This window comes from Thalassolituus pacificus (assembly GCF_025318105.1).
Taxonomy (GTDB): Bacteria; Pseudomonadota; Gammaproteobacteria; order Pseudomonadales; family Oceanobacteraceae; genus Venatoribacter; species Venatoribacter pacificus.
In genome coordinates this window covers 157,430-348,467 of the sequence record NZ_JAOANI010000015.1, presented here as the reverse complement: position 1 = coordinate 348,467, position 191,038 = coordinate 157,430, and the positions used below count along the sequence as shown (strand labels likewise).

Sequence of the window (191,038 nt, the reverse complement as noted above, 5' to 3'; positions counted from 1 at the left end):
CCCGGAACGACGCTTTAAAACACCAATAATTTGTATCGTTCCGGGGCAGGGTTTTGCTCTGAAGGCCGCAGAATCATCTGGTTGACTGGCACCGCACGATCGCCGGTTTTAGTAATCCGCCCGGCTGTATTTCAACGGAAACAGCGTTTGAGACATGAAATTGCAGTTCAACTACTTGCTCTGAAAAGCGGCATTGCAGTGACGGTTTTCTGCGCCTCTGGGGCCGCCGCAGAAACCGATGATATTTCTGGTCTGTCCGCTGGGATGCGGACAAGTGGCTCCGGCCATGGATGGCCGATGAGGCACGCGGCCAGTAAATATCAAGGTTTCAAGGACTATTTTGCCGGAGCAAAATGAACAGCCGAAGGCTGGCGCGCAGCGCGAAGGGCAGGACGCCCGGAGTCTCACGGCCCAGAAAGCGCGAAGCTGGGGTCGGCCCGCCGGCAAGGGGATAAGTTCCCCTGGGAGGCAACAGGCCTTGATGTTAAAAAATGCTGCTTTTGTCAGCTACAGTGCTGATTAAAAACTGTGGGACAGTAGTGGCTTTTACGGCGCTTTTTTTATGTCTGCAATGCGGCGGAAATACTCAGTCTTTTTCCATGACCCGGCTGCGCTCAGAAGAAATAATAAAGCTGAACGTGCTGCCTTTACCCAATGTGGATTCGATATCCAGCACGGTGTCGTGGTGTTCCAGTGCGTGTTTAACGATGGCCAGACCCAGTCCCGAGCCACCGACGGTCGATTCACGCGAATCATCAACACGATAGAAACGTTCGGTCAGGCGACTGATATGTTGCGCCGGAATCCCCGCGCCATGATCGCTGATGCTGACTTTCACACCATCAAAGCCGGAGCGGATACTGAATTCGATCTTATCTTCTCCGCCGTATTTAATGGCATTGGTCAGCAGGTTAGTCAGCACCGAGCTCATCTCATCGCTGAAGCCCTGAATCTCAATCGCCTGTGTGCATTTGAAGGTAATGCGGTTGGCGCTGTAAGCCTGCAGCTGATCAACCACCGAATAGCCCAGTTGCTGCAGGTTAAACCAGTCACCCAATTGCTCGGTGTTGGCGCTTTCCAGTTTGGATAATTCAATCAGATCGTTGACCAGACTTTTCATCCGCAGGCCCTGGCCGTTCATCTGAGTAATGGCTTTTTGCAGGCTGGGGGGCAGCTCCATATCGTCAAGCATTTCCAGATAGCCATTAATCACCGTGAGCGGTGTGCGCAGTTCGTGGGATACGTCGGCAATAAAATTTTGCCGCATGGTTTCTACGCGCTTACGTTCGGTGATGTCTTTTACCAGCATGACTTTCTGGTCGAGACCGAACTGTGTGATCTGAATCTGCAGGCTGAATTGTTTGCGGTGACTGACGTCGAACTGTAATGAGGAGTTGTAATCCCCCTCGTTAAAATATCGGGTAAAGCGCGGGTTACGGATCAGGTTGGTAATATGCTGGCCGCTGTCTTCACGACGCAGGCCGAGTAAGCGCGACGCTGAGCCGTTGAAATTAGTGATGTAGCCTTCCTGGCCGATGATCACCACGCCATCGTGCAGCGATTCGATGCCCTGATTGTAGCGTTGCAGCTGAATCGCCTGCTGTGCCAGCTTATTCTTCAGATTTTTTTCGCGGCGGATCAGTTTATCAACGCTGTAGCCTATAAGGCCGCTGTCTTGTGGCGGTGGTCCCTGACGGTAGCTCCAGCGGTACAGGCTGGCCATCGCGCGGAAGGCCATAACCTGGGCCGTTAACAGGCCGAGGATAAGCCCCCAGATGGCATGGCCTGATGACCAGCCAAGGGCGACACCCAGTCCAACTACGACCAGAATGCGGAAAAACTCGCGTTGCCAGGCAACCTGCTGCACAAACTTCCCCTTAGCTTTTTACTTCGTCAGACGGAGAAAAACGGTAACCAGCCCCACGTACGGTCTGAATCATTTGTTCCTGATCGTCGATCGACAACACTTTGCGCAGACGGCGGATATGAACATCCACGGTGCGATCATCAATATAAACATTGCCCCCCCAGACGCGGTCGAGCAATTGGGCGCGCGAGTATACGCGATTGGGATGCAGCATGAAAAACTCCAGCAGGCGGAATTCCAGCGGCCCCAGGGAAATGGGCTGGCCGCTGATGCTGGCGTTCTGGGAAGAGCGGTCAAGGCTGAGCTTGCCGGCCTTCACCGGTACGTCATCAATCAATGCATGAGTACGGCGCAGTACCGCGCGGATGCGGGCAACCAGCTCGCGGGTGGAGAACGGCTTGAGAATGTAGTCGTCTGCGCCGCTGTCGAGGCCGCTGATACGATCATCTTCGTCCGCCCGGGCGGTCAGCATAATGACCGGAATATCGGCGGTCAGCTCGTCGCGTTTCAGGCGCCGGGTTAATTCAATACCGGACATCATGGGCATCATCCAGTCAGCAATAACCAGATCAGGCCGCTCATTGACGATCATTTGGTGGGCCAGATGGCCATTGGCAGACAGCTTCACACGGAAGCCTGCGAGTTCAAGGCAGGTACGGATCATATCGCAAATTGCAGGCTCGTCATCGACAACGAGAATATAGCCACCGCTCATAAGGGTCCTCGATTCTACGGCAAATTTCCGGTGCTGATTGTGACAGTTTTATTAAGCACTGTTCACTCTAAATTTAACCATTGGGGCCGCAGATTGCGCTTGCTGAAGTGCAGGGTGCTTGCTGATCCGGCGGTTTTATTACTCTGATTGTCGCCGGAATCTGCCTGTTTTCACTGAAAACACGATAAAGCGATAATTTTCAGAGGCTTAGCCAAAAAAGCGGTTGACGGGGCAAGGGCAGGTCAGTAATATCCCCGCCCACTTAGCCGGTATAGCTCAGTCGGTAGAGCAACTGACTTGTAATCAGTAGGTCCCGAGTTCGACTCTTGGTGCCGGCACCAAATTAAAAAGCCCGTCCGATGGACGGGCTTTTTTTTGTGCTTTTTAAATGCAGCTGAACAGATGTGCTCAAAAGCGCATCGACAATTCCAGATTGTATCCCTGATTGTTGGTTTGGCTGACGCTGTAGCGTATTTCTCCGGCTTGCGGCTCACCCTGGTAGATATCCCAGGCGGTCATCGCCACGAATTTCATCAGATCGGCGGAAGAAGAATGCGCACTGACGCTGTCATCGTCGACCAGATCCCAATGGCTGGCTTCCAGCCAATCACCACTGAAGGCGGCATCTTTATCTTCGTCAGCCCAGGTCATGGAAAAGGGTGCGATCAGGGCAAAGCAGGCAGCACAGGGTTTGATCCAGCGCTGGCGGCGTAAAACGTTGCGCAGCGTGCGCTCATCAATAAAACCGAGGCTGATTAATGCTTGCCCCAGCTGGCAGGGATTCTGCGCCTGATAGCTCAGCGCCTGCTGCAGTTGTTGTTCTGTTATTTCCTGCCGCTGTAACAGCAGTTGTCCCAGGCGATGGGGGAATTCATTCATGATCGCAGTTCCTTGTTATGTCCTTTACTGCACATCTTCAGAATGGCACAGCGGTGACAGAACTCCATGCTGTTTAGTTAACGTTCAGTTTTTATTCGTAACAGAAATGGAACAAGCTGTTCTTCCCGGCTAATGTCATGGCTGTCTGCTTTGCTATTAGCGGACAGAATCATTCACCTGACGGAGAACCTTGCATGACCCTGATTCAAACTCTCGCCAGCCACGTGCGACCGCATACCGACGATATCGCTTTGGCGCTGATCGCGACCTTACTGGTAATTTTCGGAGACACCATTAATGATCTGGTACGCAAGCTGGTGCGGCCGCAGCCGATGTGGATACGGGTAGGCGTATTTATTGCGTTGTGTACGTTTGGGTATGGTGCGTTGTCTGTGTGGCTGACACCGGTGCTCGACAGTTATCTGCGTACATTGTCGGCGGGTATGTTTCTGAGTGTGGTGATCGGATCTTTTGTTGCCGTGGGGTTTATGGCGGAGCGTTATCACAGCCGTTAGGTACAGACAGTCGGAAGGCGTTATGTGTGGCTGAATAAAAACATAGTGGGGAAACAATGTGGGAGTATGGGTGGTCTGAAACTTTATAAAGGCCCAAAAAAATCGGGCGGTCAGGACATCCTGTCCTGACCGCCACAGCACCCTAGCGCCATCCTGGCGTCCTAGACTTCGTTCATCCTTGCCGCTATCCGTTGCGGTTGCTCATCCCTGACCAGCGATCCATCGCCGACAACTCTATCCGTGATTGCAGTCCTTAGCGGTATCTTCCTGATCACTGCCATCCCGGCAGTGCGTCCGTCCTTGTGGAATTAAAGATAGCAGAATCGCCCTTCTGAGATAGCCCAGGTTTTCTATACTGAGGCTGTTGTGTTTGTATCATGATTTATAAATATTATATAAATCAATCACTTACGTTTTTTCTGTGCGGATCTTTCCTTCGGGATCAGGGTGTTTTACCTAGATATCGCACTACCTTGTGAGATATCTCGCACAAGGCTGCAGGCGCTTGTCTGCCGGTCTTCTCTCAGGAGTCATGAGTTTTTATGAGTAATGCTGTCAATCTACCGTCAGAGCTTGTGTATTTGCCCTTGGGAGAAGAGGCGATTCCGTTGTTAAAGCGTGGATTTATTCCTTTATTACCGGCAACGGCCAGCGGTTTGCCCTGGTTATTGCCGCCGGCGGCGCAGCCGGCGTTGGTCAGAGTATCGGCGGACGACTATCAGTCGCACATGCTGTCTGAATATGGACGTCTGCCAGCGAACCTGCGCGATTTGATCAGTCAGGAGGATTTTCTGCGTCAGGCGGAGAGTAAACGCGTGGATATCGAAGCCGCGCTGGTGGCACAGCGTAAAGCCCGCGCAGAAGAGGATGCCGGACGGCCACAAGACTGGTTATTGCAGCGCTTTTTCAGTAATCCTTATTGTGCGCTTGCCTGGCGTCACGGAGCAGGTTTTGGCGGTATCTGGCTGGGCGTTGATCCGCAGCAGTGGCCGGACACCGCGTTCCACCCGGTAAGTTATCAGTCGCAACGTACACCACGGCTTCCGGACAGCCTGTACTGCGATCCGCCGACGCACGCTCCGTTGGCGGAGCAGCGTTTAATCTGTGCCGCGGCGGCGGTGGATAAGTCGGTTCAGGTTGGTCATCAGCGGCAGTGGCTGTTGCGACTGCCGCCGAAAGCTTTGCGTGTGGTGTTGCTGGGCGCGCAGGTGTCACGCCGATTTGAACAAAACCTGCTGCAATTCTGGCAGCAGGATTTCCGCTATCAGCGTATTCCGCTGTCTCAGATGACGTTCAACAACCGCGATCTGAGCTGGGAGTTTCAGCTACGGCCGTTGACCAGAGCAGAAAAGCCCTGAGGATCGACCAGCTCGCCGTCCTCTCCCAGCTCCGGGTAAGGCAGTTTGTATTTATGGCAGAGTCTGGTGATGGTTGGCTGGCACCATTCAAATAACAGGCGCTGGTAGGTTTCTTCATCCAGACGGTTGTGCTCGAACAGGCCGGCAACCTCACGCTGGCGCTGGGCTTCACTGAGAATGATGGCGGCCGCCACCGATACGTTAAAGGATTGCACCATGCCCTGCATCGGGATGATCAGATGCTCGTCAGCCAGTTCAGCGGCCTGCTCGCTGATCCCTTCTTTTTCATTACCCAGCATCAGTGCTGTCGGCCGGGTGAAATCATAATCGCGGAAGTCGATCGCGCGTTCGCTGAAATGCGCGGCGCAAATGGTAAAACCTTGTTGCTGTAAATGGTCAATGGCGGTGTCGATGGCGGGATGGGTTTGCACATCGACCCAGGTGCCCGCTCCGGCGGTCTGATTGCGGCGCAGGCGGTACTGATCTCCGGGCCAGACACAATGCACTTCCGGCACAGCAAAGGCATCACAGGTGCGGACAATGGCCGACAGATTGCGATCTTTATGCACTTCGTCGGTCAGTACGGTTAAATCGGGTTGGCGCAGGCTCAGGGTTTGGTGAATTCTCTCCAGACGTTGCGGCGTCACGGGCTTAGCTCTCCTGGTTGGATTGGCCGTTTTTAACAGGCAACGGCACGGGTTGTTGGGTGGTTATTCAGGAGGAGGCATTGTATAAAAGCGCCCGAACTGATGCACGGAGTGAGATATGAACGGCAATCCTTTTCTTGGCTGGCACTATTTATGGCAGGGCTTCCTCTCTCTGCGCGAGCCGGGCCTGCGCCGCTTTGTGGCTTTGCCGCTGCTGCTGAATATTGTGGTTATGAGCGCCGCCAGCTGGTGGGGTGGGCATAAACTGAGCAGCTGGATTGAATCGCTGGTGGTCTGGTTGCCGGGCTGGCTGGAATGGCTTTACTGGCTGCTGATGCCGCTGGCATTACTGACTCTGCTGCTGGTAATGGCGTATTTTTTCAGCACTTTGCTGGTCACGCTGGGCAGTCCGCTTAACGGCCTGTTGAGTGAGCAGGTGGAGCGTCGTGCCGGAGTGGTTATACCGGAAGAATCTTTGCTCAAGATGATCCGCCGCACGTTTGGCCGCGAACTGACCAAACTGGGGTATCTGTTGCCACGTTACCTTTTATTGGTGGTGCTGAGTTTTATTCCAGGTCTGAATCTGGCCAGCCCGGTGCTGTGGCTATGGTTCGGCAGCTGGGTCGTGGCGTTGCAGTACATTGATTATTCCTTTGATAACCATGGCCGCAGTTTTGCCGAGATGCGTAAGGCAATGGCGGGCGACAACCTTACCGTGTTGGGCTTCGGTGGATTGGTCGCATTGTTTATGATGATTCCACTGGTGAACTGGTTTGTGATGCCGGCAGCGGTGATCGGCGCAACCCGTCTGCGACTTGATCGAATGGCGGGTCCGGCGGGCAATGTCGGCGGATTCGGCTATGCTGAAGGGGATACCCACAGGCAAAGGTTAGCCGATGGCAGCACTGAATATTCTGATCGTTGATGATGCCGCATTTATTCGCGATCTGGTTAAAAAAGCGGTCCGGGATACCTATCCCGGCTGCGAATTGCATGAAGCCGTCGATGGCCGCAAAGCCATCAGCATCATGAATGGCAAGAGCATCAACCTGGTATTGTGCGACTGGGAAATGCCGGAAGTTTCGGGCATTGAAGTGCTGCAATGGATGCGTGCTGATGAGCGTTACAAAAAAGTCCCCTTTATGATGATTACCAGCCGCGGCGAGCGCGATCATGTGCTGAAAGCGGTAGAAGCCGGTGTGTCTGAATACATTGGTAAGCCATTTACCCGTGAAAATTTCGTCGGCAAGCTGTCCAAGCTGGTCTACAAACATCTGAAAATACGTCCTAACCAGGGCGACAGCAAACCCGCTCTGGGGGGCGGGTCAGCGGACATTCTGGGGGCTGCCAGTGTGGGGGCCGCACCTAAAGTGGCCGGTGGTGACATGGGGGGAGCGTCGGTATTGATGGGCGCAACGCCGAAAGCGATGGCCGAACCCAAGGCCGTTGCCGCTGCCGACCTGGGCGGTGCATCGGTATTAATGGGTGAGCAGGCGGCTCCGGCGCGTAAAAGTGCTGCCAAGGCCCGGGGTCTTGCCAGTGTCCGCTTTGGTTCCGGCGGCAGTGCCAAGCTGGTCATCAAAGACATCAGTTTGCAGGAGCTGATTGGCGTATTTCGCCGTGAAGGGCCGTTACCGGCTTTGCTGGAGCAGGTGGTGCTCGATATCGTTGATCAGGAAAGCGGCGATGTTGCCCGCATTAACGGTTATGTACGTATGATGCAGGCACAGGAACCTCATCCCGATGCGCAAACGATTCAGATGCTGATCCGCTACGTCGATGATGATCCGGAAAAACTGGCGACGTTATCGCGCTTTATTGCCAGGGTGCGTTAAGCCATTTTAGTGCTGCGTTACGAGGCTTGCTCCTGCGGCACCGTTTCATGCTCATGCGGCTGACATCCGAGTAGCCGCTCAGGGCCAAAGTGGCAGGTGAAACAACTGCCTTCTCCCGGCTCACTTTCTATCAGCAACTCCCCGTTATTACGCAACAGCACGTGCTTCACAATGGCCAGGCCAAGGCCGGTGCCGCCAGTCGCTTTGTTGCGGCTGGGGTCGGCGCGGTAAAAGCGCTCGGTCAGGCGTGGCAGATGATGCGCCTCGATGCCCGTGCCGTTGTCGCGTACGGCAAAGAAGGCGCCGTCATCGTTGCAGTACCAGCTTAACTCCACTCTGCCGCCATCCGGCGTATATTTCACCGCATTAAAGACCAGATTCGAGAAGGCGCTGCGCAGCTCATCGGCATAGCCCAGCAGTTGGGCCGGGCAATCGATACTGAGGTGGATATTGTGGCCGCGTTCGTGACTTAACGCGCGGGCATCGGCGGCGATGCTGGCCAGTAACGGCTCAATAGCCACGGCCTGTGGTTGTTCCTGTTGTGTGGTTTCCAGTCGCGACAGCATCAGCAGATCTTTGATCAGCGCTTCCATGCGCGCGCTCTGCTCGCTCATCTGTGCCAGCATGCGCCCCCAGCGTGGTGGCAGCTGGTCGCTGACGCTGGCCATGGTTTCGACGTAGCCGGATACCACCGTCAGTGGCGTGCGCAATTCGTGGCTGACGTTGGCAACAAAATCTTTGCGCATCTGTTCCAGCTGCTTCAGACGGGTAATGTCATGCACCACCATCAGCCGGTCTTTACGGCCAAACTGGGTGATGTTGAATTGCAGATGAATACGGCTGTTTACCGGCGATTTAATTTCCAGCGGCTCGTCATACTCGCCGTGATTAAAGTAGTCGTTAAAAGCCGGATTGCGGATCAGGTTGGTGATCGGCTGGCCGACATCAACCGGCGCCCGTAGCCCCAGAAATTTGCTCGCCGCGTGGTTCCACCATTCCAGATTGCCGTGGCTGTCGACCATCAGCACCGCGTCCTGCAACGCGGCGGTGGAATCCTGAATGCGGTTAATAATGGCCTGCAGCTTTTGCTGGTGCTTGCTGCTGCGTTGCTGCAGGCGCTGGGTTTCATTGAAGACAGCCCCCCAGATACCGACAGTGCGTGGCAGCGGTGTACTCTGCCCTTGTTGTAACCAGCGTTGCAGGCGCGATAACTGCAGCCACTGCCAGGCGGTGTAGCCTGCCAGTGCCAGAGCAATCATGGTGCCGGTCTGATGGATACTGAGGCCGATGCTCAGAGCGAGCAGCAGCAGATAGCACAGGCGGCGCAATTCCCTGCGCCAGGCCGGGCTCATCGTGTTCAGGACGCTTTGGTCGAGAAACGGTAGCCAGTGCCGCGCACGGTCTGAATCAGATGCTCGTGGGTTTCGCCCAGAGCTTTGCGCAGGCGGCGGATATGCACGTCGACGGTTCGTTCTTCGACATACACATTGCCTCCCCACACCTGATCCAACAGTTGGGCGCGTGAGTAGGCGCGTTCCTGATGGGTCATAAAGAACTGCAGCAGACGATATTCGGTCGGACCGATATCAATCGGGCTGCTGTGTGAGGTCACCCGGTGGCAGACCGGATCCAGCATCAGGCCACCCACATCAATCGGTTCTTCAATGCCCTGTGGTGTGGCGCGGCGCAGCACGGCTTTCAGGCGTGCGACCAGTTCACGCGGGGAGAAGGGTTTGGTGATGTAATCATCCGCACCGGCTTCCAGTCCCTGTACCTTGTTGTCTTCTTCACCTTTGGCGGTGAGCATAATAATCGGCAGCTCGGCGGTTAGATCATCCCGTTTCAGACGGCGCGCAAACTCCACGCCGCTGGTTCCGGGCAGCATCCAGTCGAGCAAAATCATATCTGGTTTATTATCGACGATATGAGCATGGGCCTCCTGAACGCTGGCTGCTTCCATACACTCATAGCCTGCCATTTCCAGGGCGACCGCGATCATCTCGCGGATTGGCGCTTCATCATCGACGATTAATACCGTCTTGCCTGCTTTAGTCATAGTTGTCGTCACGCAAGTGTCACAATCCCGTATTGCGCTGGTATTACACTGGCGCAATGTTACAGGGATGTGACAGTTGCCGAGATAAGGGAACTTTTCGTGAAAAGCCTGAACCCTGTTCAGACCGATTCAGCAGGCCTCAGGCCGGATGCAGCAGATAGTGTCCGACCAGACCGGCCCAGATAATCAGGCCAAACCAGTAGCTCTGGCGGAACGCGGTAAAGCAGACGTCGCGCCCGCGTGAGCGTATCTGCCATAGCTGGGAGGCAAAAAATAGCGCACCGCACAGCAGGCCGACATAAAACGGCCAGCTCAGTGCCAGCTGATTTCCGGCCGCCAACAGGCAGAACAGCGTTATGCCCTGCAGCAGAGCAATCATCGCAATATCCAGTTCAGCAAACAGCACGGCGGTGGATTTGATCCCTACTTTCAGGTCGTCATCGCGGTCGACCATGGCGTACATGGTGTCGTAGGCCACGGTCCAGCACAGGTTGGCGATATACAGCAGCCAGGCAACGGCCGGAATGTCGTTGCTCTGCGCGGCAAAGGCCATCGGAATCGCACAAGAGTACGCCGCGCCAAGAAACACCTGCGGCAGGTGGGTGTAGCGCTTCATAAAGGGGTAGAGCGATGCCAGCCCAAGGGCGGCAAATGACAGCATAATGGTGAAAGTATTGGTCAGCAGCACCAGCAGGAAGGCCAGTAGTACCAACACCGCAAAGCCGGTCAGCGCCTGTTTGCTGGTCATACGGCCTGTGGCCAGTGGCCGGTCAGCAGTGCGTTTTACATAACCGTCCACTTTGCGGTCGGCAAAATCATTGATGATGCAGCCGGCAGAGCGCATCAGAAACACACCCACCGTAAAAATAAGCAGCAGCGCGATATCCGGCTTACCCGAACCGGCAATCCACAATGCCCACAGCGTTGGCCCCAGCAGCAGGTACGAACCGATGGGCCGGTCGAGGCGGGTGATGGCAATCCAGTCCTGCCAGCGTGCCCAGCGGGACGGCCAGTAACGATCAAACAGTTGGGTTAATGCGGACATAGCGGTTCTTCTTCTTGCAGAGGGCGCTCAGGCCTTCAGAGAAATTCGGTCAGACGCTGGGAAAACGCTTCCGACACCATTAACGGCTTACCGCGCAGGGTAAACACCGAACGACGCGACCATTCTAACCCCAGCGCATTGGCTTTGCAGTGGCTGACCTGCAATGGCGTGCGGCGCAGTGATGGCTGGCGGAATAAATAACTGCCCAGCGAGCGCGCACCCAGATGCTGCAGGCAGCGTTCGTTGCCCGACAGTGTGGTTAACGGAATGGCGGTGCGGGCATACACCAGCGGCACGTCGCCAAGGCGCAGAATCACTTCTCTGATCCACAACCGCTGGCTGCCATACAGTTGCAGGGCCTGACGTTCAACCGCTGTTGGTTCGCCGTAATACTGCGCCAGCACCTGAACATTAAAGGTGTTGGGGCGCAGAGCGCTGAGGCGGGCGGTCAGGGATTGCTGATCCAGCAGCCAGTCGCGCCAGATCGGCGGTAACGAGAACGCACGGCGTTGGTTCCGGTTAGACCAGCGGGGAGCAGACGGATGCAGCACAGGCGCCAGAGACGGAATCGCCGGCAGGTGCAGGGAGGACAATGCCTTCATGAACGGGCTCGGTGGAGACGCAGAAATCCGGAAAACCGGGGATCATTTCAGGCGCGCAGGATGCGCTAAATCGGGGCGTCAGGCAAGCCCGGGCGGGCATGGCTGGCCATTTTCGGACGGCAAATGCCCGTAATTGACCGTTGATTTTCCGCGTGCGCCTGAGTAGTTTTAGCGCCTTTCTGAAAATCGGTATTTTTTAAGGTAATAGTATGAAAAAGTGGCAATGCGTTGTTTGCGGCTGGATTTATGACGAAGAACTGGGCGCACCGGAAGAAGGTCTGGCTCCGGGCACCCGCTGGGAAGACGTCCCGGCAGACTTTATTTGTCCTGATTGCGGTGTGGGCAAAGAAGACTTCGAGATGGTAGAAATCTGATTCAGCCCTGCCGAATTCCCGGGAAGTGCCTCTGCACTTCCTGTCCTTTTCTCACCTGTCTCCATCCGGATAAAAGTCTATGAACGAGAATTCTGCCCCGATTGTGGTTATCGGAACCGGTCTGGCTGGTTATAACCTGGTCAAAGAGCTGCGCAAGCTGGCGCCGCAACAGGATATTCTGATGATTACCGCCGACGATGGCCGTAATTACTCCAAGCCGATGTTATCCACCGGTTTCGGCAAAAACAAAACTGCCGATGAGTTAGCAATGGCCAGCGCTGCGGCAATGGCTGAGCAGCTGAATATTGTTATACGCACCAACACCCGCGTTACCCATATCGACGCTGCGGCGCACAAAGTGTTCGTCGGTGAAGAACCCATCGACTACAGCAAGCTGGTATTGGCCTGGGGTGCGGAAGTGATCCGTCCGCGGGTGGAAGGTGATGCCGGAGACCGTATTTACTCCATCAACGATCTTGAAGATTACGCCCGTTTCCGTGCCGCTGCCGATGGCAAAAAGCGCGTATTGATTATGGGTGCCGGCCTGATTGGCTGTGAATACGCCAACGATATGGCCAATGGCGGTTTTGAGATCGACGTCGTTGCCCCTTGTGAGCAATTACTGCCGTCGCTGCTGCCACCCGAAGCGGCCAATGCCGTACAGCATGGTCTGGAAGGACTGGGCGTGCGCTTCCATCTTGGCCCGCTGGTCAGCCGTATTGTGCATGATGGCGATGAGCTGAGTGCCACCCTGAGTAATGGCGAAACATTAAAAACCGACGTCGTGGTTTCTGCTATTGGTCTGCGTCCGCGTCTGGATCTGGCGATTAAAGCCGGTCTGCAGGTGAATCACGGTATCGTAGTCAACCGCCAGCTGCAGACCAGCGAGCCGGATATTTACGCGTTGGGCGACTGCGCCGAAGTTGAAGGTCGCGTGTTGTTGTACGTACTGCCATTAATGGCATCGGCCCGCGCGCTGGCGAAAACACTGAGCGGTGAAGCGACCGAAGTCAGCTACGGCGTCATGCCGGTTACCGTTAAAACGCCGGTTGTACCGGTGGTGGTTTCACCGCCGGCGCTGAGTGTTTCCGGCATGTGGCAAACAGAATGTGACGGAGCCGACGTTCAGGCGGAGTTTCGCAACGAAAACGGCGAATTGCTCGGCTATGCTTTGACCGGAGCCAGGGTTATGAATAAAGTAGCACTCAACAAAGAGCTGCCGGCCATTCTGCCCTGACCTCTCGTTACTTCACGCTCCCCTGCTGTCAGCAGGGGATAACGTCATCCCCGGGGAATCGGGGACCACTACAGACCAATAAGGATAACCATCCATGCGTAAACCAGAACTGGCTGCGGCCATCGCTGAAAAAGCAGATCTGAGCAAAGAAAAAGCAGCAGAAGTGATCACCGTGATCACCGATCAGATTGCTAAAGCGTTGAGTGAAGGTGACTCTGTCAGCCTGATCGGTTTCGGTACTTTTGAAGTACGTCAGCGCGCAGAACGTCAGGGTAAAAACCCACAGACTGGCGCACCAATCACTATCGCGGCTGCCAAAGTACCGGCATTCAAGCCAGGTAAAGGTCTGAAAGAGGCCGTGCAATAAGCACGGCAAAGCGGCTGACCCGGGAATGGGTTAAGCAGCTGGTTATCGGCGAGGGGCTCTGCCCCTTTGCCGCTCCTGTTTTTGATTCCCTGCGTATTGATGTCTGTGACAGCTCCGACCCGGAGCAGGCTACCCTGCAGTTTATGGAACTGCTGCGCGCGGTTGCCGACGCAGAACCCGCACAATTACCTACCGCTTTATTCGTTGTTCCCCAAGGCTTTGACAACTTTGACCTGTATTGGAACTGGCTGCTGATCTGCGACAATCTGCTTGCCCAGATGGGTTATGAAGGCATGCTGCAGCTGGCGAGTTTTCATCCGCAGTATCTGTTTGAAGGCGAGGATGAAGATGACATGAGCCACTTCACCAACCGTTCGCCGTATCCGATGCTGCATATCATCCGCGAGGCCGATATCGAGCAGGCGCTGGCCAGTGTCAGTCGTCCGGAGCGGATTCCTGAACGCAATCGTCAGCATATGCGCCGTTTAGGCAAAGAAGGTCTTTTGCAATGCATGCCGGCTCTGGCACAATCGCGCCTCTTTCAGGATGCAGGCGACATCACCGAACAACCGGAATCCTGAGAGACACTTTTTTCTCTACCCTCCTGAGGATGTGTCATGATCAAGTTCCAACTGCTGCTGTGGGCCCTGGGCCTGCTGATGAAGAAAGCCGCACGCAAAAACCCTGATTTCCGTAAACAACTGGATGGCAAAGATTTTGCTTTTCAGTTACAGACCGAAGATGGCGGCATCGTCCGTCATTACGTCATTGCCAACAACAGCGTGAGCAGTAAGCGTAAGGCGCATAAAAATCCGGCCTTTACCATCAGCTTCAAAAACGCTGATACTGGTCTGCGTATCCTGACGTCGAAAGACAAAAATGCTTTTATGAAAGGCATTCAGGAGAAAGACATTAAAATCGCCGGGGACCTGTCGCTGGTGATGTGGTTCCAGGGTGTGAGCAAGTACCTGAAACCGAAAAAAAAATAACAACTTAAAAACCGCGGCACCGTCCGCGGTTTTGCTTTACCGTCCGGCTCCGGTCGCGGCGGCCCGGCCAATAGGATATCCGTATGAGCCTTACTCGTCAGATTCTGCTAGCCATGACCGCTGCCATTCTGCTGGGCAGTCTGACCCAGCGTTTGCTGCTGATACCTGACCTGCTGAGTGACCCTGTGTGGCAGGAATATCTGCATTACATACTCGACGATTTACTGGCCCATGGGCTGTTTCTGCTGGGCGGTAAAATATTCATTGCCAGTCTGAAAGTGCTGGTAGTCCCTCTGGTCTTTGTGTCGCTGGTGTGTGGTGTTTGCCATCTGCGTGACCAGGGTTCATTGGGTCGGCTAAGCCTGAAAACCATTGTGCTGTATCTGGCGACAACCGGTCTGGCGATCTCGCTGGCGTTGCTGTTAGCCACCTGGTGGGAACCGGGAAGCGGTGTCGATAAAACCACCGGTGGTAACTATGTGCCGCCGCAGCCGATGGCGCTGATTGATGTGCTGGCCAATATTTTTCCCAGCAATCCGGTGCAGGCGATGGCAGAAGGCCGGATGCTGCAGGTGATTGTGTTCGCTCTGCTGATTGGTATTGCCATCGGCCGTGCCGGTGAATACGGCGAACGTATCGGCAGCCATTTCAACGATTGGAACGAAGTGCTGATGAAGCTGGTCACGTTGTTGATGAGCTTCGCACCGTACGGTGTTTTCTGTCTGCTGTTTACCTTGTTCGCCGAACAGGGCATTGGCAAAGTCGGTGATCTGGCGCTTTATATGCTGACCGTCACCACTGTACTTTTGCTGCATGGCTTTATTATTTACCCACTGCTGCTGAAAAGCCTGTCGGGGCTGTCTCCACGGATCTTTTTACGCAAAATGCGTGATGTGCAGCTGTTTGCCTTCAGTACTGCCTCCAGTACGGCTACGGTACCTGTTACCCTGCGTGCGGTTGAGCAGCGCCTTGGCGTTAAAAACCGCGTGGCCGCCTTTTCGGTGCCGCTGGGGGCGACCATTAATATGGATGGCACGGCGATTATGCAGGGTGTGGCGACGGCATTTATTGCCCAGGCTTACGGCATTGATCTGAGTTTGAGTCAGTATCTGCTGGTGGTGCTGACCGCCATGCTGGCTTCAATTGGCACTGCCGGTGTGCCCGGCGTAGGGCTGGTAACTCTGGCACTGGTGCTGGAACAGGTACAATTACCGGTAGAAGGCATCGCCCTGATTATCGGTGTCGATCGTATTCTCGATATGATGCGCACCGCCGTGAATGTCACCGGTGATGCTATGGTCTCCGTGGTGGTGGCGCGCAGTGAAGGTGCTATCGACCAGGACATCTACAACAACCCCAAAGCGGGAGAACAAAAGTGAACATGCAGCGTTCTATGCTGGCCGTGCTGCTGGCCAGCACGATAGCGATGCCGGCAATCAGTGCGGAGCAGGGCGGTATTAATGCGGAGCAGGGTATTACTACTGCCATACCCATGCCGGTAGCAAACAATGCCGAAGCGGATGCTCAGCTGAGTGCTGAGGAACTGGCAAAGCAACAGGCCGCCGAGCAGGCACAGAAACAACTGGAAGCCATTATCGGCGCTTCCGGTCTGGAGGGACTGGGAGAGCAGGCACGTAATCTGGCGCAGCAGGTGCTGAATGAAACCCAGGCGCCGCTCGGTTTTCAGTACGATGTCGTCGACCGGCTGACGCCGCTGTGGGCGCCGGTTGCCCTGCAGAATACTCTGGCCAGTGCACTGGCTTCTCTTGATGATCAGCAGCGCGAGTTATTACAGAGCACGCTTAACAGCCGTCGTCTGCAAAATGCACGCAGCAAAGAACTGAGCGCCATTGCCGATCAGGATAACCGCAACTATCAGGACTACATCAGCCGTCTGCGTCAGCAGCCGCCAGCACCTGCGCGGGTAGCGCTGATTAAACAGCTCGACGAAGCCATGCAGTTCTCGGCTTTGCTCAGCGTTACCCGCAGCAGTGTGTATCCGCAACTGCAGGCGGTGCTGCGCAACTGGCAGCCACCACAGGATTGGCAGGCGGGATTGCAGCGTGACGTTACCGAATTTCTGCTCTATGTTCATCGCACCACCCCGAATGACGAACTGCAGCGCCTGGCGCAGGCATACCGCGAACCGGTGTTGCAGCAATGGCTGGCCGGGGTGAAAAAAAGTCTGAGCCGACAGGCGGGGTAACGCCTGTTCCTGAGCAAAAAAAGCCGCAACAGCGGCTTTTTTTGTGGACGACTGAATGCAGCTTAGTGATTCAGCATCTGCACCAGTTCGCTCAGATCGTCCATGCGTTCGAGCAGATTAACCGTCACTTCATCCACGCTGTCGGAGCGCAGATGAAGGGTGTCGAGCAGAAAGTCTTCCGGCTGCTCGAACGGGCCGTCACCAAAGCCATGGCGGCGCAGGCTGCGGGTAGCCACATACAGCAGGCGCGCATAGTCGGCGTGTTCACCTTCGTAATAGGGATTGTGTTGCTGACGCATCGCCGTGACCAGTTCTTCCGGCATACGCCATTGCTTCAGCAGACAGGCGGCGATCTGTTCCCGGGTCAGGCCGAGCAAATGGCGCTCGATGTAAAAGCGGTTGATGTGCGGGTTGGCCTCGATATGGCGGTTTACCAGTGAGAACTGCGGTGGGAATATGTGCCCCAGAATCAGGAAACCAAAGTTATGCAGCAGGCCACAGAGATACGCCAGCCCCTGACTGGGACGATGGCGCGCGGGCATCAGTTTGGCCAGTTCACCACAGAGTGCGGCAGTCACCACTGCCTGTTGCCAGAAGGGCGCATAGCCATGCGGGCCTTCTTTCGGCACTGACAGTGTGCGGCCCAGTGCCAGTCCGAGCGCCAGATTGATGACCAGATCGAAGCCGAGTACGCGGATAACCGCTTCTTCCACGGTTTTGATTTCACCACGAATGCCGTAATAGGGCGAACGCGCCCAGCTCACCACCTGTGCGGACATACCGGGATCAAGCTCAACGGCCTGTGCCAGCGATACGGTGTCGGCATTCTGATCGACACGCAGTTCGATGATGCGGCGTGCGGTTTCCGGCAGCGGCGGCAGGTCGAGGGTTTCGGCCAGACGCTGACGAATACGCAGCGGTGTGAACTGGCGGATGGCGGCATGCACATCTTCCAGATCCTGTTGCGGGTCGTTGTAGTGAATGTCGGTCATTAACGGCGCGGTATAGCTGCCGATACGGGAACTGGTGGTCAGTGTGCGGAATTGTTCCATCGGCACTTTCAGCCACTCGTGTTCGGCACCGGAGACGATAAACAGCTCGCTCTGCTGCAGCAGAGAATCGTCAACCAGGCTTTCCAGCTTAGTGACCTGTGGCAGTGCCGGGAACTCGTCCAGGCCATGTTGTTTTTTCAGCCGTTCCAGTTCGCTGGCAGACAACGCAGTAAATTGCCGGCCGAGCTGATGCGCCAGTTGATTCAGGTCGAGCATACGGTTGCCGGGGATCACGACCTGTACTTTACCCAGATCGTCTTTAAGGAAGACGACGTTGGCAACTTTGGCTGAATAGGAGGCCGGTGGGTTGCTTTGCATAAGATGGAACAGCTCCTCGTCGTCGGTCAGGCTGTAATTGATGTGCCAGTCATCCAGCACTTTCATTACGGTGGCGGGAATGGCCATGGGGGAAGTCCGTTTACTGATCGTTAGGGGTGGAAATAACTATAGACCAGCCTGCTGTATCTGCTGCCCTGAAGGTGGTTAGCGGAGGATGATTCTGACCAGCGGTGGCAACAAAGTTGTGGTTGTTCTGCAGGCATCAGACGTTGGCAAAACGCTCGGCATCGCCCAGCCAGCGCTGAATCAGTGGTTCGACCGTTTGCGGATGCAGGGTCCAGAGTTGCTGCGCCATATCGCGCACCTGCGGCAACAGATCGCCGTCGCGTTGCAGATCGGCGACGCGCAGCATCTGCAAACCGGTCTGGCGCGTACCCAGCAGTTCGCCGGGGCCACGGATCTGCAGATCCTGTTCGGCAATGTAGAAGCCGTCCTGACTGTCACGCATCACTTGCAGACGTTGTTTACTGGTAAATGACAACGGTGATTTATACAGCAGCACACAATGGCTCTTGGCGCTGCCACGCCCAACCCGGCCGCGTAGCTGATGCAGCTGCGCCAGACCCAGGCGTTCAGGATTTTCGATAATCATCAGGCTGGCGTTGGGTACGTCGACACCGACTTCAATCACCGTGGTGGCAACCAGCAGGTCGAGTTCATGGGCTTTAAAGCGTGCCATGATGTCGGCCTTCTCGACCGCTTTCATACGCCCGTGGACCAGCCCGATACGCAGATGTGGCAAGGCGGCGGTCAGCTCCTGTGCGGTGTTTTCTGCGGCCTGGCACTGCAGCGCTTCGCTTTCTTCAATTAAGGTGCAAACCCAGTAGGCCTGAGCGCCTTCAGCACAGGCGCTGTTCACCCGTTCGATCACTTCAGGACGGCGCTGATCGGTGATGGCAACGGTGGTAATCGGGCTGCGGCCGGGAGGCAGTTCGTCGATCACCGAGGTGTCCAGATCGGCGTAAGCACTCATCGCCAGTGTGCGCGGAATCGGTGTGGCGGTCATGATCAGCTGGTGTGGTGATAACTTCTGCGCCACCCCTTTTTCCCGCAGTGACAGACGCTGATGCACGCCAAAGCGATGCTGCTCGTCGATGATAATCAGACCCAGCCGGGCGAAATGCACATCGTCCTGAAACAGCGCGTGGGTGCCGACCACCAGTTGCGCTTCAGCGCTGGCAATCTCCGCCAGCGAGCGTTCGCGCGCCTTGCCTTTCACTTTGCCGGCCAGCCAGCCGAGCTTAATGCCCAGTGGTTCAAACCAGCCGGACAGGTTGTTGAGGTGCTGTTCGGCGAGAATTTCGGTGGGTGCCATCAGCGCCACCTGAAAACCGGCCTGCAGCAGGTCGCAGGCGGCTAGCGCGGCAACCAGGGTTTTGCCGGAGCCAACATCGCCCTGCACCAGACGCAGCATAGGGTAAGGCTGGGTCAGATCCTGTTCTATCTCGTTCACGACCCGTTGCTGGGCACCGGTCGGGGTAAAGGGCAGCTGCTGCAGCAATGCCCGTTGCAGGGTTTTATCGCTGTGAATGGCCGGAGCTTCGTCGGCCTGAACCTGTGCGCGCAGCTTATGCAACGACAGCTGGTGGGCGAGGAGTTCTTCCAGAATCAGGCGCTTCTGTGCCGGATGCTGGCCGCTTTCGAGCAATGCCAGATTGGTTTCCCGTGGCGGCGTGTGCAAAAACAGCAGGGCGTCTTTCAGCGTTGGTAACTGCCATTGTTGCAGCCAGGTAACGGGCAGCAGATCGGTAAGATCCACCTGATCGGCCTTCAACAGTTCCAGTGCCTGCTCATGCAGCAAACGCAGGCGCTGCTGGCTGATACCGTCGGTGGCCGGGTAAACCGGCGTCAGGCTCGGTTCCAGCGGCAAGTCGAGACCATCTTCCAGCCGGGTGTATTCTGGATGGTACAGCTCCAGTCCGCTGGCTCCGCGACGCGGTTCACCGTAACAGCGGATGGTGGCTCCCGTGCTGAACTGATTTTTCTGCGCGGCGCTGAAATGGTAAAAGCGCAGGCTGATGACACCGCTGTGGTCCTGCAGCTTCACCAACAGGCTGCGGCGTTTGCCGAACAGCACGGTGGCACCGCGCACTTCACCCTGAATCACCGCCGGTCGCATCGGCTGCAGACCGCCGATGGGGGTAATCTGACTGCGGTCTTCATAACGAAAAGGCAGGTGGAAAAACAGATCCGCCAGGCTGCGGATCTGCAATTTATGCAGCTGTTCGGCCAGTTTAGGGCCAACGCCTTTCAGCTCGGTGATCTGGCTGAGTTTTGCCACGCGTTAACGGCCCTCAGGGTTCCAGACGGCACTGACGTGCGGTGCTCAACAACAGGTCAATGGCCTGACCGCGCGGGAAGCTGGCACGCCAGGCCAGTGCCACGGTGCGGAAGGGTGCCGGTGCTTTGAAGGGGCGGGTCGTCACCAGATTCTGATCGAGATTACTCACCGCCGACTCGGGCAATACGGTAATCCCCAATCCGCTGGCGACCATGTGTTTCAGGGTTTCCAGCGAGCTGCCTTCAAGTACGCTGCCGAGGCGGGTGTGATGCTTCCGTGCCAGCGTCGGACAATGCTCAAACACCTGATCGCGGAAACAGTGGCCCTCGCCCAGCATCAGCAGATCTTCATCGGCCAGCTGTTCGGCCTCGATGCTCTTCTGTTTGCACCACGGATGATTTTTCGGCAGCACCACGACAAAATTTTCATCGTACAGCGGCCGGGTCAGGACATCGGCTTCGGTGAACGGCAGGGCGACGATGATGGCATCCAGCTCGCCATCACGCAGCTGACGGCGCAGTACGCCGGTGTAATTCTCTTCCAGATACAGCGGCATGGTCGGTGCCTGCTGATGAATCTGCGGCACCAGATGCGGAAACAGGTAAGGGCCTATGGTGAAAATGGCGCCCAGCTTCAGCGGTGTGCTGAGCTGATCTTTACCGGCGCTGGCCAGTTCGCGGATAGTGCGGGCCTCTTCCAGCACCCTCTGTGCCTGAGCAACAATGCGTTCTCCCAGTGGCGTAACAGTGACTGAGCTTTTGCTGCGCTCAAATATCGCAACGTCTAACTCGCTTTCCAGTTTTTTTATCGCTACGCTCAGCGTCGGCTGGCTGACAAAGCACTTTTCCGCCGCCCGGCCAAAATGACGCTCCTGTGCCAGGGTCACGATGTACTTGAGTTCGGTCAGCGTCATAAGGGTTCCTTAATTGTTACCTTGTATGGGTGCCGGAAGTTTGATTTAGCTTACCTATTATGGCGGCTTTAAGAAAGTCTGCCGTAAGCTGAATGCTGTCGCTTGGCTAAAATAACAATGAATGCGTGGCCCTTTGGGCCGCACCAGACTGAGCGCAAGAGGAGAATTACATGGCTCGGATTCTGATTGTCGGGGCAGGAGATATTGGCGGTAATCTGGCTCAGCGGCTGCATGCTGATGGGCATCAGGTGTGGGGTGTGCGCCGCTCCGATAAACCAATCGGTGACGGTATTGGTCTGATTCAGGCCGATGTGGCGGAGGCAGAAACGCTGCAGTCATTGCCTGAAGATCTGGATATTCTGGTGTACAGCGTGGCGTCGCCGGTGTTTTCGAAAGAGGGTTACCACGACTACTACTACAAAGGGCTGCGCAATGTGCTGCGGGCTCTGAAGGGACAGAACCTGAAGCGTGCGTTTTTTGTTTCCAGTTCCAGTGTCTATCACCAGATGCAGGGTGAATGGGTCGACGAAACCACCGAAACCAAGCCCGGCAGTTTTGCCGGTAAAGAAATGCTGGCGGCGGAGCAGGCATTATTAAGCGATAAGCTGCCCGGTACGGTAGTGCGTTTTACCGGCATTTATGGTCCCGGCCGCACGCGCATGATTGAGCAGGCACGGCAGGGCAGTCACTGTGATCCGGAACCACCGGTGTGGACTAACCGTATTCACCGGGATGATTGTCTGGGGGTTTTACAGTTGCTGATCGAACGCGCGCTGGCGGATAAACCACTGGACGACACGTACCTGGCCACCGACGATGAACCGGCCACGCTGTTCGATGTGCTGGAGTGGATGAAAGACCGCATCGGCGATGTCGAACCGGATCATGATCTGCCCGAAGCTTCACGCCGTGCTAACCGCCGTTGTTCAAATAAACGTCTGCGGGCGCTGGGTTACGATTTTAAATTCAGCAATTACCGCGAAGGTTATGATCAGCTGCTGACCGAGATGGGGCTGATTTAGCCTGCGGTTAACGGCCATAAAAAAAGCGCTCAGTGAGCGCTTTTTTTATGCAGCAAAGAAACTCAGTCGAGTACCAGTACGCCATCCATTTCTACGCCGGCATCACGTGGCAATTGTGCCACGCCTACAGCAGCGCGGGCCGGGTATGGCTGCTCAAAGTATTCCGCCATCACTTTATTAACGGTGGCGAAGTTGCCCAGGTCGGTGAGGAAGATATTCAGCTTGGCAATCTGCTGCAGGGAGCCTCCGGCGGCTTCACAGACGGCGCTCAGGTTTTTGAATACCTGATGAATGCGCGCTTCGATATCGCCTTCAACCATCTCCATGGTTTCCGGTACCAGTGGAATCTGTCCGGACAGGTACACGGTATTTCCGACTTTAACGGCCTGGGAGTAAGTGCCGATAGCGGCCGGGGCTTTTTCAGTGGCGATGATTTCGCGGCTCATAACAATCCTTAATTTTTACTGCGGACAATTTTATTTACGCCGCGGATATTACGCAGGCGGCGGATGGCGCGGGCCAGATGTTTGCGGCCATGAACGCTGAGACTCAGATGAATAACGCTGAGGCGGGCATCGCGTTCTTCCACGCTGATTTTTTCGATATTGGCTTCGGCCTGGGTAATGGCGCTGGCCAGTTCGGCGACGATGCCACGGCGGTTTTCCAGATAGACTTTAAGATCGACGGTAAATTCACTGTCGATGTCTTTATCCCAGCTGAGAATGACGCATTTTTCCGGGTTATCGCGGAATTCTTCAACGTTTTTGCAGCTTTCGGTATGAATAACAAGACCACGGCCGGAGCTGACGTAACCGATGATCGGATCGCCGGGAATCGGGCTGCAACATTTGGCAAAGTTAACCACCAGGCCTTCTGTGCCTTTGATTGCCAGCGGTGATTGCTCGACCGATTCGAGATCAACATCGGACTCTTTATTGGCAACCAGCAGACGGCGCGCCAGCAGCGGTGCCATACGGTTACCCGCACCAATGTCTTCCAGCAGATCGCCGAGATCATCCAGACCGGTTTCACGCAGCACCAGATCAATATGCTGCTGATCAATATCTTCCAGCGTTTTGCCCAGCGCATTCAGCGCTTTATTCAGCAGGCGTTCGCCCAGCGCCACCGATTCTGAGCGGCGCTGGCTCTTAAGGTAATTACGGATATTGGAGCGCGCTTTGCCGGTCACCACAAAGTTGAGCCAGGCCGGGTTTGGCTGGCCGCCGGGCGCGGTCACAATCTGCACGGTTTGGCCGTTCTGCAGGCGCGCGCTTAACGGTGCCAGCTGGCGGTTAATACGACAGGCGATGCAGTGGTTACCCACATCGGTATGCACCGCGTAAGCAAAATCGATGGCAGTGGAACCGGACGGTAATTCGAGAATTTTGCCTTTTGGCGTGAATACGTAGATTTCATCCGGGAACAGATCGACTTTTACGTGCTCAACAAATTCCAGCGGGCTGCCTGCGTTTTTCTGCAGTTCGAGCAGGTTCTGTACCCACTGTCGCGCCCGCTGGGTGCCGCTGGCCTGATCGCTTTCCGATTTATACAGCCAGTGGGCGGCAATGCCATGGTTGGCCATAGATTCCATTTCTTCGGTGCGGATCTGAATTTCAATCGGCACGCCACCAATACCAATCAGCGTGGTGTGCAGCGACTGATAGCCGTTGGTTTTTGGGATGGCGATGTAGTCTTTGAAGCGGCCCGGAATCGGTTTATACAAACCGTGCATGGCGCCGAGGATGCGGTAACAGGAATCGACAGAGTCGGCGACAATGCGGAAACCGTACACATCCATAATGTCGGTCAGCGATTTACGCTGATCACGCATCTTGCTGTAAATACTGAAAAGATGCTTTTCTCGGCCGACCACGCGGGCGCTGATGCCCACTTCGGTGAGGCGATTACGCACCGCGGTGGCAATATTGTTCACAATCTCAGAACGATGACCACGGGCGGCTTTTACCGCTTTACGGATCATTTCTGAGCGCATCGGGTAGATGGCCTCGAAGCACAGCTCTTCCATCTCCACGCGGATGCTGTTCAGACCCAGGCGGTTGGCGATAGGGGCGTAGATATCGAGGGTTTCTTTGGCGATGCGGCGGCGCTTTTCGGGTTTCAGCGAACCCAGGGTGCGCAGGTTGTGCAGGCGGTCGGCGAGTTTTACCAGAATGACGCGGATGTCTTTGGCCATGGCCATCGCCATTTTCTGGAAATTTTCAGCCTGCTGGTGTTCTTTGCTTTCGAAATGAATATTGGTGAGCTTGGACACACCATCGACCAGATCGGTGACGACGTCGCCGAACTGTTTTGCCAGAGCGGTTTTGGGAACGCCGGTATCTTCAATCACATCGTGCAGCATGGCGGCCATCAGACTCTGATGGTCGAGATGCATGTCGGCCAGAATATTGGCGACCGCTAACGGATGGATGATGTACGGCTCGCCGCTGCGACGGCGCTGGCCATCGTGGGCTTGTTCGGCGTAATAGTAGGCGCGGCTGACCTGCTGAATCTGAGGGTTATTCAGATAATGGGAAAGCCGCTCCGATAAGGCATCAATGGTGGGCACTTAAGCAGAACCTCGGGCTGGGTCTGCTTAGTACTGTTCTGCCCGGGCGGCTTCTTCCTGGGCGGCCATGGTGGTTGGCGTTACCAGGTTTTCAGCGATTTCACGCAGAGCCAGTACGGTTGGCTTGTCGTTTTCTTCCGCCACCAGTGGCTCGGCACCCTGTACCGCGATCTGGCGGGCACGTTTGGTGGCCAGCATGACCAGTTCAAAGCGGTTATCAACGTTGGTTAAGCAATCTTCTACGGTAACGCGTGCCATGGGATATCCTGTGGAATCAGATGAATTCGGTGGAACCGGGTATTGTAGCGGAATCCGCCGGCAAAGGAAGAGGCCAGCGGATTCCGGATGTGATCAGCCGTTCAGTAATTCCTGCAGCACATCTTCGTGGCGCACCTGCTGGGCGCTCAGGCGATGGCGGCGGGCAATCACGATGGCACGTAGCTCTTCGACAGTGTTTTCAAAATTATCGTTAATAATCAGATAGTTGTATTCACCGTAGTGGCTCATCTCGTTACGCGCATCGCGCATGCGGCGTTCGATAATGTCTTCACTGTCCTGGCCACGCTTCTGCAGGCGCTCACGCAACGCCGCAATAGACGGGGGTGCAATAAATACGCTGACGGCATCCGGCATCAGGTGACGCACCTGTTGCGCGCCCTGCCAGTCGATTTCCAGAATCACATCACGACCGGCGGAAAGCTCGGATTCGACCCATTCCTGTGAGGTGCCGTAGAAGTTATCGAATACCTGAGCGTGCTCAAGAAACGCGCTGCGGCTGACCATGTCCTGAAATTCGGCCACAGAGACAAAGTGATAATCTTTGCCGTCCACTTCGCCCGGACGCGGCGCGCGGGTGGTGTGGGATACGGACACACCGATATAGCCGGTGGATTGCAGCAGGGCTTTCACCAGGCTGGTTTTACCGGCACCGGACGGAGCTGAGAAAATAAACAGGGTGCCGATCATGTTTTTAGTGGAATCTGTCATGACATTATTCGCCGCGGATGAATGCCGTTGATTATAAGCGAAATTGTCCCGCCCGGCTGCTTTGTCCTCAGATTAGTGATCATCCTGCCGCTCGCTGTCTTAGCGCTTTAAAACAAACATTTCATAACCGAATTCGCCGAGATGTTGTTCATAGCATGCAATTTCGCGTTCTATATCCGCGATGGCTGGCGAATCAGGCATGTTCGGTTTGAGTTCTGTAACCCGTGCTTTCAGTGGCTGGTAATAATCGCTCCACGCCTGTTCGCTCAGGGTGAAATGATCAATAACTTCAAAGCCTGCCTGCTGCATCTGTGTCAGGCGTTTTGTGACCGTTTGCATGTCGGGGTATTCGTTCTTCCAGAACGCTTTAGCATAACGGCTTGGGTTCCCGTTTAGCCAGACCAGATCGCTGATGATCATGCAGCCATTCTCTTTAAGCAGCGGCCGCCATTGTTTTAATGCCTGCTCAATACCCATGATGTAGGCCGAGGTTTCTGACCAGACACAATCAAAGCTCTCCGCTGAAAAAGGCAGCTCCGTCATGCTGGCGCAGCTTAAGGTTACGCGGTCGCCTAAGCCTTGTTCAGTAATGCATGTATTCAGTTCATCAAGGGCGCTTTGTTCGTTATCTACAGCCACGATCTGTGCCTGGGTGTGTTGTGCTAATAATCGGGTGGAAAAGCCTTTGCCACAGCCAATATCAATAATATTCGTGGGTGTGACAGGCAGCATTGAAAGCGCTTTAAGAGAATCGGCATCTGAGCCTGGCCCCCAGCGTTCTAATGTCTGGAATACCGTCATAAAGTCGGCCATATAGCGATCATGCTCGTTCATATCTTTTGATAACCATTTTAAGTGCAGGGCCTGTTTTTCATTAAAGCCTTGCTGTTGCAGCCAATCCAGATGGGCATCTGGCGCCAGTTGATCGGTTTGCTGATGCCAGGAGCGCAGCGAACCCTCACCCAACAATGCGGCAAGTAAAACGCGTGCCTGCTGCTTTCCGGCGATTTCTTCATCCAGCTGCTGCAAGCGCTTTTCAAGTAAAGGGCGTTCCACTTTGCTGTCTAAAAAGGATTTACATTCTTTAAGTGTTAAACCGCCCGCCTGCAGTTGTTGCAGCAAATGCAGGCGCTGAACATCTTTATCGGAATACAGCCGATAACCGTTGGCCTGGCGTGCGCCATGCAGCAGCCCCTGCTTCTCGTAATAGAGCAGAGTGGAGCGTGACAGCCCGGCTTTATTGGCTAACTCAGATATTCGGTACACCTGTAGTGGCTCGCTTTGCTGTTCAGACAGGAAGGATTGTGTGTACGGTAAACTATGAAGTTGTAGACAGGTCAAGCCTGAGTGATCGGCCACTGCTGGCGGAAGAAGGGGATATCCGGGGGGATGTATATATAACAGACAAAGCAATCGCCAGTTGCGCCTGCAGAGCGGTGTGGCTGCAGGCGGCTTCGGGCAATCTATTCGATGTTCTGTACCTGCTCACGCATTTGTTCGATCAGCACTTTCAGGTCGACGGCGGCCTGGGTAATGCTGGTCGTCAGTGATTTAGAGGATAGCGTATTCGCCTCGCGATTCAGCTCCTGCATCATAAAATCGAGGCGGCGGCCGATGGGTTCGTCCTGGCTGAGAATACGGGCGACTTCCTGAATATGGGTGTTCAGGCGGTCGAGTTCTTCGGCGATGTCGGCTTTCTGGGCCAGTAAAACCATTTCGGTTTCCAGCCGGCTGCTGTCGAGGGTGATTTTCAGGTCGGCGATTTTATCATCCAGCTGCTGGCGCTGGGCAGCCAGTGCCTGGGGCATCGCTGCAGCAACGGCAGCCACAATCTGCTGCATTTTTTCCAGTCGCTGGCGAATCAGGGTCGCCAGCTCTTCGCCTTCGCGCTCGCGGGCATCGCGCGCGCTGTGCAGGCAATCGTCAAAGGCCTGCAGTGCCGCCTGTTGTAGTGCTTTGCCGTCGGTTTCCGCACTGCTGATCACACCGGGCCAGGCCAGCACTTCGAGCACATTCATGGCATTGCCGGGGCCGATGATGGCATGCACTTCATCGGCGGCACGGTTCAGCTCGTGTACCAGTTGGTGGTTTACGCTGAGTCTGTTTTCGCCCTGTAACGGCTGAAAACGCAGGGCGCATTCGACTTTGCCACGGCTGAGGGATTTTTTCAGGCGCTCGCGCAGGGCCGGTTCAAGATCGCGGAAAGCATCCGGCAGGCGGAAGTGCAGTTCCAGATAGCGGCTGTTCACCGAGCGGATTTCCCAGGTAAAACGTCCCTGCGGGCATTCGCTGCCGGCACGGGCAAAGGCCGTCATACTGAAAACCATAAGTCTCTCGCGTTAATAAATTCCCATGCATTGTAAGGGCTGGGGCTTTTTGCCGCTATAATGCCGGCCTTTACTCAATATCAGATTCAAGGATTCCGCTTATGAGACCCAGTGGCCGTACAACCGATCAGCTGCGTGATGTGCGCATTACCCGCAATTTCACCAAACATGCCGAAGGTTCTGTACTGGTGGAATTCGGCGACACCAAGGTGATTTGTACCGCTTCAGTCGACACCAATGTACCGCCGTTTCTGCGTGGCAAAGGTCAGGGCTGGGTGACGGCCGAATATGGCATGCTGCCGCGCTCCACCGGCTCGCGCATGATCCGTGAAGCGGCTAAAGGCAAACAACAGGGCCGCACCGTGGAAATTTCCCGCCTGATCGGCCGCAGCCTGCGCGCGGCGATTGATCTGACGGCGCTGGGCGAAAACACCATCACCATCGACTGTGATGTGATTCAAGCCGACGGTGGCACCCGTACCGCGTCGATTACCGGTGCCTGTGTGGCCATGGTGGATGCGATCAACTGGCTGAAAGCCAAAGGCAAAGTAAAAGGTGAGCCGCTGAAGCAGATGATTGCTGCAGTCTCTGTGGGCATCTATAACGGTGAGGCGGTGCTGGATCTGGATTACGCCGAAGACTCCACCGCAGAAACCGATCTGAATGTCATCATGACTGAGAACGGTGGTTTCGTAGAGATTCAGGGCACCGCGGAAGGTGAAGCCTTCACGCCGGATGAACTGAATGCCATGCTGGCGCTGGCGCAGAAAGCCATCGGTGAGCTGAGCACGAAACAGAAAGAAGCGCTGGCTGACTGATCGTTTCAGCGATCAATCTGCAGTACTAAAAAAGGCGCCGGTGGCGCCTTTTTTATTTGTCTGTCAGTTGTGCGGGCTGTCAGTCTTCGTCGAACTCGTATTCCACCATAACCGCGGCGTGATCACCAAAGCGCAGGTTGGTATCGAGCTTGGCTTCCACCACAAACTGGCGGATACCCGGTGTGCAGATCTGATAATCCTTACGCCAGCCGTGCTGATTGCGGCGTGCGCTTTCGGCATCCGGCCACCAGGTAAACTGGTTTTCGCCGAAATTGGCTTCGCGGAAGGCATCGACATAACCGGCCGGGCCAAACATCTGATCGAACCAGGCGCGTTCTTCCGGCAGGAAGCCCGGTGTGTCCTGATGGCTCTGCCAGTCGGCCAGATCAACGGTTTTATGCGCCGCTTCAAAGTTGCCGCAGAAAATAAACTCACGGCGTTTGCGCCGGGTTTTGTTCAGATGCTCCAGGAAGGATTTCTGGAAGGCGAGTTTGTCTTCCAGTGTGTTGTGCTCATCGACCGCCGGAAACAGGATGGAGCCAACGCTGACATGATCAAAATCCGCCTGAATAAAGCGCCCCTGCATATCGCACTGCGGGAATGCCAGGCCGGTCATAATAGCTTTTGGCACTTCACGGGTGAGGATGGCCACACCGGAATAGTTATCGGCTTCGGCATCAAAGAAATAGGCGTTGTAACCATCGGGATACACGACGGAATCAGGCAGCTGGTATTCCTTGGCCAATAAACCCTGAATGGCAACCACATCAGCCTGTGCGCTTTGCAGCCAGGTATACAGCCCTTTTTCGACCGCTTGTTGCAGGCCGTTGACGTGTAAACTGATAATCCTCATACATGGTTCCCAACTGGTGAAGCGTGTATCATACCGCATCCTTTGGAAAGCGGGTAAATATGGGCGCGAATGTTGTGCTTCTGGTCACGCATTGCCGGTATTTCTCCCTTCCGTCCGAACTATTTTGCCGGCCTGTGCTGGCGGTTGAATCTCAGGTTTCGTATGCAGACGTATCAGAAAGAATTTATCGAATTCGCCATCGCTCAGGGTGTACTCAAATTTGGCGAATTTACCCTGAAATCCGGCCGGGTCAGTCCTTATTTTTTTAATGCCGGCCTGTTTAACAGCGGTGCCGCGCTGGCCAAGCTTGGACGTTTTTATGCGGCAGCACTGGAAGCGTCGGGTGTTGACTACGATGTCGTCTTTGGCCCGGCTTATAAAGGCATTCCACTGGCCGCGACTCTGTCGGTGGCGCTGGCTGACCACTACAACAAAGACATGCCTTACGTTTTCAACCGCAAAGAAGCCAAAACCCACGGCGAAGGCGGTAACCTTGTCGGCGCCCCGCTTACCGGACGTGTACTTATCGTAGACGATGTTATTACCGCCGGTACGGCTATCCGTGAAGTCATGGCTATGATTAATGCCGCAGAAGGCGCAACACCAGCCGCTGCCCTGATTGCCCTGGACCGCCAGGAAAAAGGCCAGGGTGAGTTGTCTGCCATTCAGGAAGTTGAGCGTGACTTTGGCATGAAAGTGATCAGCATTGTGGGTCTGAACCAGGTGCTCGATTATGTGTCCGAAAAACCAGAACTGGCGCAGTATGCCGCTGCGATCAGTGCTTACCGTGATCGTTACGGGGTTGAATAAACCCGCGCGTAAAGGAGATTGATAACCATGAAGCCACTGGTTGGGCTGTTTGCTGTTGTTTGCTTACTGGCGTCTGCCTCGAGCTTTGCGAACAAAATGTATCGTTTTACCGTCGATGGGCGTGTGGTGGTTAAGGATTATATTCCGGCGGAATACAGCCATCTTGGCTACGAGATACTGAACAGTAATGGCATGACCGTAAAAACCGTGGCTCCGGCACCGACCGCAGAAGAGCTGGCACAGCGCCGTGCTGAAGAAGCCGCGAAAAAGGCTCGTCAGGATGCCATCGCCGCGCAACGCAAACTGGATCTGGATCTGTTGCGGTTGTACGCCAAACCCTCCGATGTGGAACGTGCGCGGCAGCGCAAAGCCGACGAAATTGACTCCTACATCCAGTTACAGCGCCGACGTATTGTTGACCTTGAGCAGAAGCTGGAAAAATCTCAGGCACAGGCCGCCAACATTGAGCGTCGTGGTCAGGAGGTTCCGGCCGATATGCGTCTTGAGATTGTGCAGTTGCAGAACGGTATCCGTGACAGCGAAGGCAATATCAAAGCGCGTCAGCAGGAAATGAAGGACAGTACCCGCGATTTTGCTGAGCAATACGAGCGCGTGCGGATTCTGCAGGTCTATCCGGCCGGTACGCTGGATGCCGATGTCGATCTGGATAAAGTCGACCGTGAGCTGGAAGGTAAAAAAGATTAAAAAAATCCCGGGCATGTCCCGGGATTTTTTTTGCCTGCGGTTTACACCGACAGGCTGGTGAGGTTTTTCTCGCGCAGTAACAGCGACTGCAGCAGCAGCCATTGTTCGTCCCAGTACTGGGTCGGACGGGTATCAAACTCGGTGCGCACATACTGACGGATTCGCCCTTCCAGCACGGCGGTGAGCAGATTGGCAGCGGCACTGATGGTCTGCAGCGGCACTTTGCCTTCGCGCATTTCGGCTTCGCGCAGTATCTGTTTGAACTGCATTTCAATGCGTTCAAAGAACTGCTGAATACGCTGACGCAGGCGTTCGGTTTCACCGGACAGTGCGTCTCCGGACAGCAGGCGGCACATGCCCGGATTTTTCTCAGCAAAGGTCAGCACCAGAGTCAGGGTGCGTTCGCAGCGCTGATCGGCATACTCGAAATCCTGCAGAATGCGGCTGACGCGGGAAAAGACCGCTTCTTCGATAAAGCTGATCAGGCCCTCAAACATTTTTGCCTTGGACGGAAAGTGGCGGTACAGCGCCGCTTCCGATACACCTACGGCCTTAGCCAGGCTGGCGGTGGTAATACGGGCACCGGGATTGCTTTCCAGCATCTGCGCCAGCGCCTGCAAAATCTGATCGCGTCGTGACAGCTTGTCGGCGGTCTCAGTCATGAAATGCTCCGTTAGCGGCGGTTGGTGATCAGCGTACCAACACCTTCGTCGGTGAACAGTTCGAGCAAGGTTGAATGCGCGACCCGGCCATCAATGATGTGTGCGCTGGTTACGCCGGCATGTACGGCATCCAGGGCGCACTGAATTTTTGGCAACATACCGCCGTAAATAGTACCGTCGGCGATCAGGTCGTCGACCTGCTTGGTCGATAAGCCAGTCAGTACTTTGCCCTCTTTATCCATCAGGCCCGCGATATTGGTCAGCAGAATCAGCTTTTCGGCGCGCAGTACTTCAGCCACTTTGCCAGCCACCAGGTCGGCGTTGATGTTGTAAGAAGAGCCGTCGTCACCCACGCCGATGGGTGCAATCACCGGAATGAAGTCACTGTTGGTCAGCATATCGAGTACCTGGGTGTTAATGCGCGACACTTCACCCACGTGGCCGATGTCGATGATTTCAGGCTTTTCCAGCTCCGGTGAGTTTTTGGTTACGTGCAGTTTTTTCGCATGCAGTAACTGGCCATCTTTACCGGTCAGGCCGATGGCTTTACCACCGTTCTGGTTGATCAGGTTGACGATGTCTTTGTTCACCAGGCCGCCGAGCACCATTTCAACCACATCCATGGTTTCGCCGGTGGTCACACGCATGCCGTTCACAAAGGTGCTCTCGATGTTGAGCTTTTTCAGCAGATCACCGATTTGCGGACCACCGCCATGCACCACAATCGGGTTAATGCCGATCAGTTTCAGCATCACCATATCGCGCGCAAAGCTGTTCTTCAGATCTTCGTCGATCATGGCATTACCGCCGTATTTGACGACGATGGTTTTGCCGACGAAACGCTGCAGGTAAGGCAGAGCTTCACTGAGAACTTTGGCGGTATTCATGGCGCTGTCACGCGACAATGGCATGGTCTGGCTCCTTGATGAGCGAATAATTAAGAACGGGTGGCGAAGGCTGCCTGCTTGCTCAGCAGGCCCTGATGCCGCGCCGCATTATAACGTTATCCGGCGCGAACCTGCCAACGGGAATTGACGTCTTTCTCAGAACGGAACCTTAAGTTCCGGTGCGTAGCGGGTAAGTGCCTGCTTCATCCGCTGCTGAATCCGGGTAATGGCTTCGGCGTTGTTTCCGGCAAAGCGCAGGGTCAGTTTGGGCGTGGTGTTGGACGGACGGATCAGCCCCCAGCCATCGGCAAATTCGATGCGCAGGCCATCGGTGTTGAATACCCGGGCACCGGCGGTCAGTTCGCTGTCGGCGGAGAGCTCCTGCAGCAGGCTGAATTTGCGCACATCATCGCTATCAATGGTGATTTCCGGTGTGCTGACATCTTCCGGCAGAGCAGCAAAAAGCTGGTCGGTGGGCTGATTTTTCTGGCTGATAATTTCCAACAGACGGGCTGCGGTATACAGGCCATCGTCAAAACCATACCAGCGGTCCTGAATATAGAAGTGACCGCTGAACTCGCCACCGACCACAGCATTAAGTTCCAGCATTTTACGCTTCATCAGCGAATGGCCGGTCTTCCACATGGTCGGGCGGCCACCGTGGCGACTGATCAGAGGTGCCAGATGGCGCGAGGATTTGACGTCATAGAGAACATCGCGGCCGGGATTGCGCGGCAGAATGTCTTCAATCAGCAGCATCAGCAAGCGGTCAGGCCAGATGATCTTACCGTTATTGTCGACCAGTGCCACACGGTCGCCATCGCCGTCAAACGCCAGGCCAAGGTCGGCATTGTGGGCTTTCACCGCGTCCTGCAATGCCTGCAGATTCTTTGGCTGACTTGGGTCCGGGTGATGGTTAGGGAAGCGGCCATCGACGTTGCAGAACAGGCATTCGGCTTCCAGCCCGAGCAGCGCCATCAGTTTTTCCGCCAATGGTCCGGCGATGCCATTGCCGGCATCGATCACAATTTTCATGCTGCGCGCGAGCTGTACATCATCTTCAATGCGTTGCAGATAGGCTTCGGCCAGTTCACGCTCTTCGGTTTGGCCGTGGCCGCGCGGCAGGTCGCGGCGCATGATGCGATGATACAGCGCCAGCAGTTCATCCTGCGCCAGCGTCTGCTGATCGATAACGATTTTCAGGCCGTTGAATTCAGACGGGTTATGGCTGCCGGTCACGACAACCCCACACGGGGTATCAAGCTCGTAGGTGGCAAAGTACAACAGGCCGGTCGGTTGCGCGCCGAGACGGATAACGTGGCAGCCACTGTCATTCAGTCCCTGCTGCAGCTGTCCGGCCAGCTGCGGGCTGGATTCACGTCCGTCCCAGGCGAGGCTGATTTTGCTGAAACCACGCTCCTGCACTTCGGCACCCAGTGCGCGGCCAATCCAGTAGCAGGTGTCATCGGTCAGGTCCTGGCCGACGATGCCGCGGATATCGTAAGCGCGGAAAATCCCCTGTGCGATTTCAACCGGATGTTCCTGTTCAACTTCTTCGACCATCAGCTCCGGTAAGGTCTGGCGCTTGGCATGGCTGACCGTGGTGATCTTCTTCGGCTGCTCGAGAGGAATGTCCTGACGCTCGCGACCGTTGTTTTTATCCGCGCTGGCAGCCGTGGTTTCTGCACCTGGCCGTATGGTATTGATCAGGTGTTGCATACTGCCCGCCAGCTCGTGGAACAAGGCCAGAGTAAAGACCGGTGGCTCGTCGATGCCTTTACGGCTGAGGTTGCGCACATAGGTCAGCAGCTTCAGCTGGTTACGCAGAATGTCGCGCTTTTGCATGCCAACCAGAATAAACAGGCCGATTAACGTGGCGACCAGAACGATGATCCAGGGCGTTGCCAGTGGCATCAGTTCCAGCTGCGGACGTTCATCGGATGGGATGTAGGTCAGATACCAGTAATCATTAATCGGCTTGGTCACGATGGTGCCCGCGCGTTTTACTTCCTGACCAATGCGGAAAATTTCCAGCCCTTTTGAGCGGTCGTTATCGACAAACTGGCTAACCACAATCTGGCCCATTTTCTGGCTGGTGCCGGACTGGAACTGTGACAGCCAGCCGGAGCCATATTCGGCCAGCAGCACACCGGCAATCTGATTCCGTTCGTTGCGGATGGGTGATGCCCAGTAAAAATGCACGCCGCCATTGCGCTGTACGGCCTCCAGGCGCATATCCGCACCACTCAGTGTGCGGCTGACCAATTCCTGTACCGCATAGCCATGGCTGGTCTGCAGGCCCATAGCCTCTTCCCGGCGGATCAGTTGCAGCGAGGATACCCCCGGCAGGAACTGACGCAGTGTCGCTTTCCAGGCCGGATCATTCTCTTCCAGCGCACGTACGGTCAGCGGGTGACGGCTGGCAGCGGTTTGCAGGCGGCGGGTGTCCTGCAGGCGCGTGCTGAGAGAGTGCGCCATCTGCTCGGCCATGGCGTCAGCAAAGGCGCGGTCGACATCGGATTGGGTAAACAGGTTGACCTGAATGCTCTGAAAAGAAAGCCCGCCAGCAATAAACAACAGCGCCAGCCAGATAGTGAGGCGACTGTAAAAAACGATGGTACGTTCTGGTGTGCGGGTTTTCGTTCTCATTTTGCTTCCTTTCGGCCGGGGCTTAGCGCAGCCCCTGGGTTATTGTTGTATGAGATCAGGTCGCGGTCATTGTTGTTTGCGGTGCTCAGCTTCGTCCTGAGTGCCCGAAACCACCGGCGCCACGTTCCGTGGATTCGAATTGCTTAACAATTTCAAATTCCGCCTGAATGACCGGCACCAGAATAAGCTGCGCCAGGCGTTCACCAATATCAATGGTGAAGCTGTCTTTACCACGGTTCCAGCAGCTGACCATCAGCTCGCCCTGGTAGTCGGAATCGATCAGGCCAACCAGATTACCCAGCACAATACCGTGCTTATGGCCAAGGCCCGAGCGCGGCAGAATCATGGCTGCCAGACCCGGATCTTCAATGTAGATCGCCAGACCGGTGCGAATCAGCTGAGTTTCGCCCGGGTGCAGCGTCAGTGGCGTATCCAGACAGGCACGCAGATCCAGTCCGGCAGAGCCGGTTGTGGCGTATTCCGGCAGGGGAATGCTGTTGCCCAGACGTTCATCCAGTACTTTTACCTGTAACTTTTGCATCGTGATTCTGTTCCACGGTTAAGATGATTGTTGTTCCTGCGTCTGCTGATACTGATGTGCAATCAGTTCGACCAGCTCACGCGCCAGGGCCTGCTTGCTCATCTGCGCAAAGCTTTGCTGGTTTTCGGCCCAGAACACAGTGACGGCATTTTGATCACTGTTAAAGCCGATATCACTCATTGATACGTCATTGGCGACGATCATATCGAGGTTTTTACGCACCAGCTTATCGCGGGCGTAAATATCCACATCCTGCGTTTCGGCGGCAAAGCCGACGGTGAAAGGACGTTGTTCATGGGCGGCAACGGTGGCCACCACATCCGGGTTTTTCACCAGCGTCAGTTCCATGCTGTCAGCCGACTTTTTGATTTTCTGATTGGCAGCGGTCATCGGGCGATAGTCAGCAACTGCGGCGGCGGCGATAAAAATATCGCATTGGCCGAGTTGTGCCAGGGCGCTGTCGAGCATATCGCGGGCGCTTTCAACACGCAGGCAGTGAACGCGCTCTGGGGCAGGAATCACCACCGGGCCGCTGATCAGGGTCACTCTGGCACCGGCATCACGGGCCGCAGCCGCAATGGCATACCCCATTTTGCCGGAGCTGTGGTTGGAGATATAACGCACCGGGTCAATGGCTTCACGGGTCGGCCCGGCGGTAATAACGACGTTGAGACCGGCCAGCAGACCGGTTTCAAACAAGTCGGCCGCTTGCACGGCAATCTCTTCCGGCTCCAGCATGCGGCCGGGGCCAACATCGCCGCAGGCCTGCATGCCTTCGGCCGGACCAAACAGATACAGTTTGCTGCCTTTAATGTCGATCAGGCGGGCAATATTGGCCTGGGTAATCGGCTCACGCCACATGGCCTGATTCATGGCCGGAGCCAGGGCAATCGGAGCCTCGGTGGCCAGGCAGACGGTGGTCAGCAGGTCATCCCCTGAGCCTTGTGTCAGGCGGGCGATAAAATTAGCAGACGCCGGGGCAACCAATAACAGGTCGGCCCACTTGGCCAGCTCAATATGACCCATACCGGCTTCGGCTTCCGGATCAAGCAGGGCGTGATGCACCGGATTACCGGACAGCGCCTGCAGAGTCAGGGGGGTAATGAATTCCATGGCGCCAGCGGTCATAACAACCCGCACTTCGGCCCCGGCTTTTTTCAGAATACGTACCAGTTCGGCGGCTTTATAGGCGGCAATGCCCCCGGTGATTCCGAGCAAAATACGCTTATTACAGAGTTGTTGCATGGCTGGTTTCACGCTGACTAGAATGAACCGGAGTATATAAGGAAGCGTATGACAAGTCTGCAACAGGCCGGAGTGCCACTGCAGGCTCTGATCACTCAACGAATCACAGACCTGCAGGGAGGTGGGTATGGCGATATGTGACTGGCCAAGCGCGGAGCGGCCAAGGGAAAAACTGTTAGCTCAGGGCGCGGGCAGTCTGTCGGATGCAGAATTGTTGGCGATCTTTCTGCGCACCGGGGTTAAAGGCAAGAGCGCGGTCGATCTGGCGCGTGAGCTGCTGCAGGAATTTGGCAGTCTGCGTGCGTTACTGACTGCCGATCTGACCACCTTTTGCACCCCGCTGGGGTTAGGCAGTGCCAAATACGCCCAACTGCAGGCGGTGCTGGAAATGGCGCGGCGGCATCTGGCTGAGCAGCTGGCGCGCGGCGATGCCTTAACCAGCCCGGATCTGACCCGGCGCTATTTACTGGCGCAACTGCGTGATCGCGACCACGAAGTCTTCGCCTGCTTGCTGCTCGATAATCAGCATCGGGTGCTGAAATATCATGAGCTGTTCCACGGCACCATTGATGGCGCAGCGGTGTACCCGCGTGAGGTGGTGAAGCTGGCGCTGACTCAGGGCGCGGCGGCGGTCATTCTGGTACACAATCACCCGTCCGGTATTGCCGAGCCCAGTCACGCTGACCGCGCACTGACCGATCGCCTGCAGCAGGCATTAGGGCTGGTCGATGTGCGTGTGCTGGATCACCTGGTGGTCGGTGATGGGCACTGCGTGTCCTTTGCGGAGCGTGGCTGGCTGTAAGAACAATGCCAGGCCAGGCCCACTCTGCATCCGCCAGGTACCGAGCGATAAAAAGTCGTTCTGGCGCTGGCCTGTCATTCGTATAAAAAATAAGCTTTCGCTTGCGGCGGTCAGGGCGTTTTGGTATAAAGCGCAACTCTTTTCAGCCAGGGCCGTCACGAGTCAAGATTTTGATGACGAATGCCCACGGTTGGTAACGAATTTCCAATTTGTTCGATACAGTTAAAAATCGGGGCGAGATCAATGTCTAAGGTTTGCCAAGTTACAGGTAAAGGTCCTGTAACCGGGAATAACGTTTCCCACTCAAACATTAAAACCAAGCGCCGTTTTCTGCCTAACCTGCAACAGCACCGTTTCTGGGTAGAAAGCGAAAACCGTTTTGTGCGTCTGCGTATTTCTACCAAGGGTATGCGCATCATCGATAAGAAAGGCATCGATGTTGTACTGGCAGAACTGCGCGCACGCGGTGAAAAAGTCTAAGGAGACCTGTTATGCCACGCGATAAGATCCGTTTAGTGTCAAGTGCCGGTACCGGTCACTTCTACACCACAGATAAAAACAAGCGCACCATGCCAGAGAAAATGGAGATCAAAAAATTTGATCCTGTGATCCGTCAGCATGTTATGTATAAAGAAGCCAAAATTAAGTAAGCTTCTTTTGCTTGAAAAGAACCCGGCCTGTGCCGGGTTTTTTTATGGCTGCCATCCATGGCGGCGCACCCTGCGGGTTGTGCTTGCTTCGCCTCTTCTTTCTCTCTTCTGGCATAATCCCGGTTTTCTTCTGACGCCTGACATCCTTATGCCTGAACTACCTGAAGTTGAAACCACCAAGCGCGGTATTGAACCCTGGCTGCTGAATCAGCGTATTGAGCGTGTGGTGGTGCGCCAGCCGCAGTTGCGCTGGCCGGTGGTGGATGAATTAAAACTTCTGCAAGGCCAGACCGTGCGTCGACTGAGTCGTCGGGCGAAGTACATTCTGGTGGAGACCGATATCGGTACTGCGATCTGGCACCTGGGAATGTCCGGCTCGTTGCGTCTGGTCGAGCCCTCTGCGCCGGCCGGTAAACACGATCATATCGACTGGCTTCTGAGTAACGGCAAAGTGCTGCGTTACCACGACCCGCGCCGTTTCGGTGCTTTGCTATGGGTTGAGCCGGGTGCGGACAGCGATCACCTGACTCATCTTGGGCCGGAACCGCTGTCGGATGACTTTACCGCTGAGTATCTGTTCCGCCGTTCCCGTGGCAAAAGTCAGGCGATCAAAACCTTTGTGATGGATGGCAAGGTCGTGGTCGGGGTCGGCAATATTTACGCCAATGAGAGCCTGTTTCTGGCCGGTATTCGTCCGGCGACGGCGGCTGGAAAAATCAGTCTGGCGCGCTATGAGCGTCTGGTCAGTGAAATCAAACAGGTGCTGGCGCGGGCGATTGAACAGGGCGGCACGACTCTGCGTGATTTTGTCGGTGGTGATGGCAAACCGGGTTACTTTGCCCAGCAGCTTTTTGTTTACGGCCGTGGCGGTGAACAATGTAAGGTGTGCAGCAGTGTGCTGAAAGAAATCCGTCAGGGGCAGCGGGCGACCGTTTATTGCCCGGGTTGCCAGCGCTGAAGCGCTTAAAGCCCCTGCCTCCAGTCGTGACGAGGCGTGCAGGTGCTGATATAGTCAGGCCTATTCGCATCTGCATCAAAAGAGGAAGAACAATGCAACTGATGGCGACCTTACGGACTTCGGTAAATATTGCTGTGGCCACCGCATTGCTGGGCATGAGTTCTCTTGCCAGCGCTGAACGGATTGAAGAAAGCCCAAGCGCTGGTGCCATGGTGGCAGATGCAGTGATTGCCCGTCCGTTGTATTTCGTCTTATCCCAGGCCGGTGCATTGATCTACGGCGCCACCCTGCCGTTTACCCTGCTCGGCGGCAATGCTGATCAGGCAGCGGAAACGCTGGTGGTTACCCCTTTACAGGCGGCCTTCGTGCGCTGTCTGGGTTGTGGCAAGATTGAAAACGAAGTGGGCTCCCTGAACGAAGGTGACGGCAAACGTATCCGTCACTTCGTTATGCTCAGCGGTGGTGCTGCGCAGCTGGATACCGATGGCGAAACCGGTAACGGTGCCACTTATGGCTTGTATCTGGGTACTCATTTTGAACTGACCGATAAGAGCCGCTTTGATGTGATGCTGGGGGCTAAGCGTCTGGCGGAAACAGAAATCAAAGCGTCGACCGGTACATTCAAAGATTCGGCAACCTCTTATCAGATCGTCAGCCGCTTTGGCCGTGAAGTCTTCGGTAATGTGGATCTGATGTTCAAATTGGGTGCCCATCACTGGTCGGCCGAGCGTAAGCTGAACACCGGCTCGAAGGGCGACACATCAGGCAACGATTTCCTCTGGGGTGTAGGTCTGGACACAGGCTTGGGTGACAAGCTGCGTGTAGGTCTGGATTACACCAGTTACTCGATGGAAAATAACGACGACGGTTATGATGCCGATATCGATACGCTGGATCTGAACGTCAGCTACCTGTTCTGATCATCAGGTTGTGATCAAAAAAACGCCGGGCACTGCCCGGCGTTTTTGTTTCTGCTTTTTGTGCCGGTCAGGCGCCTTTCAGCCACTGCCAGAGCTGGCCAATGCCTTCGTACATGGCACGTTCGCTTTTCAGCGCAGCCCGCGCTTCAATCCGCCAATCGCTGTTATCGGTACTCAGACGTACCGCTGGCGCAGGTATTGGCTGCAGTCCCTGACGCTGAAAAAACACCAGCGCCCGCGGCAGGTGCGAGGCTTCGCTGACCAGTGCAAAGCTCTGCCCGATCAGCAGGGGCGTCATCAGCTGTGCTTCTTCTTCGGTATCTCTGGCTTGCGGGAATGTGTGGATGCGTTCTGCAGCGACCCCCATGCTCAGTGCGATGTCACGCATAACCTCAGCGTGAGGGCGGCTGTCGTTGCCGGCATAACCGGAGACAAACAGCTGCGCCTGCGGATTAGCAGCCAGAATGCGCAACCCTTCAATCAGACGGAACAATGAGCTGGAACACAGCTGCGCGGCCGGTGGCATGCTCTCATCGCTGGCATGGCATCCGCCCAGTACCACGACAATGCTGACCGGTTGCTTGAGATCGAAGGCAGGGAAGTTATCTTCAAACGGTGCCAGCCAGCGATCTGCAAAAGGATGCCAGCTGGTCAGGGCAAGCCACAACGCGGCGACGCTGATCAGCCCTTTGCCCAGCGCCGGACGGTGCTTAAGCAGTAACAGCCCCGCCAGCAGCGCCATCAGCGTCAGGGAAATGGGCATCAGCAACATGCCGATGATTTTCTTCAGGGTGAACGCGATCATTGTGCCTGAGCAACCTTCTTCATGGCTTATGTTCCGGATTCACGACAGCGCTGCCGATACCACGCGGGTCGGAGGCGGCCGTTACCTGCTGTTTGCGCTTATCCCAGAGGATCGCCTGCATATTGCCGTACTGGCGTCCTGCGGTCTGCAGGCGGTGTCCCATACGGGTCAGGGCAACCTCCTGCTGCGGGCTGAAAGCACCGGGTTCGTGTTGCAGGACATCCGGCAGATACTGATGATGAAAACGCGGGCGGCGGACCCAGTCGCTCACCGGCTTGCCCTGCAGATGTTCCAGCGTGCCCAGCAGCACCATGCTGATAATACGGCTGCCGCCGGGGGTGCCGATAATCGCGGTTTGCTGCGGACTGTTGATAATGGTCGGAGTCATGCTCGACAGCGGTCGCTTACCGGCGGCGATGGCATTGGCTTCGTTGCCGGTCAGACCATAGGCGTTGGGTGCGCTCGGTTTGGCGGAGAAGTCATCCATCTCGTTATTCAGCACAATCCCGGTACCGGCGGCGGTAAAGGCGGAGCCGAAGGGCAGGTTAATACTCAGCGTGGCCGAGACCATATTGCCGTCTTTATCCAGCACCGACAGATGGGTGGTGTGGAAGCCTTCGTGCAGGTTTTTTGGCCCGGCCAGATCAAGGCTTGGCGTAGCCTGCACCGGATCGATACTTTCGGCCCAGTGTTGCGCCCGTGCTTCGGATAACAGCTCGGATACCGGTACGTCGACAAAATCCGGGTCGCCAAGAAACTCGGCGCGGTCACGGTAGGCGCGGCGCATCACTTCGGTTAACAGGTGGGTCTGATCGACCGGCGTCATGGTCTGCCAGCTGAAATGACTGAGCATATTCAGCATCTGCACAATGGCGATACCACCGGAGGATGGCGGCGGTGCGCTGATCACTTCCAGTGCGCCGTAACGCACGTGTACGGGCTCGCGTTCGACCACGCGGTAATTGGCCAGGTCTGCGGCTGTCCACTCGCCGCCGTTGCTGTTCACTGCTGAAAGCAGACGCTGCGCAACCGGGCCTTTATAAAAACCATCGAAGCCATCATTGGCCAGCGCTTCCAGTGTCTGTGCCAGTTCGGGTTGCTGCAGTTCAAAGTCTGCGGCCGGAATGTCGTTGTCATCGAGAAACAGGCGGGCACTTTCCTCATAGCGGCGCACCGCCTGCAGGCGGTAGCCCATCAGCATGCGGTAGTGCTCATCCACTGCGAAGCCGTCGCGGGCCTGTTGGATGGCTGCACGCAGCGTTTTCTTTAAGGACAGCTCGCCATAGTGTTCGCTGATATAGGCAAAGGCGGCGGCCTGGCCGGGAATGGCTGCTGCGGTCGCACCGTTGACTGCTTTATCGCGGTTTACGCTGCCGTCGGCATTCAGATAGTAATCGCGGTGGGCGGCGGCAGGAGCGGTCTCACGGGCGTCGATAAAGCGGTACTGCGCGGCACGGGCGTCGTACAGCAGCCAGAAGCCGCCACCTCCGATACCGGCGCTGTAGGGCTCCACGACGCCCAGGCTGGCGGCCACGGCAATGGCGGCATCAAAGGCGTTGCCGCCCTGCTCCAGTACCGCCATACCGGCGGCAGTGGCCAGCGGGTGGGCACTGGCAATAGCGGCCTGGCCGGGAGCGGTATTCTGGCTGCTGCCAGCAGTGATCTGCTTGCTGTGTTCGGCACCGGCAGTGTTCTGTGGGGTGCTGCAGCCGCTGAGTAGCAGGGCAGGCAGCAGGGCAAACAGCAGGGACGTCAGCAGTGTCTTCAGGGCGAGCGGGCGCATAAAAAAAGGCCTCCTTGTGGGAGGCCTTAGTGTGTGGGAGGTCAGTCAGCGGTGCAACCGTCAGTGGTGCTGGCTCCGCGCCTGATTCCGCACGGGTCAGGCGATTTTCTTGCCGGTCAGTTTTTCGTATTTGGCTTCCAGTTCTTCCTGGGTTTCCATACGGTTTTCGTCCTGTGGAATGCAATCCACCGGGCAGACTAACTGGCACTGTGGCTCGTCGTAGTGACCCACACATTCGGTGCACTTGGACGGGTCAATTTCGTAAATTTCTTCGCCGGCAGAAATCGCTTCGTTCGGACATTCTGGTTCGCATACATCACAGTTGATGCATTCGTCAGTGATAATCAGAGCCATGACTTACCTCCGTCAGGGGCGGGTTAGTTCACACATTTCTTCAGGGCCTTGGCTACCTGAGGATTAACAAAATTGCTGACATCTCCGCCCAGTGAGGCGATTTCTCTGACCAGCGTAGATGAAATGTAAGAGAAGTGCTCAGCCGGGGTCAGGAACAGGCTTTCCACATTCGGTGCCAGTACACGGTTCATATTGGCGAGCTGAAATTCGTATTCGAAGTCAGACACCGCCCGCAGGCCGCGCAGAATGATGTTGGCGTTTTTTTCTTTAACGAAATCAGCCAGCAGGTTGCTGAAACCAACCACTTCAACGTTAGCCAGATGGCCGAGTACGCTGCGCGCCAGGTCGACACGGGTTTCAAGGTCCAGCATCGGCTTTTTCTTCGGGTTATCGGCAACGGCAAGAATGATGTGATCGAACATACGCGCTGCCCGTTCGACCAGATCGGTATGACCGTTGGTGATGGGATCGAACGTGCCAGGGTAGACAGCAATATTCATAAATGAGCCTTCTGCGTGCGCTGGAAATGCGCCGCATAGTAAACAAAAGCCGCACGGCAAACAATAAAGCACTGGTGTTGCGCGGCTGGCAGGGAGAAATAACGCGGGGGAGTTTGCCGTGGATCAAATGATCCACGGCAAATGACAGGCTGGACGTCAGGCGCTGGCTTTGATGGTTTCCAGCAGTTTGTTGGCTTGCTTGCAGGCCATGCCATAGATCGACAGCTGCGGGTTAGCGCCGATGCTGGTGGGGAAGGCCGAACCGTCAAACACATAGAGGTTATCGAGGTAATGGTACTTACCATGACTGTCGACCAGACAACGGCTCTGATCTTCACCCATGGTCAGGCCACCCATGCAGTGAGCGGAGCCTGCGGTAAAGGCATTGGAGCGGAACTCCAGCTGGCTGATACCAGCTTTGGCTTCTTCCCAGCTGTGAAACCACGGAGAGTCAACATGGGAGGCACGTACCGCTTTGGCCCCGGCAGCAAACTGAATTTCAGCCATGGTCAGCCAGGAGCGGATGACCCCATCCCACAGGTAGTCGTTGATTTCGTAGTCGATGATGGGCGTGCCATCGTCAGCCAGTTCAATGCTGCCGCCTTCGCTGTCCGGGTGGAAACCATCACGCAGCAGGGCAATCATGGCGTGCAGGTTCGGCAATTTGCTGATGTCGTCAAAGTGCTGAGCACCGTGACCCAACAGCAGTACCGAGGTCAGGCCGGGTTGCAGGGGGGGCACTTCCAGCTTGTAACCTACTTTGCCGCTGACTTCGAGCCACTGAAAGTGGTCGGAGTAAATCGACTGTGGTGCGCCGTAGTAAGGGTCGATCACCTGTTCGAATTCGGCGAAGCAGAAGGTCGTCGGATGGAAGAAAGTCCGCTTGCCGATGCGCTTATGCGGGTCCGGTGCTTTGGAGCGCAGCAGCAGTGCCGGGCCATTAATAGCACCACAGGCCATGATCACGTGCGGCGCTTTGGCGACGAAACTTTTACCACTGGGCTGATAATCACGGGCGAGTGCGGTGACTTCCACCCCCAGCACCTTACGGCCTTCCATAATCAGACGTTCGGCGCGGGCGCTGTAAACCAGTTCTGAATGGTTATCCAGCGCGGCCGGAATGGTGGTGACCAGCATCGATTGTTTGGCGTTGGTCGGGCAGCCGGTACCGCAGTAACCGAGGTTCCAGCAGCCGGACACGTTACGCGGAATCACATGCCAGTCTACGCCCAGCTTGGTTGCGCCACGGGCCAGCACCGAGTTGTTTTCGTTCGGCTGAACCTGCCACGGAGCGACGTTCAGGCGCTGCTCCATTGTTTCGAACCAGGGAGCCATGTCGGCGCTGCTGAAGCCTTCGACACCAAACTCTTCGCTCCAGTAGTTCAGCGTTGGCTCCGGCGTACGGAAGCTGGAGGTCCAGTTGATTACCGTAGTACCGCCGACACACCGACCCTGCAGGATCGACATGGCGCCGTCTTTGCTCATGCGGCCGGCGCTTTCCTGATACAGGTCGCGGTAGGCTTCACGTTCGTCCATACGGAAATCGTTGGTGCTTTTCAGCGGACCTTCTTCCAGCATCAGCACTTTCAGACCGGCTTTGGCCAGAATTTCGGCGGTCGTACCGCCACCGGCACCGGTACCGATAATGATGACATCGGCTTCGACGACGCTGCCATCGGCCACTTCGGTCGATTCGCGCACGTTCCAGCCGTTGGCGATACCGTCGAGAATGGGGTCGGAAATACCGGCAACCACCGGGATATCGGGCTGGCGTTGATTATTGTTCTGCATTGTCAGTTCTCTTTTTATTCTGTTGTCGCTCAGGCCGGGATTTTCTTCGGCGCGCCGGGATAACCCGTGGAGACAAAGGTTTCCGGTTGCGAGTACCAGCACATGGTCAGCAGCTTACACAGTGAGCCGTAACCCATGCGTTTGAGCTGGAGACTGCTGGTTTTCCAGTCCTGTAAAAAGCCTTCAATCTGCTCCGCGCTGGCATCGCTCCAGCTGCCCCATTGTGCGCCCATGACGGAGCGGATAGGAGCAACCTGCATCACATCAAACAGCTGCATCAGCTGGCCTCTGGAGTATTCCTGCAGGGTGCCGATCAGTGTATCGAGGGCTTTGGTCAGCCGCTCAGGTGCGGCATCGGCCAGGGTGCCCGGATAGCTTTTGTTCAGAATCACCGGTGCCAGTGCGCTGAGAAATTCGATATCACCGGCACGCAGCTGTTTATAGCCATTGGCCACCGGTACTTTGCTGCAGCCGCTCAGGCTGGCCAGCGAAGCACCGACAGTCAGTGCAGCAGCGGAGCTGGCACTGAGTTGTAAAAATCCGCGACGGGAGGTGTTAAACATAAAACGCCTCCTCAGCGGATAAACAGCTTGCGGATCAGGCCCTGAATCGCGCCGCCGTAAGGTGGATAAATAAACTGCCCGCTGTTAAAGCGGCCTTTGCGGTGTACCGCTTTGGCTTTCGACAGGGAAACAAAGCCTTCTTTACCGTGGTAATGGCCCATACCGGACGGGCCAACGCCACCGAATGGCATATCATCCTGCGCGATGTGCATCAGCGTATCGTTGATGGTGACGCCACCGGCGTGGGTGCGTTCCAGCACTTTCTTCTGCTGTGCTTTGTCATAGCTGAAGAAATACAGCGCCAGCGGGCGGTCGCGGTCGTTAACGTAGTCGATGGCATCGTCCAGCGAACGGTATGGCACCACCGGCATCACCGGGCCGAACAGTTCTTCCTGCAGCACTTTCATTTCTGCAGTGCCGTTTTCGACAATGTGCAGTGGCATCTTGCGGGTGCCGGCAAAGTCTTCGTTAGCCGGATTGACCACGGTGATTTTCGCGCCTTTTTCTTTGGCATCGGCAACCCAGGCCTGCAGGCGCTGGTGCTGACGCTCGTTCACCACGGCGGTGTAATCGTTGTTGTCACGGATGGTTGGATACATGCGCGCAAACGTCGCCTGATAGGTGTCGATAAACTCCTGCTCTTTACCGGCGGGCAGCAGTACGTAATCCGGCGCGATACAGGTCTGACCGGCATTCAGCGACTTACCGAAACAGATACGTTCAACGGCGTCTTTCATGCTGGCGCCCGGCGCGATAATAGCCGGTGACTTACCGCCCAGCTCCAGCGTTACCGGCGTCAGATTTTTCGCGGCGGCGGACATGACGATGCGGCCCACGGCGGTAGAGCCGGTGAACACCAGGTGATCCCAGGGAATTTCGGCAAAAGCAGAAGAGACTTCGACTTCGCCTTCGATCATCGCGACCTGATGTTCGTTAAAGACTTCGGTCAGCAGTTTTTTCAGCACCTTGTTGGTGACGGGGGTGAACTCTGACATTTTGATCATGGCGCGGTTACCGGCGGCCAGGGCGGTCATCAGCGGCAGCAGTGCCAGCTGAATCGGGTAGTTCCATGGCACCATAATGCCGACTACGCCCAGCGGCTGGTACATCACATGGTTGTGTGACGGCGCAAACAGCATGCTGACGTGGCGTTTGGACGGTTTCATCCAGCCGCGCAGACGTTTACAGGCGTAGTTGATGCCTTCAACGCTGGTCATGATCTCGGCGATCATGGTTTCGTCGGTTGAACGGCAGCTGAAATCCTGGTTCACCGCAGCAGCCAGTTCATCCTGATACTTCAGAATGGCAGCCTTCAGGCGCTTCAGATCGGCAATGCGCTCGTCGGCAGACGGCATCGGGTTGTTACGGAAAGCCTGTTGCTGTTGTTTGAACAGGCTGTGCATGCGCTCAAGCTCCTCATTGGGAGAATGGAGACTGGTAACCGTTGCGACCATACTGGGCTCCTGCGGGATAGTTATTATTGGTTTGCTTTCGTCGGTTGGTATTATTAGAGTCATTACTCTAAAAGGTCAACACTGTAAAAGAATGATGGCGAAGATCAACCTTCTGCGCATGGCATTTGCGGCCAATGTGTGTGAGCCTGCGCCTGACAACATGACGCCCGGCGTTTTATCAGCAATACGGGCAGCGACAGCGGAAACGGCATGAGTACTAAAGAACGAATTCTCGACGCCAGCCTGCAGCTCTTTAATGAGCAGGGCGAGCGTAAGGTCACCACCAATCACATTGCGGCACACCTGGCGATTTCGCCGGGCAATCTGTATTACCACTTCAAGAATAAGCAGGCGATTATTTTTGCCCTGTTTGAGCGCTATGAAAGCCGGGTGCTGGATATTCTGCAGGTGCCGGAAGAGCGTGCCCTGCAACCACTGGATAAACTGCGTTATCTGCAGGACATTTTTACCGGTCTGTGGGATTACCGCTTTATGCACCGCGATATGGAGCATCTGCTGCTGGCCGATGCCGAATTGCATGCCCGCTACCGTGCGTTTTTCCGTCTGTGTCTGAATCAGGTGCAGCAGATTTTCCGCGGCCTGAATGCTGCCGGTATTATCCGCATCAGTGAAGACGATATCGCCAGCCTGGCGCTGAACACCTGGATTGTGGTGACGTCCTGGTTCTCTTTCCTGCGCTGCAACCTGTTGAGCGCCGATGTTGACGCCATTTCGCCGGAACTGTTACGTGGCGGCATTTATCAGGTCTTCACGCTGGAGCGGCCGTATCTGACCGACGAGTACCGCGAGGCGATGAATCAGCTGCAACAGCAGTTTGTGCCGCGCCCGCAGTGGCTGGAAACGGAAGAAAGCGCAGAAGAAAGCGCAGAAAAGGAGCAAAGGGGATAAGCCGCAGGGGCAAACAGCAGGGATAAACGATAACGGCCGGATTCGTTATCGATTCCGGCCGTTATCAAAGGGCAGACGCTGGTGTCAGCTTGCTTCAGAAATTACGCAGGTAGGCGTTGATGAAATCAGACTGATTCGGTGCGTCTTTTTCGGTCATAAAGGTCAGGTTGTTGCCCTTGCGGCGCAGTTTAAGCTTGTCGCTGAACTGACACTGCACGCCCTGCAGCGCGGCCAGATCGGCTTTGAATTCTGAATAGCGTCCACAGATGCGTGCCATTTCGCCGGCAACCTGTCCGCAGTATGCGCCAATGCTGATGCCTTTCAGCAGGTCATCATTCACGCTGGCCCAGTCAATCGCGGTTTTAACCGTGCCGCCGCAGGCTTTGCTGGCTTCACTGTCTTTTTCGCTGAGCATGGCTTCGACGTTTTTAACGTGCTTATCACGGTTAAACAACGCCAGCTTTTTCTGGATGCCTTCGGTGGTCTGCTGGGTATAGCGTTGCACAATCCCTTCGCGTGTCGGGTCGGTTTCACCCTGCTCAATGGTGCCGACATTCAGGCCGTCACGGCCATTGTCTGGCAGGAATACCTGAAAGTATTCATTGCCCCAGTTAACGCCTTTCAGGATCAGGGTTTTCATTTGGCCATCGTAGGCAATACGGTAGGCAACACCACCCTGACCACGGTTCTGCATTTCGGCCAGGAACACGACACGGTCGACGGCATGGTTAACGCCGGATACCTGTATCAGTGCTTTCTCTTCGTTTTTCAGTGGCAGGATGATGGCTTTCAGTGACTGAGCGCCGCCCAGATAAACCGGGTAATCAACCACTTCAACCGCCTGAGCGCGAAACGTGGCCAGCAGGAAGAGCGTGATAACAGAGAGAGTTTTCAGCATGGATATGTCCTTATTGATGAGCTGAATGGATGCGCCAAACAGATGCGTTGAGTCAGCGGAATTCAGCCTTCTGTTACAGAAGGCGGCGCTACTTTAACATCGCTGGCGGGCGAATTCCTTAGCGCTTTTGATAACTCAATCAAAAAACAATAAAAATCAGGCGCCTTAATCCGCCACAATTTCAAACAGGCGGAAACAGAACTCTTTGGTTTCTTTGTGCTTAATCTCTTGCCAGTCAGCAGGAAATAACGGTTGCAGGCGCACTTCATGCTCGACGTACACCAGCGCACCGGGCAGCAGGCGCAGGGCGTCGATGGCAGGCTGCAGCAGGTCTTTGCCGAACGGCGGATCGAGAAACACCAGATCAAAAGGCTCCGGATTCTGTTGCAGCCACAGCAGCGCATCACCGGCCCAGACCTGAGCATTGGCCGCCTGCAGAATTTCCAGATTTTCACGCAGCTGCAGTGCAGCGGTGGGGTGCTTTTCCAGGAAGACTACTTCTTTTGCCCCCCGGGACAGGGCTTCAAAGCCCAGCGCGCCGGAACCGGCGAAGGCATCCAGCGCACGGGCACCGGCAATGTCATGTTGCAGCCAGTTGAAGACGGTTTCACGCACCCGGTCCATGGTCGGACGCAGGCCGTCGACGGCCGGGAAGCGCAGGCGGCGGGAGCGCCACTGACCACCAATAATACGAAGTTGCTGGGATTGGATTTTACTCATGAGTTCTTCAGTGCTGGCTGGGTTCTCGCTGCGGCTGAGCGGCTGACAAACACTGCAGCAGTTCAGCGGGAGCGGTTTTCTGGCTCTGGCCGAGCTGATGGTACAGCTGGCGGTAGAGGTCTTCCGGCGGGCGATAGTAGGCAAGATCGGCCTGAATGTCGATCTGACTGAGGTCATTTTGCCAGTTCTGGCGCAGTATCCGGGTCTGTTCAAGCCGCCATTCGGCCCAGGCGCTGCGGGTTGGGCCGGTTGCGTCGGGGCGAGTGAGCAGGGCGAGGCTGTCTGGCAGACTATAAAGAGCGGCCCAGGCATGTGCCGGTTGTAGCGCTGACGCAGGTAGCAACGCCTGAGTCAGCCACAATGCGCCCACCAGATGTTCTGCGATACAGGTCGGCAGTGGCCCGCCAGCAGGTTCCAACGGCTGCAGGTTCAGGGTACGAATAACATAGGCGGCCATGGTTTTCTGGCTGAGTTCATCCCATGGACCGGCAATCAGCAGCACAGCCTGGCTTCCTTTCAGGCTGCCGGGCAATTGTTGTTTCAGGTGGTCGGGCCAGTCAGTTGCAGGCAGTTTCAGTGTGTATAAAGCGCTCGCGCTGCGCAGCGCCAGATGACCGCCATTGATATCCCCCGCCCTACGCAGATACACCGCGATGCCTTCCAGGCTCTGCCAGTAACGCCAGCCAGCGTCAGCCAGTAATGGTTGTGTCAGAGCGGGCAGCGGTTGCTCTTCTTCATCTTTGAATCCCAGATGGATCCAGCTGATCAGCAGCAGGCAGACAATAATCAGAACGCTGAGAGTGGTACGGCTGAATCCGTGCAGCATAGGACGGTCATCTCTGTTTCGACGGGGTAATCCGGGACGCATGACGGCGTGCCAACATGCCCTGAATGCGTGGTGAAATTTATCCGCCAACGATAACATCCGGCGGAATGATGGTAGGATAGCGCCCTGACGCCGGGTGCGGAAATAAAGCGATGGGCTTTGGCCCGATTGCACCGTTTCGCAAACCCCCGCAGCATTCTGCAACACCGGCGCCTGACGAACATCCATTATTGTCCCTGATGTCTGAGTACCCCGATGTTTGATTTTTTTAAGCGCAAAAAAAACACCCCTGACGCTGCCAAAGAAACCTCGGCGGCGGAATCCGAATCCCCAGAACAAACCCTGCCTGACAGTGGCGAAGCCGTTGTTGAAGACGGAGCGGTTAACGCAGACGCTGTTACTGCGGAGGCTGTCGTTGACGTTGAAGCCGTTGCTGAGGCTGACGTCATCGCTGAGCCCGAATCAGAGCCAGAACCTGAACAGCCCGTCGCAGAAGACGTCGTTCCACTGGCAGAGCAGAACCTGTCGGCCGCACCTGTTCAGGCCCAGACCCAGGACAAGCCGCTGGATAATCAGGGTACGAAAAAGCCAGGCTTCTTCAGCCGTATCCGTCAGGGCCTGAGCAAAACCCGCAGTGGTCTGAGCGACGGCCTGGCGAATCTGCTGTTGGGCAAAAAAGAAATTGATGACGATCTGCTGGAAGAGCTGGAAACCCAGCTGATTATGGCCGACGTCGGTGTGGAAGCGACCCAGGACATCATGAGTCGCCTGACCACACGTGTCAGCCGTAAAGAACTGAAAGACTCCGATGCGCTCTATAACGCCTTAATCGGCGAGCTGCAGGATACGCTGGGCGGTGTGCAGGCTCCGCTGGTGATCGACAGCAGCAAGAAGCCCTATGTGATTCTGATGGTTGGCATCAATGGCGTGGGTAAAACCACCACCATCGGCAAGCTGGCCAAACAATTCCAGAATGATGGTAAGAGCGTCATGTTGGCGGCGGGTGATACCTTCCGTGCCGCCGCTGTCGAGCAGTTGCAGGTCTGGGGTGAGCGCAATAATGTGCCGGTGATTGCCCAGCATACCGGCGCTGATTCAGCCTCCGTGCTGTACGATGCGCTGGAAGCGGCCAAAGCCCGTAAAGTCGATGTTCTTATCGCCGATACCGCCGGTCGTCTGCACACCAAAGACAACCTGATGCAGGAACTGGAAAAAGTCGTACGGGTGATGAAAAAACTCGATGACAGCGCCCCGCACGAAGTGATGCTGGTGCTGGATGCCGGTACCGGTCAGAACGCGATCAATCAGGCGCGTCAGTTCCAGCAGTCGGTCGGTGTTACCGGTCTGACGCTGACCAAGCTGGATGGCACGGCCAAAGGCGGTATTATCTTTGCCCTGGCGCGTCATTTTGGTCTGCCGGTGCGTTATATCGGTGTGGGCGAAGGTATCGATGATTTGCGTCCGTTTAATGCCGAAGAGTTCACCCGTGCATTGTTTCAGCGTGAGCAGAACGACAACGGCTGATGGCCGCGAACAGGTCCAGCATTAGGGCCTGTTGACACTAAGTGAATCGGCCTGCTGAGAGCCAGTTTTTCTCAGAACAAGGAGAGAGGAGTGATATTAGCGGGCTAAATGAATGACGAACGACGAAGTCGATGGGGAAAACTGGCCTCAGCCCGAAGGGGTATGGCTAAAAATCCCTAATCCTGCGTTGCTGTTCGCTCGCTTAACCCGTTAGGCCACACTCTCAGCGCCTTGTCTGAGGAATTTTTATCCGATAACAGGCCTGTTTAATTAGTGTCAACAGGCCCTAACATAAAAACAGGAGCCGGATATGACCATGGTGCAGTTTGACCGGGTCGGTAAACGTTACCCCGGAGGCAAAGAAGCGCTCAGCGGCATTAACTTCGAGTTGGCCCGTGGCGAGTTTGCCTTTCTTACCGGGCACAGTGGTGCCGGCAAAAGTACGTTGCTGAAGCTGATGATGCTGATGGAGCGGCCTTCCCGTGGTCAGGTGTTTGTCGATGGTCAGAATCTTGGCCGCCTGCGTCCGGGTCAGATTCCTTATCTGCGCCGCAAAGTCGGCGTGGTGTTCCAGAACCACCAACTGCTGTTCGACCGCAGCGTCTACGACAACGTCGCCCTCCCTCTGCAGATTGCCGGCTATACCCCGGCCGAAGCCGGACGGCGCGTGCGCGCTGCTCTCGACTCGGTTGGCTTACTGGGTATGGAAAAACGCAATCCGATTGAGCTGTCCGGCGGTGAGCAACAGCGGGTCGGTATCGCCCGTGCGGTGGTGAATAAACCCGCCCTGCTGCTGGCGGATGAGCCAACCGGTAACCTTGACCCAGAATTGTCGGCCGAGATTATGAACCTGTTTCTGCGCTTCCAGCAGGTGGGGGTAACTGTGCTGATCGCCAGTCACGATATCGCCCTGATTGAACGTATGGGTCATCGTCGTCTGATCCTGGATCATGGCCATCTGCACGATGGCCAGGTACCGGCAGCCGGAGGTATTTATGGCTGAGCCGAAGCATACGGTTAAAACTCAGGCCGGAGCGTCGTTACAGGAAATTGGCGTACGCAAACGGCTGAATGCCTGGGCAGCTAACCATCAGCTGGTGGCGGTCGAGACGCTGATGCGATTGCTGAGCAAACCCCTCAGCAGTCTGCTGACCTGGATGGTGATCGCCATCGCCCTGACCATGCCCGGCGCATTGTGGATGGCGCTGGATAATATGGAGCAGCTCAGTGGCCGCTTTCAGGCGTCGGGCCGCATCACGTTGTATCTCACCCCGAAAGCGACCGAGGAGCAGGGCCAGCAGCTCAGCGACCGCATTGCCGCCCTCGACAGTGTGGCCAATACCGAATTTATTGATGCCGATACTGCGCTGAATGATTTCCGCGACAACAGTGGTTTGCAGGCCGCGCTGGATTTTCTGCCAGAAAATCCGCTGCCGGCTGTGATCCTGGTCGAGCCACCGCTGGGCATCGAACAAGCCGCATTATTGCGTCTGATTGAGCAACTAAAATCCTATCAGCTGGTCGATAGTGTGCAGCTGGATATGGCCTGGGTGGAACGGCTGCAGGCGATGCTGGCATTGGCGGAACGCCTGATTGGCGTGCTTGGCGTGTTATTGGCGCTGGCCATTCTGCTGGTGGTCGGCAACACCATCCGCCTGGCGATTGCCGCCCGGGTGGATGAGATCCGCGTGGTAAAACTGGTCGGCGGTACCAACGCTTATGTTCGACGGCCGTTTCTGTATACCGGTTTATGGTACGGCATGGTGGGTGGTTTACTGGCCTGGTTGCTGCTGATTTTATGCTGGGCGCTGCTGAACGGCCCGGTGGCGGATCTGGCGGAACTGTATGGCTCAGGCTTTGAACTGAAGCCGCTGTCTGCCGCCGCGGCGATGGTGCTGCTGTTGGCGGCTATGCTGTTAGGCTGGTTAGGGGCCTGGTGGTCGGTCAGTCGGCATTTGGATCATATTGAACCCTGATCGGGTTGTAATTGAATGTATTGTTCCGTAAAGGAACTCAATGGCGTATTGGCTGTCAGACTTTGCAAGTGCTAAACTCAGTCGCCAAGATACTTCGCAGAGGCTGCAAAAAGCACCTCACAGAGGCATAAAGAGGAAGGTTAAATGAACAAAGGTATGCAAGCCGTTAACGCTTTGTCCCCTGGTGCAAACCTGGAATCGTACATTGCCACGGTTAATGCGATTCCTGTGCTCACTCCGGAAGAAGAGAAGCAACTGGCGGAACAACTTCATTATCACGCCGATCTCGAAGCCGCGCGCCGTCTGGTTATGGCGCACATGCGTTTTGTTGTACACATCGCCCGCAGCTATTCCGGCTACGGGCTGAATCAGTCTGACCTGATTCAGGAAGGTAACGTTGGCCTGATGAAAGCGGTTAAACGCTTTAATCCGGAAGTCGGCGTACGCCTGGTGTCCTTTGCCGTGCATTGGATCAAGGCCGAGATTCACGAATTTATTCTGCGCAACTGGCGCATTGTTAAAGTGGCCACCACCAAGGCCCAGCGTAAGCTGTTCTTTAACCTGCGCAGCCAGAAAAAACGTCTGGGCTGGTTGAGCCTGGCGGAGGCAAAATCGATTGCCGAAGATCTGGGTGTGGAAACCAAAACCGTGTTTGAGATGGAAGGTCGTCTGAATGCCTACGATGCGGCCTTTGATGCTGGTGTCGATGACGATGATGAAACGGCCTATCAGGCGCCTGCACATTATCTGGAAGATCACAGCACCGATCCGGCGCTGGTGGCCGAGTCCGATAACTTTGAGCAGGATTCCAGCGATCGTCTGCACATGGCTCTGGATCAGCTCGACGAGCGCAGCCGTGCGATTCTGCAGCAACGCTGGTTGAGTGATGAGAAAGCGACCCTGCATGATCTGGCTGCTATCTATCAGGTGTCTGCTGAACGTATCCGCCAGTTGGAAAAGAACGCAATGAAGAAGCTGAAAGAAGCGATGGGCGGAGCGTTACTGCCAGCCTGATCCTGCTTAAGCTTTGCATTAAAAACCGCCTTCGGGCGGTTTTTTTATGCCCGCTGTCAGTGCCGGGTTCAGCGCAGTGTTTTTATTACGCGCACAAAAAAGCCTCCGCAAGGGAGGCTTTTTATTATGCCGTTGGCCTGGTTATTTACCCGGGCCACCACGCATAGAGTCGAAGAAGTCGTCATTGGTTTTCGTCTGACGCAGCTTATCGAGCAGGAATTCGATGGCCTGAACATCTTCCATTTCGGTCAGCAGGCGGCGCAGAATCCACAGACGCTGCAGCGACATTTCATCAAACATCATATCTTCACGGCGAGTGCCGGAACGACGGACATTGATGGCCGGATAGATACGCTTCTCGGCCACTTTACGGTCGAGGTGCAGTTCCTGGTTACCGGTACCTTTAAATTCTTCGTAGATCACTTCGTCCATTTTCGAACCGGTATCAACCAGTGTCGTGGCGATAATGGTCAGCGAGCCACCTTCTTCGACATTACGGGCAGCACCGAAGAAGCGCTTTGGTTTTTCCAGGGCGTTGGCGTCAACACCACCGGTCAGTACCTTACCTGAGCTGGGTACCACGGTGTTGTATGCACGCGCCAGACGGGTGATGGAATCGAGCAGAATCACCACGTCGCGCTTGTGTTCAACCAGACGCTTGGCTTTTTCGATCACCATTTCGGCAACCTGAACGTGACGGGCCGGTGGTTCGTCGAAGGTGGACGCCACAACTTCGCCGCGTACCGAACGCTTCATTTCGGTTACTTCTTCCGGACGTTCGTCGATCAGCAGAACAATCAGGTCGCATTCCGGATTATTACGGGTAATGGACTGAGCGATGGTCTGCAGCAACATGGTTTTACCGGCTTTCGGCGGTGCAACGATGAGGCCACGCTGGCCTTTGCCGATGGGGGCAACCAGGTCGAGTACGCGGGAGGATAAATCTTCGGTAGAGCCATTGCCCTGTTCGAGAACAAAGCGTTCTTGCGGGAATAACGGGGTAAGGTTTTCGAACAGAACTTTGGATTTGGTGTTTTCCGGCTTGTCGCCGTTAATCTGGTTAACCTTCAGCAACGCGAAGTAGCGTTCGCCTTCCTTGGGTGGTCGGATTTTACCGGCAACCTCATCACCTTTACGCAGGTTGAAGCGACGAATCTGACTCGGTGATACATAGATATCGTCGGGGCCTGCAAGGTAGGAGCTGTTGGCGCTGCGCAGGAAGCCAAAACCATCCTGCAGAATTTCCAGTACACCATCACCGTAAATGTCTTCACCGCTTTTCGCGTGGTGTTTCAGGATGGAAAAGATAATGTCCTGTTTGCGGGTGCGGCTGACGTTCTCAAGATTCATCTCCTTGGCTAATTCGAGGAGCTGAGGAACGGACTTCAGTTTCAGATCAGAAAGATTCATAAAGGGCTGGTGTTTATTGCAGTTATTGAAGGTTTTTTGATGATTCATCAAGAGAGGAATGCATGGGGGAGCCCCGTGCATCAACAGACTATAGACACATTGTTTTTGGGTGTCTATAGAAAAAGGCGCCGTAGCGCCTTTTTATAAACAAGCCGTTGTCAGGGTCGACAGCGGCTTATTAAAGAGCTTGTTCAATAAAGGCAGCCAGTTCAGATTTGCTCATGGCGCCAATCTTGGTTGCTTCCGCCTGACCGTTTTTGAACAGGATCAGGGTTGGGATAGAGCGGATACCAAACTTAGGCGCAGTGGCTTCGTTCTGGTCGATGTTCAGTTTGGCGATTTTCAGTTTGCCGGCATATTCCTCGGCAATCTCTTCCAGCACCGGCGCAATCATTTTGCACGGACCACACCATTCAGCCCAGAAATCAACCAGTACAGGTACGTCAGAGCCCAGTACATCGGCATCAAAGGAGTCGTCGGTTACGGTCAGGATGTTGTCGCTCATGTGTTTCCCCTGTGGAATTTAAGTTTCGCAGCTCCGCATTGTACGCCGGCTTTGTCTGGAATCAATTACCGATTCTCTGCTGGACGTAGGATGTTGCTGACTGCATATTCAATCTTATTCTCTAAATGGGGTCGGCAAGCGCGCTTTTAAAGTGCATGTCCGGCAGAGCAGGAAGCCCATCCGGCGTTATGCGCCGTGATCGGGAATCAGCATTCAGGAAAGTAGTTATGACGGAAAACACTGGCGCGATGACCGATCTGATCGCTGCGGTGGACCTGGGTTCCAACAGTTTTCATATGGTAATTGCGCAGGAATTTCAGGGCGAAATCCGCACCCTTGAGCGTCGTGGTCAGAAGGTTCAGCTGGCGGCAGGTCTTGATGAACGTGGCATTCTGTCAGAAGAAGCACAACAACGCGGGCTCGAGTGTCTGCGCGAGTTTGCGCAGTTTATGCAGGGCATGGAACCTAAGCGTGTCAGCGTATTGGCCACCAATGCTCTGCGTGCGGCGCGTAACCGTCAGCAGTTTATTGAGCGCGCTGAAGAGATTCTCGGTTATCCGATTGAAGTCATCGCCGGGCGCGAAGAAGCCCGTCTTATTTATCTCGGTGTGGCACACACGCTGGCCGACGATGCTGGTCGCCGTTTGGTGGTGGATATCGGCGGTGGCAGCACCGAATTTATTATTGGTGAACGCTTTGAACCCAAGGCGCTGGAAAGCCTGCATATGGGCTGCGTTTCCTATACGAAACAGTTTTTCCCGGATGGCGTGATAACCGAAGCGCGTTTTGACGATGCCGTTGATGCGGCGCGTCAGGAACTGCTGAACATCGAAACCCATTACAAACAGCTGGGCTGGCACAGCGCGGTGGGTTCCTCCGGTACTATCCGTGCGGCGGAACAGGCTCTGGTGGAAAATGGCTGGGAGGCCGAAGGCATTACCCTCAGCGGATTAAAAAAACTGCGCAAACATATGTTGCAGTTTGCCACCACCGACGATGTCAGCCTGCCCGGCGTGAAGCCGGAACGGCGTCAGGTATTCATTGGTGGTTTGGCCATTTTGCAGGCGGTGTTCGATACCTTTGGTCTGGAACGCATGATGTATTCCGACGGTGCGTTGCGTGAAGGAGCGCTGTGGGATCTTGTCGGCCGTTCGACCCACGAGAATGTGCGTGAACGTACCGTGCAAGCCATGGCGGAGCGCTTTTATGTGGACGCTGCCCAGGCACAGCGGGTTAAAGACATGGCGCGGGCGCTGTTTGCTCAGGTTCAGCAAGACTGGAAACTGGATAACGGCTGGGGTTACTGGCTCGACTGGGCGTCGCAGCTGCACGAAATCGGTCTGAGTATTGCCCACAGTGGTTTTCATAAACACGGTGCTTACTTATTACAGCATGCTGATTTATTAGGGTTCACCCGTCAGGGACAGGCTAAGCTGGCGGCCATGGTACGCAGCCACCGGCGTAAATTTCTGCCGGAGTATTTCTCTGACATTACGCCCGGCAGCCGTACAGCGATGATTCAGATCACGCGCTTATTACGTTTGGCGGTGGTGCTCAATCACAGTCGGGGTGCTCATCCGGTGCCTTGTCCGCAACTGAGCAGCGATGGTGAGCGTCTGCAATTAACCTTGCCGGAAGGATGGCTGACCGAGCATCCGCTGACCGCCCGCGATCTGGCGGCCGAAGTCAGTCAGCAGAAAGGTGCAGGTTTCAGCCTCGAAATAGCCTGAGACTTGCGTCACCCGCCATGGTCATTCATCATCGCGGCCATTGTCATTCGGCGACAAGATCACGGAGGATGAGCCAATGCGCGCTGCAGATCTGATTCACCTGCTGAGCCAGTACGATCCTGATATGGAAGTACCGGTGTCTTTCTCGCACAGTGCCGTGGACGAAACGCCACTGCCTAAAATCACCACCTGCACCAGCAATGAACGCAGCCGCTGCTACGAGACTCTTGTCGAGTTGGCGGAAGACGGCATGCTGGTGGTTAATGCCGGTGGTCATATCACCTATATGAATCCGTATCTGGTTCGTCTCTGCGGCTATGCTCCGGCAGAGCTGGCCGGGCGGCCATTAACCGAACTGATGCCGCGCGACGATGCAGAAATATTACGTCAGCGTTTATTCAGCATGCACGGCAGCAGCCGTTTTACTATCCGTCTCATCAGCCGCAGCCGCGATATGCATTGGGTGCAGATATCTGCCACCGCGATTCCCAGCAGCGATGGCTGTTTTCGTGGCTGCATGATGACCGTTACCGATTTATCACGGCAGCAAATTCATCTGCAGGGTATGGGCGATCAGCAATTATTAGGCGATAAAGTTGAACGTATTCACGATCAGCTGGAACGGCTGAAAGTATTACGCACACATTTGCTCAGTGAGCTGGATGATATGCGGCAGTTACCGCGAGTCGATGCCACACCGTTCTGGCATCAGGGGCGTTATCTGTATCTGATCGAACCGCAGAAAAATGGTAAACGCAAACGCCAGTATGTCGGTTCCGATCCGGAGAAGGTTAAACAGGCACTGTCATCCATGCGTCGCCAGCAACGTTTTTTACAGGTGCAGCAGGAACTGGCGCAGATCGATCATCAAATACGCAATGCAACGTTCAAACTGGACAGTTTCCTTTGGGACCTCGCTCAGGTGCCGCCCGATCTCCACCGTTTATTACCTGCCTCTGCCTGAAAAAAATACAGGATAAAAAAACAGCGCCCATGGCGCTGTTTTTTTATCTTTGTTTTCCTGTTGCTTAAAAATCAACCACTTCTGAACGTTTATTCCAATGTTCTGTTGCGTTTTCCGCCGCCTATTGGACTGCACGATCGTGTCACTTTTATTGCATTTTTTTCACGCTTTTTATTATCAGAAAACTCAGTGGTTTTTTCATGACAGCAATTAAGAATCGGTGGTTGTGCTGTCATGAATGCCCTCCCTAGCATCCGGGCTCCGCAGGCTTGAGAAGAACGGCGCTTCGGAAATTAAAGCGGAAAACATTGGTTTTTACGCATCCGGACCGAAACCGGCAGTTCTGCGGAATTAATTTTCAGGATGATATGGCAGCTTGTCAGGAGGGGATTATGGCAGAGCAAAATCCGGGATGGTCGGGAGACGCCCAAAGTTTTTATCACGAATTTACGCTGCGTAATGCAGGTTTTATCAGCGACAAAGAACAGCAGCGTTTACGACAGGCACACATCCTCATCGCCGGCTGTGGTTCAACCGGTGGCAGCGTTATTGAAGTACTGGTGCGCAGTGGCGCAGAACAGCTGGCATTGGCAGATAACGGCAGTTATGAACTGAATAACGCTAACCGCCAGAATATGGTGCTGACCGATGTTGGCCGCTCAAAAGTTGATGTATTCCACGAGCGCATGAGTCAGATCAATCCGTTTGTGCAGATCGACGGCTATGCCAACGGCATTACGCCGGACAATGTGGATGCATTGGTTGAATGGGCTGATGTGATTATTGATGCCGTCGACGTTACCGGACGTTCGGGTCTGGAAATGAAATTCCTGCTGCACGAAGTGGCGCACCGCAATCAAAAAGCGGTTATCTGCGGTTATGACATGGCGGCGGCGCAGTATGTGCCGGTGTTTGATTACCGCGATGGCACGCTGCCATTAATGGCCGGCCTGCTGAATGCCGAAGAGGTCGCAACGCTGGATCCGCTGCAGGCTTGCGCACGATTAATTCCGGATGAATTTATTCCGCTGGAAATGTTCGACGAACTGGCCCGCCATCAGCAGGGTAAGGATTACACCTCGCAGCTGTGTCTGGCGGCGAATTTATTTGGTGTGCTGGGTTCGACACTGGTGCTCGACATTCTGAATGAGCGGGCGGTGGAAACCGACAACTACGTTGATCTGTGGAGCCTGATGCGCAAACCTCAGGCCAGTGATGACCAGGCGCGTGACGAAGCCGCCGTGAGCGAATTACGCAGCGGCCTGCGTGCCTGGGCTAACGGCCCGGGCGGTGACAGTGATCCGTTCTTCCTTGAACGCTCATTGCGCCATTACCAACTGCCGCTGATGCCGGAGTTGCACAACTACCGCGATCAGCTGCTGACCGAACGTGCCGGCATCTCGGCCTTTGCCATTCCCCATGAGCAACTGGCCGGGCCGCTGGCACGCCAACTGTTACGTTTTGCCTTTGTGCATTACGCCCGCGTTGGCTTTATTAACCCCGATCAGGCGGCACGTCGCCTGCTGCATCATGAACCACTGAGCAATCTCAGCCCGCAGGATGTGCATCTGGTGCTGATTGATACTCAAAGTAGCCAGTTGCTGGGTTACTCGACGCTGAAAGCGCCGCTGTCCGATAACCTGCCGTTCTCCAGCACCGAGCGTCCGCACTATGGTGTTGAGCAGGCTTTTGGCCGTGATCTGTTCGCTGGGGTTGATGAGTTACAGGGAATTCCGGTTGCCGCGGTGCGCGAAATTGGCCGGGTAACCAAAGCCGAGCTGGATGATCCGGTACTGAATGCGCGGGTCGGTATTATGCTGCTGAGCGCTTATCGCCAGGTGGTATCCGATAGCCGCTATGGCATCAGCGCCTTTGTCGGCGACGGCGAGAAAAACGTGACTCTGCGCAACCTCACCTTCTTTGGTTTTAACCCGCAATTACTGCCGGCGCGTGAATCCTGCCTGCCGGCCGACCACCTCTATCACCACCGTTATGTTGGCCGCGATGTGCGTCCGTTCTGGCTGTTGCTGGCGGATATCAATCAGGCGCGCGCCGATGAAGTAGAAGCATTGCTTGATCTGGATGACAACGCACTGCTGGCTGCCTTAAACGCAAGCCGCAGTAACGCAGCAAAGGAATTGGAGGCTCAGTTATGAAATCGGTATGGAACGAACAACAGCAGGAAATCCGGGATTTTTACGAACAGGTCGCCCGTGAGCGGGTACGTCCGAGTGCCGCCTCGCGTGATATCACGCTGACTTTTGACCGTCAGATCTGGCGCGACCTGGGTGCCAGCGGGCTGTTTGGCCTGCATATGCCGGAAGAGTTTGGTGGCCGTGGTCTGGGCCTGCGCGAGTTTACTGCCGCGCTGGAGGGTTTTTCCCGTGGTAGTCAGGACATGGGCGTACTGGTGTCCTTTGTCGCTCAGGTGGGTCTGGTGCAGGCCGGATTGCTCAGCTACGGCACAGAAGAGCAAAAGCAGCGCTGGTTGCCGGGCCTGATCCGCGGTGAATTACTGGGCTCATTTGCCATTACCGAACAGGGCTGTGGCTCCGATGTCCGTGCCATGAAATTAAGCGCGACGCAGGAGCTGAACGGCTTCCGCATTAATGGTCAGAAGTGGAACATCACCAATGCGCCGCAGGCGGACGTGGTAATGACCTTTGCCCATGTCGAAGGTGCCGGTGATAAATCGGTGACCTGTTTTATTACCGGTACCGATGTGCCGGGGCTGGAACGCAGTGAGCCATTTGAGCTGTTGGGCAACCGTGGCACGCCAATTGGTGCGTTTAACTTTAACGATGTGCTGGTGCCGGAATCCGCGGTGGTGGGTGGCGTGGGTGGTGGTCTGAATGTGCTGTATTTCGCCTTCCTGGTCGAGCGTGTACTGACCGGTCTGGTGATTACCGGCTGCATGGAACCGCTGGTGGAAGACTGCCTGCGTTACAGTCAGGAGCGTCTGGCATTTGGCCGTCCGATTGGTGAGAACCAGTACATTCAGGGGCAGATCGTCGATATGTATTGCCAGGTGGAAGTGCTGCGCAGCGTTCTGCTGCGGGCGATGGACAGCATGGAGCAGGGTGTCGATTGCTCCAGTCTGGCGTCAATGGTGAAGATGATCGCCACCGAAAGCCTGCACGAAGCCTGTCTGAACGCCATTCGTATTCACGGTAATTCCGGTTATCGCCGCGACAAGTATTTTGAGCGTTTGCTGCGCGATTCCATCGGTGTGTTCTTTGCCGGAGGCACCATCGAAATTCACCGCCATGTGATCTGGACCAATCTGGTTGAAGGCTTCCGTAAGGGCGAGCGCATGCGCGATGGCCTGAACCTCGGCGTCTATCAGAATCAGAATCCGGCCACCACCGCCTTTAGCCAGCCAGCTGAGGAGGCCATTGCATGAATGCCGTAATGCAATTATTTACCGGGGTGCAGCGTCACCCCTGGCTGATGATGCTGGGTCTGTTGCTGGTCACGGTGCTGGCGTTAGGCGCTGCCGGCCAGCTGCAGATTAACAGCACGCCGTACATGATCGATAACAGCCACCCCAGCCGGGTGGCCGATCACGATACCAAGCGTCTGTTCTCCAACACCGGTGAGCAGGCCTTTGTCGCCATCGATAATCCGCAAGGCAATGTGTTCAACGCCCGCAGTCTGGCGACGGTGCAGGAGTTAAGCCGCACCTTTGAACGCATGTTGCTGATCAGTGAAGCCGACAGTCAGCGTCTAACCGCGCTGGCGGAAGACGGCGTGCTGACCATGCCGCAGGCCAATGCCCTGCTGCAGGATGGGCTGACACCGCAGGATATTCCGGCGCTCAAACGTCTGGCGCAGCAGGAAAGCATCAGTGCGCTGGATAAAGCCTGGCTGGAGAATCTGGCGGTGCGCCTGCGTCCGGTTAAACGGGTGCGCAGTCTGGCGCGCATGGAGCACATCGAAGCCTTTACCGGCGGTCTGGATGTACGCCCGCTGATGAAAACCCTGCCGCAGAACGACGCCGAACGGCAGGCGTTGCGTGAGGCCGTGCTGGCCAATCCGATGTTTATTAACGGCCTGGTATCGCCCAAAGGTAACGCCACCACCATTCAGGTGGAGTTTAATATCGACGAAGATGATTCGCCGTCCATGTTGCTGGCTTACGGTGAAATCAGTCGCATCATCAACGATGTGAGCGCGCGCGAAGGCTTCAGCGACCGCGTTTACCTGAGCGGCCCACCAATGATCGCGGCGCAGACCGCCACCAGTATGGAGCAGGATAACCAGACGCTGCTGCCGGGTGTGCTGCTGGTGATTATCGTCGTGCTGCTGCTCAGCTTTGGCCGTTTGCAGGGCGTGGTTGCGCCGCTGATGATCGCTGTGATTGCGCTGTTCTGGACCTTGGGCACGATGGCGGCGTTCGGCGTGAAGCAGAACATCGTTACCTCCATGCTGCCGGTGTTCATTATTGCCATCGCGGTCTGTGACGCCATTCACTTCCTCGCTACTTACTACCGTCTGCTACCGGCTAATCCCGACCGTGCGGCCCGCACTCAGGCGGCGTCGGATGCGTTGCGCAAACTGTTCTGGCCTATGCTGGTGACGACCATCACCACCATGGCAGGCTTCTTCGCTCTGAGCTGGACCGAAGTTATCTTCATTCGCGAATTCGGAATCTTTGTGGGTCTTGGTGTGTTGTTCGCCTGGATCGTTACCATGCTGTTCTTACCGGCGCTGGTGATTCTGTGGAAAGCACCGCCACCGCGTTTCGGCTTATTGGTCAGCACTCTGGTCAGCCGCTTTATGGGCCTGCTCGGACGCGTCGCTGGTCATGGTAAAGCGGTGGTCATGGCGGTTGTGGTACTGATGGCCGGTGGTCTGCTTTACACCCAGCAGAACCTGACCGTGGATAATCAGGTGATCGGTTACTTCGAAGCTGACAGCCGTATCCGTCAGGATGACGCCGCCATTAACGCCAACTTCGGCGGCTCGACGGTGGTCAGCTTTCTGCTGGAAAGCAAAGAGGTGGATGCCTTCAAACAGCCGCAGGTGATGCTGGCGGTGGAAAAACTGCAACAGCAGCTGAACAACGATCCATTGGTGGGCTTTACCATTTCGCCGGTGAACTTTATCGAGCGCATGCATCAGGTACTGAGCGCTGGTGAAGGTGAGACCAGCGGCAGTGCCGCCGATTACCGTCTGCCGTCAGATCTGACCCAGCCGATGCTGGCGCAGTACTACCTGCTGTACGAAAACGCCAACGGTCAGGATTTGTTTGATGTGGTTGACCGCCGCTTCTCCAATGGCCGCATTCTCACCGTGCTGCACAGTGACCGTTCATCCGAAGTGGGCGGCGTGATCGAGCGCGTGATGAACGAAGCACGCAACGTGCTGCCGGCCGGGGTCAGCATCCGCGCCGCCGGTTATGGTGAAATTCTGGTGTCTACCACCGATGCTGTGGTCGGCGGTCAGATCCAGAGTCTGCTGCTGGCGGTGGTACTGATTGCGTTACTGGTGGTCGCCATTCTGCGTTCGCTGCGCCTCGGTTTGCTGGCGTTGCTACCGCTGCTGTTTACGCTGGTGGGTGTGTTTACCCTGATGGCGCTGACCGGCACCGCACTGGATATCGGCACCTCCATTATTGCGGCCATCTCCTTTGGTATCGGCATCGACTACGCCATTCATACCATTGCCGCGCTGCGTCTCAGTAAAGGTCAGGATCATGCCGAGCTGGTGGCCAATGCGCTGCAGTACTGCGGTAAACCGATTCTGATTAACACCCTGGCGCTGGGCTTTGGCTTCCTGGTGCTGACGCTGTCGGGTTATCAGGCTCTGGTGAACCTGGGCTACTTTATCTCGCTCACCATGCTGTTCAGTGCGCTGTTTGCGTTGCTGGTGTTGCCGGCCTTCCATCGCCCGGATGCACCACAGGCGACGGTTGCTGAACGTGCCGACGAGCCGCAGGCGGAGCCGGCCAATGCCTAGGGTGATGAACACGCTGCTGTTGGCGTGTGTGCTGTCGGCAACGACAGCACAGGCGGCCCAACCGCTGACCGAACACGACGAATGGCAGGTGATCAGTTTATACCCGCCGCACGGCGTGTATCAGGCGGAGTTGTTGCCGCAACTGGTGACGGCGGTTGAAGGCTTATGGCAGGTGCAGGGCAGTGACGGTGAGCCGTTGCTGCGCAGCGTCGACAGCCTGGCCAGCATGAACGTGATCGTCGCCCAGCAGGACGAAGTGCGCTTCCGCCGCATTATCGAAAAAGGCGAACTGAACGCCGCTGGTATGCAGCGCCTGCAGGCGCTGGTGGAAGAACATCCGCTGGTGCAGCGGCGGCTGGTGTCGGCCGATGCTCAGGCCACGCACCTGTGGCTGCGGCTGAAAAAACCGGCCACTGCGGAGGGGTTGCAGCAGCTGAGTGATCATCTGGCGGCCAGTCTGAATGCCGCCGGTCATCAGTGTGTGGTCGCGGCAAACGCGCGTGGTCCATTGGCTGGCCGCTATATGACCCAATGGCAGTACGATACGCCGCAACGCGCCGATGGCGTGGCCGCGTTGCAGGCGCTGGCGACGGCACAACAACAACTGAGTAACGCACCGGGTGCGCCGGACAGCGAACACGGGCGTAATTATTCGGCGCTGAATCTGCTGTCGTATCTGGGCGGCATTCTGGGTGGCGAGCTGCTCGATGCCAATGGCCTGCCGCAAAGCAACGCGGCACTGGCGCAGATGTACATGATGGCCGAGAGCCTGCGCAGCCGCGATCTGCAGGCGCTGGCGCGTCCGGATTTCCGCCAGTTACAGCTGGTGGTGCTGGGCCATAAAGCACCGCTGAATGCGCCGCCTGTTTCCAACTATCAACTTACCCATACCAGCATCTGGCAGGCGTCGGCGCGCGATTATCGCGTGCTCGATTGTCGTGCGCAGGGGCTGGTGACGTCGGAGAACGAATAATGAAATTACTGCTGAAAAGTGCAGCGCTTACGCTGTTGAGCCTGACCATGCTGCCGGCCTTTGCCGTCAGTGAAAAAAGCATTAAACCGGAAGTGCTGCTGGAACAGGTACGTGATCGTGACGACGGCGATGACCGTCGTTCACGCATGATTCTGGAACAGACCATGAGTGATGGTTTTGTGCGTGAGCGCGAATTGTTAATGCTGGAAAAAAAATTCGGTGCCGAGCGTAAAGCCGTGCTGTATTTCACCGCCCCGGCGGATACTGCCGGTACCGGTATTCTGATGTTCAGCTACGAAGAAGCCAGCGGCAAAGACGATGATCAGTGGCTGTATCTGCCCGCGCTGCGTCAGTCACGCCGTATTGCGACTAACTCGAAAGAAGGCCCGTTTCTCGGTACCGATTTTTCCTTCGCTGATATCGAACGACTGCGCGTCGGTGATTATCTCTATGAAGATCAGGGTACGGTAGAAATAAACGGTCGCACGCTGCACAAAATTGCCGCACATACGGCCAATGGTCTGGAAAATCCGCGTACCGGATACAGCCAGCGCGAAATTTTTGTTGATGCTGAGCGGCAGCTGATTATGCGCGATGAGTTTTATCGTGAAGGCCGTCATATCAAAACCTTTGAAGTCACAGGTCTGAAAGAAATTGATGGCTACTGGACCGTGACCGAAGCGGTGATGACCAATCATGTGGAAGGGGGCTTTACCCGCTTATTGCGCAAAGAAACAACCTACAACGTTGGCATTGCCGAACGGCTGTTTAATGAGCGTACGCTGCGCAGCGGGATTCAGTAATGGTTCGGATTCAGCTTTTGTTGGCGCTGTTGCTGGTTAATGGTGCAGCGCTTGCTGCACCGTCCTTCAGCGGTAAAGGTCATGCAGAAATACGTCAACAGGAACGCGCCGGTAACGAAGCCGGCGACGATCTTGGGCAGCGATATGAAGGTTTGCTGGAAGGGCAGATAAACAACGGCCGGTTAAAAACCAACGCTATTTTAATGGGGCGTTACCGCAGCCAGTATGACGATGCCGAAGACAAGGTACGGGATGAAATGCGCAGTGATGCGGAACTGCGTGAACTCTACCTGACCTGGTCGGCCGACCGTTTTGAAATCCGTGCCGGTAAGCAGCAACAGGCCTGGGGGCGGGCAGATTATTTTCGCATTGTGGATGTCTGGAACCCACTCGACCTGCGCGAATTTCTTTTACCTTATTTCGATAATTATTCACTTGGGCGGCAGCCGCGCGGCATGTTAATTGCCGATTATTTTGGTGATGTCTGGGAACAGCAGCTGATTATTGCCGCACAACGCAAAGCGACCCGCCTGGCACCGGCCGGCAGTGACTTTGCGGCCAATGGTATGCCCGCGACTTTACCCGCAGTCAACGAAGAAGGCAGTGGGGTGGATATCGGCTGGCGCGGAAAAATATTCTGGTCGGGCAACGATATCGAACTGTACGCTTTTCATGGCTATCATGCGGATGAAATGCTGACCTTTGAAAATGCGCAGCTGGTACGCGAACAGCCAGAGCGCGACATGGTTGGCACATCACTGGCGCGCCCCATGGGTGACTGGGTATTACGCAGCGATATTGCGCATTATCTGCGCGAAGGACGGCAGACTGCGGCAGGTATTGAAGACAGCAGCCGTACCTCGGCACTGCTCGGATTTGACCGGGTGGAAAATGAATGGACCTGGAACCTGCAGCTGGCGACGACCCACTGGTACGACGAAGAAAGCAATCATGATGATGTTTGGGAATCGTCAGTGTCGGTGGAAAAAAACTGGAGCCGATACCGCTTAACCACCGGACTGTTATGGCTGGTTAACTGGGTCGACGACAGCAGCCAGTTATGGCGCGCAACCGTAAACTATGAATTTTTACCGCAGTGGAAAGTCGGCTTCGCCGCTGTTTCCTTTGATGGTAAAGACGATACGCAGTTTGGTCAGTTTGATAATCAGGATCGTTTGATGCTGACTTTAAGGCGGGATTTTTCGCTGTAACTTTTACGGTAATTTCCTCTGTAACAGCTTCTGTAAACCAGGGCATAAAAAAAGAGCTTCAACAGAAGCTCTTTTTTTATCAATGCTAAACGGAATTGCTTACGATGAGCTTGCTGCCAGTGTTTCCAGCAGAATCGCCTGTGCCTTCACCATATCTTCACCTTCTGCAGGTTGCGCGCGTATATAACTGCCATCGGGTTGTAAATCCCAGGCCTGGCAGTTATCCAGCATGTACACTTCCAGTTCGCTTTTCATACGCTCTTTCAGTTTGCTGGTTTCAATCGGGAAAGCCGTTTCTACCCGGCGTAATAAGTTACGCTCCATCAGGTCGGCGCTGCCGGCGTAGATTTCATCTTTGCCGTTATTCAGAAAATAATAAACGCGTGAGTGTTCAAGAAAGCGACCAATAATAGAACGTACACGGATATTCTCCGACACACCTTCTACGCCCGGACGTAAACAGCACATACCACGGATAATCAGCTCTACTTTTACTCCGGCCTGCGAGGCTTTATACAGCGCGCGGATTAACTTCGGCTCGGTCAGTCCGTTGGCTTTCATGCGGATTAAGGAAGGTTTTCCGGCTTCGGCATGGGAACGTTCACGGTCCACCAGTTCAATCAGTTTTTTATGCAGGGTAAACGGCGCATGGAATAATTTTTTAATGCGCAGCGCTTCGCCCATTCCGGTTAATTGCTGAAAAACTTTGTGTACGTCTTCACCGATGGAATCATCGCCGGTGAGGAAGCTGTAATCGGTATAGGCACGGGCATTCCCGGCATGATAATTACCGGTACCCAAATGCACATAGCGTTTATATTTGTCGCCTTCTTTGCGCACAATCAGCATCATCTTGGCGTGGGTTTTATAACCCACCACACCGTAGACCACCACCGCACCGGCTTCCTGTAAGCGGTTGGCGAGATAGAGGTTTTCTTCTTCGTCAAAGCGCGCGCGCAGTTCAATAACCACGGTCACTTCTTTGCCGTTACGCGCGGCATCCACCAGAGCGTTTACAATCTCTGATTTTGCCCCGGTGCGATACAGGGTCTGTTTAATCGCACGTACGTTAGGATCTTTGGCTGCTTCACGCAGCAGATCGACCACCGGCGTAAAAGACTCAAACGGATGCAGCAGCAGCGTATCTTTATCGCGGATGCTTTCGAAAATACTTTTGTTGAAGTTAATGTTCTTCGGCAGACCCGGAGTAAACGGAGTGTATTGCAGGTCTGGTCGTGAAATCTGGCTGATCACTTCAATCAGGCGGCCCAGATTAACCGGCCCGTTAACGCGGTACAGGTCGGTGGTATCCAGAGTGAATTGCTTCAGCAAAAAATTCGCCAGCTCTTCCGGGCAATTATCGGCCACTTCCAAACGCATCTCTTCGCCAAAGTTTCGCGAATGCAATTCGTCTTCTAATGCCGATGCCAGGTCAGCGGTATCGTCGTGGTCAATTTCAAGGTCGGCGTTACGGGTTACGCGGAACTGGTAACAGCCTTTTACCGTCATGCCGGGGAACAGTTCGTCGGCGTATTCATGAATCATGGACGACAGGAAAATAAAATTATCGCCGCCTTTGGTTATGTCATCCGGTACGCGGATAATCCGTGGCAGAGAACGTGGTGCCGGAATCAGCGCCAGACCGGTTTCGCGGCCAAACGCGTCTTTGCCTTCGAGGGCGACAATAAAATTCAGGCTTTTATTCACCAGTCGTGGAAACGGGTGCGAAGGATCAAGACCAATCGGGCTGATTAACGGCTGAATGCTGTCTTCAAAATACGCCCGAACCCAACTGCGCTGATCTTCACTCCAGTCGGCACGACGTAAGAAATGAATATTTTCTTTTTCCAGGGCCGGCAACAAGGTGTCATTCAGGATTTCATACTGGCGCTCAACCGTTGCGCTGCACAATGCATGAATGCTGCTTAAAACCTGTTGCGGGTGCATGCCATCGGCACCGGTTTGCTCGCGCGCGAAGGTTAACTGTTGAGTCAGGTTGGCGACGCGAACCTCATAAAATTCATCGAGGTTTTTACTGAAAATGCACAGAAAAAACAGCCGTTCCAGTAATGGGTAGCTATCGTCAAGTGCTTGTTCCAATACACGAATATTAAACTGCAAATGGCTTAATTCGCGGTTTATATAATATTCGCTGCTGCTTAAATCGATGGCTTTTTCTGCGGCTGCGTCACTCATTGCTTCATCCTGTCTGCTTTAATTAAGCCTGTATTACTTGTTAATCCACTCTGCATATTGCTTGGCAAAATAGGTGAGAATGCCATCGGCTCCGGCACGCTTCATACACATCAGGGATTCGGCCATCACAGCGTTATCATCCAGCCAGCCATTTTGTGCAGCGGCTTTGTGCATGGCGTACTCACCACTCACCTGATAAACAAAGGTTGGTACCTGAAATTCATCTTTTACCCGACGGACGATATCCAGATACGGCATGCCCGGTTTAATCATCACCATGTCGGCGCCTTCGGCCAGATCCATGGCCACTTCGTGCAGCGCTTCGTTGCTGTTGGCCGGGTCCATCTGGTAGGTTTTTTTATCGGCTTTGCCAAGGCTGGCCGCCGTGCCCAGAGCATCGCGGAAGGGGCCGTAATAAGCGGAAGCGTATTTGGCTGAGTACGCCATGATGCGGGTGTTTACAAAGCTTTCTTCTTCCAGCGCCTGACGGACATCACCGATACGGCCATCCATCATGTCGGATGGGGCAACGATATCGGCACCGGCTTCCGCATGAGACAGCGCCTGTTGCACCAGGGTTTCTACCGTGCGGTCGTTCAGCACATAACCGTCATGATCGGTGATGCCGTCCTGGCCGTTGAGGGTGAACGGATCGAGGGCAACGTCGGTAATCACGCCCATTTCCGGTACCGCATCTTTAATCGCCCGCACGGCACGTTGTAACAGGCCATTCGGGTTAAAGGCTTCTTCGGCAAATTCGGATTTAGCGCTGGCTGGCGTTACCGGAAACAGGGCAACCGCCGGAATACCCAGCTTATACAGGTGCTTAACTTCAGCCACCATCAGGTCGATGGACAGGCGATCAATCCCCGGCATTGAGGCAATGGCTTCGCGTTCCTGATGACCTTCCAGCACAAACATCGGATAAATCAGGCTGTCGACCGTTAACTGAGTTTCACGCATCAGGCGGCGGGAAAAATTGTCGCGGCGGTTACGGCGCAGGCGGGTTTCCGGGAAAAAGCGTTGAGCATCGCTGAAAGCCATGAGGAATCTCCTGATCGGGAAGGGAAATGAAAAGTATGCCAATTGTAGCTGAATCGGTGCTGATATAACGCAACTTTATTGAGTGGTGGCTCATAAACACAGCGTTGATGCCTTAGCGCTAAACAGCGGATTTCTGCAGATTTTCTGCCTTCCGTAAAGTGCTGCGCAGTATGCCGGGCAATTATGAAGCTTTTATGCAAACACGCCATTTGCTATTGGCACCACCGTCGTCGTTTTTACGTGCGTGAATGATATGAGTGAATGATGCGTGCAGTGTCAGGCAGGCCAGTATTGTCCGACAAAATTGGCGCTGGCGAACCTGCATCACAGGCCGGGTTGTTTGTTAGTTTGCGTCGATACTCTGAGCGCGTTCTCGCCTGAAAAAAACAAAAATCCAGGAATCGCTATGACAGTGACAACACACATTATTCAGTCGGGCCCTGTGCGCCTGCACGCCCTGACCCGCGGCGAACCGGCCAACCCGGCGCTGGTGCTGGTGCATGGCTATCCCGATAACCACAGCGTCTGGGATGCGGTGGCCGAGCGTCTGGCGCAGCAGTTTTATGTGATTGCTTATGACGTACGCGGTGCCGGTCAGTCTGACAAACCGCAGAAAACCGCCGATTACCGCATGCCACTGCTGGCGCAGGATCTTCAGGCGGTGGTGGATACGCTGATTCCGGGCCGCAGGTTTCATCTGGCGGCGCATGACTGGGGTTCCATTCAGAGCTGGGAATCGGTTACCACGGATGCTTTAAAAGGCCGGATTGCTTCATTTTCCAGCGTGTCGGGGCCTTGTCTCGACCACATGGGATTCTGGATGCGTAAGCACCTGTTCTCCACGTCATTCAGCAATATCAGCAAGGCCGTCCGTCAGTTATTCAGCAGCTGGTACATCGTTTTTTTCCAGTTGCCGCTGCTGGCGCCGCTGATGTGGCGTACGGGGCTTGCCAAAGTCTGGCCGGCTTATCTGCGCCTGCGTGAAGGGGTTAAAGAGCCGGAAGCCAACCCAACCCAGCGTGATGACGGTGCCATTGGTGTGCGTCTGTACCGCGCTAACTTTATGAACAAAATGTTCCGCCCCGAACAGCGTGTGGCACATTGCCCGGTGCAGCTGATTGTACCGACCGGTGACAACTATGTTGGCACTCAGTTGTTCAGCGAATTAACAGACTGGGTTGAACATTTGTACCGCCGCGATATCGACGCCACCCATTGGGTGCTGCTTACCCATGCGCCACAGGTGGCGCAATGGATTGCTGATTTTGCCCACACCATCGACAGCAATCAGGAAGACAGCGCACTGCGTGCCGTGCGGGTATCTGCAGTTTCTTCCTCGCCATTTTCTGCCGCGCAGCAGCCCGAACAAGCGTGAATATACAGGAGCCTGATATGAACAATGCCACGTCCAATAACACCGGGCGCCACGAACTGAAAGCGCGCAAAGTGCGCTTTGATCTGGAACAGACTCCGCTGCACTGGATTCCCGGTGACGCGCTGGCTTCGTATATGACCAACGCCATCCACCTGCTGCTGCCGGAAGGCGAGCTGTGGTTCTGCCGTGTCTATAACAAAGCGCTGCCACTGGTAAACGACGCTGAACTGCGTGCCGATGTTGAAGGTTTTATCCGTCAGGAAGCGGTGCACTCGCGCGTACACAGCGCGGCGCAAAAATATCTGAACCGGCACGAGATAGACTGCGAACCTTTTTTGCAGCGCGTGCGCTTTCTGTTTAAAACCCTGCTGGGTGATGAGCCGCTGGGGCAGAAGTTTCTGCAGCTGAAGATGTTCGAGCGCTCCTGGCTGATAACCCGCGTGGGTATTATCGGTGCGGTGGAGCACTTCACCGGTATTCTTGGCCAATGGGCGATGGATAACACCAGCTGGAATAAAGCCGACCCGGTGATGGCTGACCTGTTTAAATGGCATCTGGCCGAAGAGGTTGAACACCGCACCGTGGCTTACGACCTGCACCGCCATCTGTGCAAAACCCGCATCGGTTTTTACCTCAGCCGCCAGTTGTTAATGGCCTTTGTATTTCCGTTGTTCGTGTATTTTGTCTTTACCGGTACGCGCTTTCTCGCAGCGCAGGATAAAGATGCAGAAGTGCGGAAAATCGGTCGCTGGGGCTGGCTGAAAATGACCCGGAAAATGGAGCGCTGTGGCCGCAACACCGACCACGTACCGAGCTTCAGCTTTCTGGTAAAGGCCACGCTGCGCTGGCTGTCACCGCGTTTTCACCCGATTACCGAAGGTGATACCGCCCAGGCACTGGCTTATATCGCCCGCTCTCCGGCGGCACAGCGTGCCGAAGCAGAAGCCGGCTGAACACGTTATTTTGCACCGAATACTTTGACTCCCCTCTGTCCTCTGTGAACAATGCCCTGCCCGCCAAGCTGTTCTGGCGGGCGAGTCATAACAATAAAGACAAAGGGGCACTTCATGACCGCAGAGGGCATGACCACACAAGCTGAAGGTTTCAGCAAAACCGAGCTGACACTGGCGATGAATTTTCTCGACCAGATTCCGTTTAACAAACTGCTTGGCCTTAAACCGAAACTGCTCAGCGATACCCGCTGTGAATTCAGCATGAATATGCGCGACGATCTGGTCGGTAACTGGCTGCAGGGCATTCTGCATGGCGGCGCAATTTCTACCGCGCTCGATGTAACCGGCGGCGCCATGGCGTTAATCGCGACCTGGCAGCGCATGCATAAAAATGAAATCCCGAAAGAAGACCGGCCGAAACAACTGGCCAAACTCGGCACCATTGATATGCGTGTGGATTTTCTCCACCCCGGCAAAGGCAAAGAATTTATTGCCAGTGCAACCCTGCTGCGTATCGGCAATAAAGTGGCCGTAACGCGCATGGAATTTCATAACGAAGAAGGGCTGTTAATCGCAGTGGGTACCGGTACCTATCTGTGCGGCTGATATCTTTGATATTCGGCTGACAGTGTGCTGATTCCGGCCTTACTGCCTGATTAATATCAGGCAGTATTCAACCCACAGGATATAACTCATGGATGAACTGCTCAGAATTATTTTCCTCACCGCCGGTGCCTTACCCTTGCTGGCGTATCCTTTTATGGCGGTGGCGAGCCTGATGGGCTTGGCCAGTAAGCCCGGCATAAAAATTCCCCTGTTTAACCGCCTGATGAACACGTTCTTTCTGTGGGGAACGCTGCTGTATCCGCTGGTTTTTTTTAGTTGTTATAAATTGAGTGAAGCGGATGGTGGAATCAGCGGTGAATATTCGCTGATAGTAGAGGTTTTGCCGGTGATTTTTTTGTGCTTATTGTGGGTGAGTTTTAAGTTTATGGATGTTCCGGGAAAGGGCAGAGAGTAGCCGCTGAACGGGTCAGATCAGAAAAATTATCGCTCGCTACCGCGGCCTGCAAGCGCATAATTCGGGCACATAAATTCAGGCGCATAATTCAGGCACAAGGCTGCATAGTAAATCAGATGCTGTATTGTAGGAGTGGATCTTATCCACGACAGGCCAGAGCACTTCATTCACACGGAAATGTAGGGTGGGCACTGCCCACCAGATCAGTGCGGTTATTGCTTAAAAGAATGACGAAGTAATCTCCCGTACCTGTCCGCCGTCATATCAACAACATGGTCGCGTCGTTGGGCTCCTCGCAATGACGATATTCATAACCAACACCGCACCGTAGGAGCGGGCCATGCCCGCGAGACTTCAGAGATAGTTTTCTGCTGTGTGAGCGGCGTATTAATTCGGTGAGTTCAGCGCCAGCTTGTTGCCTTCTGAATCCAGAAACAAAGCAAAGAACCCACTGTTATCGGCGTGAGCCGTCTTTTCCAGAATGACCTGACCACCACTCCCGGTGACCCTATCCAGCATTGGCTGTAAATCATCGCCGGCATTGAGATAGACAGTGACGCCACCTGAAGAAGGGATATAGCCCTCACCCTTTACAATCACCGCAGGAACCAGCTGGCCTTCGTAAGGCAGGATACCCATCTCCATACCCGGCATCTCCATACATTCGATGTTTACACCCAGTACCGCCTGATAAAACGCCACAGCTCTTGCAAGGTCGGTGGCAGGGATTTCAAACATTGCGATATAACTGTTCATACTGTCGGCCTTTGATAATTAGCAGAATGGCGGTTCGTTGATAAACCGTATTCAGAGACTACATCAACAGCCTGACAACTCATTGTACAAATACGACAGCGCTTATTGGTAAAACAGCGATGATAGCTCCATATGCTTATGCCCAAGAAACTCCTTTGGACTGACCCCGGTAAACTCTTTAAAATCCCGGATAAAATGCGCCTGATCGTAGTATTTGCTGGCGTAGGCGATGTCCATCAGTTTGTCGTCTTTATTGTTAAGCAGCATTGTCAAAGCCCGTTGCAAACGAATTACCTTCCCGAGTTGCTTTGGGCTGATCCCCACCTGTTGCTGGAATTTTCTTTCTAAACGGCGTCTCTGAGCCGGGTCCTGTTTGGTTATCGCAGCAATCGGTGTATTCCCGGATGACGCTATCAGGGCGTCGATCGTTGTTTGTATGATGTTGTCGACAACCTGTTGCTCATTCAGCTTTGACTTCAGGAACGCTTCAATAATAGTAATTCTGGACGGTGTATCCTTCGCCTGAAAAATTGCCTGGGTTAAATCATCAGCCGTCTTTTCGCCAAACAATTCAGCCAGCGGGGTTTCGGTATTCACCAGATTGTTAATCGGTGTAGAGATAAGGCTGGCAAAGCTGTGCGGGTAAAAGCGAATGGCAAAGGTATTAACATACCCCAGGGGTTCAATAAAAAACGGGGTAGTGATCTGACCCAGAACCATCGCCCTTGGCTGGATAATAAACTCGTCATCCGAGACATAACGTTTTATATCGTCACCCAGAATAAATGCCATCTCGATGCTGCCATCGGGAACAATACGCTGCTTCAGGTGATCATCAGAAGACGGTACTTCCAGGGTCCAGTAACAACTGATAATGGCATCCAGTTCCGTATCGGGTTGAAAGGTCTGATAGTCCATTTTTTATACTCCTTCGTCAGGCTCCGGTCACCAGCCGTGAGTGCACCAGTATGAGGTGAGCATGCCCAAATCACCAGCAGAGGCTTCAACGCGAGTTGTGATGAGCGGCGCTTTCCGGCTCCGGCATGCTTTACATTCGTGCTTGCCCGCTTTGCCGGAGGGTAGTAAGTTAAACATCAAATGTATTAACAGCTTGCACTTATGGCGTACAAGTTGACTGGTTAATGCAGCTCGTAGGAAAAATAAGTTAACAGGCGTGTACGTTTCCAAAAAGGATTTTCGAGTTATGGATGATTTCTCAGCGGGGTCAATAAGTTACGCGGAGTTTATCGAAAGAGTCGCTCGGGATAAGTGCGCAAGCACACTAATACACGGTTATGTATCTGAGTTTTAGCGTCGGTATGATTAAGTATTCATGTTTTTTAATGCTAATATTTTTGAGTGGTTGTGTCGCTTTTCCCCATAAAAATATTTCAGTTCCAGGTTTTAACGTAAGTATTACGGACAAAGATGTGACTAAAGAATATTTGAGTACGGGATCACCATTGGATGAATACAGCTGCAGTACATCTACTGAAATGGTGAAGGTAAACGATAACTATTATAAGTTAAATCCTGAATATAGTTGGATTGACAGTATTCTGTTGATTCCGGCTCACTGTGTTATCACAGTGTTTATTTGTGGTTTAACTGACAAAGGTGAGGCTAAGCAGTGGCAAAATAATATTGGTGTGTTCTGTAATAAAATTCCAACCAATATGGATTATAATTGCGGTACATTCCGAGGGAGTTTTAAATGTGAGTCAAGAACATAACAAAAACCTGCATAGGCCGTTTTGTTCCGCCGCTTAATTGTGCGCTCGCCTGTGCTCACTATTGCATAATTGCTCCACTCCACCAAACACCTCTGAGGTTGGCGTTATATGCCCGGAAAGAAAATAGCGGAAAGAAAATAGGAAATATACAGGCGCTCTAATAATTCAGATTGTGTTGGGTTGCTCACAGATCCGATAAATGGCCGATTACCTGTCGTCGGAAAAATGCTAAAGTCCGGCATACCTGTATCAGGTCATTTTTCTATCAATAACTTCCTCAGGGAATCAAGAGGCTATTTATGTCTGAAAAAGTTAACAAAGAATTCTGGTTGGGCCAGTTATTTACTTTATTAGCGACGGTAGTTGGTGTTTATCTGGCAGCTAATTCCGGTTTTGAAAAAGCCATCGAATTTGAAAATCTGCAACATCAGCGGGATGTTTACCATGTGCAGCAGTCGTTGCTGGGAGAAATACAGGTGAATACCGAACGTTTACAAAGTTGGGTCGATGAATTTGATAAGGCACCACAGAGTAACAGTATGAGTATGCAGCCGGATAAATACCAGCTGGATACGTTTTTCTGGAATGCTGCCCAGGAAGGGTCTGCAATTTTTGAAATGCCACATCAGTACGTCAGCGGTATTTCGGCCTTTTACCAGCGTGCTGAATATCTGCGCAGCCAGCTGTTGTCCGGTAACCCGTTTGAAGCACCGAAAGCTTCGGAAAAACTGCGCCATTTAACCACTGATACCCGCACTCAGTTATTAAAAAATATTCAGAAGCATGTAACAGAGCAAAAACAACAATTACAGAAAACCGGATTAATCTGATTTTATTGTGACTGGCTCCGGCCAATAAAAAATTCGTCAGCATAACTGAATTTCTGACGGCTATTTTATGATCCAGTAACAGAGCCAGTCAGCAAGACGAAGAAATCAGAAAGCATTATTTTCATAGGAGTAGATGATGAGTAATTGGGACACTAAAACTGCAGAGTGGTATGCAGAAAAATATGGAGAATATGCCACAAATAAGCTTGGCGTGGGTGCTTTGAAACTACCCGAAGACTCAACAGTGGTTGATATTGGCTGTGGTACTGGTTGCGCTTTAAGGCATGCTTCTGAACAAGTAACAAATGGAACCTTGATAGGCATTGACCCCGTTTCTCGCATGGTCGAGATTGCTAAAGAACAAACAGTCAACCATGCAGCTGCTGAACGAATCAGGTTCTACGAAGGAGCAGCTGAAAAACTTCCAGTCAAGGATGATATAGCCAATTTTGTCTTTGCTTTTGATTCATTTGATCATTGGCATGATAAGGATCAAGGCTTAAAAGAAGTGCGTAGAATTTTAAAATCAAATGGTAAGTTCATTGTAGTAAAAGACGGCGGTTTGCCGCATGGCAGTGAAGCAAAAAATGCACTTAAGCGAGCTTTAGATTCAGCTGGTTTTGAACTCACCAAAGAAGAAAACCTTGAAGAAGGTGATGTAAATTGCACTCTATGGGTATGTTTGGCAAAAAACTAGGAATTTGCATACAGGGCCGGACACAATCGCCCATTCGGGACAGAGACTCAGTACGGTACTGGCAGGCATTGTACCGAAGGATTGATTGTCAGGCCTTTCCAGATTTACCAAACATTACACCTTTAGCCCTATTGTTTATTGCCTCGGCTTCCGGGCCTTGCTACCTTCGCCGGCCAATGTGGTGCTATATCGCCTTACTGTCCATATCTGAGTGAATATTTCATGTTAAAGCTGTTCAGGATTTCAAGCCTGCTGGAAGGCGTCTCTTATCTGGTTATTCTGTGTGTCACGCTGGGCGTTATCAGCCGGGATTTCGTTTACATGCTTGGTATGACGCACGGTGTGCTGTTTATGCTGTATTTAGTTCTTTCGCTGGCGGCCTCCCATAAGCAGGGCTGGTCGGTGATGACCTGGCTGCTGGTGTTGCTGGCGTCGCTGGTTCCTTTCGCCTTTATTCCGGTAGAGCTGTTTGTCCGCAAAGAGCTGTTAAAGAATGAGCAGGCTGCCGCTACCAATCTGGCGCAAGGCTCCTGATATTCTTACTGTCCGGGGTTGTGTCCGGCTTATAGCAAGAGTCTGGGAGGGGTGTTGGAAGAGGTGTTGGCTGGGTTGCTGGCAGAGGTGCTGGCAGAGGTGCTGGCTGGAAGGTCTGTGTGCCGATGAAAATAGCGCGCAGGCCGATTGAGTCGCTCACCCGCCTTGTCTACAATGGGGCACTTTTTTCTGATGCCAGGTTATAAACATGAGCGACACTAACGCCAAGCCGGCTTTGCCGGATCATCTCTCCGGTAATCCACGTAGCCCACAGCACGTTGCTGAGTGTTTTGAGCACGATATTGGTATCCGCCTGAATGGTAAGGAACGTACCGACGTTGAAGAATACTGCATCAGCGAAGGCTGGGTGAAAATCCCTTCGCCTAAGGCAAAAGACCGTTTTGGCCGTCCTATTCTTATTAAACTGAAAGGCGACGTTGAAGCCTTTTATAAGTAAGTATTTTCCGGGATTTTCTGTGAGTTCTTTCTCTGAGTACCTGCTGTAAATCCTAAGACGCAAAGCACAGGCTTCAGCTCTGTGCTTTGCGTTTTCCCACAAGTCTCTCCCGTCATTCTCTTTTATCTGTCATCCTGCCTGTGCTGCGGTGGAGGCTTCTTTTGCGTTTGGTTGCTTAAACACCGCGCATAATGCCGGCACCAGCAGCAGGCTGATGATGGTTGCGAACAGTACGCCGAACCCTAAAGAAGCCGCCATAGGTATCAGCAGTTTTGCCTGAATGCTGGTTTCGCTCAGTAAGGGTAATACTCCGGCAAAGGTTGTCAGCGAGGTCAGAAGAATCGGCCGGAAACGGCTGCTGCAGGCCTGTAATAATGCTTCTGCTATTGGCAGCTTTTGCGCTTTTAACTGATTAAGCCGGTCGAGCAGCACCAGATTATCGTTTACCACCACACCGCTGACGGCGACCATGCCGACATACGACCACAGGGTCAGGTCGAGCCCCAGTATCAGGTGTCCGACGACCGCACCGAGTAAACCAAAAGGAATGGCAAACAGTACCAGCAAAGGCTGGGCATAAGATGCAAAGAGTACGGCCATCAGCAGGTACATCACGATGATGGCGAGCAGATAATACTGCGCCAGTAAGTCGAGAAAAAACTGTACCGCGCGCTGATAACCGCCCACGTCCCAGCGCACACCGGGCAGGTCGTGCAGCAGGTTTTGTACGGCGCCCTGCTGCAGGGTCTTTTTAATTCTCTCGGCATTATTCTGGCTGGGGTCAACATAGGCCGACACCATAACCACAGGTTCACGCATAAAATGGCGGATATAAGGGTTAACCGCCTGCTGGCTGTGTGTGGCTATATATTTCAGCGCGACCATCTGGCCGGGTGCGGTTTCGACCGGCAGGTTATCCAGATACCAGGCGGATGCACGTTCTTCTGCATTCAGGCTGGTGCGTACTTCCACTTCGTCATCGTTGTCGTAAAAGCGCTGAATAGTGGTGCCATAAAAAGCCTGATTAACCTGTTGCAGAACAGGGCCGCGGTTGATACCTGCGGCAATGGCTTCGTCGGTTAAGCGGATATCCAATTGCTGGGCATTGTTATCCGGCTGACGCTGCAGGCTGTAAATACCGGAGAAACGCTGCAGATAATCACTCAGGCGTTGTGCTGCAGTATTTAATGCCTGCTGATCGCTGCCGGAAAATTCAATCTGAATATCGGCCTTGGAAGGGTTTACCGTGGCGCTGTATTCCACGTTATCGACACCGGTTATGGCACCGCTTTCAGCCCGCCACCAACGGATCATATCCTGGCCACTGAAAGCCCGGCTGTTTGCCGCCGGTAATTCCAGCATTATCTGCCCGGTATGGTCGGCACGGGCATAGACTTTCTGGTTGGATGGCAGGGTATTGGGCGCGACCACCTGATAAATCCGACGGATCATTTCACCTTCGGCATAACCCGCGCTGGTTTCGACTTTACGGGCGGCAACGGCGAGCTGCTGCAGTGCCTTTTGGGTTGCCTCGCGTGGCGATCCTTGCGGAAAAGTAACTTTGGCTGTGACGACATTGCCTTCTATTTCGGAAAATAATGCCGATTTAATCCAGCCCTGACTAATCAGTAATAACGTCAGTATAAAAGCGGCGGTAAAGACGGCGATAACCGGGTAAGGGTTGTGCACAATCCGCCGTAGCAGAGGCAGATAATAATGTCCGACAACCTGCTGTAAAAAGCGGCTGAAGTATTGCTGCAGGCGATGGGGCTTTGTCGCATTGGCAGGCCTATGGCTGAGATGCGCGGGCAGAATACAGAGCGACTCAAATAACGAAAATAACAGTGTGGTAATAACCACAATGGGGACTGCTTTTATCAGCATGCCTTCAGGGCCGGGGAGAAACAGCAGCGGCATAAAAGCAACCAGCGTGGTAATCACCGAAAATAATACCGGCTTATAAACATCCAGTGTGCCGGACAACGCTGCCTGTGTGCCATGCTCGCCAAGTTCCTGACGGGCGAAAACAGCTTCGCCGACAACGACGGCATCATCAACGACAATGCCGAGTACCAGAATAAAAGCAAACAACGAGATAAAATTAACCGATGTTGATGTCAGTGGCAGAACAAACAGGGTGCCAATAAAAGAGACCAGAATACCCATGCTGACCCAGAACGACAGTCGTGCATTCAGAAATAACAACAGCACAATAAATAACAGCAATAAACCGCTGAGGGCATTGTCCAGCAGCAGGTTTAAACGCTCGCTGAAATTAACCGCTTCGTCCTGCCAGACGTAGTAACTGATATTGGCACTGGCCGGGTGTTGTTGCAGATAGGTATTTACCGCCGCCGATATGGCGGTAATGTCATCGTTGCCACTGCGGTAAATATCCAGCGCCAGAGCGGGTTTACCATTCAGCAGCGCCAGTGCTGTGGCATCGGTACGGGTATCCTGAATGCTGGCAACATCGGCCAGGCGCAGGCGGTTACCGGCGCCATCGCTGGCAATCAATAAGTGCTCATAATCACTGGCTGAACGGAAATCACGGTCATTACCAATCAGTATGTCACCGTCGCCGGTTTCCAGCAGGCCTCCGGCTGCCGGTGCCGCCTGTTGGATCAGCTGGCGGTTGATCTGTTGCAGCTGCAGTGGGTAGCGGTAGAGATCGGCCAGCGAAAACTGAATGCGTATTTCGGGCTTTTCCCGGTCCTGAATTTCTGCTGTTGAAACGGCGGGTAAGGCCAGCAGCTCACGACGTAAACTTTGTGCGCTGCTGAGCAGGTTGGTATAGCTTTCATCACCGCTGACAATAATACGCAGCGCGCGGTTGCGTACCTGAAGAATCTGAATATCGGGCGCTTCGGCCTGCGCGGGCAGTAACGCCGGGTCTGCAAGGCGGCTGCGGATTTCGGCCAGCAGAGCATTGGCATCGTAGCCTTCGGCGATATCCAGCGTAAGGCTGCATAAACCGGGATACGACCAGGAAATTAATTCTTCGCCACCGGCAATATCGTGGATAGCATTTTCCAGTGGTGTGCAGAGTGATTGTTCTGTGGTGCTGACCGAGGCACCGGGATAAAGCACCTGAATACTGATGCGGTCGAGTTCAACATTGGGAATTAATTCCTGCTGCAGGCGCGGTACGGCCAGCAGTCCCAGAACCAGAATACAGAGCATGGCCAGATTAGCGGCCACGCGATGGGTGATAAACCAGCGGATTACTGCACTCATGGTTGTCTCATTCTCCGGCCGCCGTGGCCAGTTGCTCTCTGCTGCCGGTATTAACCGGAATAATCTGGCTGCCGGGCAGCAGGGCGTGACGGCTGCTGTTAACCAGCAGAACCGGTGTTGAAAATTTATTACGCAGATACAGCTGATCTTTACCCGCATACAAAAGATTGGCATTTACATCGTGCAGCAGGTGTTGCTGATCAACCATTAATAAATGATTACCGGCCTGTAGAGCTGAGCGTGGAATACGACTGATGCCGGTAATGACCGGACTGAGAATTTCGGCTTCAACAAAGGTGCCGGGCAACAGTGGCGTTATATCCGCAGAATATTGTGGCCGGGCCAGCAAAATAATTTGCTGAAAGGCATCGCGGCCGGCTTCGCTGCCGGTAATCTGCGCTGGTATTTTTGTACCGCCTGCTGTTGTTAGGGTGACTGCCGGCAATGGCTTTTCTGTACCCGGGCGGATGCCTAATAATTGTGCTTCATGATCGCTGACCGGCAAGCGGATTTCCTGCCAGTTATCGTCATAAATAACACCCAGAACCATCGCCGGAGAAACCTGTTGCCCCGGTTGTATTGTGGCACGGGCAATACGTCCGCTGACCGCCGCATATATACGTGTGTCACGCAGTTGCTGTTGTGCGTATTGCAGGGCGGCGCGGGCCGCAGCAACCTGGCTGTTGGCCATGCGCAGATGCGGAATATAACGGGCAAAATCATTTTCGCTGGCCTGCTGGCGTGCCACTTCAGCCTGAGCGCGGATTTCTTCCAGCTGCAGCAGGCGGCTGTCGAGGTTGGCCTGGTGCTGGCGAACCTCCAGCTCGTAAGGTGCGGCATCAATACTCAGCAGCAGTTCGCCCTGTTGTACCTGCTGACCATTAATAAAATGCTCGCTGACGTATTGCACCTGCCCCTGCACCTGACTGCTCAGGTAAAACTCCCGCGCCATACGGACATGACCCTGGCTGTGTACCGGAATGGTTATGTCCTGCGCGACAACGCTGATAACCGGTACGCTTGGTGCCATGCTGGCAGGCGTTTGTGTGGCCGGCAGCGGTGCCTGTAGTACCAATAATGCTGCGATTAATAACAGGGCCAGAACCGCGGTCAGCCAGACTGCAATAGGGCGGATCTTGTGCGGACGTCTGTTATCTGTGCTGCTGGCAGAAAATACATCAGGCATAACTCAGCTCCTGCAATGACTGTTGCCACAGCTGCAGGCAGCGCTGCTGTGTTTCCTGCGCCAGAGCAATTGAAGGGTGAAATTTAAGTGCCAGTGTCAGTTGCCCATTGCACTCAGTCACGCCGGTGGCAATCGGATAATTCGCGCTGCCGGCACCGCAGACACCAACAACACTGTGCGGATGCTGTGGCAGTGACCAGTCTCCCAGATAGCTGAACGAGCCGAGATAAAACTGCGAACCGCTGATGTGCCGGTAAATAAAGCGCACCCCGGTTTTACCAATCCAGCGGCCAATATGAGCCATCTTCCATAACCACCAATGTTCTCTGGCGACCAGCTTTGCTTTTACCTGTGCATGAATGTGTCCGGCACATCTGTGTTCGTCCAGTGCCAGATAAAAACCGGATGATAAATTACTCTGTTCCGGCCCGCTGACAGCGCCACGGACATTCACCGGATAAAACCACCAGGCGCGGCTTCCCGGTTGCAGGCAGACGGAAAAAATAACCTTATTCAGACAGGCAAAGGTAAGGCTTGCCAGAGAGACTCCCCGTGCAGCAGCCACTGTTTTTAAGCGGCTGACGGTGGTTGTGTTAAGCACTGTAAATTCAGGTTCTGTAACAGCCGTGGCTGTTTCGCCGGCTTTTGTTGTACTGGCTTTTTTCCAGTGTACGGTTTTCGGTGTGCGGTCTTTGCGTTGCCGCCGTACCTTATTCAGGGTTTGCCAGAAACCGGGCTCGGTCAGGTCGCGGCAGCGTGGCAGTGAACTGGCCGGATAGCCCAGTTGCTCGCGTACATTAGTCAGCATACCAATGCCATCGGTATCGCGGTGGCGGAAATGATGCCACTGGGTCTTCTGCTCCTGACTGTTGTGTATAAAACAGTGAATACGGTCGGAAATTCCTTGCTCTTCCCGTACTTCGTACCACTGGGCAATATAATCCTTGCGCATAAATTCCCTGTTAAAGACGGCTGATTTCCGGATATTGCAGGCGGGTTAAATCCAGCTTCTGCACCAGTTCTGGTTGATAGGTAGCAATGAAATTCCGGCTTTTTAAGGCGTGGCCGGGATGCCGGCGGACGATTTTTAACAGCGGGTCACGGCTGTCAAAACCGCAGGCCAGAGCCAGGGCATTACGTTGCTGTGCTGTTTTCCGCAGGGTGCGTAACAACCGCGCAAAGCGCCCGGGATCATTATTTTTAACCACCACGCTGTGCAGCATCTGATAATGATTGAGCGAATTAACGGCAGGTAATGCCAGGTGTCCGGTCAGCCAGGTAAGGCTGTTATAGAATGGCCGCAAATGATGCAGTAGCGGTGCGTAGCCACTGATCCGGGTCTGTTTAAAATCCTTCTGATCCCACAAACCAGCCAGCGCCGTAATTTCCCCATGTTCACGCAGAATAAAAAAATCACTGATTTTAATATTGCGGTAGTACGGATCATCGCTGCCGATTCGCGAGAAATCGTAACAGGGGTAAAACTGTTTACTGGCGGCTTCGCGGTCAAAAAATGCCTGCATCTCGGCAATATCTCCCGTTCTGGCCGGATGGATTAACGGATCATCCGCGATATTTTTTTTCCGCCGCAGGCTGATCAGCCAGGTGGTAAACATTCCGGCAGGAAGATATTGCGGCAGTGTATTGCGGCCGCTGCCAACGGTGCTCAGTGAGGCACGGTTTTCGTCGAGAATAACGGTCTGCATCCACTCGTTCTGCATTTGCTGACGATAGGTGCCGAATAAGCGGTACAGAGTACGGCCACCCTGAAAATCCGGGTGAATACGCAGATCACTGCCATAACGAACCGACGTTGGCTGGCCATTAATAAATACCCGGCGCTGGCCGATGCTGAACGTACCGATAATGCCATGACCGGGTTTTTCCATTACCCAGATTTCCGGTCGCTGGCTACTGACTGCCGCGGCATAAAAATAATCAGGATTACGCTCAAAGGTCAGACGGATGCTTCCCTGTTGGGCGGTTGCGGCCAGCAGTTTCAGTAAGCCGGCCGAATCCTGAGTACAGGCCGGCCGGATGCAATAGCTGCTCACGCGATGGCTCCACTTTCCGCCAGACTGTGTTCCGGCAGAGTATTCAGCAACTCGCTGGCGGCAGGGCAAAGTAATAACGGTTCTACTTTAATATTGCCGGCCACTGCACCACTCTGCAGCCGCAGGTGAGTATAAGTTGCCATGGCGTTGTCGCTGATGATTACGCGTGCCGGATTCAGCTGGCCGAGTTCGCGGGCGAGCTTATAGTGGAAATGTTCCTGCAATAAAGCTTCAAGCCGCTGCTGGGTTTCTGTCTGCAGCTCCTGACCACCACTGGCCAGCAGTACGTAGGTTGGACGGTGGTTACCCTGTTCCGCCGGTACGGCCAGTAATGACACCGGTTGCAGTGGCAGGGCGGCAGTCAGGGTACTGAATATATTCAGCACCGCTTGCGGAGACATTTTTTCGCCGACCATATCGGTGCCGGATAAGCGGCTGATAAAACGCAGGGTCGGGCATTGATTAATAAAACCATCAACCAGCAGCCGGTCTTTGGTGCGGTAACGTAACAGGCCGCTGGCGGTGGTAATCACCGGACGAACCTGCATACCGGGCTCCAGTTCCCAGCTGAATAAAATCTGTTTGTTGGCCAGATTTTCAAACTCGTAGAAATGACTTTCCAGCGCCAGCGGATATTGCTGGCCGTAAGGAATGGTTACAACCCCTTCGGTGGCCCATAAACCTTTTCCCTGAAAATCACTGTGGCTGAATAACTGCTGCAGTTGTCTGGCCCAGGGTTCGGATGATGATGTATCCCAGGCGCTGATCAACGCCAGTTCAGGCCATAATTTCCGGGTGATGGTGGCGTTTATTCTGCCGTTCCAGTTACGCAGCAATGCAGCATTAATACGATTGCGCGGAGCGCTTAAATGTCCGAGGCTGGTTTGCTGTTCTCCCCAGCGACCCTGTTCCAGAACCTGGGCAACGGCCATGCGTTGCTGTCCTAATTGCTCCAGCAGGCTGAGCAGAAAGGTGGGGCTCCAGACAGACATCAGGGTGAGATCGCGGGCTGCGCATAAATAACAAAGCGATGCGAACAGTGATAATTCTGAGCTTGGTGCCAGCGACACCGCCTGCGGCACGGCCATGGTGCGGTTCATAAATAAACGCTTCCACCACGGCAGTAATTGCAGGTCGTCATTAACGCTGTTGGCAACACTGCGTAATTCACCCGGCACCCATGACAGTGACCAGTAATGCCGGCCTTTACGGATGGCGGGATAACGGCTGTACAGGTCGGCCATCCACGGATTAATGGCCTGATCGAGTTCGCGCAGGAATTCCGGGGTATAGGGAATCCATTTAATCTGTGCTGTTGAGCCACTGGTTGGCTGATAACGCTGGCACGTCTCTGTCGTCAGAATAAATTCACCGGAACTGCGCTGGCGGTTAATGGCATTCTGCCAGTCTTCATAATCGCTTAATGGTACTCGCTGGCGAAATTCTTCAACGTTGGTCGCCAGCGTAAGGCCGCGCTGATAACCGCTGTCTGAGCCGGATACAACCGCCATAATGTTCTGAAAGCGTGCCAGCTGCGCCGCTTTCAGTGCATGACTGGCGCGCATAAAACGTTGCTGACCATAGCGGCTCAGACGATAGGAAATCTGATGCAGTAAGCGGGTAGAAATATTCATAATGACTCCTTACTGCAGTGTGCTGCGCCGGCTGCCGAGCTGTTTACGGAAAAAGCCGATAAAGGTTCGGCTGCAGACTTCACCGACGCAGGGCAGCTCAGTACCGCGGCGCCAGGATGGATTGGTGTCATCAAAAAAGCGGATCTTTGCATTGGCTTCACGCATGCAATCCGTAATGTCGGCAACATCCCCTTTCAGGTGCTGGGAGTGATCACCAAAATCCAGCAGGCGATTATTACGGTCGTAATAATCGGGAAATAATTTTTCGCAGTACTGGTCGATAACACCGACCAGACTTTTATCGCGGTTATGGTGATTGGGGTAATGGCGAACAAAGTTATTGGCCAGAAGCAGGTAGGTTTTATAACCTTTGGAAATCAGCAACCAGAAAACCCGGGTGCCGGGGCGGGTTAATTTCAGCTTCAGCATCCGTAATGCAAACGCCTGCTGCAGCGCTTTATTTCCCCAGTAATCTTTTTCCAGAATGGTATCTCCACTGAATACGCCAATGGCTTTTCCGTTGCCATAATTCAGCGCCACTTCGGTCCAGGTACTGAAACCGACCACCCGGTTTCCGGCTTTCTCTGCCAGCAGAAATACACCGCTTTTACGGTTCATATCCTGGACAAAGGTTTCCAGATCGGTATTGGCGTAATAACGGGAAAATACCCGGTACATATCGCGCAGATGTTTAACTGAAATCTGCTCCAGTGGCAGAAAACGACAGGTTAATGCTCTTTTATTCTGAGTCATTGAAATCCATTCCTTATTCAGGGCAAAACAAATCCGCATCGCCGGATAGCGGCAATGTCAGGTCGGTTATTGTTTTATGCAATATAAGTACGATGGTGCCGTATATCGCGGAATGGCAGCGATTATTCGCGTTGTGGCAGAGTCTGGAATGCAGTCATAGAGATCACCGTGAGAATAAATTTTTATAATTACCCGCTCTTATTGGCGGATTTAATATTATTTTTATTGTGGCCATTTTTATTCTGGCCTCTGAGGAATGCAGACACTCAGTTTTCGGGGCCTGTTAACCTGGATAAGTTCAGGCGCTCGGATTGAAACATAAGCGCGCTCTTTGGGTTAGTGCAATATATATTAAAAGAAATAGTTGGCACGAATTGCCCTTATATTTAAGGGTTTGTGGCTATTATATGGTACGGATGTCTTATGTTTTTAATGGATTTATAGACAGAAGCAGGCAGATATAAAATATGCCTGATTATTTATTTTTGCGTTTTATTCATTGGTATTTTTCTTCAAGCCTGCTGATTACGTCCTGAGTAACGCGCAGGCTTTCCAGCAAATCCAGTAAGTTATATTCCAGATTCACATTCAGGTGCGTTGCCTGGCCGCCAAAGAAATCCGGGTTTTTTCCCTGAAACTGCAAACCTAAATTCAGTGCGCCGTCGGGCTGATACTGAATATTGGATTGCAGCTGGTCGTAGTTAAAATTCTGCAGTAATTGCATGGCCAGGCCAACGGTCTGATCGGATTGCTGCAGCGCTTCTGAGGTGGCGTTCTGGTAGCGGATAACGCCACCCGGATCGCGGGCAAATAAAGTGCCGCCGGGAATCTGTACCCCTTCTTTAGTTAGCACAATAGGTAATACGCCATCGAGAGTACCGCTTGCCTGAACTTCGGCCTTGGCTTCCAGCGCGGCGATCTGTGCCAGCTGAATATGCTCAAGTTCAATACCAAAGGCGTTTATGTCTTTACGTGTATCAAAGCGGATTAATGGCGTATGGATGCGGCCGCCGAGTACGTCGGTGTGCATTTCATAAATTTCGGCCAGTGCATATGAAAAGTCAGCCGGTATACGTGTCTGACTGCGCGCCAGTATGTCTTTTAATTCGATACCCGGATTCAGGCTTTTGCCGCTGATTTGTGCGTCGAGTAAATAATCGCCGCTGAATGGGCGGCGCAGGGCAATTAACGCATTCCATTGTTCAAAGCCGATGCTGTTATCGTAAATCGCGCTGATATTGTCGCTGCGCAGCATCAGGTCGGGTTTTATTTGCCAGACATTATTAACCTGTTGCCAGTCGACCCAGCCTTGTCCGGCCAGAGCACCGTTTAAAAACTCGAGTTTGGTTAAGGCCGTCATTTCCGGCAGATTGAGTTTGTCCCAGTGAAGCAGCAGATCATCGAGGTGCCATTGCATACTGCCACGCTGTTGCAGCAGGTCATGCTGTAATTGCATCCGCAGGTGCAGTTGCTTACCGGCACCACTGAGTTGCAGTTCGCCGTTAAGCTGTTGCTGCGGCTCACTGTTCTGCTGATCATCCTGCAATGAATACAGCAGTTTCAGCGGACCGTTGGCGCTGAGTTCGGGAACCGGCCAGCCCTGCCAGCGCGATTTGGCCAGTTGCAGGCTGATATCACACTGGCCGCTGAACACTGTTTGCATCGCAACCAGTAACGAGCTGCCGGGCGCTGGCTGGCAGCTGAACTCGCTGGTCTGTAATTGCAGGAAGCTGTCTGCCCCGTGTTGTATATGCCAGGGCTTAATGGTCAGCCGCAGCGGTTCGCTGTGCAGGCTGCCGCTGTTGTTTGTACTGTTCAGGTTGCCATTGATATACAACGTGGGCAGCAGCTGAAATTCCAGTGGCGGTAATTGCCAGCCCTCAGGCGAGGTTAATTGCAGGCTGTTGCTGATGCCGGGAATGCTGCTCAGTTGCCAGTCGCCGCTGGCGTCGAGCAGGGCGATCAGCTCGCCCTCGCTGTGCAGGCTTTGCAGCGGCAGATCCGGATTCTGCGCACTGACATTAATATCCAGCGGCAACACCAGACTGAGGGCGCTACCCTGTTGCCAGTTCAGCGCCGGGGTCAGATTAAACTGTGCCAGCAGTTGTTTGCCGTCTGTACTTTGCAGCTGGTTCTGCAGCTTGCCTTCGGCTTCGCAGGTGGTGAGTGGCGCGTTGCAGTGGCCGCTCAGCTGCTGCCCGCTGCTGAGCGTGAGCGGCTGTTTGCTGCTGGGCAGAACATCACTCAGCTGCAGCTTTTGTTGTTCGCTGCGCAGCTGCCATTGCCAGTCGGCAGCTGCGTCGGCTTTATTCAGGGCAAAATGCCAGCGGCCGCTGTGCCAGAGCATAGTGTCAGCCAGTTGTTGCTGGCGGGTGTCGAGTTCGGCACTGAGACTGAGGCTCAGATCCTGCGGTAAATACGCGCGGTTCGGTAATTGCAGCTGGGCGTTGAGTTGCAATTGGCTGAGCGGCAGAGGCAGGCCAGCCAGCTGAGGTAAGCGTTCACTCAGCGCGGCAAAATCCAGGCGCTGGCTGAGGGTCAGACGGGTGTTATCGGCGTCCTGTTCAATATGGCCATACTGCTGTAATAACAGCTGGCTTTGTTCGGCGACCAATAACAGCCAGTCGCCAGTGTGTTGCAGTTGCAGTTCGATCTGCCACGGCAGTGGCAGGTTATCGAGCTGGGCGCTGCCGTGAATACGCCATTGTTGCGGGGTCAGGCTGGCACTGAGTTCGGCCATTGCGGCGGGGTGTTGCAGCACAATATGGTCAATGCTGACCTGTTCCAGCGGCAGTTGTAACCATTGGCTGAATTGCGGCAATTCGAGTAATTGATTGAGCTGTTCACGGGCGGCATTACCGGCATTGTGCGCGGCGACAACGGCCACTTTGCGCGCACTTTCGTCCGGCAAGCTGATGTGCAGTCCGGCAATATTGAGGGTTTTCAACTGCCCCTGCAGTAATTGTGATGGCTTATAACGCAGGTCGAGGTCGGTAAGCTGAATCAGGCTGCCATCGACCAGTGGCAGTTGCAGTGCGCTCAGGCGGAACCGGGTCCAACTGAATGTTTCAATCTGCACCACCACATTGCTGCCGGGGGCGGCGACATCGGCCAGCAGGTCGGGCAGCCAGCGGTTCAGCGCTGGTTTGAGCAGGGCAGGCAGAACGCTCAGCAGCAGCACAATCAGCACAACCGCCGACAGCATAATACTCAACAGACGCAGCAGCAGCTTCGGCAGGCGCACAGGCGTCAGCCGTGCCTGAACTGCGTGCAGCAATCCTTTGCCCGGCACGTGCATGATGGTTATTTAGCCTTAATGGTCTGGACGCCATTCTGAGTGCCAAGCAGCAGCACGTCAGCCGGACGCAGGGCAAACAGGCCGTTGGTGACCACGCCGGTAATCTGGTTGATTTTGCTTTCCAGTTCGATGGCGGAGGCGATGCTGAGGTTGTGTACATCGAGTATGTAGTTGCCGTTATCGGTGACGACGCCTTCACGGTAGACCGGGTCGCCCCCCAGTTTGACCAGTTCACGCGCGACATAAGAACGCGCCATCGGGATCACTTCCACCGGCAGCGGGAAGGCACCTAAGCGGCTGAGCAGCTTGCTTTCATCGGCGATGCAGATAAATTCTCTGGCCACGGCGGCAACGATTTTTTCGCGGGTTAACGCCGCGCCACCGCCTTTGATCATTTCCAGGTGTTCGTTAATTTCGTCGGCACCGTCGATATAAAAATCGAGATTGCTGACACTGTTCAGGTCGTACACCGGAATACCGTGGTCACGCAGACGCTGGGCTGAGGCTTCGGAGCTGGCAACGGCGCCGTCAAACAGGTGTTTGTGTTCGGCCAGAGCATCAATAAAGCAGTTGGCGGTAGAACCTGTGCCGACACCGACAATGCTGTCGTCGTCGAGATGAGGGCGGATGTAGTCGGCGGCGGCGATGCCTGTGGCGCGTTTCAGTTCGTCTTGTGTCATGATGGCAGCTCGGGCTTATGATGTGTCAGGTGCAGCGAATTATATGCGCTGATGCGTTACAATGCTCACCTCTGAGTGCTTCCCGCACCGATTTTTTCAGTCTGTTTGGAATCCCCGGCATGCTTAACGATTACCTGAAGAAAATTCTCGCCGCCCGCGTTTACGATGTTGCTATCGAGTCGCCGCTGCATATTGCCCCCTTTCTGAGTGAACGGTTGGGCAACCGAATTTGGGTAAAACGTGAAGACCAGCAGACGGTGTACTCGTTTAAATTGCGCGGCGCGTACAACAAAGTGGTGCAGCTGACCGAAGAAGAAAAAGCCAAAGGTGTGGTGGCGGCATCGGCCGGTAACCACGCGCAGGGGCTGGCACTGGCAGCACAGAAACTGGGCATTAAAGCCACTATTGTGATGCCGCGCACCACGCCCGATATTAAAGTGAAATCGGTTAAAGCCCGTGGTGCCAAAGTGGTGCTGCAGGGTGATGCCTTTGATGATGCCTTTGCCTATTCGCAAAAGCTGGTTGAAGAAAAAGGCATGACCTATATCCATCCCTACGATGACCCGGAAGTGATTGCCGGGCAGGGCACCATCGGTATGGAAATTCTGCGTCAGCTCAGTGGCCCGGTGGATGCGATTTTTATCCCGGTCGGTGGCGGCGGTCTGGCTGCCGGTGTGGCGGCGTATATCAAAGCGCTGCGCCCGGAAATTAAAGTGATTGGCGTTGAGAGTACCGAGTCGGCTTGTCTGGCGGCGGCCCTGGCGGCGAAAAAACGCGTTATTCTGCCTCAGGTCGGCATTTTTGCCGACGGCGTGGCGGTGGCCCAGATCGGTAAAAACACCTGGGAAATCTGCAAAGATCATATTGACGAGGTTATCACCTGTACGCCGGATGAAATCTGCGCTGCCATTAAAGATGTGTTTGACGATACCCGTGCCGTGTGTGAGCCGGCCGGCGCATTAAGCATTGCCGGAGTGAAAAAATACGTTGAGCGCGAAGGCTGTGAAAATCAGAACCTGGTGGCGATTTTAAGCGGTGCCAACGTTAACTTTGACCGTCTGCGTTATATTTCAGAAGTTGCTGAGATAGGCGAAGGCCGTGAAATTATTCTGGCGGTAACCATTCCGGAGGAGCCGGGGAGCTTTCAGAAATTCTGCAGCTTAATCGGCAAGCGTCCGATTACTGAGTTTAATTACCGCTACGGCGATGACAGCCAGGCGCAGATTTATGTCGGTGTTAAAGTGAGTGCCGAGCCGGGGGCGCGCCAGGCATTGCTGGATGAATTACACAGCGACAATTACCCGGTATTGGATATTACCGATAATGAAATAGCCAAATACCATATCCGCCATATGGTCGGCGGACATGCTCCGGCGACGGTGAATGACGAGCGGGTTTATCGTTTTGAATTTCCTGAGCGTCCGGGTGCGCTGCTTAATTTTTTGCGCAAGCTGGGTAAGCATTTTAATATTTCGTTGTTTCACTACCGTAATCACGGTGCGGCTTATGGTCGGGTGTTGGTGGGGCTGCAGGTCGCCGATGATAAACAGCAGCAGTTACACAGTTTTCTGGATGAGCTGGGTTATGGCTACTGGGATGAAACAGACAACACCGCCTACCAACTGTTTCTGCGTTAATTTTTTCTGTGTAAACAAGCGGGCATTTATGCCTGCTGTTCACAGGATAATGGCAGGCCGGCACCTTGCTGCCGGCTTACTCTGAAATAACAATAGCGTTTTGCATCTGCTGTATGTGTCGCCCGGAGATGGAGCTCAGTGGCACCTATAAACAATAATAAGAGACTTCATCATGTTGTTTGCTTTCCGTGCTGTTGTGTTAACCGTCTATTTTTTATTGGGCTGTATGCTTGGCCTGCTTCTGTGCATTGTCCGTCCCTTTCATCGTAATAATACCCGCGACTGCGCCAAAATATTTTCCTTCGGCCGCTGGCTGCTGAATATTGATATGAAAGCCATTAATGATTCTCCGGTGGGTGATGGTCAGGCGATTTATGTCACCAATCATCAGGATATTCTGGATGTGTTTATTTACCCTGGTATGTTGCCGGGTAATATCACTATTTTGGGTAAGAGTAGCCTGCGTTTTATTCCGGTTTTTGGTTTGCTGTTCTGGCTGGCTGGTAACATTTTTATTAACAGGGGCAATAAAACCAAAGCCTGGGAAACTATGGCGGCGGTTGCCTGTACGGTCAAAAAACGCGGCTGTGCGGTTTATATTTTCCCTGAAGGTACACGCTCTCGCGGCAAAGGCTTATTGCCGTTTAAAAGCGGAGCTTTTGCTTTGGCGATCGAGGCCGGTTTACCCATCGTACCTCTGGTCTACAGCAGCACGCATAAAAATATTGATCTGCACCGCTCCCATAGTGGTAAAGTATTGGCGCGTTATCTGCCACCCATCAGTACCGAGGGACTGGGTGAGGATGATGTAAAGCGTCTGGCAGAGATAACCCGCGAACGGATGCAGGAAGCTATCAACGCGCTGGATGCAGAATTGGCAGTAAAGTAGCTGGCCGTAAAGTAGCAAGCAATTGATGGCAGGCCGCCTATACTGAATCCGATCCCGGAGGTCTGCGTTAGGGTGTTGTGCTCATGAAAATGATTGTGATGTTCTGGCTGGTAATGATTACCAGCATTTCCGCCAGTGCAGAACAGGATGCCTGCCGTTTCTTTACCGCCAGTGGTAATGCGGAATACCCGCCTTACTTATGGAGGCAGCCGCAAAATCCCGAAGTGTTAACCGGTGCAATTGCGGCCTTCTTACAAAAAGTTTCAAAAAATCTGGATGTTAAAATTGATCTGCAATACAGCGGTCCATGGGGCAGAACCCAGGAAGAAGTTGCCGCCGGACGGATTGATTTCATAGCCGGCGCTTTTTATACCGACGCCCGTTCTGAACGAATGGATTATCTGCGTCCGTCCTTCCAGTTAACCCGTACTGTGGTGTGGGTGAACAATGAAAAACCGTTTGAATATAATCGCTGGGAAGATTTAATCGGCCGTCAGGGCGTTACTGTTATTCATAACAGTTTCGGTCAGGAGTTTGATAATTTTGCCCGTGAAAATCTCACCGTGCATCAGGTTGGCAGTCTTGAGCAAGGATTGAAAATGCTGAACGGTCAGCGCGTTGATTACGTGCTGTATGAGGAAAATCCGGCGCGGGCTTATGCGGCGCGTAATGGTTATCGCAATATTCATCCATTAGCGCAGGAAATCAGCAGCGAGCCGCTGTACATTACTTTATCGAAAAAGTCGGCCTGTAATACGCCAGCGTTTCGCGCCCGTCTGCAGCAGGTGCTGGAACAGGCAAAAGCCGAAAACTGGATGCAGACCTTATTGCAACAGGCGCAGTATCTGTGGGCCGAGCAGCATCTGGAGCAACAGCCTCAGGAGCAGCCTCAGGAGCAGTCTCAGGAGCAACAACCGGCGCAATAACACGTCAGGTTGAGTGTGGTTAATAAAGAGGATTACCGCCGACAGCTTCAGGACACTTTGCGTTCCGGTTCCTGATGATCGTTGATGGTATCGTCATAAGAACTGCTGGTCAGCGTCAGGCGCTGGCCCTGATTCAGATGGGTGGTGCAGGCGACGCGCAGCAACGATGTAAAATTGCCGGTTTCGCCACGACGCTCCAGCACTTCACGATAAATGCGGGTAATAAACGTACCCAGTGTCAGTTCGGCATCCGCCGCAATCTGTTCCAGCAACTGCCAGAAAATTGCTTCCAGACGAATACTGGTGACCACGCCATCAATGCGAATGGAGCGGGTTTTCAGCGCAAACAGCTCTGGTTCGGTACCTGAATAAATCTCACACACGGCAAACTCCGTCGCAATTTTGTCTGCCGACATTATGCCGCGCCAGAGAGTGTGATTGCATCCTCTCTGACGCGACAGTCAGTTATTTCAGCAACGCATTAAACTGTGCCAGCCATTGCGGATGGGCCGGCCAGGCCGGTGCGGTAACGATATTGCCATCGGTAACGGCCTGATCAACGGCGATATCGGCATAAATACCGCCTGCCATGGTCACTTCCGGGGCGCAGGCCGGGTAGGCAGAAATTTTACGTTCACGGATCACATCGGCAGCGGTCAGCAGCTGTGCGCCATGGCAAACGGCAGCAATGGGTTTGCTGGCCGCAGCGAAGTGTTTGACCAGTTCCAGCACGCGGCTGTTCAGGCGCAGATATTCCGGCGCACGGCCACCGGGCAGCAGCAGAGCATCGAATTCCTGCTCGTTGATGCTGGCAAAATCTGCATTCAGTACAAAATTATGCCCTGGCTTTTCGCTGTAGGTCTGATCGCCTTCAAAGTCGTGAATCGCGGTACGGACACTGTCGCCGGAGGCTTTATCCGGGCACACCACGCTGACGCTGTGACCGACCATCTGCAATGCCTGAAACGGCACCATCAGTTCGTAATCTTCGACGTAATCGCCGGCAATAATGAGGATATTCGCCATGAGTGCTGCTCCGTATTGTTGTTGTGGAACAGCGAGTCTGGCGGATTGTGAAGCATGATTGGTAACAGCGGATTACTACAGCAGCCAGTGCGCTATCAGAGGCGCCCTTTACTGAACTGCTCGCGCGCCGCCTGCTTTTTGCGCTCGCTTTTACGCAGCAGAACATAAAACGCACCGCTGCCGCCGTGGTGAGGCTGGGCGGTATGGTAAGCCTGTACTTCGTCGAGTTCCTCCAGCCAGCGCACCAGATAACTTTTTAACACCGCCGGATCATTGATGTTGCGGTCGCCTTTCCCTGGCAGTACCAGAACGCTGCGGATATCGTGGCTCATGCACTCCTGAATAAAGCGGTACAGCTCGCGCCGCGCTTCGTCGATGGTGCGCCGGTGCAGATCGAGGCGTGCTTCGGTTTCGTATTTACCCAGCCGTAGCTTGCGATACACACCATCCTGAATGCCGGGGCGCTTATAGCCGATGACATCGTGCGGGCCAACGCGTTTAACCTCGCTGGTTTGCAGGCGGTTGCCATCCTGTTCTTCGGGTTGCTTCTGCGCCGCCAGACGGCGTGCGGCAGCGCTGGCCTGTGAGATGTCACCCTTGCGCAGTTCCACCCGCTCTTTCGCCTGCAGGGGCTTAACGCCCTGCATTTCCTGCAGGAACAGCTGCTCTTCGGGATCGTTAGTGGTATCGCTCATGGTCTTCGTCGTACAGAGGAAACGTCCTATGATAACGAACATTCGCGCCGCCCGTCTCGCAGGTAATGGAGGAATATACCCATGGTTTTCCTGTGACAATTCTTTGCAATGGCGGACACAACTTTGTGTGGTAATCCGTACACTGGTAAGCGTACACACTGCCTGGTATAGCCAGAGGACCGAATGATGAAACAGACAATATTTAAAGCCATTGGCGCCGCCTGTACTGTGTTGCTGGCCAGTCAGGCGCTGGCATTTGGCGGTAAGCACCGCGAAATAGACTGGGACGACGAGCTTGAGCTGACCGATGCCCAGGAAGAACGCATTGATGAAATTGAAGGCAACTACGAGAGTCAATTCCGCGAATTGCGCAAGGCCGACACGCCACGCAGTGAAAGCCGCGCCAAAGCCCACGAATTAATGCAGGCCATGCGCGCGGAAATTCAGCAGGTGCTGACCCCCGAGCAGCGTGAGCAGGCGCAGACACTGATGCGCGAACAGCACACCAAAATGCAGAAAAAGCACGCCAAAGAACTGGCCCGTAAGCTGGGCCTGAGTGACGAGCAGAAAAGCGCGTTACTGAAAGGCGTGAAAGAACAGAAAGACAATTACCAGTGGCCGCTGGATCAGGCACAACGCGAAGCCGCGCGTCAGCAGTTTGAGCAATTAGTACAAGGGGTACTGACCGCCGAACAGCAGGAAAAGTGGACAGCGATGAAAGAAAAGCAGATGCGTAAATGGCATCACCCGGATGAAGACTGTCTGGATGGTCATCACGGTCACCGTAAAGATAAAGACTGCGATCAATAATCCGGTTGTACCGGAGATAAAAAAGCCCGCGTTATTACGCGGGCTTTTTGTTATCTGCAACAGCGGCTAAGCCGTCAGATCAGAAGCTGTATACCAGCGTTACACCAAATTCGGTATCGGTGTTTTCGCTGTCTGCCGGTACTTTATCAACGTACTTCACTTTGTAGGTCAGTTTAGTGGCGAGGCTGCCGTTGATCTGACTTTTCAGGCCAGTTTCAGATTTATAAATACTGTTACTTTCGCCCAGTTCGGCACTGAATTCTTCAATAAACTCGACGCCTTTCTGGATGGTCCAGTGGTATCTGGCCACCAGACGGGCGATGGCTTCTTCGTCGATGTCACCGCTTTCTTTCAGTTTGTCGCGACGGTAACCGGGGCCGGCTTCGAGATCGAGTTCCATATTCTGTTCATGGATGGCGCGGTAACCGTAACCGGCGGATAACGTCGCCTGATACTCAAAGCCGCTGAAGCGGTCACGTTCTTCGTCGCCGACAATGGCGAGGTAAGAATGCTCACTGAAGTTACGGTCAAACTGAATGGTACCGCGATATTTTTCTTTCGAGGTCACACCGTCTTCTTTACTGGTCAGGGCATCCAGTTTGAGGCTGGAATCCCAGAGTTCGCCATCGCGCTTAACAGCAAATTTACCGTTAATGCTGGAGGTATCGGTATTACCGGAAGTGCGGATCGTTCCCAGTTCGGCAGAGCCGCCCCAGATGGGAAATTCCGGTGCTGCTTCAGCACTTTCTACATTGGCAGCTTCTTCCGCATTGACGAAGGTCGCGGCGGATAACAACAGTGGTAAAACAGCGAATGATGAAACAATCAGGGCTTGGCGACGCATAGCATCCTCTTTGCGCAAAAATCTTGAGCGGCAGGGTAGCGAGAGGGGTTGTTCAGTGCAAGGGTGGCTGTTGTTGTTATTGCCAGTCGTGCAGCCCGTAACGGTTGAGGATGGCCTCTAAGCGCCCGTCGTTGCGCAGTCGCTTCAGGCCGGCATCCAGTTGCTGAAGATATTCACTGACCGCCGGTATGACCGGTGAGCAGGCGATGTACAGTGGGGTTTGTTTTCCAATCATACCGGCGTTTATTACGGATTCACTGAGTTCCATTTGCTTCAGCTGCGCCTGCATCACAGCGGGTGATTCAACCAATGCATCGATTCTTTGTGTCAGTAATTTGCGGATATTCTGCTGCAGCGCTTTACCACTGCGGACAATCTGCAGGCGCGCGCCATTGTGCTGGTTTTGTTCGATATAGGCGTCCAGTTCGCCGTTATCGTAGGCGTAACCGCCGATCACGCCGAGACGGACGGTATTAAGGTCGGCGATTGCGCGGAAGCGCCATGGATTGGCGGCCAGCACATAAAAGTGATTGTCATCCAGGCCCAGTGTCAGCTGCGGGAAGACAAAATCGGGGGCATCTTCGTGGTAGGCACCGACAATGCATTCAGCACGGCCCTGGCGGGTTTCATCAATGGCTCTTTCCCACGGCATCAGCCTGTACTCAACCTGATGACCGGCTTCTTCCCATATGGTGCGGGCAATTTCAATCATATAGCCGGGCTGTTCAGAGCCGGGCTTTCCGTTCATGGGAAACCACTCATCGGCGCGCAGGCGGATAACATCGGATTGCACGCTGGCAGAAAGCAGACTCAGTAATGCGGCGCGGATAACAAAGGTGCGGATCATGACATGTCCATACGGCCTGGCGTTCTTTCAACGATAGAACAAAGGACAAGGCGGAGCGGCAAAACGATGAATCGGAGTGTTGCACAATAAGTGTCATTCCAGACACCAGTTGACTCCGGCTTTTGGTGTAGAGTGAGCGCAGCAAAAAATAAAATTAAGGATGCCTCAGTGCGCCAAGCCATTCTCAACGGCCCTGTTAACCGGACACTCTACAGCCTGACTCAGCCGATGGTGCTGGGCATTATGGCCGTCTTCTTTTTCAATATGGTGGATACCTGGTTTATCAGCCTGCTCGGCACCGAAAGCCTGGCGGCGGTGGGCTTTGCCATGCCGGTCACTATGCTGGTGATGAATCTGGCCATTGGCCTGGGCATTGCCATGTCTGCGTTAATTGCACGCGCGGTGGGCGCCGATGACAACCTGCAGGCCCAGCGTGCCGCGATGGCGGGTTTGCTGCTCAGTTTATTGCTGGGCGTGGTGATTGCCGTGGCGGGCTGGCTGAGCAATGACGCGCTATTCCGTCTGCTTGGTGCCGGTGATGAGCTGTTACCGGAGATTCGCAGTTTTATGCTGTTCTGGTGGCCGGGCGCCATTGTGTTGTTGCTGATGATGATGCAGAACAGTGCGATGCGCGCGACCGGTAATACCAGGCTGCCCTCGCAGATGATGATGGTCGCGGCGGTGTTGAATGCATTGCTTGATCCACTGCTGATTTTTGGCTGGGGCCCCTTGCCGGGAATGGGTATCGGTGGTGCGGCTCTGGCCAGCGCGCTGTGCTGGATTCTGGTGCTGCTGGTGATTATGACCCGTCAGCGACGCGAAGGTTATCTCAGCCGTCATGGTATGAACTGGCATGACGTACGGGTGTTGTGGAAGCGAATGTTACAGCTCGGTGTTCCGGCGATGGTGACTAATATGCTGGTGCCGGTGGCTGGTGCCATTCTGCTGGTAATGGTTGCTCCGCTGGGGCCGGAAGCGGTGGCCGGTTTTGGTGTCGGTATGCGCCTGGAGCCATTCGCGATTGTGGTGATTCTGGCGCTGACATCAACCCTGCCGGTGTTTGTCGCGCAGAATCATGCGGCGGCACAGTACGACCGCATCTGGCAGGCGCTGTACAGCAGCTTCCGTTTTCTGGCGTTGTGGCAAGGCGCGGTGTGTTTAATTTTCTGGGCTTCGGGTCATTGGCTGGCACAGCTGTTTTCCGCTGATCCGGCGGTGCAGCAGAGTATTGTCGAATACGTGCGCTGGCTGCCTCTGGGCTATGCCGGCATGGGCATTGTGCTCTGTGTGAACTCGGCGCTGAATTCGTTACAGCGCACGCAGGCGTCCATGGTGATTAATTTTATCCGCCTGTTTGCCTTCTATGTCCCCGGTGCCTTTATTGGTGGCGAGCTGGGTGGCTATCCCGGATTACTGATGGGGGCGGCGGCGGGCAATCTGCTGATGGGCGCATTGTTGCTGTGGCGGGTGCGGCGTTATCAGTTACGGCAGCAGCTGGTTCCGTAAAACCGTGATGCACAGGGTTTGCCCTGCCATTGCTCTGATGCGGGCTAAGCTGTCGTATTTGGTCTAAGTGATGGAGCGGTCTGCTGCTAACCTGAAGGGAACATTCATATCCTTCAGGAGTGCACCATGACCATCCGCCAGAAATTGCTGCTCAGTATGGGCGGCGCCCTGCTGTTGAGTGTGGCGCTGGTCGTCAGTGTGGGTATCTGGCAAAGCCGCCAGCAACTCGAAACCTACTGGCTGGGCTCGGCCTTACCGGCCAATATCCGCGCCATTGCGCAGGAAATCGAGAAAGATCTCACCGGCGGTATTACCGCCTCCGAACTGATCGCCGATAACTCTCTGATGCAGAACTGGATTGAGCGCGGTGAGCCGGAAGCCGAATGGCCGCTGAACCGCGAATATCTTGAAACCGTTGCCCGCCGGCAGAAAGCCGACAGCGCACATTTTGTCTCAGCTCTGAGCCGAAATTATTACACCCAGAAAGGCATCACCCGTAAGGTTACTGCGGAAAACGACGGCTGGTTTTTTGGCTTTCTCGATAAGGGCCTGAAACGTGCCCTGCAGCTGGATGTGGATAAAAACAGCGGTAAACCCACCTTATTTATCAATGTCCGCATTGAACGTAACGGTAAAGCGCTGGGTATCAGTGGTCTGGGTATTGGTCTGCAGGAAATGGCTGAACGTATCCGCAAGTTCCGCTTTGCAGAAACCGGCATTGTGTATCTGACCGACCATGATGGAAAAATTCTGATTCACCCGGACCTTAAAATGTCTGGCGTCGATCTGGCGCAGCATCTGCCGGCCGCTGAAGCACAGAAACTGCTGGCTGCTAATGCCGGTGATCTGGTTGAGTTTGAGCGTGATGGCCAGCCGATCATCGCCTCGGGTATGCAGTTGGATGAGGTTGACTGGCACCTGGTGGTGGAAGTACCACGCAGTGAAATTTATGGTGCGTTGCACAAAGCTACGTTGTTATCGCTGACCGTAGGCATCGTAACGGCACTGGTCTTCCTCGGCCTGATTGCTCTGCTCGCAGATCGCATGACGCAGCCATTGCGCCGTATCACTCAGGCGTTGATCAGCATTGGCCAGGGCGGCGGCGATCTGACCCAAACCCTTAAAATAGAAAGCAACGACGAGCTGGGGCAACTGGCGCGCGGATTTAACGATTTTATGGAATCGCAGCGGCAGATGATCCGCGGCATTCTGGAGACCGCCGAGCAGGTAAAAACCTATACCGAACAGATCGAAGAAGTGGTCACCACCAATCACAGCTGGGCGTCTGAACAGAGCAAGCTGACCGATTCGGTTGCGACCGCGATTTACGAAATGGAAGCAACGGTGCAGGAAGTGGCACGTAACGCCACCGAAACGGCGACCAAGCTGGAAAATGTCGGCAGCGATGCCGGTCGTATTCGTGGCGATATGGAGCGCTCGGTTACCCAGGTGAACAGTATGTCGTCGGATATCCGTGAATCGGCCGATGCCATTGGCCAGCTGGCGCAGCAGGTGAATGATATTGGCCAGGTGATTCAGGTGATCAGCGCGATTTCCGAGCAGACCAACCTGCTGGCACTGAACGCCGCTATTGAGGCGGCCCGCGCCGGTGAGCATGGCCGTGGTTTTGCGGTGGTAGCGGATGAAGTCCGTAACCTGGCCCGCCGCACCCAGGAATCGACCAGCGAAATCGAAGGCATTATTGAGCGTCTGCAACAGGGCTCACAACGCGCGGTAAAAGCCATGGAAGCCGGTGAAGGAGCGACCGGCGAAACCGTCTCGGCAGCTAAACGCATGGGCGAGGCGCTGACCAGCATCAGCGACAATGTCAGCGACGTGGTGGGTTTAAGTCATCAGGTGGCGACCGCCACCGAAGAGCAAAGCTCGGTAACGGAAGACATCAGCCGCAACGTGCAGAATATTTCCGAGCTGAGTAGCCGCTCCAGTGATGGCCTGACCGTATGTCGTCAGGAAGTGCAGGAGTTGGCCAAGCTGGCACAGCAACTGGCGAAACAGATGATGCAATTTCGTTTGTAGTCGGGGTTAGTCCGGGGTTCGTCCTGATTGTTATCATTCGCGGCAGATCCCGTCTTATGGCTGACGTTTCAGTTGCCGCTGTCCGGGTAGAATGGTGGTTAAAGTGCCTTTGAATAACCCCGCACGAGTCTTCCGGGCTAAATCCAGAGCGGGCTATGGGTTATTCAGAGGTTTCTTAGCATCTTTGCCCCTTAAGTCTGTCATATGAACAGGGTACAAAGAGCCCTTTCATTATGATGGAGCGGGGCATGAAGCCTGCCTTAAAAATTTTTGCCGGTCACGAAGCCCTGACGCATATCCGCGCTAATGGTCTGCACTCGTCCGATATTGACATGATGCTGGGCGCTTCCGGCGGCCCGAAGTGGCTGTCGCTGGCGGCGATGGATCGTTATCTGCTGAGTGAATGGGTGCGTGGGCGTGAACAGCCGCTGCATGTGCTGGGCACATCCGCCGGAGCCTGGCGCATGGCTTGTTATGCCCAGAACGATCCGCTGGCGGCCCATGCCCGTTTGCAGGAAGCCTACATCAGTCAGCAATATGCCTCAGCCAAACCCACCGCCCACGAAGTGGCGACCGTCTGCCGCCATATTCTGGATGTGATCCTTGGCGAAAGCGGCACGCAGGAAATTATTAACAACCCGGTGGTGCGTTATCACACGCTGGTGGCGCGCTGTCGTGGTCTGGCAGGAGCGGATCATAAGGTGCCGCAAACGTTGGGGCTGGCGGGAGCAATGACGGCCAATCTGTTCGCCCGCAGCGCTATGCGCCCATGGATTGAACGGGTGGTGTTTCATCATCCGCAGCGCGCACCGATTGATCATTACCCACATCTGCCGGCGCGCCATGTGACCTTAACCGAAGATAATCTGCAGCCGGCCATTCTGGCCAGTGGCGCCATACCGCTGGTGATTGCCGGGGTGCGTAATATTCCTGGTGCGCCGCGCGGCACCTATCGTGATGGTGGTATCACCGACTACCAGTTTGATTTACCGGTACTGCCAGAGAAGGGCTTTGTGCTTTACCCGCACTATTTTGCCAAAGCCCCGAAAGGCGGCTGGTTTGATAAAAAGCTGCGCTGGCGCACGGCCTCACGCGAGAACTATCGCCGCACCATTATCATTGCGCCGTCGTGGGAGTTTGCGGCAACGCTGCCCGGTGGACGCATTCCTGATCTGGATGATTTTTACGATTATCCGGAGTACAGCGAGCGCCGGCGGCGTTGGGATATCGCGCTGGCCGCCTGTGAACGGTTGGGTGATGAGCTGGCCAATATTGATCAGCAGCAGCGCTGGGCGGAAGTGGCTGAGCCACTGCCGTGGTGAGGTAGCTGGTGCCATGCCAGTCTGAACTGGCATGGCCGGTATGTATCAGAGTTTAAAGTCGTGGCTGACCTTCAGCTGCAGATTGCTGTCGCTGAGCTCTGCCGGTAGTGGCGGGAAGGGAGCATTCTGCTTCACGGCGTTGATTAACGCCTGAGTCAGTTCGCGGTGACGGTTGTTGCTGAGCTCTTTAATCTCGCCCAGTTTACCGTCACGCAGGATTTCGACCTGCAACTCCACCAGACCTTTCTTCTTCAGAATCTGCGCCGCTTTCGGATACTCCACGGTATTCAGAATGCGTTCACGCTGTACGTCTTCATAGCTCTGGCGCAGCTGCCCTTGCTGGGCTTTCGGTGCTTTCTTCACCTGCAACGATTTGGGTGGCTGTGGCATCGCCATCGTTGGCTGCTCTGCGCCCTGCAATGAGAAGCGGTAACGCACACTGAGCGGCCACTGCTGGCCTTCGAGGTCTGCGTTAATACCGATCTTCGTCGCAGCGCTTTGTACCGCGCGTTGTACTTCGGTAATTAACAGCTTGGCGACGCTGTCATCACGCGCGCGCAGGTTAAAGGTTTCGCCGTTGCGGTTCAGCTCCAGATCCATTTCTACCAGACCTTCCTGCGCAAATTGCTTAGCCCAGGCCGGGTAGCTGACTTCGGCTTCCAGTTGGCGCTGTAACTGCCATTGCAGTTGCTGCAGGTAGTAATCCTGCTCGGCGGCCAGGGTATCGGCACTTTTGGCGGTGTTTTTGCTGTTGCTGGCTTTGCTGCTGGCGGGCTTCTGCGCTTTGGCTAAACGCTCTGCCTGGGCTTTGATTGCGGTGGCCTGAGCCAGACGCAGCTGCTCGGCGCGCTGTTGCGCCAGTTTTTCGGCGGCTTCACGGGCGGCGCGTTCTTCGGCCAGGCGGCGGGCTTCAGCCTGACGCTGCTTTTTGGCTTCCAGTTCGGCTTTTTCGGCCTCCAGCTCGGCGGCACGGGCCTGTTGCTGCTGGCGTTCCTGTTCGGCTTGTTGAGCCGCGCGTTCGGCATTCAGCCAGCGCGAATACAATTGGCTGCGTGCGGCCGGGATTTCATGGGTCAGCAGCAGACGACGGTTTTGTTCGGCAGCGGCGGAGGTATCCTGCTGCAGGATATGCTGGCGGAATTCGCGCGATGGCGGCAGTTTGCCGATCCAGGTATTGAGCAGGTAGTTGAACAGTTCAACGCCGCTGCTTTCAATTACCAGTTCGCGGTTCAGCAGTACACGTGTGTTGCCGCCGGGCTGGTAATCGACGGTGATTTCGTCATCGCGGTGCAGGTCGTCACGCGGAAACTGGGTAAATTCCATCACCGCCTGCTGTACCTGAGTATCAGCACTGAGGTTGTCGTTATTGATGGAAATATTGTTCTGCCATTGCTGCGCCCATTTGCGTGGCGACCAGCGCTCGGTGCTGACGATCAGCTGCATGCGCTTGGCGGTGTTGGCAGAAAGAATGGTGTCCGGATTTTGTTCGGGAGCGGCTAGGTAAAGCCCGGCGACATAATATTCACGGGTCAGGTAGTAATAGGAAGCGCTGCCGTTAAGTACCAGTTCTGCTGCCTGCAGTTGAGTGGATGGCAGCATACCGGTCAGCAAGGTGATCATCAGAAACGCTCGGATCATGTATTCGCATCCTTGTTGAAATTGGGCGGGCAAGAATAAGACGAGTTGCTCTTACAAAAAAGCCCCGGACGCTTACGTCCGGGGCCAGAGTCAGTCTTTTCAGTCTTTAATGGTGTAGAGCACCGCGACACTGGCATCAACTGCATAAGCGTTGATATAACCAATGGCGTTCAGGTCGGCGGCGACGGCGGCCTTCATGGCCTCGGCATTACTGACTTCACGCGGCGGTTGCTTCTTACCGGAGAAGATTAAACGTGACCAGTAGGCATGCAGCTGCGACGGGTTTTTGTTCAGAATTTTACGTCCGAATTTGTCGCGAACGCTGTCGCCTTTGGCCAGATCGTAGGGGACAGCCGAGGTTCCATCGGGGAACTGGTTGGCTTTACCCAGATAAATGCGTTCGATCAGGTCAACATCAATGCCGGTGTAGGTGTTGTTATTCTTCAGATTGACGATCACCGCGATGTCAGCCCAGCTGGCAGCGCTCAGGCTCAGCAGTGCGGTCATTCCCAGGGCTTGGATAAGTTTCATGCGTGTATAGCTCCTCAGAATACCAGCTGTAATGCGGCGCGGTAGAGAGTTCCCGAGGCGCCTGGCAGGCCCTGGTTGGTTTCCTCCATATGATGGGTCGCTTCCAGTTTGAAGGCGGTCGCTTCATCCAGGTCGTAGCGCATGCCGAGGGTGACACTTTCGTCTTCACCACGCAGCATCATCAGTTCCTGCACTTTGCCAACTTCGCCGCCGTCGAGACGGTCACGCGAGGTGGAGTAAGTGGTATGAATCGTCAGCGCATCGAAACGCTTGGCCAGCGACGCCAGCCAGGCAAAGTTATCCACATACAGGCCGGAGTCGAAGTTGATGACGGCAGTCTCGGCGATAAAGCTCCAGTCACCGTTATCCCAGGTGGTTGCCAGGTTGTAGTAACGGGCTTTTTTGTCGTCGAAGCTGAAGGTGTCCTGGGTCTTTTGGCTCATGCCGGATGTCAGCAGGGTGGCGTAGGTCTGGGCGATATCGATACGGCGGGCGCCGCTGACGGTCAGATCGTACAGTGCCAGTTGGGCATCTTTACCGCCGTTAACATCGATCAGAGTCTGCGCGTCTGCGGCAGAATCCAGTGTCATCTGTGTTTGCTGCATACCAACACGCAGACCGAAATCACCCATATACAGGTTCAGGGTCGCGCCGGCGAAGTTGTTCAGCTCGGACTCATAGGCTTCGTTAAACAACACGATTTCTTTGTCACGACGACCGTAGTTCAGCTGAATCTGGCCATCGAAGCTGTCGAAGCTGAAGCGTTTGATGATGTCGGCACCGTTGTAATCGGAGAACGGAATACCGTAAGCATCACCGGTAGGGCGAATCCAGTTGTAGGCGTAGCCCACATCGAGGAACTCTGAATAATAAAAGAATGGAATACGCAGACGACCGAAACGGATATCGGTGCTGTCGTTCAGCGCGTGGCTGATAAAGGCCAGCGAGGTGCGCACGGCAAAGTCTTCTTCACCCTTGGCGGTCAGCTGGATGGTGGCACTGGTGCGCTCGCTGATCTCTTTACTGATCTGCAGGCCCATCATGGTGTCGCGGTTAAAGAATTGCGGGCTGCCTGATTCATACGACTCAATGCTGATATCGTTTTCATCAAGGTAGTAAGCACCGGCATTCAGAAAGCCGTAAACGTTAAGGCCGTTATCGGCCTGAGCCGGGCCAGCAGCGCCGAGCAGTAATGCACAAGGCAGCAACAGGCTCTTGGGGGTGGATAAAGTTCGGGTTCGCATAGAGTCCTCCGTCAATGAGCCGCGGATTCTAGCGTAAATGGTACGTTAGTTGGTGTTTTGCTAAGACAATTTACCGAGAGATGAGTCACAAAAATGAATCAATTCACGCCATCTTCCCGTTTGCTACAGGGCGGGGCGCTTTTTGCCCGGCCCTGTGTCCTTAAAGGACTGTGTTGATCAGGCCACGGCGGTCTGACGACGGTCGCGACGCAGCACGGCAACAGTAAACAGACTGGCACTGACGAACATAATCAGGCTGTAAACGCTGGGGGCAATAGACATCTCGGCGCTTTGCAGAATGCTGGTGGTGATCAGCAGTGCCAGCGTACCGTTCTGCAGTCCGACTTCCAGACTGATGGCCCGTGCCTGTGCTTCGCTGTGCAGGAACCAGCGTCCGGCCAGATAGCCCAGACTCATGGTGCTGAGGTTCAGCAACAGCGCTGCCGGTCCGGCTTGGAGGGTGAAGCCAATCAGCTTATCGCCCAGATTGATGCAGATGGAGACGATCACCGCGACCAGCACAAGTACCGAGAAGCGGGTAATTAATGGCTCCATGCGGCGGGCAAAGTGCTGCCATTTTGCGCGGATGGCCATGCCGATAACAACAGGAATCACGGTAATAATCATCAGTTTGATCCAGGTGCTGACGATGGGCAGTTCAAAGTGTGAGCCGGCATCGCTGTAATGATTAATGGCCCAGACGCCGAGCAAGGGAATGGTGAACGGCGTAATAAAACCAATCACCGCCGTCAGTGATACGGACAGGCCGACATCGGCACGGGCAAGGTAACTGTACAGATTCGAGGTAGTACCGCCGGGGCACAAAGCCAGAATAAACAAACCAATTGCCAGCTCACCATGCAGACCGGTGACGGCAATAATGGCCATGGCGATTAACGGCAGCAGCAACATCTGGCAGAAGGCGCCGATCAGGAAACCTCTTGGCTGGCGGAATACACGGCGGAAATCTTCCGGGGTCAGGCCCAGGCCAACGCCCACCATAATTAAAATCAGGGCGATCGGCAGACCGATCTGAATAAGCGACTGCAACATACGGAGTACTCTTGTTGTTATTCTGGTGATCGGACGTGGGCAGTCAGAGGTCTGCTCCGTACTGATCTTGTAATCAGCACGCTACCCTATGGCTGCAGTGGCGGCAACGGCTGTTCGTGTCACTAAGCAGGGAAGTTTGTAAGTCTTTGTGAGGCGTGCCCTGATGCCTCCGTCTTACGAATGGGGTATCAGCGGTGACGATAAAAGCCTTTCACTACGCTCCACAGATTAAAACCGGCCAATGGTGCGCGTTGTACGCAGCGATCACGGGCGGTTTTTTTATCGGCAATTTCTGCGTATTTACTGGCCCAGAGTATCCAGTTGCCATCGGTGGTGGTGCTTTGCAGCAGTTGCGGGAAACGCTGTTTTAACTGCTCCAGACAGTCGGTCTGTTCGCGGTGTTCTTTCCATAAATTCAGCACTAACCAACCGTGGGCCGATAAATGGCGTTGGCATAAATCGAGAAAATCGCTCTGCAATACCAAAGGATCAAGACCATCGGCCAGATACAGATCGCAGATTAATAAATCGCATTGCCCGGTTTCTGTCTGCCGTAAAAAATCGGCGGCATCGCTGACATGGGTGCTCAGGCGCTTATCGCGGGGCAGGGAAAAATATTGCTGCGCTACCTGAAATACCGCCTGGCGGATATCGACGGTCTGAATCGTCGCCGCCGGTAACCAGTGAAACAAAGTACTGGCCAGGGTACCGCCGCCGGTACCCAGCAGCGTGATATTGGCGGGCGGTGTCAGCGCATCGAATTGCACCAGCACCGCCACCATCGCGCGGGCGTATTCGTGTTGCAGTTGCAGTGGTGCGCTTTTCAGCTGGCAGCTTTGTTCATCGGCGGTGCCAAAACTTAAATAGCGTTTATTGCCATCGTCAAACACCAGAATGGGGCCGAATTCATCATAACGACGATGAATTTCGCGCCCCAGATGAGAAAGTGAAATCACAGAAACTCAGTACTCACAACGATTTGAAAAACACCTTGGAATTACGCTGGAAGTTGTACAGTTTTTGCCGCTCCTGCGGTAATTCGGCAACCGCACCGGCGACAAAACCGTTTTCAATAAACCAGTGTGCGGTACGGGTGGTTAACACAAACAATTGTTTGTAATTACGCCGTTGTGCTTCCTGCTCGATTTGTTCCAGCAGACGCTGACCGCGATTGGTACCGCGATAATCGGCATGCACCGCAACGCAGGCGAGTTCGGCTTTGTCGTCAGAATACGGATACAGTGCGGCGCAGGCGGTAATCATGCCGTCGCGCTCAATGACATAAAAACGCTGGATTTCGTTTTCCAGTAATTCCCGCGAGCGACGCACCAGAATACCCTGCTCTTCCAGCGGCCGCAGTAATTCGAGAATACCGACGACATCGTCGCTTCTGGCATTGCGCAGCTGGTCGTAAGCGTATTGCGTGACCATGGTGCCGCGGCCTTCGCGCGAAAACAGTTCCTGCAGCAGTGCGCCGTCGTCGGCATAACTCAGCAGGTGCACCCGTGGTACTCCCTGACGAACGCTTCTTATCGCGGCTTCGGCATGGCAGCGTACTTCCCCTTTCCAGCCATGCAGGTGGGGTTCGAGATCCATGCAGGTTAATTCTTTAATCAGTTCGCCGTCGTCATCCAGCAGGCCGGATTGCTCACCCATAATAATTAATTTATCGGCGCGCAATGCCACCGCGGTGTGTTGTGCAACATCTTCAACGGTGAGGTTAAACATATCGCCGGATGGTGAATAACCGGCCGATGACAGCAGCACCACGTTGCGCTGTGCCAGCAATTCGCTGATGGCCTGATGTTCAATACGCCGCACTTCACCGGTGTGCTGATAATCGACACCGTCAATGACACCGAGCGGTTTGGCGGTAACAAAATTACCACTCACGACGCGGATGCGTGCGCCATGCATGGGTGAGTTGGGCAGGCCAACCGACAGGCGCGATTCAACATCGGCTTTCACCATGCCGACCGCTGCTTTTACCGCATTTAAGGCTTCGCTGTCGGTAATGCGTAAATCGTTGTGAAAACGGCTTTGGATATCCAGCTTGCTTAAAACCGCATCAATTTGTGGTCGTGCGCCGTGTACCAGCACCAGGCGCACGCCGAGACTGGTCAGCAGGGCAATGTCCTGCACCACATGATTGAAATTATCGTGCGCAATCGCATCGCCTTCGAACATGATGACGAAGGTTTTACCGCGGTGCGCATTAATGTACGGCGATGATTGACGGAACCATTGCACGTAAGCGGTGGTATCTGGATTCACTCGGTTTTTTCACTCCTGAAACAGGTTTTTAATGTTGGCGTTGATTTAAGCATGAGCAGCGCTCAGACAGAAGTACGCAGGCAGAAGTGCTCAATCAGGCCGCGCAGCAGTGTAACGCAGGGTTCGATCTGATCCTGCGCCAGATACTCATCGACCTGATGCGCCTGATCAATATTCCCCGGCCCGAGCACAATGGTATCGATGCCCAAATCCTGTAAAAACGGTGCTTCGGTGGCGTAGTTGACCGCCGCACTGATATGGCCGGTTAAACGTTCCGCGGCCTGTACCAGCGGGCTGGTGGCTTCGGTCTCAAAGGAATTAACGCCGGGAAATAACGGCTCGAAGGAAAACTCGACACGATTTTGCTCGGCAATGGGGTTTAACCGCTGGCGGATTTCATCGCGCAGATCATCGTTGCTCATACCCGGCAGGGTGCGTAAATCGAACGCCAGTTCGCAGCTGCCGCAAATGCGGTTGGGATTATCACCACCGTGAATGCAGCCAAGGTTGAGTGTCGGCACCTGCACGGCAAAATGCGCATTCTGATAACGGTCGGCGAGATCACGGCGCAGATTCATTAATTCATTCATCACCGGCACCATGGCATCGAGGGCATTGATGCCCAGCTCGGGGTTGGACGAATGCCCGGCCTTACCGGTTAAGCGCACGCTCTCCATCATAATGCCTTTGTGCATGCGGATGGGTTTTAAGCTGGTGGGTTCACCAACCACGGCATAGCGCGCTTTGGGTTTGCCCTGCTGCGCCAGCGCGCGCGCACCGCACATAGAGCTTTCTTCATCGGCGGTGGCGAGAATAATCAGCGGCTGTTTGAACTCGCTGGCCTGATAATGCTGTAACGCTTCCAGAATCAGGGCGAAAAAGCCTTTCATATCGCAGGTGCCCAGGCCATAAAAACGGCCGTTACGCTCGGTTAACGTAAAAGGGTCAGACTGCCAGCGCTCCGGATTGCAGGGCACGGTATCGGTATGACCGCTGAGTACCAGGCCGCCATCGCCGCGCCCCAGTGTGGCAATCAGGTTGGCTTTGCCGGGGAAGCCTTCCAGCGGCAGAATTTCGCAGCTAAAGCCCAGTGCGCTGAACCATTCAGCCAGGGTGTTGATCACCGGCAGATTACTTTTATCGTACTCCGGCAGTACCGAGCTGATGCTGTTGTGGGCAATCAGGGTTTGCAGACGGCTGATCAGATCCATAACGGGCCTTTTGTGAAAAACGGTGGTTATAAATATCAGCGCTGTTAATAACCGTGTTTAAAACATCACTGAGCTTGCTAATAGACAGGCGCCTCACGACAATAGCGCCATGACTAAAGAAACCGAACTCAAGCTCCGCATCAGCCCGCAATTTTTGCCTGCGCTGACTCAATTCCTGAACACTCAGGCCCGGCCTCAGAGCCATTCTACGCTGAAAAACTGGTACCTCGATACGCCCGCAGCGGCGTTATCGTCGGCCCGTGCAGCACTGCGTATCCGCCAGCACGGTGATGGCTATGAACAGACGCTTAAAACCCGCGGCCAAAGCACGGCCGGGATACATCAGCGCGGCGAATGGAACTGGTCATTAACCGCACCGCAACTCAATACCGACGTTCTGCAACATGCTGACGTTGCGGACCACTGGCCGGCCAATATCAATACTGCCGAGCTGGGTGAAATATTCACCACCCATTTTGAACGCCAGGCCTGGTTGTGGCAGCTGGATGGCTGTGAAGCCGAAGTGGTACTGGATCAGGGCGAGGTCTGCACGGGTCATAAAACGCTGCCGTTGTGCGAAGTTGAACTGGAATTAAAACAGGGCGATGCCGCCGGTTTGTGGGTCATGGCGCTGCGCTTGGCAGAACATGCACCGCTGTGGCTGAGCGATATCAGCAAGGCCGAACGCGGTTATCGTCTGGCGCGGCTCAGTCAGCCCTGGGCGCAGACGCCGGGCGTGGCGGCCAGTGATGATATGGCCATAGCGCTGCCGCAGTGGCTGGGCTACGAATTTTTACACCTGCAACGCGCGCTGGAACACTGCCTGTGGGACAGCAATATTCATGGCGCACTGGATGCCTGGACACACTGGCAGGCACTGCGTGCTCTGCCGCAACTGGCCGGTAAAGTGATCCGCCGTAACCAGACCCGCGTTCTGCGTGACGCTCTGGACCAGCTGCAGCAGCCATTGCAACAATTGGCCGCGACGGCCCAGTTGCTGAGCTATTTGCGCAGTGCCGATGAAGAAAGTGACGTACACGAAGAACTAAACACGCTGCAGGCGGTCTGGATGGAGCGCCTGCAACAGCTGCGCGATGACGCCGTGCTGGCAAAAGCGCTGACACAGGCTGCGGCGGCGATGTATGTGCTGCCGCCGTTAAAAAGTGGCAGCGAGCAGGCCGGGCATTGGCTGCGTCATTTACTGCGTCAGCATCTGCCATTGCTGGAGCAGCTTAAACGCCAGCGTCCGCAGTCCACTGAGCAATGGCGTGGCATGAGCCATGAGCTGTCGCTGCTGTGTCAGGCTTGTGACTATGCGCGTACGCTGCCGGAAGCCGCGCAGGGGAATCCGGTCGGCGAACCGGTATGGCGCGCGCTGTCTGATATGCTTAACGCAGAAACTTTGTTACAAAGGCCTTGGTCTTTACCGCCACTGCACACGGCGGATGAGGGCGAACAGCGCGGCGCCGATGATTACAGCGGCTGGGCAGAAGAGCACCTGCAGCATCTGGCCAGACAACTCTGACGCGGGTACGCAGAGCAAATACACTGATTAGGGAATGACACATGCAGGCTCAGGCGGAACGCCAACTCTCATTACCATCACTGATTGAAGATCTGCGCCGCGACCTGCTGCTCAACGATGACGATCATCAGCTGGCCTTGAGTATCCGCCGCAAGGTGGAAGAGAAAAACCTGCATGTTCTGACCCTGCTGGCCAAGCAAGGGTACGCCGATGCCCGGCATAAAGGCCGGCTTTTGAACGAACATGCCCTGATCGATTGGCTGGCCGCACGGCATAACATGGAAGCGGTGCAGATCGATCCGCTGGAAGTGGATGTGTCAGCGGTCACCGATGTGATGTCTTATGCCTTTGCTGAGCGCCACCGTATTCTGGCCGTCAAGGTCAGCACCGATACGGTAGTGGTCGCCTGTGCCGAACCGGAAGTTGAAAGCTGGATGGGCGACGTTGAGCACGTTACCCGCCGTCAGGTGAAACGTGTGCTGGCCGCGCCCAGTGATATCGAACGTTACCGTGTTGAGTTTTATCAGCTCGCCAACTCGGTCAACCGTGCCCGCCAGAGCCATAAAGGCGTCAGCGCGGTGCAGAATCTGGAATCCATGCTGGAGCTGGGCAAAGCCCGCGCACCGGACGCCAATGACGAGCACATCGTCAATATCGTTGATTGGCTGCTGCAATATGCTTTCGATCAGCGGGCCAGTGATATTCACCTGGAACCACGACGCGAAGTGGGTCATGTGCGGTTCCGCATCGACGGCGTGCTGCATAATGTCTACGAGTTGCCGGCGCAGGTGGCGATGGCGGTGGTCGCGCGGATTAAATCACTGGGGCGGATGAACATTGCGGAAAAGCGCAAACCCCAGGACAGCCGGTTAAAAACCAAAACCCCGTCTGGCCAGGAAGTGGAATTGCGTTTGTCCACGTTGCCGACCGCCTTTGGCGAAAAGCTGGTGATGAGGGTCTTCGATCCACAGGTGCTGGTGCGCAGTTTCTCAGAGCTGGGTTTCAGTAAAGAAGATAACCGCCGCTGGGCGGAAATGACGCGCAACAACCACGGCATTATTTTTGTTACCGGCCCGACCGGTTCCGGTAAAACCACCACGCTGTATTCCACACTGAAACAACTGGCCACGCCGGAAGTGAACGTGTCGACCATTGAAGATCCGATCGAAATGGTAGAAGGTTCGTTTAACCAGATGCAGGTGCATCCTGGTATTGATCTGACCTTTGCCAGCGGCGTGCGCGCTTTGTTGCGTCAGGACCCTGACATCATCATGGTGGGTGAGGTGCGCGATCTGGAAACCGCCGAAATTGCGGTTCAGGCGGCATTAACCGGCCATTTGGTACTGTCCACCCTGCACACCAACGATGCCCCCTCGGCCTTTACCCGTTTGATGGAACTGGGCTTACCGGCTTATTTAATCCGCTCCAGTGTGCTGGGCGTCATGGCTCAGCGTCTGGTGCGGACCTTGTGTCCGCACTGCAAAGTGAAAGAAAAAGTCGACGAGCGTGCCTGGAAACAACTGACCGCTCCCTGGCTGGTGAAAACACCGGAATTTGTCTTCTCCGCTAAAGGCTGCCTTGAATGTCGTGGCACCGGTTATATGGGACGGATGGGCATTTATGAAGTGATGCCGATGAGTGAAAACCTGGAAGTGATGATCAACGACCAGATGGATCACATCAAACTGCGTCAGGCCGCCATGAAGGAAGGTATGCACAGTCTGCGCTTAAGTGGTGCACATAAAGTGGCGGCGGGGATGACCACGGTGGCAGAAGTGATGCGTGTGGCGCCTTTGTCGAAGATGCAGTCGTAAAAGTGTTAGCTGGTGCATAGAGACCCGGCGTATCAACGACTAGAATGAACAATTAAATAAGAACAGTAAGGAAATACCTACGTGGATATCAGCGTACCACCGATCATCGACCTTGAGGCCTCCGGTTTTGGACGGGGCAGCTATCCGATTGAGGTGGGCTTTGCGCTGGAAGACCGTATGGTGCACAGCTTTCTGATCAAGCCCGCCCCTAACTGGCTGCACTGGAGTGTTGAAGCTGAACATATTCATGGTATTTCACGTGATCAGCTGCACAGAGAAGGCATGACCCCGCGCGAAGTAGCGCTGAAAATGAACGATATTTTGCGCGGCAAAACGCTGTATTCCGATGCCTGGAGTTTTGACAGCTCGTGGATGGGGCGACTGTTTGACGAAGCTGAACTGGTGCAGCGTTTCCGCATTGAAACCATTAATAAGCTGCTGACGCCGGAACAGATGGAAGCCTGGCACGACACCAAAAAATCCCTCTGGCATGATATGAATATCGAACGTCACCGCGCCGCTAACGATGTGCAGGTGCTGCAGGAAACCTTCTTACGGGTGGCTTGCCCGGTTTAACTACTCGCTGTCCATTTCCAGTACCGCGATTTCCAGTAAAGCAATTTCGCGTTTTTTGCGCTCCAGCTCCTGCTGCAGATGCTCCGGCCCTTCTTCTGCAATTTCCAGAAAATGGCGCTCGATAAATTCCTTCTCAGCCAGCGTGCGCTGCAGCAGTTCTTCCGTATTTTTCAGTTCATCACGCATTGCCGCCACTTCACTGGCCCGGAAGCTGGTTTTGAGCTCCTGCTGAAGGTTTTGCGTGAGCAGGCGTTCTTCCTGATATTTTTTATCGAGTTGTTCCAGTCGTTCTTTCAGACGGGTTTTGTCCCTTTCCAGCCGGTCGCGTGTGACGCCGAGACTTTTGAGTTTGATTAAGTCTGCTGACAGACTGCTTAACTTATTCTTCAGCGTTTTGCTCAATTCTTTCTGCTGGCGTTGTGTGAGCTGATGCTGGGTGATGATTTCACCGGCGCGCTCCAGCTTCCGCGTTAATGACTCCACCATCTGCTGCAACTGAGTGCGATCCAGCTCACCTTCTTTCAGGTAGGCCACCAGGCGCTCTTTCTCGGTCTGAAAATGCTCCTGCAGATGTTCGAGTTCTTTCGCTGCCGGATTTTCCTGTGCCACGATCTGTTGGTTAAGATCCTGTTCGGCTTCTGTCAGTTGCCGGACCAGTGACTGTTCCTGATTGCTGTGGAGTTCGTTATGGGATTGCTGGTCTTCTACTAACAGCATCAGCGTTTTATTTTGTTCAAGAAGATCGGTAATTTCCCGGCGGCGGCTTTTCCACTGCAGGATCAGCATCGCAACCGCTGCCACAAGCAGAATACTGAGTTGAGCAATAACGATCAGGCTGATGGACATGGGGTTATACCGGGTAAATACGGGCAATTCTTATTATAGATGCATTTACGGCAAGCTTTGTGACCCGTTCTATACTGAGCTGAGAGCATAGGGGGGAGTGAATGAAATTTCTGATTGTTGATGACAGTCCGGCGATGCAGGCCATTGTCCGCCGCTCGCTGCAACGGGCGGGCTATGGTGATCTGGAGTTCAGGCTGGCAGGTAATGGACGCGAAGCGATTGAGATCATCCGCACCTGGGAGCCGGAAGTGGTCATTACCGACTGGCATATGCCGGAAATGAGCGGTCTGGATTTGATCCGTGAATGCCAGCGCCAGATGCTGGGTATCAAGATTGGTCTGGTGACAACAGAAACAAGCCCCGAACGTATCCAGGAAGCGCGTAATGCCGGGGCATTGTTCGTGCTGCATAAGCCGTTTGAGCAGGAAGAGTTCAGCGAAGTACTGCTGCCGATCATTCAGGGGGCGGTGGAAGGTGAAGCCTTACTGGCAAACAGCGCCAGTGAGCCGGATACCACCACCTACGAATTGCGCTTGCCTTCGTTAGGTGCCATGAACAAAGTGATCGATGGCGTTACGTTAGCCGATGTGCAGCTGCTTCCGGCGGATCGGCGCCAGGTTGATTATCGCTATTTGCCGTATGTCGTGGCGCTTTTCTCTGATCATGAGAAGGCAACCATTAAAGCGGTATGCATTATGGATATTCGCGCTGCAGCTGTGCTTTCCTGTGCCGCAACCGGCGAGTTTCCCGAAATGTATAACGAGTGTCTGCAGAACAAGGCAATGGGGAAAAAACTGCTCGATAACATCAAGCGTATGATGAAACTGGTGGGGGCGCTGTTCTACGATCCGTCTAATCAGCAGGATCTGGATCTGAAAAGTGTGCACCTGATTCCCAAGCCTTTCGACCGGCTGGAAAAACTGGGCTCCAGCGTCAGCGATAAACGCATGGATATTACCGTCACCTCCCCCATGTATGGGGAGGGGCATCTTATTCTGATGGAAGTGTTGGAATAAACCTCCGCATCAGCGCCAGACCATTTTTGACTCCGGCTACCGGCAACCAGCCAATATGAATGACATTATGTGCTGGTTGCCGGGGGCAGATTACTTATACAGCAATCCTTTTTTCTCCTGTGCATCCGGGCGCGTTTTAAAACGCTTATGCAGCCATAAATATTGGCTTGGATGCTGACGCAATTGTTCTTCCAGAAATGCGTTAGCGACACGCGCGTCGGCGCTGTCATCTTCACCCGGAATCGGCAAAGCATCATGAATCGTCATGGTGTAACCGCGGTTATCGTCATTTCGGAAATAAGTAATCGGCATCACCAGTGCATTACCGGCCTTGGCAATACGTGATGTGGCTGTGATGGTTGCCGCCGGTATTCCGAAGAAGTCGACAAATACGCTGTTTTTGCGCCCGAAATCCTGGTCTTGTGCGTACCAGAGAATCTCGCCTTTTTTCAGTGTGCGGATAAAACCACGGATATCTTTACGGGTAAAACAGTGGTTATAAAGACGGGCGCGGTTTTGTTCCATCAGGTAATTCATCACCGCATTATTCTGCGGACGATAGCTGACGTTAAACGTCAGCTTATTGCTGAGCAGCGTACCCGCCAGATCCAGCATGGAATAGTGCGCACCGAGCAGCATAATACCGCGGCCTTCGTCCTGTGCAGCGGCGATTTTTTCCAGGCCAATAAAGGTGGTTTTATCGAGCAGGTAATCGGGCTTGCGGAACCAGGCGATCATGGTTTCCATCACACCGATACCGTTGTCGATAAACACCTGTCGCACCAGTGCGTGTTGTTCTGCCGCTGTTTTCTCCGGGAAACACAGACGGATATTCACCTCAACAATATGTCGCCGACTCTTGGCCACTTTATGCAGCAGTAAACCGATGGTTTTACCGATGCGCAGCTGCACCGACAATGGCAGACGGGTGATGAAAACCATCAGCCCAACCGTCAGCCAGATTGGCCAGTGTTGTGGTTTTAACAGTGTTTTAGGGAAATGCGTATCAGCCATTTAACCAATCCATGTAGCTGAATACACCTTGTTCTACAGTGGCGAAGGCATCGCTGTAACCGGCAGCACGTAATGCGCTGATATCGGCTTCGGTGAAGCTTTGATACGCACCTTTCAAATGATCCGGGAACGGCATGTATTCTTTTTTACCATGAATTTTCTGTGGCTCCGGGCGTTCGCCATGCCATTTGATCACGGCATCGGCCACATCGTTAAAGCTCTGGCACTGGCCGGTACCCAGGTTGAAAATTCCGCTCTTATCCGGGTTTTTCCAGAACCAAAGATTCACTTTGACGACGTCTGCGACAAAGACAAAATCACGGCGTTGTTCACCATCGCCGTAACCGCCACTGCCACCGAATAACTTGCAGATGCCGTTGTCTTTCAGTTGGTTGTTAAAGTGGAACGCAACGGATGACATCGAGCCTTTGTGCTGTTCGCGCGGGCCGTACACATTGAAATAACGAAAGCCGACGACCTGACTGGTCAGTGTATGCTGAATGGAGCGTACATACTGGTCGAACTGCCATTTGCTGTAGCCATAAACATTCAGCGGTTTTTCGTGGCTGCGCTCTTCTTTAAACACATCGCTGCCACCGTAAACCGAGGCGCTGGACGCGTATAAAAAGGCGATGCCTTTGGCCTGGCAGGCGTGCAGTAATACTTTGGAATATTCGTAGTTATTTTCCATCATAAATTTGCCGTCCCACTCGGTGGTGGAAGAGCAGGCGCCTTCGTGGAAAATCACTTCAACGTTATCAAGAATGCCGTCGTCATTTTTAACGCGCTGCAGAAAATCGTCTTTATCCAGATAGTCGGCGATATCGCAGTCGCTGATGTTGTAAAACTGCTTACCATCGCTTAAGTCATCAACCACGATAATATCTTTACGGCCCTGTTCGTTCAGGGTTTTAACAATGTTACTGCCAATAAAGCCGGCACCGCCGGTTACGATAATCATGCTTCGGTCTCCTGAATTTTTTTCACAATAGCGGATGTTGAGCAGTTATCTTTAAAGCTCAGAATAATCACATCGCCACCGTTGTTCTGTACACACTGGCCACCGGCAATCTGCTCGATGGTGTAGTCACCGCCTTTCACCAGAATATCCGGCAGAATGCGGCAGATTAAACGCTCCGGGGTGTCTTCGGCGAAGGGCACAACCCAATCGACACTTTCCAGTCCGGCCAATACCGCCATGCGGTGATCGAGCGGATTAATCGGCCGGCTGGGGCCTTTTAGACGGCTGACGGATTCATCGGCATTTACCGCGACCAGTAAACGGTCACCCAGCGCTTTGGCTTCTTTTAAATACTGCACGTGGCCGGGGTGAATGATATCGAAACAACCGTTGGTCATGACCAGCGTCTCGCCACGGGAGCGGGCTTCTTCAACCAGCAGTTGCAGGCTGTCTTCATCAAAAATACCGGCACCCAGGCGGTTTTCGCTGCGCAGGTCACGGCGTAATTCTTCGGTCGATACCGTCGCGGTCCCCAGTTTGCCGACCACGATACCGGCGGCGGTGTTGGCCAGCACGGTAGCGTTTTCGAGTGACTGACCCGCCGCCAGTGCGGTGGCCAGTACTGAAATAACCGTATCGCCGGCACCGGTTACGTCAAATACTTCGCGTGCGCGTGCCGGTAAATGAAAGGGTTCCTGCTCACGCTGTACCAGCGTCATGCCTTTTTCGCTGCGGGTAACCAGAATGGCCTGCAGGTCGTAATCACTGATCAGTTTCCGTGCCTTGGTAACCAGGGTGTCGTCGTCGTCGGCAGGGCCAACCACGGCTTCAAATTCGCTCAGGTTCGGCGTGATCAGGGTCGCGCCACGGTAACGTTCGAAATCGGTGCCTTTCGGGTCGACCAGCACTGGCACTGCGGCGTGTCTGGCGGCGCGGATTAACGTCTGCGGATTGCTCAGCGCGCCTTTGCCGTAGTCTGACAGAATGACGACGTTGGCGGCGGCCAGACGCTGATCGAAATCGCTGTACAGGCTGTTCAGGTCGGTGGCATCAAAGGCTTCTTCAAAGTCGAGGCGAATGAGCTGCTGATGGCGGCTCATGATGCGCAGTTTGGTAATGGTCGGATGATGCGGATGCTGCAGGAAGTGACAGCGCACATTGGCCAGCTCGAGCATGGCGGCCAGCGCTTTGCCGTTTTCGTCGTTACCGGTAATGCCGAGCAGATCAACGTCTGCGCCCAGCGTGGCAATATTCAGGGCAACGTTACCGGCACCACCGGCGCGGTTTTCAACATCCTGAATCTTAACTACGGGAACCGGTGCTTCCGGCGAGATACGTGATGTCGGGCCCTGCCAGTAGCGGTCGAGCATTACATCGCCAAACACCAGCACGCGGGCCTGGTGAAAATCGGGAACGGTTACATCCATAGTGGTTTTACACGTCTGCGGCTGTCAGAAAAATGAGCCCGGAAGTTTAACATAGAGGTTGGCGCCGGTGTGCTACTCCGTGCTTTAAGAAACCTCGCGGCTTTACATGTTTCATATCGCGCCATTCGCTGCCGGCAAGTCAGCCTGTGGTATGATGCCGCGCTTTGATCCGGGTGAACGGCGGGAGTTCTGTGGCGCGATTTTTTTATTCTGTATTGTACGCTTGTTTGCTGCCGGTTCTGGTGCTGCGCCTGTGGTGGCGCGGACGGCTGAATCCGGGTTACCGCCAGCGTCTGCGCGAACGTTTCGGCCTTTTGCCCCACCGGCCACCGGCGAATGGCCTGTGGATTCATGCGGTGTCCGTGGGGGAAACCCTGGCCGCTGCGCCTTTAGTAAAATCGTTTCAGTCGCGCCATCCCAATGTGCCGGTGATTGTGACCACGACCACGCCGACCGGTTCTGCCCAGGTTCAGCGTTTGTTTGGTGCTGGTGTTTACCATATGTATCTGCCTTACGATCTGCCCTGGTTCTGGCGTAATTTTCTTAATGCCCTGCGGCCTGGCTTGCTGGTGGTGATGGAGACCGAGCTTTGGCCCAATCTGCTGGCTGCCTGTGAGCAGCGGCACATTCCGGTAATGCTGACCAATGCCCGGCTGTCGGAAAAATCGGCCCGCGGTTACGAAAAATTCTCCGCGCTGACCCAGCCAATGTTGCAGCGCCTGAGTATGGTGGCGGTGCAGAATGCGGCGGATGGCCAGCGTTTTCTCGATCTGGGGCTGCCCGCCGGGCGACTGGAAGTCACCGGCAGCGTTAAGTTTGATATGGACGTGCCGCCGATGGTGCAGGCGCAAGGGGCGGTATTGCGCGAGCAGTGGGGCGCTGAGCGTCCGGTGCTGGCGCTGGCTTCCAGCCATGCCGGTGAAGATGAACTGCTGCTGGATCTTTATCCGCGTCTGCTGGCCGTTTGTCCGACGTTGTTATTATTGTTGATCCCCCGTCATCCTGAACGCTTTGAAGCGGTAACCAATGCGGTACGCAGCCGTGGTATCCGCGTGCAACGGCGCAGCGCCGGGGCTGCATCAGCCCAGACACAGGCGTATGTTGCTGACACCATGGGAGAAATGTTGCAGTTATTGGCTGCTGCCGATCTGGTGCTGGTGGGCGGTAGTCTGATTGCTCATGGCGGCCATAATCCGATTGAACCGGCGGCGTTGGGTAAAGCCACCCTGATTGGCCCGCATCATATGAACTTCGCCGTTATTGTCGATAACCTGCAAAGCGCCGGCGCGCTGGCAGTGGTCAGTGATCAGGCGGATGAACTGCTGGCGCAATTGCAAACGTATCTGAATGACGACGCATTGCGTAAGCGCATGGGTGCTGCCGGGCAGGCGGCGGTCGATGCCAATCGTGGGGCGGTAAAACGTCTGACGGAGCTTTGTGCCGCGTATCTGAAACTCTGATCTGCAGCCTGAACAGCACGCAATAAAAAACCCGCCGAGGCGGGTTTTTTATTATCCGGAAAGCGCAGACTTAAACGCTGGTCAGCCAGCCGTTCAGGGTCTGGATATCGCTTTCGTTCAGGGTGCCGGCGTAGAACTTCAGGCTCAGCAGATTGATGATGTAATCGTAACGGGCGTTGGCGTAATCACGCTGGGCGCTGAACAGGTTCTTTTGCGCGTTCAGTACTTCAACGATGTTACGGGTACCCACTTTATAACCGGTCTGGGTGGCTTCCAGAGCGCTTTGTGCGGAAGTAATCGCCTGCTTACGGGCCTTGATGTTCAGCGTATCGGTCTGCACCTGACGGAACAGGCTGCGGATATTCTGTTTTACATCGCGGCGCTGGGTTTCCAGCTGATAATCGGCAGCAGCGAAATTCAGGGCAGACTGTTTGCTCTGACCGTAAAGAGAGCCGCCGGCCAGCAGCGGCATGGAGATTTTCACGCCGATGGCGGTGACCGTGCTGTCCGTCGGATCATCACCGACAAATGGAGCCTGATCGGCATCGGTGTAGCTGCCGAACAGACTGACGCTTGGCAGATGATTAGAACGGGCCGCATTACGCTGCAGACGCACACCGTCTTTGCTGGCTTCAGCGATCAGAACACCGGCGTATTTTTCCAGACCGGATTGTACCCAGTCGCTGGCTTGCGCAGGCTGTGGCATTTCCATGGCAACGTCGGCTTTTAATGGCGATACTTCTTCAAAGCGCTGGCCGGTCAGTTGTTCCAGTGCTTCGTAGCTGATATCCAGCGCCGCTTCCTGACCCAGCAGATTGACATAAGACAGGTCGTAGCTGGCCTGCGCTTCGTGTACGTCGGTAATGGCAATCAAGCCCACTTCGAAACGCTGCTTGGTTTGTTCCAGCGAACGCTTAACGGCTTTTTCTTCAGCCTGAGCGGTGGACAGGTTGTCCTGAGCACGCAGTACGTTGAAATACGCCTGGGCGGTACGCAGCAGCAACTGTTGTTCAGCCAGTTGCAGTTGCAGGCCTGCGGCATCATCACCACTGACGGCGGCTTTATAGGTGTACCAGCTGTTCAGATTGAACAGCGTCTGGGAAGCGGTGACTTCCAGACTGCCGAGATCGTAATCTTTATCGGTTTTTACATAGCCACCGTTAGTCAGGTCAATAGACTCGGCTTCTGAGCTGATGCTGGTTTGGCTGTAAGAAATCTGGGCCTGGGGCAGCAAAGCACCGCGGGCGATAGTGACGTTGTAGCTGTTGGCTTCGCGGATCGCACGTGCTGCGGCAATTTCCGCGTCGTTGCTGGCCGCCTGCTGGTAGATGGTGCTAAGGTCCGCCGCGTTTACAGCGCCGGAAGCTAACAGTGCAATCGTCAGTGAGAGCAGTTTTTTCATAGAGGTGCCTTTCGCAGCGAGTATGAATTCGTTTAGTCCTGCCGGATTCTAACAGAAAAAATCCGGCAAAAATGGTGCTGATTGTTCCATAAATAAGAACACAGCGTGCAGCGGCCCGGTGTGTCGGGGCTGCTGAAGCCCGGAATATTCTTATTCAGTAATATAGGTAGGTCAAGTATGGCGCAAAACCGCGTGGAATATGGTCGGGATGATGTTGAAATTGCGGCGCGCGAGGTCGCGTTTAAAGGGTTCTTCCGGATTGAAACAATCCGCCTGCGTCACCGTACGTTTGCCGGTGGCTGGACCGGTTATTTTGAACGTGAGCTGTTTGAGCGCGGTGAAGCAGTGTGTGTTTTATTGTTTGATCCGCAACGCGATTGTGTCGTACTGACGGAACAGTTCCGCATCGGTGCGCTGGCTGATGAGCACTCGCCGTGGCTGCTGGAGCTGGTCGCAGGCATGGTTGAGCCGGGCGAGAGCTATGCTGACGTGGCGCAGCGTGAAACCGCAGAAGAAGCAGGGTGTACCTTTAATGAATTACTGCCAATCTGCAATTACTGGGTATCTCCTGGTGGCACCAGTGAACGGGTGCAGTTGTATTGCGCCCTGATCGACAGTGCGGGAGTTGAGGGCGTGCATGGCCTGGCAGAAGAGCATGAAGATATCCGGCTGGCAAAAATGAGCTTCGGCGACGCCTATGCTGCGGTTGAATGTGGCCGTATTAATAACGCCGCCACCATCATGGCTTTGCAATGGCTGCATATTCATCACTCGCGTTTGCTGCAGAAAAAGTAATAGCCGCCAGCCGCGTTAGCCTCATTTATTCTGATACTGGCGGCGTCAGAGCGGATTCGCTAGGCTGCGCTGAGTTTGAACAACGGTTCAGAACCCGAGCGCACCGTTCCGCTCTGTTGGCCTGCGGTGATGTCGAAAGGAGAAAGTGATTGCTAAAAAAACGTCAGCGTTATGTTCCCGATCTGCAGGAAATGGCCGCTCTGTGCGAAGCCAATTACCTGCGTTTACTCAAGCTTCTGGCGGGTGCCGAAGTCGGGGACGAGCGTATCTTTCAGCTCAGCAATGATCTGCACAGTGCGCAGGTACGATTGTGTGTGGATGAAGATCACCGTTATACCACCATGGTGTCGGTGATTCAGGAAGGTCTGAGCCCGGACTGGTTACAGCCGATGTCGATGCAGGTGCGTCTGTATCATGATGCCAGCATGGCCGAAGTGCTCAGTTATCAGAATCAGCAGCGCTTTGATGGTCGTTATTCTTACCCTAATCCGGCGATGCGCATGCCCGATGAAAAAGTACAGCTCAATCGTTTTCTGGCGGAATGGCTCGATCACTGTTTAAAATACGGCCAAACCATCCAGCCTATCGAACTTCCGCAGCGCATATTACCGGTCAGATGACGGTTTATTGTGAACTTCGTTTCAGTTGATTTGCGCATTTGACGATAAAGTTGGAAACTGGCAAAAACAACTAGGGACAGGGGTGCAGTTTGTATTCACTGGATACGGAAGATACGCTGCGGCTGGTACAGATTACCGATACCCATTTGAATGGTCCTGAAGAGGGCCATCTGCTCGGTATGAAAACGCTGCACAGCATGAACTGTGTGCTTGATATCGTGCGTCAGGAACGCCCCCATATCGATAGCATTCTGGTAACCGGTGACCTTTCACAGGATGGCAGCGTACGCGCTTATCAGCATCTGCATAATGCCCTGCAACCTTTTGGTTGTCCGGTTTTCTGGTTTGAAGGCAATCATGATGTGCCAGCCAGCATGCATGAAGTGGCTGAAGACACGGAGCATCTGCATCGACTCGTGCGCAGTAAGCACTGGCAGTTGATTCTGCTGAACTCGCAGGTTGAAGGGTCCGTTCATGGCCGCCTGGCCCAGGACCAGCTCGATCTGCTGGATCAGGCCCTCAGCGAACGCCCCGATTTACATTCCCTGGTCAGCTTTCATCATCATCCTCTGCCGATGGGCAGCCGCTGGATTGACCGCATTGGCGTCAAGAATGCCGATGAGGTGCTGGCCGTTATCCGCCGTCACAACAATGTGCGTTGTGTATTGTGGGGACATGTTCATCAGGAAAGTGACCAGCTGATCGACGGTGTGCGTTATATGTCGACGCCTTCAACCTGTGTACAGTTTACGCCAAAATCCGAAGAGTTCTCGGTGGATACTCTTGCTCCCGGTTACCGCTGGCTGGATCTGTGTGCCGATGGCTCAATTGCAACCGGCGTCAGCCGCGTCGAAGGCATCGCCTTTGAGATTGATTACTCGGTAAAGGGTTACTGATTCTTTGTCTTCTTCCGCTATTGGCTGTCTGTATCTGCACGGTTTTCTCAGCTCACCACAATCACAAAAAGCGCAGCAGCTGCTGCGTTTTTACGCTGACCATTTAACCCCCGAACAACTGGCATTGCCGACCTTACCCTTTGCTCCGGCGGAGGCGATTGCGTTGGCGCGCGCTGAGCTTAAACGTCTGCAGCAGCGTTTTGCGCAGGTGTTCATTATTGGCAGTTCGCTCGGTGGCTTCTATGCCACGCATCTGGCTGAAAGCGAAGGCATTCCGGCGGTGCTGGTTAATCCGGCGGTACGCCCGTTTGATCTGTTTGAGCATTATCTGGGGCCAAACACCCATTACTACAGCGGCGAAGTGCATGAGCTGACCCATGATCATATCGGGCAACTGCGGGCGCTCGGTTGTGCGCAGATTCAACACCCTGAGCGACTGTTACTGCTGTTGCAGACAGGCGACGAAACCCTCGATTATCGTCTGGCCGCAGAGCTGTACCGCAACAGTCCAGCCTGGCTTGAAGGCGGTGGCAATCACAGCTTTGAGCACTTTATTGAACGTATGCCGATGGTGCTGGCCTTTGCTGAGCGAACCAGCCGGTCGGAGACGGCTGAAATCTCGCAATCAGACATCTGACTTCCCCCTGCCTTCCCGTTATACTCCGCCGTTGATTATGGATTTCCGCTGGCAGCCAGAGGTTTGAATGTCTAAGCAATATACAGCGTCGTCGATTGAGGTTTTAAGCGGCCTGGACCCGGTACGTAAACGCCCGGGCATGTACACCGATACTACCCGTCCGAATCACCTGGCACAGGAAGTGATCGATAACTCGGTGGATGAGGCGCTGGCCAATCACGCGTCGATGATTGAAGTCACGCTGCACGGCGATGGCTCGATGACCGTACTGGATGATGGTCGTGGTATGCCGACCGACATTCACCCAGAGCATGGTGTCTCCGGTGTCGAACTGATTCTCAGCCAACTGCACGCCGGTGGTAAATTTTCCAACGATAGCTATCAGTTCTCCGGTGGTTTGCACGGTGTGGGTGTGTCGGTGGTGAACGCCTTGTCGCAAGTGCTGGAAGTGACCATCTGGCGCGATGGCCAGGTACACCGCATCGGTTTTAAAGACGGTTACAAAGCTCTCGACCTGCAAGTGGTAGAGAGCTGCGCGAAGAAGAAAACCGGCACCAGCGTACGTTTCTTGCCCGATCCTAAATATTTTGATTCGCCGCGTTTTTCGGTGCCTCGGTTAAAGCACGTTCTGCGTGCCAAAGCGGTACTGTGTCCGGGCCTGCGCATTAAATTTAACGCGCCGAATGCCGAAGACAGTGCCGAGTGGTATTACGAAGACGGTCTGAAAGACTACCTCAAGGTTCACAGCACCGGTTATGAAGTACTGCCGGCCGAACCGTTTGTGGGCTCGATGGCGGGCAGCACCGAAGGTGTTGATTGGGCGGTTCACTGGCAGCCGGAAGGCGGTGAGTTGCTGCAGGAAAGCTACGTTAACCTGATTCCGACCGCTCAGGGCGGTACCCACGTGAATGGCTTCCGCTCAGGTCTGCTGGATGCGCTGCGTGAATTCTGTGAATTCCGCAACCTGTTGCCACGCGGTATCAAACTGACTCCGGACGATCTGTGGGAGCGCTGCTCCTATGTGCTGTCAGCCAAGCTGGCAGATCCGCAGTTTGCCGGCCAGACCAAAGAGCGTTTGTCGTCGCGTGAAGCTTCGGCCTTTATCTCCGGTGTGGTGAAGGATGCGTTTGCTCTGTGGCTGAACGAGCACACCAGCGAAGCCGAGCAATTAGCGGAGATGGCGATTTACAGCGCCCAGATCCGGCTGCGCAAATCGAAGACCGTTGCCCGTAAAAAGATCACTCAGGGACCGGCGCTGCCCGGCAAACTGGCCGACTGTACCGGTCAGGACGGCGAGCGTACCGAACTCTTTCTGGTGGAAGGGGACTCCGCCGGTGGCTCGGCCAAACAGGCCCGTGACCGTGAGTTTCAGGCCATCATGCCGCTGCGCGGTAAGATTCTGAACACCTGGGAAGTAGACTCCAACGAAATTCTGGCCTCGCAGGAAGTGCACGATATTGCGGTGGCGCTGGGCATTGATCCGGGCTCGGATGATTTGTCCGGTTTGCGTTACGGCAAAATCTGTATTCTCGCTGATGCCGACTCCGACGGCTTGCATATTGCTACTTTGCTGTGTGCGTTGTTTGTCCGTCATTTCCGTAAGCTGGTGGCCGAAGGCCATGTCTATGTCGCCATGCCGCCGCTGTATCGTATTGATATCGGTAAAGACGTTTACTACGCGCTCGATGAAGGTGAAAAGCAGGGCGTGCTGGAACGTATCAAAGCGGAAAACAAACGCGGTAAGGTGAACGTACAGCGCTTTAAAGGTCTGGGTGAAATGAACCCGCTGCAATTGCGTGAAACCACCATGGACCCGAATACCCGTCGTCTGGTGCAGTTAGGCCTGGAGCCGGGTGATGGTACCAACGAAATGATGGATATGTTGCTGGCCAAGAAACGTGCAGGCGACCGTAAAAGCTGGCTTGAACAACGCGGCAACGAAGCCGAAATCGCCTGATATCAGAGTAACTGCGGCAGGGACGCTGCAGGCTGGCTGATGCCGGGTAACCAGGAGGTGACATGATAAAGATCTGCAAGTATCTGCTGCTGAGTCTGTTGCTGCTTTCTGGCCAACGGGTATTGTCAGAAAACATAACGGAGTTACCCTCATTACCTCCGGCGCAGGTCTTGTTACTGCTGTCTTACGAGCCTTTGTTTCCGGCCGCTGACCGCATTGTTACCACCGTTCAGCGTGAGCTGAGCAATAACCCGCAACGGGACATCACGCTGCATGTGGAATTTATGGATTCCGATCTGCAGGCCACACCCGAATACCTCAAAGCTTACGCGCAATTACTGCAGGCCAAACAACAACAGGGTGAACGCTATGATCTGGTGATGGTTGCCGGCGATGGTGCGCTAAAGCTGGTTGTCGCGGAAGGACGCAAGGTTCTGGGTCAGGCACCGGTGGTGTTTGTCGGGGTTAACGACAGCGAACTGATCCGAAAACTGCAAGGCCAGGGTGGCTATACCGGCGTTTACGATGCGCTGCCGGTGTATGAATTTATGGCGCTGATGCGCTACCTCTACCCAGGGTTTCAGCAACTGCATGTGATCAACGACGGCTTGCCGCGCAGCGCATTGCGTATGCTGCAACTGCAACAGGCGGCTGACAGTCTTAATCAGAAGCTGGTGGTGCATTCACTGGCGACACTCAGCTGGCAACAGTTGGCGGATGAATTATCAGCGTTGCGCGGTGAGCCACTGTTGCTGTTGTCGGCGTATATGGATGTGCATCAGCAGGTCAAAGCGTTACGTGAGTCAAATCAATTCATCAGTCATCATGCCGGGTCGCCGGTCTGGTCGTTATCATCGTCAGGCATTGGTGATGGATTATTCGGCGGAGTGGTCAGCGATCTGACCGACAGTGCTGAACAGGCTACCGGTATGGCATTGCGGATTCTGGCCGGAGAAAGCCCTGACCGTATCGCCGTTAACTGGCATTCGGCTAATCTCACCCTGATTGATGCCAGGTTAGCGGCACAACAAGGCTTTGACCGCGCCAGCTTTCCGCCTAAAACCCAGTTCATTAATGATCAGCCAGGCTTCTGGCAAAATTATCGCAATCTGTTTTTGCTGCTGCTGTCGCTGACGATCTTTTTTACCTCTGTTGGTTTATTTATCTGGTCGGAAATCCGCCGGCGTAAATTCAGTGACCAGCAGCTGGATGACCGTACCGAACTGATCAAAAATATTCTCGATTCCATTCCCGATATTATTTTTTATAAAGATCGGCGCGGCACCTATGTTTTTTGTAATAAACAGTTCGTCAGCCTGATGGCAAAAGACCCGATTGGGCGTACCGATTTTGAAGTCTTTGATCAGGAAACCGCTGAATTTTTCCGCGCGAAAGACAAAGAAGCCGTGGCGCGGAAACATGTGAATATTAATGAAGAGTGGGTACACAGTGTTGATGGCGGCGTGATGTTGCTGGAAACTCAGAAAACCCCTATTTATGACAAGCGCGGGCGTTACATCGGCGTGTTTGGTTTAAGCCGCGATATTACCGAGCTGAAGAAAGCCCAGCAGAATCTTGAGCACATTGCTCACCACGATGTACTGACCGGACTGCCGAACCGGTTGTCACTGAATAAAAAACTTGAATATGCACTGAATATGGCCCGCCGTGGCGGTGAATTATTGGCCGTTATCTTTCTCGATCTCGATCGCTTTAAAGACATTAACGACACCATCGGCCACGATATCGGCGACCTGCTGTTAAAAGATGTCGCCCATCGTTTGCACAACAGTGTGCGCGATTCTGATATCTGTGCGCGCCTGGGCGGCGATGAGTTTGTCGTGGTGCTGAGCCGGATCGACGGTGAAGAGCGTATCCAGGAAAAATGCGATCAACTGCTGCAGGTTATATCGCAGCCCTACAGTCTGCAGGGACATCTGCTCAGCGTTTTTGCCAGTGCCGGTATCAGTATTTATCCGCAGCACGGTAACAGCGTGGATGAACTTATCCGCAATGCCGATGCTGCGCTGCATAAGGCCAAAGAGTTGGGCCGCAATCGCAGTTTTCACTACGTACGTGAGCTGACCGACAGCATTCACTCGCGCATGTCACTGGAGCAGGATTTGCGCTCAGCGCTGGAAGCCCATAATTTTATGCTGTCTTATCAGCCGCAATTCCGGGTTGGTGAATCGGTGCCACGCCGGGTTGAGGCGCTGTTACGCTGGCCGCATCCGGTGCGTGGTATGATTTCACCGCATGATTTTATTCCGCTGGCGGAAACCAGTGGCATGATTGTGGAGTTGGGATATTGGATATTACGCACCGCCTGTCAGCAGTTTTTATTCTGGCGGCAGCAAGGGTTAATGCTGGATAAAATTTCTGTAAACGTATCGCCTATTCAAATCAGCTCCAGTTTTGCCTCTACCGTTGCAGAGATCATTCAGCATCTCGACTTTGATCCGCGCTGGCTTGAACTGGAAGTCACTGAAAGCCTGATGATGTCAGGTACGACCGAAGTCTCGCAGCAGGTCTGCGAACTACGCGCGATGGGAGTCGACTTTGCCATTGATGATTTTGGCACCGGTTATTCATCATTAAGTAAAATAAAATCCATGCCGGTAACCGTACTGAAAATTGATCAGTCGTTTGTCCGTGATATTAACGATGACGTTAATGACTATGAAATCGTTCGCGCGATTGTATTGATGGCTAAGAGTCTGGGCCTGACCGTGGTCGCGGAAGGCGTAGAAAATAAAGAACAGGAAAGCACTTTGCATCGCCTGGGCTGCGAATGGGTGCAGGGGTATTACTATGCGATGCCGATGGATGGCGAGGCTTTCTACCAGCGATACTTCGCAGAGCTACAATAACTGCGCCAATAAACAGCAGTTTTTCCCCTGAATTTTTTTTCGTCACATCGGCTATTTCTCTTTATAATCCGCGCCGGCAATAGTTCATTGCCTTTTACTTTAGGAGCAAATATGCGTTGGACAGCACTACTGGTGCTTGCCCTGACGGCTGGCTGCGCGCGTCTGGATCATGTTCAGATCGGCAGTATTGATCAGTCTCAGGGTGAATTAGTACCCGTTTCCGTACGGTTGAGTGAAACCGGTTTTGATGCAACAGCTGCTGCCGAAATTGGCCGCATTGCCAGCAGAGGGAAAACCGCTGAAAACTTTAAGCAACTGCGCGATATTCTGGCGCTGATTAATATGGGCCCACGTACCGGTAACCCGGTATTTGACGATGCCTATGCGCAGCGACTGCAGGAATATCTGCTGGTGGAATGCCCGAGTGGCCGCCTGACCGGTATCCGCGCCATTCGTGAAGCAAAAACAGCAGGCCCGGTGTCGGGTGAAATCGTAGGTGTTGATGCTTATTGCATCCGCTGAGAAATAAGGAAATAAAGAATATGTTTAAACGTTTTATCCCCCTGGCGGTATTGATGACAGCCCTGACTGGTTGCGTCAGCCTCAACTCTGTTTCCCTGACCCAGGTACCGGCCGAGCGCAGCAATGAAATCAGCGCGACATCAAGTAGCTGGACTTTTCTTGGCATTGCGTTCAGCAATGACTTTGTTGACGAAGCGGTTCTGGATCTGAAAAGCCAGTGTGCCGGCGGTAAAGTAGAAGGCATTCTGACCAAGTTTCAGCACACAGTATTTATCCCGGTTGTAATCCGCGAAGTGGTTGCCACTGGCTACTGCCACAAGGGGTAAGCAGGAATGAAAATCCGTATATTACTGCCACTGATGCTGCTGACCGGATGTACCCATTCGGTTCATATGCAGCACGTCAGCGACTTTGATGATGTACCTGCTGCAGAAAAGCGCAGCGTGGTAACGGCTGAAACTGAACAGAGCGTTGTGCTGGGGTTTGTCTTTGATACCGACTACGTCGATCAGGCAAAACAGCAGTTGATGGCTCAGTGTAACGGCCGCCTGAGCGCGGTAACCACTCAGTATTCAACCAGCCACGGTTTTCTGCACTGGACCAATAAAATCCGCATGCAGGGATTGTGCAGCGAAGGCTGATGCAATAAAAAAATCCCGGCCAGCGCCGGGATTTTTTATTACTTTCTCGCGTAATTATTCTGCGTTATTTCTTACCCGGCAACGGCGTATATTCACGTTCGTCACCAGGTACTTTAGCAAAACGCTGGGCTTGCCAGTCGGCTTCAGCCTGTGCGATGCGCTCACGACTGTAAGCAACAAAATTCCAGCGGATATAAGGCACCTGTTCGTAGCGTTCGCCACCAAGCAGCACAAAACGGCTATGGCTTTCTGGCTGAATGATTTCATCACCATCAAGCAGAATAAAATCACCGGCATTAAAGCTCTGGCCGCTGATATTCAGCGAGCCGCTCTGAATATAAACCGCGCTCTCATATTGCGGATGCGGCAGTTCAATCTGCTCACCGGCGGCGCTGATAATATCGATAAAAAACATCGGCGAGTGAGTGCGCACCGGCGAGGTCATACCATACGCTTCCCCGGCGACCAGGCGCATGATGGTTTTTTCCAGATAATAATGCGGCAGCTGTTCTTTTTTCACATGCTGGAATGACGGCTCGATTTCGGCTTTTTCGGGTGGCAGCGCCAGCCAGAATTGCAGGCCGTTCAGTTCGTGTTCGCGCGAGCGCACTTCCAGGGTTTCGCGTTCAGAATGCACAATGCCGCGGCCGGCGGTCATCCAGTTTACTTCGCCGGGAAAGATTTCCTGCACATTACCCAGACTGTCGCGGTGCAGCATGCTGCCGCTGAACAGGTAACTCAGTGTCGACAAGCCAATGTGTGGATGCGGGCGTACGTTGATGCCTTCGCCGGGTTGAAACAGCGCCGGTCCCATGTGATCAAGGAAGATAAAGGGGCCGACCATCTTCTTCACGCTGCTGGGCAGAATACGGGTAACGCTGAAACCGTCCAGATCCTTCTTTTCGCCATTGATCAGATTGGCCATCACTTGCTCCTCAGTATCTGTTCACATCGTTGATTGTCGGAGGTTAGTATATTTCTGTTATCTGGAATGAAAATGGTAAAAATATGTCGATATCGTTCTAATTTTTAGAATATTTTGACCAGAGCCGCCGCACCGATTGTTCTCTGTCGCCGTGTCAGTCACAATCGGCGGCATTCATCCCATCAGAACTCAGCCCTGCAGGACTTATGACGGATCAGATCAGTTACACCGATGATGGTGTCGAGCGCCAGTCGCTGAAGCAATACACCGAGAACGCTTACCTCAACTACTCCATGTACGTCATCCTCGACCGTGCGCTGCCGCACGTTGGTGATGGCCTCAAGCCGGTGCAGCGCCGCATCGTCTACGCCATGAGCGAGCTGGGGTTAAAGCATACCGCTAAGTATAAGAAGTCGGCCCGTACCGTCGGTGACGTGTTGGGTAAATACCATCCGCACGGCGACAGCGCCTGTTACGAAGCCATGGTGCTTATGGCGCAGCCGTTCTCTTACCGCTACCCGCTGGTCGATGGTCAGGGGAACTGGGGTGCGCCGGATGATCCGAAATCCTTCGCCGCCATGCGTTATACCGAAGCCAAACTGGCGCCGTATGCCGAAGTGTTGCTCAGCGAGCTGGGTCAGGGCACGGTAGAGTGGCAGCCGAACTTTGACGGCACCATGGACGAGCCCTGCACTTTGCCTGCGCGTCTGCCGAATATTCTGCTTAATGGCACCACCGGTATTGCCGTGGGTATGGCAACGGATATTCCGCCGCACAATATCCGCGAAGTCGCCAGCGCCTGTATTCATCTGCTGGATGATCCTGAGGCCAGCATCGAAGCCCTGTGCGAGCACGTAACCGCGCCCGATTTCCCGACTGAGGCAGAAATCATCACGCCGCGCGACGACCTGCGCAAAATCTACCGTGATGGCCGTGGCAGTGTAAAAATGCGCGCGGTCTATACCGTTGAAGATGGCGATATCGTCATTACCGCACTGCCGCATCAGGTGTCCGGTGCCAAAATTCTGGAGCAGATTGCCGCTCAGATGCAGGCGAAAAAACTGCCGCTGGTCACCGACCTGCGCGATGAATCCAACCACGAAAACCCCACCCGTCTGGTCATCGTGCCGAAATCGAACCGGGTGGACACCGATGCGGTGATGGCGCACCTGTTTGCCACCACCGATCTGGAAAAGAACTTCCGCGTTAATATGAACGTGATTGGTCTGGATGGTCGTCCACAGGTGAAAAACCTGAAGATGATGCTGAGCGAATGGCTCACGTACCGCACCGAAACCGTTCGTCGTCGTTTGCAGTTCCGCCTCGATAAAGTGCTGGCGCGTCTGCATATCCTCGAAGGTTTATTGGTCGCCTTCCTCAATATCGATGAAGTGATCGAAATTATCCGTCGTGAAGAAGAACCGAAAGCGGTGCTGATGCAGCGCTTTGGCATTTCCGATATTCAGGCTGAAGCCATCCTCGAATTAAAACTGCGTCATTTAGCCAAACTGGAAGAAATGAAGATTCGCGGTGAACAGGATGAGCTGGAAAAAGAGCGCGATTATCTGGAAAAAACCCTCGGCTCCGAGCGTCGCCTGAAAACCCTGATCAAAAAAGAAATCAGTGCCGATGCTGAACAATACGGCGATGAACGCCGCTCGCCGGTGGTAGTGCGTGGTGAAGCCCGCGCCTTCAGCGAAACCGAGCTGGTATCGGCCGAAGCTGTGACCATTGTGCTGTCACAGAAAGGCTGGGTGCGTGCCGCCAAAGGACACGATGTTGATGCTGAAAACCTGAGCTATAAAGCCGGTGACAGCTTCCTGCTCAGCGCCAAAGGTAAGTCGAATCAGAATGCGATTTTCCTCGATAGCAGCGGCCGTTCTTACAGTCTGCAGGCGCATACCCTGCCATCGGCGCGGGGGCAGGGCGAACCTCTGACCGGTAAGCTCAATCCGCCGGCGGGCAGCAGCTTTATCTGCACCCTGATGGGCAAAGATGAGGAGCAATATCTGCTCAGCACCGATGCCGGTTATGGTTTTGTCGGCACCATCGGCGATATGCAAAGTAAAAACAAAGCCGGTAAAAACCTGATTACTGTGCCGGATAATGCCCGCATTCTGGCCCCGGCGAAGATCAGCGATCCGGAGAAATCCTGGATTGCCGCCGTCAGCAACGAAGGCCGCATGCTGGTGTTCCCGGCCGCCGACCTGCCACAAATGGCGCGCGGTAAGGGTAATAAGATGATCAGCATCAACAGCGCCAAAGCCGCGGCACGCGAAGAGCTGATGGTCGGTGCGGTGGCGTTCAGTCAGGAAGACACGTTGCTGGTGTATGCCGGAAAGCGTCACCTGAAACTGAAGTTCGCCGATCTGGAACACTATCTGGGTGAGCGTGGCCGCCGTGGTAATAAGCTGCCGCGTGGCTTCCAGAATGTTGATCTGATGGAAGTGGTCAGCAAAGACGCCTGATGCTCAGCGCACACCGGTCAGCAGAGTCTCTCTCTGGCCGGTGTCGTTTTCTTTCCTACCCTTCTTAAGCTGATTCTGCTCCTGCCAAAGCTGCCGCCCGCCGCCGGCGTTGACTCTGCGGTCTGACTCCGGCACATCATTCCGTTATAATCCCGCCCGAACTTAAGCTCTGCATTACAGGAATCCCCATGTCTGCAAAAAACGTTGTTTCTGAAAGTCTGTACGACGGCTATGCCCAGTCCTTCACCGTCAGCGAAGTGTTATTTGAGGTGAAAACCGGGCACCAGCATCTGCAGATTATTGATACGCCGTTTATGGGCCGGGTGATGCTGCTCGATGGCGTGGTACAGACCACCGAGCGTGACGAATTTATCTATCACGAAATGATGGTACACGTGCCGCTGTTTGCTCATCCGGCACCCAAGCGTGTGCTGATTATCGGCGGCGGTGACGGTGGTATTCTGCGTGAAGTGCTGCGTCATAAAAATGTTGAACACGTGACTCAGGTTGAGATCGACGGCAGCGTGATCGATATGTGCAAAGAGTATTTCCCTAAGCACTCCAATGGTGCCTTCGATGATCCGCGCGCCAATATCGTCATAGCTGACGGCAAAGAATTCGTCGCGCAGTGTCAGGACACCTTTGATGTGATTATCTCCGACTCCACCGACCCTATTGGTCCGGGCGAAGTGCTGTTCACCTCCGATTTCTACAAAGACGAAAAAACCTGCCTGAACGCTGGCGGCATTATGGTGGCGCAGAACGGTGTTCCCTTTATGCAGGGTCAGGAAGTCACCAATACTTTCCAGCGTCTGAGCAAGCTGTACAGTGATGCCAGCTTCTACGTGGCACCGGTACCCACCTACATTGGTGGCCTGATGTCTCTGGCCTGGGCGACCGACAATGCAGAGCTGCGCAAGCAGAGCGTTGAACAGATTGCTGAACGCGTTGCCGCCGCCGGTTTTGAAACCCGTTTTTATAACGCCGAAGTTCACGTTGCCGCTTTTGCGCTGCCGAACTATGTACGCGCTCTGATGAAATAAGCGCCGGTTTATATCGGCTTAATCCCGTCGGTTTTGCTTTCTGCGCTGGCGGGATTTTCCCTCTTTTTCTGCTCCGTTCAGGGTGTTCTGTCCGCCCGCAAACCTCCCCGGCCTGAAATGCCATCTATACTCTGGGCATGACACCAGCCATCACCAGTCCGATTTCTCAGCAACAGGTTCACCAGTGGCACAGCGCATTTCTGCAACTGAATCAGGCGCGGCTGGAATGTACCCGCAGTCTGATGAGCAGCCGCCAGCAGATCGTCCTCGATGTGCTGCCGCTGCTGCTGCATCTTAATCACCAGCAACTTCCCGGTTTTATCGATCATCAGGTGCCTTGCGGCATTGCTCATTACAATGCCAGTGCGCAGCAGCTGCAAAGCCTGCAGAGCATTGCCCGCGGTGTGCAGCCGCCTCGCGGATTCAGTAACCGCCAGATAACCGGTTTGTATTTAATGGGCAGCGTCGGCTCACTGGCTCAGGCGCGCTCCAGTGATCTGGATGTCTGGCTGTGCTACGACGAGAGTCTGGATAATGGTCAGCTGGCGGCGCTGGCTAAAAAATGCCAGCTGATAGAACGCTGGGCAGAAAGTCAGAATGTTGAACTGCATTTTTTCCTGATGAATCTGAGCGATTTCCGCCGTGGTCAAAGCCAGTCAGCGCAGGGTGAAGACTGCGGCAGCACCCAGCATTTATTGCTGCTGGATGAGTTCTATCGCAGTACCTTATGGCTGGCCGGTTGTCAGCCACGCTGGTGGTTAATTCCCAATAACGAAGAACGTAATGCCGAGGCATTCTGGCAGGGGCTGGTTCACCATCATCGGGTAAATGCTGACCACTGGCTGGATTTTGGTGCGATTCCCAGTATTCCTCCGGCGGAGTTTGTCGGTGCCGGTTTGTGGCAGCTGAATAAGGGGCTGAGTGACCCGTATAAATCGTTGCTGAAATTGCTGCTGACCCGCCATTACGCCAGTCAGTATCCACGCATCCGGCCTTTGTGCTGGGATCTGAAAGATCAGGTGCATCGGGGCCTGGTGGATGTTGAAAGTAACGATGCCTACCTGTTGATGCTGACGCGCCTGACGGCCCAACTGCAGAGCGAAGGCAGTGATGTGCGCATTCAGCTGGCGCGGCGGGCGTTTTATTACAAAGCCAAATTACCCATGTCGGAACTGAGTACGACCCAGCAGAACAGCTGGCGTGCCAGTGTGATGCGTCAATTGTGTAACAGCTGGGGTTGGAACGAGCACGATTTTTACGAACTGGATCAGCGCCCGCAATGGTCGCCGGTGCGTATTGCGCGCGAACGAAATGCATTAATCAGTGAGATGCTCAGCAGCTATCGTTTTCTTGCCGGGTTCAGTCAGAAATACGCGCCACGGTTGCATATCAGTAAGGGCGATCTGCAGGTGCTGGGCAACCGTTTGTACGCCGCCTTTGATACCCGGCCGGGAAAAATCATCAGCATTAACCCCGGTATTTCCCCCTCGTTAGGGCAGGAAAAACTGTCGCTGAATCTGCATAAAAACGTTTGGCAGTTAATCCCCGGCCAGTTTCGTCGTAACGAGGCTGATCCGACGGCGGCTGCCGATCGCGAACAGGTATTGAAACAATCCCCGAGTCTGGTTGAACTGTTGTGCTTTGCCCGGATGAATGACCTGCTGCAAAGCCATACCCGCATAGCGCTGTACCCGCAGCATAATCCGCTCAGTACTTACGAATTAAAAGAGGTGTTGCAGGCGGTGCGGGCACTGCAGCCTTACGCGCCGCAGGTGGAAGATTTCCGTCACCCGTCGCGGCCGCTGCAATGGCATCTGCTGGTCAATGTCGGGGTTGATCCGCAACATCAGTTGAGTCGTCGCGGTATGCAGAAAATCAGCAACCGTGACGATGCGCTCGGCTACAGTGCCGCGCGTGAAAACCTGATTCATACCATTGATCTGGTCAGTATTAACAGTTGGGGTGAATGGCTGGTCGAGCGCTTCAGTGGTGAAGCCGCCATGCTGCAGTGCCTGCAACAGATGCTGCAATATCTGCCGCAAACCAAACACTTTGACTGGCCAGCGATGAATATCCAATGCCACTGCGCCACCCGTGCCAGTGCCATCCGTATCCGCGTGGAACAATTGCTGGACGATGTACTCAGGCATTTCAGCGATCAGCCACGTTCTCCCTATCTGATCGAAGCGGCCGAAACCTATTACCTGCTGGAAAACAGCCGTGACGGCGTGCAGCTGCGCATCGCCGATTCCCCGATGAAATTACTGGCGTTATTGCAGCGTCCGCTGAGCCAGTTTACGCCCTATATCCTCGATCGTGCGGCGTTGCATTCCAGCCCGTTAAGGCTGATTTTCGAGCAAAGCCGCAGCGGATTATGGCAGCTGTTTTATTGGCGCAAAGATGAGCGTCTGTACTTTTATTTTCTTGACGAAAAAGGTGCCTTACTGCATCAGCAATGGCCGGACAGCACAAACAGCAGCCAGTGGTTACTGCCGCTGGTGCGTTTTCTGCGCCAGTTGGATCAGCGCTGGCAACAGCAGAGCGGGCGTACGCAGCCACGCAAACTGATGCTGTTTGAATTACGTCGTAAAGCTCAGAGTTACGAATTTGAAATGGTGCGCCGTCGGTTGCCGGAATTGTCAGCGCAAAGTGCCAGTATCGATTTACGCGCGGTGCTGGATGCACAACAACAACCGACGCTGTATTGCAATAATCTGGAATTCAGCCCCTGGCAGTTCGGCTCCGATCTGTACCGCGAGGTGGCAGCCGAAGTGCGCAAACTGCGCAGCCGCCATGAAGATTATCCCCTCTGCCTGAGTGATGTGCTGGTGCCCGACAGCCTTAGCATTATCGAACATCTGCAGGTTAAGCAGCGCCTGGAAAGCCGCTTAAATCAGGCCATGGCCGACAATAATCCCTGAACAGGCTAAGCGTTTAGCAGCCGCAGACAGTGTGCGTTAATCCCCGTATAATGCCGCCAAATTCCGGAGATTCCCGATGATGCGACTGCGCCCCATTGTTTTCATCTTACTGTCCCTGCTGCTGTCAGCCGGACTGTCTGCCTGTGGACAAAAAGGCCCGCTGTATCTGCCGGAGGATGCTCCTGCCACCGCAGATTCTATGGAAAAGTAATCCTCACCATGCCGATGTTTACCTATCAGAATGGCGTGTTGCACGCCGAACAGGTTTCTCTTGCCGCACTGGCCAGCCAGCACGGTACACCGCTGTACGTGTATTCCCGTACCGCTCTGGAACAACATTTCAACGCTTACACCAAAGCTCTGGGCGAATGGCCGCATCTGGTGTGCTACGCGGTTAAAGCCAACTCCAACCTGGCGGTACTGAACGTGCTGGCGCAGCAGGGTGCCGGTTTCGACATCGTCAGCCTGGGCGAACTGGAGCGTGTACTGGCGGCAGGCGGAGACCCGAAAAAAATCGTCTTCTCCGGTGTGGGCAAACAGGCCCATGAAATGGCGCGTGCGCTGGAAGTGGGCGTTTACTGCTTTAACGTTGAGTCCGAAGCTGAGCTGGAGCGTCTGAGTGCCGTTGCCACTGAGCGCGGTCAGGTGGCGCACGTTTCCCTGCGGGTGAATCCGGATGTTGATGCCCAGACGCACCCTTATATTTCTACCGGTCTGAAAGACAACAAGTTCGGTGTCGATATCAACGAAGCGCCGCGTGTGTACGCCAAAGCGGCCAGCCTGCCGGGCCTGGAAGTGAAAGGTGTGGATTGCCATATCGGCAGTCAGCTGACCGAAATCCGTCCGTTCCTCGATGCGCTGGATCGCCTGTTAGTGCTGATCGACACGCTGGCAGAGCAGGGCATTATCATTGAACACCTCGATCTGGGCGGCGGTCTGGGCGTGCAGTACCGTGACGAAACACCAGCCAGCGCCGAAGAATACATTGCGGCGGTTAAAGCCCGCCTGGGTGAGCGCCGCTTCAAACTGATTTTTGAGCCGGGCCGTTCTGTGGCGGCCAATGCCGGTGTATTCCTCACCCGCGTTGAATACCTGAAGCTGAACGACCACAAAAACTTTGCCATCATTGACGGTGCGATGAACGACCTCATTCGCCCGGCGCTGTACAGTGCCTGGCAGGACATCAAGCCGGTGGTCGAGAACAGCGATGCGCCGCTGCGTACTTACGATCTGGTGGGTCCGGTGTGTGAAACCGGCGATTTCCTCGGTAAAAACCGCGATTTAGCACTGAGTGAAGGCGATCTGCTGGCGGTAATGTCGGCCGGTGCCTACGGTTTTGTGATGGCGTCCAACTACAACACCCGTGGCCGCGCGGCAGAAATTATGGTCGATGGTACGCAGGCTCACGTCGTACGTGAGCGCGAAACCATCGCCAGCCTGTACGCTGGTGAATCTGTCCTGCCGGCTAACTGAGCGAATACAACTATGTGGTTAAAGTTCAGCAAAATGCACGGTCTCGGAAATGACTTTATGGTGATCGACCTGGTCACCCAGAGTGGTCATATCCGTCCGGATCGCGTGCGTGAACTGGCCGACCGGAATTTCGGCATTGGTTTCGATCAGCTGTTAATTGTCGAACAACCGGGTAAGGCGGATGTGGATTTCCGTTACCGTATTTTTAATGCCGACGGCAGCGAAGTGGAAAACTGTGGTAACGGTGCCCGTTGTTTTGCCCGCTTTGTCTACGATCAGCACCTGACCGGCAAACGCGATATCCGTGTGGAAACTGCCAGTGGCATTATGGAACTGCACCTGACCGACGATCGTCAGGTAGTGGTCGATATGGGCAAGCCGGTACTCGAACCGGCGCAGATTCCGTTTATCGCCGATGGCTTTGCACCTGAATATCAGGTGAACATTGAAGGCATTGGCGAGGTCGCCCTGGGGGCGGTATCGATGGGTAATCCGCATGCGGTACTGCGTGTGGAGGATATCGACAATGCGCCGGTTGAGCAGTGGGGACCACTGATCGAACCGCACCGTCTGTTTCCGCGCAAAGTGAACGTCGGCTTTATGCAGGTGCTGGACGAACACCATATCCGCCTGCGCGTCTACGAACGTGGGGCCGGCGAAACCCTTGCCTGTGGAACCGGTGCCTGTGCGGCGGTCGTCTCCGGTCAGCTGCGTGGCTGGCTGAAGCCAGGTGTGACGGTGTCATTGCCTGGTGGCGATTTGTTTATAGAATGGGATGGTCAGTCAAATGTACATATGACGGGCCCGGCGGTGACGGTTTTTGAAGGCCGGATTAACATTTAAGCTGAATTAAAGGATCAGGAATGAGCCAGCTACCCCGCTTAACCGATGCCGACGTGATGCAGTACCTGCAGGATCACCCGGATTTCTTTATCGGCAAAGACGATTTACTGGCCGACCTGCGGGTGCCGCACAATGCCGGTACCGCCACCAGTCTGGTAGAGCGTCAGCTGTCGGTACACCGTCAGCGCAATGTCGAGCTGCGTCAGCGCCTGTCTGACCTGCTGGAAAATGCCCGTCGTAACGATCAGCTGTTTGAAAAAAGCCGTCGCCTGGTACTGGCGTTGGTAGAAGCCGATAACTGGCTGGCGGTGCAGGCCGCACTGGATGATTCCCTGCGCAAAGATTTCGGCGTTGATGCCTGGGCGCTGCTGCACTTTACCGAACGCAATCTCGATGCGCCGCTGGTGGCGATCCGCAATGCCGACACCCAGCGCAGCATTCATCGCTTGTTTAAAGGGCATCGCGCGCTTTGTGGTCAGCTGGGTGCCGAAGACATTGCCCGCCTGTTGGGTATTGATACGACCGATTCCCGCTCAGTGGCTGCGGCGCAGATCCGTGGTCAGGGTAACAGCGGTATTCTGACCGTCGCCAGCGCAGACCCCGGCTACTATCGCAGCTCAATGGATACGCTGTTCCTCGATTACATCGCCGACATTCTCGCCCTGCGTCTGCCACAGATTCCGGTGGCCTGAGTTTGGCGTTACGTCTGCTGACCCTCGACCTCGACAACACCCTGTGGGAAACCGATCCGGTGATTGTCGCGGCCGAACGTAAAACCCACGCCTGGATCAGTGAACATTGCCCGCAGGCGGCCTCCTTTTATAGCCTGGAAGCACTGCGCGAATACCGTAATCAGATTGCTGAGTGTTATCCCCAGCTGCGTTTTCAGGTGTCCCGGCTGCGTGAAGAAGTGCTGCGCCGGGTCTTTATGCAAAGTGGTGTGGAGCGGGAACGGGCAGCGGCGCTTGCGGCTGAAGCCTTTCAGGTATTTTACCGTGCACGCAGCGAAGTCACGTTGTTTGAAGGCGCCGCTGAGGCACTGCAACAGCTGGCGGCTGAGTATCCGTTAATCGCGCTGACTAACGGCAACGCCGATCTTGAGTTGATTGGTATTAACACTTTGTTTCGTGCGCATTTCAGCGCCGAGCAATTGGGTGCGCCGAAACCGCAGCCGGATTTATTCCAGGCGGCGCTGCAAAAAGCCGACGTGCACGCGCATGAGTGCATTCATATCGGTGATCATCAGGAACAGGATATTGTGGCGGCGGCGCGCCTGGGCATCAAAACGATTTGGGTAAACTTAAGCGATGCGGCGTGGGCCGAAACGGAGGTTCAGCCCGATCAGGAAATTACTCATTTATCGCAATTGCCGGCTGCGGTTGCGGCTCTGGCTGGGCGGATGTCAGACTGATTTTTTCGATAAAAGCACCGGCAACAATATCCTGCTCCGGCATGCCTAACGCCACTTCCAGATGATCCAGTGGCGGCAAGGGCTCGTTATAAATGGCCAGCCAGTCAGCGGCCAGATCCGCCGTTACACTTTCCCAACTTTCCGCTTTGCTGCCACGACCTGTGGCGACGATCAGATATTCAAAATCGGATAATGCTTCTGTTTCTCCGCGCTCGCGGCTGCTGTCCCAGACATAATGAAGAATGCGCTCTGGCCAGTCATCGGTATCCTGCAGGTACACCGAAACCCGGACTAACGGTCCGGCATCAACAAAGTTATCGACGCTCCAGCGCCAGCTTAATTGCGGCTGCGCTGGCTGCTCTTTAACGCTGCGTTGCAAGGCCAGATGTTCGCGGCTTTCGAGGCGTACAACATCGCCAACCATAACGTCATATTGCGCTTCCAGATGGCAGTCATCGCAATCGACAGACCACTGCGCTAATTCCGTGGCGGAAAATAACGTTTGTGCCTGCGCTTGTTGCGCACCGGAAAAAAACCAGAAGAGAGTAACCACTACCAGAGCAATGGCTGCGGGAATTGCATGCATACGACGCCGGGACTTTTTGGAATAAGTGTACATAATTCTGGCTTCCTGCCTGAATGTTGGGGCGAGCATACCAGCTAAAAAAACGCAGGTGTGAGTAAATGCAGAGAAATATCGGCCGGGCAGCCTAATCTGGCCCGTAAGTGGCAGACCGGACCCGTCATGCAGTGCCGGGCCGGACTGAGAACAACGCCTGAGCGTTCAGCGTTTCAGCTTAAATAGGGCGGCTGCCATAGCTGGATTGAGGCTTACGCGGGGGATCGGCCATAACATTGTCATCGACCTGCTTAATCTGGCCGCCACGGGCGAGAAACGCCTCAATCTCTGCAGACATGGATTCGCGCACTTTATTGCGTGCCGCCAGCGATGAGTGAGCACTCGCGGCTGCGGCTGCCAGATCTTCGCTGTCATTATTGCTGTCGGAATCTGAGTCAGAATCGTCGTCGCTGTCATTGTCTGTTGACGCTTCCAGCTCGTCGTCGTCATCCATATTGTCATCGTGCATATCCAGTTCTTCTTCAGCCATGTTTTGATCTCCGCTACTGAGGAAAGTGAAGAGGAAAATTTATTTCGCATAACATATAGCCGAGGCTCAGATTTCTGCCAGAGGAAGCAGAAAAAAATTACGAAAAAAATCGCCAAAAGGGCATTTTTCCGACAATTAAGGTTGCTCGGTGAGCAATTCCTGCCAATCCGTTTCGCTGAATTTCTGTTTAATAATCGCTGGCCTGATGGCTACGATGCCTGCTTGGTGTTTCCAGTGGGCTGCGCTAAGGTGCCGTGTCTGTCATTAAGGCTGTTTATGCAACTGCAACCCAAACCCCTGATTCTGAAACTGCTGCTGGCCGCTGACGGGCAGCAGCTCAGTGCTCGCGATGCGATCCGTGCCGGTGCGTTATTTGGTATTGCTGATAATCACATGCGTGTCGCGCTGACCCGGCTGACGGCAGAAGGTCTGATTGAAGCGGCAGCGCGCGGGCAGTATCAGTTAACGCTGAGAGCCTGGACTCTGGCCGGTGAAATTCGCGGCTGGCGTGAGTCAGTGGCGCTGCTGCAGTCCTGGAACGGTAACTGGCTGGCGGTGCACTGTGCCGGTCTTGGGCGCAGCGACCGCAAGCAACTGGCTGTCCGTGAACGGGCGCTGGCGTTGTGTGGTTGTGCAGAGCTGGAACGGGAGCTGTATCTGCGTCCGGATAATCTTGCCGGTGGCAGTGAGGCTCTGCGGGCGCGTCTGTACAAACTGGGGGAAGAGCAGATGGTCTTTCAGCTGTCCGGGCTGGACAGTGACCGTCAGCAACGGGCTGTCGCTCTGTGGGACTGTGCGGCGCTGAATGCGCGCTATCAGCAGCAAACCCTGCTTTTACAGGAGTGGCTGCAGCGGGTGCCGCAGCTGCCGCTGGAACAGGCGGCGCGGGAAGCGTTTCTGTTGGGCGATGAAGCGATCCGGCAGATGGTGTTTGATCCCTTATTACCGGCCGAGCTGATTGATGCCGACGCGCGGGCTGCCTACCTTAATGTGTTGCTGGAGTATGACCGGGTCGGTCACGATATCTGGCATGCCCTCTATCAGCAGAGCAACGGTTCGCACGCTTGATGCTGAATATTACAAAAATAAAATAAATATGTTTTTTAACGTAGTGTTTTGTGAGTAGTATGGCGGAATAATAATTCCTGCGGTTGTGCGAGGGCTTATGTCTGCATCCAATGATGATCTGCTGCGCCAGCAACGCAGCCCGAAAGTCACCGATTTTCTGTCCCGTGAAGAGATTCGCGCGCTGACCCGGCGTTCCGACTGGCGCGGCGGCTGGGCGATTGCCTCCACCTGGCTGATCATCGCCGCCAGCTTTGCCCTGGCCGGCTGGGCTCTGCAGCAACCCTGGTATCTGTTATTGCCCGGTGTGTTACTGGCCCTGATGATTCTGGGCGGACGTCAGCTGGCGCTGGCCATTCTGGCCCATGAAGCCAGCCACAACACCCTGTTTAACAGCCGCTTCGGCAATAACCAGCTAAGCGACTGGTTGTGCGCGCGGCCGATCAGTCTGGATCTGTACCGTTACCGCAGCCATCACATGCGTCATCACAGCTTTACCGGCCGTGACGGCGATCCGGATTTGTCGCTGGTACGTGGACTGCCGACCAGTAAAGTCTCAATGCTGCGTAAGTTTGCCCGTGACCTCAGCGGCCTGACCGGGCTGAAATATCTGGCCGGGGTGGCCCTGATGAATGCCGGTCTGCTGAAATGGACGGTCGCCAACGATGTGCAATGGTTGCCACGCGAAGGCCGCAGCCTGTTCAGCTATATGGGGGAATTTATGCGCAACAGTACGCCGTCACTGCTGGTGAATGCTCTGCTGTTTCTGCTGCTGTGGGGCGCAGGCTGGCCGCAGCTGTATCTGCTGTGGGTGGCAGCCTGGCTGATCCCTTATCCGCTGTTTATCCGTATCCGCGCGATGGCTGAGCACGCCATGACCGAGGGCAGTGATAACCCGCTGCGCAATACCCGCACAACCTGTGCCGGTTGGCTGGCACGCAGTTTTGTTGCACCGGTGCGGGTGAATTTTCATATCGAGCATCATTTGATGGCATCGGTACCCTACTACCGTTTACCGCAACTGCACGGTCTGCTGCGCCAGCGTGGTCTGGTGCAGAAGCCGCCGGGTTATGCGGATGTGATCCGTCTGGTGTCCTCCGCGGGTTAAGCGGTGGGTAAATTCCGGGCAAAAAAAAGCCGCATTCAACGATGCGGCTTTTTTATGTTCTGACGTATTAACGTCCTGACATGTACTTAATCGCGGCCAGGATTTCATCGTCGGAACAGTTTACGCAGTTACCTTTAGGTGGCATTGCGTTCAGACCATTCAGTGCATTTTTCAGAGTGGCATCCATCCCTTTCGCCAGACGCGCATCCCAGGCAGCTGTATCGCCAGTCTTTGGAGCACCCAGAACGCCCATGCTGTGACAGGCAGTACAGGCTGAAGCGTATACTTGCTCACCAGAGCGTGGCTCCGCCGGTGCAACCGCCGCACCACCACATTCAGCGCCAACACATACCGTACCAACCGGCTTGATGCGTTCAGCGATTTTGTCGTTCTGGGCGTCAGTTGCAGCGTGGGCTTGTGCCATCAGCAGAGTGGCAGCAGCCAGGATCAGTGCTTTCAGTTGTTTCACGGAAGAGTCCTCTTATAGGGCCTGGTACGCAGAAGTAACAGTAACCCGGGGGTAATAAATTCTTCAGTCAAGGCGCGAACACTGTGGTTTCACGGCTTACCGTTATTGAAATCGCGGGGATTATAGCGGCATTTTGTAGGGGTTTAAATTAAAACTCCGATTGCCTGACGGAAAAACGATCCAGCGCAAAAAACGGACTCAGCCGCAGAGTGTGGTCGCCACGCTTCGTTTGCCGTGGCTGATGCACACCCTTTAACCTGTCTGTTCTGCCCTTGGGCCTGATTGTTGAGTGTAGACAGGCTTTTGATTCGGGCCCGTTTTCCCCATTAACGTCGTCGTTCGTCATTCATTCAGCCCGCTACCTATCTGCGCGGAGCGATGGGCGCGAAGCCCACAGGGTCAGGAATATGGGGGTTCCTGACAATACTGCTTCCCACTCCTTATTCTGGGAAAAACTGGCTCTCAGCAGGCCGATTCAATTAGTGTTAACAGGCCCTAAGAAAAGTGAAAGGAAGAATTGATGAAACGCCGTGATCTGCTTGCCCTCAGTGTGTCTCTTTGTACCGGCCTGCTGCTGCCTGCGGGCGCGCGCGCCGAGACCGGGTTTGAGCGTTACCAGCGCCTGCAACGTGAAGGTGCTGCCTCCATTCAGCAGGAATGGATACAGTACCGTCAGGCGTATCTGGCGGCGTATAAGGATTACCAGAACCGCCTCGGCCGGGTATGGAGTCGTCCGGAGCTGTCCGATAAAAAAGTCTGGGTGGAATACGATAACCGCCTGCAGACCCGCCGTGTGGTCGACTTTGAGCACAATGAAGTCCGCCTGTCGTTTACCGGTGACGATGCCGCGCGGCTGAGCGAAGCCCGCATCCGTGCCGAGTTCGAAAAAGTCGTGCAGGCCAGCATTCGCCAGTCTTATCAACAGGACCCATTGCTGAATAAAGTGGCGGGCAGCCAGCCGCCATCCAGTTCGCAGGGGGTCAGTGGTATTCGCCAGGCGGATATCGACGCCTTGCTGCGCCAGGCCAAACAACAGCAGCAGAACACCAGCAAAGGCAAGGTGATTACGGTCACCATCCCGCTACAGGCCAACGCTTTACCGGCGCGGGCGCACAGTTATCTGCCGTTGGTGCAGAGTGCCGCGACCAAATGGCAGATTTCACCGGCGCTGGTGATGGCCATTATGCAGACCGAATCCGCGTTTAACCCGATGGCGCAGAGCCATGTGCCGGCTTTTGGCCTGATGCAGATTGTGCCCGGCAGTGCCGGACGTGATGCCACCAAAAAGGTGTATGGCAAAGAGCGTCTGCTGAGCGGTGCCGAGCTGTTTAAGCCGCAGACCAATATCGAGCTGGGTTGTGCCTACCTGCACATTCTTGATCGCCAGTATCTGAATGCGGTGACAGACCCACAGAGTCGCCTGTATTGCGTGATCGCCGCCTATAACACCGGGGCCGGTAATGTCGCCCGCGCGTTCAGTGGCAACACCTCGGTTAAAGATGCCGCGCGCCGCATTAATGCCATGAGTCCGAAGCAGGTCTATGCCCATCTGCGCACACAACTGAAGTATGAAGAGACGCGTAATTACGTACAGAAGGTTACCGCTGCGCTGGCGCAGTATCAGGGCCAGTAGGTTGGCGCACCGGGCGCAGGTAGGCGTCGATAATCTGCTGCCAGCGACCACTGGCCCGCAGTTTTTTGAGGCCACGGTTAAAGTCATCACGCCATTGCTCGCGGGTAAAGGCCACCTGATAAGGCGTTGGCGGAAACAGCATAAAAAACTGTACCGCCGCTTTGACATCCACTTGCCGCTCCTGCTGGCGGTAATATTCAAAGATATTAATGTCCATCACAATGGTGTCGATACGACCGCTGAATAACATGGCTACCTGAATATTCTGCTGGGCAATTTCACGGTATTGAGGGTGTTGCTGTGCCATCTGCTGATAAGTCTGTGGCAGATAATGGCTGGCATTCTGAAAGGCAATCAGTGAGTAATTCAGCAGGTCGCTGAATTGCTGAATGGTCAGGTGGCGTTGCGCCAGTGCAATCACGCTATTGTGGTATTCAATGTGTTCGTCAGAAAAATACGCCGCCGTCAGCTCGGTGGCGGTAGACACGGTCATGGCGGCATCGGCGTTACCCTGACTCAGGCTTTCCGGAACGCGGGCAAAAGGCACATACAGTGGTTGCAGCTGATGGCCACCGAGTGCCAGTGCTTCGCGCACGATGTCCAGTTCCATTCCCCGGTTTTCAGCCGATATCACATACGGCGGCAGTGCCAGTCCGACCGCCATGCGGATGGTGTCGGCATGGCTGCTTAGTGTCATGGCTAGCAACGGCAGCAGCAGCAACAGGCGGACAAGCAGAAATGGAGGCACAGGTTTTTCCGCTGAACAGAATCTCCTGACTATAGCCCAGGCAGGCCATAACGCCGGATTGCCCGTGTTACAATGCGGGCTTTTATGGCCTGAGAATCTGACCATGGCATTCGCCGATCTGGGTATTACCGAACCGCTTCTTTCCACCCTCACCAGCCTGGGGTATACGCAGCCAACGGCGGTGCAGCAGGGTGCTGTTCCGGCGGTGCTGGCCGGGCGCGATGTGCTGGCCGGAGCGCAGACCGGTACCGGTAAAACCGCCGCGTTTTTGTTGCCACAGATTCAGCGTCTGCTGGCGCAGGAACCCGCCCTAAGCAAACAGCCGCAGCTGTTGGTCATCGCGCCGACCCGTGAGTTGGCGCAACAGGTGGCCGACAGCAGCGTACGTTACAGTCAGGGCACGCGTTTGCGCACCGGCGTGGCTTATGGCGGCGTCAGCCTGAAGGTGCAGATTGATGCGCTGGCGCAGGGGCTGGATATTCTGGTAGCAACGCCTGGGCGTCTGCTGGATTTGCTGCGTCAGGAAGCACTGAGCTTGTCAGCGGTAAAAACCCTGGTACTGGACGAAGCCGACCGTATGCTCGATCTGGGGTTTAGTGATGAAATCGTCGCCATTCTGCGCGCGTTGCCAAAAGAGCGGCAGACGCTGTTTTTCTCCGCCACCTTTCCCAAAACGGTAAAAGATCTGGCGTACGGTATGCTCAATGATCCGCTGCTGGTGGAAGTGACGCCACAGAACAGCACTGTCGATGCCATTCAGCAGACCCTGTATCAGCTGGATAAAGGTAAAAAAGCCGCCGCGCTGGCATTTATGATCGGCTCCGGTAACTGGCAGCAGGTGCTGGTGTTTGTGCGTACCAAGCAAGGTGCCGATGCCCTGGTCAAAGAACTGGCCCTGGATGGCATTAAAGCCGATGCCCTGCATGGTGATAAAAGTCAGGGCGCCCGTCAGCGAGCGCTGGACGATTTCCGCGAAGGCAAAATCCGCGCGTTAATTGCCACGGATGTAGCCGCGCGCGGCATTGATATTGTTGCCCTCAGTCATGTGGTGAACTTCGAGCTGCCGTTTAATGCCGAAGACTACGTACACCGAATCGGCCGTACCGGGCGGGCAGGCAATGAAGGTCATGCCATCAGCCTGGTGGCGCGTGATGAAGAGAATCTGCTGGCCGATATCGAAGCGCTGATCAAACGGCCGCTGCCGATGGTCTGGCTGACCGGGTTTGAACCCAGCTTTAATGAAGGGCTGGAGCGCAGCGGCAATCCGCGCAAGCAGCGGGCAAAAGCCAAAGCCAAGGCTAAGGCGCAGGCCACTTATGGTATCCGCAAAAAGAAATAGTGTGACGTATGACAGAGTGTCAGGCTTTGCATTGGCCTGACAGGCAGATAGAGTAACTGCCGTAATCAGAGTTCCTAACGAAGGATCGATTGTATGAAACTAATCCTGCTGGCAAAAAACACGCTGTTGGCGTTGCTGCTGTTAGCGCCGCTCAGTGCCTGCACGTTAAAGGTGGCTGCTCCGGATAAGCCCATCACCATTAATCTGAATGTGAAAATTGAACATGAAGTGCGGGTGAAGGTCGAGAAAGAGCTGGAAAACCTGTTTGAAGAAGAAGACGGACTGTTCTGAGCCGAAACGACGGAGAAGGAATTACCCATGAAAAGAATCGCATTATTAACCGCCGCTTTACTGGTCTCGCTCAGCTGCTGGGCACTGGATCTCGACGGGGCCAAGCAAATGGGGCTGGTCGGCGAACAGACCAACGGTTATTTAGGACTGGTTGCCAGCGGCAACAGCGACGCTGCAGCACTGGTGGTAGAGATCAATCAGCAGCGTAAAGCCAAATATCAGGAAATTGCCGCCAAGCAGAGCACCACGCTGGCCAATATCGAAAAAATCGCCGGTGACAAACTGACGAAAAAAGCCGCAGCCGCGGGCCAGTATTATCAGAATGCTTCCGGCAGCTGGTACAAATAACACAAGGAATTTTTATGTCTGTTTCAACCATCGTTATCCTCGTCGTTCTTGCCTTGCTGGTGGTGTATGCCATCAGCATCTACAACACACTGGTAACACTGAAAAACCGCTACGAAAACGGCTTTGCTCAGATCGAAGTGCAGCTTAAACGCCGCTACGATCTGATTCCTAATCTGGTCGAGACCGCCAAAGCGTATCTGAAGCACGAAAGCGGCACGCTGGAAGCGGTTGTTGCTGCGCGTAATACCGCCGCTGCAGGTTTAAAAGCCGCCGCCAGCAATCCCGGTTCTGCCGATGCGATGAAGCAACTGGCCGGTGCTGAAGGTGCTCTGGCCGGTGCGCTGGGCCGTCTGAATGTGGTGATGGAAGCCTACCCGGATCTGAAAGCCAATCAGAATATGATGCAGGTATCAGAAGAACTGACCAGCACTGAAAACAAAGTCGCGTTTGCCCGTCAGGCATTCAACGATGCGGTAACGGCGTATAACATTTATCGCCAGTCATTCCCGCCGGTGGTACTGGCCGCGAAGTTCGGTCATCCGAGCAATGCCACGCTGCTTGAATTTGAAGACAGCGCACAGATTCAGAGCGCTCCGAAAGTCAGCTTCTGAAGTTAAGCGTCAGATATCAGCGCGCTGATATCTGACCTTGCCCTATCTGGAAATCATCATGGATTTTTTTACCCATCAGGATCAGGCGCGTAAGCGTACCAGCCAGCTGGTATTGCTGTTTGCCGCTGCGGTTACCTGTCTGGTTGTGCTGCTGAATATACTGGTTGCGGCGCTGTTGTGGTTTACCGACAGCAAGCTGATCGGCACCTACAGCGATGTCACCGAACTGGCCTTCGACCCCTCGACCGGAATGCCGGTACAGCCCGGATTGTTCGATTATATGAATGTCGAACAGTGGCTGATTATTTCAGCAGCGGTGGTGGCCGTTGTTGTGATCGCCAGTCTGGTTAAATGGCTGATGTTGCGCGGCGGTGGCCGTCGCGTCGCCGAATCCCTTGGCGGGCGCTTATTGCTGCCCAACAGTAAAGATTTTTACGAACGCCGCCTGCTCAATGTGGTGGAAGAAATGGCCATCGCCTCTGGCATGCCGGTACCGCCGGTGTATGTGCTGGAAGACGAAAGCATCAACGCCTTTGCCGCCGGATACCAGCCATCGGATGCCGTAATCGGTGTTACCCGTGGCTGCATGAAACAGCTCAGCCGCGATCAGTTACAGGGCGTGCTGGCGCATGAATTCAGCCATATTTTTAACGGCGACATGCGTCTTAATATTCGTTTAATGGCGGTGCTGTTCGGGATTTTATTTATCGGCATTATCGGCCGCTTTTTGCTGGACTCATCCTCGCGCAGCATGCGCTATCGCAGCAGCAACAGTAAAGACAACAGCGGTGCAGCCATGCTTGGCTTAGGTCTGGGGCTGGTGGTCATTGGCTATGGCGGCGTGTTTTTCGGCAATTTAATTAAGGCCGCCGTATCGCGTCAGCGTGAGTTTCTGGCCGATGCTTCGGCGGTGCAGTTTACCCGTAACCCGGACAGCATAGGCGGCGCGTTAAAAGTGATCGGCTACGGTGCCGGTTCCGAAATCAGCAGCCCGGAACGGGAAGAAACCGCGCATCTGTTTTTTGGTCAGGCGCTGCCGTTCCGTGTTAGCTGGTTTGCCACTCACCCACCGTTGGAAGAGCGTATTCGCCGGGTTGAGCCGCGTTGGGATGGCCGCTATCAGCCGCCACAAAGCCGTGATGCCGCCGAGCATGAAGCGCCGGATGCTGCCGCGCAAAGTACGGCGGGTACGGGAGCTTCCGGCCTCAGTCATGAAACCCTGGCCAGGGGGCTCGCCGCCGGAATGGCAGGCGTCAGCATGGCCCACAGTGGCGATAACGCCGCGCAATCTGCCACTCCTGAACCTGCAGCAACGGTTGCGGAAAGTGAACAGAGTCTGCCACGCCTGCAGGATGCCGCACGCGATGCCTACAGCGCCCGTGCTCTGGTGTTTGCGCTGCTGATGGCCGAGCCTTCGCGCTTTGTGCACGAGCAGCAGCTGGAAATGATCCGCAGCCAGCAAGGCATGGATTTTTACAAGCAAACGCTGCGTATTCTGCCGCTGCTTAATGGCCTGAATCCGGCCGAACGCCTGCCGCTGGTCGAGTTGTCGATGCCGGCACTGAAGCAACTGTCGGCTAATCAATATCAGGATTTCCGCCAGACGCTGGTGCAACTGGCCAAAGCCGATGGTGAGATCGATATCTTTGAATGGTGCCTGTACCGCCTGGTGCTGCAATACCTGAATCCGCAGTTTGAACCGGTACAGCCCATCGCCGCCAAACACGCCAAGGCCGATGCGCTGAGCAATGAATTGGCAGTGGTACTGTCGACGCTGGCGCACTTTGGTCATGACACCGCCGAGGCTGCGGCTGAGGCATTTAACGCTGCGGTCAGCGCCGCCGGTTTTAATGGCCTGAGTATGCAGCCGCGCAGCACCAGCCTAAAACCGCTGAATCAGGCATTGGCCAAACTGACCGAAGCCTACCCGCATATTAAAGGCCGGTTGGTGAAAGCCATGCAGGTATGCATTAACAGCGATGGCCAGCAGCGTCCGGTCGAGCTGGATCTGGTACGTACCATGGCGGCTATTCTGGAAGTGCCGGTTGTGCTGTAGGTGCAGAAGGTTTTCTCGTTCCTATCTAGTTCCTAAACTCCGCGTGGGAATGCAACTGTGCCAGCAGGGACTACCACGCAGAGCGTGGAGTCAGATGAGACCACCCTTCGACACGCTCGTGCCTCGCTGCTCAGGATGAACGGAGTTTTTGAATATAAACACCGCTTGCATTAAACACCGTTCGCACTCAACACCGTTCGCACTCACCACCGTTCGCACTAAACACTGTTCGCACAAACACCGTTCGCACAAACACCGTTCGCACAAACACCGTTCGCACAAACACCGTTCGCACTGAGCGCGAAGCAGTCGAAGTGCAGGCAAATAAGACGAAGCCTTACGGCAGGGTATTGGGCGTTTCAAATAATTTGAAATGTTTCTCGTTCCTACGCTCCGCGTGGGAATGCAACTGTGCCAGCAAGGGCTACCACGCAGAGCGTGGGAGCCAGATGAAGGTTTTCTCGTTCCTGCGCTCCGCGTGGGAATGCAACTGTGCCAGCAAGGGCTACCACGCAGAGCGTGGGAGCCAGATGAACTGAACAGCCTTGCTGTGTACCTGACCTGAGCAGCTATTAGCCGTCTCAGCCGCAACAGCCCGTTCCAGCCAAACACGCCGATTGTCGGCTCTGAGCCCTGTTTTCCCCGTTCAGGCCACCAACCCGCTTGTGGTACAATCGCACCTTCTTTGCCGGTACTCACCCGGCGTCTAAACCCTCCTGCCGCAGACTGAGAGGGTGTCGATAAAACCATCCTGCATACCGATTTTTAGTTCACCGGGCGTTATTACGTCCGGTGTCTGTCTTTGTTTGTACTGTGTTCAGGAGCTGATGATGTTGCAACCGGGTTTAACCACCGCCCAGCGCCGTATCTACAACGCTGCACTGCAGTTGTTTGCCGAAAAGGGCGCAACTCAGGTTACGGTGCGCGAGCTGGCGGATATTGCCGGCGTTGCCCGTGGCACGGTTTACAACCACGTTGATTCTATTCAGGGGCTGTTTGAAGAAGTGGCGGTGACTCTGGCAACGGACATGAACCAGCGCATTGTCAGCAGCTTCCGCCAGCAGAATGATCCGGCAGCCAAGCTGGCGACAGCCATCCGCCTGTATGTGCGCCGCGCCCATGAAGAACCGGCCTGGGGTAACTTTATCAGCCGCTTTGGTTTCAGCAGCACGGCCTTGCGCCGTCTGGGTGCCGGTGCGCCGGTGCAGGTGCTGATGGATGGTATTCAGTGTGGCCAGTACCGCATACGGGTTGATCAGCTGTCGGCAGTGGTCACCATGATTGCCAGCTCGGTGCTGGGCGCGATTTATCTGGTACGCGAAGGTCTGCGCACCTGGCGTGATGCCGGCAGCGACTGTGCTGAACTGGTGCTGCGCGCGCTGGGCCTGAGTGAAGAACAGGCACGCGCGCTGGCCACCGCCGAGTTGCTGCCGCTGCCCGAGCCACGGCTGGGCTAACGGCAGGATTAGTGCGCGCAAGGCAGCCTGCATTCTTATGCAATTTAGTTACCTTTAAATTACTTAATATTCCTTCGGGTTCTGGTTACTCCGGTTAATATGCATCACCTTATGTTATCCGGAGCATGCCGTGGACTGGCAAGGCTGGTTTTCTCTCGCACTCACCGCAGCGGTGCTGCTGACGCTTATTTTTACTTCGGTACGGCCGCATCTGGCGATGATGGCAGCGTTAACCCTGCTCAGCGTCAGTGGTGTGTTAAGCAGTGGCGAGGCGCTGGCGGGTTTCAGTAACAGCGGTCTGATTACCGTGGCGGCCATGTTTGTGGTGGCGGCGGGCATTCATGCCTCCGGTGGTATCGACATTCTGGTCAACCGCTTACTCGGCCGGCCGCTGACCCTGCGTTCGGCGTTGCTGCGTATCTTTGCGCCGGTGATGCTGCTCAGCGGTTTTCTCAATAACACGCCGGTGGTGGCGACCATGATTCCGGCGATTAACAGCTGGTCGCAGAAAATTGGTATCAATGCCTCCAAGCTGATGATTCCCCTCAGCTACAGCGCCATTCTTGGCGGCACCCTGACGCTGATCGGCACCAGCACCAACCTGATTGTGAATGGCCAGTACCAGTCGCTGACCGGCGGTGAAGGTTTCTCGCTGTTTTCTATCACCGCCATTGGTCTGCCGGTCGCCATTATCGGCGGTCTGTTTATGTGGCTGTTTTTTCCGCGCATGTTACCGCAGCGCCGCAGTGGCGAAGGTTTTGAAAACCTGCGCGAATTTACCCTCGAAGTGTCGGTGGCCAGCGACGGGCCATTGGTCGGCAAAACCGTGCTGGAAGCCGGTCTGCGTGATCTCGAGCGGGTCTATCTGGTGGAGATTGAACGCGGCGCCACGGTACTGACCGCGGTATCGTCGGAAGAGCGGCTGCAGGGCGGCGATCGTCTGGTATTCGCCGGTGATACCCAGGCCATTTCAGAATTGCTGCGCATTAACGGCATTGTGCCTTCGGCCATGGCCGGTGAGCTGGCGCTGAGTCAGGCGCGGCCGGAGCGTTGTCTGGTTGAGGCGGTGGTATCACCCCATTGTGCGGCCATTGGTCAGGCCATCCGCGATGCGCGATTCCGTGACCGTTACGGTGCGGTGGTGCTGGCGGTAGCGCGTAACGGCGAGCGGATTCCCGGTAATTTACGGGCGATTAAATTGCAGGCCGGTGACACGTTATTGCTGGAAGCGCGTCCGGCCTTTGTCAGCCGTCAGCGTTTTAATAAAGACTTTCTGTTAATTAACGATTTAGGCAAAGAAACCCCGCGCCATAATCGCGCGTATTTATCCTGGGGCATTCTGACGGCGGTTGTTCTGGCCGCGGGTCTGGGCTGGATTTCAATGTTAAATGCGGCATTAATCGGCGCCGGGTTAATGCTGGCGACTGGCTGTTTAACGGTGGAACAGGCGGAGCGCAGTGTCGATTTAACCGTGGTCATTACCATTGCCGCGTCTTTTGCCTTAGGCGCCGCGCTGCAGAAAACCGGTGTGGCTGCCTACCTGGCGGAAAATATTGTGCAGCTCAGTGATTACCGCCCGTGGCTGATGCTGATTCTTACCTATGTGGTGGTTTCTATTCTGACTGAGGTGATTACCAATAATGCCGCAGCGGTATTAATGCTGCCCATCGTACTGGAAATGACCGACAAAGTTGGTGTCGCCCATGAGCCATTTATTCTGGTGATTATGATGGCCGCTTCGGCCAGCTTCGCCACACCGCTGGGCTACCAGACCAACCTGATGGTGTACGGCCCGGGTGGCTATAAATTCCGCGATTTCCTGCGCGTGGGTATTCCGATGAATATTCTGGTGGGTGCAGCAACGCTGACCATTCTGTTGCTGTTCTGGGATATTTAAAACACGCTTAATTCAGCATAAAAAACGGGCAGAAATTCTGCCCGGTTTTTATTGCCGTTAAATATGTATCTGAGTATTACGGATTCATCAGCCCCGGCCAGGTGCCGCCATTAACTTTGGCCGGATAGCCACTGTCGGCGCTGTCGCTGCTGATGGAGTAACGGATATAACGCTGGTTGCTGAGGAAGAAATACGCACGGCTGTCGCTCCATTTTACTGCGGCGGTAATATCCTGGGCATAAGCGCCAAGGCCCGGCCAGGTATTATCGTTAACCGCTTTCGGGTAACCGCTGTCTACCCGGTCATCGCCTAAGTCATAACGCAGATAGGTGCCGTTTTTCAGGAAAAAATACACCTTATCGCCGGTCCAGCGCAGTGCTGCGGTAATTTGCGTGGCATAGGCACCTAAGCCCGGCCAGCTGTTGTCATCGATATTTTTCGGATAACCGGCATCGGCCTGATCGCTGCTGTTGTTGTAACGGATATAACGGCCATCGCTTAAAAAATAATAACTGCGGCTGCTGTCTTTGCTGAAGGCGGCGGTAATTAAACCGGCATAATCACCCAGACCCGGCCAGCTGTTGTTATTTGTATTGGCCGGATAGCCACTGTCAGACTGGTCGGCGGTTTTGTTATAGCGCACATAGCGGCTGTCATCGCGGAAAAAATAGGCGCGGCTCAGGCTCCAGTCGACGGCAGCATCAATATCCACTTTATTCAGGCGCAGTGACACCGGGGTGTTGTTCTGCACCAGGGTGTAATCAACAATACCGCGCACATCGGCGTTGTCGGCAAAGCCACGCTGCAGGGCATCAACCTGTGTCAGTGCTGTACCGTTACGGAAAATTTCCACATCAGCGCTGCTGTCGGCATACCAGCTGAAATCGTTACTGCCGCCGCCGGGTAATACTTTACGCACACCTTCGGCTGCGGTTAATGGCAGGCCATCCAGTTGCCAGCTGATTTGTGGCTCCACACCTAAATAACGCAGTACCGTCGGCGTGATACTGGTTTGTGCCGGATTACCATAAATAGCGGAAAAATCGCCGTTGCTGATATCGCTGGTGTACTGGCTGAATTCGCTGTTCAGGGTTTTATTGCTGGCAATAAAAATGGTTTTTTCCTGACGGGTCTGGCTGCCGTGGTTGCAACCCAGTACCGGTTCACGGCCGTGGTCGGTGGTAACCAGTACCAGCCAATCGCTGCTGCTTTGCTCAACCGCATCCAGCAGCTGACCCAGCTGCGCATCCACACCGCGCAACGCGGTATTGTAGGCCGGGCCAAAACAACTGCTGTGGCCGGCGTGATCAGGCTCGTCCAGGTGCAGGAAAACCAGATCGTAATCCTGCGCAATTAATTCGATGCCTTTACTGGTAACGGCGCTGTCGCTAAGGCCATTCAGGGTGATGTCGTTGCCGCTGACTTCATTGCGGAAATAGGTGGTATTGGGAGTGCCCCAGTTCATCACACTGGCGATCTTCGCTTGCGGGCGGGCATCGCGCAGACGTTTAAACAGTGAAGGAAACTCCGGATTAGCAAGGTCGGAATCGTTGGCGGTGATCTGATGTTTGTTCGCCCATACGCCGGTCAGAATGGTCGACCAGCCCGGTCCGCTGGAGGTTTTCTGTTGGCTGGCTTCGCCATCAACACCGCCGGTATAGGCCTTGCGCACCTGCAGGCGGTTGAAGTTGGGCGTGCTGATTTGTTGCAGTTCTTCCAGTTGCACGCCGTCGATACCCAGCAGCAATACCCGTGGCGCGCTGCCGCTTGCCGGTGGTAGTTGTGGATCCGTAACGACGGGCGGTTTGCTGGCTGCCAGGGCGGCCGTGCTGGCGCAGATGCAGAGCATAGCGGCGAGCAGCCGGCCAAATCTTTGATTGCCTTGGTTAAGCATGGTGGTCTCCTTCATTGTTGTTGGTTTTTGGACTAGACCAATATTGGTGTCTGGCATGACATCGGCGTGAACAAGCGATGAAGCTTCTGTGGCAGCCCGGTACAGCCAATACAGGCTCAGCGGCTGTACAAAAACACCCTTGATCAAACAAGTGAATGATGATTCACTTATTTGATCAGAATTCACAAGGCGAACCCGGAACCGGCGTTATGGCTTACCGCGAAACCGAACATACCCGTGCCCGTAAGGCGAATACCCGCCAGCGCTTGTTGCATGCTGCGCGTGATTTAGTTGCCGAACAGGGCTTTGCCGCCGCCACGGCGGCGGCAGTGGCGGAGCGCTCCGGTGTCGCGGCGGGTACGATTTACCGCCATTTCCCGAATAAACCGGAACTAGTGGCGGAAGTCTTCCGCTACGCCACCGAACACGAAGTGGCGCAGGTGGCTGCGGCCAGCGAGAGCCGTAATGTGGCCGATGCTTATGCCCTGCGTCTGGCGCGGGCAGTGGCGGTGTTTGCCCGGCGTGCGTTGCAGGGGCCGCAACTGGCCTACGCCCTAATTGCCGAACCGGTTGATCCGCGCGTCGAGCAGGAGCGCCTGCGTTACCGCATGGCCTACGCCGATATTTTTGAAGACCTGATCCGTGACGGCATTGCCAGTGGTGAATTTGCCGCGCAGGACGCCGGCATCAGTGCAGCCGCTCTGGTCGGCCTGTTAAGCGAGGCGTTAATCGGGCCGTTATTTCCCGGCCAGGCAAAAACGAACAGCGCAAACGAATTACCCCAGATGGCGGCACGCGCCGCGATGACCAGCAAAGAACAACAACAATTAATTCAGCAGCTTTGCGCGCTCAGTCTGCGTGCATTGGGCAGTGCTGAAGCAAACTCCATAGCCGAGGATGTCAGTTATGAACACCAGCGTTAATCCACAAATTACCGACGCCGTAACCCCTTCTGTGGGCACTGCTGGTGCCAACAGCAGCACAGATTATCAGCAGCATAAATCCCAGGCAGAAACCCATCCGGTTTTTAACCAGCCAACAGCGCTGGAAAACTTTAATGCCTACGACAGTGATCTGGCGTTACAGCATTGGGTAAAAGCATACGGCGGTGACTGGGCTACCGATCGTCTCAGTGCTTATGGTGCACGTTGTGGTGGTGATTTAATTGAGGCGGGTTTTCAGGCCAACGAAAATAAACCGAAGTTTTATCCCCATGACCGCTTTGGTAACCGTGTGGATCTGGCCAAATTCCATCCGGCGTATCACGAATTAATGCGCAGCGCGATCGAAGCCGAAATGCACTCGCTGCCGTGGACGACACCAAAGCCCGGTGCTCATGTGGCCCGTGCTGCAATGGAATATCTGCATATGAATGCCGATGCCGGTTCCGGTTGTCCGCTGACCATGACCTTTGCTGCAGTACCGGCATTGCAGCATTCGCCCAGTGTCGCCAAAGAATGGGTGCCGAAAATTACCGCGCGTCATTATGACGAGCGCAATATCCCGTTTTTTGAAAAACAGGGCCTGACCATCGGCATGGCCATGACGGAAAAACAGGGCGGCTCCGATGTACGCGCCAACACCACCCGTGCCTATGTGGTTGGCAGCAGTACGGGTAACGGTGCCGAGTATGAAATTGTCGGTCATAAATGGTTCTGCTCGGCCCCTATGTGTGATGCCTTTTTAGTGCTGGCACAAACCGACAGCGGTTTATCCTGCTTTTTATTACCGCGCTGGCGCCCGGATGGCAGCAAAAACCAGATGTATGTGCAGCGCTTAAAAGACAAGCTGGGTAATATTTCCAACGCTTCTTCCGAGGTGGAATTTCGTGGCGCCTTTGCCTGGATGATTGGTGACGAAGGCCGTGGCGTACGCACCATTATCGAAATGGTCTCCATGACCCGTTTCGATTGCATGGTGGGTTCATCGGCATTAATGCGCGGTGCGGTTGCTCAGGCGATTCACCACACCTCCGGCCGTTCGGCTTTTGGTAAAAACCTGCACGAGCAGCCATTAATGCAGAATGTGCTGGCGGATATGGCGATTGAAAGCGAAGTAGCGCTGGCGATCAGTATGCGGGTAGGTCATGCACTGGATAATCTGGCTGATGAGCAGCAGAATTTATTCGCCCGTTTAGCCACCGCCGTGGGCAAATACTGGATCTGCAAACGCGCACCGCACCTGGCTTACGAGAGTATGGAAAGTGTGGGAGGCGTGGCGTATGTGGAAGACAATATTCTGCCACGTATTTATCGCGAAGCACCGGTTAATGCCATCTGGGAAGGTTCGGGTAATGTGCAGTGTCTGGATGTATTGCGCGCCATGGGCAAAGAGCCGAAAGTGGTGGATGCCTTTATGGCTGAGCTGCAGAAAGGTGCTGGTAACTACCGTGAATTTGATCAGTTCCTGCTGAATTTAAAAGATGAGTTTACCGACCTGAGCACTCTGGAATACCGCTCACGCACGGTGGTCGATAAGCTTGCGGTTGGCTTACAGGCCAGTGTGTTAATTCAGCAGGGTGACAGCAATATTACCGATGCTTTTATCCGCTCGCGCATTGTGCGTAATGGTGCCTTTAACTACGGCACGCTGGATGCCGGTATCGACTGTTATGCCATTATGAAGCGTGCACAGCCGCAGTTATAAGCTTCGGGACTGCGGGCTGTTACAGCAGCCCGCTGAGTGCTTTAACGCGCAAGTGTTGTTCCGGAGAAAAGGCCTGCTGCAGTTGCAGATCTATTTGTTTCTGCTCTTCATCAGCGCTTAATTGCAGCTGTTTTATTACCCGAACCTGCTGCTGAAAAGCCGTTAACTGTTGCTGCCACTGAGTGCGCTGCTGATCCAGTGCGGCCAGTTGTACCGCCTGCTGTTCTCCGGCAATAGCAGCACGCTGTGCAAAGCGTTGGGACGGGTCATCCGTATTTTGTTCAATGGCCAGTAATTGCTGTGTTTTCGCATTTTCCTGCTGATACTGACGCGTAGCCCAGGATTGCTGATAGCTGGCGTTTAATAGTGTCTGCTCAGTGCCGTTGGCTGCCGAAGCATCTTGTTGTTCGCTTTGTTGTTTGCTTTGTTGTTTGCTTTGTTGTTCCTTGTGCTGCAACTGTTGCAGCGCCAGCGCATCCTGCTCACGGTCAAAGGCAAATAATGCGGCCGCAACGGCATGGCCAAATATCTGATCCTGCAGCGCAATATGGTTGTCAAAATGATATTGCAGGCGCTGGTAGGTTGATGCATCTTCTGCCGCTGCTGGCAGTAATGCCAGCTGCTCCCGGTAACTGAGATATTGCTGCCAGATATGCTCCGCCTGTGCCAGCGGCTGGCCACTTAATTGTCTGGCAAGGGCGGCACGTACCTGAGTATCAATCCAGATATTATCGCGTTCGCCCAGCGTGCTGAGATAATAATCGAATAAATCACGCAGGCTGCTGTGCACCACCAGTTGCTGCTGTTGTGCGCTGAGAGTCACACCGTGTTCTGTGCCCGACAGAGATGCAGGAAGTGCAGCCTTGTCAGGCGGCTGTTCCGCATCGTCTTTTGCCGTTTTATTTGTATTGTCTGCTTCGTATGTGGCTGGGGCTGGCGTTGTAGCAGGGGTTGTGCTGCTTTCTGTCAGGCTGTCAGGCGCGAGCAGAAAGCAAGCCAGTGCAAACAGCAGCACTGGCACAAGTATGGTCAGTGGAATATTAAAGACCGGCATTTTTCAGTCGATTAGCATGGCTGCGATAAATACTGAGGGGATCGGTTGCGGTTAAACCGCGCAAGCCCAGTACCTGATTAATCAGGTCGGCATGGTTAAGCGGATAATTATCACGCAGCACTTTACCAAAGTGGTTGCTGCAACGGCCAGTAATACCATCATTACCTTCGCGCCCGAACAGCAAACCTGTGGTGGCAAATAAATAATCCAGCGGGTCGAGGATATTGGTCAGGTTGGCATCGCCGCCCCAGGAATACAGGCGGATGTTATGGCCACCAATATTGACCTGCTGAGGACCTTCCCCACAGTGTGTCTGTGGCAGACCGGCGGGAAAGTTCTGATTAAACGCCGCAGCGCCGGCGCTGGTAAATTCAGTAGTTAATGAGCGTACATCGCCAGCCGGAACATCATCACCAGAGAGTAAATCAATCAGATTGCCTGCGGTATTGCCCACCACTTCAAACAGGTTACCCAGCAGCGTGTCGTCGGCAAAAACACCATTCACTAAATCGGCAATTGGCGCGCCCTGATGGGGTGAACCAACGGTGGTAACCGAGGCCACCAGATCCGGACGTACCGACATAACATAACGCGCAGTCAGACCACCCTGGCTGTGAGCAATCAGATTGAATTTTTCGATGCCGGGGTTCATTGCCTGCAGGGTTTCCATTTCGTGAATTAATTGTTCACCACGGTCGATGGAATTATTAAAGGCATTAATATGGGCGACATAAACCTTGGCGCCGCCTTGCTGTAATTTCGTACCAATTTTGTACCAGTAATCAATACCGGCAATATTGTCGAAAGCGAGAATACCCTGCACCAGCATGATCGGGTGACGGGTCTGGGTATAACCGGACGTATTGCCGGAAGAAGACATGGCAGAGGCCATGAATGGGCTCAGCATTAAAGCACAGCACAGCAGCAGTTGACGGACAGAAAGTACGCGCAGCATGGGAGATCCTTTTTATTATTTTGTCCGCAGTATATCGGCGGGGCTTTGGCTGGGCGTACCACAATCAGGGCCAGTTCGGCCTGAAAGGAGAATGACAGGAAAAATACGGAGAAAGCAGGGGAATGGCAGGCGGGGGCAGAAATACAGTGATGGCTACAGGCGAATGCAGTAACGCAGATGCCCGGAGCTGGCTCCGGGCAGGGCTGGATTATTCGGCGGTGGCTGCCGTTTCTTCCTGTTGCATGCCAGAGTTTTCCGGCTGAGCTTCTTCGGCTGCCTGTTGCGGCATTTCGCTATCCATATCAGCATCGCTGCTCATTTCTTCATTGCTGCTCATAGCCTCTTCGCTGCTGTCGGCGGCGGCCATGGTCGTTTCACATTCCCAACCCCAGCCGCGCTGCTTTTCGACAAACTCAGCGGCTTTCTGCTCGCAGTAGCCACCTTCGGTCTGCGCGCTCCACAGCACCTGAGAGCCGGTTTCTTTGGTGTAGTGTACTTCGCATGGAATCTGGCCTTCGCCGGTGTATTTAACTTCGATAATCCGGGTCTGGTTACCGTGGCTGCATACGGTGCGGTCGCCACTGCTGGCCTGAGCGGCAGGAACCAGAGCTGCAGCAATTAACGGCAGCAGAGCAGAGATATAAATTGCAGGTTTCATCGTAATATCCTTATTTATGCAGAGTGTGTTTGCGGAATCGTTGTCCGGAAGCCACTAAAAACCCTTCGCATAAATCTGTCAATTATCCATTGGCGGTTTTGTGGAGAGTGCACTGTTCTGGCGGGAAAGGGTAACCCCGTTCAGGGCTTCTGCCAGACGCACCGCCGCCTGCTGAAGGCGTTGCTGTAATTGCGGACGGAATTGGCGGATATAAGCATCATCAATTACCACCGGCTTTTGCGCTGCCTGCTGATAATGGCGGTAGATTTCGCGGGTGATGGTGAACGACTCATTGGCAACATCGAGCGGCCTGGCGGCAGACCAGTCGCGGCGCTGTTGTGCGGAAATTTGCCCTAATGCCAGCGCGCTTTGTTTTTTATAAGAGAATTTTCCAAGCAGATCACCATCCCACAGCTGATGCAGGTTGGTTTTATCGCCTTTAAAACGCACAGCGGCTTTATTACCGCCACGGTCATCGGCAAAGCTGACATGCATTGGCTGATGCACATCCGCCATAAAATGAGCGAGAAAAAACAGCGCCTGCCAGTCGTCTTTATTTTTACTCAGGCGTTGCTGCATATCGTTAATGGCCTGCACCACACAGCCTTTATCGCCGCAATCATCGGCGTGGACTGACGTCGCCGTACGCGGCACATTAATATAATGCCAGGGTTTGGTATGGCGGAATCTGCGCTCGTCGCGCATCTCATCAGCCCATGAACAGGCATGGGCGAAGCTCTTCTCCCCCCCGGCTTTTACCTGCTGGTCAATCCAGTGGCGGGTTTCCGGCGTGACCAGCTGATACGCCATTTGGCATACCTGTGCATGGCCGGAAAATTCAAAAGCGTGTGCATGATTGCTGGCTAAAACCGGCCCCAGTAAGAGCAGAACCAGCGGCAGCCGCAGAAGAATAGGAAAGACAGATTTAACCAACACCGAAAACTCCTGCCGGCGCTTGCAGAGACTGATCGCCGGGAATGATTGCCGTAACTGATTGCAGCAGGTTAGCATGAGCCACAGCTTTGCCCAATGCAGCAAGGCTTAAGAGTTCTGACAACAATAAATAATGACCACAAAAACCGGGGTATACCGATGTTATTGATCAGTGGATTTTATATTGCTCTGACCGCACTGCTATTACTGGCACTTGCTTATATGGTCGTGCGCCTTCGCCTGAAACATAAAATCGGCCTGCTCGACGGTGGCGAAAAAACCATCGCCGTCGCCATGCGCGCTCAGGCCAATGCGCTGGAAACCGCATTACCGGTTTTACTGTTGCTGATGGTGGCCGAACTGAATGGCGCCTACGCCGCCTTCCTGCATGTGTGCGGCATCGGCTTTCTGTTGTCGCGGGTATTACACGCCTGGGGATTTAATCAGGCCGCAGGCGGTATGCACTTCGGCCGTTACTACGGCACCCTGCTGACCTGGATTGTACTGCTGGCGCTGATCGTGCGGGTGCTGTGGTTGTCGGTAGGTGGGATGTTGGGGGGGTAAGGCCGCCAGCAACTGCAGGAGATAAATAACGCGATTTTTTGGTTTCTTCAAAAATCGCGTTATTTCCCAGAGATCCGATTGTCTAGTCTATAGTATTAATTATTTACTGAACCTCTGTGTCGCCCACAGAGGTAATATATCTAGAAACCATAGTTGAAAAGTATTGATCTGTTCTATGTAATTTTAGACCTCTATTTATTATCTCTTTTAGTGAGTATGCAATTTCTATTTTTTTTCTTCCTTTGTTATATATTTTTATCAGTTCGTTACCAAGTGCAGTATAAGGATAGGCATCAGTAGCTCCTCGTGAGTCAATTTCATTTTGAAGAATTTTAACTCCTTCTCTATAGTCACTGTCATCCGGAGATTTATCTAGTCTATATTTCTTTAACAGAAGTTGGCCTAGAGCATGCCTCAGCTGAAATGAATCGTACAATGCTAATCCCTTTCTAAAACAGTGTAACGCTTCCTCAATTTTTTTATCCCTTTCTAAAAATCGCCCATACTGGAGCCAAAATATTCCATCATTAGGGAAGTATTTCTGACATTCGGAATAAATTTCATGAACAAAACTATAGTTCTCTGAACCGGAAAATAGGATCTCAGTTAAGTAATGATATGAAAGGACTTTACTATAAATTTTATAGCTGATCGGGTGAAGTTTAATATCATCAATGCCAAACTTTGAAGAAACGCACTTCATAAGACTTATTATTTTTTCGGTTAACTCCTTTTTGTCGAAATTGTTTTCAAGATGGAACTGAGCAATGGAATGATGTCGAGAAGTTAAGGTCATAGACATTCCCCTATGATGAAGCTTGTCCTTTAGCTTTGACTCAATCAAATTAATTAATGATTCAACAGAGATTGAGTAAATTTCGCATAGGTAGTTTATGGGAATTTCCAGTCTTGATGCTGTAACTATTGATACGGTTTCGAATATATCTCTGGCCAAACCATCATCTATTTCTTCAAATTCTTCTGCTAATTTTTCCTTGTATGGTTTTCCATATGAAAGGTCATACAAAGTTGCCAGTAAGTCGCCATTATATCCTTGATCATAATCCACAATTTTTCTAATGGCTGAGTTTCTTTCCAGACCTTTGAGTTTCTCAAAGCTGACTCCAAGCTCCTCTGTTTTGTCAAGCAAGCATCCTGCGTCATTAAAATCAAGATTGTTAATTTTAACCTTTGTGAAAACAGATTGAGGTATTTTTGTAAAATGTCTTTTGTTTCGGTCAAATTGTATAGTTCTTTCTTCCAATAAAAAGCATAATTTACAAGATGTTGGTCGGTCTAATACTCTTTCTATAATTTCATTGACTGCATAAAAATAGCCTGACGAAGAGTCAATGAATATTACAACTAGCCCTTTTAGGTCTTTAACTACACTCCAGGTTGCTTCTATATCAATTCCGTCGAGACCAGAGAATTGATAAATATTATTATGTGTCCCAGAAATGTTGGAAAGTGCAAGCATGGCAGCGGTCGTTTTCCCAGATGCAAGTGGGCCCAAAACAGCCAAAATCTTACCTTTCTCATCAGAATTCTCGAATTTAATTATTTCTTCAACTATCTTCCTTGAAGAGCTTATTTCTGCTGGGACTTGGTTCCTCATATAAAACCAGTTTGGCATATCTCCATTATAAAATAATGAGAATGGTGAATTTTTTTTCGTTGATCGTTCAATCTCTTCACTGACAAGTGACATGTTTTTTGTGAACCAAGCTAGAGATTTATCATCTGTATTTTCAGCAAGGAATGGAGCCTTCTTCTTGATAAATTTATGCCTAGATAGTGGGGATACAATAGAAAAAAGAACCTCAAAAAACTCTTTAGCATCAGCCTCAATGGGAGTAATGCCACGTTTTTTATATGCATTTTTTTCTAGCTCTGTAAAACTTCTTAGGACAATCCAGTTTTTAGTTTCTGATTGATCTTTATCCCAGCTTTGCCGACGCCTTAATGCTGTTTCAATATCACTTTCTTTAAATTTTGACCCAACAAATAAGCAATTTCCGTGGGATATATGTAAAGCGCTTTTAACTAGCCAATCACTTTGTTTTACTGAATGATCTGCATAGCTAACATTGTCAAATATAAAGCCACTTGATGGGCTAGAAACTTTTCCGTGTAGATAAACAAGAGGTGGCTCGGTAGGTAGAGACTGTATAGGTTCCCTGTCATCATAGTTAAAAACGCAGTAGGAGGGAAAATCTTTACCTATAGTCAGGTTTTTATTAATACAAAGTTCAGGAATGGTGTCGATGTTTGTAGTGAAGATAGCCCTCCACCAATTTTGAAATATTTTTAACTGCCAATTTTCGACACTTTTTGCAGTGAAATTGCTTATCAGAAAATTTTCGAAATTATCGATTTCATCCTCACCAACACCAAAAGCCGTGGGAAGATCTGCAGTTTCTGCTACATTATCTTCGTAGCCGGCAACTTTACAGATTCTTTTAATTAAATTTGGAGTTGACGGTATGCCGAGACCATTTATAGCAGGTGTATCTATACTAATACCGGCGCCTAGGAACAGTGTGATATCACCATTATGAACTAATGGAGCAATTTCCATTGAAATTAGTCTTTTATCTTCTTCTTTCATTGTCATTCCTATTTATTAGCTCACAGAGATTAATTCTATAACGTTTTTTTCATAGGTATGTTAATTAACATACCTAGTCACATTTTTAGATTTTCAGTTTAATCCATTGCTCGGACTGTAATAATCATCATTATTTTATTTCTTGTCAGGATATAAACGCGCATGCGAGCTTTTCCCCTGGGTCGCTCTTTACGCTTTGCGCGTTATCAACGGTCTGAAAAACTCAGGCTATTTATTTTCCTGTGTTTTGTCAGCAGTCAGATTGTTCAAATGACTCTTGCATTCCGGGCACGCTGCCGCCCGTTCCTGTAAGCACAAGGCAGGAATGGCGTGGTTTTACAACCGGAATGGTAAGCGGGGAGGGCGGTCGTTGGGCGTGTGTCCTTACGATATGCTGCATCCCTGCTTTGGTTTGAGAATACTGAAGATTGGGGGTGGGTTCAATAATTGATAAAACTGGTTACAAGTCTGAGCACAATCATTTGCAGAACCAACAAAGCGGCAGGCGCTACTACGCAGAGCGTAGTAGTGAGTTGTAAGCGGCGGGCAACCCTTCGACACGCTCGTGCCTCGCTACTCAGGGCGAACGGCTGCAAAACAAACCAGCCATCGCGGCTGAAAGCCGCTCCCACCGGTAGTAGCGAGTCATTTCAGTGTAAACAGAATCTTCTGATTCAGTCGTGGATAAGATCCACTCCTACAGTGCTGTGCCTGATTTAATATGCGGCGTTGCGTCTGAATTAACGCGGCATTTGTACGGCGCCAGTCAACCAAGTGATTCTGCGGCCTTAAGAGCAAAACCCTGCCCCGGAGCGATGCATTTGGATAGATGTTTTACATAGTCGATCCGGGGCGGGCTAAATGGCAGGAGCCATTTCAACAGCCGTAGGCTGGCCCGAAGGGTTAAGGGCATGGATGCCCGTAATCATTGTTTTGCGTGCCGCATAATCGCTGCAGTTGGCTGAACAGCGCCGGACAGCCGCAAGAGAGGATCGTAAGGAGATACCTCTCCTTGCATAGGGGCGCAGGGGGCGGAGCCCCCGCAAAGGCTTCAACTTAACTGCACAAGTCAGTCCGCGTAGCGGCTACGACTGAGAGCACAATCATTTACTGAACCAACAAAGCTGCAGGCACTACTACGCAGAGCGTAGTAGCGAGTTGTAAGCGGCGGGCAACCCTTCGACACGCTCGTGCCTCGCTACTCAGGGCGAACGGCTGCAAAACAAACCAGCTATCGCGGCTGAAAGCCGCTCCCACCGGCAGTAGCGAGCCATTTCAGGGTGAGCAGAATCTTCTGATTCAGTCGTGGATAAGATCCACTCCTGCAAGTATCTGCCTCATAGCCAGTGCCTGAATAAACCCTCCGGTTTATAGCACACACACCAACCATCGCCCGCACCAACTATCGCCCTCAGGCGCGCACGATCAACAGCAACATCCCGGCACCCGCCAGACTCAGCCCTACCACTTCCGGTAACCCGAGGGCAAAGGCCTGCCACCAGGTAAATAAACCACTGCCAATAGCGAGGGTCGCCAGCGCCTGCTGGCGCTTCTGTGCTTTTTGTGCAGCCAGTTCCTGACGCAGGGCAGCAATTTCTTTTTGCAGTGCCTGCTGGTTTTCGTCCATATGGTTCAGGCGGCTTAAGGCGCCGTGTACCAGTCCGGGTATTTGCGGGGCTTTTTCAATCCAGCCCGGCAGCTGGCGTTTTAATTCTTTAAATGCGGCTTTGGGGCCAAAACGCTCGCGCATCCAGCGTTCTAAATAGGGTTTGGCGGTGCTCCATAAATCCAGCTGCGGATACAGCTGACGGCCAAGGCCTTCGATGTTGAGCAGGGTTTTCTGCAGTAAAACCAGTTGCGGCTGCACTTCCATATTAAAGCGGCGCGCGGTGCTGAATAACTGAATTAATACCTGACCAAAAGAAATTTCAGCCAGTGGTTTATCAAAAATCGGTTCGCACACGCTGCGGATAGCGGCAGAAAATTCGTGCACTTTGGTGGTGGCCGGCACCCAGCCGGAGTCGATATGCAGCTGCGCTACCTGATGATAATCCTGATTAAAAAATGCCAACAGGTTCATCGCCAGATAGTTCTGATCTTCTTCGGTCAGGCTGCCGACAATACCGCAGTCGATGGCAATATATTGCGGTGCCTGCGGGTTATTACGCGAGACGAAAATATTGCCCGGGTGCATATCGGCATGAAAGAAGCTGTCGCGGAATACCTGGGTGAAAAAGATTTCCACACCACGTTCGGCCAGCAGTTTCATATTGGTGTTCTGTGCCTGCAGGGCGTCGATATCCGCTACCGGAATACCGTAAATACGTTCACTGACCATCACTTTGCTGCGCGTGTATTCCCAGATGACTTCCGGCATGTACAGCAGTTTAGAATTGGCGAAGTTACGTTTCAGCTGGGTGGCGTTGGAGGCTTCGATCTGTAAATTCAGTTCGCCGTAAATGGTGTGGCGATAATCGTCGACCACTTCCAGTGGTTTTAAACGGCGGCCGTCTTCGGAGTATTTCACCAGCAGGCGGGCCATGGTTTCCAGCAGCTGCAGGTCACGCTCGATGGTGTGTTCGATTCCCGGACGGACGACTTTAACCACCACTTCACGGCCGCTGCCGTCGTCGTTGCTGCGGTCTTTGCCGCTGGCAAATAAGCGCGCGGCATGTACCTGTGCAATAGAAGCAGAAGCCAGTGGCTCGGCAGAAAACTCGGCGAATAAATCGCTGATTTTCTGCCCCAGCTGGTCTTCGATTAACGCCATGGCTTTATCGCTGGCGAAAGGCGGAACGTCGTCCTGCAGGCGTTTTAATTCTTTAACAATATCGTCGGGAATCAGATCGGGGCGGGTGGATAAAATCTGGCCGAATTTAATAAAGATCGGGCCTAAGGCTTCAAGCGCCAGACGCAGACGTTCGCCACGGTTAAGGCGCGACGGCACCGGATTTAACCGCCACGGCGCGAGCCACAATGCAATGCGCAACGACAGCGGCAGCTGTTCGGTCGGCACCAGACTGTCGAGCCGGTAGCGGGTGAAGACAAACAGAATTTTCCACAGACGCCAGAGGTTTGCCACGTCGATATTATTCCTTGGGCAGAGAAGAGGTGTTTGTTGACTTGTTCGGCGACGTGTTTGTCGAATCGTTCTGCTGCATACGCGCTGCTAAACGCAGGGTGCGTGCTTCTAAACGGTCGGTCGCCAGACGCAGCTGGTCAACTTCGTCGGCAAACTGTGCCGCCAGCGGTTCCGGTGTCAGCAGTTGCGCTTCATCTTCGAGATATTCTTTAACGGCATTGCGGTAAGCCGGTGCGCTGCTTTTACCCCAGTTCAGTAAGCCGCGCAGACCTTTACCCAGCTGATGGGCGAGCAGGCCGCCGGTCAGTGGGGTGATCAGGGCTTCCCAGTCGATATCGAGGTTTTGCGCAACGCGGGTCAGCGATAAGGCAAATTCGCTGTCGCCGTCCATATCAATGGCACTGCTGATCAGGGCGTGGGCTTTATCGCTGGCGCGGGCAAGGGCAAAGAAATCGGCGGCGGAACCGCTGAGCGTCGCATCAGCACTGCTCAGACTATCGGCACCGGGTTCATTGTTGTTGCCGTGAGCCAGGCTGAGGACTATGCCGTTATCGACGATGCGGATCAGCACCGGGTTGAGCGCGTCGATGCGCACACACAGCAAACGGCCCTGCTGGCGACTCAGCGAGTTTAATGCCGCCGGGTCGTAATGCAGCACATGATTTATGGCTGCTTCAAAGGGCACGCAGGCAGCCTGCAGCAACTCGGCCGGCAGCTTACTCAGCATCAGGGTTTGATTCCGCGGTGCAGAGCGACCACGCCGCTGGTCATATTGTGGAAGCTGCAACGAACCAGACCGGCGTTTTCCATCATGCCTTTCAGGGTTTCTTGATCGGGGTGCATGCGGATGGATTCGGCCAGGTATTTGTAGCTGTCGGCATCGTTGGTCACCAGCTTGCCCATAAACGGCAGGGCGGTGAACGAATACAGATCGTAGGCTTTGCTCATCAGCGGGTTGGTCGGCTTGGAGAATTCCAGCACCAGCAGACGGCCGCCCGGCTTCAGCACGCGGGTCATGGAACGCAGCGCGGCATCTTTATCGGTAACGTTACGCAGACCGAAGGCGATGGTAATCACATCGAAGCTGTTGTCTTCGAATGGCAGGCACTCGGCATTGGCCTGAACGTATTCGATATTGCCAACGTAGCCCTGATCGGTCAGGCGGTCGCGGCCGACGTTAAGCATGGAAGAGTTGATATCGGCCAGCACCACTTTGCCCTGCGGGCCAACGATCTTGGCAAATTTCTTGGTCAGGTCGCCGGTTCCGCCAGCCAGATCGAGTACCTGATCGCCCGGGCGCACGCCTGACATATCAATAGTGATGCGTTTCCACAGGCGGTGTACGCCGAACGACATCAGGTCGTTCATCAGGTCGTACTTAGAAGCCACCGAGTGGAATACATCGGCAACCATGGCCTGTTTTTGCTCGGTATCGATGGTTTTGTAACCAAAGTGCGTGGTTTTTTCCTCGGACATACGAACCTTCTCCCGCTGACGACCTGTAGATGGGCGGCCATTTTAACGGTGCAGGTCGTGAAAGTCTTGCGCTGTGTCGGCTTTTAGCCGCCGCTGAGGGCGGGGCATAGGGTAAACTAAGAAAATGGACAAGTGCGGAGAATGGCGTGTTTGAATACAAAGCGTTGGCGCAGATAAAGCGGGCCCTTTCGGCACTGATGCTGTGTTGGCTAACGGTGGTAACACCGTGCCTGGCGGCAGAGGCGGTGGGCACGTTGCGCTTATCGGTGCCGGATGATGGCTACCCACCCTATGTTGTGCTGCAGGACGGCGAACCGCAGGGGTTGTTAATTAAGCCGCTGCGCGAGGCAGCCCGTCGTGCCGGTATTGAGCTGGAATTCGTGCTGCTGCCGGAAATGCGCTCGCAATATATGCTCGACTCCGGGCACGTTGATGGCCGTATGGAATCGCCGGACTGGACAGCCAACCCGGATGATTACCTTTGGAGTGATCTGGTGGTCTGGCTGGATGATGTACTGATTTACCGCAACGACCAGCCGTTCGATCTGGAATATGAAGAAGGTTTGCAGGGCGGCGAAATTATTACCCACCTCGGCTATGTTTACCCGGCACTGGAACCGGCCTTTGCCAGCGGCAGCCTGACCCGGCGGGATAAACTGACCGAACAGGACATGCTGAATACGCTGTTGCTGAGCCAGTCAGAAACCGCCCGCGCGCTGATTATGGGTCGCGATGTGGCGCAGTGGTATCTGGCCGCTCAGCCCGCCTTGCAGGCATTGCCGCTGAGTTTTTCTGAAAAAATATACGGCTGCGCGCCAATGGGCTTTCAGTTTGCCCGTAACGAACGGGTACAGGCATTGGTGCAGCGGCTTAATAAAGAATTCCCGCCTAAACCGCGCCAGCGGTGTCCGCGTATTACACCGTTAAGTCTGACGCCGCCTGACGACCAGTGACGCTTGTTGTCGCCAGCAGGCTGTCGTATTTTCACCTGTGCAAATGTGACTGAGCAGTGCAAGCTTGCCGCTCTGATAACGACAATAACAACGGTCTTAAAACGAGGTATCTATGTTTATCCTGTTAAATAAAGTGGTGACGTTACTGTTCTGGGTTCTGTCGATTATGGCAGCCGTACAGGGCTGGGACGGACTGCTCGGCTGGCTGCCAACCATTGCTGTGGTGGTGGCGGGTATTCATGTGCTGGAAACCGCTTATTTCTGGATGGCGCTGAAGCACAAGAGTGCCAACCCGGTTGCCGATGCGGTGCAGGTGTTTATTTTTGGTATTTTCCATATGCGCCGTTTTATTCAAACGGAAACCGCCTGACACACCAACGGCAGCGCAAACCGCGCGCTGCCGTTATCACTTCTTTTGGTTTAACAATCATCACTTCTCCGTAACGGCCATCAGCCTGCGTTGTCTGGCGTTACTCCCTCACTGAAAAAGGTTTGTATGCGTTCTGCGACAACGATATCGCGGATGATTTTCCGATGCCCCAGTGCCGGTGGCTGAAGAATATCGGCGTCTGTCAGATAGCGTCGAATGTTGTGTACTGCACTGTCAGGAATTTCAAGATCATCCGGTGCGTGAATTAACAAAGCAGGTTTCGGCGTCAGGCTCAGTAACTGGCCGCTGTTCAGTTCTTTTGCCGGGCGACCGACCTCGGTTTCAATGCGGGCAATAAATTGTCGGGTGCAGTTTGCGGGCAGTCCCATAAAACGGGCAAAGCCCTGCAGCACATCGTGTAAACAGGCGGGAGCGGAAATCAGTACACAGCGCTTAATCTGCACTCCCTGTTCACAGGCAATGGCCAATGCGGCACCGCCCATCGAGTGGCCGAGGGCACCGTAAAAGGGGCCAAAGGCAATATCGGCTTCGACGATGGCGCGGGCAAATTCCATCGGGTTACTTTTATTGCCGCCGGATTGACCATGGCGCGGCGCATCCAGTGCGAAGACATCAAATCCCTGTGCCACCAGAGCATTGGCGATCACCGCCATATGCGTCGCCCGGCTTTCCCAGCCATGCATTAGTAAAATGCGTGGGCCGCTGTTGGCCCAGCGCAGAGCACTGAGATCGTCGGCAAAATTCAGACGCTGTGCTTGTTTCTCGGTTTGTATTTCCCAGTCTTTTTGTGGGAAATGGCGGGGTGTTAAAAATAGCCGTGAATGTTGTTCGGCAACACGGGCAGGCCACAGGCGACCCATCAGCGAATTTTTAAGGCGTAAGATAGTCATTGCATTCATGGGTAACTCCTTAAAAGGCATTTTTCCAGCCAATTAAAAAACGACTGGACGATGAGAACTGACCGAACGGCCCGGCGCGGTCGCCAAAAAAATAATCGGCACCGCTCCACAGTGAGCAGCGATCGTTCAGCTGATAGCTGATTTTGCTGCGCAGCTGACCGTCGTTGTAATCGCGGTTAAGCAGGGCAAAAAAACTCAGTTCGAGGGTGTCGTTGAGTAAGGTTTTTTTCAGCAGTAGCGTATGGCGGGTGCTGATTTCGCGGCGGATAATTTGCGGCCGGTAAGCAAGAATGCGGCTCTGGTAAAACTGGTAACTGACAAACACATCTGCCGGGGCCTGATAATCCAGCGCGGTTACCGTCGCCAGTTCCGGGCTTTGGCTAATGCCGTTATTGTGCAGATCGTCGCGCAGAAAAAATGCCCGGCTGGTATGCCCGGCTTCAAGACGCAGCACCATACTGCTGAATGCTGTGCTGGCGCTCAGGCCGAACAGACGGCTGCGGCGGTACACGGCTTCCACGTCCACCTGAAGATTATTGCCGTCCGTATTTAATGTGCGGTAAATAACGGGAGTGTCGTGGTAAAAATTAAAATAGCTGGCGCTGATATCCCAGCCGGCCAGAAAGGCACTCCAGCGTAAGCCATGTTCCCAGGCACTGCCCTCCGGCCTGCGGGTTGGCAGGCGGTTAACCGTTACGCCAGCGACCGGCTGCGGTGCCAGTTCGGGGCTGGTAATGGCAAACGCCGTACCCGGTTCTGCCAGTTCGCTGAAGGTTAAATCGGGAATAATTAACCACTGCAAAGACTGCTCATTGGGCAGAGGAATATGCGCATTAAGCATCCAGGTGGCGATGCGCGAGTCTTCGGCATCGGGCAGATTAAATTCGCGCATATCCTGCGGGTTAATAATATCCAGCACCCGCAGGCCGTCGGCCTGACCCCAGACAACCTGTTGTTTACCACTGCGCAGAGACACGCCGTAGAAATACTGGTCAGCATAGGCTTCGGGAATATCAAAACGCAGGTTATCCCACTGTGCCAGTGGCCCGCTGCTATGCAGGCTGCCCGCCGGATAATTATCTGTCCGACTGGTTGGCTGCTCTGCGTACAGGGTGTCAGAAAAATCAGCACGCAGACGTGGCTGCAGATTAAACGACGTATTGGCCGTGCGGTATTGCCATTCACTTTGCAGCTGCACTTCTGCCTTGCTCAGCGCGGCCGGAGCATCGCTCCAGGCCAGTTCTGAACTTAGTTCTGAACTGAATTCGCTGTGCGCCGCACTGCTCAGCAATATCAGGGTGAAAGCACCGGCGCTTAGCCGATGTGGTTGTCGACGTTGTTGTCGGAGTTGTTGCCGGATATTCATTTACAACCCCCGGCGCAGAGTATTCTGGGTAAACAGGTGGTCAGCCACATCCTGTTGGTAATCGACGGCAGAAAAAATAAACAGCGAGCGGTGACCGCTGATATGGTTTTCGGCCAGCAGCTGATGCCGGGTCCAGATGCCATCAACTATACGGATATCCGTTACCTGCACGGTTTTCAGCGGCACCTGTTTAATATCCAGATAGTCGCTTTTAACCACGATCCAGTTTTGCGGATCAATATAAAAAGTTACCTCGCCATACCCCAGTTCCTGGGCAATCGCCGCCGTTTTTGGGGTACCTTTGACCACCAGTTTTCCGTCATCGTCTGGCAGGCGTTGCAGCTGGTAGTCGGCAATACTGATATGACCGTTCTGCTTAATATCTTCATAGGTAAAATCGGTACCCATAAAATAATCGCCCCGGTCGGATGCGGAAATCCGGCGCACCTTGCGCAGTGCCGGCAGGTACAGCCACTGATCATCTTCCTGATCGACGGCGGCATAATCGAAGGTCAGAAAACCGGTGTCTTTAACATTGGCCGGTGATTTATAAAAAAATACGGTTTTTTTATCGTCACCAAAATACTTGCGGTAAGACATGGTTTCGCGCCGCCGTTCTTTGCCACGACTGTCGGTCAGCAACATGCTCAGCTGGCTGCTGACATGCTGGCCGTCATCCACTGCATTTACCCGCTGTGCGATATCGACGGCCGTGAGTGTTTCCAGTGTTTCCGAATTAACAGCTTCTTCTGCCTGTAACGACTGGCTGTGCACTGCAGCATACAAGAGTGCACCGTACAAGGCTGCCGTGCCCAAACCAGTGGTGAGTAGCAGTGTCAGTGCCGTACTGCCAGCCACGTGTTTTTCTGCCGCTATTGCACTGGCTTCGGACGCCTTTTTTTCACCGAAAATAAAGGTCGGCTGCAGTAATACAATCAGTGCCGGTAACAGCGTCATAGCAGCGATAAAACTCATACTTACCGACAACACCACAATGGTGCCGAAGTGCGTCAGGGGTACAACCTGCGAGCTGATCAGTACACCAAAACCAAAGGCAATCGCCAGATAATTAAATAACAGTGCCCGGCCTGTAGAACGGAATAATTCGGTGAATAATCCACTGCCTTTTAATCCGTCGGCCACCAGAGTTTTCAGGCGTTCGAGGGTATGAATAGCAAAGTCGATACCCAGGCCAATGGCTACCGAGGCAAACATCGAGGTGCCTATGCCCAGATCAATCCCCAGCAATGCCATTGCCGCATAAACCGTAAGAATGGAACAGATTACCGGCAGAGTTGCGAGCAGACCGGCCGCCCAGGAGCGGAATAATAACGCCGAGACCAGAAAGACACAGAGCAGCGAAATCACCACGCTGTAAAAATGGCTGACGCCCAAATCTTTAATCCAGTGGTAGTTAACATTCACACGGCCACTGAGGCTGGCAGTGACCTCTTCATCGCTAACGGCATTGTTAAAGTGCTGGTCGATATATTGCTGCAGGGCTTCAACCACCGGTTTGGTGGCAATAAAATCGGCACTGTCGAGATTCAGACGGATATTGGCAAGACGGTAGTCATAATCAATTTCTTCAGAAAAATCGGCAGGATCAGAACTGGCCGAATAGAGCAGAAAATACTGCGCAATCAGGTCGGCATCCTGTGGCAGGCGGTAGGCATCACTCTGACCTTCGTTCAGGGATTTATTCATCTGCTTTAAATAATCCACCACCGATGATGAACCATTTACATGTGGCAGGGTTTCAGCGTAGGTCTGCAGAGCTTCCATGGCATTCAGCACCTGCGGTGAAAAAATCCCTTCGTTACGGCTGCTGGTAATGACAATGTCCAGCGTATTGGTGCCTTCCAGATGCTGATTAATGACTTCGTCAGCCTGATAAATCGCTTCGCTGGAATGAAAGGTATTAATGCGGTTTTCGTTTACCTGAATCTGGGTGGCCAGCAGGGCACCGCTGATGCTGAGAAAAGCAAATAATGACAGTGTGGCGCGCGGATGGCGTACACAGCTTCCACCGACAAATGTCATCAGGCGGGCAAAGGTATCCTGCTGACTGTTCTGTTCAAGGCGAATCCAGCGCTGGCTGACTCTGGGTTTCAGTAAAGCGATGCAGGCCGGTAAAACAAACAGCGAATAAAACCAGGCAACCAGCACGCCGAAGGCGGTGAATAAGCCAAAATATTCAAAGGGTGGCATATAAGACGACGCGTACAGGCCAAGAAATCCGGCAATAGTGGTCAGCGACGTCAGCGTTACCGGGCGCGCCATAACGGCAACGGCTTCACGGATGCAGGCCTGCAGCGACCAGTCCGGATGTCGCGCCTGCATTTCGTAATAGTGGCTGAAAATATGAATTGAATCGGCGACCGCCATGCCAATTAAAATAACCGGCATAGCGTTGGTGATAACAAAAAAAGGCACACCGCAGTAAGCCATAAAACCGAGGGTCATCAGCACCGAGGCGGCGATGACCAGATTACCCAGCAGGGCCGGTAACAAACGGCGGAAAGCCACCATCAGCATAATGGTAATAATTAATCCGGCGAGCGGATTAAGGCGGCTGGCATCGTGATCGATATAGTGGCCGAGATAGCCCAGAACGGCGCCTTCACCGGCCACATGCAGTTCGACATCTGCTGGCACTTGGGTTTTCTGCAGCAACTGATTGATGGCGTCGTAAGCGGCTTCGGCCTGGTTGTCATCGTACAATTCCAGCACGATCATACTCATCGTGCCGTCTTCAGCAACCAGCATGCCGTGGTACAGCGGAAAGTCTTCTATTGCCTGACGTACAGCCGCACCATTGCCTGTGGAGCGTAAGTCGTAGAATGGTGCAACCTCCATCCCGTCGGCCGAGGCAGTGATATTATTTTCGCTGGCCAGACTGATGGTGCGTGCCGTATTAATCATCGGCAAGGCATTTAACTGATTGGTCAGTTGCCCGATCAGATCGAGAGTCTGTTTGCGGTAAATACCTTCTGCCGAGCGGTCGTATATGGCAACGATCAGCGGATCGCTTAAACCAAAAATTTCCCGCACCTTATTTTTATACACCAGCGCCGGATTGTCGGCTTCGAGAAAGGCATCGGCGCGGGTGTCTTTGTGCAGCTGTCCGAGTCCGGCGACCAGTAATGCCATCAGCAGAAGCCCGGCAAACAGAACGGTTTTCGGGTAATTAACCCCGGCCTGAATGCCGCTTCTCACGACTGGCAGCAGCCAGTGTTTTTCCCTGTTCGTGTTCATAATTCGCCCTCAATTGAATGTATATGCATCTATATGTAAATGTATATGCATGCAAATGGCAAATTTTTTTTAGCTGCGCAGGGTGAGAATAGCGTCGGCGACTTGCAACAGTTGTGCAGAAAGCTCGTCACCCAGATGCTGGGAAATGCCGCTCTGTGCCTGCTTCCAGCGAACCTTTGCCTTATTAAACAAGGCTTTACCTTCGTCGGTCAGAGACACCAGTGTTACCCGGCCATCATCGGGGCTGGGATTGGTTTGCACATAGCCGCTGCGGATCAACGGTTTCAGATTGCGTGTCAGGGTGGTTTGCTGCAGCACCAGAACTTCCTGCAGCTCTTTCTGCGATGGGCTTTTCAGCATCGACAGCACGCGCAGAACAGAGAACTGCGCAATGGTAATACCCAGATCGCGCAGGCTGTTGTCGTAGTAGCTGGTCAGAACCCGGTCGGCCTGGCGCAGTTTGAGGTTAAAGCAGGGAGTAATATTCATAAGAGTATCCGGCTGCAGAACAGTGCAATCATAGCTCAGGCGACGGCGGGCTGTCAGTGCCGTTTTTTCTGCAAAGACTTTCTATTTTCTGAAATATTCGTACCTTATGCTGCCTTAAATCATACAACGACGGATTGAGTGCAACGGAATGAAAAAGAATTGGGTTGCTTTTTTACTGACCTTGGCGACAACGCTGGCGTATGCCGATACGGATTCTGCCGTTAAGGTGGAAAGCGCCAGTGAAATAAAGCAAGGATTGGGAGTCAGTTTTCATGCTGACCTGATGGCCGGTGGTGACAAGTTAGCGGAAATGGAATATGACCGCGGTACCACCAACGATATTAATGCCGGTGCCGGTATTAAACTTGGCGCTGGTGTTTATTACACTCTGAACCGGGTTCGCGCTGAAGCCCGTCTGGGCTGGTTGAGTGATTCTGCCAATGGTCTGGATGACGACAACGATCCGGTTACCATTGAGTTTTCGACCTATCCGCTGGATCTGATGCTGCACTACCAGCTGGGCAAACACAGCCTGGGCGCTGGCCTGACGTATCATATGAACCCGAAGCTGGATATGGACGGCACAGAGTATACTTTTGATTCACCGACCGGCAGTCTGATTGAATACCAGTACCACCTGAATCCGCGCTTTGCCATCAGTGCCAAATACCAGAGCATTGAATATTACTATCAGCCAAGTGACGTCACTTTTGATGGCTCCGGGCTGGGGATCGGGATTTCAATTCAGCTTTAATTCTGCTTTTGCAGATATAAAAAACGCAGCCAATGGCTGCGTTTTTATTTTCAGCGTGCGTTTATTACACGGTTTGTGCGGTTGCTGTTGTTTCTTCAGTTTCCGGATATAAATCCGCTTCGGCCTGTTCCAGCATAGCGAATTCTTCTTCGGCGGTTTTGGCCACCAGATGGTTTTTGCTGTAACCAAAATAATAGGCCGCACCAATCACAAACAGCACCAGAGTGTAGAAGAAGGCGCGTGGGTCAAAGGCATACACACCAGTTAATGCAATCAGCGACAGCAGCAGGGCGATACCGGAAGTAAATACACCGCCCGGTGTTTTATACGGACGCACCAGCTCAGGCTGTTTAACGCGCAGCATAATGTGGCTCAGTGCCATGAGGGCGTAAGATACGGTGGCACCGACCACTGCCATGGCCAGCATCAGATCCCCTTCGCCGCTCAGTGATGCGACAAAACCCAGTACACCAGGAACAATCAGCGCACGCGCCGGTACTTTACGTTCGGTGGTTACTGACAGTGTCTGTGGCAGATAACCGGCACGCGACAGCGCAAATACCAGGCGGCTGTAGCCATAGATAATGGAAAAGAACGATGCAATTAAACCGACCAGGCCCAGTACGTTAATAATGGTCGCCAGCTGAGTATGACCGGTCGCATTCAGTGCATCCACCAGTGGAACGGCGCTTTCACCCATGGCCTGAGCACCTGCCGCGCCGGGAATTAACAGCACAACCAGCAGGGCAGTAAACAGCAGAAATACCATGGCGCCGATAATACCTTTAGGCACATCTTTCGCCGGGTCTTTGGCTTCTTCAGCGGCCAGTGGCACACCTTCTACCGCCAGGAATAACCACATAGCAAATGGCAGCGCAGCCCAAACACCGTACCAGCCCAGTGGCAGCATGGAAGAGGTACCTTCGCTGGCGGCGATATCAAACAGGTTCGCACTGTCGAAGCTGCCGATTAAGGCAATCGCGGTGGCAATAATGGCCAGTACCGCCAGACCAGAAATAACCATCATCACTTTTAATGCTTCGCCAACACCGGCCAGATGAATACCGATAAACACTAAATAAAACGCCGCGTAAACCCAGGGGCCATTAAAGCCGACCAGCGCTTCAACCGCCGAGCCAATAAATATCACAATGGCTGCCGGAGCCAGAGCGTATTCAATTAATACCGCAAGGCCGGTTAAATAACCGCCAGCCGGCCCCATCGCCTGACGGGCAAAACTGTAACCGCCACCGGCGGCAGGAATAGCCGCCGACATTTCAGCCAGTGATAACACCAGCGTGAAATACATAACCGCCATTAACAGTGCGGCGATGGCAAAACCACCCCAACCCGCTTGGGCGATACCAAAGTTCCAGCCGGCAAAATCACCGGAAATTACGTAAGAAACGCCGAGACCGGCCAGAAGAATCCAGCCTGCCGTGCCTTTTTTGAGTTGCCGTTTGGCAAGGTAGTCCTGATGGGATGTGGACATGGTATTACCTCATACGTTGAATAAAGGGTGTTTTAAACGTTAAAAAAACAATCAGCTGAGCAGAAAATTCTTTGCCTCTGCTGTTGAATGGAGCGCTGACGGTTGTCCGGATTCTGTTGTTATGGTGTTATCCGCCGCCGCTGATGAATGCTCCAGAGTCGCCGTTTTTGCGGTGGTTGCTGCCATGTCATCCGCTGACTCTAACAGGGCGCCACTACGGTCTTTAAGTTGCACGCCGGATAGCTGCAGCCGGCGTGATTCGCGCAATAAATACCCGGCTTTATGGGCCGCTTCGCTGAAATTCAGCCCTTCTGGGCGAACGTTGGAAATACAATTACGGCGGGCATCGGTCAGGCCACGTACCGGCGCCCAGGTAAGGTATAAACCGAGGCTGTCGGGAGAACTTAATCCCGGCCGTTCGCCAATTAATACCAGCACGGTTTTAGCATTTAATAATTCGCCAACATCATCACCGACGGCGACGCGGGCTTGTTCTACCAGCGTAATCGGAGCGAGTGTCCATTCCTGTTTATCGGCATTTAATTCTTCGCATAAGGCCTGAATAAACGGCACGGCGTTATGGGCAATGGCGGTGGCGGATAAACCGTCGGCAATGACCAGTGCCAGATCAAAAGGTTGTTCCGGCGTTTGCTGTTCCTGCTGCAGTAATACCCGTGATGCTTCATCCAGACGGCGGCCTAAATCGGGGCGCTGTAAATAGGTAATACGGTCAACGGCTTCGCTGTGCAGCTTTAACGGTGGCTCTTCGTTTAACAGCGGATATTGTTCAGCCAGTGTTTCCAGCTGTTGCGTCAGCGCAGAAAAATCGAGTGGTGTATGTACCGCATCACGCGCCTGGGCATGGGCTAACTGAAACTCCAGCATTTCTTTTGTTGGCAAACTGATGCCGCTGCGTCCGAGACCAATACGCGCTGCGGTAAACTGGCGCAGGCGACGCCATGGGTTATCAACAACGCCGTTCCAGTCATCGTTATGGATATCGGGTTGATCAACCATTGGACACCTCCGATTCTGAATTACCGGCCGGTAATGTTTTTAATGACGCCGCAAACGCAGGCGGTAAAGCTTCGTTTAAACAGGCACCGGCGGCATTGCTCATAATCTGCATTTTTTCCAGCCAGGCTTCGAATTCCGGCGATGGCCCAAGGCCCAGAACACGGCGTGCGTATAACGCATCGTGGAATGAGGTGGTCTGATAATTGAGCATAATGTCGTCGGAGCCGGGAATGCCCATCACAAACGAACAACCAGCCGCTCCCAGTAAGGTGAGCAGGTTATCCATATCGTTCTGATCGGCTTCGGCGTGGTTGGTGTAGCAAACATCGCAGCCCATTGGCAGGCCGAGTAATTTGGCGCAGAAATGATCTTCCAGACCGGCGCGGATAATTTCTTTACCGTCGAATAAATATTCCGGGCCAATAAAACCCACCACGGTATTCACCAGCAGCGGATTGAATTTTCGCGCGACGGCATAAGCGCGGGTCTCGCAGGTTTGCTGATCCAGACCGTGATGAGCATTGGCTGATAATGCGCTGCCCTGACCGGTTTCAAAATACATTACGTTATTGCCCACCGTACCGCGCTGTAATGACAGTGCTGCCTGCTCAGCTTCGGCCAGGGTGGCTAAATTAAATCCAAAGCTGGAGTTGGTGGCTTCGGTGCCGCCAATCGACTGAAACACCAGATCGACCGGTGCGCCCTGTTCGATGCATTCCAGCGTATTGGTGACATGGGTCAGCACGCACGACTGGGTTGGAATTTCGTATTTGCTGATGACCTCGTCCATTAATTTCATCAGCCGGGTTGCCTGGGCAACGTTGTCGGTCGCCGGGTTTATACCAATCACCGCATCGCCGCTGCCATACAGCAGGCCATCGAGAATGCTGGCGGCAATGCCGTTCATATCATCGGTTGGGTGATTAGGTTGCAGGCGTGTTGCCAGACGCTTGGGTAAACCAATGGTGCTGCGGAAAGCGGTAATAACACGACATTTTTGTGCGACCAGAATTAAATCCTGATTGCGCATAATTTTACTCACCGCTGCCGCCATTTCCGGCGTTACGCCGTTGCGTATTTTGCTCAGCATGTCGCTGCTGGCCAGATCGGACAGCAGCCAGTTGCGGAAATCACCCACGGTAAAATGACTGATGGGCGCGAATGCCAGCGCATCGTGCTCGTCGATAATTAAGCGGGTAACTTCATCCTGCTCGTAAGGAATTAACACTTCATTGAGGAAGGTTTTCAGCGGCACATCGGCCAGTGCCATCTGCGCCACGGCACGTTCTTCGGCCGAGCGCGCAATCACTCCGGCCAGACGGTCGCCGGAGCGTGCAGGCGTTGCTCTGGCCATCAGGTCGGCCAGATTACGGAATTCGTAGGTCTTACTACCCAGAGAGTAGCGATACGCTTTATGCATAGCGGTTTCCTGAAACAGTGGCATGTTGCGGCCGGCAATAAGATGGGCGCGACCGGAACAGATATTGCTGTCGCAGATACAGCTGACAGCCTCATCCTTTATCAACAGCTCAGCGAATAACGTTCCGATGGCCTATCGAATTTTGGCAAATGTGGTTTTTGTTATTTAAATCAGCGGATTAATAATGGTAAAAGCTTATAAATCACGAGCCGGTAACACAGGAATATTGTGAAAGCGTCACCATTCTTCCCAGTCGCATCTGATAGTGCGCACAGTAATGTAGCGATGCAGCATGCATCCGCCCCTGATTGGTGCGTAACGGAAGCAACCGATGCGGACGAGCACGCCCATAATCTGCGCGACTGGCAGCAAGAGTACGATCAGCTCAGTGATGGCGCTTTTTATGGCCGCATTGACGAACTGGCGCTGGAGCATTTGCAGGTATTCCGTGAACACACCAGCCAGGCGCTGCGCCAGCAATGCAATGTCTGGCCAGATTCTGTCTGGCTGGGCTTTGCCGCCGGTGAACAGGATTGCCGAATTAATGGCCAGGAAGTAGCGAACAACGAATTGATGTGCCGTCCGGGTAATACCGGTTTTGAATTAGTCACACCGCAAAGCTTCGATATTTACGGCATCGTGGTCAGTCAGCAGGCGCTGACACAATGTGCTGATGCTCAGGGTATCAACCTCGATGCGCGCTTATGGCAATCACCACGGCGCGGCTGGCAGGAACAAAAACTCAATGCCCTGCGTTATGTGTTACAGCGCTTACTGGCACCCAAGCACAGCGGCCTGGCCGGGCCGTTACAGCAGGACATGCTGCTAATGGCCGTGCTCGAAGTGTTGCAACAACCGGAAAACAGCAACACCACGCTGCCCGCTTATGCGCGGCGCAAAGCCGTGGTTGACCGGGTAAAAGATTTCCTCGCCGCCAACCCCAATGCACCGGTCACCATGACCGAACTGTGCGAATTAACCCACGTAAGCCGCCGTACTCTGCAATACAGTTTTGAAAGTATTCTGGGCATCAGCCCGTTACGTTATTTACGCGTATCGCGCTTAAATTCGGTACGCCGTGCACTGTCACAGCCCGATGCCATTCTCGATGTTGAACAGGACGACGTAACCGTGCAGCGCATTGCCAGCCACTGGGGGTTCTGGCACGCCGGGCAGTTTGCCCATGATTACAAACAACTGTTTGGTGAAAACCCGTCGGAGACATTAAAGCGCGGGTTTATGGGGAGGGGGAGAGATTTTTAAGGTCGTGAAAATAATGTTGCAGAATAATTTACAGGTATCTTTGGTGTGAACGACTTCGCTGGTCGGGAGCGGGCCTGTTTAAATAGTGTCAATAATGCCTAATAAGCCCACCAAAATATAACTGAGCCAATCATAATCAGAATCAGCGGTGCATAGTATCCGAGTATAATAAAGCAGATTGGCTGGCCACGCAGTAATCGGTACCTTATGCTATCGCCGACTTTAGTCGCTATGTGGCAATTACTCACATGCCCTGCAAGCAGACAAAAGATACTGAGAAAAACAGCCATAGCGCCCTGAGAAACATAAGCCATTGCCGCAGAAAACAATAGCACCAGCGGAACATAGGGGATCGATGCCAAAGGCCCATAGCCCATATAGCTATCAGAAAACGCACTGATTATAAACGCCTTTCTCATGGCACTGATTTTTTGCTTTAACGAAGGATTGCAATCTTCACATACAGGCTGCGATAGCCCTCGTGATTGCGCGTACTTTTCCTGACTGGCTTTATGCTTCCAGCCGCATTTAGGACAGGTAAACGCCATAGTTCCTCGTATTCTTCGGCATGATATCAAGCGCCACCGCTGTTTGTGATGGCAACATCTCTGCGCTGTATTATGTCAGAATATCATTTCAATCAAACCAATACTCATGCATTTCCTGAAGAAACTCAGCTGTGAGCGGATAGCCAGAAGCAGAACCAATAACAGAATCTATGCCGCACTTTGGACAGAGCGCGCATTTACCATCATCAATCCATTCATTGATTGTGGAAGGAGGGAATACACCTAAGCAATAAAAACAACCACACTGGGTGCTTTGCAAAATCTCCGACCGATGGCCGGATGAATGCTTATGTGCGTTTAATATTTCTTTTCCGGGCACGGTTTACGATCCTGATGGGTGTTTGATTAGTGTTAATAAGTGCCTTAACTTTTTTCATCTATTCGGTCTTGCGGTAAAACATGTTTCCGAACTTTGATTCGAAAACGTAATAAAATCTTCTGTTTCCCCTGTATAAAGTAGGGGTTGGATCTATAAGAGGGTGTTCATTATCCATGATGATACGATATAGCATGGGTGGTTTATCACGGTACCATTCGATTCTGCCCCTGACTGTTTTAATGCTTCCATCCTTTAGCTTTTCATTGAAGATAAACTCGTTATCCTTTGTGATTTCGAAGAAGAAATGATCTTTTTGCCAATCAGAGTTTTTGCTAGGGCCTGTCGACACTAAGTAAATCCGGCCTGCTGAGAGCCAGTTTTTCTCAGAACAAGGAGAGAGGAGTGATATTAGCGGGCTAAATGAATGACGAACGACGCCGTTCATGGGGAAAACTGGCCTCAGCCCGAAGGGTTATGGCTAAAAATCCCTCATCCTA

At 54.0% G+C, this 191,038-nt stretch carries 176 protein-coding genes and 1 tRNA gene; 91 read left to right on the top strand and 86 right to left on the bottom strand.

Annotated elements, in window-relative coordinates; genetic code table 11:
- The first annotated feature begins 147 nt into the window (after nucleotides 1-147).
- Entirely contained in the window at nucleotides 148-357 is a 210-nt protein-coding gene (locus NYR02_RS08750) for a hypothetical protein (protein ID WP_260975983.1), read from the top strand.
- Between the two features lie 229 nt (nucleotides 358-586).
- Here the strand turns inward: NYR02_RS08750 and phoR (NYR02_RS08745) are convergent, their stop codons facing one another.
- Both phoR (NYR02_RS08745) and phoB (NYR02_RS08740) read right to left on the bottom strand, forming a co-directional pair.
- Entirely contained in the window at nucleotides 587-1,867 is a 1,281-nt protein-coding gene (gene phoR / locus NYR02_RS08745) for a phosphate regulon sensor histidine kinase PhoR (RefSeq protein WP_260975982.1), read from the bottom strand.
- A gap of 10 nt (nucleotides 1,868-1,877) precedes the next feature.
- Nucleotides 1,878-2,582, bottom strand: a complete 705-nt coding sequence (gene phoB, locus NYR02_RS08740; protein WP_260975981.1) for a phosphate regulon transcriptional regulator PhoB — start codon at nucleotides 2,580-2,582, stop codon at nucleotides 1,878-1,880.
- A gap of 265 nt (nucleotides 2,583-2,847) precedes the next feature.
- On the opposite strand from phoB (NYR02_RS08740), the gene NYR02_RS08735 reads away from it, so the two are divergent.
- Nucleotides 2,848-2,923 (top strand) — tRNA-Thr (locus tag NYR02_RS08735).
- A 67-nt stretch (nucleotides 2,924-2,990) separates the two neighbouring features.
- Here NYR02_RS08735 and NYR02_RS08730 read toward each other — a convergent pair.
- Complete coding sequence (locus NYR02_RS08730) at nucleotides 2,991-3,461, bottom strand: cyclic di-GMP-binding domain-containing protein, MshE-related (RefSeq protein ID WP_260975980.1); 471 nt, start codon at nucleotides 3,459-3,461, stop codon at nucleotides 2,991-2,993.
- A 194-nt stretch (nucleotides 3,462-3,655) separates the two neighbouring features.
- Between NYR02_RS08730 and NYR02_RS08725 the strand changes: the two genes are divergently transcribed.
- The gene (locus tag NYR02_RS08725; RefSeq protein WP_260975979.1) at nucleotides 3,656-3,976 is read left to right on the top strand and encodes a DUF3392 domain-containing protein; all 321 of its coding nucleotides are present in this window, start codon (nucleotides 3,656-3,658) and stop codon (nucleotides 3,974-3,976) included.
- A 542-nt stretch (nucleotides 3,977-4,518) separates the two neighbouring features.
- Nucleotides 4,519-5,334, top strand: coding sequence for a hypothetical protein (locus tag NYR02_RS08720; RefSeq protein WP_260975978.1), 816 nt, complete (start codon nucleotides 4,519-4,521; stop codon nucleotides 5,332-5,334).
- Here NYR02_RS08720 and trmH read toward each other — a convergent pair.
- Nucleotides 5,298-5,981 (bottom strand): tRNA (guanosine(18)-2'-O)-methyltransferase TrmH, encoded by a 684-nt coding sequence (trmH, locus tag NYR02_RS08715; protein WP_260975977.1) that lies wholly within the window; start codon nucleotides 5,979-5,981, stop codon nucleotides 5,298-5,300. The genes NYR02_RS08720 and trmH overlap by 37 nt on opposite strands.
- A gap of 118 nt (nucleotides 5,982-6,099) precedes the next feature.
- Between trmH and cysZ the strand changes: the two genes are divergently transcribed.
- Together cysZ and NYR02_RS08705 are read left to right on the top strand one after the other, a co-directional pair.
- Nucleotides 6,100-6,906: a sulfate transporter CysZ gene (cysZ, locus tag NYR02_RS08710; protein ID WP_260975976.1), complete on the top strand. Its 807-nt coding sequence runs from the start codon at nucleotides 6,100-6,102 to the stop codon at nucleotides 6,904-6,906.
- Entirely contained in the window at nucleotides 6,878-7,816 is a 939-nt protein-coding gene (locus tag NYR02_RS08705; protein ID WP_260975975.1) for a response regulator, read from the top strand. Before cysZ ends, NYR02_RS08705 begins: the two co-directional genes overlap by 29 nt.
- 17 nt (nucleotides 7,817-7,833) lie before the next feature.
- Here NYR02_RS08705 and phoR (NYR02_RS08700) read toward each other — a convergent pair whose 3' ends face one another.
- From phoR (NYR02_RS08700) to NYR02_RS08685, 4 genes are all read right to left on the bottom strand, one after another.
- Nucleotides 7,834-9,168 (bottom strand): phosphate regulon sensor histidine kinase PhoR, encoded by a 1,335-nt coding sequence (gene phoR / locus NYR02_RS08700; protein WP_260975974.1) that lies wholly within the window; start codon nucleotides 9,166-9,168, stop codon nucleotides 7,834-7,836.
- A gap of 5 nt (nucleotides 9,169-9,173) precedes the next feature.
- Entirely contained in the window at nucleotides 9,174-9,872 is a 699-nt protein-coding gene (gene phoB, locus NYR02_RS08695; protein ID WP_145467530.1) for a phosphate regulon transcriptional regulator PhoB, read from the bottom strand.
- 139 nt (nucleotides 9,873-10,011) lie between these two features.
- Nucleotides 10,012-10,917 (bottom strand): 4-hydroxybenzoate octaprenyltransferase, encoded by a 906-nt coding sequence (gene ubiA, locus NYR02_RS08690; RefSeq protein WP_260975973.1) that lies wholly within the window; start codon nucleotides 10,915-10,917, stop codon nucleotides 10,012-10,014.
- Nucleotides 10,918-10,952: 35 nt separating this feature from the next.
- A complete protein-coding gene (locus NYR02_RS08685; RefSeq protein ID WP_260975972.1) occupies nucleotides 10,953-11,519 on the bottom strand; it encodes a chorismate--pyruvate lyase family protein in 567 nt (188 codons plus the stop codon).
- Nucleotides 11,520-11,728: 209 nt separating this feature from the next.
- Between NYR02_RS08685 and NYR02_RS08680 the strand changes: the two genes are divergently transcribed.
- The 7 genes from NYR02_RS08680 to NYR02_RS08650 all read left to right on the top strand — a co-directional run bounded on the left by NYR02_RS08680 (nucleotide 11,729) and on the right by NYR02_RS08650 (nucleotide 16,692).
- On the top strand, nucleotides 11,729-11,893 hold the full coding sequence (locus NYR02_RS08680) for a rubredoxin (RefSeq protein ID WP_145467535.1): 165 nt from the start codon (nucleotides 11,729-11,731) through the stop codon (nucleotides 11,891-11,893).
- Nucleotides 11,894-11,972: 79 nt separating this feature from the next.
- Nucleotides 11,973-13,130 carry an FAD-dependent oxidoreductase gene (locus NYR02_RS08675; RefSeq protein ID WP_260975971.1) on the top strand — a complete coding sequence of 386 codons (1,158 nt, stop codon included), beginning with the start codon at nucleotides 11,973-11,975 and terminating at the stop codon, nucleotides 13,128-13,130.
- 94 nt (nucleotides 13,131-13,224) lie between these two features.
- On the top strand, nucleotides 13,225-13,497 hold the full coding sequence (locus tag NYR02_RS08670; protein ID WP_145467539.1) for an HU family DNA-binding protein: 273 nt from the start codon (nucleotides 13,225-13,227) through the stop codon (nucleotides 13,495-13,497).
- Nucleotides 13,494-14,078, top strand: coding sequence for a DUF1415 domain-containing protein (locus tag NYR02_RS08665; RefSeq protein WP_338055944.1), 585 nt, complete (start codon nucleotides 13,494-13,496; stop codon nucleotides 14,076-14,078). Before NYR02_RS08670 ends, NYR02_RS08665 begins: the two co-directional genes overlap by 4 nt.
- A gap of 36 nt (nucleotides 14,079-14,114) precedes the next feature.
- Nucleotides 14,115-14,486 carry an SCP2 sterol-binding domain-containing protein gene (locus tag NYR02_RS08660; protein WP_260975970.1) on the top strand — a complete coding sequence of 124 codons (372 nt, stop codon included), beginning with the start codon at nucleotides 14,115-14,117 and terminating at the stop codon, nucleotides 14,484-14,486.
- An 83-nt stretch (nucleotides 14,487-14,569) separates the two neighbouring features.
- Complete coding sequence (locus NYR02_RS08655) at nucleotides 14,570-15,865, top strand: dicarboxylate/amino acid:cation symporter (protein ID WP_260975969.1); 1,296 nt, start codon at nucleotides 14,570-14,572, stop codon at nucleotides 15,863-15,865.
- Nucleotides 15,862-16,692, top strand: a complete 831-nt coding sequence (locus NYR02_RS08650) for a hypothetical protein (RefSeq protein ID WP_260975968.1) — start codon at nucleotides 15,862-15,864, stop codon at nucleotides 16,690-16,692. Before NYR02_RS08655 ends, NYR02_RS08650 begins: the two co-directional genes overlap by 4 nt.
- 62 nt (nucleotides 16,693-16,754) lie before the next feature.
- Here the strand turns inward: NYR02_RS08650 and NYR02_RS08645 are convergent, their stop codons facing one another.
- The 3 genes from NYR02_RS08645 to NYR02_RS08635 all read right to left on the bottom strand — a co-directional run bounded on the left by NYR02_RS08645 (nucleotide 16,755) and on the right by NYR02_RS08635 (nucleotide 21,277).
- The gene (locus tag NYR02_RS08645) at nucleotides 16,755-18,149 is read right to left on the bottom strand and encodes an HDOD domain-containing protein (RefSeq protein ID WP_260975967.1); all 1,395 of its coding nucleotides are present in this window, start codon (nucleotides 18,147-18,149) and stop codon (nucleotides 16,755-16,757) included.
- A gap of 136 nt (nucleotides 18,150-18,285) precedes the next feature.
- A complete protein-coding gene (gene recG / locus NYR02_RS08640; RefSeq protein WP_260975966.1) occupies nucleotides 18,286-20,364 on the bottom strand; it encodes an ATP-dependent DNA helicase RecG in 2,079 nt (692 codons plus the stop codon).
- Between the two features lie 13 nt (nucleotides 20,365-20,377).
- Nucleotides 20,378-21,277: a hydrogen peroxide-inducible genes activator gene (locus NYR02_RS08635; protein WP_260975965.1), complete on the bottom strand. Its 900-nt coding sequence runs from the start codon at nucleotides 21,275-21,277 to the stop codon at nucleotides 20,378-20,380.
- 170 nt (nucleotides 21,278-21,447) lie between these two features.
- Between NYR02_RS08635 and NYR02_RS08630 the strand changes: the two genes are divergently transcribed.
- On the top strand, nucleotides 21,448-22,299 hold the full coding sequence (locus NYR02_RS08630; protein ID WP_260975964.1) for an SDR family oxidoreductase: 852 nt from the start codon (nucleotides 21,448-21,450) through the stop codon (nucleotides 22,297-22,299).
- Between the two features lie 62 nt (nucleotides 22,300-22,361).
- Here NYR02_RS08630 and NYR02_RS08625 read toward each other — a convergent pair whose 3' ends face one another.
- The 6 genes from NYR02_RS08625 to NYR02_RS08600 form a co-directional block, all read right to left on the bottom strand.
- Nucleotides 22,362-22,745, bottom strand: a complete 384-nt coding sequence (locus tag NYR02_RS08625) for a RidA family protein (RefSeq protein ID WP_260975963.1) — start codon at nucleotides 22,743-22,745, stop codon at nucleotides 22,362-22,364.
- Nucleotides 22,746-22,753: 8 nt separating this feature from the next.
- A complete protein-coding gene (spoT, locus tag NYR02_RS08620) occupies nucleotides 22,754-24,868 on the bottom strand; it encodes a bifunctional GTP diphosphokinase/guanosine-3',5'-bis pyrophosphate 3'-pyrophosphohydrolase (protein ID WP_260975962.1) in 2,115 nt (704 codons plus the stop codon).
- A gap of 27 nt (nucleotides 24,869-24,895) precedes the next feature.
- Nucleotides 24,896-25,126 (bottom strand): DNA-directed RNA polymerase subunit omega, encoded by a 231-nt coding sequence (gene rpoZ, locus NYR02_RS08615; protein ID WP_145467562.1) that lies wholly within the window; start codon nucleotides 25,124-25,126, stop codon nucleotides 24,896-24,898.
- Nucleotides 25,127-25,219: 93 nt separating this feature from the next.
- Nucleotides 25,220-25,855 (bottom strand): guanylate kinase, encoded by a 636-nt coding sequence (gene gmk, locus NYR02_RS08610; RefSeq protein ID WP_260975961.1) that lies wholly within the window; start codon nucleotides 25,853-25,855, stop codon nucleotides 25,220-25,222.
- 99 nt (nucleotides 25,856-25,954) lie between these two features.
- Nucleotides 25,955-27,121, bottom strand: coding sequence for a MerR family transcriptional regulator (locus NYR02_RS08605; RefSeq protein WP_260975960.1), 1,167 nt, complete (start codon nucleotides 27,119-27,121; stop codon nucleotides 25,955-25,957).
- 197 nt (nucleotides 27,122-27,318) lie between these two features.
- On the bottom strand, nucleotides 27,319-28,182 hold the full coding sequence (locus NYR02_RS08600) for a YicC/YloC family endoribonuclease (RefSeq protein WP_260975959.1): 864 nt from the start codon (nucleotides 28,180-28,182) through the stop codon (nucleotides 27,319-27,321).
- Nucleotides 28,183-28,283: 101 nt separating this feature from the next.
- Here NYR02_RS08600 and rph point away from each other — a divergent pair, with 101 nt between their 5' ends.
- On the top strand, nucleotides 28,284-29,000 hold the full coding sequence (gene rph / locus NYR02_RS08595) for a ribonuclease PH (protein WP_260975958.1): 717 nt from the start codon (nucleotides 28,284-28,286) through the stop codon (nucleotides 28,998-29,000).
- A gap of 79 nt (nucleotides 29,001-29,079) precedes the next feature.
- Here the strand turns inward: rph and NYR02_RS08590 are convergent, their stop codons facing one another.
- Nucleotides 29,080-29,853: an exodeoxyribonuclease III gene (locus NYR02_RS08590; protein ID WP_260975957.1), complete on the bottom strand. Its 774-nt coding sequence runs from the start codon at nucleotides 29,851-29,853 to the stop codon at nucleotides 29,080-29,082.
- 162 nt (nucleotides 29,854-30,015) lie between these two features.
- On the opposite strand from NYR02_RS08590, the gene pyrE reads away from it, so the two are divergent.
- Both pyrE and NYR02_RS08580 read left to right on the top strand, forming a co-directional pair.
- Nucleotides 30,016-30,663, top strand: a complete 648-nt coding sequence (gene pyrE, locus NYR02_RS08585) for an orotate phosphoribosyltransferase (protein WP_145467570.1) — start codon at nucleotides 30,016-30,018, stop codon at nucleotides 30,661-30,663.
- A 27-nt stretch (nucleotides 30,664-30,690) separates the two neighbouring features.
- Nucleotides 30,691-31,368 carry a hypothetical protein gene (locus NYR02_RS08580; RefSeq protein WP_260975956.1) on the top strand — a complete coding sequence of 226 codons (678 nt, stop codon included), beginning with the start codon at nucleotides 30,691-30,693 and terminating at the stop codon, nucleotides 31,366-31,368.
- A 41-nt stretch (nucleotides 31,369-31,409) separates the two neighbouring features.
- Here the strand turns inward: NYR02_RS08580 and slmA are convergent, their stop codons facing one another.
- From slmA to coaBC, 5 genes are all read right to left on the bottom strand, one after another.
- Complete coding sequence (slmA, locus tag NYR02_RS08575; RefSeq protein WP_260975955.1) at nucleotides 31,410-32,030, bottom strand: nucleoid occlusion factor SlmA; 621 nt, start codon at nucleotides 32,028-32,030, stop codon at nucleotides 31,410-31,412.
- 11 nt (nucleotides 32,031-32,041) lie between these two features.
- Nucleotides 32,042-32,941 (bottom strand): acetylglutamate kinase, encoded by a 900-nt coding sequence (argB, locus tag NYR02_RS08570; protein ID WP_260975954.1) that lies wholly within the window; start codon nucleotides 32,939-32,941, stop codon nucleotides 32,042-32,044.
- A 132-nt stretch (nucleotides 32,942-33,073) separates the two neighbouring features.
- Nucleotides 33,074-35,566 (bottom strand): phosphomannomutase/phosphoglucomutase, encoded by a 2,493-nt coding sequence (locus NYR02_RS08565; protein ID WP_260975953.1) that lies wholly within the window; start codon nucleotides 35,564-35,566, stop codon nucleotides 33,074-33,076.
- An 85-nt stretch (nucleotides 35,567-35,651) separates the two neighbouring features.
- Entirely contained in the window at nucleotides 35,652-36,107 is a 456-nt protein-coding gene (gene dut, locus NYR02_RS08560; RefSeq protein WP_260975952.1) for a dUTP diphosphatase, read from the bottom strand.
- 18 nt (nucleotides 36,108-36,125) lie between these two features.
- Entirely contained in the window at nucleotides 36,126-37,352 is a 1,227-nt protein-coding gene (coaBC, locus tag NYR02_RS08555) for a bifunctional phosphopantothenoylcysteine decarboxylase/phosphopantothenate--cysteine ligase CoaBC (protein ID WP_260975951.1), read from the bottom strand.
- A gap of 127 nt (nucleotides 37,353-37,479) precedes the next feature.
- On the opposite strand from coaBC, the gene radC reads away from it, so the two are divergent.
- The 5 genes from radC to NYR02_RS08530 all read left to right on the top strand — a co-directional run bounded on the left by radC (nucleotide 37,480) and on the right by NYR02_RS08530 (nucleotide 40,682).
- Nucleotides 37,480-38,154, top strand: coding sequence for a RadC family protein (gene radC / locus NYR02_RS08550; RefSeq protein ID WP_260975950.1), 675 nt, complete (start codon nucleotides 37,480-37,482; stop codon nucleotides 38,152-38,154).
- A 243-nt stretch (nucleotides 38,155-38,397) separates the two neighbouring features.
- Nucleotides 38,398-38,634, top strand: coding sequence for a 50S ribosomal protein L28 (gene rpmB / locus NYR02_RS08545; protein ID WP_260975949.1), 237 nt, complete (start codon nucleotides 38,398-38,400; stop codon nucleotides 38,632-38,634).
- Nucleotides 38,635-38,645: 11 nt separating this feature from the next.
- Nucleotides 38,646-38,804 (top strand): 50S ribosomal protein L33, encoded by a 159-nt coding sequence (rpmG, locus tag NYR02_RS08540; RefSeq protein ID WP_145467589.1) that lies wholly within the window; start codon nucleotides 38,646-38,648, stop codon nucleotides 38,802-38,804.
- Between the two features lie 148 nt (nucleotides 38,805-38,952).
- Nucleotides 38,953-39,762, top strand: a complete 810-nt coding sequence (gene mutM / locus NYR02_RS08535) for a bifunctional DNA-formamidopyrimidine glycosylase/DNA-(apurinic or apyrimidinic site) lyase (RefSeq protein WP_260975948.1) — start codon at nucleotides 38,953-38,955, stop codon at nucleotides 39,760-39,762.
- Between the two features lie 92 nt (nucleotides 39,763-39,854).
- Nucleotides 39,855-40,682 carry an outer membrane beta-barrel protein gene (locus NYR02_RS08530; protein WP_260975947.1) on the top strand — a complete coding sequence of 276 codons (828 nt, stop codon included), beginning with the start codon at nucleotides 39,855-39,857 and terminating at the stop codon, nucleotides 40,680-40,682.
- 67 nt (nucleotides 40,683-40,749) lie between these two features.
- Here the strand turns inward: NYR02_RS08530 and elyC are convergent, their stop codons facing one another.
- The 4 genes from elyC to coaD all read right to left on the bottom strand — a co-directional run bounded on the left by elyC (nucleotide 40,750) and on the right by coaD (nucleotide 44,124).
- The gene (elyC, locus tag NYR02_RS08525; RefSeq protein ID WP_260975946.1) at nucleotides 40,750-41,487 is read right to left on the bottom strand and encodes an envelope biogenesis factor ElyC; all 738 of its coding nucleotides are present in this window, start codon (nucleotides 41,485-41,487) and stop codon (nucleotides 40,750-40,752) included.
- A 19-nt stretch (nucleotides 41,488-41,506) separates the two neighbouring features.
- Nucleotides 41,507-43,270 (bottom strand): gamma-glutamyltransferase, encoded by a 1,764-nt coding sequence (gene ggt / locus NYR02_RS08520; RefSeq protein ID WP_260975945.1) that lies wholly within the window; start codon nucleotides 43,268-43,270, stop codon nucleotides 41,507-41,509.
- A 96-nt stretch (nucleotides 43,271-43,366) separates the two neighbouring features.
- The gene (locus NYR02_RS08515) at nucleotides 43,367-43,624 is read right to left on the bottom strand and encodes a YfhL family 4Fe-4S dicluster ferredoxin (protein WP_145467597.1); all 258 of its coding nucleotides are present in this window, start codon (nucleotides 43,622-43,624) and stop codon (nucleotides 43,367-43,369) included.
- A 23-nt stretch (nucleotides 43,625-43,647) separates the two neighbouring features.
- Complete coding sequence (gene coaD, locus NYR02_RS08510) at nucleotides 43,648-44,124, bottom strand: pantetheine-phosphate adenylyltransferase (protein ID WP_145467599.1); 477 nt, start codon at nucleotides 44,122-44,124, stop codon at nucleotides 43,648-43,650.
- Between the two features lie 2 nt (nucleotides 44,125-44,126).
- Between coaD and NYR02_RS08505 the strand changes: the two genes are divergently transcribed.
- The gene (locus tag NYR02_RS08505) at nucleotides 44,127-44,255 is read left to right on the top strand and encodes a hypothetical protein (protein WP_260975944.1); all 129 of its coding nucleotides are present in this window, start codon (nucleotides 44,127-44,129) and stop codon (nucleotides 44,253-44,255) included.
- Nucleotides 44,256-44,280: 25 nt separating this feature from the next.
- Here the strand turns inward: NYR02_RS08505 and NYR02_RS08500 are convergent, their stop codons facing one another.
- Genes NYR02_RS08500 through NYR02_RS08490 form a run of 3 tightly spaced genes read right to left on the bottom strand, consistent with a single transcriptional unit; the run spans nucleotide 44,281 to nucleotide 47,932 of the window.
- Entirely contained in the window at nucleotides 44,281-45,915 is a 1,635-nt protein-coding gene (locus NYR02_RS08500; protein ID WP_260975943.1) for a GMC family oxidoreductase, read from the bottom strand.
- A gap of 29 nt (nucleotides 45,916-45,944) precedes the next feature.
- Nucleotides 45,945-46,478 (bottom strand): twin-arginine translocation signal domain-containing protein, encoded by a 534-nt coding sequence (locus NYR02_RS08495; protein WP_260975942.1) that lies wholly within the window; start codon nucleotides 46,476-46,478, stop codon nucleotides 45,945-45,947.
- 11 nt (nucleotides 46,479-46,489) lie between these two features.
- Nucleotides 46,490-47,932, bottom strand: coding sequence for a coniferyl aldehyde dehydrogenase (locus NYR02_RS08490; RefSeq protein ID WP_260975941.1), 1,443 nt, complete (start codon nucleotides 47,930-47,932; stop codon nucleotides 46,490-46,492).
- Between the two features lie 210 nt (nucleotides 47,933-48,142).
- On the opposite strand from NYR02_RS08490, the gene NYR02_RS08485 reads away from it, so the two are divergent.
- Complete coding sequence (locus tag NYR02_RS08485) at nucleotides 48,143-48,841, top strand: TetR/AcrR family transcriptional regulator (RefSeq protein WP_260975940.1); 699 nt, start codon at nucleotides 48,143-48,145, stop codon at nucleotides 48,839-48,841.
- A 94-nt stretch (nucleotides 48,842-48,935) separates the two neighbouring features.
- On the opposite strand, the gene NYR02_RS08480 is transcribed toward NYR02_RS08485, so the two are convergent.
- From NYR02_RS08480 to NYR02_RS08470, 3 genes are all read right to left on the bottom strand, one after another.
- Nucleotides 48,936-49,739, bottom strand: coding sequence for a hypothetical protein (locus NYR02_RS08480; protein WP_260975939.1), 804 nt, complete (start codon nucleotides 49,737-49,739; stop codon nucleotides 48,936-48,938).
- A 165-nt stretch (nucleotides 49,740-49,904) separates the two neighbouring features.
- Complete coding sequence (gene rsmD, locus NYR02_RS08475; RefSeq protein WP_260975938.1) at nucleotides 49,905-50,459, bottom strand: 16S rRNA (guanine(966)-N(2))-methyltransferase RsmD; 555 nt, start codon at nucleotides 50,457-50,459, stop codon at nucleotides 49,905-49,907.
- 7 nt (nucleotides 50,460-50,466) lie between these two features.
- A complete protein-coding gene (locus tag NYR02_RS08470) occupies nucleotides 50,467-51,285 on the bottom strand; it encodes a hypothetical protein (protein ID WP_260975937.1) in 819 nt (272 codons plus the stop codon).
- Nucleotides 51,286-51,540: 255 nt separating this feature from the next.
- Between NYR02_RS08470 and ftsY the strand changes: the two genes are divergently transcribed.
- The 4 genes from ftsY (at nucleotide 51,541) to rpoH (ending at nucleotide 55,799) form a co-directional block, all read left to right on the top strand.
- Entirely contained in the window at nucleotides 51,541-52,809 is a 1,269-nt protein-coding gene (gene ftsY / locus NYR02_RS08465) for a signal recognition particle-docking protein FtsY (protein WP_260975936.1), read from the top strand.
- A 316-nt stretch (nucleotides 52,810-53,125) separates the two neighbouring features.
- On the top strand, nucleotides 53,126-53,812 hold the full coding sequence (gene ftsE / locus NYR02_RS08460; RefSeq protein ID WP_260976275.1) for a cell division ATP-binding protein FtsE: 687 nt from the start codon (nucleotides 53,126-53,128) through the stop codon (nucleotides 53,810-53,812).
- Nucleotides 53,805-54,785: a permease-like cell division protein FtsX gene (gene ftsX, locus NYR02_RS08455; RefSeq protein ID WP_260975935.1), complete on the top strand. Its 981-nt coding sequence runs from the start codon at nucleotides 53,805-53,807 to the stop codon at nucleotides 54,783-54,785. The genes ftsE and ftsX overlap by 8 nt, the downstream gene beginning before the upstream one ends.
- Before the next feature lie 144 nt (nucleotides 54,786-54,929).
- The gene (rpoH, locus tag NYR02_RS08450; RefSeq protein ID WP_260975934.1) at nucleotides 54,930-55,799 is read left to right on the top strand and encodes an RNA polymerase sigma factor RpoH; all 870 of its coding nucleotides are present in this window, start codon (nucleotides 54,930-54,932) and stop codon (nucleotides 55,797-55,799) included.
- A 141-nt stretch (nucleotides 55,800-55,940) separates the two neighbouring features.
- Here rpoH and rho read toward each other — a convergent pair whose 3' ends face one another.
- Both rho and trxA read right to left on the bottom strand, forming a co-directional pair.
- Entirely contained in the window at nucleotides 55,941-57,209 is a 1,269-nt protein-coding gene (gene rho / locus NYR02_RS08445; protein ID WP_260975933.1) for a transcription termination factor Rho, read from the bottom strand.
- 178 nt (nucleotides 57,210-57,387) lie between these two features.
- The gene (trxA, locus tag NYR02_RS08440) at nucleotides 57,388-57,714 is read right to left on the bottom strand and encodes a thioredoxin TrxA (protein WP_260975932.1); all 327 of its coding nucleotides are present in this window, start codon (nucleotides 57,712-57,714) and stop codon (nucleotides 57,388-57,390) included.
- A gap of 227 nt (nucleotides 57,715-57,941) precedes the next feature.
- Between trxA and ppx the strand changes: the two genes are divergently transcribed.
- The 8 genes from ppx (at nucleotide 57,942) to NYR02_RS08400 (ending at nucleotide 69,356) form a co-directional block, all read left to right on the top strand.
- A complete protein-coding gene (gene ppx / locus NYR02_RS08435) occupies nucleotides 57,942-59,444 on the top strand; it encodes an exopolyphosphatase (protein WP_260975931.1) in 1,503 nt (500 codons plus the stop codon).
- A 76-nt stretch (nucleotides 59,445-59,520) separates the two neighbouring features.
- A complete protein-coding gene (locus tag NYR02_RS08430; protein ID WP_260975930.1) occupies nucleotides 59,521-60,408 on the top strand; it encodes a PAS domain S-box protein in 888 nt (295 codons plus the stop codon).
- 392 nt (nucleotides 60,409-60,800) lie between these two features.
- Entirely contained in the window at nucleotides 60,801-62,564 is a 1,764-nt protein-coding gene (locus NYR02_RS08425) for a HesA/MoeB/ThiF family protein (RefSeq protein WP_260975929.1), read from the top strand.
- On the top strand, nucleotides 62,561-63,811 hold the full coding sequence (locus NYR02_RS08420) for an acyl-CoA dehydrogenase family protein (protein ID WP_260975928.1): 1,251 nt from the start codon (nucleotides 62,561-62,563) through the stop codon (nucleotides 63,809-63,811). The genes NYR02_RS08425 and NYR02_RS08420 overlap by 4 nt, the downstream gene beginning before the upstream one ends.
- Nucleotides 63,808-66,369, top strand: a complete 2,562-nt coding sequence (locus NYR02_RS08415; RefSeq protein WP_260975927.1) for an efflux RND transporter permease subunit — start codon at nucleotides 63,808-63,810, stop codon at nucleotides 66,367-66,369. Before NYR02_RS08420 ends, NYR02_RS08415 begins: the two co-directional genes overlap by 4 nt.
- Nucleotides 66,362-67,342 carry a hypothetical protein gene (locus NYR02_RS08410; RefSeq protein WP_260975926.1) on the top strand — a complete coding sequence of 327 codons (981 nt, stop codon included), beginning with the start codon at nucleotides 66,362-66,364 and terminating at the stop codon, nucleotides 67,340-67,342. Before NYR02_RS08415 ends, NYR02_RS08410 begins: the two co-directional genes overlap by 8 nt.
- Entirely contained in the window at nucleotides 67,342-68,145 is an 804-nt protein-coding gene (locus NYR02_RS08405) for an outer membrane lipoprotein-sorting protein (protein ID WP_260975925.1), read from the top strand. The genes NYR02_RS08410 and NYR02_RS08405 overlap by 1 nt, the downstream gene beginning before the upstream one ends.
- The gene (locus NYR02_RS08400; RefSeq protein ID WP_260975924.1) at nucleotides 68,145-69,356 is read left to right on the top strand and encodes a DUF1302 family protein; all 1,212 of its coding nucleotides are present in this window, start codon (nucleotides 68,145-68,147) and stop codon (nucleotides 69,354-69,356) included. Before NYR02_RS08405 ends, NYR02_RS08400 begins: the two co-directional genes overlap by 1 nt.
- Nucleotides 69,357-69,455: 99 nt before the next feature.
- On the opposite strand, the gene ppk1 is transcribed toward NYR02_RS08400, so the two are convergent.
- Both ppk1 and hemB read right to left on the bottom strand, forming a co-directional pair.
- Nucleotides 69,456-71,552, bottom strand: coding sequence for a polyphosphate kinase 1 (gene ppk1, locus NYR02_RS08395; protein WP_260975923.1), 2,097 nt, complete (start codon nucleotides 71,550-71,552; stop codon nucleotides 69,456-69,458).
- A gap of 33 nt (nucleotides 71,553-71,585) precedes the next feature.
- Nucleotides 71,586-72,596, bottom strand: coding sequence for a porphobilinogen synthase (gene hemB / locus NYR02_RS08390; RefSeq protein WP_260975922.1), 1,011 nt, complete (start codon nucleotides 72,594-72,596; stop codon nucleotides 71,586-71,588).
- A 406-nt stretch (nucleotides 72,597-73,002) separates the two neighbouring features.
- Here hemB and NYR02_RS08385 point away from each other — a divergent pair, with 406 nt between their 5' ends.
- From NYR02_RS08385 to NYR02_RS08370, 4 genes are all read left to right on the top strand, one after another.
- Nucleotides 73,003-73,971: an alpha/beta fold hydrolase gene (locus NYR02_RS08385; RefSeq protein WP_260975921.1), complete on the top strand. Its 969-nt coding sequence runs from the start codon at nucleotides 73,003-73,005 to the stop codon at nucleotides 73,969-73,971.
- 17 nt (nucleotides 73,972-73,988) lie between these two features.
- Nucleotides 73,989-74,924, top strand: a complete 936-nt coding sequence (locus tag NYR02_RS08380; RefSeq protein ID WP_260975920.1) for a metal-dependent hydrolase — start codon at nucleotides 73,989-73,991, stop codon at nucleotides 74,922-74,924.
- Nucleotides 74,925-75,053: 129 nt separating this feature from the next.
- Entirely contained in the window at nucleotides 75,054-75,530 is a 477-nt protein-coding gene (locus tag NYR02_RS08375) for a thioesterase family protein (protein WP_225691174.1), read from the top strand.
- A gap of 88 nt (nucleotides 75,531-75,618) precedes the next feature.
- Nucleotides 75,619-75,945, top strand: coding sequence for a hypothetical protein (locus NYR02_RS08370; RefSeq protein WP_260975919.1), 327 nt, complete (start codon nucleotides 75,619-75,621; stop codon nucleotides 75,943-75,945).
- 387 nt (nucleotides 75,946-76,332) lie between these two features.
- Here NYR02_RS08370 and NYR02_RS08365 read toward each other — a convergent pair whose 3' ends face one another.
- Together NYR02_RS08365 and NYR02_RS08360 are read right to left on the bottom strand one after the other, a co-directional pair.
- Nucleotides 76,333-76,701 carry a VOC family protein gene (locus tag NYR02_RS08365; RefSeq protein WP_260975918.1) on the bottom strand — a complete coding sequence of 123 codons (369 nt, stop codon included), beginning with the start codon at nucleotides 76,699-76,701 and terminating at the stop codon, nucleotides 76,333-76,335.
- Between the two features lie 102 nt (nucleotides 76,702-76,803).
- Nucleotides 76,804-77,619 (bottom strand): AraC family transcriptional regulator, encoded by an 816-nt coding sequence (locus NYR02_RS08360; RefSeq protein WP_260975917.1) that lies wholly within the window; start codon nucleotides 77,617-77,619, stop codon nucleotides 76,804-76,806.
- A gap of 512 nt (nucleotides 77,620-78,131) precedes the next feature.
- On the opposite strand from NYR02_RS08360, the gene NYR02_RS08355 reads away from it, so the two are divergent.
- From NYR02_RS08355 to NYR02_RS08335, 5 genes are all read left to right on the top strand, one after another.
- Nucleotides 78,132-78,434, top strand: a complete 303-nt coding sequence (locus tag NYR02_RS08355) for a hypothetical protein (protein WP_260975916.1) — start codon at nucleotides 78,132-78,134, stop codon at nucleotides 78,432-78,434.
- A gap of 299 nt (nucleotides 78,435-78,733) precedes the next feature.
- Entirely contained in the window at nucleotides 78,734-79,264 is a 531-nt protein-coding gene (locus tag NYR02_RS08350; RefSeq protein ID WP_260975915.1) for a hypothetical protein, read from the top strand.
- Between the two features lie 136 nt (nucleotides 79,265-79,400).
- Nucleotides 79,401-79,961: a class I SAM-dependent methyltransferase gene (locus tag NYR02_RS08345; protein WP_260975914.1), complete on the top strand. Its 561-nt coding sequence runs from the start codon at nucleotides 79,401-79,403 to the stop codon at nucleotides 79,959-79,961.
- 222 nt (nucleotides 79,962-80,183) lie between these two features.
- A complete protein-coding gene (locus NYR02_RS08340; RefSeq protein WP_260975913.1) occupies nucleotides 80,184-80,495 on the top strand; it encodes a DUF3817 domain-containing protein in 312 nt (103 codons plus the stop codon).
- A gap of 208 nt (nucleotides 80,496-80,703) precedes the next feature.
- Complete coding sequence (locus NYR02_RS08335; protein ID WP_260975912.1) at nucleotides 80,704-80,952, top strand: DUF3297 family protein; 249 nt, start codon at nucleotides 80,704-80,706, stop codon at nucleotides 80,950-80,952.
- Nucleotides 80,953-81,081: 129 nt separating this feature from the next.
- Here NYR02_RS08335 and NYR02_RS08330 read toward each other — a convergent pair whose 3' ends face one another.
- From NYR02_RS08330 to rpiA, 8 genes are all read right to left on the bottom strand, one after another.
- Entirely contained in the window at nucleotides 81,082-84,189 is a 3,108-nt protein-coding gene (locus NYR02_RS08330) for an efflux RND transporter permease subunit (RefSeq protein ID WP_260975911.1), read from the bottom strand.
- 7 nt (nucleotides 84,190-84,196) lie between these two features.
- Nucleotides 84,197-85,375, bottom strand: a complete 1,179-nt coding sequence (locus NYR02_RS08325; RefSeq protein ID WP_260975910.1) for an efflux RND transporter periplasmic adaptor subunit — start codon at nucleotides 85,373-85,375, stop codon at nucleotides 84,197-84,199.
- Nucleotides 85,368-86,327 (bottom strand): hypothetical protein, encoded by a 960-nt coding sequence (locus NYR02_RS08320; RefSeq protein WP_260975909.1) that lies wholly within the window; start codon nucleotides 86,325-86,327, stop codon nucleotides 85,368-85,370. The genes NYR02_RS08325 and NYR02_RS08320 overlap by 8 nt, the downstream gene beginning before the upstream one ends.
- Nucleotides 86,328-86,337: 10 nt before the next feature.
- Nucleotides 86,338-87,429, bottom strand: coding sequence for a GNAT family N-acetyltransferase (locus NYR02_RS08315; protein WP_260975908.1), 1,092 nt, complete (start codon nucleotides 87,427-87,429; stop codon nucleotides 86,338-86,340).
- Complete coding sequence (locus tag NYR02_RS08310) at nucleotides 87,426-89,063, bottom strand: GH3 family acyl-acid amido synthetase (RefSeq protein WP_260975907.1); 1,638 nt, start codon at nucleotides 89,061-89,063, stop codon at nucleotides 87,426-87,428. Before NYR02_RS08310 ends, NYR02_RS08315 begins: the two co-directional genes overlap by 4 nt.
- 9 nt (nucleotides 89,064-89,072) lie before the next feature.
- Complete coding sequence (locus tag NYR02_RS08305) at nucleotides 89,073-89,816, bottom strand: hypothetical protein (protein ID WP_225691158.1); 744 nt, start codon at nucleotides 89,814-89,816, stop codon at nucleotides 89,073-89,075.
- Nucleotides 89,817-90,312: 496 nt separating this feature from the next.
- A complete protein-coding gene (locus NYR02_RS08300) occupies nucleotides 90,313-93,093 on the bottom strand; it encodes an intermembrane phospholipid transport YdbH family protein (RefSeq protein WP_260975906.1) in 2,781 nt (926 codons plus the stop codon).
- Nucleotides 93,094-93,119: 26 nt separating this feature from the next.
- Entirely contained in the window at nucleotides 93,120-93,794 is a 675-nt protein-coding gene (gene rpiA / locus NYR02_RS08295) for a ribose-5-phosphate isomerase RpiA (RefSeq protein WP_260975905.1), read from the bottom strand.
- A 119-nt stretch (nucleotides 93,795-93,913) separates the two neighbouring features.
- On the opposite strand from rpiA, the gene ilvA reads away from it, so the two are divergent.
- The 3 genes from ilvA (at nucleotide 93,914) to NYR02_RS08280 (ending at nucleotide 97,246) form a co-directional block, all read left to right on the top strand.
- Nucleotides 93,914-95,431 carry a threonine ammonia-lyase, biosynthetic gene (ilvA, locus tag NYR02_RS08290; RefSeq protein ID WP_260975904.1) on the top strand — a complete coding sequence of 506 codons (1,518 nt, stop codon included), beginning with the start codon at nucleotides 93,914-93,916 and terminating at the stop codon, nucleotides 95,429-95,431.
- 172 nt (nucleotides 95,432-95,603) lie between these two features.
- Nucleotides 95,604-96,320 (top strand): 1-acylglycerol-3-phosphate O-acyltransferase, encoded by a 717-nt coding sequence (locus tag NYR02_RS08285; protein ID WP_260975903.1) that lies wholly within the window; start codon nucleotides 95,604-95,606, stop codon nucleotides 96,318-96,320.
- A gap of 83 nt (nucleotides 96,321-96,403) precedes the next feature.
- Nucleotides 96,404-97,246, top strand: coding sequence for a substrate-binding periplasmic protein (locus NYR02_RS08280; RefSeq protein WP_260975902.1), 843 nt, complete (start codon nucleotides 96,404-96,406; stop codon nucleotides 97,244-97,246).
- Between the two features lie 47 nt (nucleotides 97,247-97,293).
- Here NYR02_RS08280 and NYR02_RS08275 read toward each other — a convergent pair whose 3' ends face one another.
- The 3 genes from NYR02_RS08275 to smrA all read right to left on the bottom strand — a co-directional run bounded on the left by NYR02_RS08275 (nucleotide 97,294) and on the right by smrA (nucleotide 99,009).
- Entirely contained in the window at nucleotides 97,294-97,662 is a 369-nt protein-coding gene (locus NYR02_RS08275) for a ribbon-helix-helix domain-containing protein (protein WP_260975901.1), read from the bottom strand.
- Between the two features lie 49 nt (nucleotides 97,663-97,711).
- Nucleotides 97,712-98,272 (bottom strand): DJ-1/PfpI family protein, encoded by a 561-nt coding sequence (locus NYR02_RS08270; protein ID WP_260975900.1) that lies wholly within the window; start codon nucleotides 98,270-98,272, stop codon nucleotides 97,712-97,714.
- A gap of 95 nt (nucleotides 98,273-98,367) precedes the next feature.
- A complete protein-coding gene (smrA, locus tag NYR02_RS08265; RefSeq protein WP_260975899.1) occupies nucleotides 98,368-99,009 on the bottom strand; it encodes a DNA endonuclease SmrA in 642 nt (213 codons plus the stop codon).
- 141 nt (nucleotides 99,010-99,150) lie between these two features.
- Here smrA and NYR02_RS08260 point away from each other — a divergent pair, with 141 nt between their 5' ends.
- Nucleotides 99,151-99,777 carry a Spy/CpxP family protein refolding chaperone gene (locus NYR02_RS08260; RefSeq protein WP_260975898.1) on the top strand — a complete coding sequence of 209 codons (627 nt, stop codon included), beginning with the start codon at nucleotides 99,151-99,153 and terminating at the stop codon, nucleotides 99,775-99,777.
- 79 nt (nucleotides 99,778-99,856) lie between these two features.
- Here the strand turns inward: NYR02_RS08260 and NYR02_RS08255 are convergent, their stop codons facing one another.
- Together NYR02_RS08255 and NYR02_RS08250 are read right to left on the bottom strand one after the other, a co-directional pair.
- Nucleotides 99,857-100,621 (bottom strand): DUF481 domain-containing protein, encoded by a 765-nt coding sequence (locus NYR02_RS08255; protein WP_260975897.1) that lies wholly within the window; start codon nucleotides 100,619-100,621, stop codon nucleotides 99,857-99,859.
- A 76-nt stretch (nucleotides 100,622-100,697) separates the two neighbouring features.
- The gene (locus NYR02_RS08250) at nucleotides 100,698-101,468 is read right to left on the bottom strand and encodes a substrate-binding periplasmic protein (protein ID WP_260975896.1); all 771 of its coding nucleotides are present in this window, start codon (nucleotides 101,466-101,468) and stop codon (nucleotides 100,698-100,700) included.
- Between the two features lie 168 nt (nucleotides 101,469-101,636).
- On the opposite strand from NYR02_RS08250, the gene NYR02_RS08245 reads away from it, so the two are divergent.
- The 3 genes from NYR02_RS08245 (at nucleotide 101,637) to NYR02_RS08235 (ending at nucleotide 106,333) form a co-directional block, all read left to right on the top strand.
- Nucleotides 101,637-102,974, top strand: a complete 1,338-nt coding sequence (locus tag NYR02_RS08245; RefSeq protein ID WP_260975895.1) for an MATE family efflux transporter — start codon at nucleotides 101,637-101,639, stop codon at nucleotides 102,972-102,974.
- Nucleotides 102,975-103,100: 126 nt separating this feature from the next.
- Nucleotides 103,101-105,011, top strand: coding sequence for a methyl-accepting chemotaxis protein (locus tag NYR02_RS08240; protein WP_260975894.1), 1,911 nt, complete (start codon nucleotides 103,101-103,103; stop codon nucleotides 105,009-105,011).
- 248 nt (nucleotides 105,012-105,259) lie between these two features.
- Nucleotides 105,260-106,333 carry a patatin-like phospholipase family protein gene (locus NYR02_RS08235; RefSeq protein WP_260975893.1) on the top strand — a complete coding sequence of 358 codons (1,074 nt, stop codon included), beginning with the start codon at nucleotides 105,260-105,262 and terminating at the stop codon, nucleotides 106,331-106,333.
- 45 nt (nucleotides 106,334-106,378) lie between these two features.
- On the opposite strand, the gene NYR02_RS08230 is transcribed toward NYR02_RS08235, so the two are convergent.
- The 7 genes from NYR02_RS08230 to argE form a co-directional block, all read right to left on the bottom strand.
- Complete coding sequence (locus tag NYR02_RS08230) at nucleotides 106,379-107,971, bottom strand: TonB family protein (protein WP_260975892.1); 1,593 nt, start codon at nucleotides 107,969-107,971, stop codon at nucleotides 106,379-106,381.
- Nucleotides 107,972-108,070: 99 nt separating this feature from the next.
- Nucleotides 108,071-108,502: a phosphate ABC transporter substrate-binding protein gene (locus NYR02_RS08225; protein ID WP_260975891.1), complete on the bottom strand. Its 432-nt coding sequence runs from the start codon at nucleotides 108,500-108,502 to the stop codon at nucleotides 108,071-108,073.
- Between the two features lie 14 nt (nucleotides 108,503-108,516).
- Nucleotides 108,517-109,746 carry a porin gene (locus NYR02_RS08220; RefSeq protein ID WP_260975890.1) on the bottom strand — a complete coding sequence of 410 codons (1,230 nt, stop codon included), beginning with the start codon at nucleotides 109,744-109,746 and terminating at the stop codon, nucleotides 108,517-108,519.
- 177 nt (nucleotides 109,747-109,923) lie between these two features.
- Entirely contained in the window at nucleotides 109,924-110,799 is an 876-nt protein-coding gene (locus tag NYR02_RS08215; RefSeq protein ID WP_260975889.1) for a bile acid:sodium symporter family protein, read from the bottom strand.
- Nucleotides 110,800-110,987: 188 nt separating this feature from the next.
- Nucleotides 110,988-111,755 (bottom strand): spermidine synthase, encoded by a 768-nt coding sequence (locus tag NYR02_RS08210; RefSeq protein WP_260975888.1) that lies wholly within the window; start codon nucleotides 111,753-111,755, stop codon nucleotides 110,988-110,990.
- Between the two features lie 13 nt (nucleotides 111,756-111,768).
- Nucleotides 111,769-113,073: an amino-acid N-acetyltransferase gene (gene argA / locus NYR02_RS08205; RefSeq protein WP_260975887.1), complete on the bottom strand. Its 1,305-nt coding sequence runs from the start codon at nucleotides 113,071-113,073 to the stop codon at nucleotides 111,769-111,771.
- 62 nt (nucleotides 113,074-113,135) lie between these two features.
- Nucleotides 113,136-114,284 carry an acetylornithine deacetylase gene (gene argE, locus NYR02_RS08200; RefSeq protein ID WP_260975886.1) on the bottom strand — a complete coding sequence of 383 codons (1,149 nt, stop codon included), beginning with the start codon at nucleotides 114,282-114,284 and terminating at the stop codon, nucleotides 113,136-113,138.
- A 109-nt stretch (nucleotides 114,285-114,393) separates the two neighbouring features.
- Between argE and NYR02_RS08195 the strand changes: the two genes are divergently transcribed.
- From NYR02_RS08195 to NYR02_RS08185, 3 genes are all read left to right on the top strand, one after another.
- Nucleotides 114,394-115,809, top strand: a complete 1,416-nt coding sequence (locus tag NYR02_RS08195) for a CYTH domain-containing protein (RefSeq protein WP_260975885.1) — start codon at nucleotides 114,394-114,396, stop codon at nucleotides 115,807-115,809.
- Nucleotides 115,810-115,850: 41 nt separating this feature from the next.
- A complete protein-coding gene (tfpB, locus tag NYR02_RS08190) occupies nucleotides 115,851-117,623 on the top strand; it encodes a type IV pilus assembly ATPase TfpB (RefSeq protein WP_260975884.1) in 1,773 nt (590 codons plus the stop codon).
- Between the two features lie 81 nt (nucleotides 117,624-117,704).
- On the top strand, nucleotides 117,705-118,199 hold the full coding sequence (locus NYR02_RS08185; RefSeq protein ID WP_260975883.1) for a 3'-5' exonuclease: 495 nt from the start codon (nucleotides 117,705-117,707) through the stop codon (nucleotides 118,197-118,199).
- Here the strand turns inward: NYR02_RS08185 and NYR02_RS08180 are convergent, their stop codons facing one another.
- Nucleotides 118,200-119,045 carry a coiled-coil domain-containing protein gene (locus NYR02_RS08180; protein WP_260975882.1) on the bottom strand — a complete coding sequence of 282 codons (846 nt, stop codon included), beginning with the start codon at nucleotides 119,043-119,045 and terminating at the stop codon, nucleotides 118,200-118,202. It lies immediately after the preceding gene.
- 101 nt (nucleotides 119,046-119,146) lie between these two features.
- On the opposite strand from NYR02_RS08180, the gene NYR02_RS08175 reads away from it, so the two are divergent.
- Nucleotides 119,147-120,061 (top strand): response regulator, encoded by a 915-nt coding sequence (locus NYR02_RS08175; protein ID WP_260975881.1) that lies wholly within the window; start codon nucleotides 119,147-119,149, stop codon nucleotides 120,059-120,061.
- Nucleotides 120,062-120,151: 90 nt separating this feature from the next.
- Here the strand turns inward: NYR02_RS08175 and lpxL are convergent, their stop codons facing one another.
- The 3 genes from lpxL to hldE are packed head-to-tail and all read right to left on the bottom strand — an operon-like array spanning nucleotide 120,152 to nucleotide 123,463.
- A complete protein-coding gene (lpxL, locus tag NYR02_RS08170; RefSeq protein WP_260975880.1) occupies nucleotides 120,152-121,075 on the bottom strand; it encodes an LpxL/LpxP family Kdo(2)-lipid IV(A) lauroyl/palmitoleoyl acyltransferase in 924 nt (307 codons plus the stop codon).
- Nucleotides 121,068-122,036: an ADP-glyceromanno-heptose 6-epimerase gene (gene rfaD, locus NYR02_RS08165; RefSeq protein ID WP_260975879.1), complete on the bottom strand. Its 969-nt coding sequence runs from the start codon at nucleotides 122,034-122,036 to the stop codon at nucleotides 121,068-121,070. The genes lpxL and rfaD overlap by 8 nt, the downstream gene beginning before the upstream one ends.
- Complete coding sequence (gene hldE, locus NYR02_RS08160; RefSeq protein WP_260975878.1) at nucleotides 122,033-123,463, bottom strand: bifunctional D-glycero-beta-D-manno-heptose-7-phosphate kinase/D-glycero-beta-D-manno-heptose 1-phosphate adenylyltransferase HldE; 1,431 nt, start codon at nucleotides 123,461-123,463, stop codon at nucleotides 122,033-122,035. Before hldE ends, rfaD begins: the two co-directional genes overlap by 4 nt.
- A gap of 191 nt (nucleotides 123,464-123,654) precedes the next feature.
- Here hldE and waaA point away from each other — a divergent pair, with 191 nt between their 5' ends.
- Complete coding sequence (gene waaA / locus NYR02_RS08155) at nucleotides 123,655-124,923, top strand: lipid IV(A) 3-deoxy-D-manno-octulosonic acid transferase (RefSeq protein ID WP_260975877.1); 1,269 nt, start codon at nucleotides 123,655-123,657, stop codon at nucleotides 124,921-124,923.
- Nucleotides 124,924-124,993: 70 nt separating this feature from the next.
- Here the strand turns inward: waaA and NYR02_RS08150 are convergent, their stop codons facing one another.
- Entirely contained in the window at nucleotides 124,994-126,325 is a 1,332-nt protein-coding gene (locus tag NYR02_RS08150) for a TolC family outer membrane protein (RefSeq protein ID WP_260975876.1), read from the bottom strand.
- A 177-nt stretch (nucleotides 126,326-126,502) separates the two neighbouring features.
- On the opposite strand from NYR02_RS08150, the gene NYR02_RS08145 reads away from it, so the two are divergent.
- From NYR02_RS08145 to NYR02_RS08105, 9 genes are all read left to right on the top strand, one after another.
- Nucleotides 126,503-127,120, top strand: coding sequence for an NUDIX domain-containing protein (locus NYR02_RS08145; RefSeq protein WP_260975875.1), 618 nt, complete (start codon nucleotides 126,503-126,505; stop codon nucleotides 127,118-127,120).
- Nucleotides 127,121-127,269: 149 nt separating this feature from the next.
- Nucleotides 127,270-127,740, top strand: coding sequence for a DUF1249 domain-containing protein (locus NYR02_RS08140; protein ID WP_260975874.1), 471 nt, complete (start codon nucleotides 127,270-127,272; stop codon nucleotides 127,738-127,740).
- An 89-nt stretch (nucleotides 127,741-127,829) separates the two neighbouring features.
- Nucleotides 127,830-128,636: a 3',5'-cyclic-AMP phosphodiesterase gene (cpdA, locus tag NYR02_RS08135; protein ID WP_260975873.1), complete on the top strand. Its 807-nt coding sequence runs from the start codon at nucleotides 127,830-127,832 to the stop codon at nucleotides 128,634-128,636.
- 4 nt (nucleotides 128,637-128,640) lie between these two features.
- Nucleotides 128,641-129,273, top strand: a complete 633-nt coding sequence (locus NYR02_RS08130) for a YqiA/YcfP family alpha/beta fold hydrolase (RefSeq protein WP_260975872.1) — start codon at nucleotides 128,641-128,643, stop codon at nucleotides 129,271-129,273.
- 67 nt (nucleotides 129,274-129,340) lie between these two features.
- Nucleotides 129,341-131,230, top strand: coding sequence for a DNA topoisomerase IV subunit B (gene parE, locus NYR02_RS08125; RefSeq protein ID WP_260975871.1), 1,890 nt, complete (start codon nucleotides 129,341-129,343; stop codon nucleotides 131,228-131,230).
- Nucleotides 131,231-131,292: 62 nt separating this feature from the next.
- Nucleotides 131,293-134,100: an EAL domain-containing protein gene (locus tag NYR02_RS08120; RefSeq protein WP_260975870.1), complete on the top strand. Its 2,808-nt coding sequence runs from the start codon at nucleotides 131,293-131,295 to the stop codon at nucleotides 134,098-134,100.
- A 111-nt stretch (nucleotides 134,101-134,211) separates the two neighbouring features.
- Nucleotides 134,212-134,622 (top strand): hypothetical protein, encoded by a 411-nt coding sequence (locus tag NYR02_RS08115; protein WP_260975869.1) that lies wholly within the window; start codon nucleotides 134,212-134,214, stop codon nucleotides 134,620-134,622.
- Between the two features lie 20 nt (nucleotides 134,623-134,642).
- Complete coding sequence (locus NYR02_RS08110; protein WP_260975868.1) at nucleotides 134,643-134,948, top strand: hypothetical protein; 306 nt, start codon at nucleotides 134,643-134,645, stop codon at nucleotides 134,946-134,948.
- 6 nt (nucleotides 134,949-134,954) lie between these two features.
- Nucleotides 134,955-135,263, top strand: coding sequence for a hypothetical protein (locus NYR02_RS08105; protein ID WP_260975867.1), 309 nt, complete (start codon nucleotides 134,955-134,957; stop codon nucleotides 135,261-135,263).
- 64 nt (nucleotides 135,264-135,327) lie between these two features.
- On the opposite strand, the gene NYR02_RS08100 is transcribed toward NYR02_RS08105, so the two are convergent.
- Nucleotides 135,328-136,188 (bottom strand): pirin family protein, encoded by an 861-nt coding sequence (locus NYR02_RS08100; RefSeq protein ID WP_260975866.1) that lies wholly within the window; start codon nucleotides 136,186-136,188, stop codon nucleotides 135,328-135,330.
- 206 nt (nucleotides 136,189-136,394) lie between these two features.
- Between NYR02_RS08100 and parC the strand changes: the two genes are divergently transcribed.
- The 8 genes from parC to NYR02_RS08060 all read left to right on the top strand — a co-directional run bounded on the left by parC (nucleotide 136,395) and on the right by NYR02_RS08060 (nucleotide 146,347).
- Complete coding sequence (parC, locus tag NYR02_RS08095) at nucleotides 136,395-138,656, top strand: DNA topoisomerase IV subunit A (RefSeq protein WP_260975865.1); 2,262 nt, start codon at nucleotides 136,395-136,397, stop codon at nucleotides 138,654-138,656.
- A gap of 188 nt (nucleotides 138,657-138,844) precedes the next feature.
- Nucleotides 138,845-139,699, top strand: coding sequence for a polyamine aminopropyltransferase (speE, locus tag NYR02_RS08090; RefSeq protein WP_260975864.1), 855 nt, complete (start codon nucleotides 138,845-138,847; stop codon nucleotides 139,697-139,699).
- 137 nt (nucleotides 139,700-139,836) lie between these two features.
- Complete coding sequence (locus NYR02_RS08085) at nucleotides 139,837-142,620, top strand: class I adenylate cyclase (protein ID WP_260975863.1); 2,784 nt, start codon at nucleotides 139,837-139,839, stop codon at nucleotides 142,618-142,620.
- 79 nt (nucleotides 142,621-142,699) lie between these two features.
- Nucleotides 142,700-142,831: an LPS translocon maturation chaperone LptM gene (gene lptM, locus NYR02_RS08080; protein WP_260976274.1), complete on the top strand. Its 132-nt coding sequence runs from the start codon at nucleotides 142,700-142,702 to the stop codon at nucleotides 142,829-142,831.
- A gap of 8 nt (nucleotides 142,832-142,839) precedes the next feature.
- Nucleotides 142,840-144,093, top strand: coding sequence for a diaminopimelate decarboxylase (gene lysA / locus NYR02_RS08075; protein ID WP_260975862.1), 1,254 nt, complete (start codon nucleotides 142,840-142,842; stop codon nucleotides 144,091-144,093).
- 12 nt (nucleotides 144,094-144,105) lie between these two features.
- Complete coding sequence (gene dapF, locus NYR02_RS08070) at nucleotides 144,106-144,936, top strand: diaminopimelate epimerase (RefSeq protein WP_260975861.1); 831 nt, start codon at nucleotides 144,106-144,108, stop codon at nucleotides 144,934-144,936.
- A 20-nt stretch (nucleotides 144,937-144,956) separates the two neighbouring features.
- Nucleotides 144,957-145,628 (top strand): DUF484 family protein, encoded by a 672-nt coding sequence (locus NYR02_RS08065; protein WP_260975860.1) that lies wholly within the window; start codon nucleotides 144,957-144,959, stop codon nucleotides 145,626-145,628.
- A gap of 2 nt (nucleotides 145,629-145,630) precedes the next feature.
- Complete coding sequence (locus NYR02_RS08060; RefSeq protein ID WP_260975859.1) at nucleotides 145,631-146,347, top strand: HAD family hydrolase; 717 nt, start codon at nucleotides 145,631-145,633, stop codon at nucleotides 146,345-146,347.
- On the opposite strand, the gene NYR02_RS08055 is transcribed toward NYR02_RS08060, so the two are convergent.
- Nucleotides 146,286-146,966 carry a DUF3047 domain-containing protein gene (locus NYR02_RS08055; protein ID WP_260975858.1) on the bottom strand — a complete coding sequence of 227 codons (681 nt, stop codon included), beginning with the start codon at nucleotides 146,964-146,966 and terminating at the stop codon, nucleotides 146,286-146,288. The genes NYR02_RS08060 and NYR02_RS08055 overlap by 62 nt on opposite strands.
- Before the next feature lie 178 nt (nucleotides 146,967-147,144).
- Nucleotides 147,145-147,456, bottom strand: coding sequence for a hypothetical protein (locus tag NYR02_RS08050; protein ID WP_260975857.1), 312 nt, complete (start codon nucleotides 147,454-147,456; stop codon nucleotides 147,145-147,147).
- Between the two features lie 276 nt (nucleotides 147,457-147,732).
- Here NYR02_RS08050 and NYR02_RS08045 point away from each other — a divergent pair, with 276 nt between their 5' ends.
- Together NYR02_RS08045 and NYR02_RS08040 are read left to right on the top strand one after the other, a co-directional pair.
- Nucleotides 147,733-148,524: a PaaX family transcriptional regulator C-terminal domain-containing protein gene (locus NYR02_RS08045; protein WP_260975856.1), complete on the top strand. Its 792-nt coding sequence runs from the start codon at nucleotides 147,733-147,735 to the stop codon at nucleotides 148,522-148,524.
- Between the two features lie 97 nt (nucleotides 148,525-148,621).
- Nucleotides 148,622-149,629, top strand: a complete 1,008-nt coding sequence (locus NYR02_RS08040) for a fatty acid desaturase family protein (RefSeq protein WP_260975855.1) — start codon at nucleotides 148,622-148,624, stop codon at nucleotides 149,627-149,629.
- A gap of 67 nt (nucleotides 149,630-149,696) precedes the next feature.
- Here the strand turns inward: NYR02_RS08040 and NYR02_RS08035 are convergent, their stop codons facing one another.
- Complete coding sequence (locus tag NYR02_RS08035; protein WP_338055939.1) at nucleotides 149,697-150,098, bottom strand: c-type cytochrome; 402 nt, start codon at nucleotides 150,096-150,098, stop codon at nucleotides 149,697-149,699.
- Between the two features lie 520 nt (nucleotides 150,099-150,618).
- Here NYR02_RS08035 and NYR02_RS08030 point away from each other — a divergent pair.
- On the top strand, nucleotides 150,619-151,731 hold the full coding sequence (locus NYR02_RS08030; RefSeq protein ID WP_260975854.1) for a transglycosylase SLT domain-containing protein: 1,113 nt from the start codon (nucleotides 150,619-150,621) through the stop codon (nucleotides 151,729-151,731).
- Here NYR02_RS08030 and NYR02_RS08025 read toward each other — a convergent pair.
- A complete protein-coding gene (locus tag NYR02_RS08025) occupies nucleotides 151,697-152,479 on the bottom strand; it encodes a substrate-binding periplasmic protein (protein ID WP_260975853.1) in 783 nt (260 codons plus the stop codon). The two genes, NYR02_RS08030 and NYR02_RS08025, sit on opposite strands and share 35 nt — an antisense overlap.
- A gap of 103 nt (nucleotides 152,480-152,582) precedes the next feature.
- On the opposite strand from NYR02_RS08025, the gene NYR02_RS08020 reads away from it, so the two are divergent.
- The 7 genes from NYR02_RS08020 (at nucleotide 152,583) to NYR02_RS07990 (ending at nucleotide 160,478) form a co-directional block, all read left to right on the top strand.
- Nucleotides 152,583-153,818 carry a DEAD/DEAH box helicase gene (locus NYR02_RS08020; RefSeq protein WP_260975852.1) on the top strand — a complete coding sequence of 412 codons (1,236 nt, stop codon included), beginning with the start codon at nucleotides 152,583-152,585 and terminating at the stop codon, nucleotides 153,816-153,818.
- Between the two features lie 93 nt (nucleotides 153,819-153,911).
- Nucleotides 153,912-154,109 carry a YnbE family lipoprotein gene (locus NYR02_RS08015; protein ID WP_260975851.1) on the top strand — a complete coding sequence of 66 codons (198 nt, stop codon included), beginning with the start codon at nucleotides 153,912-153,914 and terminating at the stop codon, nucleotides 154,107-154,109.
- A 27-nt stretch (nucleotides 154,110-154,136) separates the two neighbouring features.
- Complete coding sequence (locus NYR02_RS08010; RefSeq protein WP_260975850.1) at nucleotides 154,137-154,457, top strand: YdbL family probable chaperone protein; 321 nt, start codon at nucleotides 154,137-154,139, stop codon at nucleotides 154,455-154,457.
- Nucleotides 154,458-154,471: 14 nt separating this feature from the next.
- On the top strand, nucleotides 154,472-155,068 hold the full coding sequence (locus NYR02_RS08005; protein ID WP_260975849.1) for a LemA family protein: 597 nt from the start codon (nucleotides 154,472-154,474) through the stop codon (nucleotides 155,066-155,068).
- Between the two features lie 58 nt (nucleotides 155,069-155,126).
- On the top strand, nucleotides 155,127-157,124 hold the full coding sequence (locus NYR02_RS08000) for a M48 family metallopeptidase (protein ID WP_260975848.1): 1,998 nt from the start codon (nucleotides 155,127-155,129) through the stop codon (nucleotides 157,122-157,124).
- Between the two features lie 827 nt (nucleotides 157,125-157,951).
- Nucleotides 157,952-158,581, top strand: a complete 630-nt coding sequence (locus tag NYR02_RS07995) for a TetR/AcrR family transcriptional regulator (RefSeq protein WP_260975847.1) — start codon at nucleotides 157,952-157,954, stop codon at nucleotides 158,579-158,581.
- 130 nt (nucleotides 158,582-158,711) lie between these two features.
- Nucleotides 158,712-160,478 carry an SLC13 family permease gene (locus tag NYR02_RS07990; RefSeq protein WP_260975846.1) on the top strand — a complete coding sequence of 589 codons (1,767 nt, stop codon included), beginning with the start codon at nucleotides 158,712-158,714 and terminating at the stop codon, nucleotides 160,476-160,478.
- Nucleotides 160,479-160,554: 76 nt separating this feature from the next.
- Here NYR02_RS07990 and NYR02_RS07985 read toward each other — a convergent pair whose 3' ends face one another.
- Entirely contained in the window at nucleotides 160,555-162,372 is a 1,818-nt protein-coding gene (locus NYR02_RS07985; RefSeq protein ID WP_260975845.1) for a hemopexin repeat-containing protein, read from the bottom strand.
- A gap of 209 nt (nucleotides 162,373-162,581) precedes the next feature.
- On the opposite strand from NYR02_RS07985, the gene NYR02_RS07980 reads away from it, so the two are divergent.
- Complete coding sequence (locus NYR02_RS07980; RefSeq protein ID WP_260975844.1) at nucleotides 162,582-163,295, top strand: TetR/AcrR family transcriptional regulator; 714 nt, start codon at nucleotides 162,582-162,584, stop codon at nucleotides 163,293-163,295.
- Nucleotides 163,279-165,018 (top strand): acyl-CoA dehydrogenase family protein, encoded by a 1,740-nt coding sequence (locus NYR02_RS07975; RefSeq protein ID WP_260975843.1) that lies wholly within the window; start codon nucleotides 163,279-163,281, stop codon nucleotides 165,016-165,018. The genes NYR02_RS07980 and NYR02_RS07975 overlap by 17 nt, the downstream gene beginning before the upstream one ends.
- 19 nt (nucleotides 165,019-165,037) lie before the next feature.
- On the opposite strand, the gene NYR02_RS07970 is transcribed toward NYR02_RS07975, so the two are convergent.
- The 4 genes from NYR02_RS07970 to NYR02_RS07955 all read right to left on the bottom strand — a co-directional run bounded on the left by NYR02_RS07970 (nucleotide 165,038) and on the right by NYR02_RS07955 (nucleotide 168,621).
- A complete protein-coding gene (locus NYR02_RS07970; protein WP_260975842.1) occupies nucleotides 165,038-165,841 on the bottom strand; it encodes a lipase secretion chaperone in 804 nt (267 codons plus the stop codon).
- A gap of 217 nt (nucleotides 165,842-166,058) precedes the next feature.
- On the bottom strand, nucleotides 166,059-167,027 hold the full coding sequence (locus NYR02_RS07965) for a lipase family alpha/beta hydrolase (protein ID WP_260975841.1): 969 nt from the start codon (nucleotides 167,025-167,027) through the stop codon (nucleotides 166,059-166,061).
- 208 nt (nucleotides 167,028-167,235) lie between these two features.
- Nucleotides 167,236-167,685 carry a hypothetical protein gene (locus tag NYR02_RS07960; RefSeq protein WP_260975840.1) on the bottom strand — a complete coding sequence of 150 codons (450 nt, stop codon included), beginning with the start codon at nucleotides 167,683-167,685 and terminating at the stop codon, nucleotides 167,236-167,238.
- A 78-nt stretch (nucleotides 167,686-167,763) separates the two neighbouring features.
- A complete protein-coding gene (locus tag NYR02_RS07955) occupies nucleotides 167,764-168,621 on the bottom strand; it encodes a S1/P1 nuclease (protein WP_260975839.1) in 858 nt (285 codons plus the stop codon).
- A gap of 156 nt (nucleotides 168,622-168,777) precedes the next feature.
- Between NYR02_RS07955 and NYR02_RS07950 the strand changes: the two genes are divergently transcribed.
- Nucleotides 168,778-169,182: an MAPEG family protein gene (locus NYR02_RS07950; RefSeq protein ID WP_260975838.1), complete on the top strand. Its 405-nt coding sequence runs from the start codon at nucleotides 168,778-168,780 to the stop codon at nucleotides 169,180-169,182.
- Between the two features lie 103 nt (nucleotides 169,183-169,285).
- Here the strand turns inward: NYR02_RS07950 and NYR02_RS07945 are convergent, their stop codons facing one another.
- The 4 genes from NYR02_RS07945 to ubiE form a co-directional block, all read right to left on the bottom strand.
- The gene (locus tag NYR02_RS07945) at nucleotides 169,286-171,793 is read right to left on the bottom strand and encodes a P-loop NTPase (RefSeq protein ID WP_260975837.1); all 2,508 of its coding nucleotides are present in this window, start codon (nucleotides 171,791-171,793) and stop codon (nucleotides 169,286-169,288) included.
- A 1,411-nt stretch (nucleotides 171,794-173,204) separates the two neighbouring features.
- Entirely contained in the window at nucleotides 173,205-174,875 is a 1,671-nt protein-coding gene (gene ubiB, locus NYR02_RS07940) for a ubiquinone biosynthesis regulatory protein kinase UbiB (RefSeq protein WP_260975836.1), read from the bottom strand.
- 7 nt (nucleotides 174,876-174,882) lie between these two features.
- Nucleotides 174,883-175,602 carry a ubiquinone biosynthesis accessory factor UbiJ gene (locus tag NYR02_RS07935; RefSeq protein WP_260975835.1) on the bottom strand — a complete coding sequence of 240 codons (720 nt, stop codon included), beginning with the start codon at nucleotides 175,600-175,602 and terminating at the stop codon, nucleotides 174,883-174,885.
- Nucleotides 175,602-176,351 carry a bifunctional demethylmenaquinone methyltransferase/2-methoxy-6-polyprenyl-1,4-benzoquinol methylase UbiE gene (gene ubiE, locus NYR02_RS07930; RefSeq protein WP_260975834.1) on the bottom strand — a complete coding sequence of 250 codons (750 nt, stop codon included), beginning with the start codon at nucleotides 176,349-176,351 and terminating at the stop codon, nucleotides 175,602-175,604. Before ubiE ends, NYR02_RS07935 begins: the two co-directional genes overlap by 1 nt.
- A 146-nt stretch (nucleotides 176,352-176,497) precedes the next feature.
- Here ubiE and NYR02_RS07925 point away from each other — a divergent pair, with 146 nt between their 5' ends.
- On the top strand, nucleotides 176,498-177,304 hold the full coding sequence (locus NYR02_RS07925; protein WP_260975833.1) for a substrate-binding periplasmic protein: 807 nt from the start codon (nucleotides 176,498-176,500) through the stop codon (nucleotides 177,302-177,304).
- Between the two features lie 112 nt (nucleotides 177,305-177,416).
- Nucleotides 177,417-177,674 (top strand): DUF1145 domain-containing protein, encoded by a 258-nt coding sequence (locus tag NYR02_RS07920; protein ID WP_260975832.1) that lies wholly within the window; start codon nucleotides 177,417-177,419, stop codon nucleotides 177,672-177,674.
- A gap of 80 nt (nucleotides 177,675-177,754) precedes the next feature.
- Here NYR02_RS07920 and NYR02_RS07915 read toward each other — a convergent pair whose 3' ends face one another.
- The 4 genes from NYR02_RS07915 to NYR02_RS07900 all read right to left on the bottom strand — a co-directional run bounded on the left by NYR02_RS07915 (nucleotide 177,755) and on the right by NYR02_RS07900 (nucleotide 183,707).
- Nucleotides 177,755-178,594: an alpha/beta hydrolase gene (locus NYR02_RS07915; protein WP_260975831.1), complete on the bottom strand. Its 840-nt coding sequence runs from the start codon at nucleotides 178,592-178,594 to the stop codon at nucleotides 177,755-177,757.
- 10 nt (nucleotides 178,595-178,604) lie between these two features.
- Nucleotides 178,605-179,960 carry a DUF1302 family protein gene (locus NYR02_RS07910; RefSeq protein ID WP_260975830.1) on the bottom strand — a complete coding sequence of 452 codons (1,356 nt, stop codon included), beginning with the start codon at nucleotides 179,958-179,960 and terminating at the stop codon, nucleotides 178,605-178,607.
- Complete coding sequence (locus NYR02_RS07905) at nucleotides 179,961-183,218, bottom strand: outer membrane lipoprotein-sorting protein (protein WP_260975829.1); 3,258 nt, start codon at nucleotides 183,216-183,218, stop codon at nucleotides 179,961-179,963.
- A gap of 69 nt (nucleotides 183,219-183,287) precedes the next feature.
- Nucleotides 183,288-183,707 (bottom strand): MarR family winged helix-turn-helix transcriptional regulator, encoded by a 420-nt coding sequence (locus NYR02_RS07900; RefSeq protein WP_260975828.1) that lies wholly within the window; start codon nucleotides 183,705-183,707, stop codon nucleotides 183,288-183,290.
- Between the two features lie 148 nt (nucleotides 183,708-183,855).
- Between NYR02_RS07900 and NYR02_RS07895 the strand changes: the two genes are divergently transcribed.
- A complete protein-coding gene (locus NYR02_RS07895; RefSeq protein WP_260975827.1) occupies nucleotides 183,856-184,461 on the top strand; it encodes an outer membrane beta-barrel protein in 606 nt (201 codons plus the stop codon).
- Between the two features lie 64 nt (nucleotides 184,462-184,525).
- Here the strand turns inward: NYR02_RS07895 and eat are convergent, their stop codons facing one another.
- The 3 genes from eat to NYR02_RS07880 are packed head-to-tail and all read right to left on the bottom strand — an operon-like array spanning nucleotide 184,526 to nucleotide 188,390.
- The gene (eat, locus tag NYR02_RS07890) at nucleotides 184,526-185,953 is read right to left on the bottom strand and encodes an ethanolamine permease (RefSeq protein WP_260975826.1); all 1,428 of its coding nucleotides are present in this window, start codon (nucleotides 185,951-185,953) and stop codon (nucleotides 184,526-184,528) included.
- Between the two features lie 51 nt (nucleotides 185,954-186,004).
- Nucleotides 186,005-186,970: an ethanolamine ammonia-lyase subunit EutC gene (eutC, locus tag NYR02_RS07885; protein WP_260975825.1), complete on the bottom strand. Its 966-nt coding sequence runs from the start codon at nucleotides 186,968-186,970 to the stop codon at nucleotides 186,005-186,007.
- Nucleotides 186,963-188,390: an ethanolamine ammonia-lyase subunit EutB gene (locus tag NYR02_RS07880; RefSeq protein WP_260975824.1), complete on the bottom strand. Its 1,428-nt coding sequence runs from the start codon at nucleotides 188,388-188,390 to the stop codon at nucleotides 186,963-186,965. The genes eutC and NYR02_RS07880 overlap by 8 nt, the downstream gene beginning before the upstream one ends.
- Nucleotides 188,391-188,675: 285 nt before the next feature.
- On the opposite strand from NYR02_RS07880, the gene NYR02_RS07875 reads away from it, so the two are divergent.
- Nucleotides 188,676-189,653 carry a helix-turn-helix domain-containing protein gene (locus NYR02_RS07875; RefSeq protein ID WP_260975823.1) on the top strand — a complete coding sequence of 326 codons (978 nt, stop codon included), beginning with the start codon at nucleotides 188,676-188,678 and terminating at the stop codon, nucleotides 189,651-189,653.
- A gap of 98 nt (nucleotides 189,654-189,751) precedes the next feature.
- Here NYR02_RS07875 and NYR02_RS07870 read toward each other — a convergent pair whose 3' ends face one another.
- Nucleotides 189,752-190,201 (bottom strand): hypothetical protein, encoded by a 450-nt coding sequence (locus tag NYR02_RS07870; protein WP_260975822.1) that lies wholly within the window; start codon nucleotides 190,199-190,201, stop codon nucleotides 189,752-189,754.
- Nucleotides 190,202-191,038 lie beyond the last annotated feature (837 nt).

Bases quoted from the DNA above. Each gene is read 5' to 3' on its own strand.
- NYR02_RS08065 (WP_260975860.1), top strand. From the start codon at position 144,957: ATGAGCCAGCTACCCCGCTTAACCGATGCCGACGTGATGCAGTACCTG.
- NYR02_RS08495 (WP_260975942.1), bottom strand. From the start codon at position 46,478: ATGTTTAACACCTCCCGTCGCGGATTTTTACAACTCAGTGCCAGCTCC.
- NYR02_RS07920 (WP_260975832.1), top strand. From the start codon at position 177,417: ATGTTTATCCTGTTAAATAAAGTGGTGACGTTACTGTTCTGGGTTCTG.
- NYR02_RS08530 (WP_260975947.1), top strand. From the start codon at position 39,855: ATGCAACTGATGGCGACCTTACGGACTTCGGTAAATATTGCTGTGGCC.
- NYR02_RS07900 (WP_260975828.1), bottom strand. From the start codon at position 183,707: ATGAATATTACTCCCTGCTTTAACCTCAAACTGCGCCAGGCCGACCGG.
- NYR02_RS08685 (WP_260975972.1), bottom strand. From the start codon at position 11,519: ATGAAGGCATTGTCCTCCCTGCACCTGCCGGCGATTCCGTCTCTGGCG.
- NYR02_RS08215 (WP_260975889.1), bottom strand. From the start codon at position 110,799: ATGTTGCAGTCGCTTATTCAGATCGGTCTGCCGATCGCCCTGATTTTA.
- NYR02_RS08365 (WP_260975918.1), bottom strand. From the start codon at position 76,701: ATGAACAGTTATATCGCAATGTTTGAAATCCCTGCCACCGACCTTGCA.
- NYR02_RS08310 (WP_260975907.1), bottom strand. From the start codon at position 89,063: ATGAATATTTCTACCCGCTTACTGCATCAGATTTCCTATCGTCTGAGC.
- NYR02_RS08005 (WP_260975849.1), top strand. From the start codon at position 154,472: ATGTCTGTTTCAACCATCGTTATCCTCGTCGTTCTTGCCTTGCTGGTG.
- NYR02_RS08180 (WP_260975882.1), bottom strand. From the start codon at position 119,045: ATGTCCATCAGCCTGATCGTTATTGCTCAACTCAGTATTCTGCTTGTG.
- NYR02_RS07945 (WP_260975837.1), bottom strand. From the start codon at position 171,793: ATGAAAGAAGAAGATAAAAGACTAATTTCAATGGAAATTGCTCCATTA.
- NYR02_RS08425 (WP_260975929.1), top strand. From the start codon at position 60,801: ATGGCAGAGCAAAATCCGGGATGGTCGGGAGACGCCCAAAGTTTTTAT.
- NYR02_RS07910 (WP_260975830.1), bottom strand. From the start codon at position 179,960: ATGAATATCCGGCAACAACTCCGACAACAACGTCGACAACCACATCGG.
- NYR02_RS08235 (WP_260975893.1), top strand. From the start codon at position 105,260: ATGAAGCCTGCCTTAAAAATTTTTGCCGGTCACGAAGCCCTGACGCAT.
- smrA (WP_260975899.1), bottom strand. From the start codon at position 99,009: ATGTTCGTTATCATAGGACGTTTCCTCTGTACGACGAAGACCATGAGC.
- NYR02_RS08335 (WP_260975912.1), top strand. From the start codon at position 80,704: ATGAGCGACACTAACGCCAAGCCGGCTTTGCCGGATCATCTCTCCGGT.
- NYR02_RS07980 (WP_260975844.1), top strand. From the start codon at position 162,582: ATGGCTTACCGCGAAACCGAACATACCCGTGCCCGTAAGGCGAATACC.
- NYR02_RS08040 (WP_260975855.1), top strand. From the start codon at position 148,622: ATGTCTGCATCCAATGATGATCTGCTGCGCCAGCAACGCAGCCCGAAA.
- NYR02_RS07965 (WP_260975841.1), bottom strand. From the start codon at position 167,027: ATGCTGCGCGTACTTTCTGTCCGTCAACTGCTGCTGTGCTGTGCTTTA.
- parC (WP_260975865.1), top strand. From the start codon at position 136,395: ATGACGGATCAGATCAGTTACACCGATGATGGTGTCGAGCGCCAGTCG.
- NYR02_RS07895 (WP_260975827.1), top strand. From the start codon at position 183,856: ATGAAAAAGAATTGGGTTGCTTTTTTACTGACCTTGGCGACAACGCTG.
- tfpB (WP_260975884.1), top strand. From the start codon at position 115,851: ATGCAGGCTCAGGCGGAACGCCAACTCTCATTACCATCACTGATTGAA.
- NYR02_RS08725 (WP_260975979.1), top strand. From the start codon at position 3,656: ATGACCCTGATTCAAACTCTCGCCAGCCACGTGCGACCGCATACCGAC.
- NYR02_RS08380 (WP_260975920.1), top strand. From the start codon at position 73,989: ATGAACAATGCCACGTCCAATAACACCGGGCGCCACGAACTGAAAGCG.
- rpoZ (WP_145467562.1), bottom strand. From the start codon at position 25,126: ATGGCACGCGTTACCGTAGAAGATTGCTTAACCAACGTTGATAACCGC.
- NYR02_RS08645 (WP_260975967.1), bottom strand. From the start codon at position 18,149: ATGGCCATTCCCGCCACCGTAATGAAAGTGCTGGATGACTGGCACATC.
- NYR02_RS07880 (WP_260975824.1), bottom strand. From the start codon at position 188,390: ATGCATAAAGCGTATCGCTACTCTCTGGGTAGTAAGACCTACGAATTC.
- NYR02_RS08360 (WP_260975917.1), bottom strand. From the start codon at position 77,619: ATGGACTATCAGACCTTTCAACCCGATACGGAACTGGATGCCATTATC.
- NYR02_RS08485 (WP_260975940.1), top strand. From the start codon at position 48,143: ATGAGTACTAAAGAACGAATTCTCGACGCCAGCCTGCAGCTCTTTAAT.
- speE (WP_260975864.1), top strand. From the start codon at position 138,845: ATGTCTGCAAAAAACGTTGTTTCTGAAAGTCTGTACGACGGCTATGCC.
- NYR02_RS08145 (WP_260975875.1), top strand. From the start codon at position 126,503: ATGGCGCAAAACCGCGTGGAATATGGTCGGGATGATGTTGAAATTGCG.
- NYR02_RS08655 (WP_260975969.1), top strand. From the start codon at position 14,570: ATGAGCCTTACTCGTCAGATTCTGCTAGCCATGACCGCTGCCATTCTG.
- NYR02_RS08270 (WP_260975900.1), bottom strand. From the start codon at position 98,272: ATGGCGAATATCCTCATTATTGCCGGCGATTACGTCGAAGATTACGAA.
- NYR02_RS08670 (WP_145467539.1), top strand. From the start codon at position 13,225: ATGCGTAAACCAGAACTGGCTGCGGCCATCGCTGAAAAAGCAGATCTG.
- lysA (WP_260975862.1), top strand. From the start codon at position 142,840: ATGCCGATGTTTACCTATCAGAATGGCGTGTTGCACGCCGAACAGGTT.
- NYR02_RS08720 (WP_260975978.1), top strand. From the start codon at position 4,519: ATGAGTAATGCTGTCAATCTACCGTCAGAGCTTGTGTATTTGCCCTTG.
- NYR02_RS08240 (WP_260975894.1), top strand. From the start codon at position 103,101: ATGACCATCCGCCAGAAATTGCTGCTCAGTATGGGCGGCGCCCTGCTG.
- NYR02_RS08320 (WP_260975909.1), bottom strand. From the start codon at position 86,327: ATGCGCAAGGATTATATTGCCCAGTGGTACGAAGTACGGGAAGAGCAA.
- phoR (WP_260975974.1), bottom strand. From the start codon at position 9,168: ATGAGCCCGGCCTGGCGCAGGGAATTGCGCCGCCTGTGCTATCTGCTG.
- NYR02_RS08500 (WP_260975943.1), bottom strand. From the start codon at position 45,915: ATGCAGAACAATAATCAACGCCAGCCCGATATCCCGGTGGTTGCCGGT.
- ppx (WP_260975931.1), top strand. From the start codon at position 57,942: ATGACGGAAAACACTGGCGCGATGACCGATCTGATCGCTGCGGTGGAC.
- NYR02_RS08600 (WP_260975959.1), bottom strand. From the start codon at position 28,182: ATGGTTTTCAGTATGACGGCCTTTGCCCGTGCCGGCAGCGAATGCCCG.
- ggt (WP_260975945.1), bottom strand. From the start codon at position 43,270: ATGCGCCCGCTCGCCCTGAAGACACTGCTGACGTCCCTGCTGTTTGCC.
- NYR02_RS08000 (WP_260975848.1), top strand. From the start codon at position 155,127: ATGGATTTTTTTACCCATCAGGATCAGGCGCGTAAGCGTACCAGCCAG.
- pyrE (WP_145467570.1), top strand. From the start codon at position 30,016: ATGCAGACGTATCAGAAAGAATTTATCGAATTCGCCATCGCTCAGGGT.
- NYR02_RS08565 (WP_260975953.1), bottom strand. From the start codon at position 35,566: ATGAGAACGAAAACCCGCACACCAGAACGTACCATCGTTTTTTACAGT.
- dut (WP_260975952.1), bottom strand. From the start codon at position 36,107: ATGCAAAAGTTACAGGTAAAAGTACTGGATGAACGTCTGGGCAACAGC.
- NYR02_RS08100 (WP_260975866.1), bottom strand. From the start codon at position 136,188: ATGGCCAATCTGATCAATGGCGAAAAGAAGGATCTGGACGGTTTCAGC.
- ftsY (WP_260975936.1), top strand. From the start codon at position 51,541: ATGTTTGATTTTTTTAAGCGCAAAAAAAACACCCCTGACGCTGCCAAA.
- dapF (WP_260975861.1), top strand. From the start codon at position 144,106: ATGTGGTTAAAGTTCAGCAAAATGCACGGTCTCGGAAATGACTTTATG.
- NYR02_RS08250 (WP_260975896.1), bottom strand. From the start codon at position 101,468: ATGATCCGCACCTTTGTTATCCGCGCCGCATTACTGAGTCTGCTTTCT.
- lpxL (WP_260975880.1), bottom strand. From the start codon at position 121,075: ATGGCTGATACGCATTTCCCTAAAACACTGTTAAAACCACAACACTGG.
- NYR02_RS08635 (WP_260975965.1), bottom strand. From the start codon at position 21,277: ATGACGCTGACCGAACTCAAGTACATCGTGACCCTGGCACAGGAGCGT.
- NYR02_RS07875 (WP_260975823.1), top strand. From the start codon at position 188,676: ATGCAGCATGCATCCGCCCCTGATTGGTGCGTAACGGAAGCAACCGAT.
- NYR02_RS08515 (WP_145467597.1), bottom strand. From the start codon at position 43,624: ATGGCTCTGATTATCACTGACGAATGCATCAACTGTGATGTATGCGAA.
- NYR02_RS08505 (WP_260975944.1), top strand. From the start codon at position 44,127: ATGAGCCTTCTGCGTGCGCTGGAAATGCGCCGCATAGTAAACAAAAGC.
- NYR02_RS07975 (WP_260975843.1), top strand. From the start codon at position 163,279: ATGAACACCAGCGTTAATCCACAAATTACCGACGCCGTAACCCCTTCT.
- NYR02_RS08705 (WP_260975975.1), top strand. From the start codon at position 6,878: ATGGCAGCACTGAATATTCTGATCGTTGATGATGCCGCATTTATTCGC.
- NYR02_RS08015 (WP_260975851.1), top strand. From the start codon at position 153,912: ATGAAACTAATCCTGCTGGCAAAAAACACGCTGTTGGCGTTGCTGCTG.
- NYR02_RS08420 (WP_260975928.1), top strand. From the start codon at position 62,561: ATGAAATCGGTATGGAACGAACAACAGCAGGAAATCCGGGATTTTTAC.
- NYR02_RS08280 (WP_260975902.1), top strand. From the start codon at position 96,404: ATGAAAATGATTGTGATGTTCTGGCTGGTAATGATTACCAGCATTTCC.
- NYR02_RS08660 (WP_260975970.1), top strand. From the start codon at position 14,115: ATGATCAAGTTCCAACTGCTGCTGTGGGCCCTGGGCCTGCTGATGAAG.
- ftsE (WP_260976275.1), top strand. From the start codon at position 53,126: ATGGTGCAGTTTGACCGGGTCGGTAAACGTTACCCCGGAGGCAAAGAA.
- NYR02_RS08285 (WP_260975903.1), top strand. From the start codon at position 95,604: ATGTTGTTTGCTTTCCGTGCTGTTGTGTTAACCGTCTATTTTTTATTG.
- ppk1 (WP_260975923.1), bottom strand. From the start codon at position 71,552: ATGAGTGACGCAGCCGCAGAAAAAGCCATCGATTTAAGCAGCAGCGAA.
- ftsX (WP_260975935.1), top strand. From the start codon at position 53,805: ATGGCTGAGCCGAAGCATACGGTTAAAACTCAGGCCGGAGCGTCGTTA.
- NYR02_RS08175 (WP_260975881.1), top strand. From the start codon at position 119,147: ATGAAATTTCTGATTGTTGATGACAGTCCGGCGATGCAGGCCATTGTC.
- NYR02_RS08470 (WP_260975937.1), bottom strand. From the start codon at position 51,285: ATGCTGCACGGATTCAGCCGTACCACTCTCAGCGTTCTGATTATTGTC.
- cysZ (WP_260975976.1), top strand. From the start codon at position 6,100: ATGAACGGCAATCCTTTTCTTGGCTGGCACTATTTATGGCAGGGCTTC.
- phoB (WP_260975981.1), bottom strand. From the start codon at position 2,582: ATGAGCGGTGGCTATATTCTCGTTGTCGATGACGAGCCTGCAATTTGC.
- rpiA (WP_260975905.1), bottom strand. From the start codon at position 93,794: ATGACACAAGACGAACTGAAACGCGCCACAGGCATCGCCGCCGCCGAC.
- NYR02_RS08630 (WP_260975964.1), top strand. From the start codon at position 21,448: ATGGCTCGGATTCTGATTGTCGGGGCAGGAGATATTGGCGGTAATCTG.
- NYR02_RS08385 (WP_260975921.1), top strand. From the start codon at position 73,003: ATGACAGTGACAACACACATTATTCAGTCGGGCCCTGTGCGCCTGCAC.
- NYR02_RS08055 (WP_260975858.1), bottom strand. From the start codon at position 146,966: ATGTACACTTATTCCAAAAAGTCCCGGCGTCGTATGCATGCAATTCCC.
- mutM (WP_260975948.1), top strand. From the start codon at position 38,953: ATGCCTGAACTACCTGAAGTTGAAACCACCAAGCGCGGTATTGAACCC.
- NYR02_RS08260 (WP_260975898.1), top strand. From the start codon at position 99,151: ATGATGAAACAGACAATATTTAAAGCCATTGGCGCCGCCTGTACTGTG.
- NYR02_RS08115 (WP_260975869.1), top strand. From the start codon at position 134,212: ATGCGTTGGACAGCACTACTGGTGCTTGCCCTGACGGCTGGCTGCGCG.
- NYR02_RS08305 (WP_225691158.1), bottom strand. From the start codon at position 89,816: ATGACTCAGAATAAAAGAGCATTAACCTGTCGTTTTCTGCCACTGGAG.
- NYR02_RS08370 (WP_260975919.1), top strand. From the start codon at position 75,619: ATGGATGAACTGCTCAGAATTATTTTCCTCACCGCCGGTGCCTTACCC.
- radC (WP_260975950.1), top strand. From the start codon at position 37,480: ATGGCGATATGTGACTGGCCAAGCGCGGAGCGGCCAAGGGAAAAACTG.
- NYR02_RS07995 (WP_260975847.1), top strand. From the start codon at position 157,952: ATGATGTTGCAACCGGGTTTAACCACCGCCCAGCGCCGTATCTACAAC.
- rho (WP_260975933.1), bottom strand. From the start codon at position 57,209: ATGAATCTTTCTGATCTGAAACTGAAGTCCGTTCCTCAGCTCCTCGAA.
- slmA (WP_260975955.1), bottom strand. From the start codon at position 32,030: ATGACTGAGACCGCCGACAAGCTGTCACGACGCGATCAGATTTTGCAG.
- NYR02_RS08220 (WP_260975890.1), bottom strand. From the start codon at position 109,746: ATGCGAACCCGAACTTTATCCACCCCCAAGAGCCTGTTGCTGCCTTGT.
- NYR02_RS08580 (WP_260975956.1), top strand. From the start codon at position 30,691: ATGAAGCCACTGGTTGGGCTGTTTGCTGTTGTTTGCTTACTGGCGTCT.
- NYR02_RS08345 (WP_260975914.1), top strand. From the start codon at position 79,401: ATGAGTAATTGGGACACTAAAACTGCAGAGTGGTATGCAGAAAAATAT.
- rpmG (WP_145467589.1), top strand. From the start codon at position 38,646: ATGCCACGCGATAAGATCCGTTTAGTGTCAAGTGCCGGTACCGGTCAC.
- NYR02_RS08120 (WP_260975870.1), top strand. From the start codon at position 131,293: ATGATAAAGATCTGCAAGTATCTGCTGCTGAGTCTGTTGCTGCTTTCT.
- NYR02_RS08625 (WP_260975963.1), bottom strand. From the start codon at position 22,745: ATGAGCCGCGAAATCATCGCCACTGAAAAAGCCCCGGCCGCTATCGGC.
- elyC (WP_260975946.1), bottom strand. From the start codon at position 41,487: ATGATCGCGTTCACCCTGAAGAAAATCATCGGCATGTTGCTGATGCCC.
- NYR02_RS07985 (WP_260975845.1), bottom strand. From the start codon at position 162,372: ATGCTTAACCAAGGCAATCAAAGATTTGGCCGGCTGCTCGCCGCTATG.
- NYR02_RS08375 (WP_225691174.1), top strand. From the start codon at position 75,054: ATGACCACACAAGCTGAAGGTTTCAGCAAAACCGAGCTGACACTGGCG.
- argE (WP_260975886.1), bottom strand. From the start codon at position 114,284: ATGGATCTGATCAGCCGTCTGCAAACCCTGATTGCCCACAACAGCATC.
- eutC (WP_260975825.1), bottom strand. From the start codon at position 186,970: ATGGTTGATCAACCCGATATCCATAACGATGACTGGAACGGCGTTGTT.
- hldE (WP_260975878.1), bottom strand. From the start codon at position 123,463: ATGGATGTAACCGTTCCCGATTTTCACCAGGCCCGCGTGCTGGTGTTT.
- NYR02_RS08085 (WP_260975863.1), top strand. From the start codon at position 139,837: ATGACACCAGCCATCACCAGTCCGATTTCTCAGCAACAGGTTCACCAG.
- NYR02_RS08010 (WP_260975850.1), top strand. From the start codon at position 154,137: ATGAAAAGAATCGCATTATTAACCGCCGCTTTACTGGTCTCGCTCAGC.
- rpoH (WP_260975934.1), top strand. From the start codon at position 54,930: ATGAACAAAGGTATGCAAGCCGTTAACGCTTTGTCCCCTGGTGCAAAC.
- NYR02_RS08350 (WP_260975915.1), top strand. From the start codon at position 78,734: ATGTCTGAAAAAGTTAACAAAGAATTCTGGTTGGGCCAGTTATTTACT.
- NYR02_RS07950 (WP_260975838.1), top strand. From the start codon at position 168,778: ATGTTATTGATCAGTGGATTTTATATTGCTCTGACCGCACTGCTATTA.
- NYR02_RS07905 (WP_260975829.1), bottom strand. From the start codon at position 183,218: ATGAACACGAACAGGGAAAAACACTGGCTGCTGCCAGTCGTGAGAAGC.
- argB (WP_260975954.1), bottom strand. From the start codon at position 32,941: ATGCCATTGTCGCGTGACAGCGCCATGAATACCGCCAAAGTTCTCAGT.
- hemB (WP_260975922.1), bottom strand. From the start codon at position 72,596: ATGGCTTTCAGCGATGCTCAACGCTTTTTCCCGGAAACCCGCCTGCGC.
- trxA (WP_260975932.1), bottom strand. From the start codon at position 57,714: ATGAGCGACAACATCCTGACCGTAACCGACGACTCCTTTGATGCCGAT.
- coaD (WP_145467599.1), bottom strand. From the start codon at position 44,124: ATGAATATTGCTGTCTACCCTGGCACGTTCGATCCCATCACCAACGGT.
- eat (WP_260975826.1), bottom strand. From the start codon at position 185,953: ATGTCCACATCCCATCAGGACTACCTTGCCAAACGGCAACTCAAAAAA.
- NYR02_RS08480 (WP_260975939.1), bottom strand. From the start codon at position 49,739: ATGCTGAAAACTCTCTCTGTTATCACGCTCTTCCTGCTGGCCACGTTT.
- NYR02_RS08150 (WP_260975876.1), bottom strand. From the start codon at position 126,325: ATGAAAAAACTGCTCTCACTGACGATTGCACTGTTAGCTTCCGGCGCT.
- ubiE (WP_260975834.1), bottom strand. From the start codon at position 176,351: ATGTCCGAGGAAAAAACCACGCACTTTGGTTACAAAACCATCGATACC.
- NYR02_RS08275 (WP_260975901.1), bottom strand. From the start codon at position 97,662: ATGTCGGCAGACAAAATTGCGACGGAGTTTGCCGTGTGTGAGATTTAT.
- rpmB (WP_260975949.1), top strand. From the start codon at position 38,398: ATGTCTAAGGTTTGCCAAGTTACAGGTAAAGGTCCTGTAACCGGGAAT.
- NYR02_RS08255 (WP_260975897.1), bottom strand. From the start codon at position 100,621: ATGCGTCGCCAAGCCCTGATTGTTTCATCATTCGCTGTTTTACCACTG.
- NYR02_RS08230 (WP_260975892.1), bottom strand. From the start codon at position 107,971: ATGATCCGAGCGTTTCTGATGATCACCTTGCTGACCGGTATGCTGCCA.
- NYR02_RS07960 (WP_260975840.1), bottom strand. From the start codon at position 167,685: ATGAAACCTGCAATTTATATCTCTGCTCTGCTGCCGTTAATTGCTGCA.
- parE (WP_260975871.1), top strand. From the start codon at position 129,341: ATGTCTAAGCAATATACAGCGTCGTCGATTGAGGTTTTAAGCGGCCTG.
- NYR02_RS07870 (WP_260975822.1), bottom strand. From the start codon at position 190,201: ATGGCGTTTACCTGTCCTAAATGCGGCTGGAAGCATAAAGCCAGTCAG.
- NYR02_RS08410 (WP_260975926.1), top strand. From the start codon at position 66,362: ATGCCTAGGGTGATGAACACGCTGCTGTTGGCGTGTGTGCTGTCGGCA.
- NYR02_RS08045 (WP_260975856.1), top strand. From the start codon at position 147,733: ATGCAACTGCAACCCAAACCCCTGATTCTGAAACTGCTGCTGGCCGCT.
- NYR02_RS08020 (WP_260975852.1), top strand. From the start codon at position 152,583: ATGGCATTCGCCGATCTGGGTATTACCGAACCGCTTCTTTCCACCCTC.
- NYR02_RS08490 (WP_260975941.1), bottom strand. From the start codon at position 47,932: ATGGTCGCAACGGTTACCAGTCTCCATTCTCCCAATGAGGAGCTTGAG.
- NYR02_RS08225 (WP_260975891.1), bottom strand. From the start codon at position 108,502: ATGAAACTTATCCAAGCCCTGGGAATGACCGCACTGCTGAGCCTGAGC.
- NYR02_RS08325 (WP_260975910.1), bottom strand. From the start codon at position 85,375: ATGCCTGATGTATTTTCTGCCAGCAGCACAGATAACAGACGTCCGCAC.
- lptM (WP_260976274.1), top strand. From the start codon at position 142,700: ATGCGACTGCGCCCCATTGTTTTCATCTTACTGTCCCTGCTGCTGTCA.
- ilvA (WP_260975904.1), top strand. From the start codon at position 93,914: ATGCTTAACGATTACCTGAAGAAAATTCTCGCCGCCCGCGTTTACGAT.
- NYR02_RS08110 (WP_260975868.1), top strand. From the start codon at position 134,643: ATGTTTAAACGTTTTATCCCCCTGGCGGTATTGATGACAGCCCTGACT.
- NYR02_RS08195 (WP_260975885.1), top strand. From the start codon at position 114,394: ATGACTAAAGAAACCGAACTCAAGCTCCGCATCAGCCCGCAATTTTTG.
- gmk (WP_260975961.1), bottom strand. From the start codon at position 25,855: ATGACAGATTCCACTAAAAACATGATCGGCACCCTGTTTATTTTCTCA.
- phoB (WP_145467530.1), bottom strand. From the start codon at position 9,872: ATGACTAAAGCAGGCAAGACGGTATTAATCGTCGATGATGAAGCGCCA.
- NYR02_RS08430 (WP_260975930.1), top strand. From the start codon at position 59,521: ATGCGCGCTGCAGATCTGATTCACCTGCTGAGCCAGTACGATCCTGAT.
- NYR02_RS08400 (WP_260975924.1), top strand. From the start codon at position 68,145: ATGGTTCGGATTCAGCTTTTGTTGGCGCTGTTGCTGGTTAATGGTGCA.
- NYR02_RS08030 (WP_260975854.1), top strand. From the start codon at position 150,619: ATGAAACGCCGTGATCTGCTTGCCCTCAGTGTGTCTCTTTGTACCGGC.
- NYR02_RS08330 (WP_260975911.1), bottom strand. From the start codon at position 84,189: ATGAGTGCAGTAATCCGCTGGTTTATCACCCATCGCGTGGCCGCTAAT.
- NYR02_RS08050 (WP_260975857.1), bottom strand. From the start codon at position 147,456: ATGGCTGAAGAAGAACTGGATATGCACGATGACAATATGGATGACGAC.
- rfaD (WP_260975879.1), bottom strand. From the start codon at position 122,036: ATGATTATCGTAACCGGCGGTGCCGGCTTTATTGGCAGTAACATTGTT.
- rph (WP_260975958.1), top strand. From the start codon at position 28,284: ATGAGACCCAGTGGCCGTACAACCGATCAGCTGCGTGATGTGCGCATT.
- NYR02_RS08105 (WP_260975867.1), top strand. From the start codon at position 134,955: ATGAAAATCCGTATATTACTGCCACTGATGCTGCTGACCGGATGTACC.
- NYR02_RS08415 (WP_260975927.1), top strand. From the start codon at position 63,808: ATGAATGCCGTAATGCAATTATTTACCGGGGTGCAGCGTCACCCCTGG.
- NYR02_RS08675 (WP_260975971.1), top strand. From the start codon at position 11,973: ATGAACGAGAATTCTGCCCCGATTGTGGTTATCGGAACCGGTCTGGCT.
- ubiA (WP_260975973.1), bottom strand. From the start codon at position 10,917: ATGTCCGCATTAACCCAACTGTTTGATCGTTACTGGCCGTCCCGCTGG.
- NYR02_RS07935 (WP_260975835.1), bottom strand. From the start codon at position 175,602: ATGCTGAGTAAGCTGCCGGCCGAGTTGCTGCAGGCTGCCTGCGTGCCC.
- NYR02_RS07915 (WP_260975831.1), bottom strand. From the start codon at position 178,594: ATGAATGCAATGACTATCTTACGCCTTAAAAATTCGCTGATGGGTCGC.
- NYR02_RS08405 (WP_260975925.1), top strand. From the start codon at position 67,342: ATGAAATTACTGCTGAAAAGTGCAGCGCTTACGCTGTTGAGCCTGACC.
- coaBC (WP_260975951.1), bottom strand. From the start codon at position 37,352: ATGCAACAACTCTGTAATAAGCGTATTTTGCTCGGAATCACCGGGGGC.
- NYR02_RS08340 (WP_260975913.1), top strand. From the start codon at position 80,184: ATGTTAAAGCTGTTCAGGATTTCAAGCCTGCTGGAAGGCGTCTCTTAT.
- NYR02_RS08680 (WP_145467535.1), top strand. From the start codon at position 11,729: ATGAAAAAGTGGCAATGCGTTGTTTGCGGCTGGATTTATGACGAAGAA.
- rsmD (WP_260975938.1), bottom strand. From the start codon at position 50,459: ATGAGTAAAATCCAATCCCAGCAACTTCGTATTATTGGTGGTCAGTGG.
- NYR02_RS08590 (WP_260975957.1), bottom strand. From the start codon at position 29,853: ATGAGGATTATCAGTTTACACGTCAACGGCCTGCAACAAGCGGTCGAA.
- NYR02_RS08730 (WP_260975980.1), bottom strand. From the start codon at position 3,461: ATGAATGAATTCCCCCATCGCCTGGGACAACTGCTGTTACAGCGGCAG.